At 71.2% G+C, this 161,982-nt stretch carries 144 protein-coding genes, 5 tRNA genes, 3 pseudogenes and 1 riboswitch; of the genes and pseudogenes, 74 read left to right on the forward strand and 78 right to left on the reverse strand.

Annotation, left to right across the window (positions count from 1 at the left end):
• Positions 1-83: 83 nt before the first annotated feature.
• Positions 84-1,559 (reverse strand): tetratricopeptide repeat protein, encoded by a 1,476-nt coding sequence (locus tag AB0903_RS10045; RefSeq protein WP_366700914.1) that lies wholly within the window; start codon positions 1,557-1,559, stop codon positions 84-86.
• A gap of 109 nt (positions 1,560-1,668) precedes the next feature.
• Between AB0903_RS10045 and AB0903_RS10050 the strand changes: the two genes are divergently transcribed.
• The gene (locus AB0903_RS10050; RefSeq protein WP_366700916.1) at positions 1,669-3,036 is read left to right on the forward strand and encodes an FAD-linked oxidase C-terminal domain-containing protein; all 1,368 of its coding nucleotides are present in this window, start codon (positions 1,669-1,671) and stop codon (positions 3,034-3,036) included.
• A 34-nt stretch (positions 3,037-3,070) separates the two neighbouring features.
• On the opposite strand, the gene AB0903_RS10055 is transcribed toward AB0903_RS10050, so the two are convergent.
• Positions 3,071-3,541 (reverse strand): SsgA family sporulation/cell division regulator, encoded by a 471-nt coding sequence (locus tag AB0903_RS10055; RefSeq protein ID WP_366700918.1) that lies wholly within the window; start codon positions 3,539-3,541, stop codon positions 3,071-3,073.
• Between the two features lie 227 nt (positions 3,542-3,768).
• Here AB0903_RS10055 and AB0903_RS10060 point away from each other — a divergent pair, with 227 nt between their 5' ends.
• Together AB0903_RS10060 and AB0903_RS10065 are read left to right on the forward strand one after the other, a co-directional pair.
• Entirely contained in the window at positions 3,769-5,391 is a 1,623-nt protein-coding gene (locus AB0903_RS10060) for an RDD family protein (RefSeq protein WP_366700920.1), read from the forward strand.
• 86 nt (positions 5,392-5,477) lie between these two features.
• Complete coding sequence (locus AB0903_RS10065) at positions 5,478-6,194, forward strand: RDD family protein (protein WP_366700922.1); 717 nt, start codon at positions 5,478-5,480, stop codon at positions 6,192-6,194.
• Here the strand turns inward: AB0903_RS10065 and AB0903_RS10070 are convergent.
• On the reverse strand, positions 6,180-6,491 hold the full coding sequence (locus AB0903_RS10070; RefSeq protein WP_366700924.1) for a hypothetical protein: 312 nt from the start codon (positions 6,489-6,491) through the stop codon (positions 6,180-6,182). The two genes, AB0903_RS10065 and AB0903_RS10070, sit on opposite strands and share 15 nt — an antisense overlap.
• Positions 6,492-6,868: 377 nt before the next feature.
• Here AB0903_RS10070 and AB0903_RS10075 point away from each other — a divergent pair, with 377 nt between their 5' ends.
• Together AB0903_RS10075 and AB0903_RS10080 are read left to right on the forward strand one after the other, a co-directional pair.
• Positions 6,869-9,286 (forward strand): immune inhibitor A domain-containing protein, encoded by a 2,418-nt coding sequence (locus tag AB0903_RS10075; protein ID WP_366700926.1) that lies wholly within the window; start codon positions 6,869-6,871, stop codon positions 9,284-9,286.
• 122 nt (positions 9,287-9,408) lie between these two features.
• Positions 9,409-9,714, forward strand: coding sequence for a hypothetical protein (locus AB0903_RS10080; RefSeq protein ID WP_366700928.1), 306 nt, complete (start codon positions 9,409-9,411; stop codon positions 9,712-9,714).
• 68 nt (positions 9,715-9,782) lie between these two features.
• Here AB0903_RS10080 and AB0903_RS10085 read toward each other — a convergent pair whose 3' ends face one another.
• Positions 9,783-10,367: an isochorismatase family protein gene (locus AB0903_RS10085; protein ID WP_366700930.1), complete on the reverse strand. Its 585-nt coding sequence runs from the start codon at positions 10,365-10,367 to the stop codon at positions 9,783-9,785.
• Positions 10,368-10,641: 274 nt separating this feature from the next.
• A complete protein-coding gene (locus tag AB0903_RS10090) occupies positions 10,642-11,970 on the reverse strand; it encodes a nicotinate phosphoribosyltransferase (RefSeq protein WP_366700932.1) in 1,329 nt (442 codons plus the stop codon).
• Between the two features lie 144 nt (positions 11,971-12,114).
• On the opposite strand from AB0903_RS10090, the gene clpS reads away from it, so the two are divergent.
• The 8 genes from clpS (at position 12,115) to AB0903_RS10130 (ending at position 18,268) form a co-directional block, all read left to right on the forward strand.
• Positions 12,115-12,411, forward strand: a complete 297-nt coding sequence (clpS, locus tag AB0903_RS10095; protein WP_356890206.1) for an ATP-dependent Clp protease adaptor ClpS — start codon at positions 12,115-12,117, stop codon at positions 12,409-12,411.
• Positions 12,411-13,004 (forward strand): DUF2017 domain-containing protein, encoded by a 594-nt coding sequence (locus tag AB0903_RS10100; protein ID WP_366700934.1) that lies wholly within the window; start codon positions 12,411-12,413, stop codon positions 13,002-13,004. The genes clpS and AB0903_RS10100 overlap by 1 nt, the downstream gene beginning before the upstream one ends.
• Positions 13,005-13,395: 391 nt before the next feature.
• A complete protein-coding gene (locus AB0903_RS10105) occupies positions 13,396-14,973 on the forward strand; it encodes an alanine/glycine:cation symporter family protein (RefSeq protein WP_366700935.1) in 1,578 nt (525 codons plus the stop codon).
• Positions 14,974-15,260: 287 nt separating this feature from the next.
• The gene (locus AB0903_RS10110; protein ID WP_366700937.1) at positions 15,261-15,683 is read left to right on the forward strand and encodes a M67 family metallopeptidase; all 423 of its coding nucleotides are present in this window, start codon (positions 15,261-15,263) and stop codon (positions 15,681-15,683) included.
• A gap of 159 nt (positions 15,684-15,842) precedes the next feature.
• On the forward strand, positions 15,843-15,965 hold the full coding sequence (locus AB0903_RS10115) for a putative leader peptide (protein ID WP_366700939.1): 123 nt from the start codon (positions 15,843-15,845) through the stop codon (positions 15,963-15,965).
• Between the two features lie 104 nt (positions 15,966-16,069).
• Positions 16,070-16,357, forward strand: a complete 288-nt coding sequence (locus AB0903_RS10120) for a MoaD/ThiS family protein (protein WP_356889390.1) — start codon at positions 16,070-16,072, stop codon at positions 16,355-16,357.
• A gap of 6 nt (positions 16,358-16,363) precedes the next feature.
• Positions 16,364-17,314, forward strand: a complete 951-nt coding sequence (locus AB0903_RS10125; protein WP_366700942.1) for a cysteine synthase — start codon at positions 16,364-16,366, stop codon at positions 17,312-17,314.
• 201 nt (positions 17,315-17,515) lie between these two features.
• Positions 17,516-18,268 (forward strand): MBL fold metallo-hydrolase, encoded by a 753-nt coding sequence (locus tag AB0903_RS10130; protein WP_366700944.1) that lies wholly within the window; start codon positions 17,516-17,518, stop codon positions 18,266-18,268.
• An 84-nt stretch (positions 18,269-18,352) separates the two neighbouring features.
• On the opposite strand, the gene AB0903_RS10135 is transcribed toward AB0903_RS10130, so the two are convergent.
• Positions 18,353-19,621: a PTS transporter subunit EIIC gene (locus AB0903_RS10135; RefSeq protein ID WP_366700946.1), complete on the reverse strand. Its 1,269-nt coding sequence runs from the start codon at positions 19,619-19,621 to the stop codon at positions 18,353-18,355.
• Between the two features lie 260 nt (positions 19,622-19,881).
• Positions 19,882-21,141: a PTS transporter subunit EIIC gene (locus AB0903_RS10140; RefSeq protein ID WP_366700948.1), complete on the reverse strand. Its 1,260-nt coding sequence runs from the start codon at positions 21,139-21,141 to the stop codon at positions 19,882-19,884.
• 145 nt (positions 21,142-21,286) lie between these two features.
• Between AB0903_RS10140 and AB0903_RS10145 the strand changes: the two genes are divergently transcribed.
• The 4 genes from AB0903_RS10145 to rdgB all read left to right on the forward strand — a co-directional run bounded on the left by AB0903_RS10145 (position 21,287) and on the right by rdgB (position 23,550).
• Entirely contained in the window at positions 21,287-21,631 is a 345-nt protein-coding gene (locus tag AB0903_RS10145) for a PTS glucose/sucrose transporter subunit IIB (RefSeq protein WP_366701178.1), read from the forward strand.
• A gap of 91 nt (positions 21,632-21,722) precedes the next feature.
• On the forward strand, positions 21,723-22,457 hold the full coding sequence (gene rph / locus AB0903_RS10150) for a ribonuclease PH (protein ID WP_366700950.1): 735 nt from the start codon (positions 21,723-21,725) through the stop codon (positions 22,455-22,457).
• A gap of 95 nt (positions 22,458-22,552) precedes the next feature.
• Positions 22,553-22,939, forward strand: a complete 387-nt coding sequence (locus AB0903_RS10155) for a hypothetical protein (RefSeq protein ID WP_366700952.1) — start codon at positions 22,553-22,555, stop codon at positions 22,937-22,939.
• Between the two features lie 8 nt (positions 22,940-22,947).
• The gene (gene rdgB, locus AB0903_RS10160) at positions 22,948-23,550 is read left to right on the forward strand and encodes an RdgB/HAM1 family non-canonical purine NTP pyrophosphatase (protein WP_366700954.1); all 603 of its coding nucleotides are present in this window, start codon (positions 22,948-22,950) and stop codon (positions 23,548-23,550) included.
• Positions 23,551-23,602: 52 nt separating this feature from the next.
• Here rdgB and AB0903_RS10165 read toward each other — a convergent pair.
• The 3 genes from AB0903_RS10165 to bcp all read right to left on the reverse strand — a co-directional run bounded on the left by AB0903_RS10165 (position 23,603) and on the right by bcp (position 24,803).
• Positions 23,603-23,686, reverse strand: a tRNA-Leu gene (locus tag AB0903_RS10165).
• Between the two features lie 192 nt (positions 23,687-23,878).
• Positions 23,879-24,112, reverse strand: a complete 234-nt coding sequence (locus tag AB0903_RS10170; RefSeq protein WP_366700956.1) for a hypothetical protein — start codon at positions 24,110-24,112, stop codon at positions 23,879-23,881.
• Positions 24,113-24,335: 223 nt separating this feature from the next.
• Positions 24,336-24,803 carry a thioredoxin-dependent thiol peroxidase gene (gene bcp, locus AB0903_RS10175; RefSeq protein WP_366700958.1) on the reverse strand — a complete coding sequence of 156 codons (468 nt, stop codon included), beginning with the start codon at positions 24,801-24,803 and terminating at the stop codon, positions 24,336-24,338.
• A gap of 144 nt (positions 24,804-24,947) precedes the next feature.
• Between bcp and AB0903_RS10180 the strand changes: the two genes are divergently transcribed.
• The 3 genes from AB0903_RS10180 (at position 24,948) to AB0903_RS10190 (ending at position 26,153) form a co-directional block, all read left to right on the forward strand.
• Positions 24,948-25,268: a DUF3618 domain-containing protein gene (locus tag AB0903_RS10180; protein WP_366700960.1), complete on the forward strand. Its 321-nt coding sequence runs from the start codon at positions 24,948-24,950 to the stop codon at positions 25,266-25,268.
• A gap of 43 nt (positions 25,269-25,311) precedes the next feature.
• A complete protein-coding gene (locus AB0903_RS10185; protein WP_366700962.1) occupies positions 25,312-25,668 on the forward strand; it encodes a co-chaperone GroES in 357 nt (118 codons plus the stop codon).
• 57 nt (positions 25,669-25,725) lie between these two features.
• Positions 25,726-25,792: riboswitch (guanidine-III (ykkC-III) riboswitch) on the forward strand.
• 40 nt (positions 25,793-25,832) lie between these two features.
• On the forward strand, positions 25,833-26,153 hold the full coding sequence (locus AB0903_RS10190) for a multidrug efflux SMR transporter (protein ID WP_366700964.1): 321 nt from the start codon (positions 25,833-25,835) through the stop codon (positions 26,151-26,153).
• Here AB0903_RS10190 and AB0903_RS10195 read toward each other — a convergent pair.
• Complete coding sequence (locus AB0903_RS10195) at positions 26,147-28,894, reverse strand: transglycosylase domain-containing protein (RefSeq protein ID WP_366700966.1); 2,748 nt, start codon at positions 28,892-28,894, stop codon at positions 26,147-26,149. The two genes, AB0903_RS10190 and AB0903_RS10195, sit on opposite strands and share 7 nt — an antisense overlap.
• 141 nt (positions 28,895-29,035) lie before the next feature.
• Here AB0903_RS10195 and AB0903_RS10200 point away from each other — a divergent pair, with 141 nt between their 5' ends.
• From AB0903_RS10200 to AB0903_RS10215, 4 genes are all read left to right on the forward strand, one after another.
• Positions 29,036-29,836 carry an ABC-2 family transporter protein gene (locus AB0903_RS10200; protein WP_366700968.1) on the forward strand — a complete coding sequence of 267 codons (801 nt, stop codon included), beginning with the start codon at positions 29,036-29,038 and terminating at the stop codon, positions 29,834-29,836.
• Entirely contained in the window at positions 29,829-30,632 is an 804-nt protein-coding gene (locus tag AB0903_RS10205; protein WP_366700970.1) for an ABC transporter permease, read from the forward strand. The genes AB0903_RS10200 and AB0903_RS10205 overlap by 8 nt, the downstream gene beginning before the upstream one ends.
• Before the next feature lie 118 nt (positions 30,633-30,750).
• Positions 30,751-31,728 (forward strand): ATP-binding cassette domain-containing protein, encoded by a 978-nt coding sequence (locus tag AB0903_RS10210; RefSeq protein WP_366700972.1) that lies wholly within the window; start codon positions 30,751-30,753, stop codon positions 31,726-31,728.
• A 230-nt stretch (positions 31,729-31,958) separates the two neighbouring features.
• Positions 31,959-32,660, forward strand: coding sequence for a DUF1707 domain-containing protein (locus AB0903_RS10215; protein ID WP_366700974.1), 702 nt, complete (start codon positions 31,959-31,961; stop codon positions 32,658-32,660).
• A gap of 30 nt (positions 32,661-32,690) precedes the next feature.
• Here AB0903_RS10215 and AB0903_RS10220 read toward each other — a convergent pair whose 3' ends face one another.
• Complete coding sequence (locus AB0903_RS10220) at positions 32,691-33,935, reverse strand: SGNH/GDSL hydrolase family protein (protein ID WP_366700976.1); 1,245 nt, start codon at positions 33,933-33,935, stop codon at positions 32,691-32,693.
• A gap of 113 nt (positions 33,936-34,048) precedes the next feature.
• Here AB0903_RS10220 and AB0903_RS10225 point away from each other — a divergent pair, with 113 nt between their 5' ends.
• A complete protein-coding gene (locus tag AB0903_RS10225) occupies positions 34,049-35,515 on the forward strand; it encodes a DUF445 domain-containing protein (RefSeq protein ID WP_366700978.1) in 1,467 nt (488 codons plus the stop codon).
• Positions 35,516-35,681: 166 nt separating this feature from the next.
• On the opposite strand, the gene AB0903_RS10230 is transcribed toward AB0903_RS10225, so the two are convergent.
• Positions 35,682-35,984 carry a hypothetical protein gene (locus tag AB0903_RS10230; RefSeq protein WP_366700980.1) on the reverse strand — a complete coding sequence of 101 codons (303 nt, stop codon included), beginning with the start codon at positions 35,982-35,984 and terminating at the stop codon, positions 35,682-35,684.
• Between the two features lie 126 nt (positions 35,985-36,110).
• Positions 36,111-37,052 (reverse strand): CHRD domain-containing protein, encoded by a 942-nt coding sequence (locus tag AB0903_RS10235; protein WP_366700982.1) that lies wholly within the window; start codon positions 37,050-37,052, stop codon positions 36,111-36,113.
• Between the two features lie 313 nt (positions 37,053-37,365).
• Between AB0903_RS10235 and AB0903_RS10240 the strand changes: the two genes are divergently transcribed.
• Positions 37,366-37,980 carry a hypothetical protein gene (locus AB0903_RS10240; RefSeq protein WP_366700984.1) on the forward strand — a complete coding sequence of 205 codons (615 nt, stop codon included), beginning with the start codon at positions 37,366-37,368 and terminating at the stop codon, positions 37,978-37,980.
• A 49-nt stretch (positions 37,981-38,029) separates the two neighbouring features.
• On the opposite strand, the pseudogene AB0903_RS10245 reads toward AB0903_RS10240, so the two are convergent.
• From AB0903_RS10245 to AB0903_RS10255, 3 genes and pseudogenes are all read right to left on the reverse strand, one after another.
• Positions 38,030-38,146: pseudogene (locus AB0903_RS10245) on the reverse strand (excalibur calcium-binding domain-containing protein); the annotation flags it as partial.
• 138 nt (positions 38,147-38,284) lie between these two features.
• Entirely contained in the window at positions 38,285-39,493 is a 1,209-nt protein-coding gene (locus AB0903_RS10250) for a damage-control phosphatase ARMT1 family protein (RefSeq protein WP_366700986.1), read from the reverse strand.
• The gene (locus AB0903_RS10255; protein ID WP_366700988.1) at positions 39,463-39,699 is read right to left on the reverse strand and encodes a hypothetical protein; all 237 of its coding nucleotides are present in this window, start codon (positions 39,697-39,699) and stop codon (positions 39,463-39,465) included. Before AB0903_RS10255 ends, AB0903_RS10250 begins: the two co-directional genes overlap by 31 nt.
• Position 39,700: 1 nt before the next feature.
• Here AB0903_RS10255 and AB0903_RS10260 point away from each other — a divergent pair, with 1 nt between their 5' ends.
• Entirely contained in the window at positions 39,701-39,907 is a 207-nt protein-coding gene (locus AB0903_RS10260) for a hypothetical protein (protein WP_366700990.1), read from the forward strand.
• 252 nt (positions 39,908-40,159) lie between these two features.
• Here the strand turns inward: AB0903_RS10260 and AB0903_RS10265 are convergent, their stop codons facing one another.
• Positions 40,160-40,648, reverse strand: a complete 489-nt coding sequence (locus AB0903_RS10265; RefSeq protein ID WP_366700992.1) for a hypothetical protein — start codon at positions 40,646-40,648, stop codon at positions 40,160-40,162.
• 53 nt (positions 40,649-40,701) lie between these two features.
• Entirely contained in the window at positions 40,702-42,042 is a 1,341-nt protein-coding gene (locus tag AB0903_RS10270) for a tetratricopeptide repeat protein (protein ID WP_366700994.1), read from the reverse strand.
• Between the two features lie 140 nt (positions 42,043-42,182).
• Between AB0903_RS10270 and AB0903_RS10275 the strand changes: the two genes are divergently transcribed.
• Together AB0903_RS10275 and AB0903_RS10280 are read left to right on the forward strand one after the other, a co-directional pair.
• Positions 42,183-42,854, forward strand: a complete 672-nt coding sequence (locus AB0903_RS10275) for an ATP-binding protein (RefSeq protein WP_366700996.1) — start codon at positions 42,183-42,185, stop codon at positions 42,852-42,854.
• Between the two features lie 383 nt (positions 42,855-43,237).
• Positions 43,238-44,275 carry a DNA cytosine methyltransferase gene (locus AB0903_RS10280; protein WP_366700998.1) on the forward strand — a complete coding sequence of 346 codons (1,038 nt, stop codon included), beginning with the start codon at positions 43,238-43,240 and terminating at the stop codon, positions 44,273-44,275.
• A gap of 55 nt (positions 44,276-44,330) precedes the next feature.
• On the opposite strand, the gene AB0903_RS10285 is transcribed toward AB0903_RS10280, so the two are convergent.
• The 7 genes from AB0903_RS10285 to AB0903_RS10315 form a co-directional block, all read right to left on the reverse strand.
• Entirely contained in the window at positions 44,331-46,160 is a 1,830-nt protein-coding gene (locus AB0903_RS10285) for a DUF6339 family protein (RefSeq protein ID WP_366701000.1), read from the reverse strand.
• A complete protein-coding gene (locus tag AB0903_RS10290; protein WP_366701002.1) occupies positions 46,160-47,014 on the reverse strand; it encodes a hypothetical protein in 855 nt (284 codons plus the stop codon). The genes AB0903_RS10285 and AB0903_RS10290 overlap by 1 nt, the downstream gene beginning before the upstream one ends.
• A gap of 38 nt (positions 47,015-47,052) precedes the next feature.
• Complete coding sequence (locus tag AB0903_RS10295; RefSeq protein WP_366701004.1) at positions 47,053-49,008, reverse strand: hypothetical protein; 1,956 nt, start codon at positions 49,006-49,008, stop codon at positions 47,053-47,055.
• Positions 49,005-50,024: a PD-(D/E)XK motif protein gene (locus AB0903_RS10300; protein ID WP_366701006.1), complete on the reverse strand. Its 1,020-nt coding sequence runs from the start codon at positions 50,022-50,024 to the stop codon at positions 49,005-49,007. The genes AB0903_RS10295 and AB0903_RS10300 overlap by 4 nt, the downstream gene beginning before the upstream one ends.
• Complete coding sequence (locus tag AB0903_RS10305) at positions 50,021-52,573, reverse strand: Z1 domain-containing protein (protein WP_366701008.1); 2,553 nt, start codon at positions 52,571-52,573, stop codon at positions 50,021-50,023. The genes AB0903_RS10300 and AB0903_RS10305 overlap by 4 nt, the downstream gene beginning before the upstream one ends.
• A 254-nt stretch (positions 52,574-52,827) precedes the next feature.
• Positions 52,828-53,277: a very short patch repair endonuclease gene (locus AB0903_RS10310; protein ID WP_366701010.1), complete on the reverse strand. Its 450-nt coding sequence runs from the start codon at positions 53,275-53,277 to the stop codon at positions 52,828-52,830.
• The gene (locus AB0903_RS10315; RefSeq protein WP_366701012.1) at positions 53,274-54,305 is read right to left on the reverse strand and encodes a hypothetical protein; all 1,032 of its coding nucleotides are present in this window, start codon (positions 54,303-54,305) and stop codon (positions 53,274-53,276) included. The genes AB0903_RS10310 and AB0903_RS10315 overlap by 4 nt, the downstream gene beginning before the upstream one ends.
• A gap of 149 nt (positions 54,306-54,454) precedes the next feature.
• Here AB0903_RS10315 and AB0903_RS10320 point away from each other — a divergent pair, with 149 nt between their 5' ends.
• Entirely contained in the window at positions 54,455-55,264 is an 810-nt protein-coding gene (locus tag AB0903_RS10320) for a class E sortase (RefSeq protein ID WP_366701014.1), read from the forward strand.
• A 35-nt stretch (positions 55,265-55,299) separates the two neighbouring features.
• Here the strand turns inward: AB0903_RS10320 and AB0903_RS10325 are convergent, their stop codons facing one another.
• Positions 55,300-56,418, reverse strand: coding sequence for a substrate-binding domain-containing protein (locus tag AB0903_RS10325; RefSeq protein ID WP_366701015.1), 1,119 nt, complete (start codon positions 56,416-56,418; stop codon positions 55,300-55,302).
• A gap of 316 nt (positions 56,419-56,734) precedes the next feature.
• Between AB0903_RS10325 and AB0903_RS10330 the strand changes: the two genes are divergently transcribed.
• The 3 genes from AB0903_RS10330 (at position 56,735) to AB0903_RS10340 (ending at position 58,907) form a co-directional block, all read left to right on the forward strand.
• Complete coding sequence (locus AB0903_RS10330) at positions 56,735-57,052, forward strand: DUF6412 domain-containing protein (protein ID WP_366701017.1); 318 nt, start codon at positions 56,735-56,737, stop codon at positions 57,050-57,052.
• Between the two features lie 97 nt (positions 57,053-57,149).
• The gene (locus AB0903_RS10335) at positions 57,150-57,881 is read left to right on the forward strand and encodes a YidC/Oxa1 family membrane protein insertase (protein ID WP_366701019.1); all 732 of its coding nucleotides are present in this window, start codon (positions 57,150-57,152) and stop codon (positions 57,879-57,881) included.
• 165 nt (positions 57,882-58,046) lie between these two features.
• Positions 58,047-58,907 carry a fumarylacetoacetate hydrolase family protein gene (locus AB0903_RS10340; protein ID WP_366701021.1) on the forward strand — a complete coding sequence of 287 codons (861 nt, stop codon included), beginning with the start codon at positions 58,047-58,049 and terminating at the stop codon, positions 58,905-58,907.
• A 426-nt stretch (positions 58,908-59,333) separates the two neighbouring features.
• On the opposite strand, the gene AB0903_RS10345 is transcribed toward AB0903_RS10340, so the two are convergent.
• Positions 59,334-59,825: a heme-degrading domain-containing protein gene (locus tag AB0903_RS10345; protein ID WP_366701023.1), complete on the reverse strand. Its 492-nt coding sequence runs from the start codon at positions 59,823-59,825 to the stop codon at positions 59,334-59,336.
• A complete protein-coding gene (locus tag AB0903_RS10350) occupies positions 59,822-60,913 on the reverse strand; it encodes a Gfo/Idh/MocA family oxidoreductase (RefSeq protein ID WP_366701025.1) in 1,092 nt (363 codons plus the stop codon). The genes AB0903_RS10345 and AB0903_RS10350 overlap by 4 nt, the downstream gene beginning before the upstream one ends.
• 68 nt (positions 60,914-60,981) lie before the next feature.
• Here AB0903_RS10350 and AB0903_RS10355 point away from each other — a divergent pair, with 68 nt between their 5' ends.
• Together AB0903_RS10355 and AB0903_RS10360 are read left to right on the forward strand one after the other, a co-directional pair.
• Positions 60,982-62,256 (forward strand): ROK family transcriptional regulator, encoded by a 1,275-nt coding sequence (locus AB0903_RS10355; protein WP_366701027.1) that lies wholly within the window; start codon positions 60,982-60,984, stop codon positions 62,254-62,256.
• 132 nt (positions 62,257-62,388) lie between these two features.
• The gene (locus tag AB0903_RS10360; RefSeq protein ID WP_366701029.1) at positions 62,389-63,336 is read left to right on the forward strand and encodes a hypothetical protein; all 948 of its coding nucleotides are present in this window, start codon (positions 62,389-62,391) and stop codon (positions 63,334-63,336) included.
• Between the two features lie 73 nt (positions 63,337-63,409).
• On the opposite strand, the gene AB0903_RS10365 is transcribed toward AB0903_RS10360, so the two are convergent.
• Positions 63,410-64,189 carry an HAD-IIA family hydrolase gene (locus AB0903_RS10365; RefSeq protein WP_366701031.1) on the reverse strand — a complete coding sequence of 260 codons (780 nt, stop codon included), beginning with the start codon at positions 64,187-64,189 and terminating at the stop codon, positions 63,410-63,412.
• A gap of 247 nt (positions 64,190-64,436) precedes the next feature.
• On the opposite strand from AB0903_RS10365, the gene AB0903_RS10370 reads away from it, so the two are divergent.
• A complete protein-coding gene (locus AB0903_RS10370) occupies positions 64,437-65,093 on the forward strand; it encodes a hypothetical protein (protein ID WP_366701033.1) in 657 nt (218 codons plus the stop codon).
• A gap of 1 nt (position 65,094) precedes the next feature.
• Positions 65,095-65,811 carry a class F sortase gene (locus tag AB0903_RS10375; protein WP_366701035.1) on the forward strand — a complete coding sequence of 239 codons (717 nt, stop codon included), beginning with the start codon at positions 65,095-65,097 and terminating at the stop codon, positions 65,809-65,811.
• A gap of 637 nt (positions 65,812-66,448) precedes the next feature.
• On the opposite strand, the gene AB0903_RS10380 is transcribed toward AB0903_RS10375, so the two are convergent.
• Positions 66,449-66,522, reverse strand: a tRNA-Lys gene (locus tag AB0903_RS10380).
• A gap of 230 nt (positions 66,523-66,752) precedes the next feature.
• On the opposite strand from AB0903_RS10380, the gene AB0903_RS10385 reads away from it, so the two are divergent.
• The 3 genes from AB0903_RS10385 (at position 66,753) to AB0903_RS10395 (ending at position 70,096) form a co-directional block, all read left to right on the forward strand.
• On the forward strand, positions 66,753-68,078 hold the full coding sequence (locus tag AB0903_RS10385) for a peptidoglycan-binding protein (protein WP_366701036.1): 1,326 nt from the start codon (positions 66,753-66,755) through the stop codon (positions 68,076-68,078).
• A 97-nt stretch (positions 68,079-68,175) separates the two neighbouring features.
• Positions 68,176-69,387 carry an SPFH domain-containing protein gene (locus AB0903_RS10390; protein WP_366701037.1) on the forward strand — a complete coding sequence of 404 codons (1,212 nt, stop codon included), beginning with the start codon at positions 68,176-68,178 and terminating at the stop codon, positions 69,385-69,387.
• A gap of 121 nt (positions 69,388-69,508) precedes the next feature.
• On the forward strand, positions 69,509-70,096 hold the full coding sequence (locus AB0903_RS10395) for a lytic polysaccharide monooxygenase (RefSeq protein WP_366701039.1): 588 nt from the start codon (positions 69,509-69,511) through the stop codon (positions 70,094-70,096).
• Positions 70,097-70,262: 166 nt separating this feature from the next.
• On the opposite strand, the gene AB0903_RS10400 is transcribed toward AB0903_RS10395, so the two are convergent.
• The 6 genes from AB0903_RS10400 to ehuB all read right to left on the reverse strand — a co-directional run bounded on the left by AB0903_RS10400 (position 70,263) and on the right by ehuB (position 74,366).
• Positions 70,263-70,336: transfer RNA gene (locus AB0903_RS10400), tRNA-Lys, on the reverse strand.
• Between the two features lie 91 nt (positions 70,337-70,427).
• On the reverse strand, positions 70,428-71,186 hold the full coding sequence (locus tag AB0903_RS10405) for an IclR family transcriptional regulator C-terminal domain-containing protein (RefSeq protein ID WP_366701041.1): 759 nt from the start codon (positions 71,184-71,186) through the stop codon (positions 70,428-70,430).
• A gap of 166 nt (positions 71,187-71,352) precedes the next feature.
• Positions 71,353-72,108 (reverse strand): ectoine/hydroxyectoine ABC transporter ATP-binding protein EhuA, encoded by a 756-nt coding sequence (ehuA, locus tag AB0903_RS10410; RefSeq protein ID WP_366701043.1) that lies wholly within the window; start codon positions 72,106-72,108, stop codon positions 71,353-71,355.
• A complete protein-coding gene (gene ehuD, locus AB0903_RS10415; protein ID WP_366701045.1) occupies positions 72,098-72,751 on the reverse strand; it encodes an ectoine/hydroxyectoine ABC transporter permease subunit EhuD in 654 nt (217 codons plus the stop codon). Before ehuD ends, ehuA begins: the two co-directional genes overlap by 11 nt.
• Positions 72,751-73,488 (reverse strand): ectoine/hydroxyectoine ABC transporter permease subunit EhuC, encoded by a 738-nt coding sequence (gene ehuC / locus AB0903_RS10420; protein ID WP_366701047.1) that lies wholly within the window; start codon positions 73,486-73,488, stop codon positions 72,751-72,753. The genes ehuD and ehuC overlap by 1 nt, the downstream gene beginning before the upstream one ends.
• Complete coding sequence (gene ehuB, locus AB0903_RS10425; protein WP_366701049.1) at positions 73,485-74,366, reverse strand: ectoine/hydroxyectoine ABC transporter substrate-binding protein EhuB; 882 nt, start codon at positions 74,364-74,366, stop codon at positions 73,485-73,487. The genes ehuC and ehuB overlap by 4 nt, the downstream gene beginning before the upstream one ends.
• Positions 74,367-74,408: 42 nt before the next feature.
• On the opposite strand from ehuB, the gene AB0903_RS10430 reads away from it, so the two are divergent.
• Positions 74,409-74,909: a DUF3830 family protein gene (locus AB0903_RS10430; protein ID WP_366701051.1), complete on the forward strand. Its 501-nt coding sequence runs from the start codon at positions 74,409-74,411 to the stop codon at positions 74,907-74,909.
• Between the two features lie 502 nt (positions 74,910-75,411).
• On the opposite strand, the gene AB0903_RS10435 is transcribed toward AB0903_RS10430, so the two are convergent.
• Both AB0903_RS10435 and AB0903_RS10440 read right to left on the reverse strand, forming a co-directional pair.
• A complete protein-coding gene (locus tag AB0903_RS10435) occupies positions 75,412-76,794 on the reverse strand; it encodes an amidase (protein WP_366701053.1) in 1,383 nt (460 codons plus the stop codon).
• Positions 76,775-77,737, reverse strand: a complete 963-nt coding sequence (locus AB0903_RS10440) for a D-2-hydroxyacid dehydrogenase (protein WP_366701055.1) — start codon at positions 77,735-77,737, stop codon at positions 76,775-76,777. The genes AB0903_RS10435 and AB0903_RS10440 overlap by 20 nt, the downstream gene beginning before the upstream one ends.
• A gap of 95 nt (positions 77,738-77,832) precedes the next feature.
• Here AB0903_RS10440 and AB0903_RS10445 point away from each other — a divergent pair, with 95 nt between their 5' ends.
• Together AB0903_RS10445 and AB0903_RS10450 are read left to right on the forward strand one after the other, a co-directional pair.
• Positions 77,833-78,636 carry a decarboxylase gene (locus AB0903_RS10445; RefSeq protein WP_366701057.1) on the forward strand — a complete coding sequence of 268 codons (804 nt, stop codon included), beginning with the start codon at positions 77,833-77,835 and terminating at the stop codon, positions 78,634-78,636.
• On the forward strand, positions 78,633-79,352 hold the full coding sequence (locus AB0903_RS10450) for a decarboxylase (protein ID WP_366701059.1): 720 nt from the start codon (positions 78,633-78,635) through the stop codon (positions 79,350-79,352). Before AB0903_RS10445 ends, AB0903_RS10450 begins: the two co-directional genes overlap by 4 nt.
• 179 nt (positions 79,353-79,531) lie before the next feature.
• On the opposite strand, the pseudogene AB0903_RS10455 reads toward AB0903_RS10450, so the two are convergent.
• A pseudogene (locus tag AB0903_RS10455) lies at positions 79,532-79,865 on the reverse strand (sugar ABC transporter permease); the annotation flags it as partial.
• A 171-nt stretch (positions 79,866-80,036) separates the two neighbouring features.
• On the opposite strand from AB0903_RS10455, the gene AB0903_RS10460 reads away from it, so the two are divergent.
• Positions 80,037-81,167: an LLM class flavin-dependent oxidoreductase gene (locus AB0903_RS10460; RefSeq protein WP_366701180.1), complete on the forward strand. Its 1,131-nt coding sequence runs from the start codon at positions 80,037-80,039 to the stop codon at positions 81,165-81,167.
• Between the two features lie 256 nt (positions 81,168-81,423).
• Here AB0903_RS10460 and AB0903_RS10465 read toward each other — a convergent pair whose 3' ends face one another.
• Positions 81,424-83,286, reverse strand: a complete 1,863-nt coding sequence (locus AB0903_RS10465) for an EAL domain-containing protein (RefSeq protein ID WP_366701061.1) — start codon at positions 83,284-83,286, stop codon at positions 81,424-81,426.
• A 390-nt stretch (positions 83,287-83,676) separates the two neighbouring features.
• Between AB0903_RS10465 and AB0903_RS10470 the strand changes: the two genes are divergently transcribed.
• Positions 83,677-84,936 (forward strand): M6 family metalloprotease domain-containing protein, encoded by a 1,260-nt coding sequence (locus tag AB0903_RS10470; RefSeq protein WP_366701063.1) that lies wholly within the window; start codon positions 83,677-83,679, stop codon positions 84,934-84,936.
• Between the two features lie 79 nt (positions 84,937-85,015).
• On the opposite strand, the gene AB0903_RS10475 is transcribed toward AB0903_RS10470, so the two are convergent.
• The 7 genes from AB0903_RS10475 to AB0903_RS10505 form a co-directional block, all read right to left on the reverse strand.
• A tRNA-Lys gene (locus tag AB0903_RS10475) sits at positions 85,016-85,089 on the reverse strand.
• Positions 85,080-85,697, reverse strand: a complete 618-nt coding sequence (locus AB0903_RS10480; protein ID WP_366701065.1) for a bifunctional DNA primase/polymerase — start codon at positions 85,695-85,697, stop codon at positions 85,080-85,082. The genes AB0903_RS10475 and AB0903_RS10480 overlap by 10 nt, the downstream gene beginning before the upstream one ends.
• A 428-nt stretch (positions 85,698-86,125) precedes the next feature.
• The gene (locus AB0903_RS10485) at positions 86,126-86,464 is read right to left on the reverse strand and encodes a hypothetical protein (protein WP_366701067.1); all 339 of its coding nucleotides are present in this window, start codon (positions 86,462-86,464) and stop codon (positions 86,126-86,128) included.
• 74 nt (positions 86,465-86,538) lie between these two features.
• Positions 86,539-87,933 carry an AAA domain-containing protein gene (locus AB0903_RS10490; RefSeq protein WP_366701182.1) on the reverse strand — a complete coding sequence of 465 codons (1,395 nt, stop codon included), beginning with the start codon at positions 87,931-87,933 and terminating at the stop codon, positions 86,539-86,541.
• A gap of 14 nt (positions 87,934-87,947) precedes the next feature.
• The gene (locus tag AB0903_RS10495) at positions 87,948-89,606 is read right to left on the reverse strand and encodes a hypothetical protein (RefSeq protein ID WP_366701069.1); all 1,659 of its coding nucleotides are present in this window, start codon (positions 89,604-89,606) and stop codon (positions 87,948-87,950) included.
• Complete coding sequence (locus AB0903_RS10500; RefSeq protein WP_366701071.1) at positions 89,597-90,787, reverse strand: hypothetical protein; 1,191 nt, start codon at positions 90,785-90,787, stop codon at positions 89,597-89,599. The genes AB0903_RS10495 and AB0903_RS10500 overlap by 10 nt, the downstream gene beginning before the upstream one ends.
• Positions 90,717-91,595 carry a phosphatase PAP2 family protein gene (locus tag AB0903_RS10505; RefSeq protein WP_366701073.1) on the reverse strand — a complete coding sequence of 293 codons (879 nt, stop codon included), beginning with the start codon at positions 91,593-91,595 and terminating at the stop codon, positions 90,717-90,719. The genes AB0903_RS10500 and AB0903_RS10505 overlap by 71 nt, the downstream gene beginning before the upstream one ends.
• Before the next feature lie 200 nt (positions 91,596-91,795).
• Between AB0903_RS10505 and AB0903_RS10510 the strand changes: the two genes are divergently transcribed.
• Positions 91,796-92,392 (forward strand): histidine phosphatase family protein, encoded by a 597-nt coding sequence (locus AB0903_RS10510; protein WP_366701075.1) that lies wholly within the window; start codon positions 91,796-91,798, stop codon positions 92,390-92,392.
• 373 nt (positions 92,393-92,765) lie between these two features.
• Here AB0903_RS10510 and AB0903_RS10515 read toward each other — a convergent pair whose 3' ends face one another.
• Positions 92,766-94,217 (reverse strand): tetratricopeptide repeat protein, encoded by a 1,452-nt coding sequence (locus AB0903_RS10515; RefSeq protein ID WP_366701077.1) that lies wholly within the window; start codon positions 94,215-94,217, stop codon positions 92,766-92,768.
• A gap of 239 nt (positions 94,218-94,456) precedes the next feature.
• Between AB0903_RS10515 and AB0903_RS10520 the strand changes: the two genes are divergently transcribed.
• Together AB0903_RS10520 and AB0903_RS10525 are read left to right on the forward strand one after the other, a co-directional pair.
• Positions 94,457-94,915: a hypothetical protein gene (locus AB0903_RS10520; RefSeq protein ID WP_366701079.1), complete on the forward strand. Its 459-nt coding sequence runs from the start codon at positions 94,457-94,459 to the stop codon at positions 94,913-94,915.
• Between the two features lie 94 nt (positions 94,916-95,009).
• Positions 95,010-95,873: a fused MFS/spermidine synthase gene (locus AB0903_RS10525; RefSeq protein WP_366701081.1), complete on the forward strand. Its 864-nt coding sequence runs from the start codon at positions 95,010-95,012 to the stop codon at positions 95,871-95,873.
• A 212-nt stretch (positions 95,874-96,085) separates the two neighbouring features.
• Here AB0903_RS10525 and AB0903_RS10530 read toward each other — a convergent pair whose 3' ends face one another.
• A complete protein-coding gene (locus AB0903_RS10530; RefSeq protein ID WP_366701083.1) occupies positions 96,086-96,634 on the reverse strand; it encodes a hypothetical protein in 549 nt (182 codons plus the stop codon).
• 78 nt (positions 96,635-96,712) lie between these two features.
• On the opposite strand from AB0903_RS10530, the gene AB0903_RS10535 reads away from it, so the two are divergent.
• From AB0903_RS10535 to AB0903_RS10550, 4 genes are all read left to right on the forward strand, one after another.
• Positions 96,713-97,411 (forward strand): response regulator transcription factor, encoded by a 699-nt coding sequence (locus tag AB0903_RS10535; RefSeq protein WP_366701085.1) that lies wholly within the window; start codon positions 96,713-96,715, stop codon positions 97,409-97,411.
• Positions 97,412-97,450: 39 nt separating this feature from the next.
• Positions 97,451-98,848: a HAMP domain-containing sensor histidine kinase gene (locus AB0903_RS10540; RefSeq protein WP_366701086.1), complete on the forward strand. Its 1,398-nt coding sequence runs from the start codon at positions 97,451-97,453 to the stop codon at positions 98,846-98,848.
• 164 nt (positions 98,849-99,012) lie between these two features.
• Complete coding sequence (locus tag AB0903_RS10545; RefSeq protein ID WP_366701088.1) at positions 99,013-100,467, forward strand: cellulose binding domain-containing protein; 1,455 nt, start codon at positions 99,013-99,015, stop codon at positions 100,465-100,467.
• 364 nt (positions 100,468-100,831) lie between these two features.
• Positions 100,832-101,881, forward strand: coding sequence for a LacI family DNA-binding transcriptional regulator (locus AB0903_RS10550; RefSeq protein WP_366701090.1), 1,050 nt, complete (start codon positions 100,832-100,834; stop codon positions 101,879-101,881).
• 209 nt (positions 101,882-102,090) lie between these two features.
• On the opposite strand, the gene AB0903_RS10555 is transcribed toward AB0903_RS10550, so the two are convergent.
• The 4 genes from AB0903_RS10555 to AB0903_RS10570 form a co-directional block, all read right to left on the reverse strand.
• Positions 102,091-102,163, reverse strand: a tRNA-His gene (locus AB0903_RS10555).
• Positions 102,164-102,258: 95 nt separating this feature from the next.
• Positions 102,259-102,861: an oligoribonuclease gene (gene orn, locus AB0903_RS10560; RefSeq protein WP_366701092.1), complete on the reverse strand. Its 603-nt coding sequence runs from the start codon at positions 102,859-102,861 to the stop codon at positions 102,259-102,261.
• Positions 102,862-103,029: 168 nt separating this feature from the next.
• A complete protein-coding gene (locus AB0903_RS10565) occupies positions 103,030-104,229 on the reverse strand; it encodes a helix-turn-helix domain-containing protein (protein ID WP_366701094.1) in 1,200 nt (399 codons plus the stop codon).
• A gap of 388 nt (positions 104,230-104,617) precedes the next feature.
• Positions 104,618-105,019, reverse strand: a complete 402-nt coding sequence (locus AB0903_RS10570) for a hypothetical protein (RefSeq protein ID WP_366701096.1) — start codon at positions 105,017-105,019, stop codon at positions 104,618-104,620.
• A gap of 436 nt (positions 105,020-105,455) precedes the next feature.
• On the opposite strand from AB0903_RS10570, the gene AB0903_RS10575 reads away from it, so the two are divergent.
• Together AB0903_RS10575 and AB0903_RS10580 are read left to right on the forward strand one after the other, a co-directional pair.
• A complete protein-coding gene (locus AB0903_RS10575) occupies positions 105,456-105,977 on the forward strand; it encodes a universal stress protein (protein ID WP_366701098.1) in 522 nt (173 codons plus the stop codon).
• A gap of 193 nt (positions 105,978-106,170) precedes the next feature.
• Positions 106,171-106,746 (forward strand): acetate uptake transporter, encoded by a 576-nt coding sequence (locus tag AB0903_RS10580; RefSeq protein ID WP_366701100.1) that lies wholly within the window; start codon positions 106,171-106,173, stop codon positions 106,744-106,746.
• A 157-nt stretch (positions 106,747-106,903) separates the two neighbouring features.
• On the opposite strand, the gene glmS is transcribed toward AB0903_RS10580, so the two are convergent.
• The 3 genes from glmS to AB0903_RS10595 all read right to left on the reverse strand — a co-directional run bounded on the left by glmS (position 106,904) and on the right by AB0903_RS10595 (position 110,064).
• Positions 106,904-108,721, reverse strand: a complete 1,818-nt coding sequence (gene glmS / locus AB0903_RS10585) for a glutamine--fructose-6-phosphate transaminase (isomerizing) (RefSeq protein WP_366701102.1) — start codon at positions 108,719-108,721, stop codon at positions 106,904-106,906.
• Between the two features lie 64 nt (positions 108,722-108,785).
• Positions 108,786-109,052 (reverse strand): hypothetical protein, encoded by a 267-nt coding sequence (locus tag AB0903_RS10590; protein WP_366701184.1) that lies wholly within the window; start codon positions 109,050-109,052, stop codon positions 108,786-108,788.
• Positions 109,053-109,140: 88 nt separating this feature from the next.
• Positions 109,141-110,064: a DUF4429 domain-containing protein gene (locus tag AB0903_RS10595; protein WP_366701104.1), complete on the reverse strand. Its 924-nt coding sequence runs from the start codon at positions 110,062-110,064 to the stop codon at positions 109,141-109,143.
• Positions 110,065-110,195: 131 nt separating this feature from the next.
• Here AB0903_RS10595 and AB0903_RS10600 point away from each other — a divergent pair, with 131 nt between their 5' ends.
• Entirely contained in the window at positions 110,196-111,815 is a 1,620-nt protein-coding gene (locus AB0903_RS10600) for a beta-N-acetylhexosaminidase (protein ID WP_366701106.1), read from the forward strand.
• A 264-nt stretch (positions 111,816-112,079) separates the two neighbouring features.
• Here AB0903_RS10600 and AB0903_RS10605 read toward each other — a convergent pair.
• The 6 genes and pseudogenes from AB0903_RS10605 to AB0903_RS10630 all read right to left on the reverse strand — a co-directional run.
• Positions 112,080-112,273 (reverse strand): annotated as a pseudogene (locus AB0903_RS10605) (siderophore-interacting protein); the annotation flags it as partial.
• Positions 112,270-113,304 (reverse strand): ABC transporter substrate-binding protein, encoded by a 1,035-nt coding sequence (locus AB0903_RS10610; protein ID WP_366701108.1) that lies wholly within the window; start codon positions 113,302-113,304, stop codon positions 112,270-112,272. The pseudogene AB0903_RS10605 and the gene AB0903_RS10610, both read right to left, overlap by 4 nt.
• Positions 113,305-113,481: 177 nt before the next feature.
• On the reverse strand, positions 113,482-114,642 hold the full coding sequence (locus AB0903_RS10615) for an acyl-CoA dehydrogenase family protein (protein ID WP_366701110.1): 1,161 nt from the start codon (positions 114,640-114,642) through the stop codon (positions 113,482-113,484).
• 6 nt (positions 114,643-114,648) lie between these two features.
• Positions 114,649-115,593, reverse strand: coding sequence for a hydroxymethylglutaryl-CoA lyase (locus AB0903_RS10620; RefSeq protein WP_366701112.1), 945 nt, complete (start codon positions 115,591-115,593; stop codon positions 114,649-114,651).
• Positions 115,593-117,629: a biotin carboxylase N-terminal domain-containing protein gene (locus AB0903_RS10625; RefSeq protein WP_366701186.1), complete on the reverse strand. Its 2,037-nt coding sequence runs from the start codon at positions 117,627-117,629 to the stop codon at positions 115,593-115,595. Before AB0903_RS10625 ends, AB0903_RS10620 begins: the two co-directional genes overlap by 1 nt.
• A 20-nt stretch (positions 117,630-117,649) precedes the next feature.
• The gene (locus AB0903_RS10630) at positions 117,650-119,266 is read right to left on the reverse strand and encodes a carboxyl transferase domain-containing protein (protein WP_366701114.1); all 1,617 of its coding nucleotides are present in this window, start codon (positions 119,264-119,266) and stop codon (positions 117,650-117,652) included.
• Positions 119,267-119,354: 88 nt separating this feature from the next.
• On the opposite strand from AB0903_RS10630, the gene AB0903_RS10635 reads away from it, so the two are divergent.
• Together AB0903_RS10635 and AB0903_RS10640 are read left to right on the forward strand one after the other, a co-directional pair.
• Complete coding sequence (locus tag AB0903_RS10635) at positions 119,355-119,951, forward strand: TetR/AcrR family transcriptional regulator (RefSeq protein WP_366701116.1); 597 nt, start codon at positions 119,355-119,357, stop codon at positions 119,949-119,951.
• A 269-nt stretch (positions 119,952-120,220) separates the two neighbouring features.
• Positions 120,221-121,009, forward strand: a complete 789-nt coding sequence (locus AB0903_RS10640) for a phosphatase (protein WP_366701118.1) — start codon at positions 120,221-120,223, stop codon at positions 121,007-121,009.
• A gap of 14 nt (positions 121,010-121,023) precedes the next feature.
• Here the strand turns inward: AB0903_RS10640 and AB0903_RS10645 are convergent, their stop codons facing one another.
• Complete coding sequence (locus AB0903_RS10645) at positions 121,024-121,317, reverse strand: hypothetical protein (protein WP_366701120.1); 294 nt, start codon at positions 121,315-121,317, stop codon at positions 121,024-121,026.
• 160 nt (positions 121,318-121,477) lie between these two features.
• Here AB0903_RS10645 and AB0903_RS10650 point away from each other — a divergent pair, with 160 nt between their 5' ends.
• Together AB0903_RS10650 and AB0903_RS10655 are read left to right on the forward strand one after the other, a co-directional pair.
• Positions 121,478-122,164 carry a response regulator transcription factor gene (locus AB0903_RS10650; protein WP_366701122.1) on the forward strand — a complete coding sequence of 229 codons (687 nt, stop codon included), beginning with the start codon at positions 121,478-121,480 and terminating at the stop codon, positions 122,162-122,164.
• Positions 122,161-123,279 (forward strand): histidine kinase, encoded by a 1,119-nt coding sequence (locus AB0903_RS10655; RefSeq protein WP_366701124.1) that lies wholly within the window; start codon positions 122,161-122,163, stop codon positions 123,277-123,279. Before AB0903_RS10650 ends, AB0903_RS10655 begins: the two co-directional genes overlap by 4 nt.
• 196 nt (positions 123,280-123,475) lie before the next feature.
• Here the strand turns inward: AB0903_RS10655 and tesB are convergent, their stop codons facing one another.
• From tesB to AB0903_RS10670, 3 genes are all read right to left on the reverse strand, one after another.
• Positions 123,476-124,351, reverse strand: coding sequence for an acyl-CoA thioesterase II (gene tesB, locus AB0903_RS10660; protein WP_366701126.1), 876 nt, complete (start codon positions 124,349-124,351; stop codon positions 123,476-123,478).
• A gap of 28 nt (positions 124,352-124,379) precedes the next feature.
• The gene (locus AB0903_RS10665) at positions 124,380-125,537 is read right to left on the reverse strand and encodes an acyl-CoA dehydrogenase family protein (protein ID WP_366701128.1); all 1,158 of its coding nucleotides are present in this window, start codon (positions 125,535-125,537) and stop codon (positions 124,380-124,382) included.
• A gap of 183 nt (positions 125,538-125,720) precedes the next feature.
• Positions 125,721-126,200 (reverse strand): hypothetical protein, encoded by a 480-nt coding sequence (locus tag AB0903_RS10670; RefSeq protein WP_366701130.1) that lies wholly within the window; start codon positions 126,198-126,200, stop codon positions 125,721-125,723.
• Positions 126,201-126,285: 85 nt separating this feature from the next.
• On the opposite strand from AB0903_RS10670, the gene AB0903_RS10675 reads away from it, so the two are divergent.
• The 5 genes from AB0903_RS10675 to AB0903_RS10695 all read left to right on the forward strand — a co-directional run bounded on the left by AB0903_RS10675 (position 126,286) and on the right by AB0903_RS10695 (position 133,731).
• Positions 126,286-127,002, forward strand: a complete 717-nt coding sequence (locus tag AB0903_RS10675; RefSeq protein ID WP_366701132.1) for a hypothetical protein — start codon at positions 126,286-126,288, stop codon at positions 127,000-127,002.
• A 912-nt stretch (positions 127,003-127,914) separates the two neighbouring features.
• A complete protein-coding gene (locus AB0903_RS10680; protein ID WP_366701134.1) occupies positions 127,915-129,174 on the forward strand; it encodes an ATP-binding protein in 1,260 nt (419 codons plus the stop codon).
• Entirely contained in the window at positions 129,174-129,833 is a 660-nt protein-coding gene (locus tag AB0903_RS10685; protein WP_366701136.1) for an RloB family protein, read from the forward strand. The genes AB0903_RS10680 and AB0903_RS10685 overlap by 1 nt, the downstream gene beginning before the upstream one ends.
• Before the next feature lie 93 nt (positions 129,834-129,926).
• Positions 129,927-132,536, forward strand: coding sequence for a class I SAM-dependent DNA methyltransferase (locus tag AB0903_RS10690; protein WP_366701138.1), 2,610 nt, complete (start codon positions 129,927-129,929; stop codon positions 132,534-132,536).
• The gene (locus tag AB0903_RS10695; RefSeq protein ID WP_366701140.1) at positions 132,526-133,731 is read left to right on the forward strand and encodes a restriction endonuclease subunit S; all 1,206 of its coding nucleotides are present in this window, start codon (positions 132,526-132,528) and stop codon (positions 133,729-133,731) included. The genes AB0903_RS10690 and AB0903_RS10695 overlap by 11 nt, the downstream gene beginning before the upstream one ends.
• A gap of 1 nt (position 133,732) precedes the next feature.
• On the opposite strand, the gene AB0903_RS10700 is transcribed toward AB0903_RS10695, so the two are convergent.
• Entirely contained in the window at positions 133,733-133,954 is a 222-nt protein-coding gene (locus tag AB0903_RS10700; RefSeq protein WP_366701142.1) for a DUF397 domain-containing protein, read from the reverse strand.
• Positions 133,947-134,741 carry a helix-turn-helix transcriptional regulator gene (locus AB0903_RS10705; RefSeq protein WP_366701144.1) on the reverse strand — a complete coding sequence of 265 codons (795 nt, stop codon included), beginning with the start codon at positions 134,739-134,741 and terminating at the stop codon, positions 133,947-133,949. Before AB0903_RS10705 ends, AB0903_RS10700 begins: the two co-directional genes overlap by 8 nt.
• Before the next feature lie 201 nt (positions 134,742-134,942).
• On the opposite strand from AB0903_RS10705, the gene AB0903_RS10710 reads away from it, so the two are divergent.
• The 4 genes from AB0903_RS10710 to AB0903_RS10725 all read left to right on the forward strand — a co-directional run bounded on the left by AB0903_RS10710 (position 134,943) and on the right by AB0903_RS10725 (position 140,106).
• The gene (locus tag AB0903_RS10710) at positions 134,943-135,266 is read left to right on the forward strand and encodes a hypothetical protein (protein ID WP_366701146.1); all 324 of its coding nucleotides are present in this window, start codon (positions 134,943-134,945) and stop codon (positions 135,264-135,266) included.
• Positions 135,263-135,577 (forward strand): hypothetical protein, encoded by a 315-nt coding sequence (locus AB0903_RS10715; RefSeq protein ID WP_366701148.1) that lies wholly within the window; start codon positions 135,263-135,265, stop codon positions 135,575-135,577. The genes AB0903_RS10710 and AB0903_RS10715 overlap by 4 nt, the downstream gene beginning before the upstream one ends.
• Positions 135,578-135,676: 99 nt before the next feature.
• Positions 135,677-139,234, forward strand: coding sequence for a type I restriction endonuclease (locus AB0903_RS10720; RefSeq protein WP_366701150.1), 3,558 nt, complete (start codon positions 135,677-135,679; stop codon positions 139,232-139,234).
• Positions 139,235-139,239: 5 nt separating this feature from the next.
• Complete coding sequence (locus AB0903_RS10725) at positions 139,240-140,106, forward strand: SprT family zinc-dependent metalloprotease (protein WP_366701152.1); 867 nt, start codon at positions 139,240-139,242, stop codon at positions 140,104-140,106.
• Between the two features lie 151 nt (positions 140,107-140,257).
• Here the strand turns inward: AB0903_RS10725 and AB0903_RS10730 are convergent, their stop codons facing one another.
• Positions 140,258-140,740 carry a hypothetical protein gene (locus AB0903_RS10730; RefSeq protein WP_366701154.1) on the reverse strand — a complete coding sequence of 161 codons (483 nt, stop codon included), beginning with the start codon at positions 140,738-140,740 and terminating at the stop codon, positions 140,258-140,260.
• A gap of 104 nt (positions 140,741-140,844) precedes the next feature.
• Positions 140,845-142,269 carry a PucR family transcriptional regulator gene (locus AB0903_RS10735; protein WP_366701156.1) on the reverse strand — a complete coding sequence of 475 codons (1,425 nt, stop codon included), beginning with the start codon at positions 142,267-142,269 and terminating at the stop codon, positions 140,845-140,847.
• A gap of 249 nt (positions 142,270-142,518) precedes the next feature.
• Here AB0903_RS10735 and speB point away from each other — a divergent pair, with 249 nt between their 5' ends.
• Together speB and AB0903_RS10745 are read left to right on the forward strand one after the other, a co-directional pair.
• Positions 142,519-143,490: an agmatinase gene (speB, locus tag AB0903_RS10740; protein ID WP_366701158.1), complete on the forward strand. Its 972-nt coding sequence runs from the start codon at positions 142,519-142,521 to the stop codon at positions 143,488-143,490.
• On the forward strand, positions 143,487-145,169 hold the full coding sequence (locus AB0903_RS10745) for a thiamine pyrophosphate-binding protein (protein WP_366701160.1): 1,683 nt from the start codon (positions 143,487-143,489) through the stop codon (positions 145,167-145,169). Before speB ends, AB0903_RS10745 begins: the two co-directional genes overlap by 4 nt.
• 295 nt (positions 145,170-145,464) lie before the next feature.
• Here AB0903_RS10745 and AB0903_RS10750 read toward each other — a convergent pair whose 3' ends face one another.
• Both AB0903_RS10750 and AB0903_RS10755 read right to left on the reverse strand, forming a co-directional pair.
• Positions 145,465-147,528, reverse strand: coding sequence for a TerD family protein (locus AB0903_RS10750; RefSeq protein ID WP_366701162.1), 2,064 nt, complete (start codon positions 147,526-147,528; stop codon positions 145,465-145,467).
• Positions 147,529-147,930: 402 nt separating this feature from the next.
• The gene (locus AB0903_RS10755) at positions 147,931-148,476 is read right to left on the reverse strand and encodes a nuclear transport factor 2 family protein (protein WP_366701164.1); all 546 of its coding nucleotides are present in this window, start codon (positions 148,474-148,476) and stop codon (positions 147,931-147,933) included.
• Positions 148,477-148,666: 190 nt separating this feature from the next.
• On the opposite strand from AB0903_RS10755, the gene AB0903_RS10760 reads away from it, so the two are divergent.
• The 3 genes from AB0903_RS10760 (at position 148,667) to AB0903_RS10770 (ending at position 154,788) form a co-directional block, all read left to right on the forward strand.
• Positions 148,667-152,428: an ABC transporter ATP-binding protein gene (locus AB0903_RS10760; RefSeq protein ID WP_366701166.1), complete on the forward strand. Its 3,762-nt coding sequence runs from the start codon at positions 148,667-148,669 to the stop codon at positions 152,426-152,428.
• A gap of 490 nt (positions 152,429-152,918) precedes the next feature.
• Positions 152,919-153,266 carry a hypothetical protein gene (locus tag AB0903_RS10765; RefSeq protein WP_366701188.1) on the forward strand — a complete coding sequence of 116 codons (348 nt, stop codon included), beginning with the start codon at positions 152,919-152,921 and terminating at the stop codon, positions 153,264-153,266.
• An 88-nt stretch (positions 153,267-153,354) separates the two neighbouring features.
• Positions 153,355-154,788 (forward strand): S28 family serine protease, encoded by a 1,434-nt coding sequence (locus AB0903_RS10770; protein ID WP_366701168.1) that lies wholly within the window; start codon positions 153,355-153,357, stop codon positions 154,786-154,788.
• 126 nt (positions 154,789-154,914) lie between these two features.
• On the opposite strand, the gene AB0903_RS10775 is transcribed toward AB0903_RS10770, so the two are convergent.
• Positions 154,915-156,747 carry a glycoside hydrolase family 3 protein gene (locus AB0903_RS10775; RefSeq protein ID WP_366701170.1) on the reverse strand — a complete coding sequence of 611 codons (1,833 nt, stop codon included), beginning with the start codon at positions 156,745-156,747 and terminating at the stop codon, positions 154,915-154,917.
• 435 nt (positions 156,748-157,182) lie between these two features.
• Positions 157,183-158,094 (reverse strand): LysR family transcriptional regulator, encoded by a 912-nt coding sequence (locus AB0903_RS10780; protein WP_366701172.1) that lies wholly within the window; start codon positions 158,092-158,094, stop codon positions 157,183-157,185.
• Positions 158,095-158,206: 112 nt separating this feature from the next.
• Between AB0903_RS10780 and AB0903_RS10785 the strand changes: the two genes are divergently transcribed.
• Positions 158,207-159,118: an EamA family transporter gene (locus AB0903_RS10785; RefSeq protein ID WP_366701190.1), complete on the forward strand. Its 912-nt coding sequence runs from the start codon at positions 158,207-158,209 to the stop codon at positions 159,116-159,118.
• A 188-nt stretch (positions 159,119-159,306) separates the two neighbouring features.
• Here AB0903_RS10785 and AB0903_RS10790 read toward each other — a convergent pair whose 3' ends face one another.
• The 3 genes from AB0903_RS10790 to AB0903_RS10800 all read right to left on the reverse strand — a co-directional run bounded on the left by AB0903_RS10790 (position 159,307) and on the right by AB0903_RS10800 (position 161,736).
• Complete coding sequence (locus AB0903_RS10790; RefSeq protein WP_366701174.1) at positions 159,307-160,083, reverse strand: sugar phosphate isomerase/epimerase family protein; 777 nt, start codon at positions 160,081-160,083, stop codon at positions 159,307-159,309.
• Positions 160,080-161,018: a helix-turn-helix domain-containing GNAT family N-acetyltransferase gene (locus AB0903_RS10795; RefSeq protein ID WP_366701192.1), complete on the reverse strand. Its 939-nt coding sequence runs from the start codon at positions 161,016-161,018 to the stop codon at positions 160,080-160,082. Before AB0903_RS10795 ends, AB0903_RS10790 begins: the two co-directional genes overlap by 4 nt.
• A gap of 283 nt (positions 161,019-161,301) precedes the next feature.
• Positions 161,302-161,736 (reverse strand): hypothetical protein, encoded by a 435-nt coding sequence (locus AB0903_RS10800; RefSeq protein WP_366701176.1) that lies wholly within the window; start codon positions 161,734-161,736, stop codon positions 161,302-161,304.
• Positions 161,737-161,982 lie beyond the last annotated feature (246 nt).

Genomic DNA, 161,982 nt, shown 5'->3' on the forward strand with positions numbered 1-161,982 from the left:
GTCTCCTGCTTCGAGGCCGCCGCCGCGGCGGATCCCGACTGTGCGATGGCCTACTGGGCCATCGCCAACGCCCTCGGTCCGAACTACAACAAGCCGGCGGCCGACGGCGTCGCGGACGTCGCAGCCGACGCGGACGGCGACGGCGCAGGCGACGGCGGGTCGATGGGCGACGGCCCGTCACCCATCACATCCGACGGCCCGCCCGCCGCGGGCTCGCCGAGCGCGTCCCGCGCCTCGCGCGCCATCGGTGCCAGCAGCGGTGAGAAGTTCGGGTTCGTCCGCAGCGCCTCGTCGATGTGCCGCCGCGCCGCACCGTGGTCGCCGAGCTCCCGCTCGATCTCGCCGAGGTGGTACGAGAACAGCGCGCTGCGCAGCCCCTGGTCGGTCGCCAGCCGCGCGAACGGCAGCGCGTCCTTCGCCCGGCCCGCCTTGTACAGCGCCCACCCCATGGCGTCCGCGACGTAGACGCTGCGGTGGCCGCGCCGCCACTCGCCCTGCAGGCGGCGCACCGCGGCGGCCGGGTCCCCGTGGTCGGCCTCGTAGCGGGCCAGCAGCAGGTCCCCGTCGACGCCGTGCTCACCGGCGCGGGTGATCTGCTCCCGCATGAGCTCGTACCGGGTGGCGGCGTCCCCGTTCAGCCCCAGCGACTCGTACAGTTCGCCGGACTCCAGGGCGTACTCGGGCAGCGGTACCTTCGCCAGCGCCGACCGGTAGTCGTCCAGCGCCTCGTCGGTGCGGCCCAGCGCCGCCAGCGCGCGGGCCCGGCCGGCCAGCGACCGGTGGCCGCCCGGCACGGCCTTCAGTGCCTTCGTGTAGTGCTCCACCGCGTCCGCCGCCTCGCCGCGCTCCCAGGCCAGCTCGCCCTCGCGGTTCAGTGCGACGGCCTTCTCCGCAGGGGTGCGGGAGTTCGCGGTCGCGCCGTACGCGAGGGCAGCCGCGTCCTCGCGCCAGCCCTTGTTCCAGTAGACCCGCGCCTCCATCCCCTGCACCCGCGGCCCGCTCTGCAGTTCCAGCAGCTTGTCCATGGCCTTGCCGGCGGCCGCGTATCTGCCGAGCCCGTGGTACGCGTCGATCAGCGCCGGATACACCGTCCAGCGTTCCGGCTGCTGTTTCCTGGCCTGCTCGGCGTGGCCGCGCGCGCCGGCGTAGTCGCGCCGGGCGTTGGCCAGCTCCGCCATCCCCACGAGCGCGTCGACGTTGCCCTTGGCGGCCGGTTCGGCGCTCAGCGACCGCTTCAGCGCGCGCTCCGCCTTCGGGTAGTACGCGGTGTCCCCGAGCCGGGTGCCGCGCTCCACGTACGCGGAGCCCAGCGCCGCCCACGACCGCCGGTCACCCGGATGGTCCCGGACGAAACGCTCCCGGTCGCGGATCAGCGCGTCCAGATCGGCGAGGGAGGCGGGCGCGCCGGTGTCCGCGGCGGCCATCGCCCTGGCCACGGGACCGGGAGCCGGCGGCGGCGCGTCCTTCCCCCAACCGGGTGCGAGCACGATCACCCCGGTGACCAGTGTCGCGCCGACCAGCGTGCTGACAGCGGCGTTCTTCAGGGTTTCGCTCTTCATGGCGCTCACTGTGCGGCAGCGCGCAGCCGATACGAAGAACACACTCTGACCCGCCGAGCGGAACGCAGACGGGTTCACACCGATGGCCCCCGGTGCGAGGCTTGGGATCATGGACGATCTCCTCCAGCGGCTGCACGCCGGTCTGCCCGCCGAAGCCCTGATCACCGATCCGGACGTCACCGCGTCGTACGGCAACGACATGGCGAGCTTCTGCGCGGCGGGCACCCCCGCCGTCGTGGTCCTGCCGCGCACCGTCGAGCAGGTCCGGCACGTGATGCGCACCGCCACGGCACTGCGGGTGCCGGTCGTACCGCAGGGCGCCCGCACGGGCCTGTCCGGCGCGGCCAACGCGTCCGACGGCTGCATCGTGCTGTCGCTGACGAAGATGGACCGGATCCTGGAGATCAGCCCGGTCGACCGGATCGCCGTCGTCGAACCGGGCGTCGTCAACGCCGTGCTCTCCCGGGCCGTGGGCGAGCACGGCCTGTACTACCCGCCCGACCCCTCCAGCTGGGAGATGTGCACGATCGGCGGCAACATCGGCACCGCGTCCGGCGGCCTGTGCTGCGTCAAGTACGGGGTGACGGCCGAGTACGTCCTCGGCCTGAAGGTGGTCCTGGCCGACGGCAGGCTGCTGAGCACCGGCCGGCGCACCGCGAAGGGCGTCGCCGGATACGACCTGACCCGGCTCTTCGTCGGGTCCGAGGGCAGCCTCGGCATCGTCGTGGAGGCGGTCCTGGCGCTACGGCCGCAGCCGCCGGCCCCGCTGGTGCTCGCCGCCGAGTTCCCGTCGGCGGCCACCGCCTGCGACGCCGTCTGCGCGATCATGGAACGCGGGCACACCCCGTCCCTCCTCGAGATCATGGACCGCACGACCGTCCGCGCGGTCAACAAGCTGGCGAACATGGGCTTGCCGGAGACGACGGAGGCCCTGCTGCTCGCCGCGTTCGACACGGCCGAGCCGGCGGGCGACCTGGCCGCCGTCGGCGCTCTGTGCGAGGCCGCGGGCGCGAGCGAGGTGGTGCCCGCGGACACCGCCGCCGAGTCCGAACTGCTGCTCAAGGCCCGCCGGATGTCGCTCACGGCCCTGGAGACCGTCAAGTCGGCGACGATGATCGACGACGTCTGCGTACCGCGCTCGAAGCTCGGCGCGATGATCGACGGCACGGCCGCGATCGCCGAGAAGTACGACCTGACCATCGGCGTCTGCGCGCACGCCGGTGACGGCAACACCCACCCCGTCGTCTGCTTCGACCACCTCGATCCCGACGAGTCGCGGCGCGCCCGCGAGTCCTTCGACGAGATCATGGCGCTCGGTCTGGAACTGGGTGGGACCATCACCGGCGAACACGGCGTGGGGGTACTGAAGAAGGAGTGGCTGGCCCGTGAACTCGGCCCCGTGAGCCTCGAGTTGCAGCGCGGCATCAAACAGACCTTCGACCCGCTCGGCATCCTCAACCCGGGCAAGCTCTTCTGACGCGTCCCGGGCGGACTGCGTCGGTCCGTCCCCCTCAGGCATCGCCGTCCTGAGGGTCCCCCGAGGCGCCGTGCGCCCGCAGCTCGTCCGCCCCGGCCGGAGCGAGCAGTTCGGCCAGGGCCTCGTCGAGCCCCAGCGCCGCCGACTCCGATCCCGGCGGGAGGACCCGCAGCGTCCGCTCCAGCCAGGCCGACACCGCCGTGGACGGCGCCTCCAGCAGAGCGTCCCCATCGGGTGAACTCAACGCCACCAGGATGACGCCGCGCCCCTCGCTCTTCGACGGCCAGACCCGTACGTCCCCGGTGCCGCACGGCCGGAACACCCCTTCGACCAGCAGCTCACGGGCGAACGTCCAGTTGACGGGATGCTCGGAGCCGACGTGAAAGACGATGTGCACGGCACAGGGGTCGTCCGTCCGGTAGGTCAGCCGGGCCGGTACGGGGACGTTGCGCTCCGGCGACAGCACCAGCTTCAGTTCGAGTTCGCGTTCCACCACGGTGTGCATGGGTCTCTTCCTTCCTTCTGTGCCTGCTGCGGCGGCCCGCTGCGAGGGCCTCACAGGAAGAGAGCGACGTGCCCCGCGGTCATGACGCGACTTTCCACGGTAACTTTCCGTGACCATGATGTGACCGGAAAGGGGTCGTTACGGCAGGACCGGCCCGGGGGCGCGCGAGGGTCTGATAGATGTGGTGCCTCGAATTGAGGCATCCGAAGAGATACGGGACCACGGTGATGAGCGCCCCAACCCCGGCCACCGGCGACGGCAGCCCCACACCCGGCTACTACCCGGACCCGTCCATTCCCGGATATGTCCGGTACTGGAACGGCGCGGCATGGGTGCCCGGCACGAGCAGGCCCGCCCCCAGGACGGGCGAAGCGATGCCCGCACCGCCCCGGTCGGCGGCATCCTCCGCACCTGCCCCGGCGGCCCCTGCCCCGCCGGCTCCCTCCGTCGAGGAGACGGGCCCCGTCTTCCTGGACGAGGAGCCGTCGGACGAGCCGTTCCGTCCTGAGCCCGCCACCGCGTGGCAGGCCGACACCGCACGTCAGGGCGGTTTCGGCGGCGACCTCGACAACCGGGTCTCGTGGGGCGGCGATCCCCGCACCGCCGACCGGCCGCCGGCCGTCGACGCGCCGGCCGATCCGCGTCGCCCGGCCGAGCCCGCCCAGCCGGCCGATCCGACCGGCGGCCGGCTGCCAGGCGTACGTTCCGTGGGCCCGCAGTCCGGACCGGTGGCGGGGGAGGTCCCCGGCGGCGTCCGTCCGGTGAGCACGTCCCCTGCGGGGGAGCCGCCGGCGGACGGCACGGTCACCATTCGCGCCGTCCGCCCCGGCCAGGGAACGGGTCCCTCCGGTGCGGGGCAGTCGACGGTCGAGGAAGGGGCGCCCGCCCGCCGCACGCCGGGGCCGCACAAGCCGGCGGAGAACACCGTCACCATCCGGGCGCAGCGCCCGGGGCAGGCCGACGGCACGATGACGAGCCGTCCGGTCGGCGGCGACGCCGAGGCCAAGCCCGGCCCGCAGCCCGCCACCGCCCCCGGGACGTCCGCCGGCCCCCGGACGCCCACCACCTCCCGGACATCCGCCGCGGGCCCGGCCGCGTACCAGGGCCGGCCGGCCGCACAGTCCCAGGCCGCGCCGCAGGCCCCCGTACAGCCCCAAGTGCCCGCGCAGTCCCAGTCCCAGTCCCAGTCCCAGGCCCCGGCGCAGTCCCAGCCGCCGGTGACCAGCAGCGCCGGCGGAGGCGCCGCCTCCTGGGCGCAGCAGGTCCACCAGCTCGCCCAGTCCCCGGGTGCCGGCGACGGCGAACCGGTCCTTCCGTGGAAGCCGCCGGTCAACGATCCGTTCCTGGCCGTCGCGCAGGCCCAGGCAGCCGCCCGGCCCGCCGGCCTCGGCAAGCGGCTGGCAGCCCGGCTGATCGACACGGTGCTCCTCGGAGCGCTGGTCGGTGCCGTGGCCGTCCCGGTCCTCGCGCGGACGCGTGCGCACATCGACGACAAGATCGAGGCGGCGAAGCTGTCCGGCGAGACGGTGACCGTCTGGCTGCTCGACGGCACCACCGCCGTCCACCTCGGCATCGTCCTCGGTGCCCTGCTGATCCTCGGAGTGCTGTACGAGTCGCTGCCGACGGCCAAGTGGGGACGGACGCTCGGCAAGAGGCTGTGCGGTCTGACGGTGGTGGACATCGAGAGCCACGAGCCGCCCGGGTTCGGCGCCGCAGTGCGCCGCTGGCTCCTCTACAGCGTGCTCGGCGTCCTCGTGGTCGGTGTGCTGAACGTGATCTGGTGCCTCTTCGACCGGCCGTGGCGGCAGTGCTGGCACGACAAGGCGGCGCACACGTTCGTGACGGGCTGACCCTGTCGCCGTACGGCTCACGAGAGGGTTCCCCCGAACGCCCGTGAGCCGTTGCGAGGCCCTTGGCGCCGGGGTGCACTGCCCCCATGAGCAAAGATCAGCCGCCGACCGGACCGCCGCCCGACGACGACCCGTTCCGCAAGAGGCCGCAGGAGCCGGAGAGGCCCGGCGAGCCGGCACCTCCCCCTGCTGACGGCCCCGCCGCGGGCGGCGGTTCGCCGTACGACTCACCCTATGGAGGCGCCGGCGGTCCGTACGGTGCCGGTGGCGGGCAGCCTCCTCCGTACGGCGCGGGCGGCCCTTACGGTGGTGCCGACCCGCTCGCGGGCATGCCGCCGCTCGCCCCATTCGGCAAACGGGTGCTCGCCAGGCTGATCGACATGATCATCGTCTTCGTGCCGCTGATCATCATCTCCCTGATCTTCGGCGGCATCGAAGGGAACTACTACGGCGACGACTGGGACGAGGTCACGGACCGGGTGAACTCCGGTGAGCAGTGGCTGTGGTCGCTGATCAGCCTGGTCGCCTACGTCGGCTACGACACGCTCATGACGGCGAAGAGCAACGGGCAGACCGTCGGCAAGAAGATCATGAAGCTGCGGACGGCGATGCTCAACGACGGACGGGTGCCGGACGTCGGCTCCTCGCTTCTGCGCGCGGCCGTGCTGTGGGTGCCCGCCTTGGTGTGCTGCTACTGCATCTGGTGGCTCGTCATCGTCATCACGGTGTTCACCGACAAGCCGTACCGGCAGGGCCTGCACGACAAGGCGGGCAAGACGGTCGTGGTGTCAGCGGCGCAGTGAGTGCTCGCCGGCCCCGGCACCGGCCCCCGTGTGCGTACGCGCCGCGGGGGCGCGGGTGGTGAGTTGGTCAGGGGCGGCGGCAGAGGGGGCCGGGCCCGAGGCGGCGGTCCCGTCCGGCCCGGCCCTGCGGCGCGGCGGCAGCGACGCCGCGACCAGAAGTCCCAGTGCCAGTGCGGCGATACCGATCGCGGCGACCGCGACGCCGTCAGTGGTGCGGGTCAGCAGCAGGAGGGCGACGGTCGAGAAGACGACGGTGGCCGACCCGTAGGCGAGCTGTGCGGCATTCGGACGCGGCATGACGGTATCCGTCCTCGGGACAGGGGCAGGTCGAAGTCTCGGAGGAGTTCGTACTGGTTCGAGACTCTACGACGGTGGATGCCCCTACGGGACCGGCAGTAAGCGTGACCTGACCCACGGTGCCGGTGCACGGGGGGCGCACTGGTTCATTCGTGCACCCAAGTGGCCGAAAAGGTGCGCCTGTTGTCCTGATGCGCCGTCGTCCGAATAGCGGAGCCGTACTCCTGCATAGTGCAGTTGGCCTGTGCAAGTCAAGGTCTGTCTTTTCTTCCTCAACTCCGGTCGAATGTCGTCACTTGAGACGCGATACCGTGCGCGCGGACGACCCCACAATCCGGTCCGCAGCTGCGACGGGACGCGGGGGAGGACACCATCAAGTGACCAGCAAGCGACGGACGTTCAGAGCGTCCGCGGTGCTCGTGGCCCTTGCCGCGACCACTGCGACCGCCTCGGCGTTCACCAGTGCGCAGGCCGACGGCCAGAAGCCGTCGGACCATGCGGGCATCGAGCGGCACGACCCGGCACCGCACAAGGGCCATGTCGAGCACGACCTCGAAGGGCCCTTCAGCAAGCAGCAGGAAGAGCAGCGCCAGGCAGCCCTGGAGCAGGTCATAGCGGGCGAAGCCGATGTGCAGACACGCGGCGGCTCCAAGGTCGTCAAGCTCGACGACAAGAAGTACGTCGAGCTCGAGCGGGAGAAGACCGACAAGATCTTCACCATCCTCGTGGAGTTCGGCGACAAGGTCGACGACACGACGATGTACGACCCGGACGGGCCCGACGGCCCCAAACCGCCCGTCAAGAAGTACGGCGGCAACCCGGGCCCGCTGCACAACCAGATCGCCGAGCCCGACCGGTCGAAGGACAACACGACCGCCTGGCAGGCGGACTACGACCAGCAGCACTTCCAGGACCTGTACTTCGGCACCGGCAAGGACGAGAACGGACGGCCGAAGCAGTCCCTGAAGACCTACTACGAGAAGACCTCCTCCGGCCGCTACTCGGTCGACGGCACGGTCTCCGACTGGGTCAAGGTCGAGTACAACGAGGCCCGCTACGGCTCCAACTACTGCGGCCAGTCCAACTGCGCCAACGCCTGGGACGCCGTCCGTGACGGCGTCAACGCCTGGGTCGCGGACCAGAAGGCCAAGGGCCGGAGCGACGCCGAGATCAAGGCGACACTTGCCGAGTACGACAAGTGGGACCGCTACGACTTCGACGGCGACGGCAACTTCAACGAGTCCGACGGCTACATCGACCACTTCCAGTTCGTCCACGCGGGCGAGGACGAGTCGGCCGGCGGCGGCGAGCAGGGCCCCAACGCCCTGTGGGCCCACCGCTGGTACGCCTACGGCACCGACGTGGGCCGGTCAGGGCCGACGGGCAACAAGGCCGGCGGCGCCCAGATCGGGGACACCGGCATCTGGGTCGGCGACTACACCGTGCAGCCCGAGAACGGCGGCCTCGGCGTCTTCGCCCACGAGTACGGCCACGACCTCGGTCTGCCGGACCACTACGACACCTCCGGCGGCGGCGAGAACTCGACCGGCTACTGGACCCTGATGTCGTCCGGCTCCTGGCTCGGCACCGGCAAGGACACCATCGGCGACCTGCCCGGTGACATGACGGCCTGGGACAAGCTGCAGCTCGGCTGGCTCAACTACGAGACGGCCAAGGCGGCGACGAAGTCCACCCACACCCTGGGCGTCTCGGCGTACAACACCAAGAAGCCGCAGGCGCTCGTCGTCGAGCTGCCGAAGAAGGCCGTCACCACGACTGTCGTGAAGCCCGCGGAGGGCTCCAGGCAGTGGTGGAGCGACATGGGCGACGACCTCAAGAACACCCTGTCCCGCTCGGTCGACCTCACCGGCAAGTCCACGGCTTCGCTGGAGCTCGACGGCTGGTGGGACATCGAGGCCGACTACGACTACCTCTACACCGAGGTGTCGACGGACGGCGGCGCCAACTGGACCGCGGTGGACGGCACGGCCGACGGCCAGGCCGTCCCCCGCGACGCCAGCGACAAGCCGGCCCTGACCGGCCCCTCGGAGGGCCACCGGAAGCTCGTCTACTCGCTGGACGCCTACGCGGGCCAGAAGGTCGATGTCCGCTTCCGCTACCAGACGGACGGCGGCGTGGCCGGCAAGGGCTTCACGGCCGACTCCATCACCGTCACGGCGGACGGCGCGCCGGTCTTCTCCGACAACGCCGAGGGCGAGGTCGAGGGCTGGACCGCGAAGGGCTTCGACCGCATCGGTGAGTCCTTCACGCTCGAGTACGAGCAGTACTACATCGCCGAGAACCGCCAGTACGTGTCGTACGACGAGACCCTCGAGGTCGGCCCGTACAACTTCGGCTTCAAGGCGCCCCGGGACAGCTGGGTGGAGCACTTCCCCTACCAGAACGGTCTGCTGATCTGGCAGTGGGACACCTCGCAGAAGGACAACAACACCAGCGCCCACCCCGGTGAGGGCCTGCTCCTCCCGGTCGACGCCCACGCCAAGCCGATGAAGTGGCGTGACGGCACCCTGCTGCGCAACAGGATCCAGTCGTACGACTCGACGTTCAGCCGGCACCGCACGGACGGTCTGTGGCTGCACAACGCGGACAAGCCGCACTGGTTCTGGTCGAAGCGCGGGAACCCGGTCTTCGACGACCGGAAGGGGACCTACTGGTACCCCGAGAACCCGACGGGCAGCGTCAAGGTAACTGACACCAACACCAAGATCTCGATCGTCGGGGAGCCGCGCCACGGCCGGACGATCACGGTCAAGGTCGGCCCGTCGACCAGGTAATTCGTAACACCGCAGGTTAAAGCGTGATCGGCCGTCGCCCTCTAGCGGGCGGCGGTCGATCGTGTTTAGGTGCGTCTGACCGAGGTTCTTATTGACAGTGACTCACGGGGGAGTGGTTCCGCATGCCCGGCGGAGGTTTCTGCAAGCTGCCGAACGGGAGCGTGGTCGTCGCGCTCAGCCTGCCCAGCCCGGCCGGCGGGGACGGCACGGTCCGCTTCCTGGTCCACGCGGCGAACCGCGCGCGAGCGCTGACGCGGCTGCGGAATCTGGGCTTCCGGGCGGTGTATCTGCGGGGGAACGCGGAGCCGCCGACGCCGGACGAGATCACGGCGGTGCTGCACCACCCCGAGGGCCTGCTGTGGCGCCCGGACCAGGGCGTCTCCCCCCTCTGGCACCCGGCCCGAGCCCTCCTCCGCCACCCGGCCTGACGCTCTGCGGCCCCCGCCGTCGCGGGGCGTCGCGGGGCGCGCGGCGGGCCGTCCGGTCGCCCCGGGTGTCAGACGACCGGCTTGCCGGTCAGTTCCACGCCCGCGCCCCGCAGCTCCTCCAGCGCCCGCGCCGTCGTCTCCGGCGACACCCCGGCCGTCAGATCGAGCAGCACCTGCGTCGTGAAGCCCTCACGCGCCGCGTCCAGCGCCGTCGCACGCACGCAGTGGTCGGTCGCGATGCCGACCACGTCCACCTCGGTGACCTGGCGCGCCCGCAGCCACTGCGCGAGCGTCGAGCCGTTCTCGTCCGTGCCTTCGAAGCCGCTGTACGCGGCCGCGTACGCGCCCTTGTCGAAGACCGCCGAGATCGCGCCGGACGCGACCGCCGGAGCGAAGTTCGGATGGAAACCGACGCCTTCCGTGCCGGCCACGCAGTGCGGCGGCCAGGACCGGGCGAAGTCCGGGTTCTCGGAGAAATGGGCGCCCGGCTCGATGTGGTGGTCGCGAGTGGCGACCACATAGCGGTAGCCCGGCTGGGCGTGGCCGATCAGCTCCGTGATGGCGGCCGCGACATCGGCACCTCCCGCCACCGCGAGGCTGCCGCCCTCGCAGAAGTCGTTCTGAACGTCCACGACGATCAAGGCGCGGTGCATGGCGGGCTTCCTTCGGTGGCTTCGGTGGCTTCGGGGACGGTTCGGGGCGGGTGCGGAGAGGACGGTCGGGGCGGCGGGCGAGCGGAAACGTACGGAACTACCGAGCGTAGACACTCCCCACCCCGTGCGGGAGGGTGCGGGGTGCGGTCATGGGGCCGCGGCGTACTCGTGCCCGATCGCGGACGCTTCATGCGCCCCATGCGAACAGTCAGCCTCACGCGTACTCGGTCGGCCTCACGCGTACTCGGTCGGGATCACGCGGACCCGGTCGGGATCACGCGTACTCGGTCGGGATCACCGGCTCGCCCCGGGAGAGCTGGATCCCCGACATCGGCAGCCCGGTCAGCGCCGCGATGTGCCGGTCGCGGGCCGCGTCCAGCGGCTCGCGGGCGACGACCTCGCCGTCCCTGACCAGTTCCACCAGCAGCTGCTGTTCGGCGAGCTCCGCGGACATCTCCCCGACGCCGACGACCTCGGCCTCCGCGACCCCTTCGGCGTTCCGGCGGCGGGCCGCCCACTTGCGGCCGCCGACCGACAGCTTCCCGCCCAGGGACTTCTTGGCCACGGGCTGCAGCGGGGCCGACGGGTCGGCGGACCGCGCGCGGGCCACGAGCTTGTAGACCATCGAGCAGGTGGGGTGGCCGCTGCCGGTGACCAGCTGGGTGCCGACCCCGTACGCGTCGACGGGGGCCGCGGCCAGCGAGGCGATCGCGTACTCGTCGAGGTCGGAGGTGACCACGATCTTGGTGTTCGTCGCGCCCAGCTCGTCCAACTGCCGGCGCACCCGGTGTGCGACGAGCAGCAGGTCGCCGGAGTCGATGCGTACGGCCCCGAGCTCCGGGCCGGCGATGTCCACGGCCGTGCGGACGGCCTCTGTCACGTCATAGGTGTCGACCAGCAGGGTCGTGCCCCGCCCGAGCGAGTCGACCTGGGCCTGGAAGGCGCCGCGCTCACTGTCGTGCAGCAGGGTGAAGGCGTGCGCGCTGGTGCCCACCGTGGGGATGCCGTAGCGGAAGCCGGCCGCGAGGTCGGAGGTGGAGTCGAAACCGCCGACGTACGCGGCGCGGGCCGCGGCGACGGCGGACAGTTCGTGTGTGCGGCGCGCGCCCATCTCGATGAGTCGGCGCCCGCGCGCGGCCGCCGACATCCGCGAGGCGGCGGCGGCGATCGCGGAGTCGTGGTTGAGGATGGAGAGGATCACGGTCTCCAGCAGCACGCATTCGGCGAAGGAGCCCTCGACCCGGACGATCGGCGAACCGGGGAAGTAGACCTCGCCCTCCGGGTAGCCCCAGATGCTGCCGCTGAAGCGGTAGCCGGCGAGCCAGTCGAGCGTGGGCTCGTCGACGATGCGCCGCTCCCGCAGGAAGTCGAGGACGCCGGCGTCGAACCGGAAGTTCTCGACGGCGTCCAGCACCCTGCCGGTTCCGGCGACCACGCCGTAGCGGCGGCCCTCCGGCAGACGGCGGGTGAAGACCTCGAAGACGGACCGCCGCTCGGCGGTGCCGGCCTTCAGCGCCGCCTGCAGCATCGTGAACTCGTACTGGTCGGTGAAGAGCGCGGTCGACGGCACGTCCACCGGCAGCCCAAGGTCTGCAGCGTTCATGACGCGATGCTAGCGCACATCTCGTCAATCTGACGAGATGTGGTCGCGGACGTGGTTCCGCTCCCGTTCCTGACGGGTCGTCCCTTCCGGGCCGGGCCGTTTGTGCGATGCGGCCCCCCGGGTGGCAGCATGGGTTGAGTGACGATGCCCGTAGAGATCGAACGACCGGAGTCGGCGGAGGAGACGCACGTCGTCCCGGAGCCGGATGTGCCCTGGGTGACGCTGGTGCACAACGACCCGGTCAATCTGATGAGCTACGTCACCTATGTCTTCCAGGCTTACTTCGGCTACTCGAAGGACAAGGCGCACAAGCTGATGCTCGACGTCCATCACAAGGGGCGCGCCGTCGTCTCCAGCGGCAGTCGCGAGGAGATGGAGCGTGACGTGCAGGCGATGCACGGATACGGACTGTGGGCCACGCTCACCCAGGACCGTGGCTGATGAGCTCTCACTTCGAGCCGCTCGACGGTGGCGGTGCGGCCGTACGCCTGGACGAGGTCGAGGTCGCGATCCTGCGCTCGCTCGCCGTCCAGCTCCTCGAACTCATCGGGCCCGGCGACGAGCCCGCGGAGGGCGAGGACCCGCTGACCGCCCTCTTCGCCGAGGGGCCCAGCGAGCCGCCCTCCGACCCGGCTCTGGCCCGCCTCTTCCCCGAGGCGTACGCCGACCCCGAGGGCGGGGTGCCGGACGAGCGGCTGCGGGCCGCTTCCTCCGAGTTCAGGCGCTTCACCGAGAACGATCTGCGCACCCGTAAACGCGAGGACGCGCTCGCGGTCGTGAAGACGCTGGACACCCTGGCTCCCGTCGGTGACGGCGGTGCCGTGCTGGAACTGGACTCCGACGACAGCCTCCACTGGCTCGGGGCCCTCAACGACTTGCGGCTGACCATCGGCACCCGGCTCGACGTCGGCGAGGACGACGAGAACGACGCCCTGTACCGCCTGCCCGACTCCGATCCGCGCAAGCCCATGATCATGGCGTACCTGTGGCTCGGCGCGCTCCAGGAGACGCTCGTCGAGACACTGCTGTCCTGAAAGTGGCTGCCTGTCCCGAGATCGGTGCATACGGCAACCAGTGGTTCCGTTCGCTCAGCGAATGCTCAAATCCGGATAACGATCCCGTCACCGCTCCTGGGTTTCTCCTGCCCACAGGCCCTTGACGGGATGACGTGTGACCTGCGTCACTAACCCCGGTGCGACGTGCGTGGTAGAACTTCGCAACTCGTCCCGCGAACGTGTCCCCGCGATTCGCGGACGGTGGCCGGTTTCCACCGGCGTACGACCTGAAGCACCGGCGTCCGATGTCCGCGGATGCCTGCCGGTGCCCCAGTCGCCGAACGGACAACGGCGTTCGCTCAACCCCAGCCCCGTAAGGCCGGTCGCTGCGCCCTGCGCGCCGCGGCACCCCTCCCCCCCGAGGTAGCAGATGTCACTTGACAGCATCGCCCAGAACATCGATGAGGCCGTCAGCGGTTTCTTCGATCCGGTCTCGACCTTCTTGATGGATGTGGTCTTCTACACCGTTCCCGTCTTCGGGACGGAATTTCCGCTGATCGTCGGCTGGCTGGTCGTGGCGGGTGCCTTCTTCTCCGCGTACTTCGGCCTTGCGCAACTGCGCCACATCAAGACCGCGTTCAGGCTCGTCCGCGGCAAGTACGACCAGAAGAACGCGCCCGGTGAGGTCAACCACTTCCAGGCGCTGACCTCCGCGGTCTCCGGAACCGTCGGACTGGGCAACATCGCCGGTGTCGCCATCGCCATCTCCATCGGCGGTCCCGGTGCCACGTTCTGGATGATCGTCTGCGGTCTCCTCGGCATGGCCACCAAGTTCGTCGAGTGCACCCTGGGCGTGAAGTACCGGGAGATCGACGCGAACGGCAAGGTGTCCGGCGGACCCATGCTCTATCTGCGCAAGGGCCTGGCGGAGCTCGGCAAGCCGGCGCTCGGCAAGGTGCTCGCCACCCTGTCCGCGATCATGATCCTCTTCTTCACCTTCTTCGGCGGGAACCTCTTCCAGGTCAACCAGTCGCTGGCCCAGCTGACGAAGGTCACGGGCGAGGGGGACAGCTTCTTCGCCAGCTCGGGCGGTGCGCTCTTCTACGGCCTGCTGATCGCCGCTCTCGTCGCCCTCGTGCTCATCGGCGGCATGCGCTCCATCGGCCAGGTCACCAGCCGCCTCGTGCCGTCCATGGCGATCATGTACGTCGTCGCCTGTCTCCTGGTCATCGGCTTCAACGTGACCGCGGTGCCCGACGCGATCGGCACGATCCTCACGGGCGCCTTCGACCCGAGCGGTGTCGCCGGTGGTCTGATCGGTGCGCTGATCGTGGGCTTCCAGCGTGCGGCGTTCTCCAACGAGGCCGGTATCGGCTCGGCCCCCATCGCCCACTCCGCGGTGAAGACCAAGCGCCCCGCCACCGAGGGTCTGGTGGCCATGCTGGAGCCCTTCATCGACACCGTGGTCATCTGCACCATGACCGCACTCACGATCGTCATCGCCGGCGGTCCCGCGTACCTCGACGCCCGGGAGAAGGTCGCCAACGGTACGGGTGAGGTCGGCGGCACCGGCATGGGTATCGAGATCACCTCGGACGCCTTCGAGACCGCGCTGCCGTGGTTCCCGTACCTGCTCACCGTCGCCGTGATCCTCTTCGCCTTCTCGACGGTCATCACGTGGGGCTACTACGGCCAGAAGTGCTGGACGCACCTCTTCGGCGCCAGCAAGACGTCCGAGACCACCTACAAGGTCGTCTTCTCGGTGATGGTCGTGGCGGGTGCGCTGCTGTCGCTGGGCACCCTGGTGGACATGTCGGACGCCTTCCTCTTCATGGCGGCCCTGTTCAACATCACCGGCCTCTACTTCCTGGCCCCCGTGGTCAAGAAGGAGCTCGTCAAGGTCCTCGCCTACGTCCGCCGCAGGGACGCCGGGGAGAGCGACGAGGAGATCGAGGCTTCCGAGCTCGCCGAGGAGACCGCCCGCGCAGAGGCGGCCGCCGCCAACTGACGCGCAGCGCCTCTTCCGCTCGTCTCCGCCGGGCCCCGTCCGCACCGTCATCGGTGCGGACGGGGCCCGGCGCCCGTTCCCCGGGAAGCCCCGACCCGGCGCCCCGGTTCCGCCCTGCGGCTTCGTGCCCGGCTGCGCGTTCTCCTGCTTCGTGCCCCGCGGGTCGCGGGCCCCGGTGGCGTACCGGCGGCCCGGGTCGGGAGCCGCGCCCTGACGCCCCGTCCAGCATCCGGGCGGTGCCGTACCGGCCATCGGTACGGCACCGCCCGGATGCTTATCCTGACCCCATGCTGACCATCACCCAGGCCCTCTTCGACCAGATCGTCGCCCACGCCCGTGAGGACCACCCCGACGAGGCGTGCGGCGTCGTCGCCGGACCGGAGGGGACCGGGCGTCCCGAGCGCTTCATCCCGATGCTGAACGCCGCCCGGTCGCCCACGTTCTACGAGTTCGACTCCGGTGACCTCCTCAAGCTCTACCGGGAGCTGGACGACCGCGACGAGGAGCCGGTGATCATCTACCACTCGCACACGGCCACCGAGGCGTACCCGTCCCGCACCGACGTCAGCTACGCCAACGAGCCCGGCGCCCATTACGTGCTCGTCTCGACCGCCGACACCGACGACGCCGGCCCGTTCCAGTTCCGCTCGTTCCGCATCGTGGACGGAGTGATCACGGAGGAGGACGTGAAGGTCGTCGAGGCGTACTGAGGCAGCCCGGGAGCGGGGCCGGAGCGCAGGGCACCGGACGCCGCGCCACCGGCGCCCCGGTCGTCCCCTCTCCGAGCTCGGTCCGCATACCGAGCAGCTGACGTCCACAATGCGAGATCACACTCCGGGATGCGGACCGGGAATCGATACGATGACCGCATGGTTCTCCCTGACGTGAGCGACAAGACGCCGAGCACCCTGCTGCTCGTTGCGCGGCTGCACGTCGACCTGTGCCGCCTCGCCAGCGCGATGTGTACGGACACGCGGCCCGTTCGCCCGTAACAGCTCAGCCTGACGTACGAGCGCACCGCCAGCCAGCACGACCCCCACGCGCGGGGGCCAGAGCCGCGCGCCCCTACGCCACCACGACCACAGGAGCCCCTGTCATGGCCATCGAGGTCCGCATCCCGACCATCCTCCGCACCTACACCGACGGCGCCAAGGCGGTCGAGGGCAACGGGGACACCCTTGCCGAGCTCTTCGCCGACCTCGAGAGCCGCCACAACGGCATCGAGGAGCGCATCGTCGACAAGACCAACGGCGACCAGCTGCGCCGCTTCGTGAACGTCTACCTCAACGACGAGGACGTCCGCTTCCTCGACGGCATCTCCACCAAGCTCTCCGACGGCGACAGCGTCACCATCCTCCCGGCCGTCGCCGGCGGGATGGTCTGATCCCCGATGCGCTACGACTCCCCGCTGGCGGCCGTGGGCAACACGCCCCTGGTCCGGCTCCCGCGCCTGTCGCCCTCCGGCGACGTCCGGATCTGGGCCAAGCTCGAGGACCGCAACCCCACCGGCTCGATCAAGGACCGCCCCGCGCTCCACATGGTCGAGCAGGCGGAGAAGGACGGCCGCCTCACCCCTGGCTGCACCATCCTCGAGCCCACCAGCGGCAACACCGGCATCTCGCTGGCGATGGCGGCCAAGCTCAAGGGCTACCGCATCGTCTGCGTCATGCCGGAGAACACCTCCCAGGAGCGCCGGGACCTGCTCAGGATGTGGGGTGCCGAGATCATTCCGTCCCCCGCGGCGGGAGGCTCCAACACCGCGGTGCGCGTCGCCAAGGAGCTGGCCGAGCAGAACCCGTCCTGGGTGATGCTCTACCAGTACGGGAACCCGGACAACGCGGGCGCCCACTACGCCACCACCGGCCCCGAGATCCTCGCCGACCTGCCGTCCGTCACCCACTTCGTCGCCGGGCTCGGCACCACCGGCACCCTGATGGGCGTCGGGCGCTATCTGCGCGAGCACAGGCCCGACGTGAAGATCGTGGCCGCCGAACCACGCTACGACGACCTCGTCTACGGTCTGCGCAACCTCGACGAGGGCTTCGTCCCCGAGCTCTACGACGCGTCCGTGCTGACCACCCGCTTCTCGGTCGGCTCCGCGGACGCCGTCACCCGCACCCGCGAACTCCTCCAGCAGGAGGGCATCTTCGCCGGGGTCTCCACCGGCGCGGCACTCCACGCCGCGATCGGCGTCGGCAGGAAGGCGGTCAAGGCGGGCGAAACGGCGGACATCGTCTTCGTCGTCGCCGACGGCGGCTGGAAGTACCTGTCGACGGGCGTCTACACGGCCGAAACCACCGAAGCGGCGATCGACACCCTGCAGGGCCAGCTCTGGGCCTGACCACACCGGCCCGCGCCGACCCACACCGGTCACAACTTCATACGAACTGCGAGATGTCACCCCTCGTCCCACCCCCGGGACGGGGGGTGACATCGCACACAACACGGGGCGGCCGAGGAGCGACCGGCCCTTTCGCGCCTTACGCTCGACGGACCGCACGACCTTCCCCCAGCCCTCCCCGTCCACGGAGGTTCCAGCTCCATGAAGCTCACCGTCGTCGGCTGCTCCGGGTCGTTCCCGTCCGCGGAATCGGCCTGCTCGAGCTACCTCGTAGAGGCCGACGGCTTCCGGCTGCTCCTCGACATGGGCAACGGCGCCCTCGGCGAGCTGCAGCGCCACTGCGGTCTCTACGACCTCGACGCCATCTTCCTCAGCCACCTTCACGCGGATCACTGCATCGACATGTGCGGGTACTTCGTCGCCCGCTACTACCGCCACGACGGCGGGCGCTGCCCCGCCATCCCGGTCCACGGCCCCGAAGGCACCGAACAGCGGCTGACCACGGCATACGCCGACACGCCTTCCGCCTCGTCCATGAGCGAGGTGTTCGACTTCCACACGCTGAAACCGGGGCACTTCGAGATCGGCCCGTTCTCCGTGCGCACCGAGCGGCTGGCACACCCCGTCGAGGCGTACGGCATCCGGCTGGAGCACGGCGGCAGGACGCTCACGTACTCCGGCGACACCGGCGTGTGCGACGGCCTGGACGACCTGGCCGCCGGCGCGGACCTGTTCCTGTGCGAGGCGTCCTTCACGCACGGCAAGGAGGACATCCCGGACCTCCACCTCAACGGCCGCGAGGCGGGAGCCTACGCCCGGCGCGCCGGCGCGGGCCGGCTGGTCCTGACCCACATCCCCCCGTGGACGGACCCCCGGCAGACCCTGAGCGACGCCACCGCCGTCTACTCCGGCCCGACGGACGTCGCCCACCCGGGGGCGGTGTACGAGGTCTGACGCCGTACGGCCGTCGGCGTACGACGCCGAAGCCCCCGCTCTGCGACCAGAGCGGGGGCTTCGGCGTTCACGAGGCCGTGCGACCTACTTCGCCTCGGCCTTCTGCAGCTCGGCGAGCTCCTCGTCGGACTCACGGCCCGGCGTCGGAAGGTTGAACTTGGTGATCGCGAAGCGGAACACCACGTAGTAGACCGCCGCGAAGCACAGGCCGACCAGGGCGAGACCCCACGGGTTGGACGCGATGCCCAGGTTGAGGAAGAAGTCCACGGCACCGGCCGAGAAGCCGAATCCGTCCCTCATGCCGAGCGCCCAGGTCAGCGCCATGGAGACACCGGTCAGCACCGCGTGGACCGCGTACAGCACCGGCGCGATGAACATGAAGGTGAACTCGATCGGCTCGGTCACACCGGTCACGAACGAGGTCAGGGCGAGGGAGAACATCATGCCGCCGACGACCTTGCGGCGCTCGGGACGGGCGCAGTGGACGATCGCGAGGCACGCGGCCGGGAGGGCGAACATCATGATCGGGAAGAAGCCGGTCATGAACTGTCCGGCGGTCGGGTCACCGGCCAGGAATCGGGCGATGTCGCCGCTCTTGCCCTCGTACGTGCCGGCCTGGAACCACGGGAAGGAGTTCAGCAGGTGGTGCATGCCGACCGGGATCAGCGCGCGGTTGGCGACACCGAAGATGCCCGCGCCCACGGCGCCGGAGCCGACGAGCCACTCACCGAGGTTGTGCAGGCCGGCACCGAGCCAGGGCCAGATCAGGCCGAAGAGGATGCCGATGACGAGACCGGCGAAGGCCGAAAGGATCGGGACGAGACGGCGGCCGCCGAAGAAGCCGGCCCAGTCGGGCAGCTTGGTGCGGTAGAACCGCTGGTAGAGCAACGCCACCACGATGCCCATGACGACGCCGCCGAGGACCTTGGCGTCGACCGCCTGCTCCACCATGACGATCTTGCCGTCGACGATGGCTTCCTTCTTCGGCAGGCTGCTGTCCGTGAAGGTGCCCAGCACGTTCTTGAAGACCAGGTAACCGGCGACGGCAGCAAGCGCCGTCGAACCGTCCGACTTCTTCGCGAACCCGATCGCGATACCGACGGCGAACAGCAGCGCCATGTTGTCGAGGAGCGCGCCGCCGCCGGCGGCCATGTAGCCGGCGATCTTGTTGATGAAGTCCGGGAAGGACTCCCTGCCGAGCATGTCGGGCTGGCCGAAGCGCACCAGGAGCGCGGCGGCGGGCAGCACGGCGACGGGCAGCATCAGGCTGCGGCCGATGCGCTGCATGACAGCCATCGCACCCGCGCCCATCTTCTTCTTGTCCGCCTCGGGGGCGGCGCTGGCCGTGGACATCAACTTCCTCCTGTGGGCAAGGCGCCGCCGGAGGACATGACTACGGGGGAGGGCGGCGTCTCAAGGGGAATGCGGCCTGTGGTCTGGACCGCATGGTCTACACCATTGAGTGGTGTAGACCTGTTGTAGCACGGTGAGGGATAGATAAGGAACCTGCGAATTTTCCGGACCGGGTAACGATCCGGACAACGCGCACGAAGACCCTCGGACCGTCACGGTCCGAGGGTCTGCTCACCAGCCCGTACGGGCAGGAAGGGCGCCTACTTCGTCGCGTCCCGCTCCAGCGCCTCCTGGACCTCCTCCGGCTCCCGCCCAGGCGTAGGAATGTTGAAGAAAGTGATCGTCAGCCGGAAGACGACGTAATAGACCACCGCGAAACACGCGCCGATCGGCAGGATCAGCCAGGGCTTCGTCCCCAGGTGCCAGTTCACGATGTAGTCGATCAGGCCCGCCGAGAAGCTGAACCCCGCGTGCGCCCCCAGCCCCCAGGTGATCGCCAGCGAGGCGCCGGTCAGCAGCGCGTGCAGCCCGTACAGCAGGGGCGCCACGAACATGAACGAAAACTCGATCGGCTCGGTCACCCCGGTCACGAAGGACGTCAGGGCGACCGAGAACATCAGGCCCCCCACCCGCTTGCGGTGCTCGGGGCGCGCGCAGTGGGTGATGGCCAGGGCCGCCGCCGGGAGGCCGAACATCATGATCGGGAAGAAGCCGGACATGAACAGGCCGGCGTCGGGGTCACCCGCGAAGAAGCGGGTCAGGTCCCCCTGCACCACCTGGCCCTCCGCGCCCTGGTACTCGCCCGCCTGGAACCAGAAGAAGGTGTTCAGGAACTGGTGCATGCCGATCGGGATCAGCAGCCGGTTCGCGAGGCCGAAGATTCCCGCACCCCAGGCGCCCAGATCGATCAGGCTCTTCGAGAAGGCCGTCAGCGCGTCGCCGACCGGGTCCCAGAGCAGGCCGAAGAGGACGCCCAGCACGCAGCACAGGAACGCCATGATGATCGGGACCAGCCGGCGGCCGTTGAAGAAGCCGAGCCAGTCGACGAGCTTGGTGCGGTGGTAGCGCTGCCAGACCACGGCGGTCAGCAGCCCGATCAGGATGCCGCCCAGCACGCCCGGGTTCTGCGGGGTGCCTTCCGGCAGCTCCGGGGTCACCGTGCCGTCCACCGGGAACGCCCTGAGCACGTTGTAGTAGACGAGGAAGCCGGCGACCGCCGCCAGCGCGGTCGAACCGTCCGACTTCTTGGCGAACCCGATCGCGACCCCGATGCAGAAGAGAAGAGGCAGCCCCAGGCTGCCGTCGAGGATGCCACCCCCGCCCAGGATCAGTACGTCCGACGCCCTGTCCCAGAACGGACCGTCGAGATACGCCTCGAACAGCCGGCCGAGGCTGACGAGCAGACCCGCCGCGGGCAGGACGGCGACCGGGAGCTGGAGGCTGCGGCCGATCTTCTGGAGTCCCTGGAAGAGGCCGTTCCACCACTTCTTCCGCGGTGCGGCCGCGCTCTCGGAACTCATCGGGGGTCCTCCCGGAGCATGCCTGGTTTGGCAGGTGTTGCAGACTGGTGTAGACCAGTCGCGGTACGGTCCTGGGGCCCGGTCGCACGACAGGGTGCCGGGTGATCGTCATCTTTCGGTACAAGACGGTTACTCGCTCGTGAAGATGGGCCAACCGTGCGTTACCGTGAAAAACCCGACCCACGGTAGGCCGGGGCGGCAGCCCGCGGCGGTGGGCCCAAGCAGCGCTCAACGCTCCGAACGCAGGGAGAAAGATATGGCCAGCAAGGCTGAGAAGATCGTCGCCGGGCTCGGCGGAATCGACAACATCGAGGAGATCGAGGGCTGCATCACCCGTTTGCGGACCGAGGTCGCCGACCCCGCCCTCGTCGACGAGGCCGCGCTCAAGGCCGCCGGCGCCCACGGAGTCGTCAAAATGGGCACCGCCATCCAGGTCGTCATCGGAACCGACGCCGACCCCATCGCCGCCGACATCGAAGACATGATGTGAGCTGACCCTCACACCACCCCGGCACCAACGAGGGGCCTGAATCCGGCCGACCGGACAGGCCCCTCACCCATCTGCCGATAGGCTCGGCACCATGTCTCGAATCGACGGCCGCACCCCCGAACAGCTCCGCCCCGTCACCATCGAACGCGGATGGAGCAAGCACGCCGAGGGCTCCGTCCTCATCTCCTTCGGAGACACCAAGGTCTTCTGCACCGCATCCTTCACCGAAGGCGTCCCCCGCTGGCGCAAAGGCAGCGGCGAAGGCTGGGTCACCTCCGAGTACTCGATGCTGCCCCGCTCCACCAACACCCGCGGCGACCGCGAATCCGTACGCGGCAAGATCGGCGGCCGCACCCACGAGATCAGCCGCCTCATCGGCCGCTCCCTGCGCGCCGTCATCGACTACAAGGCCCTCGGCGAGAACACCGTCGTCCTCGACTGCGACGTCCTCCAGGCCGACGGCGGCACCCGCACCGCCGCCATCACCGGCGCATACGTCGCCCTCGCCGACGCCGTGGCCTGGGCCCAGGCCAAGAAACTCGTCAAGGCCAACCGGCAGCCCCTCACCGGCACCGTCGCCGCCGTCAGCGTCGGCATCGTCGACGGCACCCCCCTCCTCGACCTCTGCTACGAGGAAGACGTACGCGCCGAGACCGACATGAACGTCGTCTGCACCGGCGACGGCCGCTTCGTCGAGGTCCAGGGCACCGCCGAGGCCGAGCCCTTCGACCGCAAAGAGCTCAACGCCCTCCTCGACCTCGCCACCGGCGGCTGCGCCGACCTCGCCGCCCTCCAGACCGAGGCCCTCGGCCGCACCGCAGAGTAAAGAAGCAACCGAAAACGCCTGCAAGGGCGTCGTTGTACACACGGGCGCACGGGCCGAACCGTGCGCCCGTCCGTAACCGAGGAGGACCGTACCGAATGTCTGCGCGCCGCCGCACCGCACTCACCATTGCCGCCGCTGCCCTGATCCTGCCAGCCACCGTCGGCTGCAGCGCCCTCGACAAGGCGCTCGAGTGCGTCGAGACTGCCGACGCCATTGCCACCAGCGTCAACAAGCTCCAGGAAGCCGTCTCCACCGCCACCGAGGACCCCACCCAGGCCCGCGAAGCGCTCGACGACATAGACCGCGAACTCGACAGCCTCGGCGACAAGTCCGACAACGCCGATCTCAGCAAGGCCGTCGACGACCTCGGCGCCGGCGTCGACAGCGTCCGCAAGTCCATCGAGAACGGCGACGCCACCCCCGACATCAGCCCCGTCACCAACGCGGCCACCGAGATCGGCAAGGTCTGCACCCCCGGATAATCGGGCCCATGACCCGACTGATCCTCGCCACCCGCAACGCCGGAAAGATCACCGAACTCAGGGCCATCCTCGCCGACGCCGGTCTCACCCACGACCTCGTCGGCGCGGACGCCTACCCGGAGATCCCCGACGTCAAGGAAACCGGCGTCACCTTCGCCGAGAACGCCCTCCTCAAGGCCCACGCCCTCGCCAGGGCCACCGGCCTGCCCGCCGTCGCCGACGACTCCGGCCTCTGCGTCGACGTCCTCGGCGGCGCGCCCGGCATCTTCTCCGCCCGCTGGGCCGGCCGACACGGCGACGACCGGGCCAACCTCGACCTGCTGCTCGCGCAACTCCTCGACATCGACAGCCCGCACCGCGGCGCCCACTTCAGGTGCGCGGCCGCCCTCGCGCTCCCGGACGGCACGGAACGCGTCGTGGAAGGCCGCCTGACGGGCACCCTCCGCCGCTCCCCGCACGGCTCGAACGGCTTCGGCTACGACCCGATCCTCCAGCCCGACGGCGAGTCGCGCACCTGCGCGGAACTGACCCCGGCGGAGAAGAACGCCATCAGCCACCGCGGCAAGGCGTTCCGGGCGCTGGTCCCGGTGGTGAGGGAACTGCTGGGCTGACTCAAAGGGAACGGCCTGCGAATCGGGGCTTCAATTCGCAGGCCGTCCGAGGTGCGGCGGAAGGGATTCGAACCCTCAAGCCTTGTCACAGGCCACAGATCCTAAGTCTGCTGTGTCGCCATTGCACCACCGCCGCTAGCTGCCTGTCATGCTACCGGGACGGGTGCCGGGCTCGTGAAAGCGGCCCGTCATGGACGGCCGCCCGGCTCCGCCCCGGCACCATGTTCTGGTGACCGCATGGCAGTCGGGGCGCAGCAGTCGAAGATTCTGCCGTCGGTCGTCTCCGGGATCGCCGTTGATGTGATCGACCTCGAGCGTCATCGGCCTGTCACGCCAGACCGGCCCCGTGCCGCACTGGGCGCAACGCTCCGAGAACGTCGAGACCGAGGGCGCGAAGCACCTGGCACATGTTGGCCGATTCCCGGACAGCGGCTTCGAGCAACTCGTGGCTGCATCGATGTCCTTCGCGCTCGAAGTGCGATGTGGGGATGCCGAGTCTGCGTAGCCGCTCCCGCAGATACGCCCTGCGTGCCCTGTTCTCCGGATCCACCCCCAGCTTCACCAGCGCCTCACTCGGCGTCCGCGACGAGCTCGCTGCTTCGGCCGGCCGCTCCCGGGTGTACCGACTCGCCGGCGTCGTCTCCTCCGTCCCGCCCGCGTGTTCGCGGTCTCGTACGGAGCACGAACCGACTATCGGACAGTTGCGTCCGGGAAGTGGAATGGCCCGCCCCACTTGCGGAGCGAGCCATTCGTGACATGCGCGGGGTCGGCGGTAGGCCGGGCGGTCAGATGGCGAGGTCCTTGATGATCTTGGCGACGTGGCCGGTCGCCTTGACGTTGTACAGGGCGCGCTCGACCTTGCCGTCCTCGTCGACGACGACCGTGGAGCGGATCACACCGGTCACCGTCTTGCCGTAGAGCTTCTTCTCCCCGAAGGCGCCGTACGCGGTGAGGACCTCCTTGGAGGGATCGCCGACGAGCGTGACCTTCAGGTCCTCCTTGTCGCGGAACTTGGCCAGCTTCTCCGGCTTGTCCGGCGACACGCCGATGACGTCGTAGCCGGCGCCGGCCAGCAGCTCGAGGTTGTCGGTGAAGTCGCACGCCTGCTTGGTGCAGCCAGGGGTGAGGGCGGCGGGGTAGAAGTACACGATCACCTTGCGGCCCTTGTGGTCGGCGAGGGAGACCTCGTTGCCGTCGGCGTCGGGCAGGGTGAAGGCGGGGGCGGTGTCGCCGGGCTGGAGTCGCTCGCTCATGGTTCTCCTCGGTGGACTGCGGTGCACTCGGTCGGTCTCGGGTGTACGGCGTCGAGCGTAATGGGGGTGCCGCCGGGTGCGGTCGGGGCTCAGCTGACAGACTGTCGACGAAGGACTACCGGACACGACCACGGAGGCAGCGCGGTGTCGGATGCCAGGACCCCTGCGCAGATCGAGGCGGACATCGTCCGCAGGCGCGAGCAGCTCGCGGAGACGCTCGACGAGATCGGTGTGCGGATGCACCCGAAGACGGTCATGGGTGATGCGAAGGCCAAGGTCGCCTCGACCGTGGACCGGACGGCGGGGCGCGCGTTCGTCGCGGTGAACCGGACCCTTTCCGACGTGAAGGAGAAGTTCGTGGCCGAGGACGGGTCGCCGAGGCTGGAGCGGCTGGTGCCGGTGGCGCTGGTGGCGGTCGGTGTGGTGGGCCTGCTCGCGATGTCGGCGCGCAGGCGCCGTTCGTGACCCTGCGGCCTCCCGGAGGCGGCCCAGCGGGTAGGTTCGTCGTGTGAGCGCCAACAGTCATGAGCACAGCCCCCGGCACGACAAGCTGCCCATCCGGATGCTGCACGACCGGGTCCTGGTGAGGACCGACATTCCGGAGGGCGAGCGGCGTTCCAGCGGCGGCATCGTGATCCCGGCGACCGCGGCGGTGGGCCGGCGGCTGGCCTGGGCCGAGGTGGTCGCGGTCGGGCAGAGCGTGCGGACGGTGGAGCCGGGGGACCGGGTGCTGTACGACCCCGAGGACCGGGCGGAGGTCGAGGTGCGGGGCGTGGCGTACCTGCTGATGCGGGAGCGGGATCTGCACGCGGTGGCGGCGGACCGTTTCCAGGGGTCGGTGGATTCCACGGGGCTGTACCTGTAGCAGCGGGCGTGAGGGCTGGTGGCCTGGGTCACCGGCCCTTTGCGCTGCCCGGGGTCGGGTGGCTTGCTACGTTGGAGGGACCCCGACGAGACGCGCCGTACCGGGTAGGAAAAGACGACGCACCCCGTTGTCGTTCGCGTGTTCCGCGTCTCGGAGGTGCCGTCATGGCCTGGGTCCTGCTTGTTGTCGCCGGTCTGCTCGAGGTGGGCTGGTCGGTCGGCATGAAGTTCACCGAGGGGTTCACGCGGCTGTGGCCGAGTGTGTTCACGGGTGCCGGGATCGTCGCGAGCATGCTGCTGCTGTCGTATGCGGCGAAGTCCCTGCCGATCGGTACGGCCTACGGTGTGTGGGTCGGGATCGGGGCGGCGGGTGCGGCCGTGGTCGGCATGGCGGCGTTGAACGAGCCGGTGACCGCCGCCCGCATCTTCTTCGTCTGTCTGCTGCTGGTCGCGGTGGTCGGCCTGAAGGCGACCTCGGGTCACTGAGCCCGGCCGGCCGGGAGGGCGAGGTCCGCGGGCGTGGGTGATGCCGCCGGCGGTGGTGCGGCGGTGGGCCCGGCCACGCCGGTGCCGGGCCCGGCCGGTGCGGCGTCGGCCGGGGGCCCGCCGGGTGGGGTTCCGGTGGCGCCGGGGTTCCGGCTGGTGCCGGGCCGTCCGCCGCCGGATCCGTACGGGCCGCGGTCGCCGCCTTCGTCGGTCTGCTCGCCCGGGTCGCGGGGCCGGTAGACCTCCTCGGGGTCGCCGGAGCCGCCCGGGTCGTTCGGGTCGCGCGGGTCGTTCGGGTCGCGCGGGTCGTTCGGGTCCCGCCGCTCCGGGGGCGGATCGTCGGCGCCGGGTACCAGCCGCAGTTCGAAGTCCCGGACCTCGGAGCCTTCGAGGGCGGCGGCGGTGTACTGCCCCCAGATCTCGGCGGGTGCGCCGCCGCCGTTGATGCGCGACATGCCGAGTGCCCCGTAGAGCGATGTCTGGGAGCCGGTCTTGGGGTTCTGGCCCATGACGGCGACGACGGTGGCGAGTTCCGGGGTGTACCCGGCGAACCAGGCGGCTCTGTCCTCCTCGGCGGTGCCGGTCTTGCCTGCGGCGGGCCGGCCGGCCGACTGGGCGGCGGAGCCGGTGCCGCCGTCGACGACGCCGCGCAGGACATGGGTGGTGGTGTCGGCGGCCTCGCGGCTGACGGCCTGCACGGTGCTGGTCTCGGGGATCGCGACGTCGACGCCGTTCTTGGTGATCTTCTCGACGAGCGTGTACGGGGTGTGCCTGCCGTGGTCGGCGAGGCTGGCGTACGCGCCCGTCATGTCGAGGACGCTGGCGGTGGACGGCCCGAGGGCGATGGACGGGGAGGGGCTCAGGTCCGGGGTGGTGCTGGGCAGGCCGAGGGCGATGGCGGTGCTCATGACGCGGGCGGGGCCGACGTCGACGGCCATCTGCGCGAAGACGGCGTTGACGGAGTTGTCGGCGGCCTCGCGGACGGTGATCGGGCCGTACGAGACGTCGTCCTCGTTCTCGGGCGCGTAGCGGGGGCCGTTCCAGCCCTGGACGGGGCGTTGGCTGTCGCCGACGTAGAGGGCGTTGGGGGTGATGGGCCGGCCTTCCCGGGTGGTGGAGCGGTTCTCGAAGGCGGAGGCGAGGACGAACGGCTTGAAGGTGGAGCCGACCTGGTAGTCGCGCCGGGTGGCGTTGTTGACGTACTGCTGGGTGTAGTCGATGCCGCCGTACATGGCGACGACCTTGCCGGTGCCCGGTTCGATGGAGGCGCCGCCGACGCGGACGTCGCGGTCGGCCTCGCGTTCGCTGTCGAGTTTCGACATCACCCGGTCGTCGACGGCGGCTGAGAGGGCGTCCTGTTTGGGCCGCTGGAGCGTCGTGGTGATGCGGTAGCCGCCGGTGGCCAGGGTCTGCTCGTCGAGGATGCCGCGGGCGGCGAGGTGGTCCTCGACTGCCTGGACGATGTAGCCGCCCTGCCCGGACAGCCCGCTGGAGGGCTTCGCCTGACGGGGTGTGGGGAACGTCAGGGCCTCGCGGCCCTCGCGGCTGAGCCACTTCTCCTTCACCATGCCGCCGAGGACGTAGTTCCAGCGGGCGATCGCCGCTTCCTTCTTCTCGGGGTGGGTGGCGACGTCGTAGGAGTTGGGCGCGTTGAGGAGCCCGGCGAGGTAGGCGCCTTCCGCCACGTCGAGGTCCTCGACGTCCTTGCCGTAGTAGGCGTGGGCGGCGGCCTGGATGCCGTAGGCGTTGCGGCCGAAGTAGCTGGTGTTGAGGTAGCCCTCGAGGATTTCTCTCTTGCTCTGGTTGCGGCCGAGTTTGATGGCGATGAAGAACTCCTTCACCTTGCGGGTGACGGTCTGTTCCTGGCCGAGGTAGTAGTTCTTGACGTACTGCTGGGTGATGGTGGAGCCGGACTGCTTGCCTTTGCCGGTGACGGTGTTCCAGGCGGCGCGGACCATGGCCTGTGGGTCGATGGGGGGCTCGCTGTAGAAGTCGCGGTCCTCTGCGGCGAGTACGGTCTGCTGGACGTCGAGCGGGACCTTGTCGAGGGAGACGTTCTCGCGGTTGATGTCGCCGTCGCGGGCGATGTGGGTGCCGTCGGCGTAGAGGTAGACGTTGGTCTGGGCGGTGGCTGCGGCGTTGGCGGGCGGGATGTCGACGAGCAGGTATCCGGTGACGAGCGCGCCGATGACGAGCAGCGATGCGACGAGCAGGCTGCCGACGGTGACGCGCCAGGTGGGGACGGCGCGGCGCCAGCCGGTGCGCCGGGGGCGGCGTTTGCGGGTCTTCTTCGCTCCTGCCGTCGCCGTGGCTCCGGCGGGGGTCGCCTCTGTGGCGGCGTCGGGAGGCCCGCCGTCGCCGGATCCCGTGTCCGCTTCGGTGTCGTCGTCCGGGTGGGTGCCGGGGGGCTCGGGGGCAGGGTCCGTGTCGGGGCTCGTGTCGGTGCCCGGGGCCGCGGGGGAGGCGGCGGGGGAGCCGGAGGCCGGGTCGGTGTCGCGTTCCTGGTCGGCCGCGGGTCTGCTCCCGGAGGTCGGGGCCTTGTCGGCGGCCTCGGGTTCCCCGCCCGTGTCCGTATCAGGGGCGCTGCCCTTGCCCTTGCCCTTGCCCTTGCCCTCGTCCTTGCGCTTGTGCCTGTCCCTGCCCTCGTCCTTGCGGTTGCGCTTGTCCTTGTCCTTGTCGGACGGGTCGGCTGCCGTCGCGTCCCGGGGTGTCCAGCCCTGCTGCTGCGGCTCGTCGCTCATGAGCCCCATACTGCACTTTTTCTCCCCTTATCCCCCGTATTCGGGCCCTTCCGGCGCCGGAAAACCCCTCGCGGTGGCCAGTCGCGGTGGGCTAGCGTCGTGCGCTTTGGTGCCCGAGCGGTCGCGTGGAGGGGAGTGGTCGTGCGGCTCTACGCGGTCGTCGCGGCGGGTGGGTTCCGGCGCTATGCGACGTATCGGGTGGCGACGGCGGCAGGGGTGTTCACCAACACCGTCTTCGGCTTCATCCTGGCGTACACGTACATGGCCTTGTGGGACGAGCGTCCACAGCTCGGCGGATACGACCAGTCCCAGGCGCTCACCTATGTGTGGCTCGGCCAGGCGCTGCTGATGACCTGCGCCATGATGGGCGGCGGCTTCGAGGACGAGTTGGTCGAGCGCATCCGCACCGGTGACATCGCCGTCGACCTCTACCGTCCGGCCGACCTCCAACTGTGGTGGCTGGCCGGTGACCTGGGTCGGGCGGCCTTTCACCTGCTGGGACGCGGCATTGTGCCGATGGTGCTCGGCGCGCTGGCCTTCGATCTGGTGCTGCCCGCCTCGCCGTTGACGTGGCTGGCGTTCCTGGTGTCGGTGGCGCTGGGCGTGGTGGTGAGCTTCGCGGTGCGGTTCCTGGTTGCGCTGTCGGCGTTCTGGCTGATGGACGGCGCCGGGGTGATGCAGATGTGCTGGCTTGCCGGTCTGTTCTTCTCCGGGATGCTGCTGCCGCTGAACTTGTTCCCCGGGCTGCTCGGCGAGGTGGCGAGAGCCCTGCCGTGGTCGTCGCTGCTGCAGGTCCCGGCCGACGTCTTCCTCGGTACGTACACGGGCTCCGGCCTGCTCCGGGCGTACGCCTTCCAGGGCGGCTGGGCGCTGGCGCTGCTGGCCGCCGGGCGGATGCTCCAGTCGGTGGCGATGCGCCGGGTGGTGGTCCAGGGTGGCTGACGCGCTCAGGGCGTACGGGCTGATCGTCGCGATGTGGGTACGCTCCACGATGGCGTACCGGGCGTCGTTCGCGATGACGGCCCTCGGGAACTTCGCGGCCACCGGCCTGGACTTCGTCGCGATCCTGCTGATGTTCTCGCACGTCGACGCGTTGGGCGGCTACACGCTGCCGGAGATCGCGTTCCTCTACGGCACCACCAGCACGGCCTTCGGTCTCGCCGACCTGGTGATGGGGTCGATGGACCGGCTGGGGCGCCGGGTACGGGACGGGACGCTCGACACGCTTCTCGTACGGCCGGTGCCGGTGCTCGCACAGGTCGCCGCCGACCGGTTCGCGCTGCGCCGCCTCGGGCGGATCACCCAGGGCATGCTGGTGCTCACGTACGCGCTGGTGAGCCTCGACGTCGAATGGACGGTGGCGAAGGTGGCGATGATGCCGCTGATGCTGCTCTGCGGTGGTGCGATCTTCGCGTCGGTGTTCGTGGCGGGCGCGGCGTTCCAGTTCTTCGCGCAGGACGCCGCCGAGGTGCAGAGCTCGTTCACGTACGGCGGGAACACCCTGCTCCAGTACCCGCCGTCGATCTTCGCGAAGGACCTGGTGCGCGGTGTGACGTTCGTCGTCCCGCTCGCCTTCGTCAACTGGGTGCCGTCGATGTACGTACTGGGCCGCGACGACCCGATCGGCCTGCCCGGCTGGTTCGCGCTGCTGCCGCCCGTCGTCGCCGCGGGCTGCCTCGGGCTCGCCGGACTGGCCTGGCGGATCGGGCTCCGTTCGTACCGCAGCACCGGAAACTGAGCACGAGGACGGGCGGGAGGATGGGCAGGGAGACGAGCACGAGGGCGAGAGCGAGGACGGGCACGGGCACGGGCACGGGCACGAGGACGACGGGCGAGGGGCGAGGGGCGAGGGCACAGTGGACTTCATCGAACTCGACGGCGTCGAGAAGGTTTTCGACGTACGGCGCAGGACGGGCCGTTGGCGCAGGGAGAGGCACCAGGTGCGGGCCGTGGACGGGATGAGCTTCACCGTCCCGCGCGGTGAGATGGTCGGCTACATCGGCCCGAACGGCGCCGGCAAGTCCACCACCATCAAGATGCTGACCGGCATCCTCACCCCCAGCGGCGGCCGGCTCCGGGTCGCGGGTATCGACCCCTCGAAGGAGCGGACACGGCTCGCGCAGCGGATCGGTGTGGTCTTCGGGCAGCGCACGACGCTCTGGTGGGACCTGCCGCTGCGCGACTCGTACCGGCTGATGCACCGTATGTACCGCATTCCCGACCCGGTGTTCCGGCAGAACTTGGACCGCTGCGTCGAACTGCTCGACCTGGCCGAGCTGTTGAACGTGCCGGTGCGTCAGCTGTCGCTGGGGCAGCGGATGCGCGGCGACATCGCGGCCGCGCTGCTGCACGATCCGGAGGTGCTGTACCTCGACGAGCCCACGATCGGGCTCGACGTGATCTCCAAGGCCAAGGTCCGTGGGTTTCTGCGCGAACTGAACGCGGAGCGCGGTACGACGGTCCTGCTGACCACGCACGACCTGACCGACATCGAGCAGCTGTGCAAGCGCGTGATGGTCATCGACCACGGGCGGCTCATGTACGACGGGGCGCTCGCCGGGCTGCACGAGGTCGCAGAGAGCGAGCGGACTCTGGTGGTGGACCTGGAGCGGGAGCTGCCGCCCATCGAGGTGGAGTCGGCGCGGACGCTGAGGGTGGAGGGCCCGCGGCAGTGGCTGGCGTTCCCCGCCTCGGCGTCGGCGGCGCCGCTGGTGGCGGCGCTGGCACAACGGTACCCGCTGGTGGACCTGTCGGTGCGGGAGCCGGACATCGAAGCCGTGATCGCGAAGATGTACGCGGAGCGCTCAGCCGGGCCGGCTCGCCTGCCCGGCTGAGCGTGTGACGGGCTGACGGGCTGACGGGCCTGACGGGCTGACGGGTCTGACGGGCTTGAGGGGCTTGAGGGGCTTGACGGGCTGACGGGTCTGACGGGCTTGAGGGGCTTGAGGGGCTTGACGGGCTGACGGGTCTGACAGGTCTGACGGGCTTGACGGTCTGCCCGGTCGGCTGCCCGCCCGACCGCTCCCCCGGCGAATTTCCCGGCCCCTTTGACTAGGCTGACGGTATGACGAGCGAACTCCCTGAGATGCGTGCCTCCGATGCCGAACGGGAGCGGGTCGCCGAACGGCTGCGCGACGCCGTCGCCGAGGGCAGGCTCGACATGGACGAGTTCGATCAGCGCCTGGACGCGGCGTACCGGGCGCGCACACACGGTGATCTCGCGCCGCTGGTACGGGACCTGCCGGCACCGGCCGGTCCCGGTGCCGCCGTCGCTCCGGCCTCCGGGTCGGCGCCGGACCGCGGCTCCTGGTCAGGTCGGGTGGGCGACCCGGCGACGTCGAAGTTCGCGTTCTCGTTCTGGGGCGGCTTCATGCGCCGGGGGAGCTGGACGGTCGGCCGGAGGTTCACCGCGTTCACGTTGATGGGCGGCGGCGAGCTCGACCTGCGTGACGCCCACTTCGAGGACCCGGTGTCCGTGATCGACTGCGTCGCGATCATGGGCGGCATCCAGGTCACCGTGCCGCCCGGCCTGAACGTCGAGGTCAAGGGCATCGGCCTGATGGGCGGCTTCGACGAAAGCGGCCGCGTCGAGGCCGACCCGGACCCGGCGGCGCCCCGCGTGATCGTCAGGGGCCTGGCGCTGATGGGCGGGGTCGGTGTGGAGCGCAAGCTCACGAGGGCGGAGAAGCAGCGACTGAAGGCGGAGCGGGAGCGCGAGCGGAAGCTCGCGAAGGGCAACGACCGCAAGGAACTGGGCGACACGTAGCGCCTGCGGCGGGCTTGCTCCCGCCCCGCGCTACAGCACTCCCGTGTCCACCGCGCTCCCCATCCGCGCATACCCCGCATCGCTCGGATGCAGATGGTCCCCCGAGTCGTACACCGGCTTCATCCGCCCCGGCGCGTACGGATCCCGCAACGCCGCGTCGAAGTCGACGACCGCGTCGAAGATGCCTCCCGAGCGGATGGCCGTATTGATCTTCAGGCGTTCCGCCTGCGCGTCCGCCGTGCACCGCGGATGCCCGCCGCACGGCGTCAGGGTGGAGCCGAACACGCGCCAGCCCCGCGCGTGCGCGCGGTCGGTGAGTTCGGTCAGGCCCGCGATCACGTTCTCCGCCGTGGGCGCGTGGGGTGCGCGCAGCACGTCGTTGATGCCGATGGCGACGATCACGGTCCGGGCCCCGGAGCGGGTCAGGACGTCGCGGTCGAAGCGCTCCAGCGTGCTGGGGCCGTGCCCGTACTCGAGCAGCCGGTTGCCGCTGATGCCCTGATTGAGCACCCCGTAGCGGCCGCCGAGCCGGTCGGCGAGCACGTCGGGCCACCGCTGGTTGGAGCCGGGGGTCGAGCCGTCCCCGTCGGTGATCGAGTCGCCGACGGCGACGATCGCGCCACGCGCCTGCGAGGTGAGTACGTCGACGGCCGTGATGTGGTGCCAGAAGGTCGTCCGGCCCTCGTAAGCGGTGCCCGTCTCGTCCTGCGTGGCGTCGCCGTTCGCGACGTACGACGTCTGGAGGGCGTCCGGATGGATGGTGGCCGGCCCGCCGGGCCCAGGAGTGTGGACGGAGATCAGCAGGTCGTCGTCGTACGGGATACGCAGGACGACCGCGTCGCTGACGATTCGCCCGCCGGGGGCGACGGTCACCCGGTACGCCCCACCGAAGGTGATCCGGCGCAGGCTGCCCTCGACGGCGGCCGGGCCGGCGCCCGCCCGTACGGCGAGGGACGCGCCGGTGATGCGCAGCGGCTCGGTGCCGAACAGGTTCGAGAACGTGACGCGGGCGGCGGTGCCACCGATGCTGGTGTGCACCACGTTCCGTACGGAACGGCCGTCGCGGCCACTGGGGGCGCCGACCGCGGAGTCGGACGGGGCGGCGTCGACGGGGCTCGCGGACCAGGTGCCGATCCACTTGGGCACGGCGGCCGGGGGAGTGCGGACCTCGGGCTTCTTCTTGGCGGCGCCGACACCGAGGTAGATTCCCCCGCATATGAGGGCGACCGTGGCCATGAGGGCCGCGAGGCTCACATACCCCTGACGCTTATTCATGGACACATCATCCCGCACGGCCCGGGAACTCGATGTGCCCCCCAGGAGTACCTGATGTAGGGACGAACGGCAGGGGCGTCACGGATGGGCGCGGTCGTGGACGGGTGGAGCGGATGGAACGAAGAGAACCGGGCAAGCCGGGCGGTGGCGACCGGGCCGCCGGCACCGGTGGCGGCGGGACCGCCGGTACGGGTGGGGACCGGTCCGCCGGTACGGGTGGGGACCGGGCTGTGAACACCGGCGGGGACCGGGCCGCCACCGCCGGCATCACCGTCGGCGGCAGGAGCACCCGGCCCGCTGCCTCGACAGTGCTGCCGTCGTTCGCGTACACCGAGGCCGACGAGGAGAAGCGCCGCGGCGTACGGCGGATGAAGACGACCGCGACCGGGCTGCTGCTGCTCGTCGCGCTCGTCTTCGTCCTCGCCACCTGGGCCGAGAACGCGGGCCTGGGCGGCTGGACCGGTTACGTGGCGGCCGCCGCGGAGGCCGGCATGGTCGGCGCGCTCGCCGACTGGTTCGCCGTCACCGCCCTCTTCCGCCACCCCCTCGGCATCCCCATCCCGCACACCGCGATCATCCCGAACAAGAAGGACCAGCTCGGCGCCTCCCTCGGCTCGTTCGTCGGCGAGAACTTCCTCTCCTCCGACGTCGTACGGGTCCGGTTGCGCGCCGTCGGCATCGGCAGCCGACTGGGCACCTGGCTGGCGGAGCCCGCCCATGCCGACCGGGTCACCGCCGAGCTGTCGACCGCCCTGCGCGGCGCGCTGACCGTCCTGCGCGACTCCGACGTCCAGGCGGTCGTCGGCGAGGCGATCACCCGCCGCGCGGAGTCCGCCGAGATCGCGCCGGGCATCGGCAAGACGCTCCAGAAGGTCGTCGCGGACGGCGCCCACCACCGCGCCGTCGACCTGATCTGCACCCGTGCGCACGACTGGCTGGTCCTGCACTCCGACTCCGTGATGGACGCCGTCGAAGGCGGGGCCCCCGGCTGGACCCCGCGCTTCGTGGACCGGAAGATCGGCGACCGGGTCTACCGGGAGCTGCTGCGCTTCATCACCGAGATGCGCGACATGCCGGGCCACCCGGCGCGCGGGGCGATCGACCGCTTCCTCGGAGACTTCGCCGCCGACCTCCAGTCCGACACGGACACCCGCGCCCGGGTGGAGCGCATGAAGTCGGAGCTGCTGTCGCGCTCCGAGGTGCAGGACGTGATCGCGTCGGCCTGGGCCTCCGTACGCGCAATGATCATCTCGGCGGCCGAGGACGACCGCAGCGAGCTGCGCCTGCGGGCCCGCGCCTCGCTGCTCTCCCTCGGGACACGCCTTGCGACGGACAGCCGTCTCCAGGCGAAGGTGGACGGCTGGGTGGAGGACGCGGCGGTGTACGTGGTCACGACGTACCGCGGCGAGATCACCTCGCTCATCTCGGACACCGTCGCGAGCTGGGACGCGGAGCACACGTCCCGCAAGATCGAGGCACACATCGGCCGAGACCTGCAGTTCATCCGGATCAACGGCACGGTGGTCGGCGCACTGGCCGGCCTGGTCATCCACACCGTCGCGCATGCGCTGGGCGCGTGAGGGAGCCGGCCGGCCCCGGAGCGTGCGCTGGGCGCGCGACCGGTCCCTGCCTGACGGTCACGCGCCCAGCGCCTCTATGGGGAGGTACCGATGTATACGCACCGGGCGCCGGAAGTGTTCAGCCCGGTCCGAGGGGATCCGCCGGTCGTGACCCCGGCGCGGGCGCTCAGTGGCCGCGCCGGGTGACCGTCCACGAGGCCAGCGCCACGCCGGCGGCCACCGTGAACACCGCCGGCCACGCGCCGACCTTCTTGGCGAGCGGATGCGACCCGGCGAATGCGGCGACGTACGCGGCGCTCAGCCCGGCCGCCGCCCCGGGCCCGGCCTCCTGATGCCACTGCCGGGCGGCCACGGCACCGGCTGCGGCGAGGGCGACCCCGCCGAGGGGACGCTGCCTGGTCCATCGGGCCACCCCGTACCCGCCGACGAGTCCGCCTGCCGCCACCGCCGCTGCGGGAACCCTGGCCATTGCTGCCGCCTTTCGCAATTCTGTCGCTGTCGCTGCCACCGGCACCGTTCGTCCCGAGCGTAGGACGTGGACCGGCGCCTCCGTCGCCAACGAGTCCTCGTCCTTGTCCTCGTCCTTGTCCTCGTGTCAGTGGAAGAGCTGGCCGCGGACCGCGCCGTCCGGGAACTCCTCGGTGTGGATGTTGGAGTAGAAGGCCCACGGGTTCTCGCGGATCTCCTTCACCACTCCGGCGTGCTGGTCGTTCAGCCGTCCCGAGACCGCGAACAGACCCTCGGGCACCGGCTTGTCGAAGAAGCCCAACACCACGTCGCCGTTCTTGCCGAAGCCGCCCTTGTGGATGTGGGCCGCGCTGGGGGCCTTGATGTCGACCCAGGCGAGTGAGAAGTCGACCGTCCTGCCCTTGGGGTGCAGGAACGTCACCGCCTTGCCGTCCCGGTCGTTGACCTTCGTCGCGTCGTTGTTCGCGACCTCCTGCGCGCCGTTGGCGAGGGCCCGCAGCTTGCCGCCCTTGATGATGTGCAGCGGGTTGATGTTCTTGTGCAGCAGCTTCAGCTGCCCGCGCACGGCTCCGCCGGGGAACTCCTCGCTGTGCAGGTTCATGTAGAACCCGGACGGGTGCCCGACGATGCTCTTCGCGAGCGCGGCGTCGGTGAAGGTGGTGTGTCCGGCGGCCGAGTGCAGCGAGTCGGGCATCGGGGTACCGAACAGCGGCACCTTGACATCGCCGTTCTGCCCCGCCGCGCCCTGGTGGATGTGGCCCTGGCTCGGGACGAACCCCTCCCACTGCATCGCGAAGACGATGCGGTCGCCTTTCACCTGCATCAGCGCCACCGCCTTCCCGTCGGGGTCGTTCACGGCTGCGCCGGTCGCGTCGGGCACCTCGTGTGCGCCGGTCATGACGACGGCGAAGGTGACGGCCTTCCCGTGGCCGGGTTTGGTGAACACGGCGGCGGGCTGTGCGGTGGTACTTCGCCCCCCTCCGTGGCTGTCGTGCGCGACGGCTGGGACGACGCCGGTCACGGCCAGCGCGAGCGCGGCGGCCGACACGGCGAGAGTGCGCTTGTGCATTGCGGATGAACCTCTCATTGGGGGCCGACCCGGTCCGGTCGGTCGCGGTCTTGTACGCGACGCCCGCGCGGGCCGTTCAACCGGGAAACCGCTGAATGCCATTGAACGGAGGCACAGTTGACGTCGTACCACCCGCCGTACGCACCACTGCCGCGGGCACCGTAGCGGTACGCGTCACCGCCGTACCACCGCGCCCGTGTGCACCACCGCCGTACCACCGCGCCCGTGTGCACCACGGCCGTACCACCGCGCCCGTGTGCACGACACCCGTACCCACTGCCCGCCACGCACCGGAAGCCGAAGGACACACACCATGCGCAGCACCCGGAAAAGTGCCCGGACCAAGGCCCTGATCGCAGCCCCGCTGACCGCGCTGGTGCTGCTGGCCGCGACCGCGTGCGACGACTCCGGCGGGTCCGGCTCGTCGTACGGCGCCGGTGCCGCCGGAGAGTCGGCGGACCGGCAGGCGCCGGCCGAGCCGCCGGCGGACGCGCCCGCCGAGGCATCCCCGCCCAACGGTGAGGAGCCCGCCACGGGCGGCGACCAGCCGCCGAAGCAGGCGCCCGCCCCCTCCGTATCCGTACGGACGGCCGAGTCGGAACTCGGCACGATCCTCGTCGACGACCAGGGTCGCACGCTGTACGGCTTCACCAAGGACAAGCCCGGTCAGGCCAACTGCGACGCCGACTGCATCGCGGTCTGGCCCGCGCTGATCTCGGCCAAGGACGTGACGGCGGAGGGCGGTGCCGACGCGTCACTCCTCAAGGAGGTCAAGCTCGGCGCAGGTGCCGAGCAGGCGGTCTACGGCGACTGGCCGCTCTACTACTACGTGGGCGACGTGACGGCCGGGGACGTCAACGGCCAGGGCCTGGACGGAGAATGGTTCGTGATCGCGACCGACGGCAAGCTGATCAAGTCCGAGGCGTGATCGGTTCCGCGGCCGACCGGGCCCGGCACCCGGCCGGTGGCCGGCTCGGTCACTCGCAGCCGACGCCGTCCCCGTCGCGGTCCAGGTGCCGCCCGTACCCGGGGTCCCCGGCGCGGACGGGTGCGGCTCCGGCGGCCCGCGCGGCGTCGCAGTTGGCGTACGAGACGGCGGGCTCGGGCTTCGGCTCGGGCTGACAACGGCCCTGCCCTGCCTCGGTCGGCCGGCGCCGGCGCCAGGCCGTCGGCGTGTCCCTGATATTCCTGTTGGCGGTCAGGAGGGTGCCGAGAGCTTGAAGGCAGCCCGGTCAGACCTTCCCCGCAAGCCCTCCCAACTGGACCAGCGCATGCGTGCCGCTCGTGCGCCAGGACCGGCCGCTCGCCTCCAACTCGGCCAGAGCGGCGGGCTCAAGGCCGGTGATGACATCCGACTTGAGGGTGCGCAGCGCCGCCACCGGCCCCGGGAAGTACGCGGTCCGCTCCGCGAACGGCGTGGTCGGCTCCCACAGACGGTCGCCGACGAGACGCCGGTAGTTCAGATCGCCCTTCAGGATCGTCACCGCGGCCCCGGCGAACTCGGCCCGCAGTCTGTCGGGCATCGCGTCGTACGGGAACGGCGCGCAGAAGAATTCGTGCGCTCGGACTTCGAGCCGCCCGTCGGTCATCGCGTGCCACAGGCGTCGCCCGATCTGCGCGGCGTAACCGGCCTCGGGCGCTCGGGTGAGCCGGCGCAGGCTGTCGATGACGTCCGACATGGTCGCGTCGGAGACGTAGTACGGGTGCGGTTTCACATGAAGCACCACTTCCGTGGCCCGCCCCGAGTGCAGCAGGTGGTCGATGAGTACGAGGTCGGGGATCAGTTCCCGCCCGGCGTTGTCCGCGACGAGGTGAACGCTGCCGGCCGGGCCACCGGTCGGCAGCAGGGCCCAGAGCGCCGCGCTGTCGTCGGCGACGAGCCGCGAGCCGGCCCTTGCACCCGCCGACTCGTGGGCGCCGCCGGAGTCGAGCCGGAAGCCGAGGTCGGCGCGGTTGCCCCACAGGGACGCGCTCAGCAGCGCGGGCCCCTGGACGTCGGCGGGCCGTCCGGCCAGGTCGTCGAGGGCGGCGAGCTCGTCGTCGACGGTCGCGCTGCGCAGTTCGGCGGCCTTGAACGGCCCGAAGATGTCGATCCCCTGCCACGGACCGGCATCGAAGTGACCGAGGTCGCCGAGCAGTCGGCGGTAGAAGTAGCTCTCGGACCACAGGAACGGCACATCGAACCACGACCGTCCGAAGTGCTCGTGCCCCCACGCCCCCCACCGGTCGCGGTCGTGCGCGTCCGTGGCGAGCGGCTCGATCACACCTTCGGTGGCCTCGGCGAGCAGCGCGTCGAGGGCGGCGTGCTGCGCGGGGCCCCAGGGGAACGCTTCGCGGACCTGCTCGACAAGCGCCGGATGACGCTTGGCCAGCACCCCCCAGGCGAAGGAGCCTGGTTCGTTGCTCAGGATCACGGGCGCGTCGTCGGCGCTTGCGGGCATGGCGTCACGTACTCCTCGCTCGGCACTACCTCGGCCGCGACCTCTGCGCCGCCGCCGGCCCGACCCATCATGACGACCGGGCGGCCCGCCGCCATGCTCGCCATGTCTGCGGCGATCAGAGGACGCCCCGCGAGCAGGACGACGGCCGGGGGCACCGCCTGGCCGAGGGAGCCGCGATACAGCTTGGGGTCGGAGACGAAGAGCACGATGCCGCCGCCGATCGCGAAGAACGACGTGTGGACGATCAGGGGCGCGCCCGACCGTTTCGTGCCCGAGGTGCAGGGCGACGAACCCGGCGATCAGGCCCAGCGCGAAAAACAGGTTGCAGAAGCCACGCCGAACCGCCACAGGCGGATTTCGGGCGCGTCGGTGGTGCTGCCGGCGAGAAACTCACGAACCTGCGGCCGCCCGTAGAGGAAGCGCTCCAGCGGCTACACGGCGACGTGGACCGCCGCGGCGATCAGCGCGAAGACCTGGCTGACGCCATTCATGCGGTTCATGGTCGAGGGCGCTTCCGCCGCCGGGAAGCCGACACTCCAGGGGCTCACCCGTCGGTGGCTGCGGGGTGCCCGGCAGTCCGGATCCGGATGCGGCCGGTCACGCCGGGCAGAGGTCCGGCGTCGGGACCGTGCGCCTGCGCGGGCCACGTCCCGGGGGCGTCGCCCGTCAGGCCGGGGAATGTCCCATGACCGCTCGGGCCGCGTCGAGGAACGTCAGCCGGTTGTCCTCCAGGTAGTCCCGTACGCTCTCGCCGTCGGGCAGGCCCTCCCACACGGTCCGGTTCAGGTCGAGAAAGTACGCCCGGGCCGCGTCGTGCACCGGCAGCGGAAACTGCACGCGAATGAGCCGCTCCGCGACCCACAGTCTGTTCATCACGTCCTGGGTCTTGAGGTACCAGGCGTGGGTCTCGTCCCACTCGGCAGGCCGGCTGAAAGCGGCCCGTTCCGCCTCGGCCCCCACCTCGATGAACCGCTCCAGCAGTGCCAGCCGTTCCGCGGGACGCGTCTCGGACAGCGCGACCTGCCCTCGATGCTGCTCGGCCCGCTCCGCTGACCGCTGCGTACTGTGCTGAACGAGAAACGACAGCACGCCGCCGAGGACGACGCCGCCCAACGATATGAGTGACACCCACACCTGACCTGACACGGCGAACATCGTGCCACGCGGCCCCGCTGTCCCAGCAAGCGGTTATACGGTCACCGGAACGTTCAGGCGCGTGTGGTCAACGGCAGTGCACGTTCGTACAGTTCGCGCGCGTGCCTGTTCCTCGTGTGGGGCCGGATCGCGGACATCATGGCCCGGTACCGGTCGTCGCAGCGGCCGGACTGCACATGCGCGTAGTCGTCGAGCATCCGGTGCCAGCCGCCGCACGCTTCCTCCAGCCGGCCGAGCCGCAGCTTGCGCTCGGCGAGCGTTGCTTCACGAAGGACGCGAATGCGCCGGTACACGGGGGCCCGCAGCCGGTTCGACTCTTCCAGTGACTCCACGGACCCGGTGATGTCGCCGAGTTCGTAACGGACCTGCCCTATGTGGTAGTTCAGGGCGGCCGGGTCGTACGAACGGAATGTTGTGACGCGCGACTCGGCACGGTCCATCGCGGCCTCGGCCTCATGCATCCGCCGCAGCGCGACGGCTCGATCGCCGGTGCGAGCGGCGGCGTGAGCCTGCTGGCCTGCGAGGAAGGCCAGCATGCGGGGACCGGCCTGCGGGGACGCGGTGGCAGCGGCGTCGGCCAGGTCGAGTGCCTTGGTGCCGTGTCCCAGGTCCACGGCCTGAACGCTCATGCCGCGGAGAGTCGTGCAGTACGTGAGATGGTCGTCCGCTCCGCCGGCCAGTTCCAGAGCCTTTGTGTAGTAGCGCTGCGCGAGCCCGTCGGATCGCTCGTCCATAGCCATGTAGCCGGTGAGATAGCAGTGGTCGGCGGCGGCCGAAAGCATCGCCTTGCGAACGAGTTCAGGACCGTCCGCCTTGAGATACGGAGCGATGGTGTTGACGAGGAACGCCGCCGCCAGGGGACGAGCGTGCCGCCCCCCGAACATGTCGTCGATCTCGCTGATCCGCTCGGACATGGCGACGACGGCGTCGACCTCGCCCTGACCGATGCGCAGATGCGGATTGCGTCGATGAGCTTCGAAGCGGCCCACGAGATCGGTGAATCCCGGGATCAGTGCCGCGACGGAGTAGAGGCCGGCGCTGCCGAGTACCGCTCTGCGGGATGGGTCCATGTCCACGCTCCCCAGTTCGATCAGTCCTGTCACCGTGTCCGGGTCCGGGTCAGGTAACGCGAAGTCCCCAGCGGCGGTGAACCCGAGACCCTTCGCCGACACCGGCCGCGACAGCCGTCGGGAGAACGCCTCCGCGACGGCGGGCTGCACCCGCCTGCGGGGGACGGTCCCGGTCAGCCAGTGGCACACGGCGGAGTCGTCGTATCGCAGGAACAGGCCCAGTTCCGCCCCCGTCCTGTTGATCGCTCGGGCGACCTCGCCGTTCGTCCAACGGGCCTCGCGGATGAGGGCGGCGAGGGCACGGTTCGGTGTGCGGACGCTCATGCAGTGGCCTTCCCCGAAATTCAGGACTTTCAACTCGCCGCCGAACATGGGCCATACCCACCCGCTGTGCCGGTCGGTTCACTGAACGTTAGCGCGCCCGGTCGTCGGGCGGCACGTGGCGGAGCGAGTCGGAGCGGCTGATGGACGTGAACGCATGCCGAAGCGAAGTGCGCAGGAAGAAGTGGGAGTTGCCGTTCCTGGCCGAGGCCCGGGAACTCGCCGCGCTGCGCCGCATCATGGGGCTGCACCTGCGGCAGTGGGGGTTGCCGCACCTCACCGACGCGGCCCGAATCTGTGTCACGGAAATGGTGTCCAACGTCATCCGTCATGTCGGAGACATGACGCCCACCACGCTGGCGGTCTCGATGAACGGCACCTACCTACGCATCGACGTCCAGGATCCGGACGCCCGGGCGCTGCCCACCCTCCTCTCGGCGCACGCCGACGACGAGGTCGGCCGTGGCATGGCGCTCATCGACGCCACGGCCGACCGCTGGGGCGTCATCCTCCGCGCGGACAGCAAGGTCACCTGGTGCGAACTGGCCACCGGCCTCACAGCGCCCGACGGCCACGTCGGCGACCCGGGTGTCACCCGCGCCGAGGCGCTGATCGGCCTCTACAGCTCGGTCCGCCACCGCCACCGCCACCGCCACGCGGAACCGGATGCCAGCCGTTTGAGCGTCGCCACAGCCCAGGAGTCGGCGATCGACGTGATCACCGACCTCCTCCTCTGGCTCCGCGCCCACGGCTGCGACCCCGATGAGGCGCTGGACCGGGCGCAGTTGCACTTCGAGGAGGAGGCTGCGTGCTGACCGGACTGGAGTGTGCTTCGAAGGGCGAGGTCAGTGCCGGGCCCACCCTTCCCCCGAACGTGGATCGGGAGGGAGCGGTGGCGCGGATGGTGAAACCCGCAGACGAGAGGGACGAATCGTGCAAGGCTGCCGATCGGGCCGGCGATGCGGTGCAGGGGAGTGGCTACGCAGGTGAGCCCGGCCCGCTCAGAGATTGGTGGCGCCCCGCGGTGGAGAACGCTCGTGAAAGTGTTTGTTCCCGTTGGAGGGCGCGTATGGACGGTCAGGCCGATGGGAGGCCGGATGACCTCCCGAACCTCCCCTCGTCCTCCGTCGTGGCGACGGCGGTAGACTGCCCCGTGCCAGCCCCCGATCGCGTTTTCGCCCTGCAGCCGAGAGAGCACGTGTCCGAAATCAACATTGTGGATCTGTTCGCCGGTCCTGGTGGGCTCGACATCGCCGCGGTCAAACTGGGCCTCTCGGTGACCGGTATCGAGAAGGACGCGAATGCCTGCGCCACACGTGCTGCGAACGGGTTGATCACTCGGCAGGGCGACGTCCGCGAGTATGCCCCGAGCCAGTTCTCTGGGGGCACACGGGTTCTCACCGGGGGGCCGCCGTGCCAGACGTACACCGTGGCCGGTGCCGGTGCGGGGCGTCACGCTCTCGACGACGTGCTGCGCTGCGTGGACCTCATGGCCGGCGGGAAGAAGCTCTCACTGTCGGAGCTGAACGAGCTCGGGGACGAGCGGACGGGGCTCGTGCTGGAGCCTCTGAAGTGGGCGCTGCAGGCCCTGGAAGACGGGGACCCGTACACAGCAATCGTCCTGGAGCAGGTGCCTGCGGTGCTCCCCGTGTGGCAGGCATACAGAGAGGTTCTCTCGGACATCGGCTACGACGTGAAGTGCGGAGTCCTCCACGCCGAGCAGTACGGAGTCCCGCAGACGCGTAGGCGCGCCATTCTCGTCGCCCGACACCATCGGAAGGTCGAACTTCCGGCCCCCACGCACCGGTCCTACCGCAAGGGGGGCCCGCGTGACGAGGGTGACCCCGGCCTGAAACCCTGGGTGTGCATGAGCGACGTCCTCACGGAACGTGATACGCCCTATGTCGTGGTCTCGAACTACGGGAGCGGCGGAGACCCCAAGGCGCGAGGCCGCAGGCGCCATGACCAGCCGGCAGCAACGGTGACGGGCAAGGTGTCCCGCAATCGTGTACTGGGTCCGGGTGATCGCGAGGGCCGATTCACCAACGAGGAGGCGGGGATGTTGCAGACGTTCCCTGCCGACTTCAAGTGGTCCGGCAGCAATGTGGCCCAGCAAATCGGCAACGCCATCCCGCCCGTTCTGGCGGCCCACGTTCTGAGTGCGGCACTCGAGCTCGGTCAGGAGACGCTCGCCAAGGCAGTGAGCGAGCTGTCGGGCGGCACAATCACCGTCTGAGCCCAGGGGATCGTTTCCGGCGACCCCCTGGAGCCCTCCACTGGACGGCGTGTTTTCAGTCGCGAAGCGAGGCCGCGATCGCTCGTCCCATGGCCGCCGCGAGAGGTGGCGGCATGGCGTGTCCGATCTGGCGGTATCTGGAGGTCTTACCTCCTTGAAAGTGCCAGTCGGCTGGGATGGCCTGAATCATGGCAGCCTGTTCCACGGTCAGCTTGGGGATGCCGTCCGCCGGGAACTCGGCGTCGGGCGGACTGTCGCCCAGGCTGTTGCCGTTCACGCCGAGCGCCGCCCATGCCCTCTTGCTTCCCGTGGGGCCGAGATCGGCCCCACCTCTGCGGTCGGAACCGCCCACAAGCGCGGGCGCGACGCGATCGGCGCCGTTGGCCCACAATGCGGCTCCGTGCCAGCCGTGGCCTGCCATGGAGGGCCCCAGGGTCTCTCCGACTGTCGGAGGCCGCACCGTGTCCGGCTCGGGCCACGAGAAGCGGGAGAACCAGGGCTCCTGCATGGCGACCAGGAATCCACTGCTGCGGTTCTGGGGTACGCCGAAGTCCGCTGCATTGAGGACCTGCCATGCAGATCGATAGCCGGCAGTTGCGAGCTCGCGCTCGATCCAGGAACGGTCGGCCTCGAATTCCTGACTCCGGACGAGGTCCGGAACGTTCTCGAGGAGCAGGGCGCGGGGCCTGACGGTGCAGGTCAGGGCTATCGCGGCCCGCAGCACGCCGCGCTCCGACGTGTCCTCGTCGCGGCCGGCCGTAGCCGAGGACTTCACACGGGGCAGGCCTCCGCTCAGGAGGTCGACCCCATGGATCTCCGGGCGCTCGGTGGGGTCGAAATCTTCGATGTCGATGTTCACCACGTCCCAGTCCGGCCGGTTGAGGTCGATCGTGAAGCAGGCGTCAGCCTTGCTGTCGATGAGCAGTACGGGGTCGAACCCCGCCTGCTCGAGCCCGAGAGCCTGCGCTCCGGCGCCGGCACAGATCTCCACGGACCGGAATCGCCGGGGAATCAAATCAGCCGCAGCCACCGGTCGCTCCGCCACCGACGTCGGCACCAGAGCCTCGGCGGCGGGGCTCCTCATACCGCTGCCTTGCCCGGGCTGTGACTGGCACCCGGCTGCGGGCTGCGAGAGGATACGTTGCGCATCGACGGATTCCTGGGCGACTGCGCGCAGTTCGTCGTCCAGCGCGTGCTCCTCGACACCGTCGAAGAGCACGAAGGGGGCGAGCCGCAGTAGGCGCTTGAGGAAATCGCGCAGGGTGTCGCGCTCATTGAGGCCCGTCAGGTCGAGGTCGTGCCAGACGCGGAGGATGGCTCGAACCAGGTGAGGGCTGCCGCCGAGAGCGGCTCGGCGTGCGTAGATCTGGTCGAATGCGGCTTCACCCAGGATCCTGAGAGCGCCGTAGGGCTCCGGACCGTCGGAGGAACGCACGAGCTGCGCCCGCCACCACAGGCGGCCGAAGACGTGTCGGGTGAGGTCGGTACCCAGTACACGGTCCTTCGGCGGTTGGGGGTAACGCCAGAAGGCCACATCCGGGAGCAGGACGAGGGAGAGGAAGGCCCACACGTCCCGCGAGGCGGCCTCGGCCGGCACCATGCCCATCTCGCCGTGCAGCAGTGCGGCGAGCTCGAGATCGAACTCCGCATTGCGTGCTCGGTCGGAGTCGTCGGGAAAGCCTGCCCGGCGCGCCAGTGTCAGGACACCTTCACGCAGCTCCTGAAGCCGACCGGCGGACACACGGTCTCCACCGGTCGCCACGTACACCGCGGACTCGTGGGCCACGTCCACTCGACCCGTGAGTGCGGCGACCGGCAGCTCCCTGTACTCGGCGAAGAGCGGGGCCGCCTGCGCGGCGAGCAAGCGGGGATAGAGGAAGCTCATCAGGAAACCTCGAAGATCTTGACAGCCGCCTGCAGATCCGAGGCGAACAGAGCGGTGGACCGTCGTCGACGCAGCCGGACGTCCGTGATGGACTGCTCAGGGAAGAGCTGGTCGAACAGACTCAGGAGCGTGGCGCCCAGCGAGCCGTCGGGGAAGTCGGCGTCTTCGGTGAAGTCATCGGAGCCGAGGGCATGTTCCACCAAGACGCGAGCGGCATCCGCGTACACGGCGGAGAGCACGATGCGGTCCACCACTCGCGGCTTGCCCGCGTTCCGGAACGCCGTGGCGGTGACAGTGTTCCGCTCGTTGACGAGCAGCAGCAGCGCGCCCATCGTTGCGCTCTCCAAGCCCCCGCTGATCTGCAGGTGCCAGGCTGCGTTGTCGGGGAAGGACGTTCTGCCGAAGTCGATCACTGCCATGGGGAACTGAGGTGCGTCGCCCTGGAGGCGCAGTGACTCGCGATCGCTCCAGAGCACCGAGCCGGCCCGCCGGGGGGACGAGGGCCGAGCGTCGGGCCGACGTTCGGCGAGAACCAGAGCCGTGTCGAGGAGGAGCAGACCGCCCAGATCAGCCCCTGGCAGCTTCACGTCCAAGGTCACCGTGTCCTTGCCGCCCCCGGTCAGGCGTACGTGTTGGGCTGGTCCGCTGAGGTTGGACCCGGTGGCCGTCCACACGGCGGAGAGCATCAACGCCGCGCCAAGGGGGACGCCGGATTGCGAACGTGCGCTGTCCAGGTCGACTCGGACGGTTCTGCGGAGGTGCAGGTCCATGCGGTAGTCCCAGTCCGGTAGTGCTTCGGGCAGGGGAAGTTCGCCGTCCTCGGTCACCAGAGACCAGATTTCAGCATTGACCACGCTCTCGGACGGGACGCGGTACGGGAGAACCCGCCGGGTCACGGGGCCTTCACCGCCTCGACCTTGACCCCGATCTCCGTCATGGTGTCCGGTGCCGGACGCACAAGAGCGCGCCAGACGGACCCGCCGCCCTCGACCACGCAGCCGTCGGAGTCGTACAGGCGGCCTTGGTCGTCCTCCCATCCGATGAGGGTGGGCATCATCGCCCCGATGGGGGGATCCGTCTCACGCCCCCCGCTGCCGGGGAGCGTGACGGCCAGGTCGATTAGAATTTGCTGCGGCCCGGGCACCGGCAGTCGGAACTCCTGGACGAGGACGTCCGAGTCCTGGCGGCCCTCATAGTACGGGTCTCCGACGTACTGCACCCGTGGGCGGCGGGGCGGTTGCCCCGGTGCCCCCGTGTCTCCCAGCCGGTCCGAGGCGACGTCGTCCCCGGCGGCACCTGTCGACTGCGAGCCGGCATGCCCGCCATGAGCCGAACGAACCGAGGACGTGTGTGACTTGTCCTCGGACTTCCGTGCGCGTGGTGCGGTGCTGCCTGGCTTGGAGTACGCGGTTGCTCCGCCGATTCCCCAGGCTCCGCCCACCAGCCCTGAGAAGAGCGAACTGGCCGCGCCCAGTGCAACAGAACTGGACCCGGTACGAGCGATGCCGCCGAGGGAGAGCAGGTCTTCCAGAGACTCGTCGATTCGCCGGAAGGTCGTCTGCACAAAGGTGCTCTCCGGCCTTTCCAGCGACTGGGGGTGCCATGCGTCGTGGGTGGGCGGCTCGGCCTTCGCGTAAATCTCGTCCATCGAGGCATCCGCTCGAAACACACCGGCGTAACCCTGGTTGGCGCTCGGGGGCTTCGGCCCCGGGTAGTAGGTGACGACGAGCTCCGCAGGTCGCATCAGGCAGACGTGATGGACGAGACCGTCGATGTCGAGCATGAGTGATGCGCGAGTCGGCTCCAGAGGCGGCATGATCCGTTTCACCACACCGAGGCGTCCGAGGTGGCGCATGGGCCTCAGGCAGTGAAGGTCTTTTCCGGTCGCGCCAGTCAGTGCCTCGTGTGCCGCGACGAACAGGTTGAGCGGTCGGGTCTCGCGTGGATCGGGCACGGGATGGCTGACACCGTCGCATGTGACGGCGAAGCGCATGGCCGGCGGTTCGCCATCAGTGGAGATCATCTTCGGCCACAGGTGCCACGTGATGGTCTCGGCGAGGTAGTCGGCGGCATCGGAGGGATCGAGCTCGTCCAGGTGGGGATCGATGACAACGATCGTCGTGCCGGTCTCGTCCGGGCCGAAGGCCTCGATCCCGAGCCGGCGCGCCACGGACTCCGCCTCCTCCCCCACGAGTGGCTCGACGACCTCACCCGAGGTGTCGCCCCACCAGTGGCGGCCTGTGTAGCGACGGTCGCCGTCCTGTTCGGCGGCCACGTAGCTCCTCCAGAGCGTGCAGCCGATGAGGCGTGTCTGGAACTCACCTGCGGCCGTTCGGCATCGTGAGTGCACGAGGACGCTTCCCGACCGGGACAGCAGATAGAAGATGCCCTTGCCGAAGCCGTAGGTTCCGCCTCCCAACGGGGTGTCCCGCGGTTCACCGATGTTGCGGATGAACGAGACGAAGTCGCGTTCCGGACCCACTGCGTTGTCGGCCCGGGTGGGCCCTCCCAGACCACGAGTGCCCCGATCGGAGACAGCGAGGACTCGGACGGAGCCGCGCCGCAGGGTGTCGCGCAGAGGGAAGTTCTCCGCCCGCTTGGGCGCACCGTCGAGAAGGAGTTCCCGCCAGACAGCGGTGTGCGCAGGCCCCACCGTCCAAATGTCGATGCGGTAGTCGACGGGCGCGGAGGACGGCTCGACTCGGGCATCCCAGCTGTTCTGGGCGGACTCGCGCACCAGCATGGTGAGCAGGTCGAGTTCCGGGCGTCCGAGCTGGTTGCGGATGCCCTCGGCGGCGCTGGCGCCCTCCGGGGGATAGGGCTGGGAGAACCAGCGGGGTTCCGTCACGCGGTCTCCTGGATCAACTTGTCGACAAACTGCGGCACGTCTGCGGGGGGCAGGAGGGTGGGGACTTCACCCGAGAGGTCGATGGTGTACTCGACGTCCAGGACCGACAGCGGCACTTCCACCGCCAGTTGTCGGCCCGTGAGCCTGGGGAATTCCGGACCGACGCGGTACCACCTCTCCTCTGCGGTCACGAAGCGGACATCGCGGTAGTGATCGGCATCGGACAGTCGGTACCCGGCTTCTGCGAGCAGACCGAGAAGCGCGCCCTCGTCGTCGCACAGCCGAAGGACCGAGTCGACCAGGTCCACGAACGAGGTGCCGTCCGCCGGACCGCAGCGGTTGAGTCGGAACCAGAGCAGACAGAGCGCCCCGCCCTCCGGGGCCTCGAGTTGGTCGAGCCCGTGGACACGAGGCCGCCGGCCCTCGCCGGCGGAGGCGGACTTCACCTCGACCGCTGTCGTGCCCGCCCGGAAGTCGTGACAGTGCCCCTTCGGGCCGAGCCAGATGGCATGTGCGCTCGGGTCCTTCTCCAGAAGCCGTTCGAGCAGGAGCAGTTCGCCGAACAAGCCGGTGAGCTGATCCGGCCCGAGAGGTGCACCCTGCGCCCGGAAGAGCGCCTTCCACCGGTCGAGCACGCCATAGAGAGCCTTGACGGGGTTCTCCGGTTGCTCAGCGGCCGCGCGCAAGACGTCGACGACAAGCCTGGTGAACAGGTCGCTCATGTCGTCGCGAAGACAGACCAGGTCGGCGTACGCCTGGTAGCTCTCTTCGTCCTCCAGGGCCCGTTTGCACAGCCGGAGTACGGGGCCGTCCAACCCGGGACGCACCTTTCGATGTGTCTGTACAGGTATCAGGACATGGCGGTGCCCGTCGTGGTCGACGGCCACGGCCAAGGGGCCGTCCGCGGCGACAACAGGCAGGGGGGAGACCCGCAGTCGGCGCTCGCCGGTGGTCTGTTCTGTCTCCAGCGCGGTCCAACGTTCCTGGACGAGCTCGCGGAGCGCTTCGTCGTTCATGCGTCCTCGCTGTCGAGGAGACTGAAGTCCTCGTCCTCGAGGCGGACGTTGGACAGATCGGCGGAGATGTACCCCTTGACCGTGGAGTCCGCGAACGGCGGCTTGGGAAAGACCAAGCCGACACCGATGACGTGCTCCTCCGCGTTCAAGGCGACACGCAACTTCTTGGAGGGGCTCGGTTCGGAAATCTTGTCGATCGGATAGAGGACCAGCAGGCCGGTGTCGGGGAGTTGAAGGCGACGGGCTTCCTTGATCTCTTCTTCGGTCAGCTTCGTCGTGTCCCCCCTCAAATCCACAGCGGCGTCGCGGCGGCTCATCAGAGTCTTGATGTCTGCAAAGTCCGGGGACGGGTTGGAGGTCACACGCGCACGTATGTTTCGTCCGACAGTCACGCCGGGGGCAAAGGTGAAAGTTTCCTTGTTCCCGGGATTTCCGACGATTGCGACGTTCCATCGACGGAGCGATCCGGCCGTTGTGATGCGCTTCCGGATGTAGTCGACGATGAGGTTCGAGTCGTTCTCCGGGGACTTCTCGTGGAATCGGTACCGTGACAGAAACTCCGTCACGACGTCGTAGGGCACCTCGCGGAACACGTAGCGACCCTCCGCCGAACGGTCCGAGATCCGTACTGCGTTCGCCTTCGATGCGGTCACGAGATCACGTGCTGCATCGATGTTGTGGCCGAGCCATTCGGCGTTGGTGTGGAAGTAGTGGGTCTGGACGCGCTGTCCTCCGTAGGCCGAGGCTGCCGTGATGGCGTCGCGCATCTTGGCCGCAGCCGTCACCCGCAGCTTCGGGTGTGTACGCAGGCGCACGGCGAAGCTGAGCGGAGTCTCGTCCTCGGTCATGTAGATGTCGATGTCACGGCGCATCTCTGTCTCTACCGTCGCCAGGTGCCTGAACCACTCGGCCAGTTCATCGGTCATCCAGATGCGCGGGAGGTCGGCGTAACCGTTTCTGAAGCCGAACCAGCGGCCCATCTGAAGGAGGGTGTCGTATGCCGAGACGGCTCGGACGAAGTAGCTGACGGAGAGGCCTTCCAGCGTCAATCCGCGGGACAGCGTGTTGCCGCCCACGGCGATGGCGACGACAGGGCCGTTCTCGTAGTCGAGGCGGTCCTCGCTGCTGGAGTTGTCCATGACTATCCGGCAGCTCTCGAGAACGCCCGGCAACTGTGGAAGCAATTGCTCGAACGATACGGGAATCTCGCCGAAGTCCTCGGCCGGTACTCTGGCCGTCTCCTGCTCCCACATCCGACGCAACCGGGAGAGGGCTTCGGCGTTGTGGAGGGACCCTGCGAATCGATTGAGCAGAAGCTTGAGTGGCCTCTCGAAACTGTTGTGCACCGCGGTGTTGACGCTGGTGTGGATCAGCATGGTGTTGTGAGGATTGCCTGTCCCACGCACACGCCGGGCCGCCGTGACCAACCAGAAGTACTCGACCGCCCGGCGCAGGGTCTCCGTCATGATCGGCTCGAAGCCTTCCACGTCGGCCCGAGTGTCGGGGCGTACGCACGGCACATCGTCCTCGGGGACCGACCGGATCATGTCGTGGCCGTCGTCCACCTGCTCGGGGTCCTCACCGTCGAGCGCGTGGCGTCCGAACAGGACCTCGGTTCCGAAGTGCCCGTCAGGCTTCGGCAGATTGACGACGAAGTCCTTGGGATAGAGATCCTCTGCACTCGGGTCGATGAGCAGGTTGGCGAAGGGCGACGCCGTGTACCCGACGTAGGCGCTCCGCGGCAGGGTGCTCATGATGTCGAGGATCAACGGGTTGATCGATTTCGTCGCCACGGTGGCCTGGTCGGCCTCGTCGTCGATGATCAGTGCGGGGCAGTCGGCGAGATACTCCGATGCCTGCTCGAGCCAGCGGGCGAGTTTGCGCAGTACCGCGGCGTTCTTCTTGACCACGCACAGCACCCGTGTCCTGTTGCTCTTCCCGAAGTAGGACGCGGGGTTCTCCTGTGGAGTGAAGTCCTTGTCGAGACCGGTCAGCTGCGACCACATCGAAGGGTTCGGCTCCACGAGCTGCTGCACCAGTCGGGCCTGGGTCTGACGCCGAAGACCGTTGTGGATTCCGGCAAGGACGATGAACAGCTTGTACCCTCTGTCCGCCGCCTTGGCCATGACCGAGGTGAAGTTGGTCGTCTTGCCGGACTGCACGTGTCCGACGACCAGGCCCCGTGTGGAGAACGACTTCTCCTTGGGGTGGTTGAGCAGTGAGACGACACGAGTCGAGGAGTCGTCCAGGCTCCTGATCCCGGGATCCGCAGACCAGCCGTCCTTTCGGAGCAGATCCACGATCGCGGGCCAGCACTTGTCCTTGGCGTGGGGACCCGTGTACCACGTGTCGCGGTTGCCCAGAACGACGGCGTGCGGTTCCTCGAGCTCCTTGATCCTGATGGTGTGCTGCTCGTGACGCCCGCGGATCTGCTCGACGACCTCGGGGCCGATGCCCAACTGCTCCAGTCGCTTGACTGCTTCGCTCGGGGGGAACGTGTCCAAGAGCGCCTTGAATGTGTCGTACATGTCGTCAAATTCATCGATCATGAAGTCGACCGTCTCCCGCCCTCAATAGCCGAGGCCGGCTCCACTGATCTGGACGGCGTCGCCACGGTGGGGCGACGGCCGCATCCACGGGCCGACCCACCCCTCAAATGCACCGCCCACACACTATCTACACAGCGTCGAGTGATGCAGGTGCCAGGTCGGTGCGGTCAGTTCAGATGTCAGGTGCTGACCAAGTTGATCCGGAGGTCCCTGAGAGACCCACACCCGGGAACACATGCTGGGACGCGAGCCTCTCAGATCGAATCGCCCGAGCGTGACCGTAGGGGCGGGAGGGCCTCAGTAACTCGGGACGCCACTTCTTCGGGAGATTCGTGCTCCCAGAACCTCAGGACTCTCCAGCCTTCGGATTCGAGATGTTTCGTCGTCTCCAGATCACGAGCCATGTTCTTGTCCAGCTTCTCCCGCCACCACTCCGCGTTGGCCTTCGGATGCGTCGCATGCTGTGGGCAACCGTGCCAGAAGCAACCGTCGAGGAAGATCGCCAACTTTGCTCGGCTGAAAGCGATGTCGATCTTCCTCCGGGCCATGCCGGGGACCGGGTAGTGCACCCGATACCGATACCCCTGCGCGTGGAGAATCCGACGCAACGCGACCTCGCAGCCGGTGTCCTGCGAAACCTGCCGACTCATGCGAGCCGAGACGTCAGTCGAAGAAGGGGTCGGCCCCGGTTCGCCGGTGCTCATGACAGGTGCTCCACCCCGTGACACCCCCGATATGCCGTCCCCGACCCGCACCAGCACGGTGCGCCCTTCGCAGGGGGCCAGGAGGTGGCACGGCCGCGGGCCGCGAGGGTGGTGGCGTACTGGGGGAGGAGGTCGGTGTTCGCGGGGGAGGACTGTTCGGAGGCGGCGAACGCCTCGTAGGAGGGGACCGTGGCCGTCACGATGCCCAGGTTCTCCGTGCCCGTCGCCGACAGGTCGCGCAGGGAGGTCTCGATGTCCGACAGGTGGGCCGCGTGGCTCGGGTACTCGGAGGAGAGTGCGGGGTACGCCTCGAGCAGTTCGGTGAGTTCCGCCTCCGGCCAGTGGAGGACCGCGACCGGGAAGGGGCGGGACAGGGCCGAGCGGTAGGAGCCCAGTTCGGAGCGGAGGCGTGCGATCTCCGCCTTCAGCTCGGCCGGGTTGTCGGAGCCCAGCGCCCACAGGCGGTTCGGGTCGTGGAGTTCGTCGAGGGTGACGTCCGGGGTGTGGGCGGTATGGACCCGGTCGGCCGTGGAGTCCCATGCGTCGTGGGGCAGGCCCAGCAGGCGGCGGACGCGGTGGCGGCCCGAGAGGAGGGACCGGGTGGCGTACGGGACGTCCTCGTCGCCGTCGGCGAGGAGGGTCGACAGCGCCGCGGTGAAGCAGTCGTGGGACGCCTCCAGCTCGTCGTGGTGCTCCAGCGTCTCCGCGATGATCTCCCACGGCGCGGCCTCGGTCGGGGCGGCCGTGCGGATGCCGTTGATCAGGGCGCGGGCCTCGGCCTCGTGGCCGTACTCCCAGAGGTTGGCGGCCTGCAGCGCCTTGACCAGCTGCGGGTTCTCGGGCTGCTCGGGCCGCTCGGACGACAGGAGGCGGTCGTAGAGGGTGGAGGCTCGGCCGCGTTCGCCGGCGAGTTCCAGGTGGGCTGCGGCCTGGAGGAGGAGCGGCTCGGCGTCCTCCGGATACTGCTCGGCGGTACGCAGCAGGCGCTCGGCTTCGGCGATGTGGTCAGCAGGCGTGTCGGGGCGCATGCAGCACACCGTACTGCCGTATGGGTTACGCGCGGCAGGCCGACCCGGTCCCGGTGCCGGGCACGCCGGATGTCCCGTCGGTGCTGCCGGTCGCTGCCGAGCGGGTCTCGACGCTGGTGAGTTGAGGGCCCCGGCCCTACCCTGCGCGCGTGCGGAGGCAGTCGGAGCGGTGGCGGGCACGGGGCCGGGAGCGCGGGCGCGTGTGGCTCGCGCGCGGGCTGTGGACGGCCGCGGAGGTCGCCGTCACGCTCGGCGTCGTCGTGCTGCTCCTCGTCGTCCATCAGCTGTGGTGGACCAACCGGCAGGCCAGGGAGGGCGCCGAGCGGCAGGTGCAGGCCCTGGAGCAGGAGTGGCAGCAGGAGTGGCAGCGGGAGCCCTCGGAGAGGGGGACGGCGACGGAGCCGCCGGAGACGGGCGAGGTACGGGAATCGGCCCCTGCGCCGGAGTCGGGTGCGGGCCCCGGCCCCACCCCGCCCCGGGAGCGCCGGCCGCCGGACGCGCCCCGCTGGGACCAGGCGTACGCCGTCATCCGCATCCCCCGGCTCGGCGTCGTAGCGCCGGTCGCCGAGGGGGTCGCCAAGCGCGGCGTCCTCGACAAGGGGTACGTCGGGCACTATCCCGGGACCGCGCAGCCCGGCCGGGCCGGGAACTTCGCCGTCGCCGGGCACCGCAACACCCACGGCGAACCTTTCCGGTACATCAACCGGCTCCGCCGCGGCGACACCGTGGAGGTGGAGACTCGCGAGGGGGTGTACGTGTACGCCGTCGACAGGACGCTCCCGCGTACGCTGCCCGGCGACACGAGTGTGATCGACCCGGTCCCGCGCAGCTCGGTGCGGCCTGGCGCCGGGTACGGCGCGGCCGGCCGCTACCTGACGATGACGACGTGCACGCCCGAGTTCAGCTCCACGTACCGGCTGGTGGTGTGGGGGCGGCTGGCCGCCGTACGGCCGCGCTGAGCACGGCCGTACGGGCGGGCGCCGCCGCCCGCGGGCTACGACGTGAGCCCGATCTCCTTGCACGCCGCGCGGACCTCGGGCACGCAGATCTGGTCCACCGTGTAGAGGCCGTCCTTGACGACGGTCTCCTCGATGTTCTCCTTCGTCAGCGCGATGACCGGGATGCGCACGGTCGGTACGGACTCCTCGGTCGGGGTGTCGATGTCCGTGTGCGCGGCCGCCCCGAGCGACATGTGCCTGGCGAGCAGGATGGCCATCTCGGCGGCGGCCGCCGCCTCCGGCGCGTACTGCTTGTAGACGGTCATGTACTGATCACCGGCGACGATGCGCTGCACCGCCGCCAGTTCGGCGTCCTGGCCGGTGACGGGCGGGAGGTCGGTCACGCCGGCGGACTTGAGGGCCGCGATGATGCCGCCCGCCATGCCGTCGTTGGCGGAGTAGACGCCGGTGATGGCGTCCTTGCCGAGGGAGGCGATCGCGGCCTCCATGTTGGCCTTGGCGTTCTCCGGCTTCCAGTCCTCGGTGTCGTACTCGAGGCCGATCTCCACCTTGCCGTCGAGCTCTGTGTGCGCGCCCTTCTTGAACATGGCGGCGTTCGGGTCGGTCAGGGCGCCGTTCATCATCACGATCCTGCCCGAGCCTGCCCCTGAGCCGGAGTCGGCCCCGGCCCGGTTCTTGAGGGCCTCCAGCAGGGCCTGGCCCTGGATGTGGCCGACCTGTTCGTTGTCGAAGGAGACGTAACCGTCGATCGGGCCCTCGGCGAGGCGGTCGAAGGCGACGACGGGGATGGCGGCCTCGTCGGCCTTCTCGATCGCGCCGGCGATGGCCTTGGAGTCCACCGCGTCCACGATCAGGACGTCGACGCCGTCCTCGATCATGGATTCGAGCTGCTGCGTCTGCAGATCGGCGTCGTGCCTGGCGTTGGCGTAGAGGACCGTGCCCTTGTTGTTGGTGAGCCGGGCGATGCGTTCCTCGATGACCGGTTTGTCGAACTGCTCGTAGCGGGCGGCCTGGTTCTCCGGGAGGAGGAGCCCGACGACGATGTCGTCGCTCAGCCTGACACCCGGCTCCGCGTCGGTTCCGCAACCGGAGAGCGGTATGAGCACGGTGGTGGCGGCGGCTGCGACGGCGGCACGACGCAGAAATGCGTTCATTGGTTGAATCGAACCTCCCTGACAGGCTGCGTCATTTGCAGCCAAGGTGGCCGAAAGCCAACTCTGCGGGATTGGAAGCGTCAAGAGGTGCACGGCTAACGTGACCGCAACGTGATTCTGCGTAATCGAGCGTTCAAGCAGTTGTGTTCGCGGAGGATTTTATGGGCGGCATGGCGAGGCGTCCGCAACTCCCCCCAGGGCGGCGCGAATCGGGAACCCCGCGCCGGGGCCGCGCGTATACTCGACAGCCGGTCACTCGGTGTCCGGGGGTGGTTCGAGCAGGACGGGTGGGCAGATCGTGGTAGGGGAGGGGCGCATGGCCGGTCGTGCGGCACGGCTGCTCCGGCCCGCCGCGCTGCTGTTCTTCCTCCTCCTGGAGATCCTCCTCCTCGACGGCGGCAGCCTCTCCGCCGCCGTCGCGCTCGCCGCGACCGCCACCGCCGCGGCCGGGTCCGCGCTCGTCGTCTGCGCCGTCATCAGCGCGCGCTGCGCCCCCGCCGTGCCACGCACCCGCGTCCGCACGGCCCTGCGCGACCGGGAGAAACGCACCGCCTTCCTCCCGCAGCGCGACCCCGACGCCCGGGGCCGTACGCGCCCCCGAGCACCGGGCCGTCCCCTCCTGACGGCCCCGTAGGCGCAACTTCGCGCACCGCTACGCACCGCCCTTCGCGGGTCGTCATGCCGTCATGTCTTCTTCTCCCGGCACGACGAGACCCCCGGAGGGCTCACCCATGTCCGTTTTCGCCACCCTGGTCGAGCAGCTCGCAGACCTGCTCCAGCCGTTGTTCGCCGCGTCTTCCACCGCCGCCGCGATCGTCGTCTTCACCGCGCTCGTACGGCTCGCGGTGCATCCGCTCTCCCGTGCCGCCGCCCGCGGCCAAAAGGCCCGCACCCGCCTCGCGCCGCAGCTCGCCGAGGTGCGCGCCAAGCACGGCAAGAACCCGGAGCGGTTGCAGAAGGCCACGCTGGAGCTGTACGCGAAGGAGAAGGTGTCGCCGCTGGCCGGCTGTCTGCCGAGCCTGCTCCAGGTGCCGGCGTTCTTCCTGATGTACCACCTGTTCTCCAGCGCCGAGATCGGCGGCGAGGCCAACGGGCTCCTCGGCCACTCACTCCTTCAGGCGCCCCTCGGTGACCGCTGGGCCGACGCCCTCGCGCACGGCGGGATGTTCGGCGGCGCCGGTCTCGTCCACCTGGCCCTCTTCGGGACCGTCGCCGCCGTGGCGACGTTCAACTACCGGCGCACCAAGCAGCAGATCGCGGCCGCGCCGGCCGCCGGCGAGCAGCTGCCGGGCATGGGGGCGATGACGAAGGTGATGCCGCTGATGTCGTTCCTCACGCTCGCCACGGTCGCCGTCGTGCCGCTGGCCGCCGCGCTGTACGTCGTCACCTCCACCACCTGGGCCGCGGTCGAGCGCGTCTTCCTCTACCGGGACATGCCGGTGCCGTCCGCGGCACAGATGTGAACGCGTCCCGGGACTGGGCGCCTACCGGCGCGTAACGGTCCAGGTTGTGAACAGGGTCTTGCGGAGTGGTCGGCCACCTTGGAGGATCAGCCAATCCTCCGATCCTCCGATGGCCGCACCTATCGGGTCGGGCCGGGCTCGCACTCGACCAGAGGAGAGAAGACCATGAAGCTGCTGCGTGTCGGAACGGCAGGCGCCGAACGCCCCGCGCTGCTCGACCAGGACGGGGCGACGCTGCGCGACCTGTCCGGCCTCGTCGCGGACATCGACGGAGCGCTACTCGCCGACGCCGCCGCCCTCGACCGGATCAGGGCCGCGGCCGACGCCGGCGAACTGCCCGTACTGGACGCGACCGGGCTCCGTGTCGGGCCGCCGGTCGGGCGGGTCGGGAAGGTCGTGTGCATCGGGCTGAACTACCACGACCACGCCGCCGAGACCGGCGCGGCGGCCCCGGCCGAGCCCGTGGTCTTCCTCAAGGCCGCCGACACCGTCGTCGGGCCCGACGACACCGTGCTCGTACCGCGCGGCAGCCGCAAGACCGACTGGGAGGTCGAGCTCGCGGTGGTCGTGGGGCGTACGGCGCGTTACATCGAGCCGGACGAGGACCCGCTCTCGTACGTCGCCGGCTACGCGGTCGCCCACGACGTCTCGGAGCGCGAGTTCCAGATCGAGCGCGGAGGCACCTGGGACAAGGGCAAGAACTGCGAGACGTTCAACCCGTTCGGGCCGTGGCTGGTGACGGCCGACGAGGTCCCGGACCCGCAGGCCCTCGGGCTGAGGCTCTGGGTCAACGGCGAGCTCAAGCAGAGCGGCACGACCGCCGATCAGATCTTCCCGGTCGCCGAGGTCGTCCGTTACCTCAGCCGGTTCATGACCCTCCACCCGGGCGACGTCATCAACACCGGTACGCCCGCCGGCGTCGCCATGGGACAACCCGAGCCGAAGCCGTTCCTGCGCGCCGGTGACGTGGTCGAGCTCGAGATCGACGGCCTCGGCCGCCAGCGCCAGGAACTCAAGGACGCGTAGCGCGCGGAGGCGCGCGGAAGTTCCGGGAGCGCGCCTGGGGCCCAGGCGCGCTCCATCGCCGGTGTGTCCCGGTACGCGGGTGCGACCGGTCGCGGCAGCGGGCCACCACGGCCAGGCCCGGTTCGGACCGGATCGGTCTGGTCCGGCCCAGCCCGGCCCAGCCCGGCCCAGCCCAGCCCGGCCCAGCCCGGCCCAGCCCGGCCCGGATCGGTCTGGGCCCGGCGCGGCCCTGGACCGGCCCGGTTCGGACCGGCCCAGCGCGGCCCGGCCCGCCACGGCCCGGATCGGTCCGGCCCGCCCCGGTCCGGCGCGGTTCGGTTGGGCGTAGCCAGGTCTCGCCCGCCCCGCCCCGGCGCGCCTCGGGCCCGCCGTGCCGCGTCGGCCCCGCAGGCCGCCCGGCTCACGCGCCCGGCTCACCCGCTCCGCTCACGTGGCGATGAAGCGCTCCAGCGCCTCGACCACCATCGCGTGGTCCTCCGCCTGCGGCAGACCCGAGACCGTGATCGAGCCGACCACTCCGGCACCGGCGACGGTGATGGGGAACGAGCCGCCGTGCGCCGCGTACCGGTCCGGATCCAGGCGCGAGGACTCCTCGAACGTGGTGCCCCTGGCACGGTGCCGCGCCCCGACGAGGTAGGAGCTTTCGCCGTACCGCTCGACGACCCGGCGCTTGCGGTCGATCCACGCGTCGTTGTCGGCGCTCGAGCCGGGCAGCGCTGCGTGGAACAGCTGCTGGGTGCCGCGCCGGATGTCGATGGCCACCGGCGCCTCGCGCAGATGCGCCATCTCCACCAGCATGCTGCCGAGCGCCCACGCGTCGGAGTGCGTGAACCGGCGGAGTGTGAGCCGGCGCTCCTGCTCGACGATCTCGTCGACGCTCAGGTGGGGGACCGGCTTCATCGTGTCCAGCGTGTTCATGCGGTGACCTCCACGGTGACGGTGATCCCTTCACGGGCGGAGCGACGGGCGGCCTCCAGCACGTCCAGTGCCGCAGCCGCCTCCTCCGCGGTGACCGGCGGGGCGGTCTTCCCGCGCACGGCGGCGGCGACCGCCGCGTAGTACGCGGGGTAGTCGCCCGGCACGGTCTCCACGGGAACGCCGCCGCCGGTCAGCGGTGACTCTCCCGCACCCACCCGGCCCCACAGCGACTCCGGCTCCACGCCCCACGGCTCGCCGTCCTGCGGGCGGCGGCCGGCGCGCAGCGCGTCCTCCTGCGGGTCCAGGCCGTACTTCACGTACCCGCCCGTGGAGCCCAGAACCCGGAAACGCGGACCGAGCTGCGCTGTCGTGGCGCTGACGTACAGATGTGAACGGACACCGTTCGTGTGGGTGATCGCGATGAACGTGTCGTCGTCGGCCTCCGCGCCGGCGCGGCGTACGTCCGACTCGGCGTACACACGTGCCGCCGGGCCGAAGAGGGCCAGCGCCTGGTCGACGACATGGCTCCCCAGGTCGTACAGCAGACCGCCGATCTCCGCCGGGTCGCCGGACTCGCGCCAGCCGCCCTTGAGCCGCGGGCGCCAGCGTTCGAAGCGGGACTCGAAGCGCTGCACGTCACCGAGGTCACCCGCCTCGACGAGCCTCCGCAGGGTGAGGAAGTCGTTGTCCCAGCGGCGGTTCTGGAAGACGGAGAGGACGAGGGAGCGCTCGGCGGCGAGCCTCGCGAGCGCGCGCGCCTCCGCGGCGGTGCCGGTGATCGGCTTGTCGACGACGACCGCGAGACCCGCCTCCAGGGCGGCGCGGGCGAGCGGGACGTGCGTCTTGTTCGGCGAGGCGATGACGACGAGGTCGAACTCGTTCGCGCGGGCCCACAGGCGGTCGGGGGACGCTTCGAGTCGGATTTCGGGGAACTCGGCCCGTGCCTGCTCCTGCCGCTCCGGGCTGGAGGTGACGACCGTGTCGAGGGCGAGACCGTCGGTGGCGGCGATCAGCGGGGCGTGGAAGACGGAGCCCGCCAGGCCGTAACCGACCAGGGCGACGCGGAGGGGAGAGCCGGTACCAGTCATGCCCACCACTTAAGCAACGGTGTTGCCAAAGTGCAAGCGGGGGTGAGAATGGGAGGGTGAACAGGAGCATGGCGGGAGTGGGAGCCAATCTGCCCGCGCTGCGCAGCCACAATGCGGCGCTCGTCCTCGACCTGCTGCGTACCGCGGGCGAGGGCGGGATAAGCCGGCTCGAGCTGGCCGACGCGGCCGGGCTCACGCCGCAGGCGGTCAGCAAGATTGTCGCCCGGGTGCGGGAGGAAGGGCTCGTCGAGGAAGCGGGCCGCCGGGCGTCGACCGGAGGCAAACCGCGCACGGTGCTGCGTCTGGTGCCCTCGGCCGGCCACGCCATCGGCCTCCACCTGGACCGCGACGAGCTGACGGTGGTCCTCCTCGACCTCGCCGGCTCCCGTGTCGACACCCGCACCGTCCCCCTCGACCTGGGCGCCGGCGCGGAGCCGGTCGTGGCCAGGGCCGCGACGGAGGTCGAGACCCTGCTGACCGGACCGGCCCCGGAGGCCGTCGGCGGCGGGCTGCGGGTGCTCGGCCTCGGGATCGCCATGCCGGGGCCGCTCGACCACTTCAACGGGGTGACGCAGAAGGTCACCGGCTTCCCCCAGTGGGACGGCTTCCCGCTGCGGGACGTGCTCTCCGCGCGCCTCGGGCTGCCGGCCGTCCTCGACAAGGACACCAACGCCGCCGCCCTCGGCCTCGCCCTCCACGGCCCGGGCACCTCCTTCGCCTACCTGCACCTCGGTACCGGACTCGGCGCCGGCCTCGTCCTGGGCGGCGCGCTCTACCGGGGCGAACGCACCGGCGCCGGGGAGTTCGGGCACCAGATCATCCAGCTCGACGGCCCCGAGTGCACCTGCGGCAAACGCGGCTGCATCGAGGTGCTCTGCCTGCGGGCCGTCGCCCGGGGCGATCTGGCGGAGGCCGCCCGGGTGCTCGCGGTCGGCGCCACCAATCTCGTCGAACTGCTCGACATCGACCGGGTGCTCCTCGGCGGCCGCGTCGTCGCCGCCGCGGAGGACGAATTCGTGCGGGGAGTGGGAGCGGGGCTCGCCGCACGCAACGCGGTCCCGGTGGCCGCCGCACGGGGTGGCGAGCACGCCGTCGCCGACGGTGCCGCGCAGCTCGTGCTCGCCCCGGTGTTCGGCCGCTCCGAAGCGGTCTCGGCGCCGTTCGCCGCTCTGGCCGCGGAGGATCCCGATGACGGCGGAGACGCCGTCCCCGGCGGGTCCGCGGCCGGCCGTCCCCATGGCGGCCCCGGCCCCGGCGGCCCCGGCCCCGGCGGCCCGGGACCCGGCGGCGCCGCGTCCCACGCCGGACCCGCCGTCAAACGCGGGGGCCCGGAAATACACTGACGGGAGGGGCGTCGCACCGCCGGCCGGCCGTACCGGGCCGTGCGCAGGCAGGGCCGCCGGGCACACATGGATTGGCCCCGGGGCACGGTCCGGTGCCGTCCCCGGCAGTACGCAAGCAAGCAGAGGCCCCTCATGCGAACGCGCAACGCCCTCGCCCTCACAGCCGCCGCGGCACTGGTCGCGCCCGCGGTGATCAGCGGTTCGGCGGCCGCCGCCGCCGCGATGACCTCCCGGGTCGCGCTCCCCACGGCCGACTCCGCGCAGGCCGTCGCCCCCGTGGTCCTCGCGGCTCCCGCAGCCCGGTCGAAGGACCGCTCGGCCGACCACACGCCCACCTGCGGCAAGGCGACCGACCCCGACTTCCCGATCAAGACCCGCATCCGCGGCGGGCCCGCCACCGTCCGGGCCGGCACCGGCTTCCACACCTGGTCGATCGAGCTGACCAACGGCACCCGCGAGGACTGCGACCGGATCCACCCGGTGCTCGTCCTCACGGCCGAGGACCGGACACTGCCCGGGGACCACATCACGGTGGAGTTCCACGACCGGGAAGCGGACCGCTGGCGCCCGGTCACCCTGGAGCGGACCACGCGCGACGAGTTCGTCGGCGTCTTCGACGACGGCTTCCATGGCTTCGTCGTACCGGCCGGCGACACGGTCACCGTACGGACCAGGCTGTCGGTCGCCGCCGGTACGGCCGCCACCGAGGTCACGGTCAACGCCGCGATCGTCCAGCGCCATGGGGACGACGGCGACTGGGTCGGGGAATCGGGCGACTACCGCTTCGCCGTCGTGGAGGGCGACGGGCGGGGGAACGGGGAACGGGACGGCGAGGACGACGGCGGACGGTCCGCGGAGCCCACTCCCGCAGGCACCACCGGAGGACCGCCGACCGCGCCCGCGAGCGTGCTTGCCCGCCCGCCCGCCGAGAACTCGCCGCACAGCACCGACGACCAGCTCGCCACGACCGGCTCCCGCTCGCTCGCCCGGATCGGCGTCGGTACCGCCGTGATCCTGCTGAGCGCCGGGCTCCTCGTACTCGTCGCCCGCCGTCTGCTCCCGGGAGCAGGCCGCCGCTGAGCGTGCACCCGGGGCATGGTCGGATCCCGCCCTCCCGGGCGCCGGCCTGCTCGCGGCTCAGGGCGCGACGGCCTCAGATGAGGTCGACCAGGTCCGCGATCGAGTCCACCACCTCGGTCGGGCGGTAGGGGTAGCGCTCAAGATCCTCTTCGGCCGTCAGGCCCGTGAGCACCAGGAACGTCTGCATACCGGCCTCCAGGCCCGCGAGCACGTCGGTGTCCATGCGGTCACCGATCATGGCGGAGGTCTCGGAGTGCGCCCCGATGACGTTCAGCCCGGTCCGCATCATCAGCGGGTTGGGCTTGCCCACGAAGTACGGGTCCTTCCCCGTCGCCTTGGTGATCAGTGCGGCGACGGAGCCGGTCGCCGGCAGGGCGCCCTGGGGGGAGGGACCCGTGTTGTCGGGGTTGGTGGCGATGAACCGGGCCCCGTTGTCGATCAGACGGATCGCCTTCGTCAGTGCTTCGAACGAATAGGTCCGCGTTTCACCCAGGATGACGAAATCGGGCTCGTGGTCGGTCATCACGTACCCGACGTCGTGCAGCGCCGTGGTGAGCCCCGCCTCACCGATGACATAGGCCGTGCCGCCCGGGTGCTGGCCGTCGAGGAATTTGGCCGTCGCAAGTGCCGAGGTCCAGATGTTCTCGGCAGGAACTTCCAGGCCGATCCGGTGCAGCCGTGCCTGAAGATCGCGCGCCGTGTACATGGAGTTGTTGGTCAGGACCAGGAACGGCCGACCGGACCCACGCAGCTTCTCGATGAAGGCGTCGGCGCCCGGTACGGGCACGCCCTCGTGCATCAGTACGCCGTCCATGTCGGTGAGCCACGACTCGATGGGCTTGCGATCTGTCATGTGCGGGCTCCTGCCGTACGCGGACATGGGACGGCCATGCTATGCAATCGCCGTTGTCAGGGCTCAAACGTTTCGGCACTCGGACGTGACACGGAGTCGGCTTTCGTCCACCCCGGCACGTGAACTCGATCGCGGACTGCGTCGAGCGCGTCTGGGCAGCTCAGCGGCGGCGCCGGGCCCGGCTGACGGCTCTGCGGATGCGGAAGCGCGCCACGCGCGTGACTCTTGCGGTATCAGGAGGTTCACGATGCGTACTGGTTTCATAGCTTTCCGTGTGGCAGGGGTGGCCGCCGTACTCGCCATGGCGCCCGCCACTGCCGCATTCGCCGGCAGCTCCGTGCAGGCCACGGTGAGCCCGGCCGCGATCGCGCCCGGCGGTGAGGTCGAGATCCGCGTCGTGGGCTGCCGGGACAGATCCGGCGGCGCCCGGTCCGAAGCCTTCGCCACGGAGGCCGCCCTGTCACCGAAGGGCCGGGACGGCTGGCTCGCCGGCACAGCCAGGATCAGATCCGATGCGAAGCCGGGTACCTACGACGTCCGGGTGCGGTGCGACCTGCGGGAGCACCGCGGCACGGGCAGCGTCGACGTCACCCGCCACCACTCGAAGCCGCACCCGCCGGAGCCGGCGCCCTCGAAGAGCTTCGGGCACGACGAGCCCGGCCCGCCGCATCCGCCCCCGACGCATCCGTCCGCGTCGGGGACCCATGCGTCACCCGTGGCTCCCGTACAGGCGGGCGGCGGTGGGGCTGCCGCCGTGCTGGCGGCACCGGTCTCCACGGTCGACGTCGACGAGACCGGGCCGAGCACCTCGCAGACCGTCACCGGACTGGTCCTCGCCGGTGCGGCCGCGATCGCCGTGGCCGTGCGCAGCTCCCGCCGCCGGCGCCGTACGCGCTCCGACTGACATGCCGGCCTCCGACGCGTCCCCCGCTTCCGCTCCCGCCCCCGCTCCCGCCCCCGCTCCCACCTCCGGCAACGGCCGGCTGCTGACCGGAACGGTCTGGGCGGTGCTGGTCCTGATGCTGTGGTTGTGGGGGAGTGAGGCACCTGGCGCCCACGGCAGCGGTTCCTCCGCACCGACCGCCGGCGACATCGCAGCGGTGGGCCGGCCGCCCGGCGTCCCGCTGCCGCCCCCTCACCGACCGCTCCACGCCGCCGCTGAGCCGCGCCGCGTCTCCGTCCCCGCCCTCGGTATCGCCGCGCCGGTCGTCCCGCGCGGCCTCGACGCGGCGGGAGCGGTGAAACCGCCGCCGCTGGCAACGCCGGGGACCGTCGGCTGGTACGACGACGGCACCACACCCGGTGAGCCCGGCGCGGCGCTGCTCGTCGGCCACGTCGACACCGAGACACGGCCGGCGGTGTTCTACGGGCTGAGTGCCGCCCGGCCGGGCGAGAGCATCGAGGTGACCAGGGCCGACGGCTCGGTCGCCGAATTCACCGTCGACGACGTCCAGGTCTTCACCCGGGACCGGTTCGACGCACAGAAGGTCTACGGCCCCCGCCAGGCCGGCCGCGCCGAACTGCGGCTCATCACCTGCGGCGGCACCTTCGACCGGGTGAGCGGCACCTACACGGCCAACGTCGTCGTCTACGCGTATCTGACGGACGTCTCCGCGTCCTGACCGCGGGCCGCCGGGGGCGGCGTCACCGTACGCCCACGAAGACCGGGCGGCTGCGGGCCGCCCGGCAGCAGGGCCGCGCGGATGCGGTGCGGCTCCAGTGGGAGCGGCGAGAGGCGAGCGATACCGGGCCCGGCGCGGCGGGTCCGGGTCCGTGTCGGCTGTGCCGGGGACCGCCGGTCGACTGGAGTTCTCATAGCCGTAGCCGTAGCCGTAGCCGTAGCCGTAGCCGTAGCCGTAGCCGTAGCCGTAGCCGTAGCGCGGTAGCGCCCTTTCTGCGCAGCCTGGCGGTGGCGGTGGCGGTGGCGGTGGCGGTGGCGGTGGCGGTGGCGGTGCGCGGGTGGGCGGGCACCCTTCGCCGGGTGCTCCGCGATGAGTCCTCCGGCTGCCCGGCGCCGTCCGGCGTCGGCGTCGTTGTTCATCTCCCACACGCGCGGTGAGTGCGTGCTGCGTTCGGTGGTGCCACGCAGGCCGTGGGCCCCGTTCCTCGCAAAGCGCCGCCATGGGTTCAAAACGGGCTACTTGTCGGGTCGCCGGTTGCGGTACGGGTGCTCGAAGGTGCGACCGTGCGTGCGGGGGGTGATCGCGGAGGGAGTGACCGAGGCCCCCTCACCTGTGGTGAGGGGGCCTCGGTCACGCGTGCGCCGCCAGGGACTCGAACCCCGGACCCGCTGATTAAGAGTCAGCTGCTCTAACCAACTGAGCTAGCGGCGCCTGCTGACCCGGAGAACTCTACCCGACGGTCGGCGGTGCTCCGTGCAGGGCATCGCCGCCGCGCCGCCGCCGTGCTGCCCGGGGGTCGTCGGGTGCGGTGACGCGCCACGGTGGCGCGGATCATCGTTTTTACCTTTTGATCCGTCAAAATGCATTATGTCCATACCGCTGGGACACTGACGCCCGTGAAACATCGTCAGAAGATCTTGCTGAGTGCGGAGGAGTCCCGCATGGCTGCCGTACCGGTCTTCGAGGAGTTCGAGCCCGCCCCCGACTGCGGCTGCGCCGGCTGCGCACACCGGCGCCGCGCGCTCGCCGCCGGAGAGCACCCCGCAGCCCACGGCTGCCGCAGGGCACTGGCCGTGGTCACCGCCACAGGTGTGGCCCTGGGCGCCACGGCGACGAGTGCCGGGGCCGCCGGCGCCGCCCCGCCCTCGGTCCGGCTCGGCGGCACGGCCGTGGAGCCGGGACCGCCGCCCACCGAGCAGGGCCGTACCTCGCCGCTGCACGGCACCGGCGACAGGCCCGCCTCCGCGAAGACAGCGCTGCGCGCCGCCACCCGGGCCGACATCATCAACCGGGCCAAGGTGTGGGTGAACGCCAAGGTGCCGTACAGCATGACGAAGTACTGGTCGGACGGCTACCGCCAGGACTGCTCCGGCTATGTGTCGATGGCCTGGAACCTGCCGAAGAACGAGTGGACCGGAAGCCTCGCCCAGTTCGGCGACCGGATCCCCCGCGAGGACCTGCAGGCCGGCGACATCCTGCTCTTCCACAACCCGGCCGACCCCGGCGGCGGTTCGCACGTCACCATCTTCGGCGGCTGGACCGACTACACGCACACCTACTACACGGCCTACGAGCAGACGAAGCCGCACACCCGCAGACAGGCCACGCCCATGGCCTACTGGGACCACTCCGCCTCCTACGTCGCCTACCGCTACAAGGGCCTCGCCACCACCACCGGCACCGACGCGGGCACCGGCACCGACGCGGGCACCGGCGCGGGCGGCGGTGAAAGGGAGGCCGTTCCCTTCCCGGGTGCGGGTGCCTTCGGCCCCGGCGCGAACACCGCGTCCGTCACACGCCTCGGCGAGATGCTCGTGGCGCGCGGCGGCAAGCGCTTCTACCGGGAGGGCCCGGGACCGCGCTGGACCGAGGCCGACCGCCGTGCCACCGAGGCGTTCCAGCGTGCGCAGGGCTGGCGCGGCAAGGAGGCGGACGGCCTGCCCGGCCCGCACACCTGGCGACTGCTGGTGAACAAGCAGGGCAAGGACATCCCTGCCGCACAGCCTCCGAACGCCCCCAAGACCCGGGCGCCCGCATTCCCCGGCCGTGACCACTTCCGGCCCGGCCGGTCGAACACGTACGTCACCCAGCTCGGCAAGCGGCTGGTCGAGCGCGGTTACGGGAAGCACTACGTGTCGGGGCCGGGCCCGCGCTGGCGCGAGGCTGACCGACTGGGCGTCCAGGCGTTCCAGCGTGCCCAGGGCTGGCGGGGCGCGGCGGCCGACGGCTACCCGGGTCCGGAGACCTGGAGGCGCCTCTTCTCCTAGGCCGGATCCCGGGCCGGACCCGGCGTCCGCCGGGTCCGGCCCGGCCGATCGAAGACGTACGACGACAGAACAGAGCGAACCAGCTAAGGCGGCAGGCATGAACACCACGACGTCGGAGCCGGAGGGCACGGTGCCGTCCGAGAGCCCGCGGCGCAACTTCGTCATCGCCAGCGAGACGACGACCGAGATCCCGGTCCATCTGCTGTTCCGGGACGACACCGGACCCCGCGCCCTGCGGCCCGCCGTCGTGGCCCGGCGGCAGGGCACGGGGGAGCAGCCTAAGGTGGTGCAGCACGAACCGTCCGCCGACACCGGGGATCCCCACCCGGGCGAAAGTGCTCCGCAGAACCCCGACCGGTCCGGCGGCCGGCAGCCGGCCGTCCACAACCGCCCGGCGCCGCCCGACCCCGAGCTGACCGAACGCCCCGGGCCCGTACTGCCGGGCTGGACCGCGCTCGTCGCGGGCGGCTGTTCGCTCGCCGGGATCGGTGCGGTGCTCTGGGGGACCGGGGCGGTGCCGGGCGCGCTCGCGGCGGTGTTCGGACTGACCCCGCCGCCCTACCGGGGCATCGGGATCTGGCTGTGGTGCCTGCTCACCCTCGGGGTGATCCTGGCCCTGTTCTCGCTCGGCGGGCTCGGCCGCGGTCTGGCCGGCCGGGCGTGGGTGCTCACGCTCTGCGGCGACTACCGGGGCACCGTGCGGCGTACGGGGCTGGTGTGGGTGAGCCCGCTGGTGCTGCGCCGGCAGATCGATGTCCGGGTACGGCACTGGCGCAGCGGGCCGATGCCGGTGGTCGACGCCGAGGGCACGCCGCTGCGTACGGTGGTGCTGGTGGTGTGGCGGGTCAAGGACACGGTGCGCGCGGCGCTCGGCGTCGCGGACCACGAGGCGTATCTGGGCGAGCAGGTGGAGGCGGCCACCGCACGGGTCCTCTCGCAGCTGCCCACCGACGCGTTCCTTCCGGGGGTCGCCACCCTGCGCGACGCGGAGGCGGTCGGGGACCGGTTGACGCGGATGCTGGCGGCGGAGTGCGAGGCCGTCGGGATCGAGGTCTTCTCCGCACAGCCCGTGGTCATCGAGTACGCGCCCGAGGTGGCGGCCGCCATGCAGCGCCGGCGCGTCGCGGCGATCGACGCCAAGCACCGGGAGGTCGTCCTGACGTCGGTGGTGGACGCGGTCGACGAGACGGTGGGCAGGCTGACCGAGCGCGGCCTGGTCGAGCCGGACGACTACGAGCGCAAGGCACTGGTGAAAGACCTGACGGTTGCCTTCTACACGGGGCGGGCGGGTGCCGTCGAGGCCCCGTGATTGGTCTGGACAACGTCAACGGGCGTCAATACATTGGAACTTGGTCTAGACCGGAACAGGCAGTACCGCACGCGTGCAGCAAGTGCCTCGGAACTCCCCCACGTTCTACCAGGAGCCAAGCATGCGAAAGAAGATAGGCGCGGTCGTGGTCGGCCTCGCCGTGACAGGGGCGACTCTGCTCGCCACCGGCAGCGCGAGCAGCCACGGCTACACCGACTCACCGATCAGCCGGCAGAAGCTCTGCGCCGACAAGACGGTGGGCAACTGCGGGCAGATCCAGTGGGAGCCGCAGAGCGTCGAGGGCCCGAAGGGCTTCCCGGCGGCCGGTCCCGCCGACGGCCAGATCTGCGCCGGCGGCAACGGCCAGTTCGCGCAGCTCGACAACCCGCGCGGTGGTGCCTGGCCGGCGACCAGGGTCGGCTCGGGGCAGAACTACACCTTCCGGTGGCAGTTCACGGCCCGGCACCGCACCACCGACTTCAAGTACTTCATCACCAAGCCCGGCTGGAACCCCAGCAACCCCCTGACCCGGGCGGACCTGGAGTCGCAGCCCTTCCTCACCGTCCCGTACGGCGGTCAGCAGCCGCCGGCCACGCTGTCCCACTCCGGAAGCCTTCCCCAGCGGTCGGGCCGCCATCTGATCCTGGCGGTGTGGACGGTGCACGACACGGCGAACGCGTTCTACGCCTGCTCCGACGTTCAGTTCTGACCTCCGCCCGTCATGGACGCGGCGACTCCTTCCGCCCGGGGTCGTCGCGTCCTGGTATGCCGAAGCGTCCGGCGTGCGAAAAATCCTGCGGGCACCCGAAGATCTGTGGGCATGCGAAAAACCTTGCGGGCTCTCCGGTCGACCGGAGAGCCCGCAAGGTGAGGTGTGCGCCGCCAGGGACTCGAACCCCGGACCCGCTGATTAAGAGTCAGCTGCTCTAACCAACTGAGCTAGCGGCGCCTCTTTCGTCAGCCGCTCGGCGGCCGACACGTCAATAGTACCTGGCCCACAAGGGTGCTCCGGACCAGGTACGGGAGGGCGGAGACGTCCGCTAGATCGCGAGCGAGAGCACCACCGGGGCAGCGCGGCGGTTCAGGGCGTCGGCGGCCGAGCGCAGCCGGTGCGCGTGCTCGACCGGGAGCGACAGCGCCAGGCAGCCCACCGAGGAGCCGGCCGTCAGCGGTACGGCGGCGCAGACCGTGCCCACCGCGTACTCCTGGAGATCGAGGACGGGGACCGTCGGCGGCTGGCTGTCCAGCTTGGAGAAGAGCAGCCGCTCGCTGGTGATCGTGCGGGACGTCAGCCGGGCGATCCGGTGGCGCGAGAGGTGGTCGCGGCGCCCGTTCACGTCGAGCTGGGTCAGCAGGCACTTGCCGACCGCGCTCGCATGGGCCGCCGAGCGGAAGTCCACCCACTCGTTGACCTTCGGTGTGCGCGGGCCGTCCGCGAACTGGGTGATCTTGACCTCGCCGTCGATGTAGCGGCTGATGTAGACGGCGGCACCGACCGAGTCGCGCAGCTCGGTGAGGATTTCCTGGAGCTTGGCGGACAGAGCCTCCTTGCGGGTGGCGCCCGAGCCCAGCAGGACGAGTGAGTCACCGATGACATAGGCGCCGTCGGCGACCTGCTCCACATACCCCTCGCGGCGGAGCATGGCCAGCATGGGGGCGAGATGGCCGGTCGGCAGACCGGTCTCCCGTGCGATCTGTACGTCGGTGACCCCGCCACCGTGCTTGGAGATCGTCTCGAGGACACGCAAGACGTAGTGCACCGAGTGGAACGGCGCGGTCGGCTCGGGCTTCAGCGCCACGGTTTCCCCCTACCAGGTCGCTACCGTCAGCTTCCCCACCACGATAGCCGCCAAGGGCCCTTTCCGGGGCCGCTGTTGGCGCAAATGATGAGGGCCCCGGCCGCATAAGCTGGGGCCCTTCGCATTGGCATATGCCAGGGACATGCCTCGTCGATGGAGCGAGAGGTCAGAGCACCGCACCGAGGAACTCGCGAGTACGTTCGTGCTCGGGGTCCGAGAAGATTTTCTCCGGCGGGCCCGACTCGATGACCTTCCCGGCGTCGAACATGAGCACGTCGTCCGAGATGTCCCGGGCGAAATTCATCTCGTGGGTCACACAGAGCATGGTGATGTCCGTGGTGCGCGCGATGTCACGCAGCAGGTCCAGCACCCCGGCGACCAGCTCGGGGTCGAGCGCCGAGGTCACCTCGTCCAGCAGCAGCACCTGCGGCCGCATGGCCAGCGCCCGGGCGATCGCCACGCGCTGCTGCTGACCACCGGAGAGCTGTGTCGGCTTGGCGTCGGCCCGGTCGGCCAGCCCCACCATCTCGAGGAGGTCCCTGGCGCGCGCCTCCGCCTCGTCCTTGGACATGCCGAGGACCCGTACCGGCGCCTCGGTGAGATTGCGCAGCACGGTCATGTTGGGGAAGAGATTGAACTGCTGGAAGACCATGCCGATCTGCTTGCGCGCCTCGCGGCGCTCCTTCTCGCCGGCCGGGAAGAGCTTCTTCCCGTTCACCGTGATCGTGCCCTGGTCGGGGCTTTCCAGGGTCATCAGCAACCGCAGGATCGTCGTCTTCCCGGAACCGGACGGGCCGATCAGCGTGACGTGCTTGCCCGGGCGGACCGAGAAGCACAGATCGTCCAGGACCGTGTTGTCGCCGAATCTCTTGGTGACGTTGTCGAACCGGATCAGTGCGTCGGAAGTGGTGTCAGCGGACAAGACGGCGCTCCAGGGCTCGTACGAGAAGGGAAGCCGGGTAGGCGATGAGGATGAAGGCGATACCGACCACGGTCAGCGGTTCGGTGTACTGGAAGGTCTGCGCGCCGAACTGGCGTGCTTCGTTGAGCATCTCCAGCACGCCGATGGCGAGCAGGATCGGCGTGTCCTTCAGCATCGCGATGACGTAGTTGCCGAGAGCCGGCATCACCCGGCGGAATGCCTGCGGCAGGATGACCGCGACCCAGGTGCGGTGGGTGGGCAGGCTCAGTGCCGTCGCCGCCTCCCACTGGCCCTTCGGTACGGCTTCGATGCCGGCCCGGTAGACCTGCGCGGTGTACGTCGAGTAGTGGAGCCCGATGGCGATCGTGCCCGTGGTCAGCGCGGAGAACTGGATGCCCCACTCCGGCAGCACGAAGAAGAAGAAGAACAGCTGCACCAGCAGCGGAGTGGTCCGGATGAACTCGGTGAAGACGTTCACCGGCCACCGCACGAACCGGGTCGGCGCCCGGAAGAGGAGCGCCCACACCAGGCCCAGGGTGAAGGAGATCAGCGAGCCGAGCACCAGCACCTGCAGCGTGACCAGGAGGCCGGCCCAGAAGTCCGGCATGAAGTCCGCCACCGCGGACCAGTCGAAGGAGTTCATCAGGAGGCACCTCCCGGCACGGTGGTGCCCGCGACCTTGTCCTGGGCGCGTCCGTTCAGGATCCCGCCGAAGAAGCCGGGCCCCGGTTCGCTGCCGATGTTCTGCTTCGTCTTCCGCTCCAGCGCCTTCATCGAACGCGTCAGCACCAAGGCGATGAGGAAGTAGATCACCAGGCTGATCGTGTAGATCTGGGCGCTGTCCTGCGTCGCCAGCCGTACGAGGTTCGCTGCGAAGGAGACGTCGGCCACACCGAGCAGCGACACCAGGGCGGTGCCCTTCAGCAGCTCGATCAGCAGGTTGCAGAAGGAAGGCATCATCTCCGGCACGGCCTGCGGCAGCAGGATCAGCCGCATCCGCTGCGCCGGGGAGAAGCTGAGCGCGATGCCCGCCTCACGCTGGGCGGCGGACACCGAGTTCAGCGCGCCACGCACGATCTCGGCGCCGTACGCGCCGTAGGAGAGGCCGAGGGCCAGAACGGCCGCGTACATGGGAACCAGCTGCCAGCCCAGGAGCGGCGGCAGTACGAAGAACAGCCAGAACATCAGCACCAGAGCGGAGGTGCCGCGGAAGATCTCGGTGTAGAAGCCGGCCAGGAAACGGACGACCCGCGAGTGGTGGGTGCGTGCCATGCCGACCGCGAAGGCGACGAAGGCCGCGAGGGCCGTGCTGTAGACCAGCAGTTGAACGGTGATCCAGATACCGGGCAGTACCCAGTTCTGCCAGAGTCCGGCTGTCATCGGCACAGCTCCTCGGCAGTGAGCGTGGTCATCTCGTCCTTGGTGAAGCCGAACGGCTGCAGGATGCGGAAGAGTTCACCGCTCTTCTTCATCTTGTGGATCTCGACGTTGAAGGCGTCGCGCAGTTCGGTGTCGGTGGGGCGGAAGGCGAAGCCGCCGCCGTCGACCTGCTTCTCGCCGTCGACGACCGCGGCGAACGGCTCGGTCGCCTCGGCCTTCGTGCTCTTCCTCACGACCTCACGGGTGGTGAGCGCGGTACCGGCGAAGACGTCGACGCGTCCGGACTCGACGGCGTTCAGCCCGGCCACCTGGTCCCGAAGGATCACGATGTCCTTCTCCGGTATCCCGGCGGCAATGGCGTAACCGATCTCCGCGTAGCCCGTTCCGGTGGAGAATCGTGCCTTCTTCTTGACCACGTCCTCGTAGCTGCGCAGGTTCTTCGGGTTCCCCTTGCGCACGATGAACGAGTCGAGCATCTGGTACTCGGGGTCGGAGAAGATGACCTGTTGGCACCGTTCCTTGTTGATGTACATCCCGGCCGAGACCACGTCGAACTGCTGCGAGTTCAGCCCCGGAATGAGCGAGGCGAAGTCGGTCGCGACCGGCTGCACGCGGTCGATCCCGAGCCGCTTGAAGATGACCTTGGCCAGCTCAGGGGCCTCGCCCGTGAACTCGCCCTGCTCGTCCACATAGCCGTACGGCACCTCGCCCGCGATGCCGAGGCGTACGGTGCCCTGGGACTTGAGCCGGGCCAGCGCGTCGCCCGACGGCACACGACTGCACCCTGCCGTACCGGCGACGGTGAGCGCGCCTGCGGCCGCCGTGCCGAGCAGCAAGGTGCGTCTGCTCATCGATCCTGGTTCTCTTGTGCGAGCCATGGGCGCGCGGCTACCCGGGTGTTCGTGGGGTATGCGTAGCAGATGGCCGACCGATACCTGACCGTTGCCTTGAGCAAGCGTGGCGTGGAGTGCACCGCCCGCCTGCTCGTCGACAAAGCCCCTCTGACCTGCGCCGCCGTCTGGCATGCACTACCCCTCGCCGGAGATGTGTATCACGCGAAGTATGCCCGAAATGAGATCTACGCGCTCTTGCCTCCCTTCGCTGCGGAGGAGCCCCCGCTGGAGAATCCGACCGTGACGCCGATCCCGGGTGATCTGTGCTACTTCACCTTCACGGACGTGCAGTTGGGCACGGACTCGTACGGCTACGAGTCCGCCGCCGCGCACCGTGGCCGCACCACGGTCGTCGACCTGGCGCTGTTCTACGAACGCAACAACCTGCTGCTGAACGGGGACACCGGATGGGTGCCGGGCATCGTGTGGGGTGAGGTGGTGGAGGGCCTGGACGCGATGGCTGACGCGTGCCAGGACCTGTGGCGCACCGGGGCGGCGGGGGAGACGCTGTCGTTCCGGCGTGCGTAGGGGCGTAGGGGCGTAGGGACGTAAGGGCGAGGGGGCGAAGGGGTGTAGCGGCACAGGGGCACAGGGGGAGGGCGGGTCGGGCGCGGGCGGGTGGTGTCTCGGCGGGCTCGGCCCCCTCCCCGCCCCTTCCCGCTGTACCGATGTGCGGCTCTGCCGCGTGGGAGCTCCGCGCGGACCCCGTACCGCGCTTCGCGCGGTGGCCTCCAACTCACCGACGCCATGACGGCCGTTGGTGGTGCGCCCCGCGCCGCCAGGCCGTCCGAGCCGGACTGCGTGTGCCGCTGCGCGGCGGCAGACCGGCGCTTGCCGCCGCCTGCGGACGGCGTCCTCGGCCCGAGGACCTCGAAGGCGATGGCCCGGGGCCACCGCACCGACAACGGCGGCCTCTTCACCGCTGATCGGACTCACGGACCGCCGCCCGACGGGGGAGGGCGGCGGTCCGTGCGCGTGGGCGGAGAGGGCGGGGGTGACGGGGGTGGGGACGGTCCCGCGCGGCGGTCCGCTACCCCGGCACCCCCGCCGCGTACAGCGCCTCGGCCCCCCGCAGTACCACCCCGTCCGCGTGCCGCGCACCGACCAGCTGCACGCCGATCGGCAGACCGTCCCCGTCCACACCGCACGGCACCGTCGCCGCCGGCTGCTGCGTCAGGTTGAAGGGGTAGCTGAACGGGGTCCACCCCGTCCAGCGGTGGTGCGGCGAGCCCGCCGGGACCTCGGCGCCGGCCTCGAACGCGGTGATCGGCAGCGTCGGCGTGACCAGCAGGTCGTACGAGGTGTGGAAGTGCCCCATCCGCCGGCCCAGAGCCATCCGGATGTCGACCGCCGCCAGATAGTCGAGCGCGCTGTACCGCTCGCCCGCCTCGGTGATCTCCCGCAGCCCCGGGTCGAGCAGCCCGCGCTGGTCCGCGGCGAGGTGCTCCACCACCCGGGCCGCGCCGCTGAACCACAGGGTGTGGAAAGCCTCGACGGGGTCGGTGAAGTCGGGGTCGGCCTCCTCGATGTACGCCCCGGCCTCCGCCAGTGCGCCCACCGCCCGCCGGACCGCCGTGGCGACCGCGGGCCTGACCGCGACCTGGCCGCCGAGTGTGGGCGAGTACGCGATCCGCAGGCCCTTCACCCCTTGGGCCAGCCCTGCCCGGACATCCTGCGCCGGGCCGAGGTGGGACCAGTCCCGCCAGTCGTCGCCGCTGATCACGTCCAGCAAGAGGGCCGCGTCCGCCGCGTCCCGTGTCATCGGCCCGACGTGGGCCAGCGTCCCGAACGGGCTCGACGGATACATCGGCACCCGCCCGTACGTCGGCTTCATACCGAAGATCCCGCAGAAGGAGGCGGGGATGCGCACCGAGCCGCCACCGTCGGTCCCCAGCGACAGCGCGCCCGCGCCGAGTGCGACGGCCGCCGCGCTCCCGCCGCTCGAGCCGCCCGCCGTGCGCGACGGGTCGTGGGGGTTGCGGGTCACGCCGTGCCGCGGCGAGTCGGTGACGGCCTTCCAGCCGAACTCGGGCGTCGTCGTCTTGCCGAGGAACACCGCGTTGTGCGCCCGCATCCGGGCCACGGACGGGGCGTCCTCCTCCCAGGGCCCGTCCTGGCGGACCGTCCAGGAGCCGCGCAGCGTGGGGCCGCCCCGCTGGAGGAGGATGTCCTTGACCGTGACGGGCACCCCGTCGAGCAGCCCCTCGGGTTCACCCGTTCGCCAGCGCCGCGCCGACGCCTCCGCCTGGGCCAGGGCCTGCTCCGTGTCGACCCGGACGAAGGCGTTCACCTGTGGTTCGACGGCCTCGATCCGTTCCAGCGCCGCGCGGGTCGCGTCGACGGGGGAGAAGTCGTTCTTCTCGTAGCCGGCCAGCAGTTGACGTGCGGTGAGGTCAGTCAGGCGAGTCGTCATGCATGGGGACGTACCCACGTTTCTTGTCCACCACGTTCGGCAGGGGCTGTCCGGAGGACCACAGTTCGTACATCTCGACGAACTGCTCACCGAGCCGGTCGCGCCAGCCGACGGTGTCCCCGCTCATGTGCGGCGAGACGATCAGGCCCGGCACGTCCCACAGCGGACTGTCGGAGGCGAGCGGCTCGTGCTCGAACACGTCGAGGGCCGCGCCCGCGATCCACCGCTTCTCCAGTGCGGCGGCGAGGTCCTTCTCGACGACGAGGGGCCCGCGGCCGACGTTGACGAAGCGCGCGGAAGGCTGCATCAGGTCGAAGCGCCGGGCGTCGAACATGCCCCGGGTGTCGTCGGTCAGCGGCGCCGCGCACACCACCCAGTCGGCGCGGGCCAGCAGCGGATCGAGGTCGCGGGTGCCGTGGATGCCGTCGCGCGGCGTCCGCCCGACGACCGCGGTCCGAACCCCGATCGCCCGGAGTGTGCGGGCCACGGTGCGGCCGATGGGCCCCGCCCCGACGACCACGGCACGCGACCCGGCGACCGCCAGTCCTTCCCGGTGGTGCCAGCGCCGCTGCCGCTGGAGCTCGAGGGTGCCGGGCAGATCCTTGGCCATGGCCAGCACCAGCGCCGCCACGTACTCGGCGATCGGTGCTTCGAAGATGCCGCGGGCGTTCGTCACGACGGTGTCGGATTCGGCCAGTTCCGGGCAGAGCAGCCGGTCCACGCCGGCGCTCGCGGTGTGCACCCAGCGTGGCCGCGGCCCCTCGCCCGGCCAGGCGCGACGCACCGCGTCCGAGGTGAAGTCCCATGCCAACAGGGCGTCTGCGGAGGGGAGTTGGCCGGCGAGCGTGGACTCGTCCACGTATCTCACACGGGCCCGTCCGGTCAGTCGGCCGAGTCGCGGAGGGGGGTCCGCGGACAGTACGAGAAGTGTCGGTTCGGACATCGGTCGGAAATCGCTTCCTGACGTCTGACATGTACGGATTGACCACGCTCGCACCCCACCCTACCGTCGTCAACAAGACACCAAGGGGGCCTGCGATGGACGTCTCCTTCCTCGGTGGACCACAGCCGCAGCATGGTGTCGGCGTGGTCGCCCCGTTCGATTTCGCTCTGGACCGTGAGCTGTGGCGCTGGGTACCCGACGACGTCTCGCTGCGGCTCACCCGCACCCCCTTCGTGCCGGTCGGGGTCTCCCTGGACCTGGCCCGTCTGGTCAGCGAGCACGAGACGCTGCGCGAGGCCGTACGGGCGCTCGGAGCGACCGAGCCCGAGGTCGTCGCCTACGCCTGCACCTCGGGCAGTTTTGTGGGGGGCATCGCAGGGGAACGCGCCATGTGCGAGGTGATGAACACCGCGGGTGAAGTGCCCTCCCTCACCACCTCCGGAGCGCTGCTCCAGGCGCTCGCAGAGCTGGGCGCCGCCCGCATCGCCCTGCTCACGCCCTATACGGAGTCCGTCACCCGCTCACTGGAGGAGTATCTGGGAGAAGCTGGAGTAACGGTGACGGGCCGCGCCTTTCTGGGACTGACCCGGCACATCTGGAAGGTCCCGTACCGGGCGGTGGTCGACATGGCGCGTGAGGCGGTGGTCGGCGCGGCCGACGCGCTGTTCATCAGCTGCACCAATCTGCCGACGTACGACGCGATCCCGCAGTTGGAGGCGGAGCTGAGGATGCCGGTGCTGTCCGCCAACCAGGTGACGATGTGGGCCGCGCTGCGCACCATCGGTGCCCGGGCCGTCGGTCCTTACCAGGCACTTCTGATGGAGCCGGAGGCGCTCGCGGGGACACTGCCCGAAGTACCGCCGGAGACACGCACCGAAGAACAGGAAGGCTGGACATGACGACGGTCGGACTTCTCTACCCGGGGCATTCCGCGGAGGACGACTACCCACGGCTCGAGGTACTGCTCGACAGCGACATCAGGCTGCCCGTCGTCCACACCGACATCGGCGAGGACGCGCACCGCGTCGACGCGCTGCTGAAGATCGGCTCGCCCGAGCGGCTGGCCGCGGGTGTCGAGGCGCTGCGCCTGGAGGGGGCCGAGTCGGTCGTGTGGGCGTGCACCAGCGGAAGCTTCGTCTTCGGCTGGGAGGGCGCCCACGAGCAGGTCCGCGAACTCGCCAGGGTGGCGGGGATGCCGGCGTCCAGCACGTCTTTCGGCTTCGTGCACGCGGTACGTCACCTCGGTGTGCCGAGGGTCGCGATCGCCGCGACCTATCCCGCGGACGTCACCGAGCACTTCGCCGCCTTCCTCGAGAAGTCCGGCGCCGTGGTCGTCTCGGGCCGGGACGCCGGCATCCTGACGGCCCGGGAGGTCGGCACCTGGGGTCGCGAAGAGGTCCTCGAACTGGCGCGCTCTGCCGATCACCCGAACGCCGACGTGGTGCTGATGCCCGACACCGCGCTGCACACCGCCGCGTATCTGACCGACCTGGAGTCCGCCCTGGGCAAGCCGGTCGTCACCGCCAACCAGGTGACCGTGTGGGAGGGTCTGCGGCTCGCGGACCGCCGCGCCTGGGGCGACAAGCTGGGCAGGCTCTTCGCCCGCTCCGACTGAGGTCCCCTCCGACTGAGGTCCGCTCCGACGGGTCCGCTTCGACGGGTCACCTCCGACCGAGGTCCGCTTCGACCGAGCCGCGGGCCCTGCCCGTCGGCCGGCCGGTGCCCCCAAGGGGGGAACCGGCCGGCCTCGTGTACGGCGACGCAGGACCCGGCCGTCCGCCGGTCGTGCCCCGTCCTCCTCGCACGGGCCATCGCCGAGCCCACCAGCAGCGCGAGCAGCAGGGCGCCGCCCACCATGACCGGGATGTAGATCAGGCAGTACAGGGCGACGTGCAGGAAGCTGCGGCGGAAGCCGGGGTCGTCGAAGGCGCGCAGGTAGTTGTCGACGCCGACGAAGAGGGTCTGCGTACCGCCGAACCCCAGACCCGACGTGGCCTGGTCACGGAAGAGGCTCATCCAGACGGCGTAGCCGACGGGGGCGACGAGAGTGGCGAGGAAGAGGAGGAAGAAGGGGGGCGATGAAGAGCACCGGTGTGGTGCGCCGCCCTGTGCCGGGCCGGGGTGCCATCGGCGGCAACTCCTTGGGACGGTCGGCCGGTCGGGCCGGGCGCGGACCCGGCCCGGGGCGCCTCCGGGGAATAACCGGAGATGCCCTCCTGTTGACCGCCGAGGCTACGCAAGACAGAGGCAGGAGGGCCCGACGGTGAACGCAGAGGACGCAGAGGACGCAGAGGTCACGGTGGAGGCAGAGGTCACGGTGGACGACATCCGGGGCGCGGCGGCCGGGACCGCCCCCGTACCCCTTTCCGTGCTCGACCTCGTCACCGTCGGCAGCGGACGCACCGCCACCGACGCGCTGCGCACCAGCGTCGACATCGCCCGCCTCGCCGAACGCCGCGGCTACCACCGGCACTGGGTCGCCGAGCACCACTCCATGCCCGGCGTCGCCTCCTCGTCCCCGGCCGTGATCCTCGCCCACCTCGCCGCCCACACCGAGCGCATCCGCCTCGGCTCGGGCGGCGTGATGCTGCCCAACCACGCGCCGCTCGTCATCGCCGAGCAGTTCGGCACGCTGGAGGCGCTGGCCCCCGGGCGTATCGACCTCGGCCTCGGCCGGGCGCCGGGCACCGACGGTGCGACGGCGGCGGCCCTTCGGCGCACCGACCGTCCCCCACTGCCCTCCGGGCGTGGGGGTGCCCCCATTCACTCGGGCGCCGACGACTTCCCGGAGCAGCTGGCCGAACTGACCCGCTTTCTCGACGACGACTTCCCCGACGGGCATCCGTACGCCCGGGTCCACGCCGTGCCCGGCCCCGTCCAGGCCACCTCGACCGGCGGCGTCCAGTCCCCGGCCCGCCCGCCCCTCTGGCTGCTCGGTTCCTCCGGCTTCAGCGCGCGGCTCGCCGGGGTGCTCGGTCTCCCGTTCGCCTTCGCGCACCACTTCTCGGCGAAGAACACGATCCCGGCGCTGGACCTCTACCGCGAGTCCTTCCGGCCGTCCGCGGTGCTCGACGCACCGTACGCCCTCATCGGCGTCGCGGCGCTCGCCGCCGACGAGGAGCACGAGGCCCGCCGCCAGGTCCTCACCGGCGCGCTGTCCATGCTCCGGCTGCGCACCGGCCGGCCCGGACTCGTCCCGACGCCGGAGGAGGCGGAGGCGTACGACTTCGGCCCGATGGAACGCGACTTCGTCGACAGCTGGCTGGCCAACATCGTGCACGGCACGCCGGGGGCGGTCCGGGCGGGCCTGGACGACCTCCAGAAGCGGACGGGGGCGGACGAGCTGATGCTCACGGCGAACGCGCACGGTGGCGCGGCGAGGGTGCGGAGCTACGAGCTGATCGCCGACGCGTACGGGTTGCCGGGCTGAGGGCGCCGGAGGCGGGCGGCGCCTGCGGCGGGCGTTTCCCCACCCCGCCCCTTCCCCGAAACCGGGGCAGGCCCCGGACCCCGTACGGCCTTCGGCCGTGCCCTCGATCGCCGGGCGGGCCGCATACGCGGCCCCGCTGGGGGCACCTCCCACGGCTGCCGGGCCGTAGGGGGAGATTGAGGCGCGGGGGCCCGGGGGCAGAGCCCCCGGTTACGGGAAGGGGCGGGGTGGGGAAACGGCCCCGCGCCCGCGCGTGTCAGCCCGCCGCGCCCGCGTGCGCCGCCCCGCTCGTGTCGGCGGGCGCATCCGCCCCCGGAGCCGCGCGCAGCATCTCCGCGATCCGGTCCGGCCCCACCGCACGTGAGTACAGCCACCCCTGCCCCGTGTCACAGCCGATGCGCCGCAACCGGGTCGCCTGGCCCGAGGTCTCCACGCACTCCGCGGTGACCGTGAGGCCAAGCCGGTGGGCCAGTTCCACCAGGGCCTGGACGATCGTCTCGTCCGCCGGGTTGGCGGGGGCCTCGTCCTGGAAGCCGCGGACAAACGTTCCGTCGAGCTTCAGTACGGATACCGGCAGCCGGCTCAGATACGCCAGGTTCGAGTAGCCCGTCCCGAAGTCGTCGATCGCGATGTGCACACCCATGTCGCTGAGCGCCTGCAGCGCCTGCAGCGGGCGTCCCGCGGAGCCCATCACCGCCGACTCGGTCAGCTCCAGCTGGAGCAGATGCGGGGCCAGCCCCGTCTCCGCCAGGATCTCGGCGACGTCCGCGACCAGGTCGGAGTCCCAGACCTGGCGTACGGCGACGTTGACGCTGACGAAGAGCGGCGGTACCCCGGGGTGGTCGAGCTGCCACTGCCTCGCCTGCCGGCACGCCGTACGCAGCACCCACCGCCCGAGCTGCACGATCGAGCCGTCCTCCTCCGCGATGGCGACGAACCGATTCGGCGTGAGCGTGCCGAACTGCGGGTGGTTCCAGCGCACCAGCGCCTCCACGCCCCGCGTCACTCCGTCCGCCATACCCACCAGCGGCTGGTACTCGAGTGTGAACTCCCCGCGCTCCACTGCGGGGCGCAGCATCGAGGAGAGTGCCTGGCGGGTCATCCGGTGCGCGTTGCGCTCGGGGTCGAACAGGGTCCAGCGGGACTTGCCGTCCTCCTTCGCCCAGTACAGCGTCGTGTCCGCGGCCTGCATCAGCCCCGTGGCACTGGTGCCGGTCACCGTGCGCTCGACCACGCCGATCGAGGCGGAGACCGACAGCCGCTGCCCGGCGAGGTCGAACGGCTCCTGGAGCGCCGCCAGGACCGACCTGGCGAGGTCGGCCACCTGCTCGGTGCCGGTGGAGTCCTCGACGAGGATCGCGAACTCGTCGCCGCCGAGCCTGGCGACCAGGTGCCCGCCGCTGCGCCCGCAGCCGTCGCCGGCGTCCGCGCATTCGGTCAGCCGGGTGGCGACCGCGGCCAGCAGCCGGTCGCCGACGCGGTGCCCGAGGGTGTCGTTGACGGCCTTGAACCCGTCGAGGTCCAGGTAGCACAGACCGATCCGGCCGGTGGAGCCCTGGTCGAACGGGGACGACTCGAGCGCTGCGGTGAGCCGCTCGAAGAACAGCGTCCGGTTCGGCAGCCGGGTCACCGGGTCGTGCATCTGGAGGTGCCGCAGCCGGGCGCGCAACTCGCGGCGGTCGCTGATGTCCGCGACCGACAGGAGCACCGTCGTGCTGTCGGGCACCGGCGCGACGGTGACCTCGGCCCACAGGGCGCGCCCGTCCCGGTGCTTGAGCCGGCGGGTGCAGCGGAACCGCGAGCGGCGTCCGCGCAGTACCTCGCGGTAGGCGTGCCAGGTGCGGGCATCGGAGGCGAGGTCGATGAGGTCGGCCGCGTGTTGGCCGCGCAGCTCGCCGGGGCGGGTGCCGAGCAGCGCGGCGAGGGCTTCGTTGGCGCTGACCACCAGGCCCTCGGGGTCGACGACGGCCATGGCCAGCTGTGCCGCGTTGAAGGCCGCACGGTAGTCGCGCAGTTCGGTGGAGTTCCGGCCGAAGGTGTGACGCTCAGTGACCGTGGGTCGGATGCTTCCGGGGACTGCGACGCCCGCGGGCCCTTGTCCTTCGGAGGTTCCGCTCACCGCTCACTCCCGCAGTGCAGTTGTGTCGTACAGGGTCGTACAAATGTGGTCGGGGGATGGCCCGCCAAGGCATTCGACGAAGAAATCCAGCAAGAACTCGGGGAAAGTGTGCCGATCATAGAGCCAGCGGAGCCGGCCGTTCCAGCCTGACCATCATGCGACAGGGCCTCCAGAGGGAGCGGTCGATCGTTTCTGCGCGGGTCGGGAGCGGGGTCTGCCGACCACTGACCACTTGTGACTTTCTGTGAGCCATCGGAGTGTCGCTGTCCTCGTCCAGGCATCGGGCCGGTGTCGGACCGCTCACCCGAGTGGGGCACCGGAACAGGGCGTACTGCCGGAAACCGCCACAGGCTGGGTGGCGCATCCCGTATTCCGCTGCCGGAGGTCCACGTGGAGGGTCAGCAGTCGCCAGAGGGAACACCCGGGAGAGTGGAAAGGCTGCGCAACGCCGCGGCCGCACTCACGTCTCTCATGGCCTTCACGGCCACCTCGCTCGTGGCCGGCCCCGCGGTCGCCGACACGATGGGCGGCCCCTGCGCACTGCCCCGGACGGCCGCGCACCACTCGCTGGGGCTCGACACCTGGAACGCGGCGTACACCCGGCCGGCCACGGAACTCGACGCGGTCATGGTCTTCCTGTCGTTTCCGGACTCCGTGCCGCTGAACCGGCCCCAGGAGCTCGTCGCCGACCACTTCCCCGCCACCAGCGACTTCTTCCGGCGCGCGTCCTACGGCACGTTCACTCTCAACGCCCACCCGCTGCCCCGATGGCTGCCGATGCCGAAGCCCTCGGTCGCCTACGGGATACAGCGCGACTGGGAGCCCGAGCACCGGGCCGCGTATCTGCGGGACGCCGTCGCCGTGGCCGACGACCGGGTCGACTTCTCCGAGTACGACATCGTCTACCTGGTCGCCGACCCCGACGCGCCCGGCGTCGACTCCGACGCGACCAAGGTCGTCAACTTCGACCGGCCGCTGCGCGCCGACGGCACCGACATCCGGCGGGTCGTCACCGTCTTCGAACGCCATCCGCCGGACCGCAACGTCCTCGCCCATGAGACCGGCCACGTCTTCGACCTGCCGGACCTCTACCACCGGCCGGTGGACGGCCACGGCGACTGGGACACCCACGTCGGGGACTGGGACGTCATGGGCAGCCAGTTCGGTCTGGCGCCCGACCTGTTCGCCTGGCACAAGTGGAAGCTCGGCTGGCTCGGCGGGTCCGAGGTGCGGTGTGTCGACTCCGGGCCGGACGGCGACCTGGTGACCCTCGAACCCGTCGCCGCCGCGCCCGCGCGCGGCGGCAGCATCGGAACCCGGTTGGCGGTCGTACGGACGGGACCGCACACCGCGCTCGCGATCGAGGCGCGCGGCGCCACCGGCAACGACTCCTACACCTGCACCGAGGGAGTCCTGCTCTACCGGGTGGAGGGCGAGACCGCGTCCGGTGGCGGCCCCATCGAGGTCGTCGACACGCATCCGGAGACGGAAGCCTGCCGGCAGGAGTCGGTCTACCCGCCCCTCGCGGACGCGCCGCTGCGGGTCGGCGAGACGTTCACCATGCCGGGGCCACCGGGCGGGCGGGTGCGGGTGGAGGTCGCGGAACGCACGCAGACGGGGTCGTGGACGGTGAAGGTCACCAAGGCCTGAGGGCTGTCCCGTGAGGTTGGGGACGCGAGCCGGACACGAAGAGGGCCCCTCGCTTTCGCGAGGGGCCCTCTTCCGTCTGTGCGCCGCCAGGGACTCGAACCCCGGACCCGCTGATTAAGAGTCAGCTGCTCTAACCAACTGAGCTAGCGGCGCCTGCTGACGTCGTAGACCTTAGCACCCTGATCTGCGGGAGGAAAAATCGATAAACGCGCACCTCCGGAAGCCTGCGTACGTACCGCCCGCACACACGCCCACAGCAGGACCTCCGGGCCCGGCAGCCAGGGCCGGCGGGTGTCGGGCGCGACCAGCCAGCGGGGCTCGGAGGCGTCGTCCGCGGGGGTCAGGGGCGGTACGGTCACCGCGTCGCCCGTGCCGTGGCAGAGCAGCGGCGGCACGGCGTCGCCCCACTCCTCCCAGTCGAGCAGCGACGGCAGCCGCCGGGCCGTGCCGGGTGCGGCGAACAGCATCATCCGGCTCCGGTGCATCGCCACGGGCCCGGAACCCGGGCCCTCCGCCCACAGCCGGTCGAGCATCCGGCGACCGAACGTCGCGGGCGCGTTCACCACGTCGAAGACCGAACCGCACGGCAGGACGGCGGGGGCGGTGGGCCGCTTCTCCCACTGTGCGAGCGCGGAGCGCGGATACGTCTCCGCGGAGGCGAGCCAGCCCGCGCCGGGGGGCGTCACCCGGGCCGCCATGTGGTCGTGGCCGTCGGGGACGGCGTCCGGCAGGAGGGAGGGGTCGCGAAGCCATGCGGTCATGCATCCAGACTTACCGTGGGTGACGCTGCAATTTCACTTGGTTCGCGGAAACGGGGACAGGGTGGGGTGCAGCGGGGTATCTTTCGCCGGCCATCTTCGATTGGCATATGACGGCGGGGTCGGCGAGGCGGTCGCGGCCGGGCCGGTGGAGCGCCGGGACGGCTCTGCCGCGGCTCGCGCTCCGCGGGGCTCCCCCGGGTGCCGGCGCGTCAGCGGTCCCGTTGCCGCAGGGCGGGCGCGCCGTGGCTTGGAGCTGCCGAGCAGGTGGACACCGGTACCGCGGCGCGGGTCGTCGGCGGCCGTGGCACCGGGGCCGGGCCGTCTCCGGCCGTCCGGGGCTGCGGGGTCGGCCGGGTCGGCAGGGGCTGCGGGGGCGGCAGGGGCTGCGGGGGTCAGTGAGGGCTGCGGGGGCAGCCGGGGCAGCGGGGTCAGTGGGCTCCGCGCAGCAGGTCCCTGCCGAAGTCGATCATCTTGCGGGCGTAGTCCTCCGTCCAGCCCGCCCGCTCCCCGATGTCCGTCGGCGTCAGCCGGTCGAAGCGGCGCGGATCGGCGAGCTGGGCCGCCGCGACGGCCTGGAACTCGACCGCGCGGTCCGTCGCCGCCCGGAAGGCCAACGTCAGTTCCGTCGCGCGGTCCAGCAGCTCGCGGGGGTCGTCCATGGACTCCAGGTCGAAGAAGTGCTCGGGGTCGGCGGCAGCCTCCGACGGCTCGAACAGCAGGGGGGCAGGCCGCACCCTGCGCTCGGTCGTTCGCTCCGGTTCCGCCATGTCCGTACTCCTCCTCGCGTCACGGCCCGCACTCCCGGACCGCCCTCCATTGTCCCGCCCCGCGCAAGACCGTCTCAGGCCGTTCCCGGGTCCCACCGCACCCGGTGTTCGGCCAGATGCGCGAGCACCGCGTGGTTCGCCTCCCAGCCGTCCGGGAACTTCACCGTCACGCCCAGCTGCACCGGCTCCGTCGACGGGTGCTCGTCCAGCAGCTCCTCCACCCCTTCCCGGCAGACGACGATGCACGCGTGCCGGTGGCGGGAGGCGAGGACGCACAGGCGCCCGGTCTCCAGGTGGAACGCCGTCGCGTCCGGCCGCCCCGACAGCGGGTGGAGTACGACGGTCACGTCGTACTCCCGGCCCTGGAGCCGGTTGGCGGTGTCGACCGTGACGCCGGCGACCCCCAGCTCCGCCAGCGAGGCGCGCACCACCGCCGCCTGGTCGCGGTGGGCCGTACCGACGGCGATCCGGCCGGCGGTGAGCGGCACCGGCTCCGCGGACCGCTCGGAGACGGCGGCGCCCCCGCGGTCCAGCAGCCGGCGCACGACCAGGGCCACGGCCCGCACCGCCTCCGGGTCGGTACGCGGAGTGTGGCGCGCGGGCAGCTCCAACAGGCCCCATCCCGACTCGGCGGCCTCGTCGAGGACCCGGTCGGGCCCCGAACCGTCCGACGGCACACCGAAGGCCAGTCGCCGGTCACCGTCGTCCGTGCCGCTCCGGAACGGCGTGTACGGGTAGAACGCGGCGGACACCAGCGGCGCCGCCGACGCCGGCAGCCGCCAGGAGACGGGCAGGCGGTGCTGCGGCAGGTCCGGGTTGTGCGCCAGCAGCGTCGAGACCGCGCTGGCCGACGGGTCGTAGGAGAGCCCGGCCCACTGCTCGGAGCCGACGATGGAGAACGGGTCCAGCTGCCCCGGGTCGCCCACGAACAGGGCCCGTTCGAAGAGCCCGGCCACGGCGAGCAGGGCGTCGGAGCGCATCTGGTACGCCTCGTCGACGATGGCGTGCCGCCACGGCTCGACGCCCTGCACATGGGCCCACTTGGCGGCCGTGGAGATGACGACGTCCAGACCGGTGAGGTCACCCGCCTTCGCCGACGTGCGGACGTTGTCCAGACCGTCGAGAGCCTTGTCGTACGGGTCGGAGTCGTTCGAGTGCAGACGGCCGACGGGCAGTCCGGGCTCCTTCTCCGCGAGCCGCAGCACCAGGTCGTCGACCTGCGCGTTGGTCTGCGCGACGACCATCAACGGGCGTCCTGCGGCGGCCAGTTCGAGCGCGGCGCGTACGACGAGGGTGGACTTCCCCGCGCCCGGCGGCGAGTCGACGACGACGCCCCTGGCGGAGCCGTGGAGCGTGTCGTGCAGGATGCCGGCGGTCGCGCGCGCCGCCTCGGCGCCGGGGTCGGGCACCCGCCGACCGGCCCCGACGGGGGCGGTCGTCTCCCGGTCGGGCGTTCTACGGGCGGGCATCTCACGGGGGGACGTCACAGCAGGTCCTCCGGGGTGACGCGGTCGGGGAGCTCGGCGGCGTCGGACCGCGGGGGACCGCCGTGGGTCCACGGCGTCTCCTCCGGGTCCGGCAGCTTCGGCCCGCCCCGCTGGTCGTGCTCGAACAGGGTCCAGGCGATCCGGTCGCCCTTGACCGGTACGGAGCCCTCCGCGGGGACCTTGGCACGGCCCATCCGGTCGGTGATCCGCAGCACCAGCGTCCCGTCGTCCTCGTACCGCACGAACTCCGCCGTCTGCGGCTTGCCGTCCAGCGAGCGGTACGTCTTGATCCTGCCCTCGTCCTGGCTCGCGGCCCGGCCCGCGCCGCCGCCCTCGGCCGGAGCGGCTCCCGGCGCGCCGTGCCCGCCGAGGTGCGGGCGGTCGTCCGTCCGTACGGTCAGCAGCGGGCGGGGGCTCGGCCTCTTCGACTCGGACCAGGTCATCTCCACGTCGATCACCTCGGAGACGAACGCCTCGCCCGCGAGACGGCGGCCCGCCAGCACCAGCGGGTCGTCCAGTGCCTCCTGGGCCTCCAGCTGCGCCTGCGCGGTCTCCCGCGCGGCGAGCTTCCGTGCCGCGGTCACGGCGTCGTCGTGCCGGGGCTGCGGCGGTTCGCCGGCGCGGACCCGGTCACGGTGGGCCGTGAACGACCAGCGGTCGCGGGTCCAGCGGTCCTCGACGCGGGAGCCCTCCGGAAGCTCGCGTACGAGATCGAGAGCCCGCCACACCGACGTCCAGGTGGGCCGCATCCGGTCCGCGACCAGCCGCCGGACCTCCCGTTCCGCACGGTGCAGTTCGCCCAGCCGCTCGTCGGCGCTCGCCCCGTCCTCGGCGGCGGCGAGCAGCTGCCGGGCCCGGTCGTAGCGCTCCATCGCGGGTGCGAGCCGCCGGTTGTCGAACACGGGGTCGGTCGCCGGTCCGGCCGGCGGACAGAGCAGCATGCCCTCCCGGTCGCGGCCCAACTCGGCCCGCAGCGCCGCCTCGGCACCCGACTCACCCTCCGCCACGTCGATCCAGGCGAGCAGTGCGCCCAGATGCTGGTCCTCCAGTGAGGACTGGCCCGTCGCCCAGTGGCGGTTCAGCAGATCCGTCGCGGCGAGCAGCAGTGAGGAGCCGGGAACGCGGGCGCGCTCGCCGTAGTGGGTCAGCCACCGGCCCAGCAGCGGTACCCGCGGCGGCGCCGGATACGGCGTGTCCGGGTCCTGCTCGGCCGTCCGCCGGAACCGCATCGAGCGGCCCAGCAGCCGTACGAACTCCACACCGGCGCGGCTCGGCACGATCAGCTGCGGGGCGTCCGCGCACAGCTCCACCTCGACGGTGACCTTCTTGCCGGTCTCCGCGTCGGCCTCCTTGCGCTCGACGACTTCGACGTCGTCCCCGAAACCGTCCAGATAGGGAAGGAGCACATCCGCCAGCTCGGCGAGGAACGCCGAGCGCAGGTCGCGGTCACGGGGCTGCGCCACGACGAGCAGCCGCGGCTCCTCGCGGTCCGTGCCCACCAGCGCGCCGAGTGGCGCCCCGGCCTCGCCCGCGGTCGTCAGCGGTACGAACACCATCGGACGCGTCGACAGCCGCCGGTGGCGGACCGTCGCCAGCGGCTGGGCGCGGCCGGTCTCGACGGCCTCCAGCCGGGCGAGCGTGGCGATCAGCGACATCCGCCCGCCCCCTGCGCCATGGCGGCGGCCTCGTGTGTCCCGACCGTGTCGGCTCCCTGCGCCATGGCGGCGGCGGCCAGTGCCTCCGTCCGCAGTGCCGCGGCCCGCCGGAGCGCCGCCACCGCCGGGTCGGCCGGGTCGCCCGTCTCGCCGCGGGCGGCCGCCAGCACGCCGCCCACCGTCGTGAGCCCGCCCAGCTCCCCGCGGACCGACCGGCCCAGCGCCTCCACCGCACCGGTCCGCCGGGCCCGGTCGCGGCAGTGGAACGCCAGCTCGCACGCGGCCAGGCACTCGGGCGCGTACGCGTGCGGGACCGACTCGACGGCGGCTGTCAGCTCGTCGGCCGAGCACGCCTCGAGGTCGAAGGTGACCCCTTCGGGCAGCCCGGCGGCGATGTCCTCGACACGGGTCAGCCGCGCCAGCTGGCGGCGCGTCACGGACAACTGCTTGCGCACGTCCACGACGGACGCGGTCGGCAGATTGGAGAAGTCCTTGGGACAGACCAGCAGGATGCCGTGCGCGATCCGCGCGTCGTCGGTGACGGCGGCGACCCGCTCCAGGGCCAGTACGTACACCGCGGCCTGGCGGGCCGCCGCACCGACCTTCGACGCGTCCGCCGACCCGTCGATCATCGGGAACGACTTGATCTCCACGACCGTCCACCGGCCGTCGGGGCCGACCACCACCGCGTCCGGTTCCAGATACGCGGGCGAGCCCGCCACGTCCAGGGCGAGCAGGGGATGGTCGAGCAGTGTCCACGTCCCGGCCGCCGTCGCCTCGCGCAGCGCCAGCGCCGTACGCGCCGTGCGGCCCTCGGGCCCGGCCGCCGACAGGTCCGGCATCAGCGCACCGGCCGGATCGTCCAGACCGAGCAGGCGCAGCAGCTCCTTGCCGCCGTCCGCCTTCACCTTCGCCTCGAAGGCGTTGCCCCGCATGAACGCGAACTGCGACTGCCCGAACGTCCCCGGTGAACCGAGCGCGGTGGCCAGCGCCGCCTTGTCCACCCCGGCGCCGTCCAGCAAAGCCCGGCGCTCGCACCCCGGGTTGACGGCGAGCGCCGCCAGCGCGCGGGCATCGAGCGGATGGGGCTGCGCGGCAGGACCGCGCAGCTCAGCGAGCCGCTGCCGGAGTGCTGTCGTCGGCGCCTGCGGAGGGGGTCCGCTGCCCAGGGATTCGCTCACCCGCGGAAGTCTCGCATCCGCCACCGACAACAGGGGACCTCGAGACGGTCGCAGCGAATCCGAACCGCTTCTGTACGAGGTCGGCGAACCGCATCGCGGGCCTGGTGAGCAGTGCTCCCACACCCATCACGGCCGCGCCGGCGACCGCGTCGAGGAAGTAGTGGTTCGCGGTGCCCATCACCACGATGGTGGTGAGCAGCGGGTAGCCGACGGCAAGGGCCCGCAGCAGCGGTGTACGGCCGTGCCGCCACAGCATCACGCCGCACCACAGGGCCCATCCGACGTGCAGGCTCGGCATCGCCGCGTACTGGTTCGTCATCGCGCCGAGACCGCGCGGGGCGCTCGCGTCCGTGCCCCACCAGCCGTACGAGCTGTACTGCGCCATCGTGTCGACGAAGCCGTGCCCGGCGTCCAGCAGCCGGGGCGGACAGGTCGGCATCAGTGTGAAGCCCACCAGCCCGAGGAGGGTCGAGACCATCAGCCAGGTGCGGGCCGCGCGATAGCGGAGCGGGCGGCGGCGGAAGAGCCACACGAGCAGAGCCGGGGTGACCAGGTAGTGGAGGGACGCGTAGACGAAGTCGGCGGGTATGCCGATCGCGGGGACATCCGTGAAGAGACGGTTCAGCGGATGCTCGGCGTTGAGCAGGAGCGCCTTCTCGGCCCGGAGTATCGCAAGGCCGTGGCCGACCGCCGTCGAGACGTCGCCGCGGGCGAGGAGCCGCCCGCCCGAGTACGCGGCGTAGACGACGGCGATCAGCAGCAGCTCGGTCCACCAGCGCGGCCGGTGGAGAGGTGCGGTCCGCGGCATCCGTCAGTCTCCGTCTCGGTGGTCGTGGCCGGTCGCTCGGTCGTGGTCGGCGCTCGGTCGTGGTCGTGGTCGTGCTCATGGTCGTCGGGCGCGATCACGTGCACTGGGATGGGGACGCCGAGATCGACCGGCAGGTTGCCTGTCATTCACGTGCGGGATGATGGGACGACATTCGATCGTGAACTTCAGGAGAGCCACCCATGGCACCGCGGATCCTGCTCGCCCGGCACGGCCAGACCGAATGGTCCCTGCTGGGCAGACACACCGGCAGGACGGACATCCCCCTGCTCGAAGAGGGCCGGCGCGGCGCCAAGCTGCTCGGTGAGCGGCTGCGCCGCGCGCCCTGGTCCGGACTCGAGGGCGTCGAGGTCCGCACCAGCCCGCTGGTGCGGGCGAGCGAGACCTGCGCGCTCGCGGGTTTCGGTGAGCGGGCGCGGCCCTGGGACGCGCTGATGGAATGGGACTACGGGGCGTACGAGGGCATGACCCCGCCCGAGATTCACGCGGTCCGGCCGGGCTGGCTGCTGTGGCGCGACGGCGCGCCCGAGGGCGAGAGCCTCGCGGACGTCTCCGCCCGCGTGGACGAGGTCGTCGAGTGGGCCCGCTCCGCCGACCGCGACGTGCTGGTCTTCGCCCACGGGCACATCCTGCGCTCGCTGGGCGCGCGCTGGCTGGGCGAGGACATCTCCTTCGGCGCGCGCATCCGGCTCGACCCGACGAGCCTGTCGGTGCTGGGGTGGGCGTACGGCGAGCCGGCGATCGAGCGCTGGAACGACACGGGCCACCAGGAGGGCTGACGGGGGTGCGCCGCGGCTGCGTGGCGCCTGCGGCGGGCTGTTCCTCCTCTTCCCTCCCCCTGCGGCCTGGCGGCCACGAGGGAACCCCCACCTTCCCGAACCGGGCTCCGCCCGGACCCGTACCGCGCCTCGCGCGGTGTCCTCAATCGCCGGACGGGCTGACTGAGTCAGCCTCGCTGGGGGCACTCCTCCCACCGCCTGGCGGCCGTCGGAGGTACCCCACGCACAGCTGCCAGGCCGTAGGGGGAGGTTGAGGCGAGGGGGTCCGGGGCAGAGCCCCGGTTCGGGAAGGGGCGGGTGGGGGACAAGCCCCGCGCAGCGTCCCCGGCCCCGGCGACCGCGCCGGCGTCCCGGCCCCCGCCCCGGCGCGCCGTCAGGCCGGATGCGGTGTCGTCCGGCGACGGAGAAACGACGCCACCGCCGGCGTCCGGCCGTGCGGCCGCAGAACCTTCGCCGTGTCCGCCAGCATCGACTCGATCCGTGACGACCGCACCTCGCCCAGCAGGTCGAGCACCTGCTCGCCCGCCACCGCCGCCTCGTCGGGCGCACCCGCCCGCGCCAGGTCCGCGGCCAGCTCGGCCCGGTAGAGCGCCAGGTTGCGTGTGAAGCGGCGGTCCTGCAGCGTCGCCGCCCGCTGGGCGTGGCGTGCCGCGCGGGACCATTCGCCCAGTGCCGACCAGCACTGGGCCTGGAGCGCCTCCAGTTCCGGTTCGGCGAAGAACGACATCCACTCCGGGTCCGTACTCGACGCGCCCCGCGCGAAGTACGCGTGCGCCCGTGCCAGCGACTGCTCGCAGCTCGCCCGGTCGCCGAGCCCCGCCCAGCCGCCCGCCTCCCGCAGCGCTAGCAGGGACAGCAGGCGCGGCGAGGCCACCTGCCGGGCCGCCCGCTGGCCGGCCTGCGCGGTGCGTACGGCCTCCCGTGGCCGCCCCGCGTCCCGGGCCAGGAACGAGGTGTTGCAGAACGCGTGGGCCTCCAGGCCCGGGTCGCCGGCGACCCGGGCAGTCGCCAGCGCCTCGGCGTAGTGGGAGCGGGCGTCCTCGAAGCGGCCCGAGTCGTGGGCGAGCCAGCCGACGGAGATGGCGAGTTCCCCGGCGCCCGCGTGCAGCCGTTCCTCCGTCGATCTGCGGGCCGTCGTGCCGGCGTCGAGCAGCGCGTAGGCGGCCCGCAGCGGCTTGGCCGCCTGCCGGTAGAGACCGGCGGCGCCGTGCCGGTCGTCGAGAAGGCGGATGCGGCGCACGGCCTCCTCGACGGCGCGGACCTCCGTCTCGCCGACCCGTGGCCGGCCGGGTACGGACACGGACACGGCTCCCGGTCCCAGGGACGCGGCCGCCACCGTGGCGGAGCCGCTTGTCATGAATGCGCGACGCAGCACGTCGCTCTCCTCGTCGCTGTCACCTGCGCCACTGCCCAGGGGCAAGCTGCAGCAGGGATGGTGGTTCGGGTGGGCGGCCGGTTCCCCCGCCCCGTCCGGCGCCTGTGGCGGACGGGGCGGCCGCCCGGACGCGGACACGGTCCCCGCCCGGTTCCGCGCGCCGCGCCCCCGCACCTGTTCCCGGGCCGTGAAGCCCATGTCCGTCAGCGCGAGGCCGGGGAACATGTGCAGGAACACCCGCTCGTACGCGTAGTTCGGGCAACGGATCTCGCCCGACTCGACCCGGCCGATGTAGCGCGCGTCGCAGGACACCTGCTCGCCGATCTCGCGTGCGGCACGGCGTACGACCGTCGCGAACTCGTTCGGCGAGCGGTGTCCCCGCAGTCGGCGGAAGGCCAGGTTGGGTACGGGAGGGGCAACTGCCCGTGATGCCTTGGACGATGACGCCATGGCCGAGCCCTCTCTTGGTGCGGCCGGGTTCCGGCGGGCAAGAACGTACCTGCTGTGAGAGCGGCCTCACACGGGGTTTGGCAACAAAAGGGACATCTCGTCGACGATCTGCCATGAACTGCCATCCTTTGCGGCGGCGTGCTGCCGTAGCCGTTGACGCGCACGGGCGTTGAACCGTACGGAGACGCGTCACGTGTCTCCACTCGAGCGAGGAGGGGATCTTCTTGTTGGAGGTCGGCATGGAGACCAGCGCGACGCCCTCGACCACGGCCGGGCACCTGCCCAGCGCGGACAGCAGTGCACCGCACACGCGCGGCGCGGTGGGGAGGGCGGGCTCCGCAGGGGCCGCGGTCCCCTGCGACCTGGTGACCGTCCCCGCCCGGCAGGGTCTCGAGGCGGTCGACATCCTGCGCCGTGCCGCCGCGCCCGCGGTCGGCCCGGTGCTCCACGACGGGGCGTGCGACACCCTCGGCTTCCTCGTCCCGCCGGGCACCGCCGACGCCTGGGACCTGCCGGGCAGCGCGTGCACGAAGACGTCGGGCCGGGGCCTGCGCGTTCCGCCGGAGCCGCCGGTCACCGGCTCCGGCTGGCTGCTGCCGCCCGGCGACGAATCCGATGCCGTCACGGACCCGGCGGTCCTGCGGAAGGCGCTCGGTGAGGCGGCCCGCCTGATCGCGGCGGCGGACAACTGCCGCTGACCGCCGGACCTGCGGCTTTCCCCAAGAGCGCGACGGCGGCCGCGCCCCCGGCCGCCCGGACGCGTCGCCCCCGCGGCCGGGCGATAATGGGCACGTGGCGAAGAACAGGCGGCGTGGGGGCGGTGGCGCAGAGACCGTCGTCGCGGCCGTGGACGGCGGGCTCGCGGAGCTGATACCCGACCGCGACCGCCCGCACGGCTGGACGCTGCTCCTCGACGGTGCTCCGCAGTCGCACGTGGATCTCGACGACCCGGCCCACCTGTCCTTCGAGTACCAGCGCAGGCTCGGCCACGCGGTGGATCTCGCCGCGCCCGCCGGACAGCCGTTGCACGTCGTGCACCTCGGCGGCGGTGCCTTCACCCTCGCCCGGTACGTCGCCGCCACCCGCCCCCGCTCCACCCAGCAGGTCGTCGAGCTCGACGCCGCTCTCGTCCAATTCGTCCGGGAACGACTCCCCGTGGACCCCGGCGCCCGGATACGGGTGCGGTCGCTCGACGCCCGGGCCGGGTTGGCGAAGGTACCGGACGGCTGGGCGGACCTGGTGATCGCGGACGTGTTCAGCGGTGCGCGCACCCCGGCCCATCTGACCAGCACGGAGTTCGTCGCGGAGGTACGCAGGGCGATGAGGCCCGGCGGCTGCTACGCCGCCAACATCGCCGACGGGCCGCCGCTCACGCACCTGCGGGCTCAGATCGCCACGGTCGCCGCCGTCTTCCCCGAACTCGCGCTCGCCGCGGACCCGACCGTGCTGCGCGGCCGCCGCTTCGGCAACGCCGTGCTGCTGGCGTCGGAGGCCGCGCTGCCGGTCGCCGAGTTCACCCGCCGGGTGGCGAGCGACCCGTTCGCCGGCCGTGTCGAACACGGGCGCGCGCTGGCCGACTTCACCGGCGGAGCTGCGCCGGTTTCCGACGCGCGCGCCAAGCCGTCGCCCGTACCGCCGCCGGCCGCCTTCCGCTGAGAGACTGACCCGCGCCGCCCCTGCTCCGGCTGCTCGGGCTCCTCCGTGCCTCAGGTCCCCTGCTCGGGCTCCGCCGCGCCTCAGATCCGGCTGCTCGGGCTCCGCCGCGCCTCAGATCCGGCTGTTCGGGCTCCTCCCCGCCTCCGGTTCTCCGCGCCTCCGGTTCTCCGCGCCTCCGGTTCTCCGCGCCTCCGGCTCTCCCCGCCTCCGCTTCAGCGCTCGTCGAACTGGACCATCGGCGGATGCCCGTTCCAGGTGCAGAACACCGACACCTCGTGCCCGTCCTGCGTGAACGTGACCCGGATCCACGTCGGCTGCTTCCACACCTGCATCTGCCAGCCCGCCGCCGGAGTCGCGGAAACCAGCTCCGCGGATTCGTCTCCGATGTCGAAGACGACCCGGCCGCCCTTGACGTTGTAGCCCTTCACGTCCCCGGACGTCGGCGGCGCCGCGGGGGACTCCTCGGGCGGGCCGGTCTTCGCCGCCGAGTCCGACGGGGTGGCCGGTGGGCGCTTGCTCGGGGGACGCGACGGCGACGGGGACGCCGAGGGGGACCGGCTCGGCGGCCGGGCCGTCGACGACGCCTGCGGCCGCGCCGCCTCGGCCGTCGGGTTCTGCGCCGTGATGGGCAGTGCGCGCGGCCGGTCGTACGCGGTTCCGGCCATGACCGTGTGGACGCCCCACCACGACAGCGTCACCGCCGCGCCGGTGGACAGCGACCACGCCATGGCATGTACGAGTCCTCGATGCATCCGGGCCATAGTGCACCACCCGCCCCGGCGTTGTCCCGGACGGGCGGGGGCGGACCGGTGTCCCCCGGATGGCGTACGGTGCCGCCCATGGCAAGTGTGCTCGTGGTCGAGGACGACCAGTTCGTGCGATCCGCCCTCATACGGCACTTGACCGAGGCATCCCACACGGTACGGAGCGTCGGCACGGCCCTCGAGGCGCTGCGCGAGGTGGCTCATATCCGGTTCGACGTGGTCGTTCTGGACCTCGGTCTGCCCGATCTGGACGGCGCGGAGGCTCTGAAGATGCTCCGTGGCATCACCGACGTACCCGTGATCATCGCGACCGCGCGGGACGACGAGACGGAGATCGTACGGCTGCTCAACGACGGTGCCGACGACTATCTGACCAAGCCGTTCTCCGTCGAGCACCTGTCGGCCAGGATGGCGGCCGTGCTGCGCCGTTCCCGGGCGGCGGGCGAGGCCCCGCCCTCCCGCGTGATCCAGGTCGGCGGGCTGTCCATCGACCCGCTGCGCCGCCAGGCCGAGTTGGACGGAGCCCGACTGGACCTCACCCGAAGGGAGTTCGACCTGCTGGCCTTCCTCGCCGGCCGGCCCGGAGTCGTCGTGCCCCGCAAGGAACTGCTCGCCGAGGTCTGGCAGCAGAGCTACGGCGACGACCAGACCATCGACGTCCATCTGAGCTGGCTGCGCCGCAAGCTCGGCGAGACGGCGGCACAGCCGCGCTATCTGCACACGCTGCGCGGAGTGGGAGTGAAGCTCGAGCCGCCGAACGGGCAGTGGGCGTGAGCGACGCAGGACACCGGCCATGAGCGAAGGACACCGGTCATGAGATGGGCGCTCGTCAAGGTCTCACTGGCCGTCACGGTGATGGTCGTACTCGCCTTCGCGCTCCCGCTGGGCATCGTCATCAAGGAGATGGCCCGCGACCGCGCCTTCTCCAACGCCGAACGGCAGGCGGCGACCATCGGCCCCACCCTGACCGTCACCACCGAACGCCGCATGCTGGAGCGGGCCGTCGAGTCCACGCCCGCCGGCGCGGTCGGCCGGATGGCCGTGCACATCCCGGCCTCCGGCGAACCGGGCGGCCTGCCGCTGGAGATCGGCAAGCGCCGTGCGGCCAAGAAGGACCTGGCCACCGTCGAGCGGATCGGCCGCGCCTCGATCGCCGAGGTGTCCGGCGGCTCGGTCCTGTTGCAGCCGACGGCGATCGGCACCGGCCAGATCGCCGTCGTCGAGATCTTCGTACCGGAGGGCGAGGTCTCCAACGGCGTCGACACCGCCTGGCTCGTCCTCGCGGGGGTCGGTATCGCGCTGATCGTCGGCTCCGTCGCGGTCGCCGACCGGCTGGGCGTACGGATGGTGGAGCCGGCGCAGCGGCTCGCGGGTGCCGCGCACGATCTGGGGGAGGGCAGGCTCGGGGCGCGCGTCCCCGAGGAGGGCCCGCCCGAACTGCGGTCCGCGGCCGTCGCGTTCAACTCCATGGCCGACCAGGTGGTCCAGCTCCTGGCCAACGAGCGCGAACTGGCCGCCGACCTGTCGCACCGGCTGCGCACACCGCTGACCGTGCTGCGGCTGAACGCGGCGTCGTTGGGAGACAGCGCCGCCGCCGAGCAGACGCGGGCGGCCGTCGCCCAGTTGGAGCGCGAGGTCGACACCATCATCCGCACCGCCCGCGAGGCCAAGCCGCAGACCGCGGCGGCCGGACCGGGCGCCGGCTGCGACGTCTCCGAGGTGGTCCGCGAGCGGATGGGGTTCTGGTCGGCGCTCGCGGAGGACGAGGGCCGCAAGATCCGGCTCGCCGGGGTGGACCGGCCCGTACGCATCCCGGTCGCCCGCCCCGAACTGGCCGCCGCGCTCGACGCGCTGCTCGGCAACGTCTTCCGCCACACGCCCGAGGGCACGGCCTTCTCCGTCGACGTGCACAACGGCGACGACGCGGTCATCGTCCTGGTCTCGGACGCGGGCCCCGGCATCGCCGACCCGGCGGCCGCGATGGCCCGCGGCAACAGCGGGGCGAGGGAGGGCTCGACCGGGCTCGGGCTGGACATCGTGCGCCGGGTCGCGGAGTCCACGGGCGGCGACGTACGGATCGGCAGTTCGGTGCTCGGCGGCACCGAGGTACGGATCTGGATCGGTCTCGACCCGCGCGAAGCAGCCGCGGGCGACCGGCGGGGACGGCGCCGGGGACGTGTGCAGCGTCGGCGGAAGGCGGCACTCCGGTAGTCGTCCGGACCGGGGTCGCCGGCCATCATTAATCGCTTCCGATGCCTCCCTTAAGCGCGCCCTAAGAACACCGACCGCCGCCCCTGATCGGTCATTTGTCCGGTTCGGGGCCGCTAGCGTGCAGCGCACCACCCCCGACTCCGTAACGCAGAGGCAGGCACGCGATGGGCAGCAGCACGCACCGGCGCAGGGCGAGCGTCAGGACCAGGGCGGTCGGCGCGGTCGTCGTGACCGCGGTGACCGGCGGCGCCGCGATCTTCCTCACCGGCACCGCGCAGGCCGCGTCGGTGGGCGCCGCGTACACCAGGACCAGCGCCTGGGAAGGCGGTTACACGGGCCGGTACGTCATCACCAACGAGACGGGCGCGGCGCAGACCGACTGGACGCTCGAGTTCGACCTGCCCGCCGGGACGAAGATCGGCTCACTGTGGAACGGCGAGCACACCGTGGACGGCCGGCACGTCACGGTCAGGCCCGCGGGCTGGAACAAGACCCTGGCGCCCGGCGCGTCGGTCACCGTCGGCTTCGTCACCTCCGCGAACGGGGAGGCCGCCGACCCGACGTCCTGCCGCATCAACGAGGCCGCGTGCTCGGTCGACGACGGCGCGACGCCGCAGCCGAGCGGACGGCCGACGGAGCAGCCGACGCCCACGGCGCCCCCTTCACAGACGCCGAAGCCCACCGCGACTCCGACGTCCCCGCCGGCCGAGACGCCGAAGCCGGGCGCGGCCGGGCGCTACGCGCCGTACATCGACACCTCCCTCCACCCCGCCTACGACATGCTGGACACTGCCGCGAAGACGGGCGTCAAGGAGTTCAACCTCGCCTTCATCACCTCCGGTGGCGGCTGCGCCCCCCTCTGGGGCGGCGTGACGGACCTCGCGGACGACAAGGTCGCGTCCCAGATCGGCGCCCTGCGCGCCGAGGGCGGCGACGTCCGCGTCTCCTTCGGCGGCGCGGCGGGACACGAACTGGCGCTGAACTGCTCCTCCGCGGACGACCTGGCGAGGGCCTACGGCAAGGTCGTCGACACCTACGGACTCACCAAGGTCGACTTCGACATCGAGGGCGCGGCACTGCCCGACGCCGCCGCCAACACGCGGCGCTCCCAGGCGATCGCGCGGCTCCAGAAGTCCCACCCGGAACTCGACGTCTCCTTCACCCTGCCCGTCATGCCGGAGGGCCTCACCCAGCCGGGCGTCGATTTGATCGCCGACGCGAAGAAGAACGGCGTCCGGGTCGACGCGGTCAACATCATGGCGATGGACTACGGCCCGGCGTACAGCGGCGACATGGGCGACTACGCGATGTCGGCGGCCACCGCGACGCAGGCGCAGCTCAAGGGCGTGCTGGGCCTCTCCGACGCGGCCGCCTGGCAGACGGTCGCGGTCACGCCGATGATCGGCGTCAATGACGTCGTGACGGAGATCTTCACGGTGGAGGACGCCAGGCAGCTGGTGACGTTCGCCGAGTCGAAGGACCTGGCGTGGCTGTCGATGTGGTCCTCCACGCGGGACAAGCAGTGTGCGGGCGGGCAGAAGCCGGCGGCGGATGCGACGTGCAGCTCGATCCCGCAGGAGCCGTTGGCCTTCACGAGGGCCTTCGCCGCGTACAAGTAGCCCCTCCTCCCGCACGTAGCCACCCCTCCCGCCCCCCACGGGCGGCGCCCCGGCCGGCCCCCACCCGACCGGGGCGCCGCCGCGTCGGCATGCTGCGGGCCCGCGTGTCCCCGCCGGAGCGCTGCCGCGGTGCCGGTGCCGGGCCGGGTACGACAGGCGGCCGGCCGGGGGCGGAGCGTGCCGGGCACGCCGGCGCGGCCGGTCACGGCCTGCCGGTGACCTGCGGCTTCCGTACGGCACGGCACAACAGAGCCCGGGAGCGCTCCCATGCGCAATTCCGCCGGATCGTCGTCCGGGAAGCGGGGTACCGAGGGCCTCGAACACGTTATGTTCTCCGCCTGGGCAGCCTGGGGAGGCGGACACGATGTCTCGGACCATCCGCGAGGGGAGCAGCGGGGGACGTGCCACCGGCCTGCCCACGCTCGAGCAGGTGGCCGCCCGGGCGGGCGTCGGACGCGGCACGGTCTCCCGGGTGATCAACGGCTCGCCACGGGTCAGCCAGGAGACCCGCGCCCTGGTCGAGGCGGCCGTCGCGGAGCTGGGCTACGTACCGAACCGGGCGGCCCGTGCGCTCGCCGGAAACCGCACGGACGCGATCGCGCTCGTCGTTCCCGAGCCCGAGGACCGCTTCTTCGCGGAGCCGTACTTCTCCGAGATGGTGCGCGGGGTCGGCGCGGCGCTCGCCGACACCGAGATGCAGCTGCTGCTGACGCTGGCCGGCAACGACCGGGAGCGCAAGACGCTCGCCCAGTACCTGGCCGCGCACCGGGTCGACGGCGTGCTGCTGGTCTCGATGCACGCCGGGGACCCGCTGCCGGACCTGCTGGAGCAGCTGTCGATCCCCGTGGTGATCAGCGGCCGCCGCGCGGCCGACGAGACGCTGGCCGCGGTCGACTCGGACAACTTCGAGGGCGCGCGGGCGGCGGTGGCGCATCTGGCGGCCCGGGGGCGCCGCACCGTCGCGACGATCACGGGCCCGCTGGACGTGTACGGCGCCGAGCGCCGGCTGGACGGCTATCGCTCCGCCGTCGTCGAGGCGGGTCTCGACGACGACCCGCGGCTGACGGCGGTGGCCGACTTCACCGAGCAGGGCGGCCGGCTCGCCATGCGCGCACTGATCGAGGCCCGCCCCGACCTCGACGCCGTCTTCGCCGCCTCCGACGTCATGGCCTCCGGCGCGCGGCACGTACTGCGCGAGTCGGGCCGCCGTATACCGGACGACGTGGCCCTCATCGGCTTCGACGACTCGGCGGTGGCCCGCCACATGGACCCGGCGCTCACCAGCGTGCGCCAGCCGACGGAGGAGATGGGGCGCACCATGGCGCGGGTCCTGCTCCAGGAGATCGCGCAGCCGTCCTCGGAACGCCCCCAGATCGTGCTGCCCACCGAACTGGTGGTGCGCGACTCGTCGTGACGGCGGTGGCGCGCCCCCGCCGTCACAAGGCACACGTCAGGGGGCGACCGGCTCGGGGACGCAGGGCCCGGACCATGGGAGACGTGTTGAGCGGACGAGGCGGGGCTGTGTTCCCGCGGTCGTTCGGGCTCTGTCCCCGCGGTGTTCCCGACGTTCCGGGCATGACGAAGGCCCGGCCTGTTTGTGCAGGCCGGGCCTTGATCATTCAGGGTGAGTAACGGGACTCGAACCCGCGACATCCTGGACCACAACCAGGTGCTCTACCAGCTGAGCTATACCCACCACGACCGGTCGCTTTCCCGACCGGCCGAGAAAAAGTGTACAGGGTCCGAGAGGGTGCTCGCGCCCGCGTTTTCCGTGGGCGCCGAGCCCCGGTGCTACTGGGCGGGCAGCACGTGTTTGGCCGCGATGGCCTTCGCCGTCTCGGAGTCGGGCCCGGGCTGCGGGACGAAAACCGCCTCGCGGTAGTAGCGGAGCTCGGCGATGGACTCGCGGATGTCGGCCAGCGCCCGGTGGTTGCCGCTCTTCTCCGGGCTGTTGAAGTACGCCCGCGGGTACCAGCGGCGTGCCAGCTCCTTGACCGAGGAGACGTCGACGATCCGGTAGTGGAGGTAGCTCTCCAGCGTCGGCATGTCGCGGAACAGGAAGCCGCGGTCGGTGCCGACCGAGTTGCCGCACAGCGGAGCCTTGCCGGGTTCCTTGACGTGCTCGCGGACGTAGGCGAGGACCTGCTCCTCGGCGTTCGCGAGGGTCGTGCCGCCCGCCAGGGCGTCGAGGAGGCCGGAGGCGGTGTGCATCCGGCGCACCACTTCCGGCATCGTCTCGAGCGCCGCGTCCGGCGGGCGGATCACGATGTCCACGCCTTCGCCGAGTACGTTCAGTTCCGAGTCGGTGACCAGTGCGGCCACCTCGATGAGTGCGTCGTCCGTCAGCGAGAGCCCGGTCATCTCGCAGTCGATCCACACCATGCGATCGTTCATGCGCCCTACCTTACGGGGGTGTCGGCGCCGCGTTCCCGGCCCGTGCGGTCCGGCTCGTGACGCCGTCGGCTCGTGCGGTCCGCCCGTGAACGCCGCCGGCCCGGCCGGGACGCCGCCCTGTGCGAGGGACGTCCCGGCCGGGCCGGGTCGAGCCGGTGACCGCGCGCTCTAGGGTGCGCTGCGCGGTCCGGGCAGGCTCGGACGGCCGTGACCTGCCGCGTACGCCTCCGGGGCCGGTTTGCCCAGGTCGGCGGCCGCCGCGATGGCCGCGGCCCCGGCCGGGGTGCGCCTGGGCCCCGGGCCCGCCTGTGCGGGCACCATGGCGTCCACCATCGGCGTCCGGTCCGGATCGCCCTGGGGGCGGCGGGCCCGGTACGCGGCCCGGTAGGCGGCCGGGGAGGACCCCAGCTGCCGCCGGAAATGCCCGCGCAGTGCCACCGGGGAGCGGAAGCCGCAGCGGCCGGCGACCTCGTCGACCGAGTAGTCCGAGGTCTCGAGCAGTCGCTGCGCCTGCAGCACCCGCTGGGTGATCAGCCACTGCAGCGGGGCGGAGCCGGTCAGCGAGCGGAACCGCCGGTCGAAGGTGCGCCTGCTCATGTACGCACGTGCGGCCAGCGTCTCCACGTCGAACTGCTCGTGGAGGTGTTCCAGTGCCCAGGACACGACCTCGGCCAGCGGGTCCGAGCCGATTTCCTCCGGTAAAGACCTGTCGAGATAGCGCTCCTGACCGCCGCTGCGCCGCGGCGGGACGACGAGCCTGCGGGCGAGCGCCCCGGCCGCCTCCGTGCCGTGGTCGGTACGCACGATGTGCAGGCAGAGGTCGATTCCGGCCGCCGTGCCCGCGGACGTGAGCACATCACCGTCGTCGACGAACAGCTCCCGCGGATCCACATGCACGGACGGGTAGCGCTTGGCCAGCGTCGGCGCGTACATCCAGTGGGTGGTGGCCGGGCGCCCGTCGAGCAGGCCGGCCGCGGCCAGGACGAACGCCCCGGTGCACAGGCCGACGATACGGGCGCCTTCCTCATGTGCCCGGCGCAGCGCGTCGAGCGCCTCGGGCGGTGGCGGCGAGGTGATCGAGCGCCAGGCGGGCACGACGACGGTGCCTGCTCTGCTGATCGCCTCGAGGCCGTACGGTGTGGTCAGTTCCAGGCCGCCGGTTGTCCGCAGCGGACCGTCCTCGCCCCCGCACACCAGCAGGCGGTAGCGGGGAACTCCGGCGTCCTGACGGTCAATTCCGAACACCGAGAGTGGGATGGAACTTTCGAATATAGGGCCGCCGCTGAACAGCAACACGGCGACGACTTCCCGTCGCCGGCGCCCGGACAGCTTCCGTGCCGTCTCCGGCGCGGCGGAGTCCTGACTCATGACGCTAAACCCCCCTCGAAGTACGCGTCTCCCCGTTCGTTTCTGGCCTTTCGCTCCTGCACGTTTCCCCTCGGTTCCGCACGAGTCCCCCCGGCCTTCGATACTCATGATCGAATCTACTGCGTCCCGTGGTGTCGGCGTGACACGTTCGGGATGCCCCGCTATGTCGACATGGCAACTTGGCGGGATGCATTCGATCACGAAGCGTTCCACTCGGAGGGCCCGCAGGGAAGTGCGCCGCACGGGCATGGCCCGTCCCCGTAGGGTGCGTAAGCCGCCTTCAGCCCTTTCCTCCCTGGTGACAAGGGGGTTGGCAGGCCATTTCGGCAAGGTTCGGCGTGTGCGGTGAAGTTGGCTGAAAACCTTCGGTTGGCAGCGCGCGGAACCGTCAGCCGCCCGGCGTGCGCCGCGATCCGTGCCGCGCGCCCCGGCGCGCCCTCGGGACGGTACCGGAGTCGCGCCTTCCGGTGGGCGGCGAGTCCGTCGCGGCGCGGCACCGCGCAGTGGTCCGCTCGGAGTGGCGCAGCAGGATCCGGCAGGCCGCGGTCACGGCCGCGAGGCCCAGGGCGGCGGCGGCCGCTCCGCCGACGGACGTCCCGTACACGACCAGCACGACGGGTACCAGCAGGCAGCTGAACGCGCCCCAGCGGACGATGTCGCTCGCCGGGTCCGACGGGCGGCCCGAGGGCGGCCGGGAGGGGGCGCGCCGCGAGGAGGGCGGCCGGGAGGGTGAGGGCCGACCGGTGGCGCGGCGGGGCGAGCGGGCGGGTCCGGGCGGTCGTGCGGGCAACGTGAACTCCTGGGGCGGCGGGGTGGCCCAGTGGCCAACGAGGGCAGCGGCCATCCGGTCACCGGGTGCCGTCGGCCGGTCGCCGGGCGGCCATCGGGTCGCGGGCTGGCGTCGTCCGCTCACCGGGTGCCGGTCGGCCGGTCGCGGGTGTGGGTCGTCCCGTCACCGGGTGCCGGTCGCCGGGTGCCGGTCATTCGGTCGCGGGCGACGCGCAGACGGCTGTAGTGGCCAAGCGGCATTGCGATCCCGGGCGCGCTCGGGCATGCTCCCTGGAACGTCGCGCATGGGGGCAGCAGGCCCTGGGCAGGAGAGGAGTGTCGCCGTACCCTTGGGGTACGGGGTTGGGAAGACGGTTCCCGGACACAGCTCCGCCTCTCCACAGACGCAGATCCCTCAGTCGATCCCTCCGAAGAGGACCTCCTTCGCCGAGACACCGATGGCCGGTCACGAAATCCCCGAACCCGCGGACCGCAAGCAGGTAGCCGATCCTCTGTCGGACCTGCGGGCGGCGGAAGAAGCACGCCCTTCCTGCGATCCTGCCTTCCGGCACGGAGTCGTCGTCGGTTTCGACGGGTCCACCTCCAGTGAGCGAGCGCTCGCCTACGCCATCGGCATGGCTCGGCGGACCGGATCCGGACTGATCATCGTCCATGTGGCCAACCGGCTGCCGACCACCGTCTGGGCCGGCTGCGAGCCGCCCGTGTTCGTGGACGTGCCCGACCACCGCACCGAGGTCCTCGGTCTGGAGCTGGCCTGCGCGGACTACCTCACCGAGGTGCCCTGGATCCTGGTCGAGCGCGGCGGCGACATCTGCCACGAACTGGAAGAGGTCGGCCGTGAGTACTCGGCCGACGCGATCGTGGTCGGCTCCACGCACGGGATCGCCGGCCGGCTCTTCGGTTCGGTCGCGGGGCGGCTCGCGAAGCGCGCGCAGCGCCCGGTGGTCGTCATCCCGTAGCCCCGGCACCGGACTTGGCCCCCGCTTGCCGCCGAGACGGCGTCAACTGCACGCTACCGTGCCCGACTTCCCTGCCGCGTTCGGAACCTACCGGCCCGTAGCAGGTGGATTGTGCGCTTGTGAAGGGTACATACCGGTCCTGGGAACAGCGGCACTTGCAGCACAACTGCACAGGACAGGAAGGGAGCCCGCCGTGGACAACGACGTCTCTGCGGGAAGCGCTGGTACAACTTCGACTCTCGGCCATCTCGCCCTCGGTCTGACCCTGTTGGCGTTCGGCGTCGGCAACACCGGCGTGATCGACAACGTGACCGCGGCCGACACGGCCGCACTCGCCACCTGGGTCGGCGGAGTGGCGCTCTTCGTCGTCGGCCTGCTCGAGTTCCGCGCCGGCAACGGCGGTTCCGGCACGGCGTTCGCCGGTCTCGGCGCGTTCTGGTTCACCTGGGGCACCGCCGTCGGCGGCGAGACCTCGGCCGAGGCGGCGGGGCTCTTCATGCTCCTGTGGGCGCTGCTCGCTCTGACACTGACCGCTGCGGCCTCCGGCAGCGGTGTGCTGGGCCAGGGCGTGTACGGGCTGCTGACCCTCGCGCTGCTGCTGGGCGGCACAGCCGCCTTCGCGGGCAACGAGGGGCTCGCCAAGGCCGGCGGATGGGTCGGCGCCGTGGCGGGCCTGGTGGCCTGGTACGGGGCGACCGCGGCGCTCGCCAAGTGGCCCACCTTCACCGGACGCGCTGCCGGCCGCCGGGGAGTGACGGCCACCGGCTGAGGCTGCGGCCTCACGGCAGCATGGGGCCGGTGCTCCGGGTCCCGCACCGGCCCGTGCGGAAAGGAGACGCCCCCTGCGTGCGGTGGCACGCAGGGGGCGTCTCCCCGTTTCCGGGCCGGCCCGTCCCCGGGCGCCCGCCGCTGCGGGCGCGCCGGTCCTATTCGACGGTCACCGACTTCGCGAGGTTGCGCGGCTTGTCGATGTCCCGGCCGAGCGACAACGCGGTGTGGTAGGCGAGCAGTTGAAGCGGGATGCCCATCAGGATCGGGTCCAGCTCGTCCTCGTTCTTCGGCACCACGATGGTGTGGTCGGCCTTCTCCTGCTCGCGGTGGGCGACCGCGAGGATCCGGCCGCTGCGTGCCTTGATCTCCTCCAGAGCCGCCCGGTTCTTCTCCAGCAGCTCGTCGTCCGGCACGATCGCGACGGTCGGCAGCGCGGGCTCGATCAGCGCGAGCGGACCGTGCTTGAGCTCGGAGGCCGGGTACGCCTCCGCGTGGATGTAGGAGATCTCCTTGAGCTTCAAGGACGCCTCCAGGGCCACCGGGTAGCCGCGCACCCGGCCGATGAACATCATCGACTTGGCGTCCGCGTACTGCTCGGCGAGCTTCTTGATCTCGTCCTCGGTCTCGAGGATCTCGCTGATCTGGGCGGGCAGCCTGCGCAGACCGTCGATGATCCGCCGGCCCTCGGAGACCGACAGGTCGCGGATGCGACCGAGGTGCAGGGCGATCAGCGCGAAGGCGACGACCGTGTTGGTGAAGCACTTGGTGGAGACGACGCAGACCTCGGGGCCGGCGTGGACGTACGTGCCGCCGTCCGCCTCGCGGGCGATCGCCGAACCGACGACGTTCACGACCCCGAGCACCCGGCCGCCCTTGCGCTTCAGCTCCTGCACGGCCGCGAGCACGTCATAGGTCTCGCCGGACTGGGAGACGGCGATGTAGAGGGTGTCGGGGTCCACGACCGGGTTGCGGTAGCGGAACTCGGACGCCGGCTCCGCGTCGGCGGGGATACGGGCCAGGGACTCGATGAGCCCGGCGCCGATCAGGCCGGCGTGGTAGGAGGTGCCGCAGCCGAGGATCTTCACGCGGCGGATGGAGCGGGCCTCGCGGGCGTCCAGGTTCAGACCGCCCAGGTGCACGGTGTTGAACCGGTCGTCGATCCGGCCGCGCAGCACGCGGTCGACCGCGTCGGGCTGCTCGGAGATCTCCTTGTGCATGTACGTGTCGTGGCCGCCCATGTCGTACGACTCGGCCTCCCACTCCACGGTGGTCGGGGTGGCCGTCGTCGTCGAGCCCTCGGTGGTGTACGTACGGAAGTCGTCGGCCTTGAGGGTGGCCATCTCGCCGTCGTCGAGGGTGACGACCTGGCGGGTGTGGGCGACGAGGGCGGCGACGTCGGAGGCGACGAACATCTCCTTCTCGCCGATGCCGAGGACGACCGGGGAGCCGTTGCGGGCGACCACGATGCGGTCGGGGAAGGCGGCGTGCATGACGGCGATGCCGTACGTGCCGTCGACCAGCTTCAGCGACTGGCGGACCTTCTCCTCGAGAGTGTCGGCCTGGGCGCGGGCGATCAGGTGCGTGAGCACCTCGGTGTCGGTCTCGGAGGCGAAGACGACGCCGTCGGCCTCGAGCTTCGCACGCAGCTCGGCGGCGTTGTCGATGATGCCGTTGTGGACGACGGCGACCTGGTTGTCGGTCGACAGGTGCGGGTGCGCGTTCTCGTCGCTCGGGGCGCCGTGGGTCGCCCAACGGGTGTGTGCGATGCCGGTGGTGCCGGCGAAGCGCTTGGGGACGCGGGCCTCGAGGTCGCGGACCCGGCCCTTGGCCTTGACCATCTTCAGCCCCGCGGACCGGGGACTGTTGATCACCACGCCCGCGGAGTCGTAACCCCGGTACTCCAGCCGCTGCAGGCCCTCCAGCAGCAGCGGAGCCACATCACGCCTGCCGATGTATCCGACGATTCCGCACATACGGTTTCTGCCCCTCCATAGATCTGTGTGTGCCCGGCCCCGACGGCCGGCCCCCGCGGGCTGCTCAGCCGTAGACGATGCGGCGCAGCTGGCGGAGCGAGAGCTCCGGCGGCGCCACCGAGCGGTGCGGCAGTTCGGCCGCGATCCGCTCGAAGATCGCGGTGTTCACGGCGCCGCCGGACTGCAGTTCACGGTGGCGGCGGCGGACGAACTCCTCGGTCGTCTCGTCGAAGTACGCCAGCACGTCGAGGATCACGCGGGCGGCCTCACCGCGCTGGAGCGCGGTGCTGCGCACCAGGTGGTCGATGAGATCGTCGTGCGACGTGCGCACTGACTGGCGGGGTTCGGGCACCCGTAGATATTGAAGGGTGCGCACTCCTGTCTGCAAGAATCCTGCCCGCTTTCGGGCAGGAGATAGCTCACATTCGCTTGAGGACGGCCTGTTTCGCGGTGCTGAACTCGTCCTCGGTCAGTATCCCGGCCTGGTGCAGCTCGCCCAGTTCGCGCAGCCGGCGCAGCAGCACATCGTGATCGTCCGACCCGCCCGACCCGCCCGACCGGTCCGACCCGTCCTTCCCTTCCGCCCCGGCGGTCTCATGTGTCTCCGCCCCTGGAGCCGGCGTCGGCTTCGGCGTACCGGCGGCGTACGGGTGCGGCATGCGCGCCGCGACCGCCGCCGCGACCAGGGCCATGAGCGGGTCCTTGCGGAAGCCCCACAGCTCCACCGCGTGCGGATCGTGCTTGGGCGGTGTCCGGACCGGTTCCGGTGTGACCCGGAATCGCAGATATCCGTTCTCCAGGCCGGCGGCGGGCAGCCACTCCACCGCGCGCACGTCGTCGAGCGCCAGCGTGCGCGGGCCGCCGGACTGCTTGGACTCCTCCGTCTTCCAGTTCCACTCCAGGCGGATCCGCTCGCCGTCGAACGCGACCGTCCCGTCGCCCGCGCCGACCGTGATCGGCAGCGGAGGTCCCGGCAGCACGTAGTCGTCCAGCGGGCCCGTCTCCACCTGCTCCAGCAGCAGCGCACGGCGCACCTCGTCGACGAAGTACTCGGCGACGCCGGTGCGCGCCGGCTCCACGCTCAGCCGGTACGGGTCCCAGGCGTCGTCCAGCCTGCCGGCGGTGATCTGCAGCAGGGGGTCCGCGCCGTCACGCAGTCGCAGTCGCAGCCGGCCCGTCTTCTTGCCGGACTCGAACGAGATGCCGGCCAACGCCCCGAGCGGCACCGCGATTTCCCCGAGAGTCCGGCGCAGCGGGCTCACGCTCTTGTCGTTGCCGGGCACGATGCGCACCGTGTCCCCGTCGAACGTCCAGGTCCCGTCCTTCTGGATGATTTCCGCCATGAGGGGATTCTTTCGCCGACGAAACGAGTAAGTGGTCTATACCTTGACCATAGTTGAGGTGAACAGTACGCATGGTGACAGTCAGGTCGCTCTGCGCACAGACGAGGCACTCCGTCGAAGGGACCCAGCCTGTGAGACAGCCCCGACCGATTTCCCGACTGCTCGGTTCACTCCTGCTCGTCACGGCGGCGGCCCTCTCCGGCTCCCTCCCGGCGGGCGCCGCCTCCGGTGCGGAACGCGGCCCCGCCGCCCGGCCGCTCGGCCAGATCATCCCCGCGCCCGCCTCGGTCAGTCCCGGCGGCGCGCCCTACACCCTGACCGCGGCCGCCCGCATCCGGACCGACGCCGCGCCCGAGGCACGGGCCGTCGGCGAACGCCTCGCCGAGGTGCTGCGCCCGTCGACCGGCTACGCCCTGCCGGTCACCACCGAGCCGGCGGCCCGTTCCATCCGTCTCCGGCTGGCGGCGGAGGAGAGCGCCCTGGGGGAGGAGGGCTACCGGCTGCGGTCCGCGCCCGGCGGTGTCACCATCACCGCCCACCGGCCCGCCGGTCTCTTCCGCGGCGTGCAGACACTGCGACAGCTGCTGCCCGCCTCCGTCGAGTCGGACTCCCGGCGCAGCGGCCCCTGGCAGGTCGCGGGCGGCACCATCACCGACGGCCCGCGGTACGCCCACCGCGGCGCCATGCTGGACGTCTCACGGCACTTCCTCACGGTCGACCAGGTCAAGCGCTACATCGACCATGTCGCCCTCTACAAGATCAACACGCTGCATCTGCATCTCTCCGACGACCAGGGCTGGCGTCTCGCGATCGACTCGTGGCCGCGGCTGGCCGCGTACGGCGGCTCCACCCAGGTCGGCGGAGGCCCCGGTGGCCATTACACCAAGGCCCAGTACAAGGAGATCGTCCGCTACGCCGCCTCGCGTCATCTCGAGGTCGTGCCGGAGATCGACATGCCGGGCCACACCAACGCCGCCCTCGCCTCGTACGCCGAGCTCAACTGCGACGGCGTCGCCCCGCCCCTGTACACCGGTACGGCCGTCGGCTTCAGCTCGCTGTGCGTGCGCAAGGAGATCACGTACGACTTCGTGGACGACGTGATCCGCGAGCTGGCCGCGCTCACCCCCGGCCGGTACATCCACATCGGCGGCGACGAGGCGCACTCCACCAGCCATGAGGACTATGCGGCGTTCATGGCCAGGGTGCAGCCGATCGTCGCCGCGTACGGCAAGACCGTCATCGGCTGGCACCAGTTGACCGGCGCGGCCCCGCAGCAGGGGGCGCTGGCCCAGTACTGGGGCCTCGACGGCACCAGCCAGGCGGAGAAGGAGCAGGTGGCCGAGGCGGCCAGGAACGGCACCGGGCTGATCCTCTCGCCGGCCGACCGGGTCTACCTCGACATGAAGTACGACAAGAACACCAAGCTGGGCCTCGCGTGGGCCGGTTACGTCGAGGTGCGCCGGTCCTACGACTGGGACCCGGCGACCTATCTGCCGGGCGTGCCCGCGAGCGCCGTCAAGGGCGTCGAGGCGCCGCTGTGGACGGAGACCGTCTCGAGCGACGCGCACATCGACCGGATGGCGTTCCCGCGCCTCCCCGGTGTCGCCGAGCTCGGCTGGTCACCGGCGTCCACCCACGACTGGGACACCTACAAGGTGCGGCTCGCGGCCCAGGGACCGCGGCTGTCGGCGCTCGGGATCGACTACTACCGCTCGCCGCAGGTGCCGTGGCCGGCGGAGCAGGCCCGGTAGGGGGCAGCGGCGTCCGCCACTCCATCGGGCGACGCGTGCCGCCCCGGGGACCGTCCTGGGGCGGCACGCGCCCGTCTTCGCGCCCGCGAGGCCGTCGGGCGAGGGGCCCGGCTGGCCGGGCGACGGCGACTCGGCGAACCGTGACGCCACCGGCGGGGGCCGAGCACCGCGTAGAGGTCGTCGCCCGCGTCCCCCGTGACCCGCGTCCGCCGCCACCTGCGTCGCCCGCGTCGCCCGCGTCGGCGGGGCGAGGGGGCGTCCTGGCCCGGGGTGGGGCAGGAACAGGGACAGCGACCGGTCACGGCCGCCGGCCGTGAAGTCCCGGAGGACGTCGTCGTTTTCGGTGGATGTGCCCGTGAGGGCGACCCGGATCAGGGACGGGCCGAGCCTCCGGGTCCCGCCGCCTGGGCATCGAAGAAACGGAACGGGGCGGGCTCGGCCGCGGTCGCCGTCGTCAGGAGACCTTCTTCGCGTTCTCGATCGCCTTGGCGAGGTCCTCCAGGATCGGCGCGCACTTGGCGTAGGAGTAGATCGGCTCGGTGACGCGCGGGACGACCTGACCGGCCTTCACCGCGGGCAGGCCGGCCCAGGTGGGCTTGGCCTCGAGGGTGTCGGGCTGCAGGGTGCCGGTGCGGTTGTCGAGCATGATGATGTCGGCGTCGTACTTGGCCGCGTTCTCCCAGCTGAGCTCCTCGAAGAAGCCCTGGGCGTTCGGCCTGGGCTCGACGAACTGCACGCCGAGTTCCTGGAAGTAGAGCGTGTCCGCGGACGTCTTCGGGGCGGAGACGTAGAAGAGGTCCTGGCTGCCGGAGCCGACGAGGACCTTCAGGTGCGGCTTGGCCTTCGCCGCCTGGCGCAGCCGCTCCGCGGCCTTCTCGAAGCGCGCCTTGGCGTCGGTGACCTTCTTGGCCTTCAGGTCGGCGCCCAGGGACGCGGCGAGGTCCGCGCGGCGCTGGAGGGCACCCGGCATGTTCACCTGGGCCGCCCACAGGGCGACGCTCGGAGCCAGGCCGAGGATCTTGTCCTTGGACTGGTCCGGCACGTACCAGAGGGAGTCCTTCGTCCACATGTCCGTCACCAGGAGCTCCGGCGCGAGCGCCGCGTACTTCTCGACACTGAACTCGCCCCAGACATTGCCCAGGATCTCGAGCTTGGTGATGTCCATGTCGCCGGCCTGGACGTCGGCCTTGCCGTCGGCGGTCTTCGTCGGCCCGAACACGCCGGAGACCTCGATGCCGTAGTCGTACAGGGCGGCGGCGGTGCCGGTGAAGGCGACGATGTTCTTCGGGGTGGACTTCGCCTCTGCCGTCCGGCCCCGGTCGTCCTTGAAGGACCAGGGACCGGACTTCGGCGCGGCCTTGCCGGAGTCGCCCTTGTCGTCGCTCTTCTTCTCCTGGCCGCACGCGGCGAGTGCCACGCCGAGCCCGAGGGCGCCTCCCACGGACAGCAGGCCGCGTCGGGTCGGATGGGGTGCTCGGGCGTTGGGCATGGTGGTGTCCGCTTTCGTACGTGTCGCATAGGCCACTGGCAGTTCGAATGTAGGTTAGCCTAACCTCACAGCGAGTCCAGAGGGGGCCGGTCCGAACGGCTCCGGGGGCGACGCGGTCCTGGCCGCGCGGCGGCGCGCGGCCCCCTTGCCCGGGGCCGCGCGCCGCTCGGCGCCGAATCAGCCGGTGAAGCCCAACTCCCTTGCGATCAGCATCCGCTGGACCTCGCTGGTGCCCTCGCCGATCTCCAGGATCTTGGAGTCGCGCCACATGCGCGCCACCGGGTACTCGTTCATGAAGCCGTAGCCGCCGTGGATCTGGGTCGCCTCGCGGGCGTTGTCCACCGCGACCGTCGAGGAGTAGAGCTTGGCGACGGCCGCCTCCTTCTTGAACGGCTCGCCGGACACCAGCCGGGACGCCGCGTCACGCCAGCCGACGCGCGCCATGTGGGCCTTCATCTCCATGTCGGCGATCTTGAACTGGATCGCCTGGTTCGCCCCGATCGGCCTGCCGAACGCATGACGCTCCCGGGCGTACTTCACGGACTCGTCCACGCAGCCCTGCGCCAGGCCCGTCGCCAGCGCCGATATCGCGACGCGGCCCTCGTCGAGGATGCGCAGGAACTGCGCGTATCCGCGGCCCTCCTCGCCCAACAGGTTGGCGGCCGGGACGCGGACATCGGCGAACGACAGCTCACGTGTGTCGGAGGCGTTCCACCCGACCTTGGAGTACGGGGCGGCGACCGTGAAGCCCGGTGTGCCGGAGGGGACGATGATGGAGGAGATCTCCGGTCGGCCGTCCGCCTTGCGGCCCGTGACGGCGGTGACCGTCACCAGGCCGGTGATGTCGGTGCCCGAGTTGGTGATGAAGCACTTGGAGCCGTTGACGACCCACTCGTCGCCGTCCCGCACGGCGGTCGTCTTCGTGCCGCCCGCGTCGGAGCCGCAGTCCGGCTCGGTCAGGCCGAAGGCTCCGAGGATCTCGCCCGAGCACAGCCGGGGCAGCCACTGCCGCTTCTGCTCCTCGGTGCCGAACAGATGGACCGGCATCGCGCCGAGGGAGACGCCCGCCTCCAGGGTGATGGCCACGGAGGAGTCGACGCGGGCCAGTTCCTCCAGGGCGATGCCGAGGGCGAGGTAGTCGCCGCCCATGCCGCCGTACTCCTCGGGGAACGGCAGCCCGAACAGGCCCATCCTGCCCATCTCGCGGACGATCTCGTAGGGGAACTCGTGCCGCTCGTAGAAGTCGCCGATCTTGGGGGCGACCACATCGTGCGCGAACTGCTCGACCGTACGGCGGAGTTCCTCGTGTTCGGCGGAGAGCCGGTGGTCAAGGGACATCAGGAGTCACTCCTTGTGGGAGAGGGCACGGACGGTACGGGAGGGGCTGGGACGGCCCAGCTGTTCGGCCATCCACACGCTCGTGGCGGTGAGCCGGCCGAGATCGACCCCGGTTTCGACACCGAGGCCGTGCAGCATCCAGACGAGGTCCTCGGTGGCGAGGTTTCCCGTCGCGCTCTTCGCGTACGGGCAGCCGCCCAGGCCGCCCGCCGAGGAGTCGACGACGCTCACGCCGTGCTGGAGCGCGGCGAGGGTGTTGGCGAGCGCCTGGCCGTAGGTGTCGTGGAAGTGCACGGCGAGCCGGTCGCTCGTCACCCCGGCCTCGTTCAGCGCGGTGAGCAGGGCGGCCACATGGCCGGGGGTGGCGACGCCGATCGTGTCGCCGAGGCTCAGCTCGTCGCACCCGATGTCGGCGAGGCGGCGGGTCACCCGGACGACCTGTTCGACGGGGACCGGGCCCTCCCACGGGTCGCCGAAGCACATGCTGAGGTAGCCGCGCACCCGCAGGCCGTGCTCGACGGCCCTGGTCACCACCGGCTCGAACATGGCGAGTGCCTCGTCGACCGTGCGGTTGAGGTTGGCCTTGGCGAACGATTCCGTGGCGCTGGCGAACACGGCCACCTCGCGGGCGCCGAGACCCAGCGCCCGGTCCAGGCCCCGGTCGTTGGGGACCAGCACGGGCAGCCGTACGCCGGCGAGGTCCCTGACGAGCGGGAAGAGCTTCTCGGCGTCGGCCAGCTGGGGCACCCACTCGGGGTGGACGAAGCTGGTCGCCTCCACCGTGGTCAGTCCGGCGCCGGCGAGGCGGCGGACGAACTCCGCCTTGACCTCGGTGGGCACCACCGACTTCTCGTTCTGCAGGCCGTCGCGGGGGCCGACCTCGTGGATGCGCACCCGGGCGGGCAGGCCCTCGGCGCGGACGGCCATGGGCAGTCCTTCTGCACCGGTCATCAGCGGGCCTCCTCTTGCGTCTCGGCCGGTGCGGCGACCGCGGCCGGTGCGGCGGTCTCGTCCGGCGCGGCGACCTCGGCGGGTGCCACCGGCTCCTCCGGCGCGACCACGGCGAGCACCTGGTCCATGGCGACGGTCGAGCCCGCGGTGACGTCGAGCTCGGTGACCGTCCCGGCGTGCGGGGCGGAGATGACGTGCTCCATCTTCATCGCCTCGACCACCAGCAGGCTCTGCCCGGCGCTCACCACGTCGCCGACGGCGACCTTGACGACGGTGACCGTGCCCGGCATCGGCGCGGCCAGGGTGTCCACGCCGGAGCGGGCCGCCCCGCTGAGTGACGCCTCGACCGGGTCGTGGTCCATCACATGCCAGGAGTCACCGTCCCGGCCGAGCCAGTCGCCCGCGCGATGGAAGGTGTGGGTGACGCCGTGCATCTCGACGGAGACCGCGTGCTCCTCGACGCGGGGAGCCGACTGCCTGTCCGCGGTGTGGGTGACGGGCTCGGCTCCCGGTACGCGCAGCGAGAAGGCGAGCGGGGCGGGCCGGCCGCCCATCCGCCAGCCGCTGGGCACCGAGAACGGGTCGGTCCAGCCGCCCGCGTCTGGCGCGAGTGCCCGTGCCCTGACCGCGGCCGCCGCCTCGTACACCTCCTCCGGGACGCCGTCCGGCACCAGGGAGTCCGCCTCACGCTCCACCAGACCGGTGTCCATCTCGCCGGACACCACCGCCGGATGGGCCAGCAGCCGGCGCAGGAAGCCCGCGTTGGTCGGCACGCCCAGCGTGACCGTGTCCGCGAGGGCGGAGCGCAGCCTGCGCAGGGCGGTCGGGCGGTCGGGGCCGTACGCGATGACCTTCGAGAGCATCGGGTCGTACAGGCTGCCGACCTCCGAGCCCTCGGTGAGGCCGGAGTCGGTGCGCACACCGTCGCCCTGCGGCTCCTGGAGCCGCAGGACCGTGCCGCCGGAGGGCAGGAAAGCGCGCTGGCCCGCCGCGAAGGACACGGTCTCCGCGCAGACACGGGCCTCCACCGCGTGCCCCGTGAGGGTGATGTCGTCCTGAGTGAAGGCCAGCGGCTCACCGGCCGCCACCCGCAGCTGCCACTCCACCAGGTCGAGGCCCGTGATCAGCTCGGTCACCGGGTGCTCCACTTGGAGGCGGGTGTTCATCTCCATGAAGTAGTACTGGGAGGGGTCGGTGCCGGGGACGATGAACTCCACCGTGCCCGCGCCACGGTAGCCGCAGGAGCGGGCCGCCTGCACGGCCGCCTCGCCCATCGCGGCGCGCGTCGCCTCGTCGAGCAGGACGGACGGCGCCTCCTCGATGATCTTCTGGTGGCGGCGCTGGAGCGAGCACTCGCGCTCGCCCAGGTGGACCACATGGCCGTGGCCGTCGGCCAGCACCTGGATCTCGATGTGCCGGGGGCGGTCGATCCAGCGCTCGACCAGCAGCGTGTCGTCGCCGAAGGAGGCACGGGCCTCGCGCCGCGCCGCCGCGATCTCGTCCATCAGGGCGGACTCGACGCGGGTGAGGCGCATCCCCTTGCCGCCGCCGCCCGCCGAGGGCTTGAGCAGCACCGGCATGCCGATCTCCCTGGCCGCGGCGGCCAGTTCGGCGTCGCTGAGGCCGCTGCCGGAGGAGCCGGGCACGACCGGTACGCCGGCCGCCGCGACGGTCTCCTTCGCGCGGATCTTGTCGCCCATGAGGGAGATCGCGGAGGCGGGCGGTCCGATGAAGGCCAGCCCCGCCTCGGTGCAGCTCTGGGCGAAGCCCGCGTTCTCCGCGAGGAAGCCGTAGCCCGGGTGGACGGCCTGGGCGCCGGTGCGGGTCGCGGCGTCCAGCAGCCGGTCGATCGAGAGGTAGCTCTCGGCGGCCGGCGCCGGTCCGATACGGACGGCCGTGTCCGCCTCACGTACATGGCGGGCGTCGGCGTCCGCGTCGCTGAAGACGGCCACCGAGCGCACGCCGAGCGACCGCAGGGTGCGGATGACCCGTACGGCGATCTCGCCCCTGTTGGCCACCAGAACGGTGTCGAACATCGTCATCGTCTTGAGGTCCCTCACATCCGGAAGACGCCGAAGCCGGCGTCCCCCAACGGGGCGTTGGCACACGCGGTCAGAGCGAGACCCAGCACCTGCCGGGTCTCCATCGGGTCGATCACACCGTCGTCCCACAGGCGGGCCGTCGCGTAGTAGGCGTTGCCCTGCCGGTCGTACTGCGCGCGGATCGGGTCCTTGAAGGACTCCTCCTCCTCGGCGGACCACTGCTCGCCGCGGCCCTCCAGCTGGTCCCGCTTGACGGTGGCCAGCACGGAGGCGGCCTGCTCGCCGCCCATGACGGAGATCTTGGCGTTGGGCCACATCCACAGGAAGCGGGGACCGTACGCACGGCCGCACATCGAGTAGTTGCCCGCGCCGTACGAACCGCCGACCACGACCGTCAGCTTCGGCACCCGGGTGCAGGCCACGGCGGTGACCATCTTGGCGCCGTGCTTGGCGATGCCACCCGCCTCGTAGTCCTTGCCGACCATGAAGCCGGAGATGTTCTGCAGGAAGAGCAGGGGGATGCCGCGCTGGTCGCACAGCTCGATGAAGTGCGCGCCCTTCTGGGCCGACTCGGCGAACAGGATGCCGTTGTTGGCGACGATGCCGACCGGGTGGCCGTGGATCCGGGCGAAACCGGTGACCAGCGTCTGGCCGAACTCCGACTTGAACTCCGAGAAACGGGAGCCGTCCGCGATCCGGGCGATGACCTCGCGGACGTCGTACGGCGTGCGGGAGTCGACCGGCACCGCGCCGTACAGCCCCGCCGGGTCGACCTTGGGCTCCTCGACCGGCTCGACCGTCCAGGGCAGCGGGCCGCGCGCGGGCAGCGTCGCGACGATGTTCCGTACGATCCGCAGGGCGTGCGCGTCGTCCTCGGCGAGGTGGTCGGTGACGCCCGAGACCCGGGAGTGGACCTCGCCGCCGCCGAGCTCCTCCGCGGTGACGACCTCGCCGGTCGCGGCCTTCACCAGCGGCGGGCCGCCGAGGAAGATCGTGCCCTGGTTGCGCACGATCACGGCCTCGTCGCTCATCGCGGGGACGTACGCCCCGCCCGCGGTGCACGAGCCGAGGACCGCCGCGATCTGCGGGATTCCCGCGCCGGACATCCGGGCCTGGTTGTAGAAGATCCGCCCGAAGTGGTCGCGGTCGGGGAAGACCTCGTCCTGCATCGGCAGGAACGCGCCGCCCGAGTCGACCAGGTAGACACAGGGAAGGCGGTTCTCCAGCGCCACTTCCTGCGCCCGCAGGTGCTTCTTCACCGTCATCGGGTAGTACGTGCCGCCCTTGACGGTGGCGTCGTTCGCCACGACGACGACCTCGCGGCCGCTGACCCGTCCGATACCGGCGATGACCCCGGCGGCCGGGGCCTGGCCCTCGTACATCCCCTCGGCTGCGAGGGGGGCCAGCTCCAGGAAGGGCGAGCCGGGGTCGAGCAGGGTGTCCACCCTGTCCCTCGGCAGCAGCTTTCCGCGCGCCGTGTGCCGGGCGCGCGCCTTCTCGCCGCCGCCGAGGCGCGCCGCCGCGAGGCGCGACCGCAAGCCGTCGGCGAGCTCCTGGTGTGCCGCCTCATTGGCCTGCCAGGCCCCGGACGCCGGGTCCGCGGCGCTCGTCAGGACTGGTGCCTGCTGCATCGATCGAGCTCCCTTGCTCGGTTAATGAGCGTTAACGTGTTGCGTCAAGGTTAACGACCGCTAACCGCTCTGTCTAGAATGAATGTTCATGAGCACCAGGACCGCGGCCCCGACCCGCCGCGAACAGATCCTCAAGGAGGCCGCACGCCTCTTCGCCGAGCGCGGTTTCCACGGCGTGGGGGTCGACGAGATAGGAGCCGCGGTCGGCATCAGCGGTCCGGGCCTGTACCGCCACTTCGCGGGCAAGGACGCGATGCTGGCGGAGCTGCTGGTCGGCATCAGTGAGCGCCTCCTCGACGGCGGGCGGCTGCGGGTCGAGGAGGCGGGGACCGGGGCCGAGGCCCTGCTCTCCTCGCTCATCGACGGCCACATCGACTTCGCACTGGACGACCGCCCGCTGATCACCCTGCACGACCGCGAGCTGGACCGCCTCCGGGACAGCGACCGCAAGCGGGTGCGCCGGCTCCAGCGCCAGTACGTGGAGCTGTGGGTGGCCGTGGTCCGTGAGCTGTACTCCGAGGTCGCCGAGTCCGAGGCGCGGGCGGCCGTGCACGCGGTCTTCGGCCTGCTGAACTCGACCCCGCACCTGCAGGCCAACGGCGGCGGCCCCCTGGGACGCGCGGCGACGGAGGCGCTGCTCAGGCGCCTGGCGCACGGAGCGTTCGCGTCGCTCGCCACGCGGTAGGCACGACCGGGCCGCTTCCCCCGCCCCGCCCCCGTTGCCGTGACGCCCGTGAGGCGCACACGGGCAGGGGGCCGGCCGAGTGGGGTCGGCTGCGCCCGGCCGGTGGCCGGGACCGAAGCGGCGGAGGCGGGCAGCAGAACGACGGGAACCCGGGCTTCCGGGCAGCGCCGGCGCCCTTCACCGCGGCCCGGGAGCGCCGCGTACGGCCCCCGCGTCCCACGGGGCAATACGGTCGACACGCTCCGCGCACCCCACGGCACAATGGGTCCATGCCGATACCCAGCCGCGCCGCTCTTGTCGACCACCTCGTCCGCTCACGTATCGCCGGAGACGTCGCCACACCACGCGACAACAACCTCTCCCACTACCGCAAGCTGGCCAACGGCGACCGGCACTACTGGCTCGGGCTGGAGCTCGGCGACCGCTGGAGTGACGAGCAGGACGTGCTCGCCGTCATGGCCGAGCGGTGCGGCGTCAGCGACGACCCGGAGCACCGTCACGGGCAGGACACCATCGACCCCGAGCTGACCGTGGATGCGCTCGAGCGCATGGCCGCGCGGCTGCGCAAGGCGGCCGACGCCAAGGAGCGGGTCCTCTTCGCGACCGGGCACCCCGGCGGGCTGCTCGACGTGCACCGGCAGACCGCGGCGGCACTGCGGGCGGCCGGATGCGAGATCGTACGGATCCCGGGCGGGCTCTTCGCCGACGAGGGCATGGTCTTCCAGTTCGCCGACGTCGCCGTGCTGGAGCGCGGCGCGACTCTGTGGCACACCCACTCGCCGGTCCCGATGGCCGCGATCCTCGACGGCCTGGCGCGGGACGGCAGACCGCTTCCCGACCTGGTCGTCGCCGACCACGGCTGGGCGGGCTGCGCGGGCCAGCGGGGGCTGGACTCCATCGGATACGCGGACTGCAACGACCCGGCGCTGTTCATCGGCGAGGCCGAGGGCACCCTCCAGGTGACCGTCCCCCTGGACGACCACGTCACCGACCCGCGCTTCTACGACCCGATGACGGCGTACCTGCTGGACGCGGCGGGTCTCACGGCTCCGGAGTGACCTTCCGGGCGGGCTCAGCCGCGCCAGCGGCCGCGAACCACGCAGTACGTGCCCGCCAGCAGCGTCAGAGACAGCGCGCCGCGCAGGGTGAGACCGAGGGCGTAACGCGGGCCGGTGCCGAGGTGGACGATCCGCTCGTGCAGGACGAAGAACAGCACCACCGCCACGACGATCAGCACGGCCCCACCTGTGGTCCACGCCGCCCGGGCGTGGGGGGACGCCTTCGCCCATCCGTCGGTCCCGGCCGCGTCGCGCGCCGGCGGGGCGGCGTGCGACGGTTCCTCCTCGGCCGGCGGCACCGCACTCATCGGGTCCCCTTCCGGGACGGGGCCAGGCTGCCCGGGCGGCGTGGCGGTCCCGGAGGGTGGTCGAGCCCCCGGGGATCCGGGCGGGCGCTTGTGGCGTCCTAGGATCTGCATCCAGGCTCGCAGCAGCAGGCACCGCATCGCTCAGACCACAGGACGACCTTTGCTCTACGACTTGAGGCCGCCGGTGCGGGTGCTCCTCGTCGACGACGAGGAGCTCGTGCGCACCGCGCTGCACCGCATCCTCGACTCCGCCGACGCCGTGAGCGTCGCCGCCGCCTGCGACGGGCCGGATGCCGTCGCCGCCGCCCGGCGGCACGCCCCCGACGTGGTGCTGCTCGACATCGACATGCCGGGAGCCGGCGGTCTCGACGTGCTGCGGGAACTGCGGGCGCTGCCCGATCCGCCCGTGGTGGCCATGCTCACCGCTCTGGACCGGGCCGACCACGTGGAGCGCGCGCTGCGCGACGGCGCCTCCGGCTTTCTGCTCAAGACCACGGAGCCGCGCTTCTTCGTCGACGCCGTGCGGCTGCTCGCCGCCGGCGGGGTGATCTGCACGCCGCCCGGCAGCGCCGCCGTCCTCGGCCGCTGCACCCGTTCCGCCCTGGCCGCCCCGGCCGCCGCGCCCGCCGCCGCCGACGACCTCGGCGGCCTCACCGGCCGGGAGCGCGACGTCCTCGCCCTGATCGCGGCCGGGCTTTCCAACGCCGACATCGCCACGCACCTCGGCATGGGCGTGACCACGGTCAAGACACACATCGGCGCGCTCAAACGCAAGCTCGCCGTCACCAGCCGGGTGGGCCTGGCGGCCGTCGTCCACCGGGCGGCCGGCGGAGGGGACCGGGGATGACCCCTGGATCCCCTCGATCCCGGGCGGTCGAAGCCCTCGTCGTCATCGTGGCCGTCGCCGAGGTGCTGGCCACCCGCGCCTGGCTGGCGGACTGGATGGTCGCGGCCGCACTCCCCGTCGCCTGCGTCCTCGTCCTGCGCAGGCGCTTCCCCCGCACCGTCCTCGCCCTCGCACTGCCCACCCTCGCGACCGGCGTGCTGTGGCTGCCGGCGCTGTGCGCGCTCCACGCGCTCGCGGCGTCCGAACGCCGCCGCGGCGAAGTGGTGGCCGGGTCCGCGGCCGTCGCCGTCGTCGCGTTCGTGCCGTGGCGGGACCTCGGTGGATACGCCTGGACACTGCCCGAAACCGTCCTCGGCGTCATGCTGGCCGGGCTGTTGGCCGTCGCTCCCGCCGCCCTCGGCCTGCTGGGCCGCGCCCGTGCCGAACTCGCCGGCCGCCTCGCCGAGCTGGCTCTCTCCCGGGAGCGGGAGCGCCGCTACGCCGCCGACCAGGCCGCGCTGCGGGAACGTGAGCGGCTGGCCCGCGACGTGCACGACACGGCCGCCCATCATCTGAGCCTGATCAGCCTGCGCTGCAGCGCCCTCGCCGCGACGGCGGAGTCCGCCCCGTACCGGGAGGAGGCGGCTGCCCTGGGAGAGCTCGGCCGCCGGGCCGCCGCCGACCTTCGCAGGGCCATCCGGCACGACAGCCCCGGCCTGGACCGGCTGCCGGAACTGCTCGAAGCGGCGCGCGACATCGTCGGCTCTGCACACCTCGATCCGGGCGACTGTCCGCAGGCCGTCCAGCACACCGCGTACCGCATCGTCCAGGAGGCACTGACCAACATCCGCCGCCATGCACCGGGCGCCTCGGCGGAGGTCTCGGTCCGCCGCGACGGGGAGGGCCTGCGCATCGCCGTGCGCAACGCCCCGCCACCGGCCCCCTGCCCCGCCCCGGAGGAGGGCGGCCACGGCCTCCACGGCCACGGCCTCCACGGCCACGGCCTCCACGGCCACGGCCTCCACGGCCTCCGCACCCGAGCGGCCGCTCTCGGCGGCACCCTGAACGCGATCCCGACGCCGGACGGCGGCTTCGTGGTGGAGGCGCTGCTGCCGGTCCCGATGTCGAAGCGCTGACGCGAGGGCGGTGCCGGAGCAGCCGACGGCAGCCTCGATCTGCGGACGCACTCGTGGGACGGGTTCTTCCGGGAACGCGCGCACGCCCGCTGCCTGAGCAGCGGGCGTGCGGGTGCGCGTCTGCGTGCGGGCCGTCAGCCGCGGGGGACGCGGACCACGCCACCTCCCCCGGCGCCTCGGGACGTGCCCCGGACTGTCAGCCGCGGGGGACGCGGACCACGCCCTCCTGGATGACCGTGATCGCCAGGCGCCCGTCCTGGGTCCAGATGCGGGCCTGGCCCAGCCCGCGTCCGCCGGAGGCGGACGGGGACTCCTGGTCGTAGAGCAGCCACTCGTCCGCACGGAACGGCCGGTGGAACCACATCGCGTGATCCAGTGACGCGCCGACCACGTCCCCGACCGCCCAGCCGCCCCGGCCGTGTGCCAGGAGCACCGAGTCGAGGAGCGTCATGTCGGAGACGTACGTCGCCAGGCAGACGTGCAGCAGGGACTCGTCGGCGAGCTTGCCGTTCGCACGGAACCACACCTGGGAGCGCGGCTCGCGCGGTCGGCCCGCCGTGGCGTACGGCGGCTCGTCCACGTACCGCAGATCGACCGCCGCCCGCGCCTCGAGCAGCCGGTTCACCACTCCCGCATCCACGAACCGGTCCGCGTAGCGCGGCAGCAGTTCGGCCGCCGTGGGCAGCGTCTCCGGCGCCGGGGCGGCCGGCATCTCGGCCTGGTGCTCCAGCCCCTCCTCGTACGTCTGGAACGACGCGGAAAGGTGGAAGATCGGCTGCCCGTGCTGGACCGCGACCACCCGGCGGGTCGTGAACGACCCGCCGTCGCGGATGCGGTCGACCGTGTAGACGATCGGCGCGCCCGGGTCACCCATGCGCAGGAAGTACGAGTGCAGGGAGTGGGCAGTGCGGTCCGCCGGGACCGTACGGCCCGCGGCGACCAGCGCCTGGGCCGCGACCTGCCCGCCGAAGACCCTGGGGACGACGGCGGACCGGGAGCTGCCGCGGAAGATGTTCTGCTCGATCTGCTCCAGGTCGAGCAGATCGAGCAACTCGTCGAGTGCTGAACTCATGAAAGGAACGTACCGGTGCGTGCCGTGCCTACAGGCCCATGTCCTTGGCGATGATCATCTTCATGACCTCGCTGGTGCCGCCGTAGATGCGGTTGACGCGGTTGTCGGTGTACAGGCGGGCGATCGGGTACTCGTTCATGAACCCGTAGCCGCCGTGCAGCTGGAGGCAGCGGTCGATGACGCGGTGCGCGACCTCGGTGCAGAACAGCTTCGCGGACGCGGCCTCGGCGGCGGTGAGTTCGCCGGCGTCCAGGGCCTCCGTGGCGCGGTCGACGACGGCCTCCGCCGCGTCCACCTCGGCCTTGCAGGCGGCCAGCTCGAACTTGGTGTTCTGGAACGACGCCACGGTCTTGCCGAAGACCGTGCGGTCCTGCACGTACTCCTGGGCGAACCGGACGGCGGCCTTGGCCTGGGCGTACGCGCCGAACGCGATGCCCCAGCGCTCGGACGGCAGGTTCTGGCCGAGGTAGTAGAAGCCCTTGTTCTCCTCGCCCATCAGGTCCTCGACGGGGACCTTGACGTCGACGAAGGCCAGCTCGGCGGTGTCGGAGGTCTTCAGGCCGAGCTTGTCCAGCTTGCGGCCGACCGAGTAGCCCGCCGACTTGGTGTCGACGGCGAAGAGCGAGATGCCGTGGCGGCGGTCCTCCGCGGTCGGCGCGGCCGTGCGGGCGCACACGATCACACGGTCCGCGTGGACACCGCCGGTGATGAAGGTCTTGGCGCCGTTGAGGACGTAGTGCGTGCCGTCCTCGGAGAGCTTGGCGGTGCTCTTCATGCCCGCGAGGTCGGAGCCGGTGCCGGGCTCCGTCATCGCCAGCGCCCACATCTCCTCGCCGGAGACGAACTTCGGCAGGTAGCGCTTCTTCTGCTCGTCGGTGGCGAGCGCCTTGATGTAGGGGAGGGCGAGCAGCACGTGCACGCCCGAACCACCGAAGTTCACGCCCGCGCGCGCGGTCTCCTCGTAGAGCACGGCCTCGAACTTGTGCGTGTCCAGGCCCGCGCCGCCGAACTCCTCGGGCACGTTGATACCGAAGACGCCCAGCTCACCGAGCTTGTAGTAGAAGTCGCGCGGCGCCTGGCCCGCAGCGAACCACTCGTCGTAGACCGGGACGACCTCGGCCTCGATGAAGGCGCGGATCGTGTCCCGGAACGCCTCGTGGTCCTCGTCGAAAACGGTACGGCGCACGGACGCCTCCTCGTGACTGAGTCAGTGACTGGTGGATACGCTGCGCTGTCTAAGCGCTTGCTCAGTCCAAGTTACCGGTCGGTTGTTGAAAGTGTCCAGAGTGATGCTGCGCACGCCTGGGATGTGACGAGGGCCCCGTCACATGGCGGAGCCCTCGTCGGAGTGCCGGTGCTGTGGACGCTGTCAGCAGGCGATTCCCTGCGAGCGCAGCCACTCGCACTGCGTCTCGCCGGACGTCCTGCCGCCGTCGTACGCACGGGGGTCCTTGTAGCCGGGGCCGACCGGCTCGTCAGCCTCGAAGACGCCGTCGCCGTCGAGATCGCCACCGTTGGGATCGATCGTGCCGGCGGGGTTGCGGCAGTTCTGGCGGTCGGCCGGGTCTGTGGTGCACAGGCCCTCGCCGTCGGTGGGGAGAGTGGCGGTCCGCGGATCGCCGCGTTCGGTCGCGGCTTCCTCTGCCGCCGTGTTCTGGGTCGTGGCCTGTCCCGCGAGGGCCTTGCCGAGTGAGGATGCCCCCGCTTGCAGGGCGATCTGCGGAACGCGGTCGGCCGCGGGCCCTGATGCGGAGCCCTCTGCCGCGCAGGCGGTGAGTGTCGAGAGCAGGAGTGCCGCCACTACGGCTGTGCCGGCGAATATGCCGCCCCTGCGGGGATTTTCGCGCAAAGTACCCATAGTCCGACCAATGCAAGATTGTCCGCTGGTGTGACGAACGTTACGGCGGCCCTGCCCGACGGGTCAATGTCTCCTGGTGATCGACAGATCCCGGCACGGCAACGAACCGGACGCGGCGCGCACCGCGGCGAACTCCGTGCGACACCATGACCGCATGAAGTCCGCCGCGCGGCTGCCGCGCCCTCTGATGTCCGTGACCGCAATGGTGTCCGTCGCCCTCGTGGGCTGCGGCACGGAGACCGCCGGAAGCAGCGCCGACCGCGCCGAACTCGAGGAACGCGCGCGTGGCGCCCAGGTGGCCATCGAGAACGTGTACGTCACCGAGGTGCCGGGCTTCGAGCTCGCCGAGCAGTCCGTGGGCGTCCTCGGCGCGGACGGGTTCTCCGCGACCTACGTGAAGCAGGGCGCGGGTACGCAGATACGGCTCGGCGTCGACCGGGGCGCCATGGACGCGGCGAGCTGCCCGAAGATCCCCGTCGGGGTCGGCAGCGGCGGCACGGGCGGCACCGCCGAGTGCGTGAAGGACGGCAAGAGCTGGTACCGCACGAGCGGCCCGCAGCACGAGTACGCGATCGAGGTGGACGGGCGTCTGGTGCGGCTCAACGCCGACACGGAGGCAGTCGACCGGGCCACCCTGCGCAAGGCCGCCGAGGCCGCGCACCCCGCGAGCGACGCGGAACTCGACACCGTACTGCCCCCCGCGCGCGAAGACGCCGGGCCGCCCGTCGAACGCGGCGACCTGCCTCCGGCCGGCGACGGGGCCCCGAACAACGGGACGGGCGTGGGCGGTTGAGCGGAGGGCGCCGCTCCGGGCCGGGCTCGGCTCGGTCCGGGCTCGACCGGCCCCGGCTCGGCCCGGTCCGTTGGTGTGGCGTGGGGTCGCCCTCCTGGTCTTGACGGTCGCGGCTCCGGGCCGTGCGTCAGGGGCGCTCCTTCGCCGCGTCGCTGCGCGATGGGCTTTGCCCACCCTTGACCCCCGCCCCTGCGCCGCTTTCCACCCACTTGGGAGGGCGGCCGGGGGAGGGTCTCCCCCGGTGGGTGCGTGGCCGCCGCCGGTTCCCGGCCTGCGGGCGAATGGGCCCTGCGGGGCGCGCGGCAGTGGAGTGGGGCGGCGGGCTCGGTTCAGCGGCAAGCGGTGGTCCCCTTGCTGCGGTTCATGCCCCGCTGGTCACCGCTCGGTGGGTGGTGAGGGCAGTGGCCCGCCCCTGGCGTCCGCGTCGCCCCGCTTGCGGCGGCGGGGAGGGCTGACGGAGCCGCCCTTCGGTGAGCTACCGCCGCGACAGCGGGCATTTCGGTGCTCTTTGAGCGTGACTCCGAAGTTTTCATCGATTTGGGACACCTTCGTGTCCTTTTGCCCTGCTGCAAGTGTCCTGAACCGGTGGCAACTTGAAAGTGAGCCCTCAGGCGACTCTCGGGACCCCCACGCGCTTCCTCGACCCTGGTGTCCACGTGCCCGCGCCCGCGCCGCGGACCGGCCCGGGACCACGGCTACGGCTCCACCTTCCTCGGCATCTTCCTCTTCTCGGGCCGCGTCGTGGGCGCCCAGCGGCGCCGAGCGGGCTGAGACGGGGCGGTCCGCGCCCGGCACGGGGGCTGCGACAGGGGCCCCGTCACGCCGGACGGGGGGCACCGCACCGCTCGCTCGGGCCCGGGAAGAGGCACTGTCCGCCGTGACGACTAGGCTGAACGTCGGAGAGGGGCCGGCATGCTGCTGAGATTCCGCACGGCCAATGTGCGGTCACTGCGCGACGAGCAGGAGCTGACGTTCGTCATGCCCGGGGACGAGCCGAGCGCCGCCGCGAGGCGCGTCGAGCTGGCCGGGGGCATGGTCGGCGTACTCCCTCTGGTGGGCATCTTCGGCGCGAACGCCTCGGGCAAGTCGAACGTCCTCGCCGCGATGACCGACATGAGCCGTGCGGTGCAGGACTCCTACGCGCGCTGGGCCTCGTACGACGGCACCGACCGAACCCCTTTCGCACTGGACGGCAAGAGCGGTGAGGAGCCGAGCTTCTACGAGGTGGACCTGGTCCTCGAGGGCGTGCGCTGGACCTACGGCTTCGAGCTCGGCCCCGAGCGGGTCGAGGCCGAGTGGCTGCACAGCTATCCGCGCGGCCACCGCCAGGTGTGGCTCGATCGGGACGCCTCGCGCGCCAAGGTCTACGACTGGCCGGGCGCCCGGGTGAAGGACCGTGCCGGACTGGAGCGGCGCACCCGGCCGAACGCGCTGGTCCTCTCCACGGCCGGTACCGACAACCACCCGCAGCTGACCCCCCTCTTCCACTGGTTCCGCCGCAATCTCTGGCTGATCAACCCCGAGGAGGAGCGGCCGGAGCGGGAGGCTTTCACCACCCGCGAGCTGGCGGGCAGGCGGGCTCGCCGCATCAACGAGCTGCTGCGCGTCGCGGACCTCGGCATCACCGGTGCGGAAGCCGTCGAGGGCGCACGGGGGGTGCCGGAGGTCCGGCTCACCCACCGGTCCGGCGCGGGCGACACCCCGCTCGAATGGCGGCACGAGTCCTACGGCACCCGCTCCTGGTACGCCCTGCTCGGCCCCCTGCTGCTGGCCCTGGACGAGGGCGCGGTACTCCTCGTCGACGAACTGGACGCCAGCCTCCACCCGCGCTTCGCCGCCGAGGTCATCCGGCTCTTCCACGACCCGGAGGCCAACGCCAAGGGCGCGCAGCTGGTGTTCACCTCGCACGATCCCTCCGTCCTCACCACACCGAGCGGCGGCCGCCTGCTGGAGCCGGCCCAGGTGTGGCTCACCGAGAAGGACGAGGTCGGGGCCACCGAGCTGTATCCGCTGACCGCCGCCTCCCCCGGGGAGGACGAGGACCTGATGAAGGCGTACCTGGCCGGGGCCTTCGGCGCCGTCCCCGCACTGCTGGAGGGCCAGATCGCCCGGCGGCTGCTGGTGGCCACCGAAGGGGAACGCGAGCACGAGGCGGAGCGGAGCGGCGGCTGATGGGGCGCACGAGGGGGAAGGACACGCTGGGACCCGCGAAGAAGGGGCAGCGGCGCTACAAGGTCGTCCACGTCTTCACCGAGGGCCGGGTGACCGAGCCGCAGTACATCGACATCGTGCGCGGCAAACCGGCCGAGACCGGTGTCGAGATCCGCATCGCGAACGCCTCGGCGCCGGGATCGCAGCGCAAACCGATCACGCTTGTCCAGGCTGCGGCGCGGCTGATGCGCGAGGAGACGCGGGCGGCGAAGCGGGCGAAGCTGGACGAGAAGCTCTGGCCGGAGGTCTGGTGTCTCTTCGACCGGGACCAGCACCTCCAAATCCCGGACGCTCTGAAACTGGCGAAGGAGGCGGGGGTCGAGGTCGCCTTCTCGCACCCCTGCTTCGAGCTCTGGCGGCTGCTCCACCACAAGCCGGTCCACGGTCAGTTCGGCGGAGTCTGCGGGGAGGCCGTGCGGCAGCTTCCCTTCGGCGGCAGCCCCGAGCAGCTCAAGCACATGCGGCCGGACGAACTCCCCGAGGGCAGTTACGCCCAGGCGAAGAAGTGGGCGCAGAAGATCAACGCCCAGCATCCCGCCCATGTGGCGAAGGACCAGCGCGACCCCTACACGGACGTGTACGAATTCGTCGAGAAGGGCTTGAGGATCACCGGGTACTGACGTGAAATGGCCGTTCACGCTCGCGGTTAGGACCTGTGCCCCGTCTCGCCGTAGGGTTCCCTGGTCGTATCGGGTCGTAGGGAAGACGGTGACGTGGCCAAGCTCACGCTCGCGCAGTTGGAGCGGCATCTGTTCGCCGCCGCGGACATCCTCCGCGGCACGATGGACGCCTCCGAGTACAAGGACTACATCTTCGGCCTGCTGTTCCTGAAGCGGGCCAACGACGAGTTCGAGGCGGCGCGCGAGCGGATCAGGGAGGACGCGGAGAACGCTCTGGGCCTGACCGGTGAGCAGTTGGAGGGCTGGCTGGAGAACCCGACTCCCTACGGCGACCGAGGCGTCCTCTTCGTACCGAAGGCCGCGCGCTGGAAGTGGATTTCCTCCGGCACCCAGAACGTCAACGAAGAGCGGCTGCGCCCCGCGCTCCAGGCCCTCGAAGGACAGAATGCCAAGCTGCGGGGTCTCTTCGACCAGCTCGACTTCAACCGGATCGGCGGCTCGGGCGCCACGGCCGGCGCGGCGAAGCTCGCCGACCAGCGACTGAAGCTGCTGATCGCCCACTTCGGACGGGTGCGGCTGCGGACGGACGACTTCGAGTTCCCGGATTTGATCGGCGCCGCGTACGAGTACCTGATCAAGGAATTCGCCGACACCGCCGGCCGCAAGGGCGGCGAGTTCTACACCCCGCGCGCCGTGGTTCGCATGATGGTCGAACTGCTCGACCCCAAGGACGGCACCCGCATCTACGACCCCTGCGTCGGCTCGGGCGGCATGCTCATCCACGCCAAGGAGTACGTCGAGGAGCACGGCGGGGACGCCGAGAACATGTTCTTCGCGGGCCAGGACGCCAACAGCGGCTCCTGGATCATGTCCACGATGAACATGGTGCTGCACGGTGTCAGCACCCGCTTCGACCTGCGCACCGGCGACACCCTCTCGGAGCCGGCGCACACACCGAGGTCGGACGCGGACCGGTACGACGGCGTACTGAGCAACCCGCCGTTCTCCATGGACTACACGTACGAGAACTACCCGCACAAGGCGGAGCGCGCGAAGTACGGTGCGACGAGCGAGCGCGGCAAAGCCGACCTGATGTTCCTCCAGCACATGCTCTGGATGACCAAGCAGGAGGGGCGCGGCGGCATGGTCATCACGGTCATGCCGCACGGCGTGCTCTTCCGGGGCGGCGGCGAACGGGACATCCGCGCCGAACTGATCGAGAAGGACGCGATCGAGGCGGTCATCGGCCTCGCCCCGAACCTCTTCTACGGCACAGGCATCCCCGCCTGCATCCTGGTGCTCCGCCCGCCCGGCAAGAAGGACCGCGACCGGGAGGGCCGGGTCCTCTTCGTCAACGCCGACCGCGAGTACCACGCGGAGCGAGCACAGAACGTGCTGCTGCCCGAGCACGCGGAGAAGATCGTCACCACCTTCCGTGGACAGGACGACGTGCCCGGCTTCGCCCGGTGGGTCGGCCGTGACGAGCTGCGGGAGAACGACTACAACCTCAACATCCGCCGCTACGTGGACAACACGCCTCCGCCGGAGCCGCAGGACGTGCGGGCGCATCTGACGGGCGGGATGCCGCGCGCGGAGATCGAGGCGAAGCGGGAGCTGCTGGACGCGTACGGGGTGCGCCTGGAGGACCTGTTCGCCGACCGGGACCCGGTGGACCCGGCGTATGTGGACTTCCTGCCCGAGGGTGAGCGCCCGGACGCGGCCAGGCTGGCGGAGCTGGCGCGGCCACGTGAGGAGGAGCTGCGGGTCGCCTTCGCCAAGTGGTGGGAGGAGGAAGCCCGTCACCTGGAGGCCGTGGCCGCCACGGACGAGCGCCTGGCGGATCTGACGGCGCCGGAGCGCAAGGCGGCACTGATGGCGGTGCGGGGTTCGCTGATCGAGTCGTTCGTGAAGCGACTCGGTGGGATCGGCCTCCTCGACCGGTACGCGCTCGCGGGCGCGGTGGCCGGCTGGTGGTACGAGGCCAAGTACGACCTGCTGGCCCTGTCGGAGAACGGCTTCGCCGGAGTGCTGGACGGCTGGGTCGAGAACGTCGAGACCCTGCTCGCGCCCGAGCAGGACCCGAAGACGCGGAAGGTGCGCAAGCGCACGGCCGCGGAACGCCGGCAGGCGTACGACCACAAGGTGGTCGCGGCGATTGTCCCGGAGTTCCTGACGGATCTGGCCGAGGCGGACGCCCGCAAGGCGGAGCTGGACGCGCGTTGGAAGGAACTCAACGCGGAGCCGGAGCGGTCGGAGTCGGAGGAGGAGGGCGAGACCGAGGGTGACGAGGACGCTGTCACACGGGAGCAGGTCGAGCTGAGCGTGGAGCAGCTGGCGGAGCTGGCGCATGTGAAGAAGGAACGCACGAAGGCGGCGGCGCGCGTCAAGAAGCTGGAGGCGGAGTTCTGGTTCCCCTGGCCGGACCCGTCGAAGTTGGCTGAGGACCCGCCGAGGCTGATCGCGGCGCGGAAGCGGCTGGTGGATGACCCGGAGGGGGAGCGGCGCGTGGTGCTCGACCTGCTGCGGGACGACCTGGCGGGGAAGCTGGAGGGGCATGTGGTGCGGCGTCGGAGGGAGTTGGTCGACGCGTACGGGGTGTGGACGGACAAGTACGCGGTTTCGCTGACGGAGATCCGCGCGGAGCGGGAGCGGGCGGCGGCGACGCTGGACGAGTTTCTGAAGGAGCTGGGATATGTCGACTGACGCCGAGGTCCGTTGGATTCCGGTGCGGGAGGTCGGCGAGGTCCGCATGGGCAAGCAGCTCTCGCCGAGCAGCCGGGAGGCGGCTGGGCAGTTTCCCTACCTGCGTGTCGCGAACGTACTTCTGGGACGCATCGACTACTCCGATGTGAACTCCATGGGATTCAGCTCTGGCGAGCGGAGAATCTATGGTCTCAAGCCGGGCGATATCTTGCTGAACGAGGGGCAGAGCCTGGACCTTGTCGGGCGAAGTGCGATCTACGAGGGCTCTGAGGGGGAGTACTGCTTTCAGAACACGCTCGTGCGGTTTCGGCCCGGTGGTGAAGTGCTGTCCGCGTATGCGCAGATCATCTTTGAGCGGTGGCTTGCTACCGGTGCTTTCGCAGCCAATGCGAAGCAGACGACAAGTATCGCCCACCTCGGTGGAGACCGCTTCGGTGCCCTGCTGTTTCCGCTGAGGTCCTTGTCTGAGCAGCGGCGGATCGTCGAGGTGGTCGACGCGATGGCGGCGCAGGAGCGTGTCATTGAAGCGTCAATCGTAAAGTTGGGCAAGCTACGTCAGGGAATGCTGCAGGGTGTATTTCCCGAACGTGGCTCCACACGATGGCCGATGAGCCCGCTTGAAACTGTTGCTCGTGTCGCCGGTGGCCTCACGCTTGGCGGACTGGCCGCTGGAGCCGGGACGGTGGAAGTCCCATACCTGCGTGTGGCGAATGTGCAGAGTGAGCACATCTCGACGGACGACATGAAACTTGTCAGGGTGACGCCGAGCGACGTGCAGAGGTTCCGCCTTGCGCCCGGTGATGTTCTCCTCACCGAGGGAGGGGATCTTGATAAGCTCGGGCGCGGTGGCGTCTGGGACGGGCGTATCGACCCTTGCCTGCATCAGAACCACATTTTTCGTGTCCGCTGCTGCCTAGAGTTTCTCGTTCCCGAGTTCTTGGCTCTCTATTTGGCGTCCCAGGAGGGGCGCGCTTACTTCCTTAGGGTGGCTAAGCAGACGACGAACTTGGCCTCGGTCAGTTCATCTCAGGTGAAGGCCATGCCCGTCCCGTGCCCGCCCGTAAGCGAACAGCGGAGAGTGGTGAGCCTGCTCTCCGATCAGGAGAAGAGCGTTCGGGCAGAACGGCAGGAGTTGGCCAAGCTGAGGCATCTGAGGTTGGGGGTTGTGAGCGACCTGCTAGGCGGGAATAGCTGAGTCAGGCAGAGAAGTTGCCGCTCTTCAGAGATGAAACAAGCGATGACCAGGCGATGGGGTTAAAGACGAGCGCGGGGCCGCATGAAACCTTTGAATCGCGGACTGGAACACCCAACGGGTAGCCGTCCACTACCTCGACGCAACTGCCGCCCTCGTTGCCGCTGTACGTCGACTTGCGCCAGCCGGTCAGGGCCGAAGCGTCTGGGATGGTGCGCTCATTCACGGTGTCCATAGTCCTTCGCTGTCGCCCGGAGGAGGGCAGTTGACTCCTTGAGCGGCAGTGCGTCGCTCAGCGCAAGATCGTAGGCGCCTTCGAGTCGATCGACCACGGCCGGGGAGTCATGCACCTGGCCCACCTGGATGCCTTCGGAGTACGCCACAGGCGGCTGGTCCTCGAACTTCATCAGGGTGAGCATGCCTTGCATGAGTGTGTGTACGCCGAGCCCGAACGGCAGCACATGCACCCGCACCCGCCCCGACTCCACGAGCCGGACCATGTGCGTGATCTGCTCCGCCATGACCTCCTCGCTGCCCACCATCCGGCGCAGCACTGCCTCGTCGACAAGCGCCCATATCACGGGGCTCACAGGGTTCACCAGCACCTTTGCGCGCTGGAGCCGTGTGACGACGAGCCTGTCACATTCCTCTTCACTCACAGGGGGGTACGACGTGCTCAGAACCGCACGCGCGTACCTCTCCGTCTGGAGGATGCCCGGAACAAACGACAACGCGAACTCGCGGATCACCGTCGCCTGTTGTTCGAGCGCCAATGCTGCCTCGAAGTAGTTCGCGACGGCCACGTCCTGCTTCGGCAGGAAGCTCTGCAACACATTTCCCGTGCCCAACGCCCTGTCCAGCCGCCGCGCGTCCTCGTGGGACGGAATCCGGCGGCCCGCCTCGATGTGAGCGATGTGTGAACGCGTCATGATCGCGACGTCGGCCAGCTCCTGCTGGGTGAGGCCGGACGCCTCCCGCTGCTCCTTCAGCCACTCCCCGTAGACGTTGGTCATCGTCAACCCCTTTGCGACAAAAGCTCTGTCACCTCGAACCCCCTGTTCAGGGTAGCCATACCGGTCTCACGCTGTGAGGGAATCGCTACAGAGCGAAGTCCTGCCGGGCGGGCCAGCCCGGTGGAGCCGAGCACGCGAGACCCCCGCGACCGACGTGAACGGTCCGGGGGCGTGGCCCTCAACTGCACAGGAGTCGAAGACGTGTTGCACTGTATCGCCCGGATGCTGGACCCGCTGCTGCGGCTCCTGTGGCCTCCGTCGCCCGGACGTCACCGCCCGCCGTGTGCGCATTGCCCTCTCGTTCCGCATCCGCCCGAGCCCGAGCCCGCCCCCACCCCAACTCCTCTCCCCGAGCCGTATCTCCGGGGAGAGGACAGCCCCCTCGTCCGGCCCTACCTCCTCGCCCACGAGCGCCGGCAGGCCGAGGCCCGTCGTCAGCGGGGCCGCCGCCGTGCCCTGTGGCTGGCCGTGCACGGCGTCGACATCGGCCCCCGCGTCATTCACGGACGGGAGGTCGCGGCGTGAGCCCGCACACCGCGGACGTCGCCCGGCTGCTCCCCTGGACCGGCCCCGAGGGCAAGCCCTGCTATCTCGTCACAGACGGCGAGGGCTACGTCTCCCGCGTCGCCGACAACATCGAGAGCGTGCAGCTCGGCATGGCCACCGGCCTTCTCGGCCACGTCGAGGACCTGTTGCGCGACCCCTCGGCGACGCCCGAGCAGCTCCGCTACGTCGTAGCCCGCCTCGCGGAGTCCCTGCGCGAGGTGCACCGCGTCGCGCGGAGTCGGGGCGCGCGGCTGAGACCGGCCTCCTCGGACACCGATCACCCCCAATAGACCGACCCGCCAACCGGCTTGAACTCTCGCCCGATCCCTGCCCATCACGCAGAATGGATCACCTGCACGGTGCGGTGAGCGGGCGAGGGGCGTGGGGACATGGTGGCGATGCAGGTCGAACGGGACGAGGTGGAGCGGCCGACCGTCGCACAGCTCAAGGCCATGGGCTGGAAGCACGTCCCCGGCCATGACATCGGCACGCTCGACGCCGATGCCCCGTTCCTCACCGATCAGCTGGCCAGGGCCTTGCGCCGGATCAACCTCCTTGCCACCGACGGCCTGCCGTGGATGGACGAGAAGGACGACGTCAGGCGGGCGGTCAACGCCCTGGCGTCCGTCTCCCTCGGCGAGGGCGTCGAGAAGGCCAACCTCGACACCACCGACCTCCTCCTCAGCGGTCTGCTGCTCCCCGGGCCGTCCGCCGCGCACGGCGGCCCCTCCGCCACCGTCCAGTACATCGAGTGGCACGAGGAGCGAGCCGACCGGAACGAGTTCACCGTCGTCGACCAGCTCCGCGTGCGGAACCGGTCCGGCGAGGAGTCGGTCCTCGACATCGTCCTCTTCGTGAACGGCATTCCCCTCGTCGCCGTCGAGTGCAAGAGCCCGGACCTCGTCGATCCGGTCCACGACGCCGTCGTCGACCTGCGGCACTACGCCGGATCCCCCCTCCCCGACGACGAACGGGACGGCGACGGCCCTCCGCTGCCCGCCGGCGTCCCGGAACTCTTCCGCACGGTGCAGCTCCTCGTCGCCGCGACCTCGGAGACCGCCCACCTGGGCACGATCACCTCCACCCCGGACCACTTCCACCCCTGGCGCAGCGTCGAGCCCGAGGACCCGGCGACGCTCACCGCCGAACTCCCGGACGGCGTCGGCAAGCTCAACGAACGCCACAAGCTGGTCGGTGTCGTCCTGCGCCCGGAAGCGCTCCTCAGGATGGTCCGGCACTACATCGTGCCGATGACCGTGCCGACCGAGGCGGGCGGCGCCCGGAGGGTCAAGGCCGTAGCCCGGCACCAGCAGTACCGGGCCGCCGAGAAGGCGGTCCGCAAGCTGCTCACCGGCAAGGCACGTGGCGGGTCGGTGCTCGACGACGAGCGCGGGGGTGTCATCTGGCACACCCAGGGCTCCGGCAAGAGTCTCACCATGACCTTCCTCGTCCGCCGGATGCATCTGCACCACCGGCTCAGCGAGTTCATGGTGGTTGTCGTCACCGACCGGACGCAGCTGCAGCGGCAGCTCGCGGAGACCTTGCGCCTGAGCGAGTCCGAGGTGGAGACCGCGAAGAACGCAGCCCAGATGGAAGGGTTGCTGCGGGACGGCGGCCGGCGGGTCGTGTTCGCGATGATCCAGAAGTACGGGGCCGGCGGCTTCACGTTCGCCGCCGAGCCGGAGGAGGACGGGGACGAGCGGGACTTCGCTGCCGAGTACGAGCAGGCGGAGAAGAACCGGCGGGAGCGGCGCGCGGCGAAGCTGCCGCCAGTGCCCAACTTCCCCGAGTGCAACACCTCGTCCGACATCCTCGTCCTCGTCGACGAGGCGCACCGCTCGCACACCAGCCTGCTGCACGCGGCCCTGCGCAAGGCGATCCCCAACGCGGCGAAGATCGGTTTCACCGGCACGCCGATCATGACCGGGAAGGCCGAGGACACCCGCCGGATCTTCCACGGCGGTTCCGGGCAGACGTTTCTGGACGAGTACCGGATGGCGGACGCCGAGAACGACGGTGTGGTCGTCCGTATCCGCTACGAGGGCCGCACCGGCGAGGGGGCGGTGCTCGACCAAGAGGGCCTGGACCGGCGCTTCGAGGACCTCATCCGCGACCGCAGCGACGAGGAGAAGCGTGAACTCCTGAACCGTTGGCCCACGGAGCGGGACGTGGCGGAGTCGAAGCCCATGATCCGCGCCAAGGCCGAGGACATGCTGGAGCACTGGGTGACCACCGTGCTGTCCAGTGGCGGCTTCAAGGCCCAGATCGCGGCGGTCAGCCGGAAGGCCGCGGTCGAGTACCACCACGCGTTGCGGGCCGCGCGCGACGCGCTGCTGGCGGAGCTGGCGGAGTTCCGTCCGGAGTCGGTCAGTGGGACGCCGGTCGAGGACATGGACCGGCGGACCCGGTATCTCTTCCAGGCGTACCGGTTCCGTTCGCTGCTGCGCCGGATCGACTTCGTGCCGGTCGTCTCGCCCGGCAAGGAGCGCAAGCGGCGCCAGTGGCTGCACTGGACGGACCCGGTGAGGCAGGCCGCGTACATCGAGCGCTTCCACCAGGCGTTCCCGACGCTCCCCAAGGAGCCCGACTGGGTCCTCACCACACCCTTCCACCCCCCAGTGAACGAGCCACAGGCTCCGGAGGCCACCGGAGGCAATCCGTGGTCCCGGGAGAGTGCGGACCAGCAGGAGCGGTCGGTCACCGAGCCCGATCCCGTGCATCCCGACAGCCCGATCGCCTTCCTGATCGTCAAATCCATGCTCCTCACCGGCTTCGACGCCCCGCGTGAACAGTCGCTCTACCTGGACCGTCCGATCCGGGACGCCGAACTGCTGCAGGCCGTCGCCCGGGTGAACCGGCCGATGCGGGGCAAGGAGATCGGATACGTCGTCGACTACTACGGAGTCTTCGAGCACCTGAGCAGCGCGCTCGCCGAGTACAGGAAGGCCGACGTCGACGACACCATGCTCAGCATGTCCGTCGAGGTCGACAGCCTGGAACCGGCGGCGGAGGAGGTACGCCGGTACCTCCAGGACCACGCCGGTGTCATCGACGCGGATCTCGTCGACTTCGCCGACGTACGGAACGCGGCCCTGGCCTTCGAGGACGACTCCGTGCGCGCGGGGTTCGACAACGTGCTGCACGGGTTCCTCACCACGCTGGAGCGGGTGTTGCCGCACGAGCGCGGCCTGGACTACGTGGCCGAGGCCCGCCGCTGGGGTCTGCTGCAGAAGCGCATCCGCACCCTTCACCGGGACGCGGCGGGCGGTGCCTTCACGATGCGCAGGTACGGCCGCAAGGTCCGATCCCTGATCGCCGAGCATCTGGAGGGCCCGGAGATCGACCAGGTGATCGCACCCGTGTCACTGGCGTCGCCGCTGTTCGACGAGAGGGTGCGGGCCATGCCCGCCCGTGAGGCCGCCGCCGAGATGGGGCACGCCCTGCGATTCCACCTGGAGGAGCGGGTCAAGCGGGAGGACCCGGAGAAGTACACCCGGCTCTCGCAGCGGCTGGAGGAGATCCTGAGGGAGATGCCGGGCCGCTTCGACGACCAGATCAGGGAGTTCGGGCCGCTCTTCGAGGAGGTGCGCCGTCGGAGCGAGGAGGATCCGAGGTTCGCGGGGCTCACCCCGTTGGAGCAGGTCGTGTACCGCCTGCTGGACAGGGACACGGTGGACAACCCCGGCGTGGACACGAGCGAAGCCGACCTGCGGGCCGTCGTCGGAGCGGTGTGCGACACGGCTGCCGAGACCATGACCAAGGCTTCCTACCAAGGTCAGGAGCAGGACATCACTCTTCTCGCCGGCAGGATCGAGATGGTGTTGCTCCAGGGACGGGTGCGGCCCGCCGGTTCGGACTGGGGGGCGCTCCGGGCGCTCGCTGAAGGACTCGCCGCCCACGCCAACAGCAACCGGGCGCCGTTCCGGGCGAGGCGGAAGGGAGAATAGGCGGGATGACCGCCTCCACCGTCGACTCCGTTTCGCCGGTCGCTCTCACCGAGGGCGACCGGCTCGCCGTCGACGGTCTGGTGCTGGACGTCCGGGTCAGCCCCCGGCGCAAGCGCTTCGCGCTCACGGTCGAGCTGGACTCCGAGATCACGCTGCACACGCCTCAGGGGCGCGTGGCAGCCGACGCGGCGGACTTCGTCCGGGCCCACCGGGCATGGGTGGCGGACAAGCTCGCCGTCCGCGAACGGACCCGACCGCTCACCCCGCCCAAGCGCCTCGTGGAAGGCGAGGTCTTCCGTTACCTGGGGCGCACGTACCGGCTCACCGTCGATGAGGACCGTGCGGAGGACGCCCCTGTGCGGCTGGCCGCCGGACGGCTCGTGCTGGGCGCGGCGCAGGCCGCCGATCCCGCGCTCGGCCGGGCGGCGCTCATTGCCTGGTACTGCCGGGCCGGCCGACGGTGGGCCGGGGGGCGCCTCCAGCCGTGGGCAGCCCGCATGGGGGTGTCCGAGCCCGCCCTGGACGTGTCCGATCTCCAAGGACGCTGGGGCAGCTACCGGCCCGGCCCGGACAGCGGGGACAAGGGCCGGATGAGCCTCGGCTGGCCGCTGTTCCAGCTCCCCATGCACCTGGTGGACTACGTCGTCGCCCATGAGCTCGCCCATGTGAGAATCCATGGCCATGGCCCGGATTTCTGGGCGCTGCTCGGGCGGGCACTTCCGGAATTCGAGGAGCGCAGGACGGAACTCGACGAGCTGGGGCGGCGTATGTGGATGGGGGACATCGCACAGCCGTCGGCTGTGCTGCGACCAGACCCGGCGGGGCCAGGTGAAGGCGGGTGGGCCCACGCGGTGAAATGGCCCCGGCGCTGATCCCCGGCGCGGGCCGACGAACCTCGCACGCGCAGCCGCGTTCGTCCGTGACGCTCCCAAGGTTGCGCGGAGCGGCATCCGACCGACTGAGGCAGCGGTGTCAGAGGGGCCGCACCTGGCAGGCGGCCCTGAGTCGGGGACCGGGGTGAGATCAGCCCGGCAGTGTCGGCGGCGGGCCCGGCTGGGGGTCCTCCGCGTCGTAGGCCGACAGTGCCGTCTGGCGGTGGTCGAGGAGTTCGGCGAGGTCCTCGGCGGACAGGCGCTCGTGTGCCAGTTTCACCGTGGCGCGGCCTTCCAGGGCCGCCCACGCGTGCCGGGCGCGCTTGTTGGCACGGCAGCGGACGTCGCTGCGGAGGAAGCCCGCCCCGGCCGCGAAGCCGGCCGAGGCGAGGGCGAGGAGCGCGGCGGGAATGCGGGCGTCCGCCGTGGCGAGGCCGGCGGCTCCGGCGGTACCGGCGAGGAGGGCGGCCGGGAAGCCCAGGATGATGTGGGCCTTGGTCCAGAACTCGGCCCGGCGGTGGGCCAGTCCCTTCTGTTGCGTCGCCTCGTCCCGTAACCGCTCGATCTCGGCGCGCAGGCGGCGCTCGGGCCCGTCCGGGCCGAGAACCCTGGTGCCGTCAGCAGGAGTGGCCATGCGGGAATTGCAACACACCTGACGGGCAGGTGGATTGGTGCGTGCCGACAGCTTTCGGCCGCGTCGGTCGTGGACTTGCGACGGAACCGTGGACGTCGGACCGTCTACCCGTGCCGCAGCGCGAACCACAGCTCCATCCGGACGTCCACGTCGTCCAGGTCCGCGTCCAGCAGTGCCGCGCAGCGGCCGATGCGCTGGCGGACGGTGTTGCGGTGGACGGCCATGGCCGCGGCGGTGCGGTCCCAGCTGCCGTGCAGGGAGAGCCAGGTGCGCAGTGTCTCGACGAGTGCCGGGGAGTCCGCGAGCGGGGCCAGGCGCAGGCGGGCGGCGTCGAGGGAGAGCGGGTCGGCGGTCCGGTGGTGGACGAGATCCTTGCGGGTGGCGACCGCGTGGCGGACGGCCCGGGCCGCCTGGGCGTCGGCGGCCGGGAGTTCGTCGGGGCCGGCCGGGGCGCTCACGCCGAGCGTCCAGCCGGGCTGCGTCGTCGCCTCCCGGCCGGCCGGCAGCAGGATCCGTACGGTGCCGTCCGCGTCCGCGTCGACGAGCGCGCTGCCGAGGGCCGCGCCGAGGGCGGCAGCCGCGAAGGGGGAGCGGTCGCCGCGGGCGTGGACCACCGTCCACGGGCCCGGCCCGAGCAGCGGGGCCGTCTCGCCGGGCGCCGCGCCGAGCAGCAGCCGCACCAGCGCGGCGCTGCGTCCGGCGGCGTCGGTGTCCTGGTGCGGGGCGGTGAGCAGGGAGAGGAGTACGACGGCGACCCCGGCGACGGTGTGGTCGCCGGGCTCGCGGGCGGGCGTGGCCAGCCCGAGGACGAGGCCCTGGCTGCCGCCGAGGACGTAGGCGGCGAGATGCCGGTCGGCCACCCGGTCCGTCGCGGAGGCCGGGGCGGGGCGGGGTGACGTACCCGGGCCGACCACGCGCGCCAGCCTGGCCACGCCCGTCACCACGTCGGCCGCCGGTTCGCGGCCCGCCGCGTAGAGCCGTGTGCCGTCCGGGCCGAGCAGGACCGCCCAGCCCTCGAGCCGTACCGCGAGCTGGTGCAGCACCGCCGGTACCGGGTCGGGGCGGGCCGCCGCCGCGGCCAGGCCCTGCTGGGCCCGGGTCACCCGGCGCAGCTCGAGGTGGCGGGCCTCGGCCATCAGCCGCCACACGGTTCGGGCGACGGCGGTGAACGGGGTCTCGGGCGGCACCTCCAGCAGCGCCAGCCCGTGCCGTTCGCACGCGTCGACCAAGTCTGCGGGCACCGTGTCGTGGACGGGTGCCACGCCGAAGCCGAGCGCCACCGCGCCCGCCTCCACGACGCGTGAGACATAGCGGTCCGCGTCGGTCAGCAGCACGCCCGCGCTGAGCAGCAGCTCGCCGCCGAGCAGATACGGGTACGGGTCCGCCATCTCCGAGGTGTGGACCATGTGGACGACCGCCCCGTCGGCGGCGGGCGGGCCCGCGAGCCGGCGCAGGCCCAGCTCCCGGTCGGCGAGGAGTGCGGCCAGTGGGATCGGCGGGGTGGGTGGGGCCGCTGCGGGCTCCGGCATGGACGGTCCATCCATAGACGGCGAGGAGAATGGATGAAACGTACACTTCAGCAACGCCTTCCGACCACCTACCGTCGACTCTCACCAGTGGCACTCCCACCGGTGCCGCCCGAGGTGGCGCGACCAAGGCGGTGCGACCAGGGGTGCGCGGCTGAACCGGCTGTTGCGCGCGTAAAATCGTACAAATGAACTGAAAAGCACTGCGGTGCGATGAAGTGCCACAAAACGCAGGAAAGAAGGCATCCCCGGATGAGCAGCAACGAGCAGCCTCGCGGCCCCGTCGACTCCTCCCGCATCCCGCGGTACGCCGGACCCGCGACGTTCGCCCGGCTGCCCAGGCTCGACGAGGTCGGCCGCGCCGACGTCGCCGTGGTCGGCGTCCCCTTCGACTCCGGAGTCTCCTACCGCCCCGGCGCGCGCTTCGGCGGCAACGCGATCCGCGAGGCGTCGAGGCTCCTGCGCCCCTACAACCCGGCGCAGGACGCCTCGCCCTTCGCGCTCGCCCAGGTCGCGGACGCCGGCGACATCGCGGCCAACCCGTTCAACATCAACGAGGCCGTCGACACCATCGAGGCCGCCGCCGACGACCTGCTCGCAACCGGCGCCCGGATGATGACGCTCGGCGGCGACCACACCATCGCGCTGCCGCTGCTGCGCTCGGTCGCCAAGAAGCACGGCCCGGTCGCCCTGCTGCACTTCGACGCCCACCTCGACACCTGGGACACGTACTTCGGTGCGGAGTACACCCACGGCACACCGTTCCGCCGGGCCGTCGAGGAGGGCATCCTGGACACCTCCGCGCTCTCCCACGTCGGTACCCGCGGCCCGCTGTACGGCAAGCAGGACCTCACCGACGACGAGAAGATGGGCTTCGGCATCGTCACCTCCGCGGACGTCTACCGCCGCGGCGCCGACGAGGTCGCCGACCAGCTGCGCCAGCGCATCGGCGACCGCCCGCTGTACATCTCCATCGACATCGACTGCCTCGACCCGGCGCACGCCCCCGGCACCGGCACCCCCGAGGCCGGCGGCATGACCTCCCGCGAGCTGCTGGAGATCCTGCGCGGTCTCGCCTCCTGCAACCTGGTCTCCGCCGATGTCGTGGAGGTCGCCCCGGCGTACGACCACGCCGAGATCACGTCGGTCGCCGCCTCGCACACGGCGTACGAGCTGACCACGATCATGTCCCGCCAGATCGCGGCTGCGAAGATGTCGCAGTGACCCACGACCACGACCTGGTACTGCGCCCCACCGCCAAACAGACCGAGGCCGCGCTGAACCCTCCGGCCGGCCGCAACGGCGGCGACCTCGTCGTCGAAACCCTCTTCGGGCTCGGCGCGACGACCGTCTTCGGCCTGCCCGGCCAGCACGCGCTCGGCATGTTCGACGCGCTGCGCCGCTCGTCCCTGCGCTATGTCGGACTGCGCGTGGAGAACAACGCGGGCTTCGCCGCCGACGCGTACGGCCGCGTCACGGGCGAGGCGGCCCCGCTGCTGCTGTCGACCGGACCCGGCGCGCTCATGTCCCTGGCCGCGCTCCAGGAGGCGGCCGCGGCATCGGCGCCCGTGCTGGCGATCGGCAGCCAGGTGCCCACGGCCGGGCTCGGCGGCGGACGCCACGGCCATCTGCACGAGCTGCGCGACCAGCAGGCGTCGTTCCGCGACATCGTGAAGTCCGTGCACGTGGTGCGTACCGCCTCCCAGATCCCGTCCGCGATCGCGGCCGCGTGGGAGTCGGCGCTGACCGCCCCGCACGGGCCGGTGTGGGTGGAGATCCCGCAGGACGTCCTCCTCGCCGAGACCACCCTGCCGGTGGTCACCGCCATGGACGCCACGCCCGAGGACGTCGTGCCGCGCCCCGAACTGACCGCCGTCGCCGCCGACCTGCTGTCGAACGCCGCCAAGCCGGCGATCATCGCGGGCGGCGGAGTCGTCCGCTCCGACGCGTCCGGCAAGCTGCTGGCGCTCGCCGAGAAGCTCGACGTGCCGGTCGTCACCACCTTCGGCGGCAAGGGCGCATTCCCCTGGGAGCACCCCCTCTCCCTCCAGTCCTGGCTGGAGGACCGCCACACCACCGACTTCCTGGAGTCGGCCGACGTGCTGCTCGTCGTCGGGTCCGGGCTCGGTGAACTCTCCTCGAACTACCACACGTTCGCACCGCGCGGCCGGGTGATCCAGATCGAGGCGGACCTCGGCAAACTGGAGTCCAACCACCCCGCGCTCGGCATCCACGCGGACGCGCGCCTCGCGCTGTCCGCCCTGCTGGAGACGGTGTCGGAACGCGAGGACCCGTCGGCCGCCGAGTCCGTACGGGAGGTCCTGGGCGCGGTGCGGGCCCGGATCGACGCCCAGGAACTGATCCTGGAGCGGCAGATCCTCGCCTCGGTGCGCGAGGCCCTGCCGGACGACTCGCCCAGCTTCTGGGACATGACGATCCTGGCGTACTGGGCCTGGTCCGCGTTCGACGCCCGCCGGCCGGGCACCATGCACTCGGCGCAGGGCGCGGGCGGCCTCGGTTACGCCTTCCCGGCGGCGCTGGGCGCGGCGGTCGCCGACCACACCCGTCCGGTGCTCGCCGTCTCCGGGGACGGCGGCGCGATGTACTCCATCGCGGAGCTGGCCACCGCCCGCCAGTACGACCTGCCGGTGACCTGGCTGATCGTCGACGACGGCGGCTACGGCATCCTGCGCGAGTACATGAGGGACGCCTTCGGCGAGGCCACGGCGACCGAGCTGTCCCGCCCGGACTTCGTAGCCCTGGCCGAGTCCTTCGGTGTCCCGGCGGTCCGTACCAGCGCGGAGTCGCTCTCGGAGGACCTGGCGAAGGCCCTTGCCAGGCCAGGACCTTCGGTGGTCGTTCTTCCGGCACTCCTCAGGATGTTCGCCCCGACCCACCTCTGATGCTCCGAGGGCGGGGCGGTCATGGCTCTTGCCCCCGGTCCTGCTGATGTCGTCATTCGTGCTCGGGGACGCTTCCGAGGGCCGCGGCCGGGTCGACTTCCTCCCGGACCGCGCCGGTCGGAGATGCCGCCGCAGTACACGGACGGCCCGCGCACCCTGGACGGGGACGGGCTGCTGTGGGTCGGCGCCGCTCCGGGGCCGGAGGCCGGCGGCTGACACGACGCGACGCGACGCTTGAGGGTCGAGGGGGGCGCGCGAGCCGCCGTGCCCCGCCGGCGGCGCATCCGAGGCGGTGTCAGCCGATGGTCGTGGGCCGGCCGACCCGGGATCGGTTCGCCGCCCGACGTTCGAAGGCGGACACCTGAGCGACGACCGCCGCGTAGAACCGGTCTACGGCGTCGTCGACGCTGCGGATGAAGCCCGATTCGGCGTTCCCCCGAGTGGCGCCCATACCCTTGAAGAGGGACAGCCGGAAGCCGGTGATACGTGATCCGTCCTTGGGAACGAGGTCGCCCGGTTCGGGACGCAGGCGCTCCAGTGTTCCGCGTGGACCCTTGCCGTCCTCGAGCAGGGTTTCCACATGGAGGTCCGCGGGTGCTTCGGACAGAGCACGGACGAGGCGCTTGGCCGATGTGAGGGGGTAGTTGCCCTCCGGTGGCTGAACATCGACGGACGTGCGCAGCTTGCCCGTCCTGAGGTCGGCGACGATGGCCAGCACGCCGGGTGTGTCCTCGATCCGCAACTCCGCCGTCAAACGGCCGTCGTCGCACAACTGGTCCGCCAGCGCCAGCCGTCGGGCATGTGGGTCGGCACCGCGCCGGGCAGGCTGTACGGGAAACGCCTTGCGGCCGAGCTCGCCGCCCAGGCGCAGACACACCTGGCGCACGAGCTGCTCCCAGCTCTCCACGACGGCGAGAGCCCGCTGGTCCCCCTGGCAGAGCGTCTCGGTGTCGATGCCGTTCCGTACGGGCACCCAGGCCGGTCCCATGTTCTGGAAGCCGTGGCAACCGGAGTTCTCGTGTTGCAGGTAGTGGAGCAGTTCCTGGAGGAGCCACGCGTGCGTGGCACTGCCCACTCCTTCGTGGCGGATGAGCATCTGGGCCTGGTGGGCCACTTCGGCCCAGGACAGATGCCAGAGGGCGACCTTGTGCTTGCGCCGCCCGTCGGTTCTCACCTCGACGAGCGGCCGGCCCTCCAGCGCCACGTCGTTGGACAACGTGATCACGGCTTCGTATCCACGCCGTGCCGCGATGTCCATGTAGTTCTGGACCTGCTCGGACTTGAGCGCGTTCCCGTTCGTCTTGGTCTCGATCAGTGCCGTCCAGAGCTTGCCGGCGCGTTCCACACGCACCACACCGTCGGGCCGCTTGGGGGTGTCCCCGTGGGGGAGGGCGACCTCCGTGAACGTCTGCATGCGCCCGGCCGGCGCACCGAACGCGGCGGTGAGTCGGCGGCCCAGCTCCGGAACCTCGGCCATGACCGACAGCAGTACCGAGGTGGCCCGTGTCTCGCGTTCCTTGTCGCTTTTCAACGACGACGCGGGGAACAGCCGGGCGGAGGTCCACGAGTCGTTCTCGGCGAGTGACGGCTTGACCGTCTTGGGCAGGGTGATCTTCTTCTTGCTCGTACGAGGTCCGCGGGTACGCGCCGGCGTGCCCGGCTGCCTGTCCGCAGGCTGGGCCGCCGGACCGGCCTGCTCCGGGACAACCGCGGTCGCCGGTGCGGGTGTCGGCGCCGCCGACCGGGGCGCCGGCAAGGACGCGGAGACGGCCGAAGGTTGCTCTGCGGTCTCCTCCTCGTCGGCGTCGTCGGCGTCGTCGGCCTCGTCGTCCACGGTGATCCCGAAATCCGTGGCCAGACCTGCCAGTCCGGTCTCGTATCCCTGTCCGATCGCACGGAACTTCCAGTCCTCGGCCCGCCGGTAGAGCTCGCCGAAGATGAATGCGCTCTCCACGCTCGCGTCGGTGATCGAGAAGCCGAGCAACGGTTCCCCTGCCCGATCGGAGACCGTCACCCGCAGGTCGTTCAACTCCCCGAAGGCCGAGCCACCGTACTGGCTCGCGGCCACGACGATTCGCTCGACATCGGCAGGCACAGCGGTCAGATCCAGGCTGATGCGGTCCTCGCTGCCGTCGTCGGTCGGCTTCTTTCCCAGCAGTTGCACGCTGCCGTCCTGCGCGGCCGGGTTGTTGTAGAAGAAGAAGTCCCCGTCACCGCGTACCTTGCCGTTGCAGTCGAGGAGCAGTACCGAGACGTCGGCGTCCCCGTCCCCGGTCGCGCTGTTCCAGCGCAGACTCACCACCACCGAGTCGATGTCATCGCTCAGGGCCGCCAGGCCGACGTTGGATCCCTTAGCCATCTCCTGCATGGAGCCCCCAGGCATAGCCGCATCCGGGCACGCCGAAGCGGCCGCCATGCGTCGATCTGTGACGTCGTTCGCACTCTCCGTGCGCACGATGTGAACCGTAGCGGTCCCAAGGCACCCGTGTGGAGGTGAAGTGAGGACTTGATGTCGGATGATCGATCCTGCGCTCCTGTCACGCCCCGCGCCTGTCACGGGAAGAACGGCGGCCGGGTCTCGCGGGCGCGTCGGTGCCCGGAGGCCCTCATGAGGGGGCGGCACGTCGTGCATCACGACGTCGTCGGCGTGTTCCGCGAGGACGCCGGCCCCGTCTCCCCTGTGCGCGGCCGGGGCCCGGCGCTCGCTCAGGCTGCCTGTCCGCAGCCCGGGTCCGGCCCCGGGGCGTCTCGTGGACGTTTCCTACGGCGACGACTCTCCCGCCGACCCGGACTCATCACCCGCCGGCAGCTGCGGCGGCGTGCCCTGTGTCCACACCACACGCAGGGATGTCGCAGAGATGCGCCAGCCGTCGGGGGTCCGGCGGAGGTGGGTGTCCGTGCGGCCGGCGGAGACGAAAACATCCTCCGAGCCGTCGGCCAGGACATGGGTGCTCAGCTGGGCGCCGCGAGCGGTGGCCCGGTCGCCGTCGAGTTCGATGACCGGGTTGGTGGCCAAATGCACGGTCCGGTCGAAGAGCGCCATCGCGCGCCGGACGGTTGTGAGGAGCGCGTCCCGCCCACTGACGGTCCCGACGGGCATCTCGGCTGTGACGTCCTCGGTGTGGAAGGACCGGGCCCACTGCTCGTCCAGGACATCCCTGTCCCAGGAGCCCACGTAGCGGTCCAGCAGGTCGGTGATCTCGGCGCGGTCGGTCAGGGCGCGCAGCTCGTGCCGCATCCGGTCGATGCCGGAGTCCGTGTCGATGAAGGTGTCGGTGTCGGTGTCGGTGAAGGTGTTGGTGTCCATGCCCGGAAGCCTGGTACCTCAAGCTCACTTGAGGTCAAGACCTTCGATCGTCGCACTGCGCACTGGGCCCGGTCCTAGGTCCAGGGACCGGTCTTTGCCGCGGGGGGATGAAATCCGGGGTCGGCCGTGTTGGTGCATTCCGGAAGATCAGGTCCGAGGGGCCGAGGCGGAACCAACGGGGAGGCATCACGTGGCGGCGGAGCCAGAAGCGCAGGGATGGGCACGGCGGCTGTCCGGATACGCATGGCGGTACCGGACCAACGTCGTGCTCGCGCTCGGTTCGTCGCTGGGCGGCATGGCCGTCATGGCGCTCGTTCCGCTGATCATCAAAGTCGTCATCGACGATGTGATCACCACCGCGACACGGTCGCTGAACACATGGACCGGGCTGCTGGTCGCCGCTGCCGTGGCCGTCTACGTGATGACGTACATCCGCCGCTACTACGGTGGGCGACTCGCCCTGGATGTGCAGCACGATCTGCGCACCGACATGTACGGAACGATCAGCAGGCTCGACGGCCGGCGGCAGGACGAGCTGTCCACCGGTCAGGTGGTCGGCCGGGCCACCAGTGACCTCCAGCTGATCCAGAGCCTGCTTTTCATGCTCCCGATGACGATCGGGAACTTCCTCCTGTTCGCCATCTCCCTCGCCGTCATGGCATGGCTGTCCATGCCCCTGACGCTGATCGCGCTCGCCGTCGCCCCGGCCCTGTGGATCATCGCCAAGCGCAGCCGCACCCGGCTCCACCCCGCCACCTGGTACGCGCAGAGCCAGGCGGCGGCCGTCGCCGGCGTCGTCGACGGGGCCGTCAGCGGTGTTCGCGTGGTGAAGGGCTTCGGGCAGGAGGAGCAGGAGACCGGAAAGCTGCGCGAGGTCAGCAGGAAGCTCTTCGCGGCCAGGCTCCGGACGATCAAGCTCAATGCCAGGTATACGCCCGCACTGCAGGCCGTACCGGCCCTGGGCCAGGTCGCGATGCTCGCGGTGGGCGGCTGGCTGGCGACGAAGGGCGACATCACGCTCGGTACGTTCGTCGCCTTCTCGGCGTATCTCGCCCAGCTCGTCGGTCCGGTCCGTATGCTCGCGATGGTGCTGACCGTCGGCCAGCAGGCCAGGGCGGGTGTGGAGCGGGTCCTGGAGCTGATCGACACCGAGCCGAGCATCAAGGACGGCACGAAGGAGCTTCCGGCGGACGCCCCGGCCACCGTCGAGTTCGACGACGTGAGCTTCGAGTACACGGACGGCAGGCCGGTCCTGGACGGCTTCTCGCTGGAGATCGCCGCCGGGGAGACCGTCGCCGTCGTCGGCGCGTCCGGCAGCGGGAAGTCCACCGTGTCGCTGCTGCTGCCCCGCTTCTACGACGCCACCCGTGGCGCCGTCCTGGTCGGCGGCCACGATGTGCGCGAGCTGACGTTCGACTCGCTGCGGGCCGCCATCGGCCTCGTCCCCGAAGACAGCTTTCTTTTCTCCGACACGGTCCGGGCGAACATCGCCTACGGGGCTCCCGACGCCACCCAGGAGGAGATCGAGAAGGCGGCCCGCGCCGCCCAGGCGGACCGTTTCATCGCCGACCTCCCCGCGGGTTACGACACCAAGGTCGGCGAGCACGGCCTCACGCTCTCCGGCGGCCAGCGCCAGCGCATCGCCCTGGCCCGCGCGATCCTCACCGACCCGAGGCTGCTGCTGCTCGACGACGCGACCTCCGCCGTCGACGCCCGGGTCGAGCACGAGATCCACGAAGCCCTGGCCCGCGTCATGGCGGGGCGTACGACGCTGCTCATCGCGCACCGCCGCTCGACGCTGGGCCTCGCCGACCGGATCGCCGTCCTCGACGGCGGCCGGCTCGCCGACATCGGTACGCACGAGGAACTGGAGCGGCGTTCCGCGCTGTACCGGCGGCTGCTGACCGACCCGGACGAGCTGGGCGGCGTCTCGCCCGGACACGTCCTGCCGCCTGCCGGCCGTGAGCCGGACGAGGACCGCACGGTGCGGGACGAGCTGGACGCCGAGTTCGACGTCGAGCGCGGCATCACGCCCCGGCTGTGGGTACGGGACGAGCGCGCGGAGGAGGCCAAGGAGGACCCGGCGGCCACCCCCGAACTGCTCGCGCAGGTCGAGGCGCTGCCGCCGGCCACCGACACCCCCGACATCGACGAAGCAGCCGCCACCCGCCCCGAACCGGCGGGCGCGGCGGCCGGCGAGGGCGGCCGGCTGCGGGCCGTGCTCCGCGGCTTCGGGCTGCCGCTGCTGCTCAGCCTCGCCCTGGTCGCGGTCGACGCCGGCATGGGGCTGCTGCTGCCCGTGCTGATCCGGCACGGCATCGACGAGGGTGTCGAGCAGCTCGCGCTCGGCGCCGTGTGGGCGGCCTCCGCTCTCGCACTGGTCACCGTCCTCGTCCAGTGGGCCGGTCAGATCGGTGCGATGCGGATGACCGGCCGCACAGGCGAACGCGTTCTGTACTCCCTGCGCCTGAAGATCTTCACGCAGCTCCAGCGGCTCGGCCTCGACTACTACGAGCGCGAGCTCACCGGCCGGATCATGACCCGGATGACGACGGACGTGGACGCGCTGTCGACGTTCCTGCAGACCGGCCTGGTCACCGCATTCGTCTCGGTCGTCACCTTCTTCGGGATCATGGTCGCCCTCGTCGTCATCGACGTGGATCTCGCCCTCGTGGTCTTCGCGACCCTGCCCGTCCTGATCTTCGGCACGTACTTCTTCCGCAAGCAGAGCGTCAAGGCGTACGAGCTGGCGCGCGAACGTATCGGCGTCGTCAACGCCGACCTCCAGGAGTCCGTCGCCGGGCTGCGGATCGTGCAGGCGTTCCGCCGGGAACGGGCCGGGCGGGAGAGCTTCGCGGCCCGCAGCGACAGCTACCGCAGGGCCCGAGTCCGGGGCCAGTGGCTGATCTCGGTCTACTTCCCGTTCGTCCAGCTGCTCGCGGCGGTCGCCACGGCCCTCGTGCTGATCGTCGGCGCGGGCCGGATCGAGGCGGGGACGCTGACCACCGGCGCGCTCGTCGCCTACCTGCTCTACATCGAGCTGTTCTTCGCGCCGGTGCAGCAGCTCTCCCAGGTCTTCGACGGCTACCAGCAGGCGGCGGTGTCCCTGCGCCGCGTGCAGGAACTGCTGCGGGAGCCGACCTCGACGGTCGTGCCCGACGACCCGCGCGAGGTGCGGGAACTGCGCGGCGACATCGCCTTCGAGGACGTGTCGTTCGCCTACGGCGACGACGAGGAGGCCCTGACCGGCGTCGACCTGCGCATCCCCGCCGGTCAGACCGTCGCCTTCGTCGGCGAGACCGGCGCGGGCAAGTCGACCGTCGTCAAGCTGGTGGCGCGCTTCTATGACCCGACCGGCGGACGGGTCACCGTGGACGGCCAGGATCTGCGGGAGCTGGACCTGACCGCGTACCGGCACCGGCTCGGCGTCGTCCCGCAGGAGGCGTACCTCTTCGCCGGCACCGTCCGTGACGCCATCGCCTACGGCCGCCCCGGCGCGAGCGACGCCGAGGTGGAGGCCGCCGCACGGGCCGTCGGCGCGCACGACATGATCGCCACGCTCGACGGCGGCTATCTCCACGAGGTCGCCGAGCGCGGCCGGAACCTCTCGGCCGGCCAGCGTCAGCTCATCGCACTGGCCCGCGCCGAACTCGTCGCCCCCGACGTGCTGCTGCTCGACGAGGCGACGGCCGCCCTCGACCTGGCCACCGAGGCACAGGTGAACCAGGCGACGGATCGGCTGACCGGCCGGCGGACGACCCTCGTCGTCGCCCACCGGCTCACCACCGCCGCCCGCGCCGACCGGGTGGTGGTGATGGACGACGGCCGGGTCGCGGAGGACGGCACCCACGACGAACTGCTCGCACTGGACGGCCGGTACGCCGCACTGTGGCGCACCTTCATCGGCGAGGGCATAGAGGGGCTGGGGGAGGACGAACCGGCGGCGGTGTGACGGCAGCGGGCCGGCGAACGACTCGGCCGCGATCGTCGTCGAGGTGACGGGCGGGCGGCGGTTCCGCGACGGGCGGCTCAGGGGCCTCCGGCTACCTCGCGTCCACCGGCTCCGCCACGGGAGGCCGGGGCGGCTCCGGAGGCTTTGCCGGTTCAGGCTCGTCCGCCTCCGGCGGCAGTGCGACCTCTGCGGCAGCGGACGGCAGCGGCTGGCACTGGGTCGCCGAGCGCCAGCGGCAACCTCGCGTCCACCGGCTCCGGTTCAGCGCTGCCTCCCGCCCGTGGCGACCGCCGCGGCGGTCGCTACGCGCGCCGGTGTCGTTCCCGCACTGCGCCGTCCCCGGGTCCAGAGGCTGTAGCGGACGCGGCCGGTCGCAACCAATCACGACCCCCGTGCGTCGTACGGATGTACGGAGCAGTGGCAGTGGGGGGCAAGGGTGTTCGGTGGGGTCGGAAGCAGGGGTGCGGGGTGGCCGGGGCGTGCGACGGCACTGGTCGCGGCGGTCGCGGCGCTGACCGTCGCGGGCCCGGCGGTCCCGGATGCAGAGGCGGCGGCGCCGTGCCCGGGCCGGCTGGCGAAGACGGTCACCTTCTCGACCGGCGAGCTGCGCGTCTACGAGCGCGGCGACTACGCCTGCGCCGTCACGTTGGCCAAGCGCCCCGGTGTCAGGCGGTCCATGTCCGTGTCCCTCCAGCCCCGTGGCGGACGTGCCGACAAGGACAGCGGGAGGTTCACCCGGCAGGCCGGGCCGGTCACCGTGCACTCCCTCAACCGCTGTGTTCGCGCCACCGGTTCGGTCTCCGGGGTCTCCCGCTCCACCGGGTGGATCCTGTGTTGATCAGCCACTGAGCCCAACTCGCTCTGGCGGGGCCCCTGTTGGCACCGCTAGGTTCACCGCGTCCACTTTCGACCAAAGGGGAGGGTGAATGCGCAAGGCGCTCAGATGGCTGTTGTCGCTCGTGGTGCTCATAGGCACCGTGAGCGCCGCCGGTGCCACGGCGAACGCGGCCACCGCCGCCGGGCCCGCGGCCGGCACAGACATCAAGGACCGGATCCTGTCCGTCCCGGGCATGAGCCTCATAGAGGAGAAGCCGTACCCGGGTTACCGATTCTTCGTCCTCGACTACACACAGCCGGTCGACCACCGGCGTCCGTGGCGCGGCACGTTCAAGCAGCGGATCACCGTGCTGCACAAGGACACCAGCCGCCCCACTGTCTTCTTCACCTCCGGCTACCACGTGTCCACCTCGCCGCGCCGCAGCGAGCCCACGGCCATCATCGACGGCAACCAGGTCTCCCTGGAGTACCGCTACTTCACGCCGTCCCGCCCCGCGCCCGCCGACTGGTCCAAGCTGGACATCTGGCAGGCCGCGAGCGACCAGCACCGGGTCTTCACGGCGCTGAAGAAGATCTACGACCGGAAGTGGATCGCCACCGGGGGCTCCAAGGGCGGCATGACCGCCACCTACTACGAGCGCCACTACCCGCGCGACATGGACGGTGTCGTCGCGTACGTCGCACCGAACGACGTCGTCGACAAAGAGGACAAGGCGTACGACCGGTTCCTGGCCAACGTCGGTACCCCGGAGTGCCGGGACAAGCTGAACGCCGTGCAGCGCGAGGCCCTGGTCCGCCGTGAGCCGCTCACGGCCGTCTACGAGAAGTACGCCGCGGACTCCGGGTACACGTTCGAGACCGTCGGCAGCCTGGACCGGGCGTACGAGGCGGCCGTGCTCGACTTCGTGTGGGCGTTCTGGCAGTACAGCCGACTCTCCGACTGCGAGGCGATCCCGGCCGCGGCCACCGCGTCCGACCAGGAGATCTTCGACACGGTCGACGCGATCGCCGGGTTCTCGTTCTACGCCGACCAGGGGCTCGCCCCGTACACGCCGTACTACTACCAGGCGGGCACCGAGCTCGGATCGCCCGACATCAGGCAGCCCCACCTGGACGGCCTGAGCCGCTACGGCTACCAGCCGCCGCGGACCTTCGTCCCGCGCGACATCCCGATGCGCTTCAAGCCGTGGGTGATGAGGGACATCGACACCTGGGTGCGGCACCACGCCGATCGGATGATGTTCGTCTACGGCGAGAACGACCCGTGGGGAGCCGAGCCGTTCCGGGTCGGCAAGTACACCCGTGACAGCCACGTCTACACCGCGCCGGGTGCCAACCACGGGGCGAATGTGGCCGGTCTGGTGGCGGACCAGAAGGCGGAGGCCACCGCCGCCATTCTGCGCTGGGCGGGCGTGGCCCCGGCCACGGTCCAGGAGGATCCGTCGAAGGCCAGGCCGCTGGCGAAGGCCGACGCGAGGCTCGACAAGCGCGATCTGGAGCGCGAGCCCCTGCTGCGTCCGTGAGCGGGCCGACAGACTGAGGGCAGTGCCCCGCCACTCGTCACGAGCGGCGGGGCACTGCTCTGTGCCGACCGCCTGACCTACCGGTTCGACAGCCCGCCTGGCCTACCGGTACGAAGCCCGTCTGGCCTACCGATACGACAGCCCGTGGCCGATCGGGAACAGCACCTGTGACGGGTCGTCCGCCCGCTGCACCGGCACCGGCAGGCGTCCCCGCGGCTCCGCGCTGCCGGCGAGCACCCGTGCCGCCGCGCGCAGTTCGACGTCGGTCCACGCGTAGGCCGCAAGTGCCGCCGCCACGCCGTCGAGCCGTGCGATGTCGTACGGATTGCGGACGGCGAGCGCCACCACCGGCACGCCCGTCGCGACCAGCCGGGCCACCAGCGTGCGCTGCGAACTGGCCGCGGAGACGTTGTACGTGCAGACGACGACCACGTCCTTGCCCTGCGCGGCGGCCACCGCCTCCGCGATCTTCGTGCTGCTCGGTGCGGTCCCCGTCGGCAGCGCGGTGGCCCGGAAGCCCAGCTCGCCCAGGGCGTTCGCCAACACGGTCGTCGGCGGCCCGGTCGTACCGCTGGGCGACGCGAGGTCGGGGCCGACGACCAGGACGTCGCCGTGGCTGCGCCGGCTCAGCGGCAGCAGCCCGTCCGGGTTGGTCAGCAGCGTGGTCGTTCGTTCGGCGATCCGGTCGGCGGCGGCGAGGTGCGAGCGGGTGCCGACGGTGCGGTCCACTCCGCGCCCGGAGACGAAGGGGTCACGGAACAGACCCAGTCTCTCCTTGAGCAGCAGGATGCGCAGGATCGATTCGTCGAGCCGGGTCCCGGTGATCTCACCGTTTCTGACCGCGTCCATCACCCCGTTCCAGGCGATCGCCAGGTCCGGCGGGTTGAGCAGCTGGTCCACGCCCGCGAGCAGCGCGAGTACCGGCACCCGGTGGTCACCGTACTTCTCCCGCACGCCCTCCATGTTGAGGGCGTCCGTGACCACCACGCCGTCGTAGCCGAGCTCCTCGCGCAGGATGCCCGTGAGGATGGGGTGGGACAGCGTCGCCGGGTCGTTGCTGGGGTCGAGGGCCGGGAACTGGATGTGCGCCGTCATGATGGAGTCGATCCCGGCCGCGATCGCGGCCCTGAACGGCGGTGCGTCGATCTCCTCCCACTCCTGACGGGTGTGCGGGATGACCGGGATGCCGGTGTGGCTGTCGACCGTGGTGTCGCCGTGGCCGGGGAAGTGCTTGGACGTCGCCGCGATGCCCGCGCTCCGGTAGCCCTTGACCTGTGCGGCGACCATCCGGGCCACCGCGGCCGGGTCCGCGCCGAAGGACCGTACGCCGATGACCGGGTTGGCAGGGTTGACGTTCACGTCGGCGACGGGCGCGTAGTTCTGGACGATGCCCATCGCCGCGAGCTCCGCGCCCGCGATCTGCGCGGCCCTGCGGGCGGACGAGACGGACCCGCCGGCTCCGAGCGCCATCGCCCCCGGCATCAGGGTCGCCGGCTTGCCGACTCGGGTGACGATGCCGTGCTCCTGGTCGGTGGAGATCAGCAGCGGCACGGGGGTGGGCTGCGCGAGTCCCGCGCGCTGGATGCCGTTGGAGAGGCCGGCGATCTGGTGCGGGTCACGCGTGTTGTGCGCCCAGGAGAAGTAGATGATGCCGCCGACGTGGTACTCGGCGATGAGTTCGGCGGCGTTGCGTACGCCCATCTCTGCAAGGTTGAGGTCGATGTCGGCCTGGTCGGGGTCCGTGGCCGAGTGGCCGTAGACCCTCATCACGAAGAGCTGGCCGACCTTCTCTTCGAGGCTCATCCCCGAGACGATCCGCTCGAGCCGGTGCCGCGTGCCGTGGGATGCGGTGGCGGCCGTCGCGGCCGCCGCTGAACCGGGCGCCGCCGTGGCGATCGCGCCTGCGGCGACGGCGGTCGCGGTGAGAAGGGTGCGTCTGGAGAGGTTCCGGTCGTGCACTGGTGCTCCTTCCGGGCCTTGCTCGACATGCTCGACAGGGGCGTTGCACAAGGGAGTTGAAGGAAACTTCCAAGGTGTCACGGATATCTGGAAACTAACTGCCAGGTCAAGGCCCCGCGCACGAACGTCACCGGGCCGGCGGGCCGGAACGGGTGCCCGGCACTGGCCGCCGACGGGCTGGAACGGGTGCCCGAATGCCGGTGGCGGAGGCGCATGGCCTGCGCTGACGCGCCGGTGGTCGGCAGGCCGTGGAAGGGGTTCTACGGCCGGTACCGGCAGGCCGGCGGAGGACTCGACCGGTGGTCGGCAGGCCGTGGAAGGGGTTCTACGGCCGGTACCGGCAGGCCGGCGGAGGACTCGAGTGTGCGCCGCGACCGGTGTCGGCAGGTCGCGGCGCACACTCATGGGCCCGCATCGGCAGGCCGCGACCCGCGCTCACGTGCCGGTGGCGACCTCCGGCCAGAGCCTCTGCAGCGTCCGCACCGTCTCCGTGATCGCGGGCCGCCTCGCCGCCCCCGTACGCCACAGGGCGTGCAGCCGGCGGGTCGGCACGGGGGCCAGCTGTACGGCCGCGACCTGCGGCGGCAGCTGCCCCCGCCCCAGTCGGGGGACCAGCGCCACGCCGAGGCCGGCGGCCACGAGGGCGACCTGCGTGTGGTTCTCCTCCGCCTGATGCGCGATCAGGGGCTCGCAGCCGGCGGCGCGCAGCGTGCGCAGCAGCCAGTCGTGACAGACCGTGCCGGGCGGCTGGGTGATCCACCGCTCGCCCTTCAGGTCCTCGCGCCGGACGGAGTCCGCTGCGGCCAGAGGGTGGCCCGCCGGGACCAGCACGTCGCACATGTCGTCACCGATGACGGCCTGCTCGACGCCGGGCGGGGCCGGCAGCGGCGCGATGTCCCAGTCGTGCGCCACCGCCAGGTCGATCGCGCCGCGTGCGACGAGATCGACGGACAGGTGCGGGTCGACCTCGTGGAGCCGGGCGTCCAGTTCGGGGTGGCGCCGGGCGAGATCCGCGAGCACGTGCGGCATCAGCCCGCGGGAGGCGCTGGCGAAACAGGCGATGGAGAGCCGCCCGGTCGGCTCGCCGCGCCGCTCCTCGAGACGTACCTCGGCCTCTTCGACCAGGGACAGCAACTGCTGGGCGGTGGCCGCCAGCTGTGTCGCCTCGTCGGTCAGCCGGACGCCGCGGCCCTCGCGTTCGAGGAGCGTGGTGCGGGTCTCCCGTTCGAGCTTGGCGATCTGCTGCGAGACCGCGGAGGGCGTGTAGCCGAGCGCGGCGGCCGCCGCGCCGACCGTGCCGTGGACCGAGACGGCGTGCAGGGCGCGCAGTCGGCCGAGGTCGAGCATGGTCGCTCTCCTTTCGACGCACCTTCACCGGCATTTCATTAGTGCTGCTTCATCCAACCATGAACGAATGCGCGCTGGTGCTACATGGTGCCTGGGGGTGAGGCTCGATGTCATGCGCCCCGCCCATATCGCTCTCGCCGCCCTGGTCGCCGCCGTCTGGGGGGTCAACTTCGTCGTCATAGAGATCGGTCTCGACCACTTCCCGCCCCTGCTCTTCTCCGCCCTGCGCTTCCTTGCCGCCGCGCTGCCCGCCGTGGTCTTCGTCGGCCGGCCGAAAGTCGCCTGGAAATGGATCGCCGGCGTCGGACTGGTGCTGGGCGTCGCCAAGTTCGGCCTGCTCTTCACGGGTATGGACCGGGGGGCTCCCGCCGGGCTCGCCTCGCTGATCCTGCAGGTCCAGGCGGTTTTCACGGCCCTGTTCGCCTTCGCAGTCCTCGGCGAACGGCCGGGCCGGGTGAGGGCCGCGGGCATGGCCGTGGCGCTGGCCGGTATCGCGGTCGCCGCCGTCGACGAGGGCGCCTCCGGACCACTTCTCGGCTTCGCCCTGGTCATCGCCGCGGCGGTCTGCTGGGGCGTCTCCAACGTCCTGACGCGCAAGGCGTCCCCGTCGGACGCCCTGAACTTCATGGTGTGGGTGAGCACCGTTCCGGTCATCCCGCTGCTCGGCCTGTCGCTCCTCATGGAGGGCGTGGACCGCGACCTGGCGGCACTTCGCTCGCTCGACTGGACGGGCGCGGGCGTCATCCTCTATGTCGCCTGGGTCACCACGGTCTTCGGCTTCGGCGCCTGGGGGTGGCTGCTCCGGCGCCACCCGGCGTCGTCGGTGGCCCCGTTCTCCCTCCTCGTGCCGGTCTTCGGCATGTCGTCGGCGTTCCTGATCCTCGACGAGCCGGTGAGCCCGTTGCGGTGGTGTGCGGCGGCGCTGCTGGTCGGCGGCGTCGCCCTCACGACTCTGCCCGGCCGCCGCCGCAGGCCCCGCACGGCCGTACGGGAGCAGGAGCCGCCGACCTCCGGCCGGGCCTGACGCTCCGACGTGCCTGCGGCACGGTGTCGGCCCGCCAAGGGTGCGGCCGGTGATCGCCGGGCGTCAGGGGCCCCGGCTCGGCACGCACCGGCGGCAGGAGCGGCGCCGCGGGGGAAACGGGCCCTCATCGTGTCGATGCACAGGTCGCGGGAGGTGGGGGCGCCGAACCGCCCCCTGGCGGCCCGGGTTCAGCTCACCGCGAGGAGATGCTCCCGGCCCGCAGTCAGCAGGCCCGGCAGCTCCGGCGCCGTCGGGTACCACCGCTTCTCGTACTCCCAGCACACCCAGCCGTCCGGGTCCGCGAGCGCCAGGCACTCGGCCAGCGGCAGTACCCCCCGGCCCAGCGGAAGCGGCGTCAGGTCGTCACGCGAAGCCACGTCCTTGACCTGGATGTAGCCGAGGAACGGGCTCAGTGCCGCGTGGGTCATCTCCGGTGCCTCACCGCCGAGCCAGGTGTGCATCACGTCCCACAGGGCGCCCGCGTGCTTGTGGCCGACCGGGCCGAGGACACGGCTGACATCGGCACCCGTGCGGTGCGAGTCGTGCGTCTCCAGCAGGATGCGTACGCCGAGATCGGCCGCCGTCTCCGCGGCGGCGCCCAGCCGGCGGGCGGCGATCGCGTCGGCCTCGGCCGGGTCCAGGTCACCGCCGCCCGGGAACACACGGACGAACGGGGCACCGAGGTCCTTGGCCAGCCGGCAGAGGCCCTCCACCTCCTTGATCACGGGGCCGTCGTCGCCGGTCGCCGCGACCCGCGCGTACCCGGCGACGGCCAGGATCTCGACGCCCGCGCGCTCGAACTCCCGGATCGCCTCCGCGCGTTCCGTCGTGCCGATGCCCGGATGTACCGGCTCCTCCGGATGGGCCCGCAGCTCGACGCCCTGGTACCCGCTGTCGGCGGCGAGACGGGCCACCTCCCTCAGCGGCCTGCCCGGCACGCCCAGGGTCGAGAAGGCGAACTTCATCGATCCGTTCCTTCCTGTAGCTCGAGCCGCCAGTCCTGACCGGTCAGCTCCGCTCCGTACGAGCGGTGCGGCTCCTCGGCGACGAGGGTGAACCCGGCCCGCTCGTAGATCCGGCGGGCCGCGGTCAGTACGTCGTTGGTCCACAACACCATGTCCCGGTACCCGGCCTCCCGCGCGAAATCCACGGCCGTGCGCACCAGCCGGTCGCCGAGTCCGTGTCCGCGAGCCTCGGGCTCGACGAGCAGCAGCCGCAGCCGGGCCGTGGCCGGTGTCTCGTCCCGTACGCACATCACCGAGCCCACCGGCCGACCGTCCAGCTCGGCCATCCACACCCGCTCGAGCAGCGGATCGTGGTCCTGCGCGAAATCCGCGACGATACGGGCGACCAGGCCCTCGAAGCCGACGTCCCACCCGTACTCCGCGGCGTACAGCGCGCCGTGCCGCTGGACGATCCACCCCAGGTCACCGGGGGCGGGTCCGCGCAGCACCGGCTCCGGCTCCGCGGCGGCACCACGGGCCGCGGACAGCAGCTCCCGGACGGTGCGCAGTGCCCCGGAGAGCCGCTCCCGATCCTGCTCGGGCACCGCGTCGAGCAGGGTGCCGACCGCCTGCCGCGACCGCTCGTCGAGGAGCGCGGCGGCTTCCCGGCCCCGCTCCGTGAGGGTGATCCGCTGCCGCCGCGGATCCCGCTCGGACGGCGCCCGCCGGACGAGCCCGTCCCGCTCGAACCCGGCGAGCAGCCGGCTGAGGTAGCCGGCATCCAGCGAGAGCTCACCGCGGAGGTCGGCGGCGTCGGTGCGCGGACTGTGCGCCAGCTCGTACAGCACCCGGGACTCGGTGAGCGTGTACGGCGTGTACAGATGTCTGCCGTAGTCGAGGGCACCGATGAGGTTGGTGTAGAAGCGGTTGAAGGCGCGGATCTCCTGGATCGGCATGAGCGGTGTAACCGGCGTGGTCGGTGTGGTCGGCATGATCGGACTCCGAGCGTCATCGTTGACCGAGTCAACGCTACGTCGCAGGATCGCGCCCCACAAGACCCCACTGCGGTCCCGGCGCGCCGCGGATCCGGACATCCGGCCGTCCCGTGACGACCGGCCGGGCGGACGGGGTCGCCACGCAGAGGGTTCGTCGAGTCGGAGGTCCCCTGCGAGCGCGCGCCTGCGCGGCCGGAGCGAGGGCCCCGGCCGCGCAGTCCGTCGCCGACCCGCGACGGTTCGTTCAGGATGCGGACGTAGGGCCGCGATCGGTGCACAGCGCCCAGATGACGAACACGCCGATCGCGATGGACACGACCGCCCAGACCGGCTGATACGGCAGCCACATGAACTGGAAGACGACGGCCAGCGCGGCCAGCGCCACACCGAGTCCCCGTGCCCAGCCGGCGCCCTGAAGAATGCCCCAGCCCGTGACGGCCAGCAGCACACCGAGGATCAGGTGGATCCAGCCCCAGGCGGTGAGGTCGAACTCGAAGACGTAGTCACCGACCAGCCTGTACACGTCGTCCCCCGCGATGGCGGCGATCCCGGCAAGGATGCCGAGGATGCCTTCCACCAGCAGCAGTACACCGGCGAACACCGTTCCGCCGGACGCCCAGGCGCGCGCGGTGCCCCCGCTGTGCGGGGCGGGCCCGGAGTTTCGGGTTGCGTTGGTCATGTCCGTTCTCCGTCTCTCCTCCGGCTCCCTGCGGAGCCAGGGCTCCAGCCTGCGTGCGGGCCGGGGGGACGGCGAGCGGGTGTGGGCCGGTCGGGTGAGGGGCCCGGCCCGGTCGGCGCGGGGTGCCGGACCGGCCCGTCATCGCTCGCGTGGCGCGGGGTGCCGGACCGGCCCGTCATCGCTCGCGTGGCGCGGGGTGCCGGACCGGCCCGTCATCGCTCGCGTGGCGCGGGGTGCCGGACCGGC

Origin of the sequence: Streptomyces sp. NPDC048389 (assembly GCF_040706335.1) — a bacterium.
Classification (GTDB): Bacteria; Actinomycetota; Actinomycetes; order Streptomycetales; family Streptomycetaceae; genus Streptomyces.

Coding starts and splice junctions, on each gene's coding strand:
- AB0903_RS10045 (WP_366700914.1), bottom strand. CDS start 1,559: ATGAAGAGCGAAACCCTGAAGAACGCCGCTGTCAGCACGCTGGTCGGC.
- AB0903_RS10050 (WP_366700916.1), top strand. CDS start 1,669: ATGGACGATCTCCTCCAGCGGCTGCACGCCGGTCTGCCCGCCGAAGCC.
- AB0903_RS10055 (WP_366700918.1), bottom strand. CDS start 3,541: ATGCACACCGTGGTGGAACGCGAACTCGAACTGAAGCTGGTGCTGTCG.
- AB0903_RS10060 (WP_366700920.1), top strand. CDS start 3,769: ATGAGCGCCCCAACCCCGGCCACCGGCGACGGCAGCCCCACACCCGGC.
- AB0903_RS10065 (WP_366700922.1), top strand. CDS start 5,478: ATGAGCAAAGATCAGCCGCCGACCGGACCGCCGCCCGACGACGACCCG.
- AB0903_RS10070 (WP_366700924.1), bottom strand. CDS start 6,491: ATGCCGCGTCCGAATGCCGCACAGCTCGCCTACGGGTCGGCCACCGTC.
- AB0903_RS10080 (WP_366700928.1), top strand. CDS start 9,409: ATGCCCGGCGGAGGTTTCTGCAAGCTGCCGAACGGGAGCGTGGTCGTC.
- AB0903_RS10085 (WP_366700930.1), bottom strand. CDS start 10,367: ATGCACCGCGCCTTGATCGTCGTGGACGTTCAGAACGACTTCTGCGAG.
- AB0903_RS10090 (WP_366700932.1), bottom strand. CDS start 11,970: ATGAACGCTGCAGACCTTGGGCTGCCGGTGGACGTGCCGTCGACCGCG.
- clpS (WP_356890206.1), top strand. CDS start 12,115: ATGCCCGTAGAGATCGAACGACCGGAGTCGGCGGAGGAGACGCACGTC.
- AB0903_RS10100 (WP_366700934.1), top strand. CDS start 12,411: ATGAGCTCTCACTTCGAGCCGCTCGACGGTGGCGGTGCGGCCGTACGC.
- AB0903_RS10105 (WP_366700935.1), top strand. CDS start 13,396: ATGTCACTTGACAGCATCGCCCAGAACATCGATGAGGCCGTCAGCGGT.
- AB0903_RS10110 (WP_366700937.1), top strand. CDS start 15,261: ATGCTGACCATCACCCAGGCCCTCTTCGACCAGATCGTCGCCCACGCC.
- AB0903_RS10115 (WP_366700939.1), top strand. CDS start 15,843: ATGGTTCTCCCTGACGTGAGCGACAAGACGCCGAGCACCCTGCTGCTC.
- AB0903_RS10120 (WP_356889390.1), top strand. CDS start 16,070: ATGGCCATCGAGGTCCGCATCCCGACCATCCTCCGCACCTACACCGAC.
- AB0903_RS10125 (WP_366700942.1), top strand. CDS start 16,364: ATGCGCTACGACTCCCCGCTGGCGGCCGTGGGCAACACGCCCCTGGTC.
- AB0903_RS10130 (WP_366700944.1), top strand. CDS start 17,516: ATGAAGCTCACCGTCGTCGGCTGCTCCGGGTCGTTCCCGTCCGCGGAA.
- AB0903_RS10135 (WP_366700946.1), bottom strand. CDS start 19,621: ATGTCCACGGCCAGCGCCGCCCCCGAGGCGGACAAGAAGAAGATGGGC.
- AB0903_RS10140 (WP_366700948.1), bottom strand. CDS start 21,141: ATGAGTTCCGAGAGCGCGGCCGCACCGCGGAAGAAGTGGTGGAACGGC.
- AB0903_RS10145 (WP_366701178.1), top strand. CDS start 21,287: ATGGGCCAACCGTGCGTTACCGTGAAAAACCCGACCCACGGTAGGCCG.
- rph (WP_366700950.1), top strand. CDS start 21,723: ATGTCTCGAATCGACGGCCGCACCCCCGAACAGCTCCGCCCCGTCACC.
- AB0903_RS10155 (WP_366700952.1), top strand. CDS start 22,553: ATGTCTGCGCGCCGCCGCACCGCACTCACCATTGCCGCCGCTGCCCTG.
- rdgB (WP_366700954.1), top strand. CDS start 22,948: ATGACCCGACTGATCCTCGCCACCCGCAACGCCGGAAAGATCACCGAA.
- bcp (WP_366700958.1), bottom strand. CDS start 24,803: ATGAGCGAGCGACTCCAGCCCGGCGACACCGCCCCCGCCTTCACCCTG.
- AB0903_RS10190 (WP_366700964.1), top strand. CDS start 25,833: ATGGCCTGGGTCCTGCTTGTTGTCGCCGGTCTGCTCGAGGTGGGCTGG.
- AB0903_RS10195 (WP_366700966.1), bottom strand. CDS start 28,894: ATGAGCGACGAGCCGCAGCAGCAGGGCTGGACACCCCGGGACGCGACG.
- AB0903_RS10215 (WP_366700974.1), top strand. CDS start 31,959: ATGACGAGCGAACTCCCTGAGATGCGTGCCTCCGATGCCGAACGGGAG.
- AB0903_RS10220 (WP_366700976.1), bottom strand. CDS start 33,935: ATGAATAAGCGTCAGGGGTATGTGAGCCTCGCGGCCCTCATGGCCACG.
- AB0903_RS10225 (WP_366700978.1), top strand. CDS start 34,049: ATGGAACGAAGAGAACCGGGCAAGCCGGGCGGTGGCGACCGGGCCGCC.
- AB0903_RS10230 (WP_366700980.1), bottom strand. CDS start 35,984: ATGGCCAGGGTTCCCGCAGCGGCGGTGGCGGCAGGCGGACTCGTCGGC.
- AB0903_RS10235 (WP_366700982.1), bottom strand. CDS start 37,052: ATGCACAAGCGCACTCTCGCCGTGTCGGCCGCCGCGCTCGCGCTGGCC.
- AB0903_RS10240 (WP_366700984.1), top strand. CDS start 37,366: ATGCGCAGCACCCGGAAAAGTGCCCGGACCAAGGCCCTGATCGCAGCC.
- AB0903_RS10250 (WP_366700986.1), bottom strand. CDS start 39,493: ATGCCCGCAAGCGCCGACGACGCGCCCGTGATCCTGAGCAACGAACCA.
- AB0903_RS10260 (WP_366700990.1), top strand. CDS start 39,701: ATGCCGCCGCCGATCGCGAAGAACGACGTGTGGACGATCAGGGGCGCG.
- AB0903_RS10265 (WP_366700992.1), bottom strand. CDS start 40,648: ATGTTCGCCGTGTCAGGTCAGGTGTGGGTGTCACTCATATCGTTGGGC.
- AB0903_RS10270 (WP_366700994.1), bottom strand. CDS start 42,042: ATGAGCGTCCGCACACCGAACCGTGCCCTCGCCGCCCTCATCCGCGAG.
- AB0903_RS10275 (WP_366700996.1), top strand. CDS start 42,183: ATGGACGTGAACGCATGCCGAAGCGAAGTGCGCAGGAAGAAGTGGGAG.
- AB0903_RS10285 (WP_366701000.1), bottom strand. CDS start 46,160: ATGAGCTTCCTCTATCCCCGCTTGCTCGCCGCGCAGGCGGCCCCGCTC.
- AB0903_RS10300 (WP_366701006.1), bottom strand. CDS start 50,024: ATGAACGACGAAGCGCTCCGCGAGCTCGTCCAGGAACGTTGGACCGCG.
- AB0903_RS10305 (WP_366701008.1), bottom strand. CDS start 52,573: ATGATCGATGAATTTGACGACATGTACGACACATTCAAGGCGCTCTTG.
- AB0903_RS10310 (WP_366701010.1), bottom strand. CDS start 53,277: ATGAGCACCGGCGAACCGGGGCCGACCCCTTCTTCGACTGACGTCTCG.
- AB0903_RS10315 (WP_366701012.1), bottom strand. CDS start 54,305: ATGCGCCCCGACACGCCTGCTGACCACATCGCCGAAGCCGAGCGCCTG.
- AB0903_RS10325 (WP_366701015.1), bottom strand. CDS start 56,418: ATGAACGCATTTCTGCGTCGTGCCGCCGTCGCAGCCGCCGCCACCACC.
- AB0903_RS10330 (WP_366701017.1), top strand. CDS start 56,735: ATGGCCGGTCGTGCGGCACGGCTGCTCCGGCCCGCCGCGCTGCTGTTC.
- AB0903_RS10335 (WP_366701019.1), top strand. CDS start 57,150: ATGTCCGTTTTCGCCACCCTGGTCGAGCAGCTCGCAGACCTGCTCCAG.
- AB0903_RS10340 (WP_366701021.1), top strand. CDS start 58,047: ATGAAGCTGCTGCGTGTCGGAACGGCAGGCGCCGAACGCCCCGCGCTG.
- AB0903_RS10345 (WP_366701023.1), bottom strand. CDS start 59,825: ATGAACACGCTGGACACGATGAAGCCGGTCCCCCACCTGAGCGTCGAC.
- AB0903_RS10350 (WP_366701025.1), bottom strand. CDS start 60,913: ATGACTGGTACCGGCTCTCCCCTCCGCGTCGCCCTGGTCGGTTACGGC.
- AB0903_RS10355 (WP_366701027.1), top strand. CDS start 60,982: ATGGCGGGAGTGGGAGCCAATCTGCCCGCGCTGCGCAGCCACAATGCG.
- AB0903_RS10360 (WP_366701029.1), top strand. CDS start 62,389: ATGCGAACGCGCAACGCCCTCGCCCTCACAGCCGCCGCGGCACTGGTC.
- AB0903_RS10365 (WP_366701031.1), bottom strand. CDS start 64,189: ATGACAGATCGCAAGCCCATCGAGTCGTGGCTCACCGACATGGACGGC.
- AB0903_RS10370 (WP_366701033.1), top strand. CDS start 64,437: ATGCGTACTGGTTTCATAGCTTTCCGTGTGGCAGGGGTGGCCGCCGTA.
- AB0903_RS10375 (WP_366701035.1), top strand. CDS start 65,095: ATGCCGGCCTCCGACGCGTCCCCCGCTTCCGCTCCCGCCCCCGCTCCC.
- AB0903_RS10385 (WP_366701036.1), top strand. CDS start 66,753: ATGGCTGCCGTACCGGTCTTCGAGGAGTTCGAGCCCGCCCCCGACTGC.
- AB0903_RS10390 (WP_366701037.1), top strand. CDS start 68,176: ATGAACACCACGACGTCGGAGCCGGAGGGCACGGTGCCGTCCGAGAGC.
- AB0903_RS10395 (WP_366701039.1), top strand. CDS start 69,509: ATGCGAAAGAAGATAGGCGCGGTCGTGGTCGGCCTCGCCGTGACAGGG.
- ehuD (WP_366701045.1), bottom strand. CDS start 72,751: ATGAACTCCTTCGACTGGTCCGCGGTGGCGGACTTCATGCCGGACTTC.
- ehuC (WP_366701047.1), bottom strand. CDS start 73,488: ATGACAGCCGGACTCTGGCAGAACTGGGTACTGCCCGGTATCTGGATC.
- ehuB (WP_366701049.1), bottom strand. CDS start 74,366: ATGGCTCGCACAAGAGAACCAGGATCGATGAGCAGACGCACCTTGCTG.
- AB0903_RS10430 (WP_366701051.1), top strand. CDS start 74,409: ATGGCCGACCGATACCTGACCGTTGCCTTGAGCAAGCGTGGCGTGGAG.
- AB0903_RS10435 (WP_366701053.1), bottom strand. CDS start 76,794: ATGACGACTCGCCTGACTGACCTCACCGCACGTCAACTGCTGGCCGGC.
- AB0903_RS10440 (WP_366701055.1), bottom strand. CDS start 77,737: ATGTCCGAACCGACACTTCTCGTACTGTCCGCGGACCCCCCTCCGCGA.
- AB0903_RS10445 (WP_366701057.1), top strand. CDS start 77,833: ATGGACGTCTCCTTCCTCGGTGGACCACAGCCGCAGCATGGTGTCGGC.
- AB0903_RS10450 (WP_366701059.1), top strand. CDS start 78,633: ATGACGACGGTCGGACTTCTCTACCCGGGGCATTCCGCGGAGGACGAC.
- AB0903_RS10480 (WP_366701065.1), bottom strand. CDS start 85,697: ATGACCGCATGGCTTCGCGACCCCTCCCTCCTGCCGGACGCCGTCCCC.
- AB0903_RS10485 (WP_366701067.1), bottom strand. CDS start 86,464: ATGGCGGAACCGGAGCGAACGACCGAGCGCAGGGTGCGGCCTGCCCCC.
- AB0903_RS10490 (WP_366701182.1), bottom strand. CDS start 87,933: ATGCCCGCCCGTAGAACGCCCGACCGGGAGACGACCGCCCCCGTCGGG.
- AB0903_RS10495 (WP_366701069.1), bottom strand. CDS start 89,606: ATGTCGCTGATCGCCACGCTCGCCCGGCTGGAGGCCGTCGAGACCGGC.
- AB0903_RS10505 (WP_366701073.1), bottom strand. CDS start 91,595: ATGCCGCGGACCGCACCTCTCCACCGGCCGCGCTGGTGGACCGAGCTG.
- AB0903_RS10510 (WP_366701075.1), top strand. CDS start 91,796: ATGGCACCGCGGATCCTGCTCGCCCGGCACGGCCAGACCGAATGGTCC.
- AB0903_RS10515 (WP_366701077.1), bottom strand. CDS start 94,217: ATGGCGTCATCGTCCAAGGCATCACGGGCAGTTGCCCCTCCCGTACCC.
- AB0903_RS10520 (WP_366701079.1), top strand. CDS start 94,457: ATGGAGACCAGCGCGACGCCCTCGACCACGGCCGGGCACCTGCCCAGC.
- AB0903_RS10530 (WP_366701083.1), bottom strand. CDS start 96,634: ATGGCCCGGATGCATCGAGGACTCGTACATGCCATGGCGTGGTCGCTG.
- AB0903_RS10535 (WP_366701085.1), top strand. CDS start 96,713: ATGGCAAGTGTGCTCGTGGTCGAGGACGACCAGTTCGTGCGATCCGCC.
- AB0903_RS10540 (WP_366701086.1), top strand. CDS start 97,451: ATGAGATGGGCGCTCGTCAAGGTCTCACTGGCCGTCACGGTGATGGTC.
- AB0903_RS10545 (WP_366701088.1), top strand. CDS start 99,013: ATGGGCAGCAGCACGCACCGGCGCAGGGCGAGCGTCAGGACCAGGGCG.
- AB0903_RS10550 (WP_366701090.1), top strand. CDS start 100,832: ATGTCTCGGACCATCCGCGAGGGGAGCAGCGGGGGACGTGCCACCGGC.
- orn (WP_366701092.1), bottom strand. CDS start 102,861: ATGAACGATCGCATGGTGTGGATCGACTGCGAGATGACCGGGCTCTCG.
- AB0903_RS10565 (WP_366701094.1), bottom strand. CDS start 104,229: ATGAGTCAGGACTCCGCCGCGCCGGAGACGGCACGGAAGCTGTCCGGG.
- AB0903_RS10575 (WP_366701098.1), top strand. CDS start 105,456: ATGGCCGGTCACGAAATCCCCGAACCCGCGGACCGCAAGCAGGTAGCC.
- glmS (WP_366701102.1), bottom strand. CDS start 108,721: ATGTGCGGAATCGTCGGATACATCGGCAGGCGTGATGTGGCTCCGCTG.
- AB0903_RS10595 (WP_366701104.1), bottom strand. CDS start 110,064: ATGGCGGAAATCATCCAGAAGGACGGGACCTGGACGTTCGACGGGGAC.
- AB0903_RS10610 (WP_366701108.1), bottom strand. CDS start 113,304: ATGCCCAACGCCCGAGCACCCCATCCGACCCGACGCGGCCTGCTGTCC.
- AB0903_RS10615 (WP_366701110.1), bottom strand. CDS start 114,642: ATGTCCCTTGACCACCGGCTCTCCGCCGAACACGAGGAACTCCGCCGT.
- AB0903_RS10620 (WP_366701112.1), bottom strand. CDS start 115,593: ATGACCGGTGCAGAAGGACTGCCCATGGCCGTCCGCGCCGAGGGCCTG.
- AB0903_RS10625 (WP_366701186.1), bottom strand. CDS start 117,629: ATGTTCGACACCGTTCTGGTGGCCAACAGGGGCGAGATCGCCGTACGG.
- AB0903_RS10630 (WP_366701114.1), bottom strand. CDS start 119,266: ATGCAGCAGGCACCAGTCCTGACGAGCGCCGCGGACCCGGCGTCCGGG.
- AB0903_RS10635 (WP_366701116.1), top strand. CDS start 119,355: ATGAGCACCAGGACCGCGGCCCCGACCCGCCGCGAACAGATCCTCAAG.
- AB0903_RS10640 (WP_366701118.1), top strand. CDS start 120,221: ATGCCGATACCCAGCCGCGCCGCTCTTGTCGACCACCTCGTCCGCTCA.
- AB0903_RS10645 (WP_366701120.1), bottom strand. CDS start 121,317: ATGAGTGCGGTGCCGCCGGCCGAGGAGGAACCGTCGCACGCCGCCCCG.
- AB0903_RS10655 (WP_366701124.1), top strand. CDS start 122,161: ATGACCCCTGGATCCCCTCGATCCCGGGCGGTCGAAGCCCTCGTCGTC.
- tesB (WP_366701126.1), bottom strand. CDS start 124,351: ATGAGTTCAGCACTCGACGAGTTGCTCGATCTGCTCGACCTGGAGCAG.
- AB0903_RS10680 (WP_366701134.1), top strand. CDS start 127,915: ATGCTGCTGAGATTCCGCACGGCCAATGTGCGGTCACTGCGCGACGAG.
- AB0903_RS10685 (WP_366701136.1), top strand. CDS start 129,174: ATGGGGCGCACGAGGGGGAAGGACACGCTGGGACCCGCGAAGAAGGGG.
- AB0903_RS10695 (WP_366701140.1), top strand. CDS start 132,526: ATGTCGACTGACGCCGAGGTCCGTTGGATTCCGGTGCGGGAGGTCGGC.
- AB0903_RS10705 (WP_366701144.1), bottom strand. CDS start 134,741: ATGACCAACGTCTACGGGGAGTGGCTGAAGGAGCAGCGGGAGGCGTCC.
- AB0903_RS10720 (WP_366701150.1), top strand. CDS start 135,677: ATGGTGGCGATGCAGGTCGAACGGGACGAGGTGGAGCGGCCGACCGTC.
- AB0903_RS10725 (WP_366701152.1), top strand. CDS start 139,240: ATGACCGCCTCCACCGTCGACTCCGTTTCGCCGGTCGCTCTCACCGAG.
- AB0903_RS10730 (WP_366701154.1), bottom strand. CDS start 140,740: ATGGCCACTCCTGCTGACGGCACCAGGGTTCTCGGCCCGGACGGGCCC.
- AB0903_RS10735 (WP_366701156.1), bottom strand. CDS start 142,269: ATGCCGGAGCCCGCAGCGGCCCCACCCACCCCGCCGATCCCACTGGCC.
- speB (WP_366701158.1), top strand. CDS start 142,519: ATGAGCAGCAACGAGCAGCCTCGCGGCCCCGTCGACTCCTCCCGCATC.
- AB0903_RS10750 (WP_366701162.1), bottom strand. CDS start 147,528: ATGGCTAAGGGATCCAACGTCGGCCTGGCGGCCCTGAGCGATGACATC.
- AB0903_RS10755 (WP_366701164.1), bottom strand. CDS start 148,476: ATGGACACCAACACCTTCACCGACACCGACACCGACACCTTCATCGAC.
- AB0903_RS10770 (WP_366701168.1), top strand. CDS start 153,355: ATGCGCAAGGCGCTCAGATGGCTGTTGTCGCTCGTGGTGCTCATAGGC.
- AB0903_RS10780 (WP_366701172.1), bottom strand. CDS start 158,094: ATGCTCGACCTCGGCCGACTGCGCGCCCTGCACGCCGTCTCGGTCCAC.
- AB0903_RS10785 (WP_366701190.1), top strand. CDS start 158,207: ATGCGCCCCGCCCATATCGCTCTCGCCGCCCTGGTCGCCGCCGTCTGG.
- AB0903_RS10790 (WP_366701174.1), bottom strand. CDS start 160,083: ATGAAGTTCGCCTTCTCGACCCTGGGCGTGCCGGGCAGGCCGCTGAGG.
- AB0903_RS10795 (WP_366701192.1), bottom strand. CDS start 161,018: ATGCCGATCCAGGAGATCCGCGCCTTCAACCGCTTCTACACCAACCTC.
- AB0903_RS10800 (WP_366701176.1), bottom strand. CDS start 161,736: ATGACCAACGCAACCCGAAACTCCGGGCCCGCCCCGCACAGCGGGGGC.